This is a genomic window from Phyllobacterium sp. YR531, assembly GCF_000282595.1.
Taxonomy (GTDB): Bacteria; Pseudomonadota; Alphaproteobacteria; order Rhizobiales; family Rhizobiaceae; genus Phyllobacterium.
In genome coordinates this window covers 57,672-288,357 of record NZ_AKIZ01000022.1, presented here as the reverse complement: position 1 = coordinate 288,357, position 230,686 = coordinate 57,672, and the positions used below count along the sequence as shown (strand labels likewise).

Here is a 230,686-nt window from a genome sequence, read left to right as displayed (position 1 = left end):
GCGGGACTTCGTTGCGGGAGCGATTACCACAATCGAAATGACTGTGGTCGCTGTGGCTATCGGACTGGTTATCGGCGTGCTGTGTGCAGTTGCGCGACGCAGCGCCTATGCCTGGCTGCGTCTGGTGGTCGGCATCTACATCGAAATCGTGCGCAACACGCCTTTCATAGTGCAAATATTCTTCATTTTCTTCGGCCTGTCCTCAATCGGCATTACCATGCCGGTTTTCTTTGCCGCCGTCTTTGCCATGGTGATAAATGTAGGGGCCTATACGGCGGAAATCGTACGGGCCGGAATGGAAGCCGTTCACCCAAGCCAGATCGAGGCAGCGGAAGCTCTCGGACTCTCGCGCTTCCAAATCTATCGTGAAATCATCCTTATGCCCGCAATCGAGCGGGTCTACCCGGCGCTTACCAGCCAGTTCATTCTGATGATGCTGTCCACGTCCATTACATCGCAGATCTCCGCAGAAGAACTGACCGGCGTCGCCAATAACATCCAGTCATACACTTTCCGGTCTTTCGAAACCTACATCGTTATCGCCCTGCTCTATCTCGCAATCACTTATCTGCTGCGTGCGGGTTTTCATCTCATCGCGCTTGGAATTTTCCCGCGCCGCCGCCGTCTCGGCACACCTTTGTGAGGATGAGAACATGACAGGCGGCTTCACCACAAATCATCTGGTCTATCTGCTCAATGGCTTACTTTGGACAGTCATACTTTCAGCACTCGCGTTTCTGCTGGGCGGCGTTGCCGGGTTTTTCGTCATGCTTGCGCGCACATCAACCATGCGCTGGCTACGACGTGTTTCGCTTTTTTATGTCCAGTTTATCCAAGGCATGCCGTTGCTGATCCTGATGTTCGTCATCTATTTCGGCCTTGGTGTTGTCGGCATTGAAGTACCACCACTCGCCGCCGCTGGCCTTGGAATGATGATCTATTCCAGCGCCTATCTCGGCGAAATATGGCGTGGCTGCGTCGAATCCGTCCCGCGCACACAGTTCGAAGCGGCTGAATGTCTTGCCCTCACCCGCTGGCAAACACTGAAAGACGTGATCCTGCCTCAAGCGTTGCGCATTGCGACACCGCCAACAGTCGGTTTCATGGTGCAGCTTATCAAAAACACCTCGCTAGCATCGGTTGTCGGCTTCGTTGAGCTGACGCGGGCAGCGCAGGTTATCAATAATTCGCTTTTCCAGCCGTTTCTCGTTTTCGGCATAGCAGCCGCATTTTACTTCTGCGTTTGTTACCCGCTTTCGGTCTGGAGCCGTTCGCTTGAGAGGAAATTGAATGTCGGCCGCCGTTAAGCTCAACGAAGTCATCAAACGCTTCGGTAATATCGAAGTGCTCAAGGGTGTTTCCTTCGAAATCGAAGCCGGCGAAGTCGTGGCGCTGATCGGGCAGTCGGGTTCCGGTAAAAGCACGGCCCTTCGCTGCATCAACCGGCTTGAAACCATCCAGGGCGGCACGATTGAAGTGTGCGGGCATCAGGTTGATTCGCCCAATCTTGATATTCGCGCGTTGCGGCAGGATGTCGGCATGGTGTTCCAGAGTTACAATCTGTTTCCTCATATGAATGTTGCCGAGAACATCATGCTGGCGTTGCGCCGCGTTAAAAACATCGGACGCGGCGAAGCAATGGAAACCGCTAAAGCTGTTCTTTCGAAGGTCGGCCTGCTGCAGAAGATCGATGCCTATCCTGAGCAATTATCCGGCGGCCAGCAGCAGCGCGTTGCAATTGCCCGCTCATTGGCGATGCAACCAAAAGTCATGCTTTTCGACGAGGTGACCTCCGCGCTTGACCCGCAGCTGACGGGTGAAGTTTTGCGCGTCATGGAAGATCTTGCAAAGGGCGGCATGACCATGATCGTCGTGACGCACGAAATGGCTTTTGCCCGCAAAGTCGCAAATCGCGTCATCTATATGAATACCGGCCGGGTCTGGGAGACCGGGACAGGAGAAATGCTCGTTCGACCGCAAACGCAGGAATTGAAAGATTTTCTGGCGAACGATCTCTGACAAAACGAACCTCATAATCAAAAACGGGAGAGAGAATAATGAAACTGCTTACCAAATTCGGCATAGCCGCAAGCGCGGCCCTGCTCATGCTGGCATCTGCGGCTCACGCGGATTCGCTGGAGAACATCAAGAAGGCGGGCAAGGTTCGCATCGCCGTTGCCATGGGCATTCCGCAATATTCCTATGTTGACGAAAACCTGAAGCCTACCGGTTCTGATGTTGAAACCGCAAAGTTGATTGCCAAGGATCTTGGCGTTGATCTCGACCTGATCGAAATCACCAATGCTGCGCGCGTCCCTACAATCCAGACCGGTAAAGCCGACATTCTCGTCTCGGCACTTGGTATCACCGAAGAGCGCAAGAAGGCTGTCGACTATACGGTTCCATATGCAACGCTCAGCATTATCGTCATCGCGCCAAAGGAAATCGCGATAAAGAACTATGCCGATCTTGCAGGCAAACGTATTGGCGTTACTCGTGCCACGACAAACGACATGGACATCACGAAGAATGCTCCCGGCGCACAGATCGTTCGCTTTGAGGACGATGCAACGCTTATCACTGCGGCAGTCACCGGCCAGCTCGACATTATCTCAAGCCAGTCAGCAGTTCTTGGCGGCATCAATGCCAAGCGTGCAGGCAAAGAACCACTGGAAGTGAAATTCACACAGGCGGAAACCAATCTCGGTATCGCCCTGCCGAAGGGCGAAAAGCCATTGCAGGATTGGCTCAACACCTGGGTAAAAACCAATTTTGACAATGGCACGCTGCGCGAAGTATTCCGCAAGTATCAGCATCGCGAATTGCCGGACGATCTCACATCACGTTGATCGGAACTTCAACTGATTGAGGGAATGGGGCGCTTCGGCGCCCTTTTTTCTTGCTCTCTAGCTCCAGCGTTGACGGGACAATCAATTCCGGTTACTGAATCCGGTCATGAAAGCTGCAATGGTTGTTCTGGTGGTGGGATCGCGCATGGGCAGGATGGTTTGACCATCCGGCATTAGCACCCATGCGCGGCAAACAGGCTCCTGACGGGGCTTTTTTTATGCCCGGAATTTAGTCGCCGGTCCGCCCTGTCACAACCATCCACACAATCATTGCACAAAGGAACTGCCATGACAGGCAAGTATACTAAAAAATCCGCGCGCCCTGAAATGACTGGAGCAGAGATCGTTCTGCAAGCATTGCGCGACAATGGCGTAGAACATATTTTCGGTTATCCGGGTGCAGCAGTGCTACCCATCTACGACGAGCTTTTCCAGCAAACAGATATCAGGCACATACTGGTGCGCCATGAGCAGGGTGCCGGTCATGCCGCCGAAGGCTATGCCCGTTCTACGGGGAAAGTTGGTGTCATGCTGGTAACGTCCGGGCCCGGAGCGACGAATGCTGTCACGCCGCTTCAAAACGCAATGATGGATGCCGTGCCTCTGCTATGTCTTTCCGGACAGGTGGCAACCGGACTGATTGGCACCGATGCATTTCAGGAGTGCGATACTGTCGGTATCACGCGGCCATGTACCAAGCATAGCTGGCTGGTAACGGAGGTAAATGAGTTGGCGGCGACAATTCACCGAGCCTTCCAGTTGGCACAATCTGGTCGACCCGGGCCGGTGCTCGTCGACGTGCCCAAAGACATTCTTGTTCAGACTGCATATTACACTGGGCCCTCCGCGATTGCCTTTCCGGAGCATTATATTTACCCCGCTGCGGCTGGCGTAAAGCCACGGCAAACTGCTCTGCATTGGCCGCCGTCGGTTACAATGCATCGGGCAACAGATGACGCGACGATTGGACAGCGATATGCGCTCGACCGGCTCTTCGAACTGACCCGCGATCATAGACCCTATATAGCTGCAGATATGAATCTGCACAGCGGTGGACCTGCCCGGTTCATTGATTCCGATCGCTGGATCGTGCCAAGCGGTTTCGGTACAATGGGATATGGTCTGCCAGCTGCGATAGGCATGCAAATCGCCTATCCCGAAAATCTTGTCATCGACATCGCCGATGCGTCATCAGTTCAGACGACAATGAAGGAACTCTCAACCGCCATTCAGTACGATGCCCCGATCAAGGTTTTCATACTGAACAATGGGCGTATGGGATTTGACGGTCACTCTTACTCGAACGCCCTGCCCGATTTTTTAAAATTGGCAGAAGCGTTCGGGGCGGTCGGCATTCGATGCGACGAGCCAGACGATCTTGACGAGGCAATAGGAGAAATGCTCGCGATAAGGCGGCCGGTTTTATTCGATTGCCGGATCGGTAACCATCTCATGACGTAGATCAATGAATTATCACCACGTGTGGTTGCTGATTTCATTGCCGCCACACGTGGTTCGAAAGCCAGCCACATCAAGCCCGCCCCTCCCCGTTCAATGCCTTGATGACGGGAATGACGGAATACTGTCCAATCTCGGCACGATCAGTAAGAGCACGTAAATATCCGCCGGGTGACCGGATATCGCTAACACGTTCCAAAATAGCAGCGATCGTAATCGACGCATTGATATCCCCCATTGTATCCCGGGCCCTTTCCCAGGCATCCGGCGAAACTCCCAGCATTGAGCGGACTACTCCTGCCGCTTGCATCAAATCCTTCCAATCGTGAATGCCGCCTCGAGTATAATCCCGAATTTGCGGGCAAGCCGCCAGAACCGCATCAAGCGGCATGGGAATAGATTTCGTTTCCAGCTTGGGCCAATCCTCGGCAGCGCCAGCAGATTTCACATTTCGGCGGGCCGTATCCAACCTTTGGCGAAGTTTAGTCATCGCTGCAGTACGACCAGGTGTCGTCGTGGCAGGTTTGGTTTCGCCATTTTGCCTCTGGCCCTTTTCTTGGGCCCTTTCAAAATTGGGGTCTATATTTGAATTCTGAATATGGCGCTCAAAAATGGAGTCAGTGCCGCTCATTTCATTGTCTGAAAGTGTGTCCAGATATGCTTTTTCCACCTTAACCCGAAGGATCGACAATGCATCACATCTGCTCCGAAGGGTAGCGAGTGGCAGATGCCTGCTGACCCGCCCCGACAGCGCTGCTAGCTCATCCGCATATCCGCTCCAGTCACCTGCACGCTCTTCACTAAGGCCCGCATCAATGGTTTTGGATACATCCCGCAGATGAATAGTGATCTCGCTGCGCACGCGGTGAATGGCCCGTGCTAAATCACGCGCCTGGATGGCATGCGCTTCAATTTCATCAGCGCGCAGCGCCAAGGGTGACAGATCAAAGCCGAACGCGTGCTCAATCTCCCCGGTCTCTCCCCGGCGGGCGTAACGCTTGCCATTCGGGCTATCACGACGAATGATCAAACCCGTTTCAACTAACGCCGCCAGATGCCGGCGAATTGTCGCGGACGACATGCCCCGCGTGCGCAATGATAGCTCAGCATTTGATGGGAAAACGATAAGCGGCGCACTACCGTCGAGTAACGTATCCGGATAGAAGCTGAGTAGAGCTTCCAGCACCGCAATTGTACGGTCGGATAGGAAAAACGCTGCGCGTGCCTCGGTTAGCGAGCGCAATAGAGACCATTTTTCCGGTTGATCTCCACCAGTTTCATTCAGCTTTTTTCGCGCTCTTGCTGTCTTTTCCTGCGCCGCAAATATGGCGTGCGACAGCGATCGCCCGCCAAATGGCGACGTTGCAAAACGATCAGTCATGTTCCTTCACCTCAATTTGAGGCAATGAAAAGGTGTGCCGGAACGCGTCCGACTCTTGACAAGTCAGGGTGGAAGTGATTCTCTAAAATTGCTACATTGAAGAGGGCTTCCGGGGCGGTAACGTTCTGGGGGCCTTTTTTCTTGCCGTTATTTCCTTCTCTTTTGTCCTTTGAAACGGTTCTCGACGAACCGGCTAACTCAACGCTTACTCACACACTAACCGGCTTTGTGATCATGTGGATAAGTCACCACGCTATTTGTCACTTGTCCGGCTGTTGTAACGGGCGAGCAGTGCTTCAAGCTCGTCCGCTACGAATGCTGCAAACCCTTGCGAAATATGGTCGGCGAAGGTCAGAACCTGCCTTGCTCCATCTGAATTCAGACGCGCAATTGCTCCAGTGTCTGCGATTTTTCTATCCACGGCAGGCATTGTATTGCGCGTTGGCAGTGCAACAGGCTCCACACGCTTGAGCAATCTTTCGAAGATGCGGTTGAAGCGTGTATTGCTGTCTGCGGTGCTGAAAGGTTCCAGCGTTACCTCATTCAGTGCAATGGCCTGGGCTTCACCGGATTTAAGCAGCTCGGCAAATCTGACCCAGCGCGGCCGGCCAATCTTCGGTGCGGGGCCAATCGCCCGCACGATGGGATAAGGAACCGCGGCCGCAACTTGCAGGAAGCGTGTCATCTCTGCCTTGTCGATCGACAGTGCATCCTGAACAAGTCCACGCTCAAAGCCGCGCTCTACCAGATTTCGCGCGAAGAATGCGCGTTCGATAAAGGAAAGGTCGCGGCGTTCCGTATTTTCCTTGCCCTGAGCAAGAACCAGCTGAACATCGCTGAGCTCGCGGACAATCGCCTGCACTGGCTTGCCAATTCGCTGTGCTGCACGTAACCGGCGATGGCCGTAAGCTGTCTGATAATGACCGGGTCTTTCCGGATGCGGTCGCACAAGAACGGGCACCTGTTGACCATTCTGCTTGATACTCTCAACGAGATTTTCGAAATCCTCATCCAATCCGGCCGCATGGCTGAGACGATCCTCTACAAAAGAGGTCTCAACCAGTCCGGGATCAAGCTCAACGACACGCTCCACACCTTCAAGGCTTTCCTTCAGGCGGCGAGCGTCCTCAATCTCGCGGGACATGCCACCCAGCGAAAGCCCCATGGCCTTTACCGCACCCGATGCAGCGCGCGGTTTCTGCGCCTCGCTTGCAATGTTCGGAGCAGATTGGGGTTCGGCAGGTTTTGGCTCGGGCGCTGGTATGCTTTCCACGGTTCCGAACAGTGCCTTGAGCTGATCCCTGCGGTTATTGCCAGTCATCATCGCATCCCTCACACCGGCCGTTTCCAGGCCTTGTATATGAGGCTCTGGATTTCGGAATTGACGGAAGTCAGCGATTCAATTGCGCGGTCGTAGGTCGCGCGGGTGAAGCTGTCACGGGATACTTCATAAAGCGTTTGCTTGGTGAGCCCCGCATCAGAAAAAGCCGTCGACTTCACCACTGATGAGGTGAGCACCCGATCTCCAAAGAGCGAGCGGAGAAAACCTGCAATTTGCTGCTGCGGGGCATCATTCGGCTCAAAACGCGTAATCAGGTAGCGCATGAAATCAAAATTGAGTTCGCCGCCAGCCTCACGCACAACCGCGAGCAGGTCAGCTGTCATGAACAGAAACTGGCTCATCGAAGCGACATCGAGCATTTGCGGGTGAACTGTCACTAGCACCGATGTTGCGGCGCAAAGGGCCGACAAGGTCAGAAAGCCGAGCTGCGGCGGGCAATCGATGACAACAACATCGTAATCATCGGACACAGTATCGAGTGCGGCCTGAACGCGGGCGAAGAACAATTGCTGCTCAACAGTTTGCGCTGCGCCATGTTGCCGGTCCGCCAGCATTTGCGGCGTCGTATGCTCGAATTCCTGTAACTCCAGATTGCCGGGAATGAGGTCAAGACCATCAAAATAGGTCTTGCAGATTATATCGCGTAGAGGACGACGTTCGCCATCATAGCGGATCGCACCGTAAAGTGTGTCATTGCCTGTCAGATCCAGCTCTGGCTGGTAGCCGAACAGTGCCGACATGGAGGCCTGCGGATCAAGATCGACGGCAAGGACACGAAAACCCGACATTGCCAGATGCTGCGCAAGGTGCGCGCTTGTCGTGGTTTTGCCTGAGCCACCCTTGAAATTGGTTACGGCGATAACCTGCATGTGTTCTTCGGCAGAGGGATCGCGATGCGGCAGATAAGTCTTCGCTTTTGCGCCACCGGCTTCGGCCAGATGACGGCGCAATGCGTTTATCTCGGCCAGTGTGTAAAGTCTGCGTCCACCGCTACCTGTCTCCGGCTGTGGTCCCTCGCCTGCAATCGAAAGCTGACGCAGATAGCCATCGGATACGCCAATAAGCTTTGCAGCCTCGCCGCTGGTGAATTTGCGCAAGGTCTTTAGAGCTGTAGGCGGAAACAGCCGGTTTCGCATGGCCTGAAGCTGCGCCGAAAGCATTTCCGCATCCGCAGCAATGGCTCTGTCTGCCGGCAAGGCAACAGGCAAAGAGACATCAGCCGCCAAAGACGTGCTCGGTTGATTTGCCTGTGCTGCGTGCATCATAGTCAAGTCGATATCCTGTGCGCTCGTTAGATTGTCTGTCGGCGCACAAGCAACATGCGCCGATTCGACATAAAAACCAAAGGGGTAACGCCAGACAGAGAAATAACGTTGTAAGCCGGCACTAACACTGCGAAAGCTTGGTAACGTTTATTTTGCCGCAAACCCCTCAAAACCGTAACCAAGGTGCTGAAATATACGAGTCGCGTCAAGAACTTTATAGTTAACGGAAATTAACCAATAAGGCAGCCCGCATTTGCGCGCTCTGCAGGATATCCCCATAGGGCACAAATGAGCCTAGAGATGTGCGGATCGTGGGTTCGATTTGCGGAATTCCCGCGGAGTGCTGGCAAAACGGCGGCGAAACATCCTGCTGAAATGCGAAGAGTCAGCGAAGCCACATTCTATCGCGATAGTTGTGAAAGATTTGTCGGTGTTCTGGATCAGCTGTCTCGCCAGCGATAATCGCATGTCTATGAAAGCCGCCTGCGGCGAGTTCCCCAAGGCGCGCCTGAAATGCCTTTCAAGCCGCCGCTTGGTGACACCCAGATGCTTGGCGATCTGATCAACAGAGATCGGTGAATCGAGGCTCTGCTGGGCCAAAAGCAATGCTTTGCGAACAAGAACATCGTTCGTGCTCAAATCAAGCACTGGGCTTGGCTGAGGCGTCTCTTCCACCTCGGCTTCGTTAATCATCATTATGCGCAAGCTCTTGGTGGCTGGCTTCCTGCCAATATGTCGCTCAACAAGAAAGGCTGCCAGATGCGCAGAACTTGCTCCACCCGGACAGGTCAGGCGATCACGATCAACGATGAATATCTGGTCCGAAACAGGCTGGAGGCCATCGAACTGCTCCAGAAAATCTGCATGGTGAAACCAGCTGACGCAACAGCGATAACCATCCATCAGCCCGGCGTGATGCAAAATGAATGCGCCAGTACAGACACCGATAAGCGGCACTTTCAATGCCGCAGCCCGCTGGAGATAACGTACATATTCGGGATCAAGATTGTGGATTTCGCCAATAATCCCGCCCACGACTGCGATGTAATCAAACTTGCCCGGGTCCCCCAGTCGCTCATTGGGTTCAACCATCACACCGCTGCTGGAGGCAAGGGGATGCATGGAATGCGACAGGACACTCCACTCGCAGCGGATCGGGCGGCTACGATCCCCCTCATCGGCCGCCAGCCTCAGAACATCAATAAAATTGGCAAATGCATTTAACGTGAAGCGGCGCGCGAGAATGAAACCAACAGATAGCGTTGGTGCATCCGAGGGCTTTCGGGCATCTTTCATTGACCAGCGCTCGCGCATGGATACCCTTCTCACTGGTCGCTTACATAACATCCATTTGACGCACTCATTCTGTTCGAGTGCGAAAATCCAGCAACGTGTTTACGAGTTTTTTCGGTCGCGGCCAAGTTGCGGGATGCATCATGATACCAATATACGCCGCTTTCATCTTGCTTGGCCCGATATGGGGATGAAATTTCATCTACATGAATCGGCCGCTAACCTCATCAGCGCTGAGCAGATCGTGTTTTTACGAGTGTTTTTCGGGTTTCTGCCAATTGCCTTCTCGGCTTGACGCAAGTGCGCCATCAGATCGGCCGGCAGTACCTACTTCATGCGACAATCAATCATTCCAAACGATGACCGTCTTTCGCTGAAAACATATGCAGCGCTTCTGTTTTGAACCCGATTTTGACACCGGAACCGGCTTGCAATGCCAACCGCTCACGGAACAATCCTGTTATGGGATTATCCGCGAGTTGAACGGTGATCTGGGTTTCATGCCCCATTGGCTCGACCAGCAGAACTTGTGCCGCAAGGCCGCCTTCTTCAACCGTAAGGTGTTCGGGCCTGATCCCGACTGTCACATCGTCGCCGATATATTTTTTTGCTTTTTCCGGAAGAGGTATGGTGATGCCGGAAACGGCGAGACCATCCGCATGCACTTTTCCGGAGATGAAGTTCATTGCGGGTGAGCCGATGAATCCCGCTACGAACCTGTTTGCCGGACGATCATATAGCTCCAAAGGCGTGCCTGATTGTTCTATCCGACCGGCGTTCAAAACCACGATTTTATCAGCCATCGTCATGGCCTCCACCTGATCATGGGTAACGTAGATCATGGTGGTTCTCAGTTTGTCGTGCAGCGCTTTAATTTCGCCGCGCATGACCACGCGCAACTTTGCGTCGAGATTTGACAGCGGTTCATCAAACAGGAACACCTGCGGGCTTCGCACGATAGCTCTTCCCATTGCTACACGCTGACGCTGTCCACCCGACAGCTGGCGCGGATAGCGGTCAAGCAATGGTGTCAGGCCAAGTATGCCTGCCGCCCAATTGACCCGTTCCGATATTTCGGACTTGCTGGTGCCTCGGTGCTCCAACGAAAAGCCCATATTGGTGGCGACAGTCATGTGCGGGTACAGTGCATAGTTCTGGAAAACCATCGCGATGTCCCTGTCTTTCGGATCGATGTCATTGACGACACGCCCTCCAATGGCAACCTCGCCGGAGGAGATTGTCTCCAGCCCCGCCACCATGCGCAAAAGGGTTGATTTCCCGCAACCGGACGGGCCAACCAGAACGACGAACTGACCATCCTCAATATCAAGATCAATACCGTGTATGATATCGACATTGCCGTAGGATTTGCGGGTATTGGTGAGGGTAACTTCAGCCATGAGATATCTATCCGTTTTCAGCCCTTGAGGCCGGTATGCGCCAGGCCTTCAACGAAATGCTTCTGCGCTATGATGAAAACAATGAGCACCGGCAATGCAGTCAGCGTTGCGGCAGCCAGTTGGATGTTCCACATGGGCCCGCCATAGGCATCGGTAAACTGCGTAAGCGCCTGCGGCAGTGTGAATTTGTCTGCGCTGGACAGGAATACTATCGGCTCAAGATAGAGATTCCAGCTGTGCAGGAATGTGAATATGGCAACTGATGCAAGCGCGGGACGAGACAGCGGTAAGGCGATCTTTGTAAAAATCTTGAACCGACTGAGACCATCCACGCGGGCTGCTTCTTCCAGTTCAGCCGGAAGTGAAATGAAAAACTGGCGCATGACAAACGTTGCGAACACGCTGGGCGCTCCAAATATCGGAACAAGGATCAAAGGCCAGTGTGTGTTGACCATTCCGAGTTTCAGGAACAGCTGGAACAGGGGAACGATGGTGACTTCTGACGGTATCAGCAGGCCCAAAAGCACGACCATGAAAATGGCATTGGCAAAGGGAAAACGGATGCGGGCAAACGCATAACCGGCCATCGAAGATATGCCCATTGTGCCAACGGTCACAATCGCAGCAATATAGGCCGAATTCCAGTATTGCTTTGCAAATGGTTGCAGAGTGAACACTTGGCCATAGGTGGTGAAATCCCAGGAATCCGGTATCAGCCGCGGCGGAAAAGCGAAAATCTCGCTCACGGGTTTGAATGAGGATGTCACCATCCACCATGTCGGGAAAACAAAGGGAATGAGGAGCACGCACATCGCTCCATAGACCATGACCTTAGCGCGCGGGGACAATTCAGCTTTCATAGAAAACCATCCTTTTGCGCAATTGCCATTGGGCAAAAGTCAGGACCGCGACGATCACGAAAAGCATGATCGACAAGGTGGAACCATAACCGAAAAAGTGAAACTGGAACGCCTGCTGGTAAAGATAATAGACTAGCACGGTCGTCGAAACACCCGGCCCACCTTGGGTGAGCACGGCGATCTGAGCAAATACCTGCAAGGAACCAACAATCGTTATGATGGAGGTCAGCAGGATAGTTGGACTGATCATGGGCAGCATAATGCGGCGGAACTGCTTGAAGGAAGATGCACCATCGATGCGGGCAGCTTCGTAAAGCTCGTTCGGAACACCCTGCAACGCCGCAAGAAACAGGATCATATTGAGCCCAACATTTTTGAAAACCTGAACCACAATCACCGAAATCATCGCCGTGACAGGCTCCCGCAACCAGTTAGGCCCCTCTATGCCGACTGTCAGCAGCATGCCATTAATGCCACCGTTCTTCTGGAGCAGAAACCCCCAGACAATGGTCCAGGCCACCAAAGAAACGACCACTGGAGAAAAGAACAGGGTCCGGAATACAGCGATACCTCTGAGTTTCTGGTTGAGAAGCACCGCCAGAAGAAGCGCCAGACTCATGTTGAGAACAACCAGACCGAATGAGAAGAGTGCTGTCGCCCCCAAAACCGATGGAAGCGACGAGTCTTCAAGCAGCATCCGGTAATTTTGTGCCCCGGTATAGGTGAAGGTATTGGCGAGCACATTCCACTCATGCAGCGAATACCAAAAGACGAGGCAGAGCGGCAAAAGCACAAATGCAATGATACCGATAAGTTGCGGCGCAATGAACAGATAACCGGCCAGGCTATCGCGGCGGGCCATGGTCCAGAACTGGGATGCGTGCCTTGCACTCATGCTATTGTCTAGCGCTTCAAAAGCGGGCTGATCTGCCCGCAGATTTTCTGTGTCGCGGCGGCAATGTCCGTTTGCGGAGTCCATATACTATCGAGTCCGGCACGAACCATTTGTTGGATTTGCGCAAAGCCGGTATGCCCCGGAATGACCTTGCCGGTCGAGATTCCAGCGATCACCACCTTATCCAGTTGCTCCTGCGACAGGAGTGGATTGGTTTTCTTCAGTGTTTCCGCGTTCAACAGGGATTTGCGTGCTGAGGGAAAGAACTGCGCCAACTTTGCCGAGTTTTCAGGATTGGTCATATAGCCGACGAAATCTGCAGCAATGTCCGCATGAGCACTCGACTGCATGACGCCGATACCCGCCTGCCCTATCAGGGCATATTCTCCGGCTGGACCTGTTGGCAAAGGCACGAGATCCCACTCGAAACCATTCTGTTTTGGCAGCAGGGACGCGCGACTGATCTGTGTGATTGTCATCGCCGCATCGCCAGCAAAGAAGTCCATATTCTCGCCGGGACCTGGCATGGCCTTGTTTTTGAAAACAGCATCATGAATGAATGACAAGGCATCAGTCATGGGCTTTTCACCAAAGGTGCAATTCTTGCCATCCTCACTCCACGGTGAGGCCCCCCAGCCATTCCATATGGCAGCAAGATTTTGCCAGTTCTGATAATTGAAATCCCGGACGATAAGCCCGCCCTTGCCCGTTTTACCTACAGCAGAAGCTGTTTCGATGGCCTTTTCCCAAGTCCATTCGCCGGATTTGATCAATTCGGCAGGGGTCTTTGCTCCTGCTTTGCGAATGAGATCATTATTTGCAAATACCGCGAAGGGTGATGTTGAAAATGGATAGGCGTAGAGCTTGCCATCCTTGGACCAGCGTTCAGTAGCACCAGAACTGACTTCATCAAGATTATAGCCTTTAAGGGCAGCGAGCTTGTCACCCAAGGGATAGAGAGCGCCGGAGCTGACAAAGTCATAGGCGGTGGTCTCGAAAATCCACGCCATGTCAGGTGCATTGCCACCGGCGATCTGTGTTGTCAGTGCAGTGGTATAAGTCTCGAATGGCAGTGACTCATAGGTTACGGTCACATTTGGATGAGTTTGTTTGAAACCTGCCGCCATATCGTTGAAAAGCTTCAGGTGCGCCTCATTGGCGCTCCAGATCGTCATGCGAAGCTTTACGGCGTTCTGCGCTGATGCATTGCCAAAAACCGTAAGCGAAAGACCAATTGCCAATGCAGCGACGCATGATTTGAGACTGATATGGTTAGACATGTTTCCTCCCCTTCTTTTTTAGTAGGCTTGTATATCCGGCCAGCGCATCTCGATCCCCTCCCGGGAAAGTTGCGACTGGAAGTCCGACAGATGATCATCATTCTCCTGAACCTGATGAGGCGTCAGGCTATGGTTGAGGCAATGAGCAGCCAGCATTCCGGCGACCTCGCCTACATTCCACTCGACCGGATGCAGCCGGTAGCAACCATTGGTTATGTGGGTTGTGCCAATGTTCTTGCCTGCAGGCAGGATGTTTTTCATACGTTGGGGCAGAAGCGCGCCCAAGGGTATTTCAAACGGGCATGACGGCACGTCAATGTAGTTATCGCCCCCAGTCGACGGGTGAAGATCAATGCGATACATGCCGACGCCAATGCTGTCGCGATAGTTGACCGCGCCTTTTTCCCCTCGGACTGCGAAAGAAAGATCCTGCTCGACAATGCGCGTAACAGGTTTGATGCGGCGGCTTTCCCGAATATAGGGAGCCATTGCAAGTCCGTGACTGGTTCCGGTAACATCACCGCGCAACCGCAGCCCGCGAAATCCATTACCGCCTTCCGCCCGCGGGGCTTCGGTCTGAAGCCAATAGAATACGGAATAGGAAAGGTCGGCTGCAGCCTTCAGATGACGTGCCTTTTCTGCTTCCGGCACATCAATGACCGACCCCTCCAGATAATCGATCATGGGCCAGTTCACGAGACATATATCTGACTGATAACTTCCCGGAAGAAAGTTTTGCCTCGCCGCTATACGGCGGAATGTCCAGAGATTTTCATCCCCACCACCCTTGCGTTGATCTGCATCAACAAGCAGTGGATCATCATCCGGATTAGGTGTGAAGCTCCGCTCGGTGATCTCCAGCGTACGCGGATGCGGAGCCTTGAATCCGAGCAAAGGTCCACCCCAGAAATGAGGTTGGTATTGCCGCCAGAAATCATAGTTTTCCGGTTTATCTATCGTCTGGTCACCATCTATGTGATCAATGGCAAAGCAGACGGAGATAGCCTGAACATTGTCCGGCTGGGCTTCGCTGGCAGCACTTGGCTCACCGGTATCATTCTGACTCTCAAAGCCGGTGACATATTCGGTGCCGGTCAATGGCAGGACATCACCCAATTCCGTGGCGTCGATGATGTAGCGGGCAGTGACTGTCAGCTCTTCCGCATTGTCCCGATGGCGCAGTGTTACCGAGCGAACCACATCGCCATCAACACTTGCCGCTATTGGCAGGTAAGGCTGCAAAACTGTCAATTTTCCGCTGCCACGATAGGGCAAGAGCATGGCTTCAAGTACGGCAAGACCGACACGCGGTTCGGCGCATAGGCGGCTAACCCACCCGGCACCCGGATTAAGATCGTGCCAGGCACGGCTACCTTCATTGAGAGGATAATGATCACGGTAATATTGACGGATTCCGTCGCGCAATTTCCTATAAGAACGGGTCACGCCAAACTGTTCGACCCAGCTATGCTCATCCGGCGGCACTGCCTGACTGGTAAGCTGTCCGCCTATCCAGTCGAACTCCTCGCTCATGACGACGGTACGCCCCGCGCGCAGCGCTCCTAAAGCTGCAGCGACACCGCCGAGCCCACCGCCTACCACAAGGATATCTGCTTTCAGTTCTTTCATGCTTATCAATTCCGTCTTGATTTTACAGGGCCGAGAGTTTCACCCTCGAGAGGTTCGCACGGTAGAAGGACCTGCCGGACCGGGTCGGAAGTTTCGATCCTGCCGATCAGCATGGCTGTGGCCTGCCGGCCCATTTCTTCTCTGGGAATATTGAAGGACGCGAACTGTATGGTGGTACGTTCGGGGCGAATGTGACTGCCAAGAACCACAAACGACATGTCGGCCGGTATCGACAATCCGCGCTGCCGTGCCACTGTCTCGACCTTGATCGCATCAGCAAGTTCTACAAAAAACACAGCCGTGCTGTCGCTGGCAATCAGCGCCTCCAGAATATCATGCGGCGGCTGACCGGCATGGGGAATATGCAGGACAAGCTCGGCGTCATTCTCAAGCGCATCAGAAAAACCTTTCCAGCGATCGGTCACCGATTCTGCCGGGCCCTTTGGTCCGACATAAGCCAAACGGGAATGACCAAGTGCTCTCGCTTTTCCAACAAGTGTTTTCGTCGCATCCGCATACCCGCCGCCGACATATGGCACCTTACCGCCCGCGTTTTCGCGGCGCCCTACAGCAACAAAAGGATATTCGCCCTGCACAAGTTGTTTGAGTTCAGTGCGATTGAACTGCCTGCCGAGCACAAGGCAACCATCGGCCAAACGCAATCGGTTACCGTCACCGAAGATTTCCCTTTTCTCGCCAATACCGGCGCTGGTCAGCAAAAGCAGATCATAGTTCTGTCGCTGTGCTTCCTCCTCTATACCGAGAAGAAAGGGCGCGAAGAAATCCGCCTGAGCGCTTGGGAAAGCCGGCTCATAGGTGAAAACGCCGAGTATTCGATTGAGACCTTTCGCCATGCGCCGGGCGATGGGATCAGCGACATAACCAGTCTCGCGAATGATCTTGAGTATGCGTTCGCGTGTTTCGCCCGGAATGCGCGTAGCAGCAGCCTGAGCATCGTTCAGCACAAGCGAGACTGTGGCTTGGCTTACACCAGCCAGCTTGGCGATATCGTGCTGCGTCAATCGTCTTGCCGAACTCAATCCATCGCTCCCCAATTTGCTAATACGTATTAGCGCTAATGCGTATTAGCAAACAACTTAAACGGGAGTCAACCGACCTTCGCGATGTTTTGGGTTATCGTAAGTGAGGGGCACAACACCGACCTGCCCCATCGAGGCGGCGACGACTTCTGACTTGCGGCTAACTCAGAACTGTTAGATCAGTGCTGCCAACTAAGCTTTCACGCCGTTGAAAATTGTCCCAAGCTTCATGTGCCTGTTCACGTCCTTGTAGAGCAGATAGCGGAATGGCTCAGGTCCACCAGCGTAACAAGCCTGCGGACAGAAGGCACGCAACCACATGAAATCACCAGCTTCGACCTCAACCCAATCCTGATTGAGGCGATAGACAGCTTTGCCCTGAATAACGTAGAGCCCATGCTCCATGACGTGGGTTTCAGCGAAAGGAATGACGGCTCCGGGTTTTAGCGTAACAATGGTGACATGCATGTCGTGACGCATGTCTGCAGGGTCGACAAAACGCGTTGTTGCCCATCCACCATCAGTATCAGGCATGACAGTCGGAGCGATATCGTTCTCGTTGAGGATCAGTGGTGGCGGAGTTTCAATTCCTTCTACCGCCTCATAGGCTTTACGTATCCAGTGAAAACGAACGTGAGCGTCTGTTGCATTCAAAACCTTCCAGTCAGTAGCGGGCGGAATGAACGCATAGCCACCAGGCTGCAAGATATGGGCCTGACCTGCAATCGTCAGTCGCAACTCGCCCTCTACGACAAAAAGCACTCCCTCAGCCTTTGGGTCGAGCTCGGGACGAGTGCTTCCGCCTCCGGGTGCAACCTCCATAATATACTGCGAAAAAGTCTCGGCGAATCCTGAAAGAGGCCGGGCAATGATCCAGCAACGTGTCTTCTCCCAGAACGGCAGAGGACTCGTTACGATGTCCTGCATGACCCCTTTCGGAATCACTGCATAGGCGGTGGTGAATACAGCACGACCCGTAAGAAGCTGACTTTGCGCAGGATGTCCGCCTTGCGGTGCATAATATGGATTTTTGGACATGGCGGACTCCTCAGCTGGGTAGAATATTTCGTCGGTCCAATCTTGCTACTGGACTTCATATGTCAAGCGGCGCGAACCATGGAATTTAAGGGCAAGGCAGACCGGGGCAGATTATGGATGCTTGTGTATAGGGTCCACCCAATAGACCTCTTCCGGCGTTTCGACAGGATCGATGTCTGTTATGTTCACCACAACAGCTTCATTGTCAGACCTGACCAGTACGCATTCCAACGGTTGCAGCGGATCCGCATTGATTTCCTGATGGGGTACAAATGGCGGAACGTAGATAAAGTCGCCGGGCTCTGCTTCCGCGACATATTCAAGATTCTCGCCCCAGCGCATGCGCGCTTTGCCACGCACGACAAAAATGACACTTTCCAGTTCTCCATGATGATGGACGCCGGTTTTTGCATTCGGGGCAATTGTAACAGTACCTGCCCAGATTTTCTGAGCACCGACGCGGGCATGGTTGATTGCAGCCTGACGAAACATGCCAGGTGTTTGTGGAGTATTGGAATCCAGCCTGTCACCCTTGATTACCCGAACACCATCCTCTTTCCATCGGTGTGAATGCTCATGATCGTGTGACATTTTCTTCTCCCTTTATAACCTGCAACCTTTCGGCAAAGCATAGGCTCGGCATGTATCCGAAGCCAGACCAGCTTGATTAAAGTTTGCATGTCTCTTTACACTACCGAACAAGTCGACTTACAGTGACTCATGACGTTTCGAGCATGCTCAACACACAAATCAGTCGGTTTCCAACCTGCGGAGGACGTGAGATGTCAGGGAATCATTTGATAGTAGGGCTTTCAACACGCCCGCAAATCGGGTCAAAGACCAGCGCGGTCATCCAGAATCTCATCCATTCGGTCGAGGATTCATTCAGTCTGAATTCCGATTGCTTTGAGTTATCCGAGTTAAGCAGCAGCCTGAGAGCTGCTTCTTTCAGAACAGAACTTGGCGGCCTCGCCAAAGATGCACTTGATAAAATCGAGCGGTCTGACCTGCTGATCGTCGGGTTATCTGTTAAAACGCCCACCGGCTATCCGGCCTTACTGCGTTATCTGTTTGAGATGGCGGATCCGGCAGCACTTCGCGGCAAGCCCACGCTTCTGGTAGAGACACATAGCAACAACCCAACTCAACAATGCACCGAGTTGGAGATAGACATGCTTATGCAGTCTTTCGGACTGAACGTTGTATCAAATATCCGCATCTCGTCGAGTGAGTTGCTGCGTGATGTCATTCCTGACGTTGGAAGAACGCAGGAGATGATCGCCACCCTTTACCGGTCAGGTCTCAATCCGGTCAGTGCGGCGCCAGACAATATCAAACAGTTGCATATCCATTGAGCTTGAATCTGGCAGGGTTAGAGCTGCCAGCGCCATACATCGAAGGGCATCCTATAGAATGAGCAGCAATTCCGAGTTTCTTTGGTATATTCCCAATGATGTGAAAGCCGGCCACAGGGGCGACCCTACTGCGGAAAACCACAACAGCCTGGAAACACTGACCGCTCACGCGAAGGCACTGGAAGATCACGGCTGGAAAGGAGCGCTCGTCGGCACTGGCTGGGGCCGACCCGATACATTCACGGTTGCCACCGCGCTCACTGCCCGCACAACGACATTCGAGCCCCTTATCGCAATTCGGCCAGGTTATTGGCGCCCGGCAAATTTTGCATCTGCTGCTGCCACGCTGGATCAGCTTTCCGGTGGCCGGGTCCGGGTGAACATCGTTTCGGGTCTGGACAACCTTGCCGCATATGGTGACAGCGAAGGGGATCAGGCTCACCGCTATGGCCGCACCAAGGAATTCATGCGGCTGGTACGCAGGCTTTGGACCGAAGAGAACGTGACATACAATGGCGAGCATTTCAGTGTCGCCGAATCCACGACTGCACCGCGCATCGAAGCACGTGGAGACAGGCGGCATCCCAAGCTCTATTTTGGAGGCGCATCAGAGGCGGCCGAACGAGTGTCTGCCACAGAGGCTGATGTCCAGCTTTTCTGGGGCGAACCACTTGATGGCGTCCGCGAACGGATTGCGCGCCTAAAGGCTCTGAGTAAAGAACTGGACCGCGATCTTCCGCCACTGGAGTTCGGGTTGCGAATCACCACTCTCGTTCGCGATACGACAGATCAGGCTTGGGCGGATGCCGAAGCCAAGGTTGCCGAAATGGCCAAGAACAAAGCCGCAGGTTGGCAGGACCATCGACAGTCAATTGCCGTTGGCCAGAAACGGTTGACTGATCTGCATGCGAAAGGCGAAATTCTTGACGATAATCTGTATACGGCGCCTGGAAAATATGGTGGTGGAGGCGCGGGCACGACGTGGCTGGTAGGCTCTGCTGCCGATGTCGCAAGCTCACTGCTGAAATATCAGGAACTGGGCATCACCCATTTTGTCCTTTCCGATACACCATACCTGTCCGAGATAAAGCGGCAGGGTAATCAGCTCCTACCGCTACTGGTTCGCTAAACGCAAGCAGCAAGTACTTTCAACAGGCGTGCTGCAAATCAGCTCACCTGATTGAATACCACCATTTTATCATCCGCCATCTCTTCCATTGTCCATGGAATACCACCAATGCCATACCCCGATTGGCGACGGCCGGTGAAAGGCATCCAGTCAGTGCGGAAAGCAGTGTGGTCGTTGATCAAAACGGCTGATGCATCGAGGTGCCGGGCAGCCTTTAACGCTACCGAGATATCGGATGCAAAGACGCTGGCCTGAAAAGCGAAAGGCAGAGAGTTGGCGATACCTATCGCCTTATCAAGATCACTATAGCTATAGATACAGGTCAATGGTCCGAATACTTCGAGTTTGGACACTTTTGCATCGGACGCAGGATTGAGCAGAATTGATGGAAGCAAGGTCGTTTCAGACAAGCGACCGCCGCCAATCTCCGCAGCGCCGCCATCAGTTGCTTCCTTGATCCACGTAGACACGCGATCAGCTTCCTTGGGTAAAATCAACGGGCCAACTTCTGTGTCCTTCAGTATGGGATCACCGACACGCAGAGCAGCAACTTTTTCAGCAAACGCCTCTGTGAATGCAGACAATACTTCCTCATGCACAAAAAGACGCTGGGATGAAACGCAAACCTGACCCGCGTGATAATAGCCGCCTTTGACAATTGTGCCTGTGATCTTTTCGATATCAGCACTACGGTCAACAATAACCGGAGCAGCACCACCATGTTCCAGTGCACATCGTGTTCCCGGCGGAAGCTTGCCTTTCAAATACCAGCCAACCTTTGCCGAACCGATGAAGCTCAGGAACGCGATGCGCGGGTCTGTCGCCAACAGCTCTGCCAGCACATTGTCCTCGGTGATGAGAGTCTGGCACCAACGTTCATCCAGTCCGGCCTCATGGAACAATTTGACCAACTCAATGCATGAAATCGGCGTTGTCGAGGCCGGTTTTATGATGACTGGGCAACCAACCGCAATAGCTGGCGCGATCTGGTGAACGATAAGATTTAGCGGGTGGTTGAACGCTGATATTGCCGCAACGACACCAATCGGCTCTTTGGTGGTGAAAGCCCATCTGTTTCCACTTGCGGCGGTAAGACCCATCGGGATTTCCTTGCCGCCAAAATTGCGCAATTCATCTGCCGCATTAAGCAGACCATCGATTGCCCGCGTGACTTCAATAATGGCATCGGGCAGTGGCTTGCCGCCTTCACGGGCGATCATTAAAGCAAAGCGATCACGATTGGTTTCCAGCAAAGCTGATGTTTTGCGCAGAATGGCCATTCGTTCATGGGTCGGCAACCAACCGGCCTTATCCGCAAATGCTGCAGCCGCCAAATGCAACTTCCGTTCAAGAGCATTCTGATCGTCAGCCGCAAGCTCCTGAATGAGCGCGCGATCAAATGCCTGATAAACCTTCATGGCCGCTGTCATTTCAGGCCTCCAATATTGCTGGCAGTCGTTCACGCAATTCCTTCACAAGTACACGCTCATTTTCCGAATAGTCGATTGGTACATTGACGAGATGGACGCCGCCATCTGCAAAGGCCGTTGCAATGGCTTGCTTGAACTGTCCGATTTCAGTGACGCGTGTTCCTTTGGCGCCGTAGGATTCAGCGTATTTCACAAAATCGGGATTACCAAAAGTCATGCCGAAATCGGGGAATTCATCTACCGCCTGTTTCCAGCGTATCATCCCATATGCGCCGTCCTCGATGATAAGCACAACCAGGTTCAATTTCATGCGTACCGCTGTTTCAAGCTCCTGACTGTTCATCATGAAGCCGCCATCGCCGCAAACCGCCATGACACGGCGCTCCGGGTAGAGCATTGCTGCTGTCATGGCTGAGGGTAGACCGGCCCCCATCGTCGCCAACGCATTGTCGAGAAGCAGCGTGTTGGCCATTCTGGTGCGATAATTTCTGGCAAACCAGATTTTGTACATCCCGTTGTCCAGCGCAAGAATGCCGTCATGCGGCATCACTTCCCTTATGTCATGGACCAGACGCTGAGGCGTAAAGCGGTCTTCGGTTGCACGTGCCGCAATTCTGCTGAGGATACCTTCGCGCAAGTGAAGCAATGCCTGAGCATTCGGCAGCTTTCCTTCGATACGATCTGCCAGTTCCTTGAGTGATGGACCAATATCGCCGATGACTTCCGATTGAGGGAAATAGACCTGCTCTACCGTCGCGGGCAAATAGCCAACGTGAACAACCTTTGGGCCACCTTTGCCCATGATGAAGGGAGGCTTTTCAATCGTATCATGACCTATGGTGATGATCAGATCGGCCTGTTCGATCGCCTCATGAACATAGTCCCGTTCTGAAAGTGCCGCGGTTCCCATATAGAGTTCGGTTCCGCCCGGAACGGTCCCCTTCCCCATCTGGGTCGTGAAGAAAGGAATTTGGGTTCGAACCACAAACTGCGCAATGTCGGAAGTCGACCGGGGACGTGATGCAGCAGCGCCAAACATCAATAATGGTCGTTTCGCTGCGATGATCAGCGATGCCGCGCGATCCAGCGCGATGTCGCCAGCGGTTGGCAACTCTACAGGATGCGGCGCAATCAGCGGAACAGACTCGCACTCTTCCGCGGCAATATCTTCAGGAAGCTCCAGGTGTACCGGGCCGGGCCGCTCTTCCTGTGCGATCCTGAATGCCTCTCTCACTGTGGTCGGAATTGTCTGGGGCGACACAATCTGCCGTGATAGCTTGGTCAAGGGTTTCATCGACGCCACCACATCAACCACCTGAAAACGCGCCTGTCTGGAAGACAATATCCCCTTTTGTCCGGTGATCATGATCATGGGCATCGCGCCCAACAATGCATAGGCCGCACCTGTTGAAAGGTTCAATGCACCCGGTCCAAGCGTGGTCAGGCACACACCGGGCTTACCTGTGAGACGACCATAGGTGGCGGCCATGAAGGCAGCTGCCTGTTCGTGCCTTGTCAGGACAAGCTGGATGGAAGACTTCCGTATCGACTCGACAACATCCAGATTTTCTTCGCCCGGAATGCCGAAAATTCGATCAACGCCTTCATTTTCAAGCGCTGCTACAAGTAGATCGGAACCTTTTGTCATTGGATTTATGCCCATACTGGTTAATGGTAGATCTGTGGAGGGAGCCCGCAAGAGTCGGGCTGTCCACCCAAGATAGGCCGATTTCCCCGGCTGTCCATCCAAACGATCCATCAACCAATAGTGATCTTGAGCATCGCGCATGTTCCAATTGCACGATTACCATGTGTCACTGCGGCATATGAGAACTGCTGCTCACCTCCGGCGACAGGAGGCTGATCTGCGAGCCGTATCACCACTCGGCAAAGCTGCCATCCTCGTGACGCCAGATCGGGTTGCGCCAGCGATGACCTTCCTTGGCACGCTCAGCAACATGGGCTTCATCCACTTCCACGCCCAGTCCGGGTCCTTGGGGAATGCTGACAAAGCCGTTATCATATTGGAAGACATCCTTGTTGCTGATGTAATCCAGAATATCATTGGCCTTGTTGTAATGGATTCCGAGGCTTTGCTCCTGGATGAAGGCATTGTAGCTAACGGCATCAATCTGCAGACAGGCCGCAAGCGCAATAGGACCAAGCGGACAGTGGGGAGCCAATGCCACATCATAGGCTTCAGCCATGGCTGCTATCTTACGGCATTCGGTAATGCCGCCTGCGTGAGACAGGTCCGGTTGGATGATATCAACATAACCTTCGGCAAGTATGCGCTTGAAATCCCAGCGGGAATAGAGACGCTCCCCCAGCGCAATAGGTGTTGAGCAGTGATTGGCGATTTCCTTGAGGGCTTCATAATTCTCGGAAAGAACCGGCTCTTCTATAAACATGAGTTTATACTGATCCAGTTCCTTGGCGAGAACTTTTGCCATTGGCCGGTGGACACGACCATGAAAATCGACACCAATACCGATATGCGGCCCGATGGCTTCCCGAATGGTGGCGATGGTTGCGACCGCCTTGTCAACTTTTTCCCAACTGTCGACGATCTGCATTTCCTCACAGCCATTAAGCTTGATGGCCTTGAAGCCGCGCGCAACCATCTCCGTAGCATTGCGCGCAACATCGGATGGGCGATCCCCGCCAACCCATGAATAGACTTTGATCTTGTCACGGCACTGGCCGCCCAAAAGAGAATGCACAGGCTGTCCAAGAGCTTTGCCCTTGATATCCCAAAGTGCCTGATCAATGCCGGCAAGTGCACTCATGTGAACAGCACCGCCGCGATAAAAACCGCCGCGATACAGGACATTCCAATGATCTTCGATCAGGAACGGATCTTTTCCGATAAGATAATCCGCCAATTCATGAACGGCGGCCTCCGTGGTCAATGCGCGCCCTTCCACAACAGGCTCGCCCCAGCCAACAACCCCTTCATCGGTTTCTATCTTTAAAAACAGCCAACGGGGCGGCACGATATATGTCGTAAACTTGGTAATCTTCATATGCCTGTACTTTCAGTATTCAATTATACCTGACGCGCCCTGCTTTCCTGCAGGGCAGATGACAAATCCCGGGCTGCAAGATCCAGCAAGCGGCCAGAGCACGCGCGTGCTGCTAACCGGTCACGCATCCGCAATGCTTCAACAAGCTGACCATGGGCAGCAATAGCTTCATCGCGGGTTTCTACCGCCTCGTTGGATGCCTGGAGGGAATATTTGAGCGCCGCATGGATAATACCGGAGAGCTGGCGGAACACCTGATTGTGGCTGGCTTTGAGAAGTGTAACGTGGAAGGCGACATCCGCATCGGTAAACCTTTGAATGTCGCCCTCGCTGTCACGCATTCCCTGCCATGCTTTTTCAAGATCGGCTATCTCTTGAGCCGTTGCCCTTTCGGCGGCCAGCTCCGCAGCAACCGGCTCAACGGTGCGGCGTGCTTCGAGGATACATCCCAGAAGATCGAAACTGGCAATATGCGGCCCCATCCATTCCAACACTTGCTGGTCTAGAATATTCCAATCGTCCTTGTCGCAAACAGTGGTGCCGACGCGGGGCTTGCCACGCACCAACCCCTTCGACTCAAGAGTTTTCAAGGATTCCCGTATAACAGTGCGGCTGACACCATATTCTGCGCACAGATCGTTCTCGCGCGGGAGAATCGTTCCCGAAGGGTAACGGTCAGCACAAATTTCCATTGCAATAGCAGCCGTCACATTTTTCTGAACGCGAGGTCGCCGCACGGTGCCGTCAGCACCAGTCTCTCTGAGAATTGTTGGCTCCACCCTGCCCTCCGATCCGGCACAGCACCCGCTGTAAATGCCGCAAGCTTGTAAGAATCTCCACCATTGCTGGCGGCAACCTGTCCTACCATTCCAGCAGCTATCTCACTACTATCTCAATCATCATACATTGGCAATTGACTAGTATGATGATTTAACTTAACCATTGTCGTGCTGCAGGGAGCAGCCAATATTTTTGGGAGAGAGATATGCGCTTTTTGAGAGCAGCCGTATTAGCTGGCACAGTTGCCGTTATGGCAGCAGGCAGTGCTTTCGCCGCGGACGTAAAAATAGGTTTCATCGTCAAACAACCTGAGGAACCATGGTTTCAGGACGAATGGAAATTTGCAGATGTGGCTGCGAAGGAAAAAGGGTTCACACTCGTCAAGATCGGCGCGGAAGACGGAGAAAAGGTTCAGTCCGCTATCGACAATCTTGGCGCCCAGGGAGCCCAGGGTTTCATTATCTGTACTCCTGACGTGAAGCTTGGGCCGGGCATCGTTGCAAAAGCAACGGCTAACGAGCTCAAGATGATGACCGTGGATGACCGGCTCGTTGGCGCTGATGGTGAGCCACTTGCCGATGTGCCACATATGGGTATTTCCGCGACCAAGATCGGCGAGGCGGTCGGCCAGGCAATGGTGGACGAAATCAAGAAGCGTGGCTGGGACATCAACAGCGTAGGTGCAATCCGGGTATCGTATGATCAACTGCCAACCGCAGTGGACCGGGTCGAGGGTGCGCTCTCTGTTCTCAAGGCTGCCGGTTTCCCGCAAGCCAATATTTTCGATGCTCCGCAGGCCAAGACCGACACTGAAGCAGCGCTCAACGCAGCAACTGTCGTTCTTAACAAGAATGCCGGTATCAAGCACTGGGTTGCTGTTGGCTTGAATGATGAATCAGTATTAGGGGCCGTTCGGGCAACCGAAAGTGTCGGCATTCCAGCCGATGGGGTTATCGGAATTGGAATCGGTGGAGCAGAATCTGCAATCAACGAGTTCAAGAAGCCAACTCCGACAGGTTTCTTTGGCACGGTTATCATCTCGCCAAAACGTCATGGTTATGAAACCGCCCTCAACATGTTTGAGTGGATTGCGAATGACAAAGAACCGGAAAAACTGACCCTGACAGCTGGCCAGCTTGCTTTGCGCGGTAATTATGCCGAAGTGCGCAAGGAACTCGGGATCGAGTAAAGCTCAACATCAAGCGACAGGCTGATCGGCCTGTCGCCTTGCTCTTGTCAGCACGCATGACTTGAAAGGTTGGCCGATCATGGCATCTTTCCTTGAATTCAAAAACATCAGCAAAGGATATCCGGGCGTACAGGCACTGTCGGATATTTCATTCGCTGTCGAAAAAGGTGCTGTGCACGGCCTTATGGGCGAAAACGGCGCAGGCAAATCTACACTGATCCGCATACTTTCCGGCGATCAATCGGCGGATAGTGGCGAGATATGGATTGATGGGTCTTTGCAAGGCTATACATCTGCCCGCGATGCTTTCAATGCAGGTGTCATCGTCATCCATCAGGAATTGCAGCTCGTTGCCGAATTGACCGTAGCTGAAAATCTTTGGCTTGGCAGATTTCCGGCCCGCGCAGGCATGATTGATTTCAAAAAGCTTGTCTTTGAGGTTTCCGAAAAGCTCCAAGCTATTGGTATCGAGGTCGATCCCAATATAAAAGTTGCAAACCTTTCAATTGGCCAACGGCAGATGGTCGAAATAGCCAAAGCGGTAATGCTGGACGCACGCATTATCGCTCTGGACGAACCAACTTCATCGCTTTCTTCACGGGAAAGCGAAATCCTGTTCTCGCTGATCGACCGCCTGAAGGCACAAGGCAAAATCATTCTTTACATCTCGCACAGGCTGGATGAGGTATTTCGCCTTTGCGACAGTCTGACTGTTTTGCGAGATGGCAAACTTGCTGCGCATCATAGCAGTCTTGAAGGCGTGACACGTGACCGCGTCATTACAGAAATGGTTGGCCGCGAGATCAGCAATATCTGGGGATGGCGTTCCCGCCAGATCGGACAGACCCGATTGAAGGTTGATCAGCTCAGCGGGCGAATACTACCTCAGCCAATCAGTTTCGACGTTAAATCCGGAGAGATTCTCGGTTTCTTCGGTCTCATAGGAGCAGGTCGCTCGGAAATGACCCGGCTGCTTTATGGTGCAGACAATCGCCGCTCAGGCACTGTTTCAGTGGATGGTGTAATTGTCCCGCCCAACGATCCGAGGCACTCCATTGAAGCAGGTATCGTGCTTTGTCCGGAAGACCGCAAATTCGATGGAATTATCCAAGGACGTTCCATTGAGGAGAACATCGCTGTTTCCTCCCGCCGTCACTTTTCCCCGTTTGGAATACTTCGCCTGAGCCAGGAAGCAAAGCTAGCTGATACATTTATCCAGAAGCTGCGCATACGCACGCCGTCGCGAAAACAGGATATAATCAACCTTTCTGGGGGAAATCAGCAAAAGGTTATCCTTGGTCGATGGTTGTCCGAGCAGGGCGTTAAAGTGCTGGTCATAGACGAGCCAACGCGGGGCATCGATGTCGGAGCCAAGGCGGAAATTTACAATATTCTCTATGAACTCGCTGAAAGCGGCATTGCGATAATCGTCATCTCTAGTGAACTACCTGAGGTGATGGGTATCAGCGACAGGATAGCGGTGATGTGCAACGGGCGCATCGCTGCACAATATGAGCGCGAAATGTTCGACGACCGGAAAATCCTCGCCGCAGCACTGCCTGACAAGACAGTTGCCGTCGCCTGACCTAATTTGAAAAGGCTTGATATGAATACGTCCCTTAAAAAAATCCTGCTCGGCGAACAGGGCCTGGTGGTAATATTTGTTCTGGCTTTTGCGATCGTTGCGGTCTTCGTTCCGAATTTTCTGACTGAACGTAATATGCTTGGTTTGCTGCAGTCGGTTGTTACAATTGGCATTGTCGCCTGTACGATGATGCTCTGTCTCGCTTCACGGGATTTCGATCTCTCCGTTGGTTCCACGGTTGCATTTTCTGGGATGATTGCAGTCATGGCATCGAACGCAACTGGTTCGATATTGCTCGGCCTTATCGCAGCGCTCATATGCGGATCACTGGTTGGCCTGATCAATGGCGTGGTTATTGCGCGGTTTCGCATCAATGCATTGATCACCACGCTGGCCACGATGCAGATCGTGCGCGGATTTGCCTTGATTTCATCTGATGGCCGAGCAGTCGGCATCAATGACCCAAATTTCTACCAGCTTGCCCTTTCGAAGTTTCTGGGTGTACCCACTCCAATCTGGGTGATGCTGGTTCTGTTCATTGCATTCGGATTCATCCTGAACCGGACAGTTTTCGGGAAGAACATTCTTGCCATGGGCGGCAATCCGGAAGCTTCGCGGCTGGCGGGCGTCAATGTTGTATCGATGCGCATCTGGATTTTTGCCCTTCAAGGCCTTGTATGCGCTATCGCCGGAATACTCTTGGCTTCACGCATTACATCAGGCCAGCCGAATGCCGCCACAGGCCTCGAATTATCCGTGATTTCCGCATGCGTTCTGGGCGGTGTATCGCTTGCAGGCGGTCGAGCCGCAATGACGGGTGTCATCGTTGGCGTTCTGATCATGGGCATTGCTGAAAATGTTATGAACCTGTTGAACATTCAGGCCTTCTATCAATATGTCGTGCGCGGATTGATCTTGCTGCTCGCGGTTCTGCTCGACAATTTGAGGTCCGGCGCTGCGGGCCGCAAGGGCTGATGCTTCGTTTATGCAATGAGGTGCTGGACGTTGAGATCAGTCTGAATGGCGGGGGTGTGACACGCGCAAACTATCGTGGGAAACCTTTTCTGTATCCAACACCCGTTGCATGCTTTCCTTTTGTGCCATTTGGCAATCGGGTAGCGGAGAACCAGTTTTACTTTCAAGAACGCAGATATGGGTTCACCGCAAACACGGCCACTGACACTCTCTATCTGCATGGCGATGGCTGGCAGGGAGCTTGGGTTCCCGTTCGGCAAACCGAAACCAGCATCGTCTTGACTTACGAACAGGGATCATCACCTCAGACGCCTTATCGCTACCTTGCCGAACAGACCATTTCAATTGATCGAAACATTCTTTCCTTGAGTCTGAAAATCGAAAACAAAGGCGAATTTGCGCTACCATTCGGACTTGGATTTCATCCGTTCTTCCCAAGAACCCCGAAGACACTTTTGCGGGCATTTGCACAGACTTTCTGGAGCGAAACAACTGGCCATCTGCCCGATAAGCCGGGGGCAGTTCCCGCAGATTTGGACTTTGACATTCTGAAAACCCTGCCTGATCGCTGGATCAATAATGCGTTCGCGGAGTGGGACGGAATCGCCCGGATAATCTGGCCAGAACTCCAGATGAGAGCGGAACTTGCAGCTGATCGCATATTCTCGCATTACATGATTTATGCTCCGCAACGCGAGGCTGATTTCTTTTGCTTTGAGCCGATGACCCATTTGCCCAACGGACATAATATGAGTGACCTTGGTGGTATGACTGTATTGCAACCTGGCCAGCAAATGGCCGGAAGCTTCCAAATACAAATTGAAGAAACAAGAAGGTAAGAACCATGGTGGGCCGGTTGTCTGAAAAGAACATCATGATAACAGGGGCCGCTCAGGGTATTGGCTATGCGATAGCGCAAGCCTGCATCAAGGAAGGAGCGAGCCTGCTTCTGATTGATACGGATGGACCTCTGCTAAAAGAAGCCATATCCCGACTGCCTACCAACGAATCGAAAGTCGTCTGGGTCGTTGCCAGCATTACCGATGAGGCGCTCATAGTGGATGCCGTAAGCCACGCAGCAAAGACCATTGGACCAATCAACGCATTAATCAACAACGCGGGAATAAATGTCTTCAACGAGCCGCTCGCCACAAGCGATGAGGAGTGGCAGCGCTGTTTTGACATTAATCTGAGGGGCGCTTGGAACTGCAGCAAAGCTGTTTTGCCCAATATGATCGCCAATGGTGGCGGCACAATTTTGAACATCGCTTCAACACATGCCTTCACCATTATTCCGGGTACATTTCCCTACCCTCTTGCCAAACATGCTCTGCTTGGAATGACGAAGTCATTAGGGATTGAATATGCCTCCAAAGGAATCCGCGTCAACGCATTGGCTCCGGGATATGTCGCGACCCAAAAGGTGATTGATTACTGGAATTCGTTTGCCGACCCCGAAGCTGCGAAAGCCAAGACAATGGCACTGCATCCCGGAGGGCGGATTGCCACTCCCGAAGAGATCGCATTGGCTGCGGTCTTTATGATATCGGACGAGTGTCCCTTCATGAACGCGACCTGCCTCACGATAGATGGCGGGTTAAGCGTTCAGCAACACGCCTGAATCAGGCATCAATCGAACTTGCAGAATTATGCCCGCTCAACCGCAGGCTGTTTTTGCACGCGGCGATGAATCCCGTGCTTGTTTGCCATGCTTTGCAACATCTTCTCGGTAGCAAATGGGAACTCGCGGCGAAGCTCCATCCATGACGATCGGGGAAACAGATCAGACAGGCGCACAATTTCCTGCATGGTCCAATTGTGTTTGCTTGGTGAAAGATTGAGCCTGCGACATTGCCCACGAATTGCTGCTGGACTGCGCGTCGGCAGCAATTCCGACAGTCTGACATAGTTCGGATAGAACCTGCGGACTATGGAGATTTCTTTTTCAGTCCATGGACCGGTTTGGTATGTCGACATGGCAATTTGCATACGGAATGAATCCGCCTTCTTGTATGACAAGTTGAGTTTCGCGATTTATGAACGATCCTGTAAAGTAATCAATTACAACTAGTTGTGAGGGAGCGCAAATATTGGCGAAATTGTGGTCACCTCAATCCAACTTTATAATGGGAATGAAACCATGTTGACGCTGATATTTCGCAAGGCTGTGCAAAGTGACCTGTCCCATTTGATTGCGCTGCTGGCAGATGATGAGATTGGACAAACGCGAGAAGTTGTTTCTGATCCGGTAGATGGTGCATATATTCAAGCCTTCAGAGCAATTGGAGACGATCCCAACCAACTTCTGGTGACAGTCCTGCATGACGAAACAATCATCGGCTGTATGCAGCTTTCCTACATTCCCGGCCTTTCACGTAGCGGCATGTGGCGCGGTCAAATCGAGAGTGTGCGAATCGCTGCGGGTTACCGGGACCAAGGCATCGGTCGGCGCATGATTGAATGGGCGATCTCAAATTTCAAAGAGCGCGGTTGCGGTCTCGTCCAATTGACCTCGGACAAAACACGGCTGGATGCTTTAAGATTTTATGCCTCGCTCGGGTTCAACCCCACCCATGAAGGTTACAAGCTATCGCTGTAGCAATCGGAAAGGCTAGTCGTCCAAACCTTTGCCCTCGAGAATTTTTGGCAATGATTTTTCGATTCTGGCTTCACGGGTTTTGGATTGTTTGGCTGATGAAAAGTGAAGAAGATATGCCCGCTGCCGTCCAGGTGTCAGTGCTTCGAAAGCTTTTTTCAGGGTCGTTTTATTGTCGAGCCTGCTCTGAAACTCTTCTGGAACAGCGAACTCTCTGGTCTTCTTGAAATCGACCTTCAAACCGGCCTTTTGCAATTCTATCGCTTCCTGAATGTAATTCTTCAAAACCGCCTGAACCCCAGCAACTTCGGGCAAACTGGTAAACCTTATCTGGCGCGCAGATTGTACGTTCTTCGTTTGTTGGATGAGGATACCGGCAGGGTCTTTCAACAGAGCCCCCTGAATAAACAGCATGGCGCAATATTCTTTAAACCCGTGTATCAGTACGATATTGCTGCCCTGATACGTGTAACAAGGCACACCCCATTTCAGCTCTTCAGTAAGATCGCATTCGAGAGCAATTGCTCTTAGTGCCTCAAATTCCGTTTTCCATTTCGTTGCCTTATTCAGAAACGAATCGACCTTCGGATTTGTATTATTCTTTGTCATATTACCCCCGCTCCTGAGCTCACACGTCAGTCAATCAAAAGACCGCGGCCACTCCATTCACTTTTCGGGACTGCATCACCCACTGCAAAACTAAACGAGACAACCTTGCTCCTGCTGTTGTCGACAGTACATTTGAAGTTGATGTTGTACCAATCTCCTCTGCTGCGGAAAGCCCCGCCACTCGCATTTAAAGCGTAATCCGAAAGCCGTTCACCTGAACGACTGTAAGGCACAAGAAGATCGGGGAACGAACCTGGTCTTTGACGTCTCACCTGTTCCAGCGCCTCAATCGTGCAAAGCTGTTTGATACGGTCGCTAGCTGACATTTTGCGGGCTGACTGCCTCACCCTGAAGCTTGAAAGCGATTCCTCTGAAAAAAGCTGCTTGGCTGGCGCGAGATTGCTCGGCTTTTCGGTCGGTTTGGTTTCTGCAGATTCTGCCGATTGCTCTGCTTTAGCTTCCGGGCGTGTTTTTTCTTCGGGCGCTGGCTTCATACCGTCCGGCGAAATCGGCTTTTCAGGCTCTTTTGGCTTCTGAGCTTCCGTGGCTTGTTCCGGTTTTGGCTTTTCATCTGCGGTATCCGGCTTGGATTCTTCGGGAGCAATCACAGGCGGAAGTTCTGTTTCCTTGGTTTTCTGCTCAGCTTTGGCAGTGGCTGCTGAAAAGGATGGAGCGCCACCGGCAGGTAGAGGAGTGGGCGCGGGCGTTGGTGTGGGTTGGGATTTTTCTGCAGCTTTCGGCGGAGCAGCGGGGGGCGGAACAAGTTTTACTTCGATATTTTCCTTTGGTGCAGGCGTTTTTTCAATCGACAGACCAGTCCACAGCAATAGTCCGATGGAGATATGCAGAGCGAGTGAAACCGGCACACCGAGTTTTAGCCTTTTCCAGGGTTTCGTCGCATACTCAAACATGACTGGAAGATAAGCGATCACGTGGACAAAACCCATATGTGCAGTGAGCTTTCAACCATCACATCCTTACATCGTAAAGAATATATCGAAAGCCTGCATCGCAGATGCACCTGCTCTGACCTGCGGATTTACATTCCTGATTGACTGATAACAAGGCTCAAAGCGTCGATGGAGGCAACCACCTTCCATTATGCTCAGCAAACCGTGCGAAAACGTTCCAGGCAAATATCAAGCACTTCATTCGGATCGCGCTTCCACCAGTTATGCGCCGAGAATATCTCCACCTCGCAGAAACCTTTATAACCAGCAGATTCCACCGCCTTCCGAATTGACCTCAGATCCGAAACACCGTCGCCCATCATGCCCCGGTCAAGCAACACATCCTGAGTGTCTGCCAGCCAGTCGCAGAGATGATAACCGGCAATCCTGTCGCCGCCGAGACGAAGCAATTCTTGCCCGAGTGTCAGGTCCCACCAGACGTGATAGACGTCTATGGCAACACTAACCGCCGGGTGCGCAATCTGCTCACACATATCTACCGCATCACGAACGGTGACAAGACAGGAACGATTGCCACCATAGGCAGGATGAAGCGGCTCAAGCGCCAGCTTCACTTTTGCAGACTGGGCTTCATCGGCGACCTCTGCAACTATTTCCCGCACTTGTTTCAAGCTCTCTGTCATACTGTGCGAACCTGGCACAATTCCGCCCACACATATGGTGAGACATGACGCACCGAGGTCTGACGCTACAGCTAAAGAAGCACGAAAGTCATCCAGAACAGCACTACGGGTTGGAGGTGCTAACGGCCCAACCAGAAATGGTGAACGGCACAATCCACTGACGGTCAGACCGGCAGCGCGCGTTCGCTGACCAATTTCGAATGCCCGTTTGCCGACTTCCCGCCGCCAATAGGTGATCGCGCCGTAGCCTCGTTTAGCGCAAGCATCTATTACCTGTTCCGACGACCAGCCAGCACCCTGACCATCAAGATTGTGGCCAAGCGTTGCCGTGTTGAGAGCGAGCGACGAATGATCCTTTGAGAAATCTCGCATGATTTCAGACACCATAAGTGACAAGCTTGAAGTGATGCGAGAACGAATTTGTCTCGGTCGGCTTTCTTTTCAACAACAGCGACAGAAAAACTGCCGTATCAGGAAGCTGGACATCCATGACATTTCCTTAGAACCGCGAGACGAGCATGCCGGCATCGGCAGAGATGATCTGACCTGTGGTGTAAGGAAGTTCGCCTGTAGCGAGCGTAGTGATAATCCGGCCGACATCTTCCGGCTTGCCGAACCTTGGCAAAAGCGTCAGTCCCTCATCGTCGATACGACGTTGATACATATCCCGCACTGTTTTCGTCATATCGGTTTCAATAACACCAGGCTGAACATCGTATACTGAGATCTCTTCGCTGCCGAGACGAACGGCAAAAACCTTGGAGGTCATGGCGGCGGCAGCTTTTGATGCGCAATATTCGCCGCGCTGAACTGCTACAGCTAGCGCATTGGATGAGGTCACATTGATAATACTATAGAACCGTTCATCATTTCGGTCGCGAGAAAGCAGCCTTCTGGCAAAAGCCTGGTTCATGAAAAAATGAGCCTTGGCATTGACCGCCATGCAACGGTCGTAACTCTCTTCGGTAACGTCCAGCAAATCGCCGCGTGATAAAACTGACACTCCGGCATTGTTCACTAACGTTGATAGCGGACCGATGCCGGACTCTGCGCGCTCCAGCATCTCATCGTGCAGTTTGATGATACTCACATCGCCCACGATTTTTATTGCGTTGGCCCCAGTGGCTTGCACTGCCTTCAGGGCTATATCAAGCTCTACATCATCAACAGGAGCGTTCAACGCAATATCAAAGCCTTTATTCGCCAAGCACAGCGCCGTCGCCAAGCCAATCCCCCGGCTTGAACCCGTTATGAAAGCCGCATGTCTATTCTTCAAGCTCATCCCCGTGCCCCGTGCTTCACCAGTTCGCGCGCGATGATCATGCGTTGTATCTGGTTCGTGCCTTCATAAATCTGCGTGATCTTTGCATCGCGATAAAGCCGCTCGACTTCGAAACCACGAATATAACCGCTGCCTCCGAAAATCTGCACGGCATCCGCTGTCCTCGCGACAGCCATATCGCCTGCAAAGCATTTTGCCATAGAGCACGCTTTCGTTGCGTTCTCACCGCGATCAATCTTTATCGCAGCACTGTGCACCAGAAGTCGCGAAGCTTCGATATCCTTCGCCATATCAGCCAATAACCACTGGACTCCCTGAAAATCACTGATTTTCGAACCAAACTGCTTGCGTTGTTGGGCATAGTCGAGAGCAGCTTCGAGTCCGGCCTGTCCTATGCCAACAGCAAGTGAAGCGATCCCCACACGCCCTTTGTCAAGAACGCTCATCATCATGTGGAAGCCCCTGCCCTCCTCACCCAAAAGCGCCTCGGGCGGCAAAATGACATCGGTAAAATTTAGCGCGCCGACCTGGCTGGCCCGCTGGCCCATTTTGTGTTCTTTCGGCCCGCGCTCCACGCCCTTGGCATGCAGATCGACAATGAAGATACTCATTCCCTTGTGACCAGCCGCCTTATCCGTTCTTGCAAGGACAAAACCAACATCTGCGACGGGGGCATTGTGGATCCATATCTTGCCGCCGTTCAATTTCCAGCCGGAACCATCCCATTCAGCAGTCGTGCGGATGCCCGATACATCAGTACCGGCTTCCGGCTCTGTAATGCAGTAAGCCACTTTCGTCTTTCCGGCCATACAGGAAGAAAGCCAATGAGCGCGTTGCTCGTCCGTACCGTGCCTGACCAGCAGCGTGGTAATCAACTCGACCAAACCGCATTGATCGGCGATGGATGCATATCCGCGAGAGAGTTCCTCCATCACAACCGAATAGGCGAGTGTGTCAAAACCCGGACCTCCCATTGCCTCTGGAACGCATATGCCAAACAGCCCCAGCTGGCCCATCTGTTCGTAAATTTCTACTGGGAAGCGTTCCTCATGGTCCAGCGACTCTGCAACTGGTCGAATGACATTCTCTGCAAATTGCCGCGCCATGTCCTGGACCTGCTTGTGACCTTCTGTAAGGTACATTGCCTCCTCCTGATAATTATGTAACCATTTAGTTACTTGTTAATACCACAAAGTCAATGCAGTCACGAAGAACAGGCGACGCTATTGTGCGATATGGGACTCAATTTGAACGATCAGGCTTTGCTATGTATTGCCAGCCTTCCTGAGGTAATCTGAAACGACTCGAAGCTTCCCTGCCATAGGTGCGGGCGGGATCATGCAAATAGGGGAACCGCCATGGCCACGCCAGAAAAAGCAAAACCTCGCCTGCGGGATGCCGAGGCTACCCAAAAACGGATTTTGGAAGCAGCCAAGAAAGAGTTTGCAAAAAATGGTTTGGGTGGCGCGCGCGTGGACGTGATTGCAGAGCGTGCATCGGCCAACAAGCGTATGATTTATCATTACTTTGAGAGTAAAGAGACGCTGTTTCAAAGAGTACTCGAGGACGCCTATACCGATATCCGGCAGGCAGAGCAAAAATTGGAACTGGGCCATCTGGATGCCAGAACCGCACTTGAAACCTTCGTACGCTTTACATGGAAATACTATTTATCCAATCCGGAGTTTCTAACGCTGGTTAATAGTGAGAACCTGCACAAGGCCAAGCATCTCAAGAAATCGAACGTCATCCACGTTCCAAGCCGACGCCTTGTCTCCATGGTGGAGGGAATTCTCAATCGCGGTGTAGAGGAAGGAACGTTTCGCGAAGGTGTTGATCCTGTCCAACTCAACATAACGATAGCGGCTATTGGCTATTACTATCTTACGAACCGTTTCACGGGGTCAATCCTTTACGAGCAAAACTTGATGGCGCCCGAAGCCTTGGAAAAGCGGCTGGACTTCAATGTTGAAACCATCATGCGTCTGGTTTCTAAATAGCGGCTGATGGTATGATCTGTCGTCGCTGCGCAGAACAGACAAAATGTAAAAAACAGCTTCGCAATTTTCTCTGTTCATCTACTCTGGTTTTGCGGAACTTGATCTTCGCCAAAAAAAGAGGATGGAACATGAATAAGTTACTTATAATAACTGCCGCCATAGCAACGCTAACGACGGCTGCAAGCGCTCAGGACGCTCCCATACGTATCGCTACCGAAGGTGCTTATCCTCCGTTCAATACATTGAACGCCGATGGCACATTGGCGGGTCTGGATGTTGATATGGCGAATGCTCTTTGTGAAGAGATGAAGGCAAATTGTACAATCGTTGCGCAAGATTGGGATGGAATAATTCCAGGATTGATTGCCAAAAAGTATGACGCAATCATCGCTTCGATGAGCATCACAGAAGATCGCAAGAAGCAGATCGATTTCACCAACAAATATTACACTACACCACTGGCTGTAGTTGTTCCAAATGACAGCGCACTTCCAGGTGTGACTGTTGCGGACATGAAAGGTAAAACCGTCGGCGCTCAGGCAGGCACAACGCAGGCCAACTACGCCACCGATGTGTATGGAAAGGCCGACGTTAACGTAAAGCTTTATCCAACTCAGGATGAGGCCGCAGCGGACATGACAAACGGCCGCATTGATGCGCTCATCTCGGACAAGTTTGTAGTGGTCGATTGGCTCAACAATGCCGGGAAGGAGTGCTGCAAGATGTTGGGTGACGTTCCGGGCACTGAAACGGAAGCGGGCATTGGTATCCGCAAGGGCGATGACGTGCTCCGAGAACGCTTCAACAGAGCAATTGATGCGATCGTCGCGAACGGGACGCACAAAAAGATTGTCTCCAAGTATTTCCCTTTTGATATTTACTGATCTTCAAAGAAGCTATCCGGCCACCATCCGGATAGCTTTCTCAATAAAGCACCTGTGCTTCCTATCAAAAATGGCTTGGTACCGGCAGATCAGGGTCCGTTTACCAGTTTGAGGATCAGTTGCTGAATGTTGCCACCACCACTCATTTCGTCTCGATCGAAATCACGGCTTTTCTGCCGCTGTTGCATTGAGAGCGCTGAAAGCCGGGTTTGCATTTCAGATCGGATTTTCTGGCAACCGGGATCTTCTGGCACAGATAAACCGAGAGTAGATGCCTCTATTGCCTGCACCATGTCTTTGATCATCTGGCCATGTACCAACTCGTGGTTCTTTACTCCTGTGATAAAGACATCCCAACTCTTGCTCACGTCTTCGGGTAGACGCTCTGACGGCTTCGGAAGCGTGTACGTAATTATCAATTTTGGCCGCGCGACAACCAGCTTGCAGGCATTGTCCGCCTGACGCTCATACTTTCGCGTCCATGTCAGTTTAAAATTGGTATGCGCAATGGTTCGGACTCTTCCACCCAGCTGCGGCCCTCTTTCGCCGATTGACGCATAGAGTGATGCCCCCGATTTACCAGCTATGGCATAAGCATCGATTTTTTCGACGGCAGTCCACTGCGCCAGCGCCACTTTGGGGACTGACAAAAGTAGAGCAGACAGAAAAAGAGGGAAAAGAATCTGGAATTTCAAACCGGCCTCGCTGGCAGTGATAAGGTGTTCCGTAACGCAATGGAACATGCTCACAATTGCAACGATTCGGCCAGCCGTGCGCCTTGAAGGGTTACTGACCCCGCCCACCAAGCAGGTGGGGTCAGTTACTGGATTAGTTGACCGATGCCAGTGTCATCGATGTTCCGGTAGCAGCAACATTCAGACCAATCTGACCTGTGACGCTAACCGCCTGAAGGTGGATCGAACCCGATGTGCCGCCAAACAGGACATTGGTACCAATACCGGCGCCCACAGTTGCTTCAGCTGTAGCGCCACGATACAGGCCGCTCAGAGAACCATGATGATAGCCCGCTGTTGGAGCGAAAACGGCCCAAATCAAACGGCTGCGCGTCGTAAAGCCAAGGTCTACACCAAGCTTCCTGATCGCACCTGAATAGGTGTCAACACGCTCTCCGCCCATTGTTGACCGGAACTCGCAACTAACTTCTTTGGCGGAGCCGAGCACATAGCCTACACCACCAGCGATTGAGCAATCGAGATAGCCAATCCGTACGCCATTGCGCACATCTTGCTCTTCGAATGTCTGTTGCTGTTGCAAGTCGGCTGCTTGAGCCATTGTTGTTCCGGCCATTGCCAGCGACCCTACGGCAAACGCCATTGCAAGAGTCTTGTTCATGCTTCTCTCCTTACTAAAACCCTGACCGACACAAGGTGCCGGGTTGTCCCGTCCGCGAACTCAGCGATAGATCAGAACGTTATTGCAACGATCCCAATCCAGAAAGGTTGCAACGACGTCAACCTAATGCACGTGGGCGCAATGACAGACGATTCACAAATCTACGGGCATTAGGACATTTTAAAGGCATTTATGCTGCATGCCGAAAACTTTAAAAAAATGGGTCAACGCAGAGTTTTATCCGGCGCAATTTACAAACAGCCGATAAATGAAACGATTGTAAAAAAATGTGCGCTTCTTATGAAATGCATGCCCGTTAACCGCTCATTATCTCAAACGATCAGAGCCAATCACACCATTCTGAGCCACTAGTTACCATAGAGGGTTGTGTTTTTGCGGTAATTTCTGCCATAAGCCGTCGCATACGGCGGCAGAGTGGATGAATACATGAAGTTTGCAATTGTTTGCGGAACACGGCCAGAGGTTATTAAAATAGCGATGCTTCATCGTTATTTGCGCGAAATACCAGGCGTCGAGGTCATACTCATATCAACGGGACAGCATCGTGAGATGATTGCACCGCTTTTCGATTGGTTTGAGATCACCCCCTCGTATGACCTGTCACTGATGCAACCCGGTCAAACCCCTCAGGGCCTACTGGCAAGAGCCCAATTGGCCTTGGACGACGTTTTAGAGTCCGAAAAACCTGATCTTGTCATTGTACAAGGTGACACATCGACAGCATTGGCTGGAGCGCTTGCGGGCTATCACCGCAAGATACCCGTAGCTCATATTGAGGCCGGATTGCGGACAGGCGATATATATTCTCCGTTCCCTGAAGAAGGTAACCGATCACTCATCGGCCGCCTCGCTACATGGCATTTTGCCCCGACTCAACGCGCAGTGGACGTGCTTGAAAAGGAACGCGTTCCAGGGACCATTCATCTTGTAGGCAACACCGTAGTGGATGCGCTGCAGTGGACAGCTGACAGAGTAGAAGCAAAAGAGGCTTCTGATCAAAAGGTCGTTTTGATCACGGCACACCGCCGCGAGAATTTCGGCAATGCCATGAATGAAGCTTTGGGAGCAATTGCCGATATAGCGCGGCAATATCCTGACGTGCGTTTTGTATATCCCGTGCATCGCAATCCGAATGTGCTGGAACTGGCCCATACGGTTTTTCAAGGTGTCGCCAACGTTGAACTGATCGATCCACTGCCCTACCCCCAGATGGTCGATCTGCTCAGGCGCTCTTATCTGGTTCTGACGGATTCCGGCGGCATTCAGGAAGAAGCCCCAACCTTTGGTATCCCGCTGATTATCATGCGTGAATCGACAGAGCGCAGTGAAGTTATCGATGTGGGCATTGGCCAGTTGGTAGGAACAAATGCTGTTCGCATTCGTGAATTGGCCAAGCATTTCCTCGACAATCCATCCGAGCGAGAAAAGATCGCTTCGATTCCAAATCCCTTCGGCGATGGCACTACATCACAACAGATTGGGGACATTCTTGTCCAATCGCAATCGGAGTAAGTATGAACTCTAGCATCCCTTTCAAAACAATCTCCATTGTCGGTCTCGGTTATATCGGGCTGCCAACCGCAGCAACCTTCGCTACACGTGGCGTCAGCGTCATCGGAGTTGACGTAAGCGAGCGCGTCGTTACCAAGTTGAATGATGGCAAGGCGCATTTCTCGGAGCCTGATCTCGACATCTTGTTGGAAGCTGCTGTCAGCACGGGCAAACTCCGTGCAGTAATGACGCCAGAGCCAGCAGATGCGTTCATCCTCGCGGTGCCCACCCCCTTCCTTGAAGATAAATCCGCCGATCTCAGCTATATAGAAACTGCTTCAAGATCGATCGCCAAGGTGCTGAAAGCAGGCGATTTGATTGTGCTGGAATCGACGAGCCCAATCGGCACAACGCAAAAAGTGTGCGAGTGGATTGCGGAAGAGCGCCCAGACTTGAATCTTCCGAACGAAAACAAAAGTGGCGATATCAGTGTCGCCTATTGCCCGGAGCGCATCCTCCCGGGTCGCATGGTTTTCGAACTGGTCGAGAATGATCGCATAATCGGTGGCGTGAGCGAAACCTGTGGAACGCGAGCGGTAGAACTCTACAAACTTTTCGTCCGTGGAGCACTGTTGAAGACACGGGCGCCTACGGCGGAATTGGTCAAGTTGATGGAGAACGCCTACCGCGACGTCAACATCGCATTTGCCAACGAGCTGTCGGTTTTGTGCGAACACATGCAGATGAATGTGTGGGAGGCGATTGCCCTTGCCAACAGGCATCCGCGCGTCAACATATTGTCCCCCGGTCCAGGCGTCGGCGGACATTGTATTGCAGTTGACCCGTGGTTCCTGATCTCAGCGGCTCCGGAAAAAACAGCATTGATGGCCGCGGCGCGGCAGGTCAATGACGACAAGCCAGAATCTGTACTTGTGCAGGTGAGAAGTCAGATGGAACGTTTCAAGCGTCCCGTGGTTGCCTGTCTGGGGCTCGCTTACAAACCTGATATTGATGATCTTCGTGAGAGTCCGGCAGTTCACATCGTGAAGTCGCTTGCCAATGATGATGTCAAGCTTCTCGTGGTTGAGCCGCACATAGACGCCTTGCCGAAAAGCCTCGCCGGACAAAAGAATGTAGTCATGACGTCAATCGATCAAGCGTTGGCCGAAGCAGATATCATCGTCTTGCTGGTTGGGCACAATGCATTCAAGCAGATTCGTCGCGACACGTTGCTTCGGCGTATCGTCATCGACACTGTCGGCATCTGGCAACCAAAGCCTGACTTCAATTGAGGAGCTAAACCAATAGCTCCGTACTGCAGCTTATTGTTTCAAAATGGGGGCAGATGATTGTCGGCGCGAAAGCTTGTTTTTCTCATCACTGAGGATTGGTTTTTTTGCTCGCACTTTCTTGTGCGGGCAAAAGCTGCTCAAGCTGACGGGTACGAAGTCGTCGTTGTGACCCGCGAAGACAAGGCTGCAGAAAAAATCCGCAAAGAAAACATTAGTGTAATACCCTTGAGTTTAGGGCGCTCCAGCATCAATCCGATTGCAATGTTGTCCGAAATTCTCAAACTTGCAGCGATTTATCGCCGGGAGAAACCGGATATTGTACATCACATTGCAATGAAGCCGATTATCGTCGGCGGTGCTGCATCTTATCTTGCAGGCGTTAAACGTATCGTCAATGCACCTGTGGGGATGGGGTTTGTCTTTTCTTCCAGCAGCTGGAAAGCTTCACTGTTGCGACCTGTCTTCAAAACATTGCTGACAAAAATTTTCCACCAGAAGAACAGCGTCACCGTTCTCGAGAATAAGGATGACCTTCAGGAACTGGCTGCGCGAAAACTGGCCCCCGAAATCTCCATGGTGCTGATTGAGGGAGCCGGCGTCGACACGCAGATTTTTTCTGTGGGCGAAAAGCACAGTACTCAGCCGGTTATTATGCTTGCATCCCGCATGCTGTACGAAAAAGGTATTGAGCGTTTCGTCGACGCTGCAAAACGAATAAAGGCCAAGGGTATGAATGCACGATTTGTGCTTGTTGGAGCGCCCGATGCAGGCAATCCGACTTCCATACCTGAAAGCCAGTTAACCACTTGGGGACAGGCAGGATTTATTGAGTGGTGGGGCCATTCGGACGAAATGGCAAAAATTCTGGCTTCCGCAGATGTTTTCTGCCTACCATCCCATTACCGGGAAGGCCTTCCCAAAGTCTTGCTGGAAGCTGCAGCATGCGGCTGCGCCATCGTTACTACGGACGCTCCCGGCTGCCGTGAAATCGTTATTGATGGCAAAACAGGGTTTCTTGTCCCGCTGAACGATCAGGAGCGCTTGGTAGAAGCTTTGGAGACATTAATCCTGGATCCGTCCCTCAGGCTTTCTCTTGGAGAAGCTGCTAGGAAGCGGGTTGAAGAGAAGTTCACCGATCAGGTCGTGGTGGAAAAGACACTCAATGTTTACCGACGCCTGACCGCGAGTACTTCCAATTGAGCCCAACGGAAACATCCAGTGTTCAAAGACAACGGGTTTCCATCGTGATCCCGTATTTCAACCAACGAGTTGACCTGATTCGATGTCTTGATTCACTGCGGCCGGAGTTGATAATTGGCGACGAGATAATTGTCATCGATGACGCGAGTACCGATCATCCTGACCTCAATGCGTCGAGCGATCTGCCTGTCCAACTTATAAGACATTCGCAAAATCAGGGACCATCTGAAGCGCGCAACAATGGTGTAAAGCAGTCAAACAATTCACTCATCGCGTTCATGGATGCTGATGACATTTGCCGTCCGAACAGAATCGCAGTGCAGGCAGCGTTTCTTTCGGGGCATTCTGATTTCTTCGGGTGCGTGGGCGACTACTCGTTTGAACGGCGTGAAAACTCCGCACACGTTAAAGTACTGCACGACCAATTACCGGGGGACGTCCGTCGGCAACTTCTTTGCGGACGTATCTTCGCTGCAGGAAGTACTTTGATGGTGAACAAGAGTCAGTTCACCGCTATTGGCGGCTATGACAAAAATCTGCGGGTTTATGAGGACTGGGACCTGTTGTTGCGGGCACTTCGTACATCCCCCATAGGCCATTGTGGCCAACTGATCGCTGATATCTCTTCTTCTACTCGTGCAGCTGATCTGGATCGCAGGTTAGCAGCAATAACAACACTGACGGAGCGGCATATGCCTTTTTATGAGGGGGCGGAAAAACGCATGTTTAAACAAGCGCTTGCCTATGAAAAAGCCAGTGCCTATTTACGCGCTCGTAACGGTTTTCACGGCGGTGCTGCACTGTTGGAAGCATTTCTGCTTGCCCCCGTTGCATTCCTATCAAGACTTACAGGACGCGTCATATTTGGAAAGACCTGAGCGCTGAAGCTGCAATTGCAACATGAAGTTGTCGCACCCGGCTGTCATCGCGTTGACCGAAACTATGACAGCCGCTATATGCACCTCAACACGGATGGCTAGAAGCGCAACCAGCACAGCCCTAGTGATAGATGGATTGATTATTGGAACAGTCGTTGAATAATTTGACCTCTGCCAAAGAGGTGCCGCCCGCTAATGGGCTTGCAACGCTTGTTGGAATAGCTCTGCAAGATATTGTTGCCGGAGCGCGGCACTACCGGCTTTGGCTCGCTCTGGCAAAAGAAGACGTACTGGACGCATATCGCCATACCAGCATAGGTGTGCTCTGGGCGGTATTTTCTTTCTCGTTCTACACGATTTCCATAGTCCTGGTATTTGGTTTGGGCGCGAGCCTGCCAAACAAACTGTATATTGCCCATCTCGTTACAGGGCTTCTTGCATGGAACTTTATCTCGCCGATCGTGAACCAAGGCGTAACTGTTTTCACATCGCAGGTTTCCTATATAAAAGGCAGTAAACTCCCGCTTTCGTTGTTTACGTACCATGTCATGGCCAGAAACCTCATGCTTGATGGTTTTGCAGCGTTGGGTGGAATCGGGTTTCTGATATGGAGTGGTTACCCATCCAGTTGGGTTGCTCTCGCAGCTCTGCCCGCAATCGGGTTTTTCATTTTTACTGCAATACCTGTGCAATTGCTGCTCGGCTCGTTGGGTGCCTATACGAGAGACGTAAAACAGATCATCGAAAACGTTATGCGTTCCGTTTTCTTTCTCACGCCCGTAATTTGGACGGCAGCCCCCGGTACGCATCGTGAGATTATCGCCAGATATAATCCGTTTACCAGCTATATCGAGATATTCCGCATCCCCATCCTTGAGGGTCGCATTCCTTGGGATAATTGGCTGGAGTGCTTGATTATGACGGGGTCCATCTGGGCTGTTGCTGTGCTTATCTTTGCAGCAACCCGGCGCCATATTGTTTTCTGGCTGTAGGATATCTGCAAAGTGAAATCATCCATAATCGCTGAGAACCTTTCGCTGGAATATCGCATGCATAAAAAGCGGCGAATAATTCCCGGCTTCAAGCGAAAGGGCGAGATACCGCTTCCACAGAGTACCGTTGGCGGAGATTTTGTTTTCAGCCGCAAACAACCCAAATTACGTGCGCTGAACGATCTCTCCTTCACTCTGGAACCTGGTGATCGATTGGGCCTGATCGGCGCTAATGGTGCCGGAAAATCCACCCTTCTCATGGTCTTGGCACAGATATACCAGCCGACAGCCGGTCGCCTGACCGTCGAGGGGCGCGTTGATGCCCTCTTCAACATAGGATTGGGCTTCCGCCCGGAAGCAACAGGCCGGCGAAACATCGTTCTACGCGGATTGATAAATGGTTGGAGCTCCAAGCTCATCGCGGAAAGAATGGATGAAATTATCGAGTTCAGTGAATTGGGTGATTTTATCGATATGCCCTATAAAAGCTATTCTCAGGGCATGGCTGCGCGTCTGGCATTCTCTATCGCCACGGCTGTCACACCGGAGATATTGCTCCTTGATGAATGGATTGGTGCCGGTGATACGGACTTCCAGAAAAAGGCCAAAGATCGGATGTTAAATCTGGTTGAGGATGCCGGAATTATGGTTATCGCTTCCCACAACCACAGTTTGTTAAAGCAGACATGCAACAGGATTTTGCACCTTGAACATGGCCGCATCCTCAAACTGGGTCCTGTGGACGAAGTTATCGCATAGGCTATTCAAGCCTATAATTCTGATCAAAGTCACTGCGCCTCGTGACCAGCTTCATACGCCCAAAGATTGAAGCATTGTTGAGACGATGGAAACCCACTCATATTCTTGTGGTGGCGCTATATTGTGCGCTCCGCGGCGAAGCTCTATTGCCTCGTCAATCTTCTCGATAAATGCTTCGGGAGAGTTGTAAAAAATTACCGCAGCTTCCTGCATATGAGGCACAGGTATGGAGGTCACAACGGGCAGGCCTGCGGCCAGATACTCATAAAGCTTGATAGGGTTTATGGCATTTATGGCGTCCATACTTTTTGCGGATGTGAACGGAATTATTCCCACCGTTGCAGCTTGCATATAGCCGGGCATTGTTGCGTACGGCTTTTGCCCCAATTCAAAAACATTGTCGGGAAGATTGAACTCGGGCTGTACCGCTACTTTTCCAACGATAACATACTGGTATTGCGGCCGCGACATAGCCGCGTGAGCGATTATCCTCCAGTCAAACCAGGCTTCGATCGCTCCAGCATAGAGGATGCAGGGTCCTTGGGATGGCATGTCCGATGGTATGGAGGTTTTTGTACGGAAATGGTCAATATCGACACCGTTTGACACAAAGACCACTTTACGGGCACCGGCATTGCGGGCAGTTTCCTCAAGTTTGGGAGACGTGATCAGCACAGCGTCAAAACCAGATAGGGACTCTTTCTCCTCCTTGCGCATGGCAGGTGTGAGAACATCAAAAAGCCTGCTGTCATCTGCGAGTCTATACGCCGAAGTTTTTGCTTGAACGTTCATCGCCGCCTTGATCAGCGACGGGGACCCACACAGAACCAAATCCGGGCTTTGAAAAGCTGTTCCTTTTAAGGCTCTGGGCAAGGATGGCCACACCAATCTGCTGAGCTGCAAGGCTATATTGGAGCGCAGAAGTGGCAGATTGGCATGCGGAATGAGCGAAAACGGACTTAGCAGAGAAATTCCCCGTTCTCCTGAGGAACGAACCCTTTTCGAGGCAAGCCGCCCGCGCCGGCGACCTAAAGCAATGTGAAGTGGTGAAAAAGCCGGCTCCACGTAAAGGACTTCCCAGCCCAGCCGAACCAAAGCGCGGGCAATGTGGTGCAGGCCATAGGGTGTATCGTTCCAAGGATGGGCACCGATAATCACAGCTGTTAACAAAATGCAATTTCTCTCTTCAATATCTTCAAAGTTGCGTCCGCTTAAAAGCCGGATACCATGATCTTACGCCAGCCTGGTCAAACCGCAGATGGTGAAATCCGCCAAGCTATTGACAGATAAAGTCATTCTATACAGACACCTTAATAGAATTTTCTATGTTGCAAGGGTTCGGAAAGCAATGCCAGTCGTCAAACAACTATGGACAGCCCTGCGCCGTTATAAAAACCTGCCTGTGCAGCAATCAAGAGTCATGACATCTGGCTCTCCCCGCCCCTTCAGCAAGGTAGCAAGAGAGTATGCAATTCGAGCAATAAAGTTAGTCCCCTACGGCGAAAAATACGCTCTCATGTTACTGTCCGGCTGGCGTAAGATGAACCGCCGGGGACGAGCGACCTATGGTAAAAAACGTTCCTATCAGGCTGAGACAAGCAGCCTGTCACTAGCCTCAGAACTTCGCGTTGCAACAATACTGGATGAGTTTTCCCACGGAAGTTTCGAGGGTGAATTTCAATCCATACCTATTGAACCGGACAACTGGCGGGAGCTGTTCGAAAAACAAAAACCGCAAATATTTTTCTGCGAATCCGCTTGGTCAGGCAAGGATTCAGTACGCCGCCCCTGGAAAGGAAGAATCTACTCCAGTGTTAACTTCAAGAACGAGAACCGCCATGTTCTGCTGGACGTTCTCGCTTATTGCAGCGCCAACCGGATACCAACAATATTTTGGAACAAGGAAGACCCGGCCCATTATTCGGACAAGGTTCACAATTTTATCGAGACAGCCAAGCTGTTTGACTTTGTTTTCACGACTGCTGAAGAATGTGTTGAGGATTACCGGCGGGATCACGGCTGCAAGAATGTTTACGCGCTGCCATTTGCTACGCAACCTCGGCTGTTCAACCCTATAGAACCTGCTTCAAAGCGATCCTCCGACATTGTATTTGCAGGTAGCTGGTACGCCGTGCACAAGGAACGCTCACAATTAATGGAGCAAATTTTTGACGGCCTGCTGAGCGATCAGCAGACGTTGAAGATTTATGATCGATATTTTGGAGAGGATGACACTAATCACCATTTCCCCGAGCGATATCGTGATTATTTGAATCCACCAATTCCTCACGAGAAGCTGGCAGAAGTATATAAATCAAGTCGATATGGGCTCAATTTCAATACGGTTACGACGTCCACCACAATGTTTGCACGCCGGGTTTTTGAACTCATGTCGAGCAACACGCTCGTTCTGTCCAATTACTCGGTCGGCATGGAGAGGATGTTTGGAGACTGTGTTGTATTTCTTGATCGCGAACCTGATCGACTTGGGTCCTTGTCAGACTTGCAAATTGATGAATTGCGCGAGAAAGCGCTGACGCTTGTTCTTAGCAAGCATACCTATAAGCAGCGCTGGGAATACATGCTTGAAAAGGCAGGAATTCCCTTCAAGAAGGAAGACAACTCAACCACTATCATCTGTACTATAGCTAATCGTGCAGACGCACAGGCGGCGTTGGACTTTTTCTCCGTACAACAGACGACAGTGCCAGAGACGCGTCTCCTGCTTCTGCTTTCAGATGCTATTCCTGATGATCAAATTGCCTCATACTATCAAGACTTCAATCGCTTTGGCGTTACAGTAACGGCCAGATCATTCACACCTCGTTATCGTAGCGCTTCGTATGATCTGATAGAGACCCGCAACCTACTGGTGGTAATGCCGGACAATTTCCCTCGAAACGACTGGCTCAAACGCGCACTTTTACATCTTGAATATGCCAGTCACCAACTGCTGTCACCCGCGAATGAGATCAATAAATATAGTTTAACCGAAGTTGAAAACGGACATCCCCTCTTGGGCCGAGCGGTCTCCTTCGGGCCTTGGTTGAATTCCGGTGATGACCTGATTGTGAGTTCCGTTCTAAATGTATGAGCAAACAACAGAATTAAGCGTTTCAATTGTTATTCCATGCTTCAACGCACGCGGTAAAATTGATCGGTGCCTTGGTTCGCTGCGGCGAATTGAATTCCCGCAAGACGCATACGAAGTGATCTTCGTCGATGACTGCTCGACCGATGGAACCTATGAACTTCTTATCGCAGAATGCAGTACACAATCCAATTGGAGTGTGGTGCGGTTAGAAACCAATAGCGGATCACCATCCCGCCCACGAAATTTTGGAACCAAACAGGCTAGCGGACGATACATCATTTACCTTGATTGCGATGATGAAATCCTGCCGGATACGTTGAGCGTTCATTATGAGCACGCTCAAGCGACAAATGCCTCTCTGGTCCGCGGATATCTGATCGCAGAAGACGGTCGAACCCGTCGCGAAATGAATAAAATATCATCTTGGACAAAAAATCTGTCCAAGGTTGACCGCATCCAAAGAATGCTTGTTGATCAGAGCACAACTACAGTCAGTCTTATCAGAAAATCACTACTCGAGACGCATCAGATCGAATGGCCAGAAGACATAAGAATGAGTGAAGACACACTCTTTCTTATTGAAATCTTATGTGCAGCAGACATCATCGAATACGTGGATCACGCCACTTTCATATACCATAAAAAAGCATCAAACGTACCATCAAGCACACAGCTTTATGGTGCACGCGAACTGAAAGATCATTTGTTTGTCTGGCAGGAAGTCGAACTCAAACTCAGACAGCTTTCGCTCAGTTATTATAAGCTGCGCCTTCATATAAGCTTGAAGGCTGCAATCAACGCGCTGATTTTCCATAATCGCGGCGATGTCGATAAAAGCATTTTTGAGCGGTTCTCCGACTTTATAAACTTGGTCTGGGCCACAGTCAGACCATTCATTCACAGCAATCGCACAACAGAAATTTTACAAGCGGCATTGAAGCGCGATTTTGATGCCTTCAACAAGCTTTGCCGCCCTCGGATGGTGGTGGCCGGTCAGGATTTGAAGTTTATAACGCCGGCAATCAATTCTCTGAGTAAACATTTTGATATTCGCATCGACGAATGGGAAGGTCATGATCACCATAATCGTGGGAAAAGTTGGGAGCTGTTGGAATGGGCGGAATTTATCTGGTGTGAATGGTTGCTCGGTAACGCGGTATGGTACTCAGAAAATAAACGCCCAGACCAAAAGCTGGTAATTCGAATGCATCGCATGGAACTGACCCGCGATTTTGGGTCCATGTTGCAGATCGAAAATGTCAACGCCATCATTAGCGTATCAGTTTTGTTTTTCGAGCGTTTGCTCGAGCGATTTCCTTCTATTCCACGCTCGAAAGCTCGTTTAATACCGAATTATTCAAATCTGGGTCCCGAAGATGAAAACCCTACTGAAGAGCGCCTTTTCAAGCTGGCCATGATTGGCATTGTACCAGCAAGAAAAGGCTTCAAAAATGCCTTGGAGATATTGAAGCAGCTTCGTGAAAAAGACTCGCGATACGAGTTGGACGTTTATGGGCATGGTCCGGAAACATTTACATGGATCACGCGTGATCCGGTTGAGATGGCTTATTATGAAGATTGTCAAACTTTTATAAAAAAACATAATTTGTCTGACGCGGTGCTTTTTCGAGGTAGATGCGACCTGCCAAGAGAACTTAAAGAGCGCAAGATTGGCTTTGTCCTGTCAGTCAGCGATTCACATAATCTCTTCCCGGGTTTTGAAAGCTTTCACCTTGCGGTCCTGGATGGCTATGCAGGCGGAGGGCAGAGCGTTGTTCTCAGATGGGACGGTTGTGAATACATCTATCCTGACAACATGATTTTCGATTCCAAGGCAGAAATCGTAGAATATATTTCGCACATGACCCTTGACCGGTTCTATGCTGGCTCTGCCATTGGCCGGAAGATGATCGAAGATCAATACACAGAAACTCATTTTGTCAGCGCGGTGAAAAAGCTATTCTCGGAATGGACTTGAAAATCCTCATTCCGTTGCGTGTTTACCGCTACGTGTTGCATCATCAGCATATCAGTTAACTTGCGACGCGCGAACTTGTGCGTTATCGATCCTCATGCAACTTAATACAACTTTGACTTGAGAAGGCCGTCATGTTTGTGAGTATTGGTACCGCATGCGTGGTTTCGCATCAATTGAAGCGGATCAACCTGCAACAAGAAAGCCTTTTCTATGACTGGGTGGTTAGCCCACACGCTAAACTGGTGGAAACCCTGGGGCTGGACGTTGAAGAAACACTGTTCCGAAAAGGTGTCGCGTTTCCGCAGGTGGGTAAGTATCTCACAGATTTGGGGACAGGATTAAACTTTTATCCTCACGACTTTAAGGGCATCATTGAACGCGACATACACTTGGTCAATGAGCAGATCGAAGCAGTGCGAACGAAGTATCTTCGTCGGGCCGAGCGTATGAGAGCCATTTTCTCATCCGGGGAAAAGATATTCGTGGTACGCCACTTTTTTTCCGAACCCCTGGAAAATCTTCCCGGTCAGCAAAAAGAAATAAGCGAAACACTATCGAAACATTATCCTCAAACTGAATTTAAGTATGTTTGGGGAAGTGAACTTCCATCCGCGGGATTCCAACCTCACATCGGTAGATTGTATCATTTTCCAGCGCACACGGTCTGGACCGGTGATGATGCAGCTTGGGAAAGTGCTTTTCTAGATTCACGCGCTGCAGCCGCATGAGTGCCGGTGAAGAGAGCAGCTATCTGCAAGAAAATTCCCTTTGGATCATTCTTTCCATTGAAGCCAACAATTCTGTTAATCCTACGTGCGAGCCAAGTTCATGAGTGAAAAAAAACCAGTTGCTGGTCAAAGCGGCATCAGCATGCCCGACACGAGCGATCGGATTACCGAAGCGTATAACGGATCACTGGGTCCAGACTTTATGCGTTCCACGAAGGAAAGGGTTCACTGGCTGGCTTCTAATGCATCTGGAAGTCGCATTCTTGATGTCGGATGTAGTCAAGGCATAGGTCCGATCCTGCTTGGACGCGAAAACAAGTCAGTCGTCGGTGTTGATGTCAATCAGGTCTCGATCAAACAGGCCAACAGCTTCCTCAAAACAGAATCGGCTGCTGTGCAGAAGAATGTAAAGTTCATCTGCGCCGACTTTCTCACCCTTGAATTTGACGCGCCTTTCGAAACCGTTGTTTTGGGAGAGGTATTGGAACATCTGATCCACCCGGATCAGTTTATCGCCCGGGCAGCTCACTTACTGACCGATAGCGGTAGAATCGTTGTCTCCGTTCCGTTCGGAATTAATGATTTTCACGACCACAAGCAGACATTCTATCTGACGGGACCGTTCGAGCTTATCGCCAAGTATTTTGACGTCGTCGAAATCAAGTTCTTTGGAAAATGGCTTGGCATCGTTGGCGTGAAGAGGCAGGGCAAAGCAAGCGCCAATGGACTTGCTCTCGATGCCAATCAAACTCGGGAGAGCGAGAAGGCATTCTTTTCAATCGAACGTAAATTGGTCGATCAGATCAATGTGCTTAACGGTAATGTGAGCAAGTTAAACCAGCAGATCCATGATCTGAAGGCACAATCTGCTGCCATTTTGCAGGAAGAGATCAAGAAAAAGCAGGAGGAGATCACGAAAAACCGCGCTCAGCTCGAGCATGAACGTGACGTGATCGTTGCAGACCTCAACGCTTTATTGAAACAAACAACCACTGAGAAACAGAGCCTTGAACGCTCCAATGCAGTTTTCGACAGTTCGCTCAAAAAAACCATTGAAGAAAACACTGAACTTGCCGAACGCATAGACACTACACGCGACGCGCTCGAACAGATCACATCGCAAAAGGGCGCATTAGAGAAAACTCTGGCAAATGAGCGGGCCAAAGCGAAAGCGCTGCAGGAAACCCTGGAGCGCCAATTGCGCGACCTGAAACAGCATAGCAGCGCACTGGAAGAGTCTTTCTCCTTTTCATTGGGCCAGGCTATCGTTAAAGCCCGTAGTCCGGCAGGCTTGCTTCGCCTCCCAAAAGAAATTGCCAAGGCAGTCGCTAGAAGAAGAAACCGCACGAAGCCTTCGGCGCTCAATGCCTCGAAAAAGCCGTCTGTGGGCGCATTGTCAGCTCCCAATCAAAAGTCTTCTTCAACGTCATCAGGCCCTGTAGTCAGAGAGGTTGAGGTAGATATCGCGGCTCTTGGTTGGCCATTGCCGCCCACTCACGCGCGCGTCACAGCCATGTCCGTTCTGGATAAATTCAGCAGGAGTTGTTTTGCTCCTTCATTCAATTTGGTAGAGCCGAGGCCCGATAACTGGGAAGCCTTGCTCGAAAGAGACAAGCCCTCATTTTTGCTTGCTGAATCGTCATGGCAGGGGAACGAGGGTAGCTGGCAATACCGTGTTGCCCATTACGCAAATCCTCCGGGAAATGAGTTTGCCGAAATGGTTGCTGGCTTCAAAAGCCGCGGATTGCCTACAGTGTTCTGGAACAAAGAAGATCCTGTTCATTTCGAGAACTTCAAATCGGCGGCAAAAAACTTCGACGTAGTGCTAACCACCGCTGTGGAAGCCACTGAGAAATACAAAGAACTCGGGGTGAAGTCTGTTTCCGTCCTGCCGTTCGCCTGTGAGCCAACACTGCATAATCCAAAAGGGTCAGCAAAACGAAACGGCCGCGTCGCGTTTGCCGGAAGCTATTATGCCAATCGCTTCGCCGATCGTAGAAGAGAGCAGGAAGATCTGCTTGATGCTGCGCAAAATTTCGATCTGGATATCTACGACCGTGCAGGGGCAACGTCTCCTGATTTCGCATTCCCGGAGCGTTTTCGCGCCAATATACGCGGATCCCTCCCCTACGACGAAATGTGCCAAGCATACGGAAAATACAGCGTCTTTCTGAATGTGAATTCAGTGGTCGATTCGCGAACGATGTTCTCGCGTCGCGTTTTTGAACTGCTTGCGACCGGCACTCCAATCGTAAGCACTCCATCGGTCGGCATCGCAGAAATGTTCGGCGATCTGGTGTGGCTGGTAAAATCCAAGGAAGAAGGCAACGAGGCAATCAAAACCCTTCTGACAGACTCCAATGAATGGAGACGCCGAAGCATACAAGGCATTCGTGTGGCGCTATCCAAACACACGTCCAGCCATCGGAGCCAGTCGATTCTTGACGCAATCGGTGTCCAATCAAAAGTGATCGAGCAGCCCGATATATTAGCGTTTGGTATTGCTTCAAATCAAAATGAAGCAGATCGAATTCAGACGAACTTCGCCAAACAGCAATTTTCTTCGGGTAAGAAAAGACTGGTGATTTTCTCGCTTTCAAATGACATTGCGACAGAGAGCAAAAACGACACCACGATAATACGCGACGAACCCAACATCTGGAAACGGCTTGCGCAACTGGTGGCAGAGAACCATCACACCCACCTCTTGTCGGTCCCGGCAACCGGTATTTGCGGACCGCATTATCTTCAGGATCTTTATCTTGCCACGTACTATGTGGAACCTTCCCTGATTGGAAAACCGCAATCATCCGAAGATAGTTATAGCTATAATGTATCTTTGGAATCCGATGCGTGGATGCTTCCATCTGAGCTTCTTTTCAGCAAGCAATTAGAATTTGCCGAACTAAACGCAACTGTCATGACAGATGTCATGTTAAAGTCCGGGTACCAAAGCTTTGCTATTGATTCAGCAAACTTTATTCGCGATGGATGGTCAATCCATAAAGACAAGCTTGAGAGCCTGATATCTCGCGAGTTTATTTGAGAGATCCAATATAATGCAAAATGGCAGCAAGAAATATCGCGTGCTGGTAGCCGGACACGATCAGAAATTTTGGCACCCGCTACAGGCTGATCTTGAGAAAACCGGGCAATTCGAGTTCCGCGAGGATTATTGGCCAGGCCACAATTCGCATGATGAACGCCAGACTCTCGAATTGATGAAATGGGCTGATATCATTCTTGCGGAATGGTCGCTCGGAAATGCTGTATTTTGCGCAGAGCATAAAAGACCTGATCAGCGCTTGGTAATAAGATTTCATCTGCAAGAACGAGATACCGAATATCCGTCGAAAATTGACTACGACAATGTGGACATGGTTGTTTTTGTTGGAGAACACATCCGACAGGAGTGCATTCGCAAGTTCGCCATCCCTCCTTTAAAAACCATGGTCATAGGAAATTTTGTAGATCAGAAAAAATATGACAAGAACAAACGGGGTGGCGCTGAGTTCAATCTTGGACTAATAGGTTCGGCCCCAAGCCGCAAACGATTGGATCTGGCATTTGAAACACTTGAGATCTTGTCGGAGATTGACGACAGATATTCATTACACGTCAAAGGCAAACAACCTCAAAATATTGAATGGCTGTGGGCCCGTACCAAAGAGCGAGAGTTCTACAGCGACGTTTACGAAAAGATAAACTCATCCCCACTTCGGCATCGCGTCGTCTTTGATCCGCAAGGAAACGATGTCCAAAGCTGGCTGGAAAAAATCGGTTTCATCCTGTCTCCGTCTGATTTTGAAAGCTTTCATATGGCTGTTGCAGAGGGAATGTCGTCCGGATCAGCGCCCGTGATCTGGTCGTGGGATGGGGCAAAGGAAATTTACCCGACAGTACCTGTTGTTGAGAACGCAGCAGAAGCTGCCGCTTACATCGACAGGCTGCGGCGCTCTTCCATGCATTCAAAGCTGTCACAACAGGGAAAAGCTCTCATTCACGGAAGATATGATGTTGACGTCGTTGTAAATAAATGGACCGAACTCTTTCTGCCCAAAACTAAGTCGATTGCGCATAAGGCAACGAGCGTGCGAAATGTCGTTGTTTTTTGGTGCATTGATTCATGGGATATGTTTCATCGCCGAGAGATGATTGAGGCCTTTGCAGCGAATGCAAAAGAAACCTGCGATTTTCTCATTATCGAACATGGCAATCACTTCAAGACATTGCTTGAGCGGGGAATCTGCCCTCAAGAAGAGTTAGAGCAATTCGCAGCGCTGTCGCCTATTCAACTTACAGACAACAGTTACAGAATGCGGCTTCTGACGGGCGGTTTCCCCGAGGGAGTTAAAGTCGCAGATGTTCTCCGTAAAGGCGGGTCCATCGCGGATATATCAGAGGCGGCGGTTAAAGCAATTTTTGGCAATAATTCAAATGTGCTTCACTGGATATACAAACCAGATCAAGTGAAGAATCTCCCCGCGACGGCGGAATACATTTATGAAGTCTATGACGAATATACGCGAGATTTTTCCAGCGGTGCGCTGATACCCGCGATGATTCAGCTAGAGCCCCAAACGCTGGCCAATGCCCGCCACGTTTTCTTTACATCTGAACCGCTGCTTGATCGAAAACAGAAGCATTGCCGATCATATAGCCTCGTCAGCAACGGTGTAAATTTCGACGCGTTTGACAAATGGCGAGTTAATGAACCAACCGGCAACAATCTGAGAAAATCTGTCGGGTATCTAGGCAATCTTAGTGATTTTTTTGATTGGCAGCTAATGGCTGAGGTTTGCGCTCAATTGCCGGAAATAGATTTCTATTTCCACGGTCAGATTGAACGCGCACGTCTTACCCATATACAGACAGCGGTATCAAGATTGGAAAACCTTCCCAACACGATCTTCACTGGCCGCGTTAATCGAGAGTTTGGAGCGGCCGCAGTCAATCGTTACGATGCACTGGTCATTCCTTTTGTCGTGAATGACGCGATGCACGCTGTAAACCCGCTCAAACTGTGGGAGTATTTCGCGACAGGAAAGCCTGTAATTTCCTCACCGATGGACGCGGTTAGTATTGAGTCCCCCGTGCTTCGAAATGCTGCTTCAAGCGAAGAGTGGGTTAATGCCATCAACGATTCAATAAATTCTTCGGATGTCCAAGCGAGTGAGAAGCGCAGAGAACTTGCTCTCGAATTGGATTGGCGAACACTTACCAAGAAGCACTATGAAATATTACAAGACTGGTGCAGTCAGGATATGGTCGCAGAAGCCAAAAGAAAAATGTCCGCCTACTAGTTCCTGATTAACACCGGCAGTCGAAACACGGATCATCAATGGTATATAACTTTCTCAAAGACTGTATTCCTCGCGACCATTGTCGCCAGACACGTGCCATACAAATTTTCGATACCTACAACCAACAGCGTGCACATTGGCCAAAGACAATTCTGGACTTCGGCTGTGGTGCAGGAAATTCGATTGACGTTTTTTCAAGCAAAGCCCCTGCCGCCAGTTGGACCGGCGTTGATATAGAAATCAGCCCTGAGGTTGCCAGCCGCAACAGGAGTGGCCCGCAGTTTGTGACCTATGATGGGGTCACGCTGCCTTTCCCTGACAATCATTTTGATCTGGTTTTCAGCAATCAGGTTTTTGAACATGTTCGCCATCCCGAGAAAGTTCTCAAGGAAATTTGCCGGGTACTGACACCTGAGGGACTGTTTATCGCGCAGACGTCACAGCTGGAACCGTATCACAGCTACAGTGTATGGAATTATACGGTGTATGGTTTCAAGACTATATGCAGCGATGCCGGGTTGAATATGATTGAAGTGCGTCCGGCAATCGATGGGATCACGCTAATTCAAAGATCCCTCAATAAAAATGCCCCCGAATACAACAAATGGTTCGCAGAAGAGTCGCCAATCAATATTGAAATTGAGAATCAAGCGAAACAAGAGGGTCTTTCAGTTGATCTCATCAACTTTCGAAAGCTGATGTACTGCGGTCAATTTTCCTTTGCATGCGAAAAAATGTGACCACTCATTCCGATTTTAGGTGCCGCTTTTCTTATGCACCGCCTGCTTGATCATAGAGTATTATCGATATGAATGCTGAACCATCGGCGTATTACCGCAAGGATATCGATGGACTACGGGCGCTTGCTGTATTGTTCGTGGTCATTTTCCATATCAATGAGAATTTGATTCCAGGCGGCTTTGTCGGAGTAGACATATTCTTTGTCATATCCGGGTTCGTTATCACGCAAAGAATACTTAAAGATCTAGCTGGAGGAACGTTCAGCTACATCGAATTTTATCGCCGCAGAATAAGAAGAATTCTTCCTGTCATGTTCTTCGTAACATCGGTGACGTTGGTTGCTGGCACACTAATCCTTCTACCCGACGATCTGACGTCGCTATCGTGGTCTACGTTATTTTCTGCGTTTTCTGCTGCAAATATCTACTTCACGTATTTTTTGGACACCAGCTACTTCGCCAGTGATAGCCGCCTGACACCGCTACTTCATTTGTGGTCGCTTGGTGTGGAAGAGCAGTTTTACTTTATTTGGCCAGCTTTACTGCTCGCCTTGGTGAAGTGGCCCCGATCCATCATTCCCGGTTTGGTTCTTTTGATCGTCGCCAGCATTGGTATTGGGCAAATTCTTCTGGCTCACGGAGAATTCTCCTTTGCTTACTATATGCTTCCATCCAGAATGTTTCAGTTAGCAGCTGGTGGTGCTGCAGTGTTCGTATTGCAGTCCACTTTGATCAACCGCTTATCGCACTCAATGTTTCTGATAATTGGCCTAGTGGGCTTGAGCCTTGTTGCGGGAAGCGCGTGGTTACTTGACGGCAATACCGCCTTCCCAGGGCTTAATGCGGTTCCCGTCACGCTAGGCGCATTTCTGATAATTTTATCGGGGTCCAGAAAAAACCTCTTGGCCGATGCGTTCTCTATAACGCCGGCAAGATGGATCGGTAATATTTCTTATTCTCTGTACCTTTGGCATTGGCCAGTTTTAGCGTTCATGCGCTACAGCTATATAGAACTAGATTTTTTGAGCGCCACTTTGGCATTCGTAGCCATGATTGTTCTGTCAACAATCTCATACTTCACAATTGAAACCCCATTTCGACACTCCAGTGATTCATTCCAAAAGGTTTTTGGACGGTTTTTTGCGATACCGGCGGTCATTTTAACTGCGGGCTGTTTAGTGATTATCGCTTTCAAAGGCATTATTCCGCTCTTTTCACCGGCCAACTACGCGACAAACCTTGCTCGGCTTGCGGAAGAGAGCAAACCTGCAAACGAGTATGATTATGTCTGCCAGCGTTCTCAATTGCGCCCTCAGGATTTAAATGACGTAAGGTGCGTAATCAACGGACCAGCCAAGCCCAAAATACTGCTCTGGGGAGACTCCAATGCTGCTCATTATGTCGGGGTTTTGGGTGCCCTTGCCAAAAGCAAAGGTGTTTCATTCAGGAATATAGAACACTCCGCATGTCCACCGCTCATCAATGATCCATCAAGGTTTGCAAATGATTTTTTCAAGCGTACCTGCAAGATATCGTCAGAAATAGTCAAACCGTTACTTGATAAATATGACCACATCATAATTGCCTCATCTTGGGCACAGTACGATAATTTTTCTCCAGACTTTCAAGCGCAAATCAAAGAGACGCTTCAGTCTTTGTCAGCCCGAGGAAAAAAGGTAACGGTACTGGGTCAAGCAGTCCGGTTTCCAGGATATGATCGGCGTTGTCGTGAACGAGCCTTGAAGCTCGGCACCGACTGTATTGCCGTTTCTGTAATAACAAATCCCGGAACGACGATCTACAATGAGAAAGTCAAAATGATCGCTGAGAGCATTCCAAACGTTGAATATACCGACTTCAATGCTTTGCTTTGTAACGGCAAAATATGTTCGCCCTATAATGGGACGACACCGTTATACTTTGATACTGGACATTTGAGCATTCCGGGTTCATGGTTGTTGGGAGAAATGGCTGTTAAAACTGGCCAATATTCCAAACTATTTGAACCGCACTGAACCAAATGACAGGTCTCTTGTTTTAAAGCCTTGCCACCTTCCAACTCTCATCCTTTATGGATGAACGTTGGAAGGTTTTCCTTGCGCAATATCCTTACGACATCAGAATTGCATTCTGAACTGCGCGGTCATTGAGCCACCAAAGATATCTTCTCCGTACTGAACGTCGCCGCGTACACTACCGATGACCAATCGTTCTACTCCGTTGATCTTTCCTGTTAGCGCCAGAACATTCACGCCGAAACTCGCTTCACCATATGTCTGTAGCCGTTCCGTTTTAACCGGAAATACAATCTCACGTGCACTGCCGGGGTCTACAGTCAAAGTGGCATTAATATCGCCAGCAAAATCGTGATATCCAGTCAGCGTAACGAACGGTGATACACGGATACTGTCATCCTTGAAGAAGAAGTTTCTCGATACCGTGATCCCACCGAAACCGATCATGCTTTCAACGTCTGCAAACCGCACTCGGGCCGCATTCTGGTTGAGAACAATGTTGCGAGGGATAATCAGATCGTCAGTGCTACTCTTCGAGTAGGTGAAGCCGGTTGCAGGGATAAACGACCAGTCATTGTGTTTGAAGGTATACGAGGTCGAGCCGCTGATCGACACCCTGTCCCCATTAACGTCTGCGCCCCCGATCTTGAACAGCGGATCGTTGACGTTGATCGTATAATCCATCAGCTCATTGCGGACCTGCACATCAAAGAAGAAAGGGCCTTTGGTGTAAGCAGCATAACCACCATAGAAAACTGAGGTGAAGTCTGTCGTGTTGGAATAATTCTTCTGGTCAGATTTACCGAAAATCTGGCCGGCAGTGACACCAAAGTTTACGTTGGCGTCAGTATCTTGAATATTGAAGATACCTCCGTCCAAGCCGACCTGATAACCGTAATAGCTTGTTTCAATTGTTGCAGGCGTATCGACTTTTGAGCCGTCAGGTTGGGTAATAGTACCGCTCGTATCAATTTCAGACAGACCACCATTGGTACGCATCCACGGCGCAAAGCCAAACTGATTCTTGTCCGGATCGACCGGGGCAGAAACCAGACCGCTTGACGGCTTGAAGAATGACGATCCGATAACGTTTTGTGCGGCAATAAACCCGGAAACAACACTGCTTGCGGCTGTTCCATCCACCCCGGAACGCACAACATATTTTGAACCGCCGCCAGAAAGATCCTGACGTATCAAATTATATTCGATAACACCGCCTGTTGGCAGACCGGAAGCGGTCAATTCGCCCCCGCCGCTGTCATCCGGAACGTCAACAAGAAGGATAGTTTTACCGAAAGCGGATGGATCCTGTCCAGCAGTCAGGGCATTGATCTTGATATTGGTTTTGCCAACAAGCACGCCACCGAGTGTAACAACGTCGGAAGTTCCTTTGTCGAAATCAACATCAAGGGAAATATTCGAGCCTTCCTTACCAACATAGTCACCTGAAATTGTCAGTCGATCAGTGACCTTGTTGTTGATCAGATTGAGATCACCGCCTGCGCGGTTCTCAAATGTCTCAAGGCCATCAAATCTGGTGTTACCGCTCACTTTGATCAAGCCGCTATTTTGAATAACGTCATTGTCTCCGAGCAATGTGAAAACACCGGAATTCCCGACATTCCAGACACCACCAGCCATATTATTGACAATCGTCTCAGCGCCAGCACCTGATGACAATACCCCCTGCATCTGCCCGCCGGAGTGGTTGTTAAGGATTGCTTTGCCAGCCACATTGTCGAGAAGCGTCAACGTTTCAGGATTGGCTGAAGTAGATCGGATTGTCGCAAAATTGTCGAATGTAGTCAGGCCCTTATTCTCGCTACGCAGGGCTGTATTTCCTGCCCGGACATCGTGATCCAGAATGGCATGTGAATCCGTAGCCTCACCCTTGAAGGAAATAGCGGTGTCTGAAGCAGTCACCGCACCACCAAGATTTAGATTCATTGCGCCATTTCCGCTCGTCTCAAGCGAAATGGCTGTCTTGCCACTGATCGTATTGCCTGTCTTTACGTCAATATCCCCGTTTTGGGATTTGACGAAAACCCCGTGGCTGCCGCCTGCTATAGCTCCGGAACCGGCTATAGTAACGCGGCCACCAGTCGATCCCGCCGAAACTGCAGCACCAGCAGTTCCCTGCACGATGTTATTCGAGACGATGTTCACGTCTCCCTTGCCGGTCGCGTAAGCGTTGATGCCTGTCGCACCAGAAACGCCACCTGCCGTCTGAATATTGATATTTCCATTGACGTTTCGTGCCAATATCGCATTGCCCGCACGATTAACGACGGGGCTTTTGCTATCAGTAGAAATCGTTACATCATTATCGGTATTGGAAACGTCTATTCCAGAATTTGACAAGGCCGCAATAGTTCCGCCCATTGCTTTGGCCTTAATGCCCGCAACAACGTCACCCCTGACTTCACCCCCCGTTTGACCAAATGCATTTGTGGTAACTCTGTTGCTATTTTCAAGCGTGCCACCACTCAGGAGATAGCTGTTTGTGGTAACAGTCCCTCGCATTGTGCCGCCGGACTGGCTGAACACATTTGTGGTCGCAGTGCCTGTCAGCGAGCCCCCTTGCAATGCAAATCCGCGATAGGCTGTGATCGTGCCGGAAGCATTCCCGTTGGATAAAATGTAATTGTTCGTTTCAACCTTGCCACCCATACTCCCCCCTGATTGAGAGTATTGGGCAGTTTTGGCATTGCCACCCATGCTTCCGCCCGATTGGGAAATGGACTGACTGACATTCAGCTGCCCGGTCCCGGTAACTTCCGCATCGTCACTTATGCTCAATGTATTCGAATTGACTGTCCCATCAACCTTTCCGGTTTTGGACAATTCGTAACTCAGTGTGTTTGCTGTCCCAGATAGAGTTCCGCCCGATTGTGCGATACTCGTTCTCGAATAAAGCTGCCCACCCTTTTCGACGGTGACATTATCGTTCAATGTCATCTTTCCTGCACTAACAATACCGGTGCTGGTCACACGCCCATTTCCGGACAGGTCATAGTTTTGAGCAGCTGTAGCGCGTCCGGAAATTTTACCACCGGACTGCTCGATGTTCACTGCATTGACACCACCCGATATCGTACCATTCGACAAATCATACAGCGTCGTACTAGCGTTACCGCCCATATCGCCACCCGATTGTGAAATGCTAGTCGAAACGTTCAGGCGCCCGTCTTTGGTAACGCTACCCGCATCACTGATAGTAACTTTGCCAGCGGTAACTTTGCCGGACAGTATGCCAGTTCCGGACAGATCATAATTCGTCGTGGTAGCGACCCCAGACAACGTTCCGTTCGAATGATTGACATTGACACCATTCTTGATTTCGCCCGACATAATGCCACCGGAAAGATCATAAGTGGCCGTGTCAGCAATTCCACCCATATTCCCGCCGGATTGCGAGACTTCTTTTGAATTCAAACGTCCGCTGGATGAAACCGACGCATTATCCCTAATCGTCGTCTTGTCGGCGGTAACGGTGCCGGTCAGCTCACCGCGTCCCGACAGAGCATATTCCTCAGTATTCGCCGTGCCGGACAGAGTTCCGTTTGACTGGTAAACATTCTTGCCATTGACGATGCTGCCGGACATGTTGCCGCCAGTGAGATTGTACAAGGGCGTATTGACAATACCCCCCATATTGCCACCTGACTGAGCCACCCCATTCGAAGCATTCAGATGAGCATTCCTCTCGACTATGGCGCTTTGACCCATCGAGATGTTTTTAGCATTGATGATGCCTGTCGACGTAAGCGTGCCATTTCCGAAAAGATTATACTGATCGGTGGCGGCCGTACCTGACAGCTTGCCGCCCCACTGGTTCACCCGATCTGCATTGATGACCTCTCCACCCGGAGCTATACCACCTGAGATGTTGCCGGACATCTCGCCGCCACTCATGTTGTACACAGGCGTTACGGCATTGCCGCCCATTACACCGCCGGTTTGCCCAATCCCGTCTTCCGCGTTCAATCGTCCGTTTTTTTCAACAGTGCCGCCGGAAATGAGAACAGTGTCGGCGTTCACGACGCCTGAACCTTTAACGGTGCCATTTTCAGAAAGATTGTAACGTTCCGTGTTTGCGGTACCTGATAAATCGCCGCCGGAATGATTAACGACCTCGGCTTTATCAGTAATGGTGCCAATATTGCCGGATATCGTTCCACCAGACTGGTTGACGACTCTGGCGTTCAATTGACCTTCGACGGCACCGTCATCTCGAATTGTCGCATTGTCAGTGTTTACAGTGCCCGTACCTGCTAGAGTGCCTCCCGACAGATCATAATTTTCTGTCGTGGCAGTACCAGACAAAACCCCGCCTGACTGATTTACATTGTCAGCATTTACAATGAAGCCGGACATCGTGCCGCCATACAAATTGTAAAGTGGAGTGTTTGCCGTACCTTTCATATCGCCTCGGGATTGCCCAATCGACTGACTGGCATTAATCCGAGTATTCGTTTCGATTATTCCTCCGTTGAGAGTAGCTGTTTCCACGTTGAAACGACCGTTTCTCACCGAACCACCTTGAGCAGTCAGGTTTTTCTGGGTCTGAGCCGTATTTCCAAGGTCGAGAACACCGCCACCTACATAAGTGCTACCTGAAGTTGAACCCAAGGTTCCACCGCTATCAAACGGTCCTTGCGATGCCTCTATCTGAAGTGTGCCCCCATTGACCCTCGTACCGCCTTCGTAAGAATTTCGTTCCGAGAGAATAACGGTGCCTTCACCTTCTTTGACCAATTGCGAGTCTTCGTTACCTTCGACCTCGACATCGATTTTGGTAGTCGTTCCATCGGCTGCAGTTATTTTGTTGACATCATCCGTCAGGTTGATGCTCCCAAAACCTCCAAGTGTATAACCGCCAGTCTCGAACGTAAGTCCGCCGACATCACGTTGCCCGCTGACCGAGACGTCGCCACCTACCCCTTTAAAGATTGCAGTATCGCCCCCGGACCAACTCGAATTGGTATTACCATCACTAGTTGTCCAATTATTGTTGCTACCATTCCAGGTTCCAGCACCTCCGCCGACCTGCCCGTTATTTGCGGGGTTGTTCGCATCCCAATAAGCATCGTCTGCGCGAGCCAGATGCGGCGCTATAGTTAGTCCGGCAGACACGAAACCCGAAAAGACAACAATACACGAAAGATTCGTAGTCGATCGCAATCGACTAATATAGCTGTTCTTTCGGATATATTGCCGTTCGGAAGGGCTGCCAGAGACTAATTTCTGCTTGTTCAACAAATCGAATTCCATGTGGCCAGACATTCAAGAAGAAAAGGGACGTGAACTTTATATCGCAAACTATACAGACGATTTGCTGTACTCAACCCCTACACAACCTTTTAGACATGTACAGTTGCAATTTTGTGTCGTTCTAGCCGATCTAGTGGATAAGAACTATAACGCACACATACTAGCTAACACTCTGAACGCTTAAGATCGGCTTTCCATGAGAACGTGGCGAATCAATTTTCAAGCCAACCGAAAGCGCTTTCCAGCCAGCAAATCTCAGAGCGTCGTGGCAGCGCGTGCTGATTGGTCGTAAGCGCCCGAAAGAAAACGAAGAACAGCCGCCATTTCAGAAAGCGTGCCTTCTGCAGGTCTTGCGTTGGTCGTTGATGCAACAAACAATCGCTCCCGTATCTGCGCGTAGCGCATACAGGCATCTGAACCTTTATCGGTGATTTTTATTGTCTTTTCTTTAGCGATTTTGCCGGTCGTCACCAAGCCTGCAGCTTCCAATTTGCGAATAGCGTAAGTTGCAACATGCGTGTCTTCGATATCAAGAACCAAACAGATATCGGCGAGCTTCTTTGCCCGGCCACGATGGCGAACGGAGTGCAGAATGAGAATTTCCGTCGCGGATAGTCCCGGCAATCCGGCTGCAGCCATGCATCTTACCATCCATCTGGAAAAGGCATGCGAGGCAAGGATCAACCCGTATTCAACTTCGGAGAGTCCGGGAGATTCACCTTCTGCGAGATGCGCTGACGACACGATGGGGCCGATGGGCGAGACTGGTTTCAAAGATGTAATCTGCTCGATATCGGCTTTATCAGTGCCACCAGGATTTACTGCCATTTCGCTTGCTTCTCAATCATCAATTTTATATCGTCATTTTATACATATATTATCGATGATAGCAAACAACGTTTAAGGCGGCGAAATGAGCATTGGGAGCTGGGATTTTTGGGTAGACCGCGGCGGTACCTTTACCGATATTGTTGGACGTGACCCTCAAGGCATACTGCATTCACGGAAAGTCCTGTCAGAGAATCCCGAAGCATACACCGATGCTGCCGTGCACGGAATTCGACAGCATCTTGGCCTGCAAACAGGTGATGCCATTCCCGCAGGTATCATCGGCGAAGTTCGCATGGGAACAACAGTCGCGACTAATGCTCTATTGGAGCGCAAAGGCGAGCGACTGGCACTTGTCACAACCAAAGGATTTCGGGATGCGTTGCGTATCGGCTATCAGGAACGCAAGAATATTTTCGCCACCGAGATAATCAAAGCGGAAGCGCTTTACGATCAGGTCGTGGAAATCGATGAGCGTGTGCTGGCCGATGGAACTATTGAGACTTCTCTCGACATCGATGCCGTCCACATTACCTTGAATGCATTGAGAAATGAAGGCTATGACGCGCTGGCAATTGCTTTCATGCATGCTTACAAATTTCCCCAACATGAAGCGGCAGTTGCTGCAATTGCTCGCGATGTAGGATTTTCGCAAGTCTCCGTCAGTCACGAAGTGTCACCACTGATCAAGCTGGTGGGACGTGGCGATACAACTGTTATGGATGCCTATCTTTCTCCCGTTTTGCGCCGCTATGTGGAACAGGTTTCGCGGGAACTTGATGTTGCCCGCACCGGGGCAAGGGTCATGTTCATGATGTCGTCTGGTGGACTTACTGCTGCCGAAATGTTTCAGGGAAAAGATGCCATCCTATCAGGACCAGCGGGCGGTGTTGTCGGCCTCGCCAAGACCGGTATCGAGGCTGGTTTTTCCAATGTCATAGGATTTGACATGGGCGGCACCTCCACCGACGTCGCGCATTTTGACGGGGAGTATGAGCGGGCATTCGAAACTGAAGTTGCCGGTGTGCGGGTGCGTGCCCCCATGATGCTAATTCATACCGTTGCCGCTGGTGGTGGGTCGATCCTGCATTTCCAGGATGGGCGATTTAGCGTTGGACCCGATTCTGCGGGAGCGAAACCGGGGCCCGCGTGCTATCGCAATGGAGGCCCGCTCGCTGTCACTGACGCGAATGTCATGGTGGGCAAACTTATTCCTGACTTTTTCCCGGCAATCTTTGGATCGCACTACAACGAACCGCTTGATATCGAAATCGTTCGTGATCGGTTTGCGCAACTTGCGGACGAAATCGGCGATGGCCGCAGTGCGGAGGATGTAGCCGACGGCTTCATACGGATCGCGGTTGCTAACATGGTGGAGGCAATCAAGAAAATCTCAGTTCAACGTGGCTATGATGTCACCCGTTATGCGTTGAGCTGTTTCGGTGGTGCGGGCGGCCAGCATGCCTGCCTTGTCGCAGACGCGCTTGGTATGAAGAACATCCTTGTTCATCCAATGTCCGGCTTGCTTTCTGCATATGGTATGGGCCTTGCCGATATCAGGGCAACCCGCCAGAAGGCGCTCGGCATATCACTCGACGATGAAGCTCCAGCGCAACTTGCAGCTATGGGTGAAGAACTGGAACGTGAATGCGTTTCAGAACTTCAAGCACAAGGCATCGCCCGCTCTGGTATTACCACCACTGTCCGTGCCCATATTCGTTATGCGGGCACTGATACAATATTGGCCGTTGATATTCTTCCAGATCACGAGAGCGCAAAACGTTTACGTAGAGAGTTCGAAATACTTCATAAGCGACGCTTTGGTTTCGTTGCGGAAAACAAGGCACTTGTCATCGAAGCGACAGAAGTTGAAACCATCGGCGGTGGCGGCGACCAATTTGAAATAAGTGTTGATGCCAACGCATCGGGAGAGCCAACTCTTGTAGCCCACAATCGAATTTACTCGCAAGGTAAAGCACATAATGCAGCGGTTGTTTTGCGGGAAACAATGAAACCTGGCCACCGGTTGACAGGCCCTGCAATCATTATCGAACCAAATCAAACCGTGATTATTGAGGATGGCTGGCAAGCTGAGTTGACGGCAAAGAACCATATTGTTCTCAAACGTATAAAAGCGTTGCCCAGCCAGGTTGCCATCGGAACTCAAGCTGATCCGGTAATGCTGGAAATATTCAACAATCTTTTCATGTCGATAGCCGAGCAAATGGGTGTGACGCTTCAAAACACCGCTTACTCCGTTAACATCAAGGAGCGGCTGGACTTTTCCTGCGCGGTTTTCGATGCGGAAGGCAATCTTGTAGCCAATGCACCACATATGCCCGTGCATCTTGGATCGATGGATGCGTCGGTGGCCACCGCAATCCGCGAAAACGCCGTCATACATCCCGGTGACGTGTTCCTGATAAATGCACCCTATAATGGTGGAACCCACCTCCCCGATTTAACCGTTTGTACGCCGGTTTTCGATGATACTGGCGAGACAGTCCGTTTTTGGGTTGCCAGTCGCGGGCATCACGCCGATGTTGGCGGTATTGCCCCTGGTTCAATGTCCCCATTGGCTACGACAATTGAAGAGGAAGGTGTTTATATTGACAACTTCAAGCTCTTGGACAAAGGCCGTTTTTGTGAAGAAGAACTTGAAGCTCTTTTAACTGGGGCCAGACATCCCGTTCGTACATTGTTGCAAAACGTCAATGATTTGAAGGCTCAGGTGGCTGCCAACGAAAAAGGCGTGGCAGAGCTGCGTAAAATGATCACCCATTTCGGTGAAGACGTCGTTGAAGCTTATATGGGCTATGTACAGGACAACGCGTCAGAAAGCGTACGTCGGGTTCTGGACCAGCTTCAGGATGGAAGCTTCGTTTACGAGATGGATCAAGGGTGCAAGATTGTTGTCACTATATCCGTCGACAAAATCGCGCGTGAAGTAACTGTCGACTTTACGGGCACCTCTGCTCAGAGAGCCGATAATTTCAATGCTCCGCGCCCTGTAACACGCGCAGCTGTCCTTTACGTTTTCCGCACACTGGTACAAAGCAATATACCGATGAATGCTGGCTGCCTGCGGCCGATCAACATCATTGTTCCGGAAGGAACTATGCTTTCACCTGAATATCCCGCGGCGGTTGTTGCAGGCAATGTCGAAGTCAGTCAGGCCGTGACAAACTGCCTGTTTGGCGCTGTCGGCGCTCAAGCCGCGGCTCAGGGAACCATGAACAATCTGACATTTGGCAATGATGAATATCAATACTATGAGACTATCTGCTCAGGTTCATCGGCTGGTCCGGGCTATAATGGCGCAGATGCAATTCATACCCACATGACCAATTCTCGTCTGACAGACCCGGAAATCCTCGAAACCCGTTTCCCCGTTGTTCTGGAGGATTTTCATATACGTCCGAATTCAGGTGGCAAAGGCAAGTGGTCTGCGGGCAATGGGACGACACGCACTATTCGCGCTCAGGAGAAACTGGATTTTGCAATCCTTTCCGGCCATCGCCGTATTGCTCCTTTTGGTCTAAATGGAGGAAGCCCGGGCCAGTTGGGTGCAAATTGCGTACGTCGAAATGATGGAACTGTAGAACAGCTTGGCGGCTGTGCGCATACCGTACTTGAAGCAGGGGAAGCATTTACAGTCACTACCCCTACCGGTGGCGGATACGGGCAAGAATAATTGGCAGACCCCCGAATTTTTCTCTCGAATAATTCGGGGGTCGGTGCCCTTGATAAATTCCCGTCGCGCCCCATATGTTGTCTGTCGACCGATTGATCGGGCTATCCCGCAGCAAAATGAATGCGGATGAATATTCAGAATGTCTGACCCGTATTCGACACAGTTCCCAATAGCGAATTTACAATCGACATTTTTCAACAACAACGCCGCGCGGTTTTCTGCACGGCCAATGGATTAAAATGCAAACTATTATTAGAAACCAACAAGAAACCACCTTTACCAAGCCATTTCAGGCTTATTATCAAATCCTCGTCAACAAGCCACAAAACAAAGTGGAGAAGCTACCTTCGGGATTTACCCGGGAAGAGTTGCGCCAGATTGTTGCCGAGCAGATTGACTAAGCAAAGAGCTTTTATGCAAAATCAACGAACACGAACAAGCAAAAGTGCATCGCGAGATGGCTCAACGAACAAAATCAACAATGCAAAAACAAACTATCAGCGCTATCTGGAAAGGGCTCAGGATGCGTTACGCTCTGGAAACCTTGTTGAAGCGGAAAACTGCTATCAGCATGCCGAACATTATTTCCGGACCCTCAATAATCATACGGCACCGTCTCATTGAGATCATGCCTCTTGCTAAGATTGCTTGTCGATCGGTTTGAAGGGATAATTTCATGACACGGATTTCACTGTTGCTCTCAGTTAAGAGCTCGTTCTGAAGGTGGCTGCTGAGCTGTCTGCAAAGCCTAGTAATTAACGCTCTTGTTGATCTGCACCACGCTGAGCAAGCGTTGCAACCAGGTCACTGAAGCGATCGCCCTGTATGGCAATATGTTGCCGTAAAAGAGTCCGCGCACTATCAGCTTCACCAGAGAGAATTGCGCCCACGATCGCTGCGTGTTCATTAAATGAAGTCTTCATTCGATTGCGTACGCGCAACTGGAGACGGCGATAAGGACGTAGACGCCGATGTAATGCGGAACATTGCTCAATAAGAAAACCACTATGACTGGCCGCATAGATGGCTTTATGAAACAGTTCATTATCGTAGTAATAGGTGTCACTGTCTTCAGCATCGGCAGAGCGCTCACATTTGCTGTGTGCAGCCAGCAGTTCCACGCGGTCAGTATCCGTATGACGACGCGCGGCCAATGACCCGGCCATCCCCTCCAGCTCTGCCATTACCTCGAACATTTCGTAAATCCGGTGCGGTGCTGGATCGATTACCACCGCTCCGCGACGCGCTCGAATTTCGATAAGACCAATAGCGCTCAATTGCATCAGGGCTTCACGTACAGGGGTTCGCGATACGCCAAATCGTTTGGCTAACTGTGCCTCGTCCAACCGTTCACCCGGAAGATATTGGTTCGTCACAATTCCATTTTCGATCTCATCCCTTAATCCTTGTACGATATTCTCGGCCATGATCTCTCCAATAATGCAAAGAATTCATTCTTGTATACAAGAAGATTGACTTTCCATACAAGAATGTTAACGTCATATATAACATCGCATCGCGTGGATTAAAACAAAGCTGTTCTCGTCGACGTGAGTGGTACTTTAAAGCCTTTGACTTTGTGCGGGGCAAAACTGAGCAATGGGAACCCCTATGACCAGCACATCCATTTTCAGTGACATGCTGCAAACAATAACAGATCGAGGTCGCAAGCTATTGGCTTTTGCGCCCCGGTCGCCAACAGCGGTCGGTGCTTCGGATATCGAACATCTGTGCGAATTGTTGCTGTCCAGTCGGGGCGAAGCATCAGGCATGGCGTTAGCCGCTCAGATTCTAGATCATTGGTCGCGTCTCAATGAACCGGGACAGCGCAATTTCATGCTGCTGCTTTTCAATAAGTTTGGTCCGGATGAGGCCAGACTTGATGCCGCGATCGAATCATATCGCGCAGACCGGACGCCGAGCGCAATGCTGGAATTGCATCAAGCTGCGGAACCTCGTCGGCAGGAGTTAATTCGCCGTCTCAACCTTGCACCCAATGGCATTTCAACCATGGTGAACATGCGTGAACGTCTGTTGAGCTATAAGATCGACAGCCCGGAACTTGAAGCTGTCGACGCTGACTTTTCTCACCTGTTTGCCTCATGGTTCAATCGTGGCTTTCTCCTTCTTCGCCCTATTGACTGGTCGACACCTGCGCACATTCTGGAGAAAATTATTCGCTACGAAGCGGTGCACGAAATCAGTGACTGGGATGAGTTGCGCCGCCGTCTGGCTCCCGCCGATCGCAGATGTTTTGCTTTCTTCCATCCACAACTTGCGGACGACCCCTTGATTTTTGTCGAGGTGGCACTGACGAAAGCAATTCCCGAAGCAATCTTTGATGTTCTTGATGAGTCTCGTGCGCCAATTGCGGCACAGGAGGCAAGAACTGCAGTGTTCTATTCAATATCAAATTGCCAGATGGGATTAAGGGGGATTTCCTTTGGCAATTTCCTGATCAAGCAGGTTGTCGAAGACCTGCGGCGCGAATTCCCGAAGCTTGAAACCTTTGTGACTTTGTCGCCAGTATCTGGGTTTGCCAATTGGCTTTCAAAGGAAAGAAAAAATGAACATTCCGAATTGCTGACTGCTGAAGATAAGAGTGCGCTCCAGGCATTGGACGGCATTGATTGGGTTAAAGACCCAAAGCTCAGTATTACAGCCAAGGAAATACTGTTGCCACTTGCTGCTTGCTACTTCCTCAACGCTAAAACACACCAAGGGCGACCGCTTGAACCGGTTTCGCGTTTTCACCTCGGCAATGGAGCCAGACTGGAACGAATAAACTTTCTGGCCGATCGCTCCGACCGTGCGATGCGGCAGGGGCATGGTTTCATGGTCAATTATCTCTACAAACTTGACGATATTGAAGCGAACCATGAAGCATTTGCACAACGCAACGAGGTTGTAGCCGCGCCACCTGTTCGTAAACTACTCCGCCAAGACAGAAATGCGAAAAAAGTTGCTCCATCCGCAAGCAATAAAAACCGTGAAACGAACAAAGCCGCCAGCAAGGAACCGACTGCATGAGCAATCATTTGTTTGACGCTATAAAACGTTCCGTCCCAAGCGAAGAGGCCATTTTCATCGAAACGGGTGATGCTCAATATTGGACATATGGGAAGATGCTGGAATGGTCGGGAAAGATCGCGGGAGCGATTGACACGCTCGGTGTCCGTCCGGGTGATCGGGTTGCCGTCCAGGTAGAAAAGAGCGCGGAAGCCCTCATGCTTTATCTTGCCTGCATTCGTTGCGGAGCAGTCTACCTGCCGTTGAATACTGCCTATACGTTGGCCGAGCTTGATTACTTCATTGGTGATGCTGAGCCTCGGCTCGTCGTAGTATCGCCTAAGGCGGAAGAAGGCATATCGACGATAGCGTCCAAATACGGCGCACTGATCGAAACACTTGACGAAAATGGAGGCGGTTCACTTGTCGAACTGGCGAAGGATGAGCCAGCAGATTTTACCGATTCCACAAGGACGCCTGATGACCTGGCCGCAATTCTCTATACATCAGGAACCACAGGTCGCTCCAAAGGCGCGATGCTGACACATGACAATTTGCTGTCAAACGCGCTGTCGCTTCGGGATTATTGGGGCTTTACCGCACAGGATCGTCTCATTCACGCTCTGCCCATTTTTCACACCCATGGATTATTTGTCGCAACGAATGTCATTCTGACATCAGGCGCATCCATGTTTTTATTGCCAAAGTTCGATCCTGCAGAAGTATTGTCGCTCATGCCTCGCGCCACGACAATGATGGGCGTTCCTACCTTTTATGTTCGATTGCTGCAGAACGAAGGGTTAAATCGCAATGCAGTGGCAGGAATGCGACTTTTCATTTCCGGTTCCGCACCGCTCTTGGCTGACACACATCGAGCCTTTCATGAGCGTACCGGCCAAGCCATTCTTGAACGATATGGCATGACTGAAACCAACATGAATACGTCTAACCCCTATGACGGCATAAGGGTCGCGGGAACTGTAGGTTTTCCACTGCCGGGCGTAAGTGTTCGGGTATCCGATCCTGAAACCGGCATGGCACTCGCACAGGGCGAGACCGGTATGATCGAAGTTAAGGGCCCGAATGTTTTCAAGGGCTATTGGCGCATGCCGGAGAAGACGAAATCCGAGTTTCGCGATGACGGATTCTTCATTACCGGCGATTTGGGCAAGATCGACGATCAAGGCTATATTCATATTGTTGGCCGGGGCAAAGATCTCGTGATTTCCGGCGGTTACAATATTTATCCAAAGGAAGTCGAAACAGAAATCGACGCGCTTCCCGGCATTGTTGAAAGCGCAGTTATTGGCATTCCTCACCCGGATTTTGGTGAAGGCGTAACGGCAGTCGTTGTGAAAAAACCCGGCTCTCAAACCGATGAGAAAACCATTCTAAACGCACTGAATGATCGTCTGGCGCGCTACAAGCAACCCAAGCAGATCATCTTTGTGGATGACCTGCCAAGAAACACCATGGGCAAGGTGCAGAAGAATATTCTGCGCGAGCAATACAGTCTGATTTATACCGCTCGCGCGAATGCCTGATTGAACTGCCATCCTTGGATGGCAGGCCGTAAGTGGCGTTGGGGGGAGCTCACGCCGGAACAATAAGGAAATATGGCTCGCCGCTGGCGCGCCGTAAAGGGAGGATATTGTCATGAATATTGAAATACTATCCATACTTGTCCTGATTGGCATGTTTGTTATCGCAACAATATTGCCAATCAATATGGGTGCTTTGGCCTTTGCCGCCGCATTCATTGTCGGGTCACTTATTATGGGAATGACGCCCAATGATATTTTTTCGGGCTTTCCGAGCGATCTGTTTCTTACACTCGTCGGTATTACTTATCTGTTTGCGATAGCCCAGAACAACGGAACCATAGATTGGTTGGTTGAGCAGGCTGTGCGATTGGTCCGCGGGCATATGGCACTTATTCCATGGGTCATGTTTCTGGTTGCAGCAATCATCACCGGATTTGGCGCACTTGGCCCAGCAGCAGTTGCCATTCTCGCGCCAGTTGCTCTGCGTTTTGCCACCCAATACCGCATCAGTCCAGTCATGATGGGACTCATGGTCATTCACGGAGCACAGGGCGGTGGTTTTTCACCTATCAGCGTTTATGGTGGCATCACCAACCAAATTGTCGAAAAGGCCGGGCTGCCCTACGGCCCAACCTCGCTGTTTCTCTCCAGCCTATTCTTCAATCTTGCGATTGCTGTCGTTGTGTTCTTTGTTTTCGGCGGATGGAAAAGTCTGCGCGAACATGCAACTGCCACAGGGCCGGATCCGGATACGCACACGGCTGGCGTGTCGCGTGCGATTGTCGGTCATGGCGGTACTCCAGCTTCACCAGCGTATCATCGCAGCGATGTTTCTCCGTCAGGCGCGCACATTCCATCAAGTGAAGGCCTCACAAGCGAAAGGCTTATGACACTTGTTGGTCTGACGGCCTTGGCTATCGGCGCTCTTGTCTTCAAGTTCAATGTCGGCCTGGTCGCGATAACTGTAGCTGTTGCCTTGGCGTTGTTATCGCCAAAAACGCAGAAGGCAGCTATTGACAAGGTCAGCTGGTCAACCGTGCTGTTGATTGCCGGTATCATCACTTACGTCGGAGTGCTTCAAAAAGCCGGAACCGTCGATTATGTGGCTTCAGGCATATCGGGCTTGGGCATGCCACTGCTTGCAGCTTTGCTGCTTTGCTTTACGGGCGCAATTGTATCGGCCTTTGCATCTTCGACCGCATTGCTTGGAGCAATCATTCCTCTTGCAGTGCCGTTCCTTATGCAAGGTCACATCAGTGCTATCGGGGTGGTGGCAGCCATCGCGATCTCGACAACGATTGTTGATACAAGTCCATTTTCAACCAATGGTGCTCTTGTTGTCGCCAACGCCCCGGAGACTGAGCGGGAGAACGTTCTGCGAAAACTGCTGATCTATAGTGCCCTCATCGCCATTTTCGGGCCAGTAATTGCTTGGCTTGTTCTTGTTGTTCCAGGCGCAGTCTAATCATCCACTACGTCGCTCCGTCAGGCCGCCACAACGGCGGCCTGATCAGTTTTACGGTTATTGCCAATGCGTGCACCGCCGTTGGAATCGAACAAATGGCTGACTGCAGGATCGATAGACACTTGGATTTTGTCACCGGGCCTGATCGACAGCCTTTCTCGGAAAAGACATGAGATCTCCTGACCACCAATCTTTCCTACAACCATAATCTCTGAGCCAGTCGGCTCAACCACCTCAACGTCAATCTTGATACCCTGGTCAGCTATCTTCATATGCTCGGGCCGGATGCCGTAGATTGCTGAAGCTTCAAGACCAGACGATGCATCATGCGGCAAAGGTAAACTGACGCCATCTGATGTCATGAAAACACCTGCCTTGATCTTACCTTCGAGGAAGTTCATGGCGGGCGAGCCTATGAAGCCTGCCACAAAAGTATTTGCGGGATAATCGTACAGATCAAGAGGCGTTCCCACCTGCTCAACAAGACCATCCTTCATGACCACAATCTTGTCTGCCATTGTCATGGCTTCGATCTGATCATGCGTGACATAGACAATTGTAGTGCCCAACCGTTGGTGCAACCCCTTTATTTCACTGCGCATCTGCACCCGCAGTTTGGCGTCGAGATTGGACAGGGGTTCGTCAAATAGAAATACTTGCGGATCGCGAACAATTGCACGGCCCATGGCAACGCGTTGGCGCTGGCCACCGGAAAGCTGCCGAGGAAAACGGTCCAACAATTTCTCCAGTCCGAGAATTTCGGCAGCGCGGCCTACCCGATTGACTTTCTCTTCCCTGGGAGCATTTTTGAGCATGAGTGCGAAACCCATATTGTCCGCAACTGTCATATGGGGATAAAGCGCATAGTTCTGAAAGACCATGGCGATATCACGCTCCTTTGCAGGCAGGTCATTGACCACGCGCGATCCAATGGAAATTTCGCCACTGGTTATTTCTTCAAGGCCAGCAATCATGCGCAGCAAAGTTGATTTTCCGCAGCCTGAAGGTCCGACAAGAATTACAAACTCTCCATCGTCGATATCGACAGAGACGCCATGCATGACGTCGACATTGCCATAGGTTTTCTTTACGTCCCTGATGGAAACCGTGGCCATTTGAAACTCCATTTATATGTTAGCCGCCCTTGACGGCACCTGCTGTCAGACCAGCAATAATTTGACGTTGGGCAAAAACCGTCAGCAACAAAACCGGCAATGTCACCACGAATGCAGCTGCTGCAAGCGGCCCCCAGCTAACTTGTTCGAATGACAGCATGTTATAAACGGCCACCGGCAGCGTCCTTGTCTCACGACTGGCGAGCACGATCCCGAAAACAAAATTGTTCCAGGAAAAAATGACTGCCAAAATCAGGGACACCACCACTCCGGGCTTGGCAATGGGCAAGGCAACCATCCGGAATACCTGCCATGATGTGGCGCCATCGATCATGGCAGCCTCTTCAAGTTCCATAGGGGTTGTTTCGAAATAACCGATCATGATCCAGATCACGATTGGCACTGTCACAACCAGATGGATGATGATCTGCGGCCATAGTGTTCCAAGCAAGCCCAATCCTTGGAACAGCAAGAAAAGAGGAATGAGGTAAGAGAGCCCCGGCGTCATACGAGCGATCATAATGACAACTGCCGATTTGTTGGCTCTCAACCGCGCAATGCCATAACCTGCAGGCACGCCGACAAGCAAAGCCAACAACGTAGCCGTGCCAGTTACAAGCAGGCTGTTCCAGAAGTAATGCAGGAAATCATTTGTAGCGAAGATGTCAGAGTAGTTGGACCACGCGAATTGTTCTGGAATGAATATTGGCGGGTAGGCTCCGTTGTCGATTTCATATTTCAGCGACAAGGAAAGCATCCACAGGAAGAAGAAGATTGCCGGAGATACGATCACGAAGACGATGAAGATCGTACCAAGAATTTTCAACGGACTGCGGCGTGCCATCTTTTCCTCAACTATTCCACTTTGTCCGCTGGCGCAGATAGAGCAGCACAAGAGACATGGTAATGATCACAATGAAGAAAACGACGGCTATGGCTGAACCATAGCCAATGTCGTAATAGGCGAAGGCAACATTATAGAGATAAATGTTGATCGTCTCGGATGCGGTGCCCGGCCCGCCTTGTGTCATGGCAAAAATAATATCGAAACTTTTCAAAGCATCTATGGACCGAATGATTACGGCGACCATCATGAATGGGAGGATCATTGGCAGAGTAATGTAGCGGAATTTCTGCCAGCCATTGGCACCGTCGATCTCGGCGCTTTCAAACGGATCGCGCGGCATAGCTGCAAGCCCGCCAAGAACAATAAGCATAACCAACGGTGTCCACTGCCAGGTTTCAACCAGCACAAGTGACGGTATCACCGTATTCTGGTTGAATATCCATTCCTGAGGCCCAATTCCTACAAGGGATAGAAGGTAGTTCAACACCCCAAGTTGAGGGTGGTACATCATCGTCCAAACCAGTGCGACAGCCACCGGCGTCGCCATCATGGGCATAACAAATATGCCGCGCAGCAGACCACGTAGCGGAAGCTTGCTATCGAAAACCAGTGCGGCGATCGTCCCCAGGAAGAGCGGCGCCACAACTGATAAGACCGTGTAGAGCACAGTATGGCCCATCGACTGCCAAAACCGCGCATCTCCGGCAAGGCGAGCAAAGTTTGCCATACCGACAAAACTTTGCTCACCGCCTAAATGCCATTCATTGACGCTCATCCATAGAGTAAAAGCCCAGGGAAATATGATGACTGCCCCGACTATGACCAAAGCCGGTATAACAAAAGGCCAGTAACTCGGCGTCAACCGGGTTTTTCCAGCCCCGCGCCTTATCTTCGGCTTGGTTGTGTTGTTTATCGGGGCAGCAACACTCATTCAGCTCAACCTTCACTTCGGGCGAGTACAGGTTCGAACTCTTCCGTGGCTCGTTTCATTTCTGCTGCGGGGTCAGCGCCACCAATAATATTGGTGAGACCAACGCCCATGACGTCGCGGAACTCCGTCACAGGAACAATAACAGGCAGGCAGAGTTGGCTGACCTTGGCCGATTCAGACAATACCTTTGCCCATTCCTGAGGCATGGTAACGCCTTTAAGAACCTCCGGATCATTGAGGATAGAATTGCGGAAAGGCACGCCCGACCCGGATTGCAACAGGCGCGCTCCCATTTCCTTCGATATTGCCCACTGGCAATAAAGATAGGCGGCTTCCTTGTTGGCTGAACCTTCCGTCACGCCTATGCCATCTCCAAATGTCGGTGCAGCCTGTGCAGCAGGACCTTTTGGCATAACGCCGTATCCAACTTTGCCAACCACTCGAGATTTTTTTGGATCCTCAAGTGGTGGCGCAAAACCAATTCCGTCAAGCCACATGGCAACTTTACCCTGAAGGAAGCTCGACTGGCATTCGGCCCAGTTGAATCCGGTTACACCGGGAGGCGCAGATTTTGTCATCAGGCGCTGATAGAGCGTTGCCGCATCGATGGATTCCTGTGTAGCTGTTTCCAGCTTTCCGTCTTCGACGGTGCTTTTGCCATAGCCAAGCATGAGGCTAGCCCAGACAGGAGTATTGGCATTCTTCATTCCGCGCGCAACAAAACCGTATACGCCATTATCGCGATCGGTAAGTTTTTCAGCTGCCGCAGCCAACTCTTCAAATGTTGTCGGATACTCAACCCCTTTGGCAGCAAAAAGCTCTTTGTTCCAATAGATGATCCAATAGTCTACGGAGAAAGGAAGTCCGCCGAAACGACCATTCTTGTCCTTGGCAAATGCAAGGCCGGCTTCAGCAAAGTCGCTTTCCGTTAGCGATGGATCGGTGAGACTTGTATCCTTCAGAAAAGGTGTAAGATCAGCAAGCCAACCACCCTTCTCAAACTGCCGTTTCTGCACATGATAGCTGATGTGAATCACGTCGAAACTGGGTTTTCCAGAAGTCAGTTCGATAACCGCTTTTTGACGCTGCTGCTGTTCTGGAGTTTGCTCGGAATTGACTTTTATCCCGGTCAATTCTTCAAATTCTTTCTGATATTTTTGCAGAATATCGCCGCGCGGACTCTTGATAAGATTAACTTCAAGCGTTGTGCCTGCGTACTTTTTCCAATCAACATTGGCAAAAGCGGGCTTCAAGCCGGTGAAACTTGCAGCGCCCAGTGCAGCTGAACCTGCAAGAAACTGGCGGCGTGTCGGTTTGTTAAAATTCATGCTCATGATTTCCTCCCTTTTTTATGTTTCCGGAATTTGCAACTCCCATTGCAAAGCCGGTTTTAGATTTTCAGAGCCAGATTCCTTGCATTATTGATATGCACCGCAATTGCGTCCATTGCGGTTTGCGGCTCGCGTGTCTCGATAGCTGCAAGCACTGCAAGATGCTCACGCATCACCGGTATGACGCGCCCCGTAATACGAAAGCGCTCCTGATTGATCAGGCGCATCTTTATCGCGTTGATCCTGTAAGCGCGCCCGATAATGCCATTTCCCAAAGAGTCAATTATTGTCTCATGCAGGTTCCAATCTATTGCCTGCGCCTTCAATTCGAGTTCCGGTGTCTCTTGTCCTTGCAAAGCTTCCTCAAGTGTATCCTCGTGTTCTTTCCTCAAACGCGCCAGCAGCTCATCCGAGGCTGTTACCGCAAAAATGGCAACGGCTTCTTTTTCCATGAAAAGACGAAACTGAAACGCCTCGCGTATGAGATTCAGATCAATATGGGCAATCTGAATACCCCGTTGAGGGATAGTCTTGACCAGTCCTTCCGCTTCGAGGCGAGGAACCAGTTCCCGGATAGCGCCCAAGGGCATGCCGGTCATCGCAACAAGCTGCCTTTGCGACACGAACTGCCCGGGACTGATGTCGCGCGCCAGCAGATGCTCTGTAAAGCTTACATAAGCTTTCTCACGCAATCTTACGGGCTCGTCGCCATCATCCATCACGGTTACCTTTCGTTGTCAGGCTGCAGCAGATTTGAACAGCCGATCCAATGTCATGATCAAACGTCCATAATCTGAGTCGGACAAACTACGAAGCGGCGCACGGGCTCTACGCCAGCCCTCAACGCCGCTATTGTGCGCAATCAGCGCCTTGACGGCCGGAATAACCGGAAATGCCGTAATTTGATTTACAGCTTCAACCACATCGGCGTCGTCCCGCCCCTCAATGGCCATTGGCAGAAGCCGGTGGGCATAAACATTGGCAAGGCCGGAGATAGCACCCTGCCCCCCTAGACGAACGCCAGCGGCCAGACCTCTCTCATCGCCAATCAAAATCGCCAGATCATTGTGTTCAGCCAGAAGAGATTCAGTGAATGGCCAGTTGCCTGAGGAATCTTTGACACCTGCAATCACTTCCGGAAAAGCTTCTCGCAAACGAGAGACAAGATTGACCGAAATCTCCACAGCCGTAACGGATGGGATATTATAAAGGATAACGTCCCGTACCGAACTGCCCATCTCAGCAAAAACCGATGAGAACCAATCAAAGAGGCCATCATCACTGAGATTCTTGAAATAGGATGGCGGAGCCAGCAAGATATTGCGGCAACCCGCATCAAGTGCCTCACGAGATTGCAGCGCCGCATCGATGTACGAGTTGGCCATAACACCGACAACGATGCGCTCGGGCGCTATGCCAGCATCGAGAAATGCCTTCAACAATAACGATCTTTCAGCATTGCTTATGGAAGAACCCTCGCCGGTAGTACCAAACAATGTGACGCTGCTGCATCCGTTTCGAAGACAACTCTTCGCGTGATCAACAGCGGTTACGGTATCGATTCCCATATCGACATTGAATGGCGTGGCCAATGCGGCTGAAAGACCAAAGTGATCCAGTTTAGGCAAACTCATTCTCCTTCAAGCAGGAGTAAATACATACTGACATGTTAGTTGTTAGTCAATGGGTAGTCACAGAAATTTCGTCATACTTTTAAAGCGTCAGATACGAGCGGAAAGAAAAGCCTGAACTTCTGCCGCGGAGGGCGCACCACGCCGACCACCAAAATGCATACATTTGATAGCCGCTGCAGCACTTGCAAAGCGCATAATGGCATCGACCTGCCAACCTTGCGCCACTCCCCAAGCGAAGGCCCCGTGAAAAACGTCACCTGCTGCCAACGTGTCAACAGCCCGCACGTTAAATGCAGGCATATGGCAAACCGTGCCGGTTGCATTATCGTACCAGAATGAACCCTTATCGCCGGCAGTAACTGCAACAAAAGATTCATCGCGACCATAGCAGGCTGCAAGTGCCACTACCGCATTTTCTGGATTATGCTCGCCAGTGACTTTTTCCGCCGCTGGTTCTGACGCCACAATATGAGTTGCAAGCGGCAGAAGCAGCTCCAACGTTTCCAGCGGCGCGGTATCTGCATCGAGGATGGCAGGAATTTCGGCTGATTTGGCAGCGGCAAGTGCCATTGCGGCAGCGCCCGGCCAACGTACATCGGTCATGATGACATCAAACACACCATTCTCAATGTGGGGCATCGCATCTGGGACGGTGAGTAAAGCAGGATCGTAAAACGGCACGATCATCCGCTCTCCAGCTCTATCAACAAAGATCGAGGAGAAAGCCGAGCGAGCGCGCTGCATCCTGCGAACATGGCTGCAGTCCACACCTTCGTCGCTCAGCTCGGCAATGATCCGATCTCCCACCGCATCCCGTCCGGCTGAAGCCCATAACGATACTTCCCCTCCCAGTCGGGCAATGCTTGCAGCAGCGCTTGATGCCATACCAGCGGCGATCTCAACCGCGAGAGTGGGAATATACTTTCCAGGACCGGGCGGTAGCTGCTCGAGTTGAAAAATCGTATCAAGGGTAAGAGCACCAACACATAGTATTCGAGGCATTCTTCATTCACCGTTCAGCTGAGTAACTCGCGCTGCTGATGTGCAAGCGAAAAATTGCTTTCGTCAAGTGAATGGCAAGCTTGCGCCAAATTCTCATATATGAAATATTCTTTTACATAAGAAACCTCATGTCCCCGAATTGTTTCAGGAAACAGTATGACCAAAGACACTCAGCCGCTCGACGGTTTACTTGTTCTCGACATGAGTCAGTTTCTGTCAGGTCCTTACGCTGCTCTGCGGCTCATGGATTTGGGTGCTAGAGTTATTAAGATTGAACGGCCGGATGGCGGTGATCTTTCACGCCGGTTATATCTGAGTGACACTGAAATTGGCGGCGATTCCACGATTTTCCATGCGATCAATCGTGGCAAGGAAAGCCTCTCAATTGATATGAAAAACCCTGCAGATATGGCATCGCTCAAGGCTTTGATCCGCAAGGCAGACGTTGTCATTCAAAATTTCAGACCAGGGGTTATCCAGCGTCTTGGCCTAGCCTACGAGGATGTCGCCAAAATCAATCCGCAGATCGTATATGCCGGGATAAGTGGATACGGCGAAGCAGGACCATGGGTGGCACGCCCTGGCCAGGATTTGCTTGCCCAAGCTCGATCCGGCCTGATGTGGTTGAACGGCGACGAAAATAACGGGCCGGTACCATTCGGCTTGGCCGTCGCAGATATGCTCGCGGGTGCCGCGCTGGTTCAAGGTATCCTTGCAGCACTGGTGCGTCGCGGTATTAACGGCAAGGGTAGCCATGTAGAAACCAGCTTGTTGGAGGCTTTGGTTGATTTCCAGTTCGAGGTTCTGACGACCCATTTAAATGATGGCCGGCGCTTGCCTAAGCGATCAAGTTTTCGCAGTGCCCATGCCTATCTTTCTGCTCCTTATGGCGTCTACCCGACAAAGGATGGCTTTATCGCCATCGCAATGACGCCTATTCCTCAACTTGCATCCCTGTTGGAAATTCCAGACCTTGCAGCTTACGCCGATGATAAATCGTCATGGTTTACAGCACGTGACGATATCAAGAAGATTATTGCCAGACACATCGTCGAAGAAACCACCGAGCATTGGTTATCCATACTCGAGCCGGCTGATATTTGGTGCTCATCGGTCCTTAACTGGGAAGAGTTGCTGAACAGTGATGGCTTCAAAGTTCTTGATATGTTGCAGACTGTTACGCGTGAAGATGATGTTTCAATCACAACAACGCGCTCTCCGATCAGGGTGGACGGCAGCCGTCCAACTACAACCCGTGCCGCGCCCAGAATCGGCGAGCACAGCGCCGCAATCCGCAAGGAGTTTGCACTGTGACTGGCTTGTTTTTGAAAGGAATGACATGGCACCACCCGCGCGGCTATGACCCGATGGTTGCGTGTTCAAAAATCTGGCAGGAGCAGACTGGCGTCAGCATCGAATGGGACAAGCGTTCCTTGCAGGATTTCGAAAGCTTCCCGGTTGAAGCACTCGCCAAGGCCTATGACTTGATTGTTATCGATCATCCTCACGTTGGACAAATTACAAAAGAAAACTGCCTGCTGCCATTGGATCGCTCAGATAAAAGCATTGAGTTCGATGCCATTTCAAAGGGTAGCGTTGGCCAGTCCTTTATCAGCTACAACTGGCAAAAGCGTCAGTGGGCTTTTCCGATTGACGCAGCGGCGCAAGTTCAGGCATGGCGGCCCGATCTCCTTGCCAATCCACCTAAAAAATGGAGGGAAGTCATTGAGCTTGCGCGCAAAGGACAGGTGCTACTGCCCCTGCTTCCACCGCATAGTTTGATGACATTCTTTACGCTGACAGGTAATCTTGGCCAGCCTTGCGCCAATGATGACAGCCCTGTTTTGATAGACCCCAATGCTGGCAACGCTGCCTTTGACCTCATGAGAGAAATTGTAGATCTTGTCGATCCGCCTTGCTTTGAAATGGATCCAATCGCGGTCTTGGAGCGACTTGCGAAAACTTCCGCTGAGTGTTGTTCGCCATTTATTTACGGCTACGCAAACTATGCGGTTAAAGGCTTTCGGGAGAATATTGTTGCCTTTGGCGACATTCCCTCCACCAATGGAGTGAACGTCAAGGGATCTGCCCTCGGTGGAACGGGGATTGCCGTATCAGCATTCTCAAAACATCCCGCCGAAGCCACTGATTTTGCCTATTGGATTGCCGGAGGTGAACTGCAAAGCAGCCTCTATGCTACTTCCGGCGGTCAGCCCGGGCATGCCACAGCATGGGAAGACACTCACGTGAACGCAGCGACAACTGACTTCTATCGCGCTACCCGCGCAACGCTGCAGGGAGCATGGCTTCGCCCCCGCCATGATGGTTATATGGGGTTCCAGAAAGCCGCTTCTTATCGCATCAACGATGCTTTAAAGGCGAAGGAAAAGTCCGAGCCTCTCATCGCAGATCTCAACCGGCTTTACCGAGAGAGCTTCGTCGGTTGATGGCGCTATTCCTCTGCTTTTTCGAACCCCGCAAGCGCTGATAGCTGATTGGCCGTCTCCATGAGTAGCGTTATCGTCTGACTGATATCGGGCGCATTAGGGGTCAGCAATGTAATGTAGGGGCATGTCAGGGCGGCAATAACGCGCCCGTCCGCGCCACGCACAGGAGCTGACAGATTGTGCACCCCTGCCGTCTGCATACTGGTCATGATTTCGTAACCCCGAGCCCGAATTAAATCGAGCCTAGCGAGCAGGTCCGCTGATGGCTCTGCTTCCTCAACTGATCGACTATTCTCTGCAATCATGAATTTGCGCTCTTCCGGCGAAGAGAACGCGAGAAGAATGTGACCCGAACCAGTATTATAAAGGCTTATATGAGAACCGATACGTATGGATATTCCCCAATAGTCCGGCGCCTCCTGTTGCGCGATAACGACCACTGAACCGCGATCAAATACCGAGAGTTGGTTTGCTTGCTTTGACTTTTGCGCAAGTTCGCGCATTAGAGGCGTAGCATAAGAAGCAAGCCTGCGCACCGGTGCGTGTAGCTGCGCCAATCCAAAAAGCTTTAGCGTGAGTGAATAGCGATCCCCGTCCAGACGCGTCACATACCCACGTCGGACCAACCGATCCAGCATCCGGTAAAACTCGTTAGGTGTACGTCCCAAAGATTTCGCAATCTCAGTCTGGGTCAAGCCACCATCAATTCCTGCCAACAACTCAAGAATATCAAGCCCTTTATCCAATGCAGGTGCGCGATACCGCTCATCATCGTCTTCCATCCGCTTCTCCCTCAATGTCCGCAATGATGAATTGCTGATTCAGATATTCCCTTTTGTATGTTGACACCCCTCCCCGTCAATGTTTGTATATGAATTGATATCTTATATATGAGATAAGATGAATCGGGCGCTAAACCGCCTGTCGAACTGGGAGGTTCCTTTGATGAAACTGGTCACCGGCGTCTCAGCCGGAATAATCGCTTTGATACTACCTGCTGCAACCATGGCTGTAGAATTACCCGGCAAGTTTGATGGCGTGACTATTGATGCCAAACTCATCGGCGGACAGCAGTATGAAAAGCTTTATGAGCGTATCGGTGAATGGGAGAAACTGACCGGTGCAAAGGTCAACGTACTATCCAAGAAAAACCACTTCGAGCTTGATAAGGAAATCAAATCTGACATAGCCACAGGAAGCATCTCCTGGTGCGTCGGATCAAACCATTCGTCGTTCGCTCCACAGTACCCCGATATCTATACGGATTTGACGCCTCTGGTTCCTGCCGAGGAACTCGCAGCTTTTGTTCCATCATTGATCAAGGCATCGACACTGGATGGCAAGCTGGTGATGTTGCCGCGTGCTCAGTTCGACGTTTCAGCTCTCTATTATCAGAAAAGCTTGTATCAGGACGAAACCAGAAAGACCGCATTCAAAGCAAAATATGGCTATGATCTTACGCCCCCTGATACATGGGCCCAAGTGACCGACCAGGCAGAATTCTTTGCCGATCCACCCAATTTTTACGGCACACAATTTGCAGGCAAGGAAGAGGCTATCAATGGCCGCTTCTACGAGATGCTGATCGCAGAGGGTGGTGAATATATCGATGCAGATGGCAAACCGGCATTCAACTCTGAAGCGGGCATTCGTGCGCTCGACTGGTTCGTGAAACTCTACAAAGATAAAGCTGTTCCTGCCGGGACGACCAATTATCTTTGGGACGATCTGGGCCAAGGCTTCGCGTCTGGATCAGTCGCACTCAATCTCGATTGGCCGGGCTGGGCAACTTTCTTCAACGATCCCAAATCATCGAAGGTTGCGGGGAATGTCGGTGTAAAAGTCCAGCCATCTGGTTCATCAGGCAAGCGCACCGGCTGGTCAGGTTTCCATGGATTCTCGGTAACTGAATCCTGCGCGAATAAGGAAGCTGCGGCATCGCTTGTGTGGTGGCTGACCAATGAAGACAGTCAGAAACTGGAATCGGCGGCAGGACCATTACCAAGCCGTTCGGCCGTTTGGGAATATAACATCAACGCTGCAAAAGGTGACGCGTACAAGACCGAAGTCTTGAGCGCATTCCAAGACGCCGCGAAGAATGCTTTCCCCGTCCCCCCGCTTGCCGAATGGATCGAAATTTCCAACTCCGTATATCCCGAACTGCAGGCAGCCATTCTAGGAGACAAGACATCCAAAGAAGCGCTGGACGCAGCGGCGGCCAAGGCAACTGGCATCCTGGAAGACGCCGGCAAGCTTTAAACTCCTGGCGATGCGGCAAAATTCTGCTGCATCGCCGTTACTCCCTTTGCGATCAGGTTTCACATGAAGTTTCTCAAGCTGTCAGCACCGGTTTTGCTTCTGCTTCCGGCCATCATCGTGCTGGCGGCAGTAGTTGGTGTGCCGCTTTTGTTTTCTTTTTACTCGAGCTTCACACCATTTCGTCTGACGAAACCGGAATCGCTTTGGGTATTCATCGGTCTGCGCAACTACATCGCTGTGCTTACCAACTGGGAATTCTGGGTAGCCTTCGGGCGAACGGTGCTCCTGCTTACAATTGCACTCAATGCCGAAATGTTTCTCGGACTGGGCTTGGCAATGCTGGTTAACAAGGCCACTCGAGGCCAGCGTATTCTACGCACGATGATGATGTTTCCGATGATGTTCTCACCAGTTCTGGTTGGGTTTCAATTCAAGTTCCTGTTCAACGACAATATCGGGTTTGTCAATAATGCCTTGCAGTCACTGGGATTAACTGATCGTGCAATACCTTGGCTGATCGACGGAAACCTTGCGTTGTTATCGATAATTATTGCTGAGGTCTGGTCGTCAACTGCCGTGTTTGCGATCCTTATTCTGGCTGGTTTGATGGCGATGCCGAAAGATCCTATCGAGGCTGCAAACGTTGATGGCTGTACTCCCTGGCAGACATTTCGCTATGTCATATGGCCGTACATTATGCCCTTCGCCTTCATCGCCATGACCATTCGTTCGCTGGATGTTGCACGCGCATATGACATTGTAAAAATCATGACTGACGGCGGTCCGGCCAAGCGGACGGAGCTGTTGTGGACGTTGATTGGTCGAACTGCTTACAGCGACGCACGTATGGGTATGGCGAACGCGATGGGCTACATCGCTATCCTGCTGTCGATCCTGTTCACCGTCTATTTCTTTCGCAAACTAGCCGCTGCGCGCCAGCAAATCGGAGCGGAGTGGTAAAATGGATACCAATACACTTCATCGCCTCAAAAAACGTCTATTGAGCGTGGCCCATATTCTGGGCTTGTTCATAGCCATGCTGATCATCTGCCTGCCTGGCTTATGGATCGTTCTCAGTTCGCTGCGACCAACAGTCGAAATCATGGCGAAACCCGCAATCTGGATTCCACAGGATGTTTCACTGGACGCCTATCGTGCCATGTTTTCCGGCGTAGGCGAAGGCGGAATTCCAGTCTGGAACTATTTTCGCAATTCGCTGATTATCTCAATCACATCGACAATCATTGCCGTCGCTATCGGCATGTCCGGGGGCTACGCGTTTGCCCGCTATCGTTTCAAAGCCAAGTCCGCAATCTTTCTCGGCTTCATGTTGACCCGTGCAGTGCCCGGCATTGCGCTTTCGCTTCCATTGTTCATGCTGTTTGCGCGAACCGGTATCATAGACACCCATTTTGCAATGATCCTCACCTATGTTGCACTGAATGTACCCTTCACGATCTGGCTGATTGACGGCTTCTTCCGACAGGTGCCTCGAGATTTAGCAGAAGCCGCACAGATTGATGGATGCACGCGCTGGCAGGCATTCTGGCAGGTTGAATTTCCACTTGCTGGGCCTGGCATTGCTTCAGCAGGCATCTTTGCTTTTCTTACATCCTGGAATGAGTATGCACTTGCCTCGCAGATCACCCGTTCGGTGAATTCCAAGACTCTGCCGGTTGGATTGCTCGACTATACAGCCGAGTTCACCATTGATTGGCGTGGCATGTGTGCGCTTGCCGTCGTTATGATTGTTCCGGCACTTACACTCACATTCATCATTCAAAAACATCTCGTCGGCGGCCTGACCTTTGGCGCGGTGAAAGGGTAATTATGGCACCTGTTACGCTCAAAAAACTCGTCAAACGCTACGGTACACATGAAGTAGTCCATGGCATCGATCTTGAGGTAAAGGATCGCGAATTCATCGCTTTGGTTGGCCCTTCCGGTTGCGGAAAATCGACAACACTTAGAATGATTGCCGGACTTGAGGATATCAGTGACGGTGTCATCGAGATTGCCGGAAAGCCGGTGAACGACCTCCCACCCAGAGCACGCAATATATCCATGGTCTTCCAGTCATATGCACTCTATCCGCACATGACTGTCGGTGAAAACATGGGGTTTTCATTAAAGATCGCGGGTAAAAATCAAGACGAGATAAAGATGCGTGTGGCGGAAGCCGCCTCTATACTGGACCTCACGCCTTATCTTGAGCGTCGCCCCTCTCAACTCTCGGGTGGCCAGCGTCAACGTGTTGCCATGGGCCGTGCAATTGTGCGCAACCCGGATGTCTTCCTGTTTGATGAACCGCTTTCAAATCTTGATGCCAAGCTACGCACGCAAGTGCGTACCGAAATAAAAAAACTACACGCCAAAGTGCAATCTACCATGATCTATGTCACGCATGATCAGGTCGAAGCAATGACGCTTTCCGATCGTATCGTCATCATGCGAGATGGCTATATCGAACAGGTCGGCACTCCGGAAGAGGTTTTCCAGCGACCAGATACGAAGTTCGTCGCAGGATTCATTGGCTCTCCACCAATGAACCTTGATGACGCGACTGTTGATGATGGAAAACTGGTGTTCAAGAGTGGCCAGAGTCTACCCATTCCATCGCAGTTTCGGACCAAGCTGCAGGTAGGGCAAAAGGTTACTTTCGGCATTCGTCCTGACGATATTTACCCTACCGGGCACGGCCTTCATGCAGGAACAGTAGAAAATCTGCATCAAGCTGAGCTACCGGTTGCGATAACCGAACCGCTCGGCAATGAAACATTGGTCTTCATCAAGTTTAATGACCGGGAATGGGTTTCGCGCATGCTCAACCCGAGAAAGCTTGAAACGGGCGAAATCGTGACTCTTAGTTTTGATCTGTCTCGCGCGCATCTGTTCCACGCTGAAACTGGCAAAACGCTGCGTGATTAGGGGAACATAGTTATGCAGCGAATGGGCATGGTAATCGGACTAAAGGCTGAAAAAATAGACGAATACAAGCGGCTACATGCGGCCGTTTGGCCCGAAATTTTGGCACTTATATCAAGCTGCAATATTCGCAACTATTCGATCTATCTGCGTGAGCCAGAGAATCTTCTCTTTGGGTCTTGGGAATATCACGGCAATGATTTCGATGACGATATGGCGAAGATGGCAGCCAATATCGATAACAAGAAATGGTGGGCCGTTTGCATGCCTTGCCAACAACCGCTAGCAACCCGCAAGGAAGGCGAATGGTGGGCGATGATGGATGAGGTATTCCATCATGATTGATTTTGAGCCCACAGCGCTTCGTCAATTCTGGCCAAGACCTGCGGAACCGCGTCCGATCGTTATTTTCGGCGCTGGAAGTATCGTCAATGATGCGCATTTTCCGGCATATCGAAACGGCAGATTTCCAGTCGCCGGATTGTATGACCCGGACCTGGCGAAGGCTCAAAAATTGGCTGATGCGTGGGAGGTAAAGACATTTGCAACGATTGAAGAAGCTGCAGCCGTGCCAGAAGCAATTTTTGACTTGGCCACTCCTCCATCCCAGCACGCCTTCGTCTTAAACGCACTTGCTGACAGCTCTTTCGTTCTGATCCAGAAGCCGATGGGTACCGATCTGAAGCAGGCGACTGATATTCTCCAACTGAGCCGACACAAAAAACTCAATGCCGCCATCAATTTCCAACTGCGCTTTGCGCCAATGATGCTAGCGCTGAAAGATGCGATTGGCAGAGGTTATCTTGGTGATGTGGTCGATTTTGACGCCTGGCTCGCATTGGATACACCTTGGAATCTTTGGCCTTTCCTCAAAGGTTTACCGCGTATCGAAATCGCCATGCACTCCATTCACTATCTCGATTTTATCCGCGATATTCTCGGCAATCCACTCGGTGTTCATGCCAAAACACTTGGGCATCCTTCACACGACGTTGCCCAGACCCGGACAAGCGCCATTCTTGATTACGGTGAAACGACAAGATGCGCGATATCGGTCAATCATGACCACAGATTTGGCCGTAAATATCAGGCTTGCGAGTTCCGTATCTCGGGTACGGAAGGCGCCGCCTATCTCAAACTCGGCGTAAACCTTGATTATCCACGCGGTGAATCTGATATTCTAGAAATTTTTCCAAAGGGTGGGGACAGCTGGATTAATGTACCATTACAAGGGTCATGGTTTCCCGACGCCTTCATGAACAGGATGGCTAATTTACAGCGCTTCGCCAGTGGCGAAGACAGCAAGCTTGAAAGTTCCGTTGAAGATGCTTGGCACACGATGGCTTTGGTCGAAGCCGCCTACGTTTCATCTGCCAATCCAGCCACACCCATTTCTCAAATTTCCCCGAGGTCCTAATGGCTGAGCAAACGCTGTACTTTGATGACTATCAGATAGGTGATGTTCGCGTCACAACCGGACGTACGATTACCGAGACGGATTTTGTCGTTCACGCAGGGCATACAGGTGATTTCTTCCCACATCATATGGATGCGGAATTTGCCAAGTCACTCCCCGGTGGTCAGCGTATTGCACATGGCACCATGGTTTTTTCGATTGGCGTAGGTTTGACCGCATCGCTGATTAATCCAGTGGCCTTTTCCTACGGTTACGACCGGCTTCGTTTTGTCAGGCCAGTCCATATCGGAGATACCATCCGCACACGAGTAACCATCAGCTCCAAAGAGGATGATCCGAAGCGTCCGGATTCCGGCCGTGTCGTCGAGCGGTGCGAGGTTCTCAACCAACATGATGAAGTTGTCCTCGCTGCTGACCACATCCTTATCGTGAAACTAGAAACTGAGAAAATCTAAGGCTGGGTCAGTTCAGCAGCGATCATATCAATAAGTGTCTTACCCAAAGGACCTGGCTGCCGATCAATCGGCCAAACTGCACCAATCGTGCGGGTAGGATTCAACTGGACGTCATCGCTGTGGAGCCTGCAAACACGACCCGCATCCACTTCCTCCTGAAAAAAATCATCTGTCGCGAAGCACCAGCCAAGACCATGACCAACCATATCTCTAATATGTTGCAGATCGTTCGACGTCCAAACATCCGAGCTGAACACACGCCCGCTGCGCTCCATATCCAATCCATAGGAGCCGATATAATAAATTTGCCGTTCGCGTTGAAAGTCCGCCATCACAAGCGGTTGCGTATTTTTTGAGAGAGCATGACTTGACGCTGCTACCGGTCGAAGACTGACCTGATGAAAGGAACGACCCTCCATGTCTAACGGAATAGCAGGCAGGAGAGCGAAACTGAAATCAATCACTCCGGTTCGCAAATCATCCCAAAGGCTGTTCAGTGAGCTCGTAAATATCTGCAGCCGCACCCGTTGATTGATGGCTGCAAAGTCTTGAAGCGCCCGGTACAAAGGGCCAGATGGGAAAAGCACATCGACTGCAATGCGGATGCGGGTTTCTTGTCCCTTTTCGAGTGATGCAGCATGTGTGGTGAATCGCTGTGCCCGCTCTACCACCGATTTGGCTTCTGCGAATAAAGCCCGTCCCTGTTCAGTGAGTTCTGAAACTTTGGTTCCACGCTCCAGCAAAGCAAATCCACAATGCGCTTCCAGCTGAGTAAGGGAATAACTTACTGAAGAAACCGCACGATTTAGGAGCCGGGCGGCAGCAGAAAAACTGCCGGTTTCTGCGACCAGCACAAAAGCCGTCAGATGGTCGACGAGGTTGGGATGCATTCGGATCTTTCGAACAAACTCTTCAACTCTTTTCATATTACCAGAAAGCACAATGCCTGCTAGCTTAATAATACTGACGGAATTATCAGTCCCGCACCGAAGGGTGCTTCGCTAGCTTTTGGGAGGAGGCAAGCGTTTGAGATGTGAACATTCGTTCGTTCGTGGCCAGCAAGAAGGCCAATCAATTTCATCGTTGCTAAAAGCAACCGTTCTCCTGCCCTGTTTTCGTGGATACGGTGCATGATGACGCTGGCGACAAGCTCATCACAGCCAGTCCTTGTGTGCGATAATGTAAGCCGCTGGTTTCAAGGCGTACATGCCCTCAAGAATGTCTCGGTTTCCATCAATTCCGGCGAGATTTTTGGATTAGTTGGTCCTAACGGCTCGGGAAAGACCACCCTTGTCAATGCCGTGACTGGCTTCTATCCGCCACAGGAAGGCAGCATTCATTTCAAAGGCGAAAAGATAAATGGGCTTAAGCCACATCGGATCGCAGAGCGAGGCATAGCCCGGACATTTCAGAATGTCGCTTTGTTCCGGGGCATGAGCGTCCTCGATAACATTCTGCTTGGCCGTCACATTTACATGAATCCAAATCCTTTGGCTTCGCTGTTTTATTGGTGGTGGGCTAAAAAAGAAGAAAACAAGCACCGTCATAAAGTCGAGGAAGTCATTGACCTCCTGCAGCTTGAAAGTGTCCGGGATGAACACGTCGATACAATTCCCCTGGGTCTTCAAAAGCGCGTCGAACTTGCCCGGGCATTATCCGCTGAACCGCAACTACTTGTCCTTGATGAACCCATGGCCGGGATGAACCAGGAGGAAAAGGAGTACATGGTACGTTTCATTCTGGATGCGCAAAAAGCACTTGATCTTTCAGTGCTGATTATCGAGCATCACATGGATGTTGTCACAGCAATCTGCGACCGGATTCTTGTTCTGAACAACGGCTCCAGAATTGCTGAAGGCCCGGCATTGGAAGCGATTGCTGATCCGCAGGTTGTGGAAGCCTATTTGGGGAAAGCGCGCAATGCAGCATGACCCTTTCAAAAATGGCTCAGACACTTTCGTTCACGCGAATTGGCAGGACAATGACCATCTAATAACAGTGTTAGCAAGCAATGCGCGCGAACAGGCGACAGCCATTGCGATGCGAGAGAGAGATCAGGGAATTTGGCAGGAATACAATTGGGCTCAATATTTAGAGCATGTGGTGGGTTTCGCAGCAGGACTTGATGAACATGGCGTAAAACCCGGCGACATTGTTCTGATCCTGGGAGACAACAGGCCAAATCTATATTTCTCGATGCTCGGCACTATTTGCCTGCGCGCGATCCCCTCACCTGCCTATCCTGACACACCACCACAGGAGTTGTTTGATCAATTGCGCCGTGAGCGCGTACGGGTTGCCATAGTGGAGGACCAGGAGCAGGTAGACAAACTGCTGGGACTTCGTGAGACATATCCCGGTTTGGAACTGATCATCTACGACGACCCACGAGGATTGGACGGTACAGCTATCCCGGGCACCGTGTCATTCTCCGCCGTATTGGCTCGAGGGCGAGAGAAACTGAAAGCTGAACCTGATCTGCATAAGGCCCTCATCTCCCGCCCGAATGTGCATGATGTGGCCATCCTGCTTCACTCCTCCGGAACAACAGGCACACCGAAAGGAATTCCGCTAAAACATGGGCACGTTTTGTCGGGCGTTCGAAATGCTGCCGCCGCGGGTTATTTCCACAAGGGCGAAATCCACATGGCCTATCTGCCGATAGCATGGGTCGGCGATTTCACGTTTTCCATTGCTGCCGCACTGGAACTATCTTTCACAATAAATATTCCTGAGGCCCAAGAGACAGCCCTCCATGATCTTCGGGAAATTGCGCCTACTCTTTACTTCTCATCACCAAGAGCATGGTCGGGAATGCTCACTCGCATTCAGGTTGGCATTGCGGAATCCACTCCGTTCAAGCGTTGGCTGTATGAAAGGTGCATTGATTTCGCCGTCAAAGTCGAGCGTGGTCGATTGAAGGGAAAGAAGCCCTCGCTTTATCAGCGTTTTATTTTGAAGTGCGGTGAGTTTCTGATCTACGGTCCTGTAAAGGACCAACTGGGTTTAAGCCGCGTTGAACGCGCCTACACGGCAGGGGAAGCAATTGGAGAGGATGTCTTCCTGTTTTTCCGGGCACTAGGGCTCAATCTGAGGCAGTTCTACGGGCAAACCGAAAATTGTGCGCTTGCGATAGCCCAATCATCAGAGGACGTAAGTCTTACCGGCGTCGGACGCCCTTTTCCCGGTGTTGAAGTGAAGCTCAGTGACAATGGTGAAATCGTTTTGCGCGGAGACAATATCTTCGATGGATACTATAATGATGTAGAAGCGACGGAAAAAACGCTTAAAGACGGCTGGCTTCATACCGGTGATGCTGGACAGATCGAAAAAGATGGGCAGATCGTCGTTCTCGGACGTGTTTCAGAAATCGTTCACACCGCTGCAAATGTCCGTTACATTCCCACCTATATTGAAAACCGCCTGAAGTTCAGCAGGTTTATCAAGGATGTTTGCGTCATTGGCGCTGACAAGGAATATTTGTCGGCCATTCTCTGCATCGATATCGATGCAGTCGGTCAATGGGCGCAAGAAAACGGCACGTCCTACACATCTTACGCGGAGCTTTCGCAAAGCCCTGCAGTTTATGATCTGACCCACAGTCTCATAACTGATCTCAATACGATCTTACCTGCAGGTCAGGCAATCGAGCGGTTTGTCAATCTGCATAAGCAGTTCGACCCGGATGATGGCGAGATGACCCGGACGCGCAAATTACGGCGAGATGTCATTGATCAGCGCTATGCTGCGATTATCGATGCCATTTATGCAGGTAAAGGCAACATAAATTTCGAAGCACCAATCACTTATGAGACTGGTCAAACCGGGGTAATTGCCCGCGCACTGACTATCCGAAGTCTCGTAAAGCGGAGTGATTAAGCTGATGTCCTACTTTATCGAACTTATCATCAATGGCGCGCTTACCGGGCTCATGTACAGTCTCGTGGCAATCGGTTTCGTGCTCATCTATAAATCAGCAGGTGTTCCAAATCTTGCACAGGGCGCCGTTGTGATGACAGCCGCTTATGTAGTTTGGCTTTTGGCCGCACTCGGGCTGCACATTGTTGTCGCCATAATACTCGGGACCGTTCTTATGTTCGGTTTCGGTCTTTTGACCGAGCGGCTTCTGCTCCGCCGAATGGTCGGACAACCGATCATCATGATCGTCATGCTGACACTGGGACTTGAAATCCTGTTGCGTGGCATAGGCCCCGGATTGCTTGGTGCCGCTCCCAAGTCAATTGATCTTGGTATTGGCCTTAGCCCGATCATCATTGGGGATATCTTCATCAATCGCGCATATCTGGTTGGAGGCGTCGTAGCGCTTGCCCTTATTGGTGCCGCTCTTCTTTTCTTCCAGACCCGCCTTGGCATCAAGCTTCGCGCAGTTTCCGACGATCACGTATCGAGTTGGGCAGTCGGTATTTCCGTAGAACGAGCAGTTGGTATCTCATGGGGGATTGCCGGCATGTCGGCCGTTGCCGCTGGTGTTCTTTGGGGCTCGGTGCAAGGCGTAGATTGGACCCTATCGACACTTCTCTTTCCCGCGGTAGCGGTGGCAATTCTTGGAGGTATCGATTCCATTTGGGGCGTGCTTATCGGCGGTCTTCTCGTCGGGATTCTCGGCAGCGTCATACCGGGTTACCTTGATGCCATCGTGGGTGGCGGAACACGTGATGTGGTGACATCCCTCATAATACTCCTGACAATCATGATCCGACCCTATGGAATACTTGGGCGCGAAGATATCGAGAGGATCTGAAATGTTCTATCGTATAGCTGGGGTTTACCACACGCGTTACGACAAGGCTCGAGCCCTTTGGCCTGTTCCAGCGGATCGGTGGCAGATTACAGTGGTTGTCATCTTCGCACTCGCTGCTCCCTTTCTGCTTTCTGATCTTTATCTCGGCAGCTACGCGCTTCCATGGTTGATATGGAGCGCAGCGACCCTCTCTCTCACCTTGCTGATGGGACTAGCCGGGCAATTGCATTTCGGATTTGCCGCCGTCATGGCCATTGGGGCCTACACATCCATTCATCTGGCTCGGTTCGGTGTCCCCTTCGAATTTGCTCTTCTCGGCGCTGGCATCGCGTCCGCTGCAATTGGTGCACTTTTTGGAGCAGCAGCGCTTCGCGTAAAAGGGCTTTACCTCGTCATGGCTACCCTTGCCATGCAGTACTTGGTGGATTGGGTAATCAATAATGTGCCCGCGATTTCCGGGGGCGCTCAAGCCACACTGCGCACACCACCTTCCAGCTTTCTTCTCATCTCACTCGAAAGTCTCGAGGTCCGCTACTACCTGGCGCTGGCATGGGCTGTGCTGCTTGCAATCTTTTTTATGAACGTCAAGCGCACAAGTTTCGGTCGTGCCCTCGTTGCTATCCGCGACAAAGATTTTGCAGCGGCCGTTATTGGCATTGACCCGTTTCGTTACAAACTTCTGGCGTTCTTTACCTCTTCATTCGTAGGAGGTGTAACAGGTGCCTTGCTGGCATTCTGTTACTATCGCGCTGTTACTCCAGAACAATTTGGATTCAACGTATCCATCCAACTGGTAGCAATGGTTCTGGTCGGCGGCTTGGGGTCCATTATTGGCGGGTTTCTCGGAGCAGGCTTCGTACTTCTCATCCCCATAATACTTACCAATCTTGTCTCCGGCCTCGCTGCCTCTGGCTTTTTGACCGTTTCATCCAATCTGCTGGCCCATCTGCCACTGATGATCTACGGCGCCTTGATCATTGGCTTTTTGGTTTTCGAACCATTGGGCCTCGCAAAAATCTACGACAACATACGCAAATATTTTCTCGTATGGCCTTTCCGTCATTCGAGAAGTTGAGGGAACTGAAAAACAAATCACGCAAGCGGAGGAATGTCATGAAGTGGATCATACAACATCTATTTGCCGTCACACTGGTTGGAGCAGCATCTTTCGGCGTTGCAAGCGCACAGGAACAGCCGATAAAATTCGGACTGCTCCAAGATTTCACCGCAGTCTACACGTTCGTCAGTGGCGAATATAATCAAGGACAACGAGACTACCTTACGCTCATCAATCAGGAAGGTGGTGTCGAAGGCCACAAGTTTGAGGCAATAGTACGTGATACAGGCAACCAGCCTCAACGTGGCATCGAGGCCTATAATCGAGCCAAGGAGGAAGGAGCAATCCTGTTTGACTTTCTAAGCACTCCTGTATCGCGTGCTTTGGTTGACAGTGTCCTCAAGGATAAAGTGGTTATGATTACGCCCGTCCACGGACGGGGCGACGCCAGTGATGGCGAAGTCTTCCACTACGTATTTCCAACGATGGCAACATACTGGTCACAAGCAACTGTCCTTGCCAAATATATTGAGGATCACGGAGGTTTGGAGGGCAAACGCATTGCTTTAGTGCATATTGACTCACCTTTTGGCCGGGAACCTCTGCCCGTTTTGCAAGACTTGGCCGCAGAGAAAAAGTTTGAGTTAAAGGCATTTGGCTATCCAAGTCCCGGCAACGAACAATCTGCCGTTTGGAGCGAAGTTCGTCGCTTTCGCCCGGACAGCGTTCTCATTTGGGGCGCTGGCGGTGGTCAACCGGTTTCAGTGCGCGAGGCTATCCGTAACGGCATTCCTGCAGAAAACATCTTTTCCGTTGTCTGGCTTGCAGAGACTGATGCCAAGAATGTCGGTGCAGATATCATGAAGGGCGTGAAGCGCTTCGAAGCTGTATCGACAGGAACTGACACTCCAATCCTGCAACGCATTAAGGCGAAAGTTATCGAACCGGGTCTCGGTGCTGGTGATGCTACCCATGTAGGTACATCCTATTACAACATTGGCGTTGCGACCATGGCCGTTGCGGTAGAGGCGGCACGCAATGCTTTGAAATCAGAAGGTGCGCCACTCACAGGCGAAAAGCTGAAAGCTGGATTTGAACAGATCAAGGATTTCAGTGCCGAAGGACTGATGCCGGCGATCACCATCACGGCAAAGGATCATCAAGGAGGCGGCGCCGGTCGGGTATCTCAATGGAATGGCCAAGCCTGGGAACCGGTTTCAGATTGGGGTTCCGCGTATCAGGAGCTCGTCCAAAAGGAAATCACCAAGGGATCCCAGGCCTTCAAGGAAGGCAAATAGTCGTGACAGGTCTTACGCTCTCCAACGTCGAAGTCATCTACGATAAAGTTTTCCTCGCGATCAAAGGTGTTTCACTGGAGGTTGCGCAGGGCGATGTTGTGGCTCTTCTCGGCGCAAATGGTGCTGGGAAAAGCACGACTTTGAAAACGATCAGTGGGTTGCTTGGACCAGAGCGTGGCCTTGTAACCCGAGGGGAGATTTCATGGGAGGGCAAGAACATTCTTGCCCTTGGCGCTCCAGAGCGCGTCGCCAATGGTCTGGTTCACGTACTGGAGGGACGACGTGTTTTCGGACACCTGACGCCGGATGAAAATCTTGTGGCAGCGTTTCGCACCGGTGGAAGTACGGGCAGGCTGAACGAACTTAAAGAACAAGTCTACACTTACTTCCCCCGCCTCAAGGAACGCTATCGGAGCAAGGCAGGATATCTGTCCGGCGGTGAACAACAGATGCTGGCTATCGGACGGGCGCTGATGACTGAACCTCGACTGATCATGTTGGATGAACCAAGTTTGGGCCTGTCACCGCTTCTGGTCGAAGAGATATTTGCCATCATTCGAGAGATTAATTCATCCCAAGGTACCAGCGTACTGTTGGTTGAGCAAAATGCCGCAGCGGCTCTGGAAATTGTCCGCCACGCATATCTTATCGAGAACGGCCATATCGTCATGAGCGGTAGCGCCGATATCCTCAAACAAAATCCTGACGTGCAGGAATTCTACCTCGGAGGCGCAGGCAAAGTTAATTATCAGGACGTCAAACATTATCGCAGGCGCAAGCGTTGGCTAGCTTGAAATCTACAACCGGAGAAATTTAGATGGCCGACTTCTATGATGCCTTGGAGGGCGCAGAACAAGCTTCGCGTGAAGCGGCACTCTTCGCTGAGCTGAAAGTGTCTCTTGCCCGTGCTTTACAAGAACAGACTTTTTGGGCAAAGCACTTTGCAGAAGTAGACGTATCGATCGTGACCAACCGGGCAAAATTGTCCGAGCTACCGATTTTACGAAAGTCAGCATTGCCATCCCTACAACAGGCGGCCCCTCCGTTTGGTGGCCTCAATGCAAGTTCTCTCGGCGATCTAGCTCGCCTTTTCATATCCCCCGGGCCGATATTCGATCCGGAAGGGCATGGCAGAGATTGGTGGGGTTCTGCGCGGGCCTTATATGCCGCCGGGGTGAGAAAAGGAGATGTTGTTCTCAATACGTTTTCGTACCACCTGACACCCGCCGGTGCAATGTTTGAAAGTGGCGCCCATGCGTTGGGCTGTGCAGTTATTCCTGCTGGCCCGGGAAACACCGCCGATCAACTTATGGCAATTGCCCAGTATCGGCCAAATACCTATGTCGGCACGCCGGACTTCCTGAAAATCCTGCTCGACAAAGCGAGGGAAACTGGTCGCGATACAAGTTTTCTCAGACGGGCGCTTGTATCAGGAGCGGCCCTTCCAACATCACTGCGCGAAGAATTGGAAGAACGAGGAATAACGGTCAGGCAATGTTACGGCACTGCCGATCTTGGCATCATTGCCTATGAGGGTGATTCTCCGGGGATGGTAATTAATGAAGGCATCCTGTTAGAAATTGTGCGTCCTGGCACATGCGAGAGTATCCCCCACGGAGAAGTGGGCGAGATTGTAATTACCCGGGCAAATCGAGATTATCCGCTATTCAGGTTTGCCACAGGCGACCTTTCTTGCATTATCGATGAACCGAGCCCGGATGGGCGCACGAACCTGCGGATTAAAGGCTGGCTTGGTCGCGCGGATCAAACGACTAAAATCAAAGGCATGTTTGTACGGCCCGAACAGATTGATTTGATCAGTAAAAGGATTTCTGCACCAGGTCGGTTGAGATTGATTGTTACCCGGGCAAATGAACAGGATTCTATGACTTTAATGGTCGAGCAGACCCACGCCGACAACACTGATTCCATTGCGAACGCACTTTTTGACGCAACAAAGCTAAGGGGCAAGGTACAAATCGTACCACCCGGCACCTTGCCAAATGATGGAAAGGTGATTTCAGACGAAAGAAAATATGAGTAAACGTTGAGCGTTGCTGAGCAGCAACGGAATAGAATACAAATCTACTTCCCACAATAAATTGCAATAATCCCTCTCGTCATAAACCTGTTGTGAGGCTAAGGTAGAGCCAAGCCAGAACTGCACGGGGAACGCAGAATGGAAAATGCGAGCAATATCTCGGAATATGAAGACCTGAATGAGGATGATGAATCCGCTTGGTCTTGCAACTCCTGCCCAATCAGATATCTGACGGTCTTGGGTGTCGGTGTTGCCGTTGCAGTATTGCTGGCAAATATTTGCAGTACATTCTGAGAATCTCAGAAAGAGCTCATCGGCTTTAATTTTTACTGCTGAATTTTCTGAGTAATTCCTGACGAAATCCGTCCATAGGTTCAGCTGTTTGAGTTTCAGGCATCATGCCGCGATTCCATTTTTTAGAATCGAGTCTTTCCAGCAACGCGGAATCATCGGACACAATATGGATGGGAACGGCACGAGAAGCGTTGTTCCCAGTAATTATTGGAGCCGGTTGATGATCTCCCAAGAGTATGAAGACCGTATTGCGTCCATATCTCGCCATATACGACCCTAAAGTTTCCAGCGCGTAGTCTATGGAAGCCGCGTATTGCGCTCGTACCCGCTCGTGATCCTGCCACACAATTTCAGGAGATTCACCAGCGATAGCCTGCGCGTTAAAGATCGTCCCATCGCCGACCTCCAACCAATCAACCAGATGAGGTATAGGAGTCCAAGGTGCGTGGCTGGAAATGAGAGCAATCTCAGCCATGAGAGGCTTATGTGGACCGTTGCGCTCCAAGTTTTGAAATGCTGAAAGCGTGTACTGATCGGGCATGGTGACCCAATTGAACGGCTTGCCTTTATAACCGAGGTTGTTTGCGGCATAGACCGTGTCGTAACCGAAATAATTGCCTTCCGGCCAGTCCATGGTAATAGCAGGCATAACGGCGACACTGCGCCAGCCAGCTTCTTGAAATAATCTGTTCAAGCTTGGTCGTTTGCTCTCGATCAGTTGGGTATAACGCTGTTGGCTGTCCACCCAAACACCTGACAGTAACGTTCCATGGGCTAGCCAACTCAGTCCTCCTGATGTCGGCGATAGAAGCCAACTACTTTTGGATGTTAATCCTGCAACTGAGATTTGCTGCTCCACATTTGCTAATCGTTTGCTGATCAGATTTGAGTAACGCGGATCGCGTACTACGCTCTCACCGTAAGACTCGATGAAAACGACAATTATGTCCTTGCCTTGAAGCGCATCAAAGCGTTGGTCCAGTGGGACATCAGATGCCGTGTCTCTCTCAAGCAAGGCTTCAAAAGCCTGTTTGTCCCTTAAAGACTTTTGAACGATCGCAACCCGATCAACTACCAGCTCGGACGTTCGAGTCTCGATCCAACCGTTACCCGGGTAAGAAAACGCAATGGCCAAACTTATCAGCACTCCCAAAGCTAATGGGATAGCAATTCTTGTGTCTCGAAACGACCCTAAAGACCAATAGACAAGAACTATGAAAAAAACGAAACAAAGAAATATGAGTGAGGCAAGAATCCACGCCTCTACCAGACCTATCGTTGCCGTTAGAACATTCCATCCATCAAATAGCAGTTTCAAGTCAAATAATGGATTAAATTGACGCGAAAAGGCAGCATAAGTCGCAATATCTGCTAGTTTCAACAACAACACGAGCGATAGGATAATTGTAACAGCCAGTCGCGCTGCTTTAAAATATCTGGCTCCGACCCCAGCTAGAAAGAGGACAATAACCAGCAATTCGATCTGCAACTTGATAAAGCTTTTAACTTGCAAATCCGCCATACTGGTTGGCAAATTCAAGATCAACAAGAGCATGACAATGGCAAATGGCATCTGTAACCGGCCCATCGCACCGCAGAAAAATTTAAAGAAGATAAGTGCCTGATGTTTCATGTGTTCAATATCATTTTGTGCCGCCGAATACCGTCTGATTACAACATTTAAACCGAGGGCCAACCAAGCATATGATTTCCGGCAAATGGAGAAATGTTGCTACAGCGGTTTTCGGCATAACCCTCGTTGTACTAGCCTTTGTCCTGTCGGACACTAGGGCAATTATGGCAAGCTTGAGTAGTGCGAAACCCGAACTTGTTCTTGTTGGAATCTTCCTTGTACAAGTTCAGATAGTACTATCCGCCTTGCGCTGGTGTTACACCGCCGCTCGACTTGACCATCCACTGCAACCCACCCAAGCAATTGCCGACTATTATCTTGGATCATTGGTGAACATGACGTTGCCAGGCGGTATGGCTGGCGATGTAATTCGGGCAGCTCGTAGTCGCTCGGCGGACAAAAAATGGAGCACCCCAGTTCTGGCAATCTTGTTAGAACGATTTGCAGGACAGATTGCCCTGCTCCTCGTCGGCGCAATTGGCTTGATTGCATGGCCGTTCTTCAATGGTGGAATGGGCCCATCCGAGGCACTGACTCTATTGTTTGTGGCGCTTGGTATTCTAGTTTTCGCAACGGTTGCGACTTTGCTGGTATGGTTTTCCGGTTCATTTTGGTGGCGTAAATTCATTCGGAAAATTGGGCGCAGCATATTTGCTTGTTATGGTCTTCCTTATGCATGGCTTGTTCAAGGTGCGCTCAGTCTGACCATCGTCGCCAGCTATATCGCTGTTTTTGCTACGGCATCCAATGCCATCGGCGCTCCGCTTCCAGTAATCGGCTTGATAACAGTAATCCCGCTAAGCCTTTTAACTATGGCTCTTCCTATAACTGTTGGCGGCTGGGGAACGCGCGAAGCCGCCGCCGCTATGCTCTGGCCTTTGCTAGGCCTGACCGCAAGCCAAGGTGTTGCGGCCAGTGTGCTATATGGCGTAATTGTTACTTTGGGTGCATTACCCGGCCTCGGCTTGCTTGTGCAGTTTCCTTTCCGTATCCGTTAACGGGGTGTAGGTTGACGGAGCAATGAGACGATGTCGCGACCGAAAGAGTAACTCAGCATAACAAGGCTAAGCCCTGCAATCAGCGATGAAACTGATGCCTCGATTGACGGTATCAGGATTATACCAAGGCATATTACCTGCAACACACATATTACTTGCCGCCTCCACGCAGGCGTCAACTCCCCTTGAAGTCGGGCATCAAAATGTTGTGCCACTATAAACAGATAGCGCATGCTTCCAATCAGTATGACCCACCAATCTGCCTTCCCGGATAAATATACCAAAACCGACAGACACAAGATCAAGGCTGCATCTACCTCCATGTCGTAACGCGCGCCAAAATCAGAATTTGTCGAGGAACGCCGAGCCAGGTAGCCGTCAACACCATCGAGAAGCAAGGCAAGCACCGCCGCCGACACCACTCCCCACGCTATTGTCGTATTGGTAAGCTGTTCGGCCTCGAAAAGAGTTCCGGCGATTAAACAGGTGATACCCGACCTAATTGCCGTAACAGCGTTGGCAGGACCAAAGCGCCGATGAGGATAGTCTCTCAAGTTTGCCAAAACGAACACACCGGACAACAGATACGCTGTTATGGAAAATAGCGGGAAGCACCAACTGAGGTTGCTTGTATACATCAAGCAAATGGAAGCCCCACACACCAAGCCGCTGATAATGGTCAAAGTGATAAGCGAACTCTGAATGAGTGGCGATAATTCACGAGTATTGATGCTGTTTGCCGTCTCTACCGTCATTTTTCACTCCGCAACCAGCATTAGCTGACTACTATAAATGTGCAACATCTCACTAAGCTTGCAATCTCAATAAAAAGTGACGTGGTCACCTAACACCTTCTTTCATCTGGCATTCTATAAGACTAACGTGAGTAACGCAGAAAGAGTGGTTGTGCAGTGACGCAGGAATTTTCAGACAGATCAGCCCGTGCTTTATGGATTGACCAGCGGGGAGTTTGCTCCTTGCGAACCGCAAAAATGCCACCCTTCAACAGTGGTAAAATACTGATAAGAGCGCAGTATGGATCAATAAGCCGTGGTACAGAATCACTTGTGTTCAATGGCAATGTCCCTCAAAGTGAATTTGAAACCATGGCCTGCCCTCATCAGGAAGGCACCTTCGCCTTCCCTATTAAGTACGGCTATTCTGTCGTTGGTAATGTTCAGGCAGGGCCGCAAGAGCTTCTTGGTTGCACGGCCTTTTGTCTTCATCCCCACCAGACGCATTTTGTCGTCGAAGCGACTGACCTGTATGTCATTCCCTCTGCTGTTCCCCCTGAACGTGCTGTATTGGCAGCAAATATGGAAACCGCCCTCAACATCATCTGGGATGCCAGCATACTTCCCGGTGATCGAGTTGTGGTATTTGGTGGCGGAATTGTCGGATTGCTCACTGCCTATCTTGCAACGGGTATTATCGGTACTGAAACCACTCTTATCGACATCAATACCGACCGAAAGAACGTCGCTGGACATCTTGGAGTCGCATTTGGATCGGTGAACGATACACCACGCAATTGCGACGTGGTGATCAATGCATCGGCCTCTGCCGTAGCTCTTAATCAAGCGTTCGAATGTGCTGGCTACGAGGGACGTATTGTAGAAGCAAGCTGGTACGGCGATAAAAAAGTAGAAATCTCGCTTGGGGGACGCTTCCACTCAAAACGACTCTCTATTGCAAGTTCCCAAGTCGGCAAAATAGCCGCGGGGCGGAGCGCACGCTGGACATCAACAAGACGTCTTCGTACAGCAATCTCTCTGTTGACGGACAGCAGACTTGACGCGTTGTTTTCCGGGGAAACACCTTTTGATGAGCTTGATCAACAGTACGGTGAAATTCTCGGATCACCGTCCACACTCTGTCACCGAATTGTCTACTGAACCTTTCGGAGGAACATTCATGTTTGCCATTGAAGTTCGTGATCACGTTATGATTGCTCACAGCCTGCAACGCCCGGTGTTCGGACCAGCGCAGGCAATGCACGGCGCAACATTTGTTGTCGATGCAGCCTTCTTTACAAAGGAGTTGGACGAGGATGGTTTGGCCGTCGACATAGGGTTGGCAACGACTGTCTTGTCAAAGGTTTTGCAGCCACTCAACTACCAGAACCTAGACGTAATGAAAGAGTTCGCTGGCAAGATTACCACGACTGAAGTGCTTGCCAAGTACATATTCGACCAGCTTGCAGCCGCCGTGCTATCGGGTGATTTTGGTAAAGGAAGTCAGCGTATTTGCAAGATCAGGGTACTACTGAATGAATCGCACATTGCCCGCGGGTGGTATGAGGCAGATCTGTGAAACATTCGGTATATTTTGCCTACCCAGGTGATCTAGAAGCTAAAACCGGAGGCTACGGCTATGATCGGAAAGTCATCTCGGAATTACGCAATCTAGGATGGCATGTAGACTTGGTTCCGCTTGGTGCCGGGTACCCCTTTCCAGACCATGATACTATTCTGCGAACGGAAGAGATGTTAGGCGCTTTACCGGAAAAGTCGCTCGTACTGATAGATGGTTTGGCTTATGGAGCTCTCGGAGATATTGCAAAACGCCTAGCGCAGAGAATTACTTTCATAGCACTCGTCCATCACCCGCTTGCATCCGAAGGCAATATTACGGAACAGGAGCAAAGTACGCTGTTGGCTTCTGAACGCCTTGCGTTGAAACACGCGAGTACCGTGTTCGTTACGTCTTCATCTACCTGTCAACAGCTCATAGAAAATTATGATGTTCCAGGCGCCAAGATCGTCGTGGCAAAACCTGGTACCGAACAAAATGTTCAAGCTGAGCGAACCTCACAAGTCCCGATTATTTTAAGTGTTGGCTCTATCATACCCCGTAAGGGTTACGACGTGCTCGTTGCAGCATTGAACAAAATCAAACATCTGGCTTGGGAATGCAGGATTGTAGGCAGCCGCACCATGGATGCCCATTGTGACGCTACGCTACAACAACAAATCATAGAGAACCAACTTAGCGATCGTGTTGTGTTGGTGGGACAGATAGACGATGTTCGCAGTGAATTCACCCGATCTGATATTTTCGCACTTGCGAGCCGATATGAGGGATATGGAATGGTCTTCGCCGAGGCATTATCACTTGGTCTGCCAATTGTTGCCTGCGATGCAGGGGCGGTATCAGAGGTTGTTCCCGCCGATGCTGGCATACTTGTCGCCCCAGATGATTCAGATGCTTTTGCCAACGCTTTGAAACGCATTGTTACCGACCGCGAATTGGCAAACGGAATGGCAGAGGCTTCATTCCGTCAAAGTAAATTACTACCATCGTGGACAGACACTGGAAAACTATTCTCGGAGGTGTTGGAAAAGGCAGCGAATGAGCGGATTTGATATCCATTGGCTTGATCTGCGTGAGCCGGTAGATGGACGCGCACGCGATTGGACCTTACTGGAAAAGGCTGCTCAATTTGTTCGAAAAGCAAAGCGGCAGACTATCGTGGACTTAGGAAGTGGTACCGGATCGACATACAGAGCTATCGCACCGCTAATTCCTGACGCAAATTGGCGGTTGGTTGACCTCGATGAACGTCTGCTTGAACAGGCCGCTCGGCGTCATCAGCAAAAAAACAACATTATTTACCAAAACGCCGACCTTAATGATTTGGCATTTCTGGGCCTAAGAGAAGCTGATCTTGTTAGCGCGTCGGCGCTTTTCGATCTTTGTTCGAATGCATTTATCGAAAGGCTTGCAGATGAACTCTCCAGACATAGAATTGGTCTATATGCTGCTTTAAATTACAATGGGAAGATCATGTTCGATGTCCCCCACCCTGATGATGCTGCCGTGGTTAAATTGTTCAACGACCACCAGCGTTCCGATAAGGGACTTGGGCCAGCTCTCGGTCCTGAATCTTCCCGTGCTTTAACTGCATTATTCACAAAAATTGGTTACCATGTTGAAGTTGCCCAAAGTGACTGGAGAATTGACGAAGATGCCGTCGAACTTCATCAAATATTCGTTGATGGATTAGCTTCTGCAGTTGCTGAAACTGTCATGTTGGCACGAGAAACAATCGTAAATTGGTTGGAGTTTCGTATCGGGAAAGCTGGTACTGGCTGCGTCGTCGGCCACTGCGATATTCTCGCTTTACCTGTTTAAAGCATCCTTTGAAAAACATCGTCTCTGCGAATTATTCGATGGAACAGTGCTCCTGCAATATGTAACCCAACCAAGGTTAGAATTAGCCATGCAGTGCCTGAGTGAACAATGCTAAAGATTGGGGCAATCGTAGGTTCGCGCCCAATCGGACTCCAAACTGGAACTACGCCAAACCATCGGAGAGGAAAACCGTGCGCATTTGTGGCCAGGAAACCGCTGACTGGCATGACGATCAACGCGACGTATAACAACCAGTGAACTATCCTTGATATAATACCGGTCCAGTCATCGTGATGTGCTGGCCGACCTTGGCTCAACCGCATTCCCAACCGGAGCAGCATGAGCCACAGCACCAGAAATCCGAATGATTCATGCAAGAGATAAAAGTCGAGTTTTACGTCGTCCTTGAAGTATTTGAGCAGCATGCCGAGAGGCCACACCGCGAAAACAAGCATCGCAATAATCCAGTGCAGTACCCGAAATGACGGACTAAAGCCTTTTGATTTGGTCAGTTGATTTCCCGCCTTCAGTATATGGTTTGATGCAAACAATGATGCCGTAAACAGTAGACAACTGCAATCAATCCATCTCCTTATATAGGCAAACGCCCATCCTCTTTGAGGGTCTCAAGAACAATGGCCGTCTTGACGTTCTGAACCGATTCATGAGGCAATAATACCTCGTTCACGAAAGCCGAAAGTGCTCGTAAATCCGGTGTGACAACTTTAATGAAGTAATCCATTTCCCCGGTTAAAGCGTGAGCTTCCATCACTTGTGGAAGCTTGGAAATCAGTTGGGAAAACCGCTGGGCATTATCACGATTATGCGTGGCGAGCGTAACGGAAATGATGTTGACGATACCTAAACCAAGTTTTTCGCGGTCAATTTCAGCACGATAACCACGAATAAAACCTTCTTCTTCAAGCCTTGTGCGACGGCGTGAACATTGCGAGGGCGATAGGCTGATCTTCTCTGACAACTCGTTATTTGTGAGTCGCCCATCTTGCTGAAGACAAAAGAGTATTTTGCGGTCTGAAGCGTCAATATGGTCCAACTACGCACCTTTATATTATTTCATGCACATATCGTGCGTATCATAGCGTTATTGAGCGTACAAATGCAAACACATTGCAGGCAATTTGCGTCATAATCCTCGCAACCGATGGAGGAATAAATATGGGTCCGTTTCCGCACGACGCGCCAAAAGCAACAATCAGCAAAGACAATCCGGCCGGTACGGATGGATTTGAGTTTGTCGAGTTTTCTCATCCAGAACCACAGAAGCTCGAAGAGCTTTTTACGCGAATGGGTTACACGCCTGTCGCTCGCCATAAGACCAAACAGATTACGCTGTGGCGTCAGGGCGACATCAATTATCTGCTGAATGCTGAACCAGGCTCGCATGCCATGAAATTCGTTGGAGAGCATGGCCCTTGTGCGCCCTCAATGGCATGGCGCGTCGTCGACGCCAAGCACGCGTTCGATCATGCTGTCGCCAAGGGTGCTACACCCTATGAAGGAAACGACAAGACTCTGGACGTGCCAGCCATAGTTGGTATTGGCGGATCAATGCTCTATTTCGTGGATACTTATGGCGATAAAGGATCGGCTTATAGCGCGGAGTTTGATTGGCTCGGTGAGCAAGACCCCAAGCCGGAAGGCGTTGGCTTCTATTATCTCGACCACCTTACCCATAATGTGTATCGCGGGAACATGGATAAATGGTGGGCATTCTATCGCGAGCTCTTCGGCTTCAAACAGATTCATTTCTTCGACATAGCCGGAAAGTTCACTGGCCTTGTTTCACGGGCAATTACCTCGCCTTGCGGCAAAATCCGCATCCCCTTGAATGAATCGACTGATGACAAGAGCCAGATCGAGGAATATTTGCGCAAGTATAAGGGCGAAGGAATTCAACATATCGCTGTCGGTACAGAAGCAATTTACGACGCTACGGACAGGCTGGATCAAAATGGCTTGAAGTTCATGCCGGGCCCGCCGGAAACGTACTACGAAAAGTCTCAGGAACGGGTCAACGGACACGATGAGCCACTTGATCGCATGAGAAAGCATGGCATTCTCATCGACGGTGAAGGCGTTGTTGACGGCGGCATGACCAAAATTCTGCTGCAGATATTCTCTAAAACTGTCATCGGCCCAATCTTTTTCGAATTCATCCAACGCAAGGGCGACGAAGGGTTTGGCGAAGGTAACTTCCGTGCACTCTTTGAATCAATTGAAGAAGATCAGATTCGGCGTGGTGTGATAAAAATGGATGCAGCGGAGTAAGCTCCGCTGCTGTTATTTAACTTGATCGGGGTGGGCCGCTACAAAAGCCGGTAGTTCGTTGCAACGTTCGGTAATCTCATTGACCCGGGGAAGATTGCCAAGCTCCACTCCCCATCGTTTTGCATTGTAAATCTGAGGTACAAGACAAAAGTCGGCCATGCCGGGCGTGTCGCCATGACAGAATGCGCCAGTTTCAGAATGATCCAACATCAGTTCAACGGACATAAGCCCCTCAGAGATAAACTTCCGCATCCAGTCCCCACGTGCAACGTCTCCGTCGCCGGTTAGTGACACAACATGAGCTGCAACATTCATGTTGCAGATTGGATGAATTTCCATCGCTATGGCATAGGACAAAGCACGAACCCGCTGCCTCCCCAGTGGACTTTCGGGAAGAAAGCCTGCGTCTGGATGGGTCTCGTTCAAATACTCGATAATTGCCAATGACTGGGTCAATATTTTATCACCTAGCACTAACGTAGGCACAAGACCTTGCGGATTTCGCGCAATGTTCTCACGCCCTTTGTGTTCAGCCTTGAGCAAATCAACTGGAACGCGTTCATAGATTATATCAAGGCTATTGAGTGCTATGCGAACTCGATAACTAGCCGACGATCGCCAATAGTCGTACAGCTTCACATCAGCGTTCATATTTTTCGACCTGTTGTTCAATAGCGCCAAAAACTGAGCGCCCATCGCTATCACGCATTTCGATACGAACGACATCGCCAAACCGCATGAATGGAGTTTGCGCAACCCCATTACTGATAGTCTCGATCATGCGAATTTCTGCGATACATGAATAACCAGCGCCGCCTTCATTGACTGGTTTTCCCGGGCCACCACCAAGTTTGTTTGATACCGTTCCAGATCCAATAATTGCACCCGCAGACAATGGCCTTGTCTTGGCGGCGTGAGCAATCAGTGTTGGAAAATCAAAAGTCATGTCCATTCCCGCATTTGCGCGGCCAAAGGGTATGCCATTGAGATCAACCTGGAGTGGCAAATGTAGTTTACCACCATCCCAAGCCTCGCCCAACTCATCTGGTGTAACGGCTACGGGCGAAAACGCAGAGGAAGGCTTCGATTGGAAAAAGCCAAAACCTTTCCCTAGTTCCGCCGGTATTAGCCCGCGTAAACTGACATCATTGACTAGCATGATAAGACGGATAGCGGCCCGGGCTTCATCGATGGTCGCTCCCATGGCAACATCGTCGACGATGACGGCGACCTCCCCTTCCATGTCTATCCCATAAGCTTCGTCGACCATCCGGATAGGGTCACGTGGGCTAAGGAAACTATCCGACCCGCCTTGATACATAAGTGGGTCTGTCCAAAAGCTTTCCGGCATTTCAGCATTGCGTGCTTTTCGGACGAGTTCTACATGATTGACGTATGCTGAGCCATCGGCCCATTGATAGGAACGCGGTAACGGGGACAAAGCTTCATGTTCGTGAAAGCGTGCGGTTGGCACAGCTGCATGATCCAAGCTGGTGGCTAGAGATTGTAGATGAGGCGCGATCCTTGCCCAGTTATCCAAAGCCGACTGCAGTGTCGGGGCAAGAAACGAGGCATCTGTGTAGTGGGTCAAATCCCTGGAAACGATGACCAGTTTGCCGTCACGGGTACCATTCTTTATAGATGCAAGTTTCATTCCGACCAGTCCCCTTCAGGTGTACCGTTGAATCGCTTCTTCAAGCCCGACCAGCAATCCGCATAATTTTGCTGCAGCGTATCCAGTTCTGCAGCAAAGCGCGTGAGATGCTGTGGAAATCGCGTTTCAAACATGAAGGCCATCGTATTTTCCAATCGCTGCGGCTTCAGTTCAACAGTCGACGCCTTGTTGAAACCCATAGTATCAGGACCATGCGCCAGCATCATGTTGTGCAAGCTCATGCCTCCCGGCGTGAATCCTTCTTCCTTCGCATCATACTGCCCGTAAATCAGGCCCATGAATTCCGACATAATATTCCGATGATACCAAGGCGGGCGAAAACTATGTTCCGCTACAAGCCATCGCGGGGGAAATATAACGAAATCAACATTTGCCGTTCCTTCTTCACCGGATGGCGCTGTAAGGACCGTGAAAATTGAAGGGTCTGGATGATCGAAGAGTATCGCCCCCACAGGTGAGAACGTGCGTAGATCATACTTATATGGTGCGTAATTTCCATGCCATGCAACCACATCCAACGGCGAATGACCAAGCCGCGTCTCGTAAAATTTGCCGCACCACTTTACATGCAAACAGCATGGGCTTTCTTTTTCTTCGAAAGCAGCAACTGGTGTTTTAAAATCACGAGGATTGGCGAGGCAATTGGCCCCAATAGGGCCCCGGTCCGGCAAAGAGAATTTCGCACCATAATTTTCGCAAATATAACCTCGTGCCTGACCATCCAGCGCCGCAACCTTGAACATCATGCCACGCGGTATAATGCAAATTTCAGATGGCTCTATTTCAATGATACCCATCTCCGTAAAAATGCGAAGGTCGCCCTGGTCCGGCACCAAGAGCATTTCTCCATCCGCATTGAAGAAATAGTCATCATCCATATCTTGATTGAACGCATAAACGTGAGCCGCCATGCCAGCCTGTCCATGGACATCGCCCGCAGTTGTCATGGTGCGAATGCTGTCGATGAAGTTTACAGCATCACTAGGTATTGGCGTAGGATTCCAGCGAAGTTGACCAATTGGCAGTTCGTGATCATCCAGTTTGGGTGCTGTCTTCCAGTGTTCCCGCGTTACAGGTGTAAAGCGACCACTATGTTTGACAGAAGGCCGAATGCGGTAGAGCCACGAACGCTCATTTATGCCCCTCGGGGCGGTAAACGGCGAACCAGACAATTGCTCTGCGTAAAGACCGTAGGCGCAGCGTTGAGGTGAGTTTTGCCCTTGGGGCAAGGCACCTGGAAGCGACTCTGTTTCGAAATCATTACCAAATCCCGGCATGTAGCTAAGGGCGGTCATATCGATCCTCCATCAATTTAGTTGCATTTGTGACGATCTTTTTTGTAACTATCAAGAACAGAGAGGATACCGATTATGACAAGTAGGACACTGGAACAGGCAGCGCTTATCCTGGAGAATTTCACTCCTTACAGATTAAACAAGGCAGCGGAGTCTATTAGTCGGCGCTTCTCCAGCCAGTACCGGGAACAATACGGATTAACCCGCCCCGAGTGGCGTACATTGGCAACTCTAGGTCAGTTTGGTGCACAGACTGCCACCGCCATCGGTCACCATTCTTCAATGCATAAAACCAAAGTCAGCCGCGCAGTTTTTGCTTTGGAACAACGCCGCTGGCTGAAACGTCGACGCGATGATGCTGACCGTCGAACAGAACATCTGGAACTTACGTCGGCCGGCCTTAAGGCATACGAACATTTGGCGAAACTTGCTCATGACTTTGAGACGGATTTGTTTGGCAAGCTCGGTGAACGTGGAACACGAGATTTGAAGGCCGGACTAGCTGCGTTAGAAGCATATTACCGACTCTTCGCCACCCCTTCGATCAATGATGACTAGATTCCAGTTAAATCTATTCCACGCGTTTCACGTGAGAGAAGGACACATAAAATACCCGGAACCACCATCACCGCCGCGTAGATTATTACGGCGTGTGGAGAGCCCGTCGCGTTGAGTAAAAGCGTTGCAATTAGTGGCGCTAAAGAGCCTCCTACAACGGACGCGACCTGATAACTGATTGACATGGCTGAATAGCGAACATGCGTTGGAAAAAGTTCTGTAAAAAATGGTGCCATGCTTCCAACAATGATGCCATGAAATGTCAATGTTAGCAGAGTTGCTCGGAGTCCAGTCTGTGGATCAGCACCGTGTGGAAGACTGAATAGATAGGCACCGGCAGCCAATCCTCCCAAAAGCCCGATCAGCATCAAGGGTTTGCGCCCAAACAGATCAGATGCGTAGGCAGCTGCCATAATGACCACTACTTCAAGGATAGATCCCCAGAACAAGGCACCAACACCAACCGAGCGCGCCAAACCAAGAAATTGAACCGTCAATACAAGAAAGAAGGTGGTAAAGAGATAGAACAAAGTATTCTCTGCCGTTTTAACCAGAAACACTTGTCCCATTGGTTTACTGAAATGCTTGAAGGCTTCAGATAACGGCGCTGCTGGTATCGTTTTACGCTTTTCGGCAAGCTCAATGAAAGCCGGAGATTCTTCCACGCGGCGCCGCATCCAAAAACCGAGGACAACGAGCACAATTGAAAAGAGAAAGGGCAATCGCCAAGCCCAATCAATAAAGGCCTGCTCGCCGAATCGCAGCGTGAGGTAGCTGATCGTGGCTGCTGCCAGCACATTGGCCGCTGGACCGCCAATCATTGGAAAGCTGGTCCAGAACCCGCGTTGTTTGCCTGGCATGGATTCGGCAACAATTAACAGCGCTCCTGTCGCTTCGCCCCCTACTGCAACGCCTTGCAAAATACGCAAGGCAACAAGCAACACAGGTGCAAGAACACCCACTGATGCGTAGGTTGGCAGTAGCCCCATGGCAAAGGTTGCGCCCCCCATCATGGCGAGGCTTACAACCAGCGCATTCTTGCGACCTATGCGGTCGCCAAGAACGCCAAAAATAATACCGCCCAACGGACGAGCAATGAAACCAATGGCAAAAGTGCTCAGTCCAAGGAGAACACCAATCATTGGATCGGCTGTCGGAAAGAATGCTTTGTCGAAGACCAAAACTGCACAGGTGGCAAAGACGAAAAAGTCGTACCATTCAATTATGGTGCCCACTGAACTAGCAAAAAGAAGTCTTGCACTTTTTCCGACGTTGTTCTGGTCCATCGTATCCTCCCGATTGTATAAACCGGAAGGCGTTCTAGTTACTCATTTTGTAACCATCAATGCATGACTGCTGCTCGTATTTAGAGAACCAGCCGGAACTTGGTAAAACCGTCAGTTCCCTCGCCAGCATCTTCAATTGTCACGCTCTTCAGATCAGCAAGAAACTGCTTTGCTTTAGGACCACTTTCAAAAATGGCCGTTGTTCCGCGTAGCGCTTTAAATTTCCAATTGGAATCGGCAGATGGATTGATCGTGCCCTGTTCAATGATATAGCGCACAATAACGTCACGATTTGTATCGGGTGCTACGAAGATTACCTTATCTGCTGCAATTTCCGGGAACTTCCCTCCGCCACCAGCACGATAATTGTTTGTTACAACAACAAACTTTTGCAATGCATCTATCGGCATACCGTTAAACTGAAGATTCTGAATGCGGTTTGAATCGGCATTGATTATCTTGCCGTCATTGTCGAATTTTCGCTCCTGCGACAAGTCTATTTCATAGGTTACTCCGTCAATCACGTCGAAATTATAAGACGGGAAGTCAGTATTCAGCAGAATTGCATCCTTCGACCCCACTGGCACGTGATTGAACATGCCAGCAGACATTTCGAGCCAATTCTTCACCTGTTCGCCAGTAATTGCTACCGCCTGCACCGTATTGGGATAGAGGTAAAGATCGGCCACGTTCTTGATCGCAATATCACCTGCAGGAACATCTGTATAATAGTCAGCACCACCACGCCCCCCAGCTTTAAAAGGAGCTGCTGCCGACAGAACAGGCAAATCCTTGTAGTCCGTTTCCTTAAGCATTTCCTTGATGTACCAAGTCTGTGCCTGGGACACGATCTGAACCGAAGGATCGTCAGCGACCAAAGCAAAATAGGAATAAAGCGGAGCTGACGTTTTACCCACGGGAGTCCGAACATATGTCAGTGTAGCTTCATGCTCAGCGTTTGCCGCTTCGACCACGGCGGACTTGTCGGCAACATCCGCAACAACTTTTTTCGCATCGTCACGATGATAGATCGGACGAGCTTCAGCCGTGAAATCGGCAACTTTCCAACCCTTCCCGTCCCGTTCAAGCAGAAGATCAATCAGTCCGAGGTGCGAGCCCCAAAAGCCCGCCATAACGGCAGGCTTCCCTGACAAGGTACCTTTGACTGGATCAGCACCGGCAATGCCGTCCCAACTTTTCGGTCCTGGGAAAACCAAATGTTGATGGCCTGTAAAAATTGCATCAATGCCTTCTACGCCCGCAAGATAAAGAGACGCATTTTCCATCCGATCCGACAGTGGAGCTCCATCGATTCCCGAATGGGACAAGGCTACAACAATATCAGCGCCTTCTTCTTTCATTGCAGGTACCCAAGCTTTCGCTGCCTCAATGATGTCGCGTGTTTGGGCTTTCCCCTCCAGATTCTTGATATCCCACAACATGATTTGAGGTGGAACAAATCCTATAAACCCGATCTTGACCGGGCTCTCAGCGCCGGATCCATCTTTGATGGTCTTTTCTAAGATCACGTAGGGTTTGAAGAAGAGTTCATCCTGCTTCGGGTCGGCGGCAAGTTTTCCCTTCGTCAGATTTGCGCATACGTAAGGAAAGTTGGAGCCCCCAACGACCTTGAACATGTAATCAAGGCCATAGTTGAATTCATGATTACCCAGTGTTCCTACATCATAGCCAAGCACATTCATGGCTTTGATAACTGGATGAACATCGCCTTCCTTCATACTGCGCTGATAAGCGATGTAGTCGCCCATCGGATTGCCCTGAAGAAAGTCACCATTATCGATGAGCAGCGAATTGGTGGCCTCGGCTCGGATCGCGTCCATGATCGTCGCCGTACGAGCCAAGCCCATCGTATCATTTGGTTTGTCAGCGTAATAATCATAGGGAAAAACGTTTACATGGATATCCGTCGTTTCCATCAGTCGCAAGTGAGCCTGATTGGAGGATGCGCGTGCTGAAAATGGATGTAACAACAAGAGAGCTGATGTTGCTGCCATGCCAGCCAGAAGCGAACGACGCGAGATGGGGTGCAAGTCAAGAATATCAGACATGGAAACCTTCCTTATAAAGCTTTGGTGCCACCTAACTCGGGGAAGACTAGGGAGATTTAATAAGGAATGCATCCGTTAATGATGCAATATAGCTAATGACAGATCAGCCTACTACGGCGACTGTGCTGCGCTCGATCAACTCAACACCAATGTCCACATGGCGTACGCCGATGGAGGGATTGGAGATTTTCTCCTGAAGCATCAGAAACCCGACGCGCCCTAGCTCGAGCCTGTCGACACGTATCGTTGTCAATGGCGGCCTGCTATATAAAGCTATAGCCACGTCATCTATCCCGATAATCGAAAAAGCTTCAGGTATCGCGAAGCCGGCTTCTTTCAATCCATCCACGACCCCGAGCGCGACAAGATCACTGCTGCAAAATAAGGCCGTAACGCCATCGAAACGACCGTCTTCCAATGCGCGCTTCACCGCAAGTGCAGATTGGTACTCAAGCACTCCCTCTTTGCCAAGATCCAGAACATCACGCGATCGGTCAAACCCAAGCCCGGCCTCTTCCAGTGCATCTCTAAACCCGTCCATCCGGCGCACAAGAGACGTTCGATGAGGTAGAGTCACATGCATGATCCTGCGGTGCCCTGCAGCCAAAAGACGGCACGTGGCCAACCAACCTGCGGACCTGTTATCGGGGGTCACGCTACTTATGCGCATAGAACGGTCAGCGCCGTTCACAATGATTGCTGGAAAACCACTTACGACAATCCGTTCTATGATCTCAGGATAGTCGAGTCCAACAAGCAGGAATGCTCCTGACGCTGTTTCCTTCAATATTTTCTCAATGTCCGAATCTGCCTCTGGCATATACCGCCCGATCAGCCTGACATCTACAGAGACCGCTTGTGATGATGCCGCATCCAGAATGCCTTTGATCACGTCAGCATAAAATTGAGAATTCGAATAATACTCACCGGGCGTTATTATCGTCACCCGTTCCACAGCGGCAGAAGACTGCCCCTTAGACGCGCGGGCTTGATAGCCCATCTTGTCGGCAATTCCGATAATGCGACGACGGCTCTCATCACCAACACCGGGGCGATTGTTCAGTACCTTGGAAACTGACGCAACTGAAACGCCCGCTGCTTTCGCAATGTCGTGCAGCGTTACAGTTGCTACTATGTCATCATTCATTTCAAAGTATCCGTACCACACCTTTAGCGGAAACGCGTTTTAACATGGTGGATGTATTATACTCGTTGACTACCAGAAGAATTCCGTGTGGCCAAGCGAACGCATGAGAGCCTCCATAAAATAATAATCGCCGTAAGGAAGCATTGTATCTGCGTAGCCTGCAGTAACGTGTGCCGCGCCATGTGCAAGAAGCCCTTCGGCTTGCGGATTCTTTGTAAGATCACACTCGTCCAAGAGGCCTTGCAAAAGACGATCGGCAAGAGCCTTCCAGCGAGCGGCCTCCGCGTCCGGCACCAAATCGGCAATTATATAGACGCCGGCAGCCATTATCGCTCCTGCAGAGCTGTCTCTAGGAGCGTTTGCGGAATCGGGCACACCGAAATCCCAAACAGGAACATTGGATGATCCCATGAGATTCTCTGCTTTTGCCGCAAGCCGCTTTGCAATATCCAGATAGGCGTCGTTCCTAGTTGTGAGTGCGGATTGAGCAAATCCATGAATCATCCATGCCTGCCCCCGCGACCAGCAGGAATCATGGGCATAACCTTGATGCGTTTCACCACGGAGCGGCCTACCAGATACCTTGTCGAATACAAATGTATGAAAGCTGGTATCGTCTTCTCTGACCAAATATTTGGCTGTCGTTTCTGCGTGACCATTCGCAACGTCGGAGAAATCCGGATTTCCGGTCTCATCTGCTGCCCAATATAGTAGGGCTAGATTTTGCATCGTGTCAGCGATCATCCGACCCGCAACGAATTCAACACGATCCTCGCCCTGCCCCGGACGCGCATTCCAGGCCTGAATATATTTGCCTTGCTGGCAATATCTCCAGAGCAGATTTCTAGCCGCTTCAAGAGCCATTTCCCGAGCTTCCTTGGAGCCCGTAGTCCGCCAATCGGCAACGCAGCTTAGAGAAAATTGAAAGCCGAGATCATGATTTTGAGCGCGACGATCCCGCAATATATCTCGGAAAGCCGAGCGCCGAGCACGAGCCGCATTTAAGAATACGGAATCTCCTGTTAATTGCAGCCCAAGCCAAAGCTGTCCGGATAAAAAACTGATAACCCAATCACCCGGCCTGCAGTATGACCACGTCAGATTATCGATGCCAATTTTCGGGTTACGAACGCCAAGCGTGGGCAGTTTGTTCTGAAGCCTCTCCAAGCATCGCTCCAATGCTTTTTGGTGCACCAATCGGTTGGAGCTTGCAGGGAGAACAACACTGCCAAAATAAGTATCGAATTGCGCTTTCATAAAAATTTCCTCTTCAGTTAAAATAGTTTCGCACTATGCGTAAGTTTCGTCAATTATATTTTTTCGTTTGACATTTTCGCTAATGCAATATTCACTGCGACCCATTGTATTCGGGAGATATGGTTTTAGGCACTTATGGGAGGTGGACTTGCTCACGAAAATAGAACGAAAATTTCGTGACATGGTTTTTATGGTTACGGGCGAATGAGTTTTGCCCAGCCCATGTCACGCCGCTTTAAACGGCAATTGGTGAGCTACAGCTTTCTGTTGCCATGGCTGGTAGGATTTGCAGCCTTGACCATTGGTCCAATCGCAACATCCATCTATCTCTCGTTTACAGATTACGGCTTGATGGCACCGCCTGAATGGATCGGCCTCGATAACTATGTCCGCATCGCATCAGATGATCCGCGCTTCTGGACAGCTATGAATGTTACATTCACATTCGTGGTGCTATCGGTGCCGTTAAAGCTGATTTTTGCGCTGAGCATTGCAGTGGCATTAAATAAGGGGCTGCGTGGGCTGGCAGTCTTTCGCGCCATTTTCTATCTGCCATCACTGCTTGGTGGCACTGTGGCCATAGCCTTTCTTTGGCGACAGATTTTTGCGGGAGATGGTTTGCTGAACCGAGGGCTGGAATACGCTTTCGGCTACGACGGCCCCAGCTGGATTTCAAATCCTTCTACGGCGCTGTATACATTGGTCTTGTTGGCGATATGGCAGTTCGGATCGTCTATGATCATCTTTCTTGCCGGCCTTCGGCAAATTCCGCTCGATATGTACGAAGCAGCGAGCATTGATGGAGCCAGTCGGGCACGGCAGTTTTTCAAGATAACCTTACCCTTGTTGACGCCAGTGATCTTCTTCAATGCGGTTATTCAAACGATCGATGCCTTTAAAGCATTCACTTCCGCCTTCGTGATCAGCGGCGGCGAAGGTGGACCTATCGACAGCACTCTCTTCTACACGCTCTACCTTTTCCAGGAGGCGTTCGTGAACCTCCATATTGGCTATGCATCGGCGCTTGCATGGGTGCTGGTGGTTATCATTGCGATTTTCACCGCGCTATCATTCTTATCTGCAAAATATTGGGTGCATTACGATGACTGATCTCAGCGCCCATCAAAACTCATCAGGTTTGCTTTTTACGTCAAAACGTATTGTCAAATACTGCCTTTTGACGGCTGCAAGCTTGATAATGCTTTATCCATTGCTCTGGATGATCTCCAGTTCATTCAAACCAAACGATGAGATTTTCACTTCAGTATCGTTAATTCCGGACACCTTATCGTTTGATGCCTATGTTCGTGGCTGGAATGGACTTAGTGTCAGCTTCAGCAAATTGTTCTTCAACTCGCTGATGGTGTCGGTCCTTGCAGTAGTGGGCAATCTTATTTCATGTTCGCTCGCCGCATATGCGTTCACAAGATTGCGGTTTTTTGGCCGCGACTTCTGGTTTGCTTTAATGCTTGGCACGTTGATCATGCCTCAACACGCGGTACTTATTCCCCAGTATGTACTGTTTTTGAAGCTTGGCTGGGTCAACACAATCCTGCCTTTGGTCGTCCCTAAGTTCCTCGCCATCGATGCGTTTTTCGTGTTCCTCATGGTGCAGTTCTTTCGAGGATTGCCGAAAGAGCTGGATGAAGCAGCGATCATGGACGGCTGCGGCCCATGGCGCATTTATTTCAAGATCATTCTTCCACTCTCAATGCCAGTTTTGGCCACAGCCGCCGTATTTTCCTTCATTTGGACGTGGGACGACTTCTTCGCACCGCTTATCTATCTCAACGACATCCAGAATTACACGGTACAGCTCGGCTTGAGATCGTTCGTAGATTCGACTGCACAGTCTGACTGGAGCGCTTTGTTTGCCATGTCTACGCTGACAGTCTTTCCCATTTTCATTCTGTTCATTCTATTCCAGCGATTGCTGATTGAGGGCATCGCTACCACTGGAATGAAACGATGAGCTTATCTCAACGAGTTTTACGCGATCCAAATTACGGCATTCTTGAAGGTTCAAAATGGTAGATCTCGCACTGAAGAACATAGACAAGCGCTTTGGTACGGTGGACGTCATCAACGGCGTGAATCTTGAAATCAACAAGGGCGAGTTCATTGTTTTCGTCGGCCCTTCCGGTTGCGGTAAATCTACTCTGCTCCGCATGATTGCTGGACTTGAGCCGATAAGTGGTGGCGAACTCACTATCAACGGCGCCCTCATGAATGAAGTGCCGCCCTCAGAGCGCGGTATCGCAATGGTATTTCAATCTTATGCGCTGTACCCGCATATGAGCGTCTACAAGAATATGGCATTCGGGCTGGAAACCGCAGGTTTGCCGCGCGCAGAAATAAAAGTACGTGTGCAAAAGGCAGCAGACATTCTGCAAATTACGCATCTTTTAGATCGAAAACCCAAAGCATTGTCCGGAGGACAGCGTCAGCGGGTCGCCATTGGACGCGCCATTGTTCGTGAGCCAAACATTTTCCTTTTCGATGAACCACTCTCCAATCTCGATGCTGAACTGCGCGTACAGACGCGTGTTGAAATTGCCAAACTGCACAAAGAGCTCGGTGCAACCATGATCTACGTGACCCATGATCAAGTTGAAGCCATGACTCTTGCAGACCGTATCGTGGTTTTGAGAAGCGGTAATATTGAGCAATGTGGGCGTCCGCTCGAACTTTATAACAAACCCGCGAACAAGTTTATTGCGGGCTTTATCGGTAGCCCGAAGATGAACTTCCTCAATATAGATTTTCGTACGTCTACCGACGTGAATGCAAAGTTTTCTTTGGCCGATACGCGGCTGAGTATTCCGACAACGCTCCAGGCCGAACCTGGCATGAAATTCAGTTTGGGCGTGCGCCCGGAACATATCTCAACCGATCCAAAAGCCGATGTTTTGCTTGGTTCGATGGCGGTCAGCCATGTTGAGCAGCTAGGCGGGCAAACCGTTGCTTATGGCCAACTTCAAGATGGACAGAGCCTGATTGCTGTCCTCGAAGGGCAAAGAGCGATTGCCTCCGGGGATATGTTGAACGTCGGTATCTCTCATCAGCATTGCCACCTTTTTGGTTCAGATGGAAATCGATTGAACGACTAAAGAAGAAAATTTGATCGCAACGATGGAGGAGCACGTGATGATCAATAGAAGACAAATGCTAATGAACAGCGCAGTCCTGGGTATGGGTGCTGCTGCATCTCTTTCAGGCATAACACACGCATTGGCGCAGGAGACCAGGCTGCGCTTGTATTGGTGGGGGACACCCGGCCGGGCAAAGCGAACCCAAGATGTCGCAGCATTATTCTCAAAAACTCATAGCGGCGTTACCATCAATGCAGAAACTGCTGGCGCGGACTATTGGTCAAAACTTACCACTATGATGGCCGGTGGAAATTTGCCGGATATCTTCCAGCTAGAGCCTAATTCCTTTGCTGATTATGGACGTAGAAAAGCAGCTTTGCCTCTCGACAGCTATTTTGGAAAGAAGATTCGTACGGAACGACTAGCTCCTGGCTCTTTGGATCTTTGCAAAGTTGATGGACAAATCTCCGGAATACCTATCGCGCTAAACGCATGTGCGATGCTCTACGATAAGGATATCTTTGCCAAGGCGAACATCGCTCCACCAGACTCAAATACAAGCTGGGAGGATTTTGCCAAGACCTGTATCGAACTGACAAAATTCATGGGGAAGGACAATGTCTGGGCCGTAGGAAATTGTGCGCATTACAATTCAATGTTCACGGGTTGGCTCCGCCAGCGTGACAAATCAATGTACACAGAAGATGGTAAACTTGGGTTCACGGCAGATGACGCCACCGAATGGTATACATATTGGCAGAACCTCTCAAAGCAGGGCGGTTGCACACCTGCGGAGGTGCAATCCATGGACAAAAGTCTGGTTGAGACCAATCCACTGACGACTGGCAATGCGGTCATTGCGATGACCTACTCAAATCTCCTACCAGCCTATCAAGCGGTGTATAAGGGACCACTGGAAATAACCTCCACGCCAATAGCGAATAAGACTGCTCCAAGCGGCCTATTCTATCGCCCGGCTCTGATATGGGCCATTTCCAGTCAAAGCAAAAATCAGGAAATTGCGGCAGAGTTTCTTGATTACTTCATCAATGACAAGGATGCCGGGAATATTCTCGGGATTGAACGCGGTGTCCCGGTTAATCTTGATATTCAACAAACCATAACGCCAACGATCGACGAGCTCGCAAAAAAGACCGTCGCCTACATCAACAACATCGCAGATCGTGTTGGGCCTTACCCCCCACAAATACCACTTGGGGCAACCGAGTTTAACACCCGGGCTTTCATGCCAATTGGCCTGAAACTGGCCTATGGAAATCTCACCCCTGCTGAAGCTGGTGCCGAGCTGATTTCTCAAGGCAAGCGCATTCTGAAAAGCTGATTTTCTCATACCGTTACGGCAACAAGTGGCGCGAGATATCTATCTCGCGTTCATGTTACAAACTTTGGAACCTAAAAAATGCCTGATATTGTATTCCCTCCGAACTCCTTTCGGATATTGGAGGGCAACCCCTTTCAAAGCAGAAATGACGTGGAGCAAGCAGTAGCAGCGCTGGCCGCACCTCTGGAAAAGTTCCGCTCTATGGGTGGCGCCCGAATTCGTCGCGGAGTGGGAGCTGCTCATTTCGATCAACCTTCGGCAGATCTTGAAGGCTTCTCGCGGCTTCTTTGGGGGCTTGTACCGGCTCAGATAGGAGGAGCGGACTGGATCGATTGGGAGCCAATATGCAGGGGGCTAGCTTCAGGTACGAATCCGCTTCATTCGGAATTTTGGGGCGCAGTTCCAGATAAAAATCAACGTTTAGTTGAGCTTGCGGCAATCGGTTTTGCACTCAAACTGGTTCCCCACAAAATCTGGGAGCCGTTGAGTAACGAGTCAAAGCATAACGTTGCCAGATATCTCGTCGCAGCTCATGGCGTCGAATATCATAACAACAACTGGAAGTTTTTTCGCCTTCTTCTCGGCATGGGCCTGCGAGCCGTTGGCATCGAGTACAATCAGAAACTCGATGAACAATATGAAGCGGATCTGGACACGTTTTATGTCGGAGACGGCTGGTACAGTGATGGTCCAATCCGGCGCGTAGATTATTATATTCCCTTTGCGTTTCACTATTATGGATTGATCCTGGCGGCTCTTCAGCCCAACAAGTTGGCAGAGCAGTATAAACAACGAGCTCATCTTATTGCATCGGATATTTGCCGGTGGTTTGCCGACGATGGAGCAGGCCTCGTTTTTGGCCGGTCGTTAACGTATCGTTGTGCGCCAGCAGGTTTCTTTGGCGCTCTAGCCTTTGCAAATGTCGAAGCACTCCCTTGGGGCGTCTTGAAGGGCTTTTATCTGCGTCATCTCCGTTGGTGGGCTTCCAAACCAGTCTCGAATAGCGATGGGACGCTGTCGATAGGTTATACCTATCCAAATCTTTTGATGTCTGAGAGTTATAATTCTCCTCAATCACCCTATTGGGCAATGAAAGCCTTTCTACCTCTCGCCCTGCCCTCCACTCACCCATTCTGGTCGGAAGACGAAGTCCCTTACGCAAAAGAAGCCAAACCTGCTATCCAACTGCATCCCGGATTTATTATTTCCAACCCGCCGGGAGATGCAATCGCACTAAGTTCGGGACAGCAATGTTTGCAGATGCGTCATGGTTCGGAAAAATACGCAAAGTTTGCTTACTCTGCCCGGTATGGATTCAGCATCGAAAGTGACCAAGTTCGGTTCGATGAAGCTGTTTTAGATGGAATGATTGGGTTCTCAGACGATGGAAAACATTTCAGGACCCGCGAAACCAACGAGAAAGCGATGATTGCAGACGGGACCCTTTATTCCCGATGGCGTCCCTACACAGACGTTACCGTCCATACCTGGCTTTATTGGGATGGGCCTTTCCATATCCGAGTTCATCGGATCGATACCCCTCGACCGTTGAAAACTATTGAAGGTGGCTTTGCGGTTGGGCGTGACTACACAAACAAGGAAAAAATAACAGCCGAGGGCCTTCATGCTTCAATCGAGACGGCAACAGACCTCTCTGCTGTGATCGATTTAGGTTCTACGGTTATTCGAAATGCCCGGGTTCATCATGCGCCACCCAATACCAACCTCGTCGCAACAAAAACCACGCTGCCTCAACTCGTCGGTGATATACCCGCTGGAGAAAGTATTCTTGTTGCAGCGTTCATCGCCCAAACGAACCCACAGACGGTGAAAGAGGCACTGAAATCTTTACCGGCAAAGCCAAACGTTTCCGCTCTTCAAAGGCTGATTGTAGAACAAGGTGTTAGCGTTACGATCATGGGTAACAGCGCGCTTTTGTGAACCCATGCCCGGTATACAATACCGAGAAAAACATCGGCGATACGATAAGTGACCGATTCAGGGCTTGCGCAGCAAACCTCCTTCTGATTCTTTGCCGCCGCATCCGGGGTGTTATCAATTTTGATTCTCCCGGATACGATGTTTTAAGATTTAGACCTGTACGCCGAGAACACTGAGCGGCGCGGAACAAGGATTGCGCTATGTCGATCAACCTCCAAAAACCGGAAATTTCCGAGATGAAGCCGAATATTACGGTGTTCGGTGTTGGAGGTGGCGGCGGCAATGCAGTTAACAACATGATCCGCGAAAATCTGCAGGGAACACAGTTTATCGTTGCCAATACCGACGCGCAGGCACTGTCGATGTCGAAAGCGACCAGATTGATCCAGCTCGGTGCGAACGTTACGCAAGGTCTTGGCGCGGGCTCACATCCTGAGATCGGTCGAGCCGCTGCAGAAGAAAGCATTGACGAAATCATGGATCATCTGACAGGCACGCATATGTGCTTTGTCACGGCCGGTATGGGTGGCGGTACTGGAACAGGTGCAGCCCCGGTTATTGCACGCGCCGCACGGTCCGCAGGCATCCTGACAGTAGGTGTTGTGACGAAGCCGTTTTCGTTCGAAGGTACACGTCGTATGCGTATGGCTGAAGAGGGCCTGGAGGCATTGCGGGAAAGCGCAGATACACTGATCGTCATACCCAACCAAAATCTTTTCCGTGTTGCTAGCGCCAATACGACCTTCGCCGACGCCTTTGCTATTGCTGATCGGGTTCTATATTCGGGCGTCGCCTGCATCACCGACCTGATGGTAAGAGAAGGCCTTATCAACCTTGATTTCGCGGATGTTCGCTCGGTGATGCGTGATATGGGCCGTGCGATGATGGGCACCGGTGAAGGTACCGGTCAGGGGCGCGCTCAGGCAGCGGCAGAGGCGGCAATTGCCAATCCATTGCTTGATGTCGAATCAATGAAAGGCGCTAAAGGAGTGCTTGTCTCAATCTCAGGTGGTCGAGACATGACACTTTTTGAGGTTGATGAGGCAGCGACCCGAATCCGTGAAGAAGTGGATGATCAGGCAAATATTATTCTCGGCGCAACATTTGACGATGCTCTGGAAGGTGTTTTCCGTGTATCGGTCGTTGCGACCGGGATTGACGGCGTGAATAACACTGCACATGCATCTGGGGCGTTGCTTCAACGCCAGGCTTGACGCCGACTTTATTTGCTCGATGAATTTCTAATTTGGATATCCCGGAGTATCAAACTCCGGGATATTTTTTTACGTTCTGAGTGACAAGAATCCAGTACTCGGTAGAGAGTTGTTAACCTTCATTTTCTATTTCTAGAGCTGCACAATTCCGGTCACTTCATCCCGTTTCGTTCGCAGGCATCATGCATATTTCCAGAACAAATTTCCCAGTAAAATCAGATGACTATGACGCAACAGAAGTCGATTCTACATCTCCTGCAATAGAGCCTACCACTAAAGTAGAAACGGTCCCTGCTTACGCTCCGGTCAACGTTCGTCGACCTGAGCAGCCAATTGCATCTACGCATCCCATGGAGCGTTTGCAAAGCGCTGGTTATACCCTGCCAGATTCTGCTATGGCACCTATTTCGAAGCGCATGTTTTCTTTGTCTGAAAACGTCCGGTTTACCCGGACGCCCGATAGCGAATTGCAAAAAGGCAAAGAACTCTCTGCAGAAAAGCCAAAACAGGATTCACTAGCACCTACAACCGTTCCGGCAACCATAAGAGCCCCAGTAGCAGTATCCAAAACATCCACCACTCATGCCAACGTGAGGCCAGATCGCTTACCAGCCTCAGTTGGCAATCATACCCCAGTGATAGCCAAAGGACTGGCAATTTCCGCAGCGACTATACCCGTGATCAAAAGGACAGAAACCTCTGCTTACGCATATGTGTCGGATTTTGCATTTTGGGAAACCATAGGCGTGACGACCGAAGTGGCTCCAATCGTATCCGCTTACGTGCAGCCAAAAAAGATACAATACAGCCCCGACCAGATTACCGCGCGTTTCCGTATCATGGAGTACAAAAAAGTCTCTACCTCCGAAATTTCGGATCATCCGAATGTAATGCCAAGCCCCATCACCACTGAGCAGGCACAGATAGGCATCGAAGTTGCAGACGAAGAAATTATCGAACCAGTCGTGGCCGCCGTAATTACGGAGCCTGAGACTGCTCCTATTATTCAGCAACGTGTGATCGTACAACAGCGCGAAACTGCCTCACAGATTGTACCCACCCAAACACCAACACTTGCTCCACAAAGGCGCCTTGCGATTGTTGGCGGTATTGAAACGCGTGTGGCACCGGCGAGTCATATTGGCTACGAAAAACCGCCAGTCGAGTTGCTACAGGAACCCACGACACAAGATACAGTTACAATCTCGCAAGAGACTCTGGAACAAAACGCCGGCTTGCTTGAGAGCGTGCTCGAGGATTTTGGCATCCGCGGTGAGATTATTCATGTCCGTCCGGGTCCAGTAGTTACTCTATACGAATTCGAGCCCGCACCGGGTGTAAAGTCCTCACGTGTGATAGGTCTGGCGGACGATATTGCACGTTCCATGTCTGCGCTATCGGCCCGTGTTGCGGTTGTTCCTGGTCGGAATGTTATCGGCATTGAGTTGCCAAATACGACACGCGAAACGGTCTTCTTGAGAGAGATGATCGAGTCCGACAGTTTCGACAAGACCAAGTTCAAATTGGCTCTATGTCTTGGAAAGACTATCGGTGGCGAACCTGTAATTGCTGAACTTGCCAAGATGCCACATTTGCTGGTGGCAGGTACAACAGGATCAGGGAAATCCGTTGCGATCAATACAATGATCCTGTCTTTGCTTTATCGCCTGACCCCGGATGAGTGCCGGCTGATCATGGTCGATCCAAAGATGCTGGAACTATCAATCTATGACGGTATTCCACATCTGCTTACCCCTGTCGTTACCGACCCCAAGAAGGCCGTCATGGCGTTGAAATGGGCCGTGCGCGAGATGGAAGACCGATATCGCAAGATGTCGAAGCTCGGTGTCCGTAATATTGACGGATTCAACGCCCGCGTTGCCAGTGCCCGTGAAAAGGGTGAAACTGTAATGTGCACGGTCCAAACCGGCTTCGATAAAGGCACCGGCACACCTGAGTATGAGCAGGAAGAAATAGACCTGACGGCAATGCCATATATTGTCATCATCGTCGATGAAATGGCAGACCTGATGATGGTCGCCGGCAAAGACATCGAAGGCGCAATTCAGCGCCTTGCTCAAATGGCGCGGGCGGCCGGTATTCACCTCATCATGGCGACACAGCGTCCGTCTGTTGATGTGATTACCGGTACTATCAAAGCAAACTTTCCGACACGTATCTCTTTCCAGGTCACGTCCAAAATCGACAGCCGAACTATTTTAGGTGAACAAGGCGCCGAGCAATTATTAGGCCAGGGCGACATGCTGCATATGATTGGTGGCGGGAGAATTGCCCGTGTTCACGGTCCCTTCGTCTCGGATGAAGAAGTTGAGCAGATTGTCACGCATTTGAAAGCGCAAGGCCAGCCTGATTATCTCGATACCGTAACTGCCGACGAATCCGAGGAAGAAGAGGTCGAAAGCGAGGAGGGTGCTGTTTTCGATAAGGGGAGCATGGCCTCTGAGGATGGAAACGAACTCTACGACCAAGCAGTGAAAATCATGTTGCGAGATAAAAAATGCTCGACATCTTATATCCAGCGCCGGCTGCAAATTGGTTATAATCGTGCCGCTTCACTCGTCGAGCGTATGGAGAAAGAAGGATTGGTAGGCCCTGCCAACCATGTCGGAAAACGCGAAATACTGAACGAGAATAACTAAGTCAGTATGGGGGATGTCACTTCAAGCATTCCCCCATACCACGCGAAACAGTGAACTATTCTTCAGGATAGCTCAAACTTTGCAACTCGCTCGCATCTACGCCGTCGATACGGCGCAAAACAGCGCGTGCCAACTCCCGCCCGGCATGTCGAATGTCTTCATTAAAAACAATGATTTCGGGTCGAAACCACCTCAGTACGTCAGTTGACTGTTTTGACACGAGATCGACATCCCTGCCGATCTTAAGTCCAGCGGCCTCTATTCCAGCAACCAAGGCGATAGCTGCACTTCCGCTACAACAGACAATCCCGTCAGGACGATTGGACCCGGACATGATTTCTTCCGTTCGATCGCGAATGCGTTCTAGCGACGTGTCGACATCAATATCGGGGACCAGAATGGCTTGCGCTTTTCCTTCTTCGATAGCCCGCGAAAAACCACGCTCCAGATGTCTGTGGTATGTCACCGCCGAAGTTGGACCTGCCATCATGGCAATCTTGTTTCGTCCTTTCAACAGCAAGCTCTTTGCAGACTTGAAGGCAAACGCTTCATTGTCAAAATCATGAAATGGATGCTCGATTCCCATTTCAGTTCGTCCGTGCGTGGCAAAAGGAACGCCGTGTTCCGTAAGATACCGCACACGAGCATCATCAGGCTCGGTACGTGACATGATGATACCATCTGCAGATCCGGTCTCGACTATATAACGAATTGGCTGCATCGGATCGTTTTCGACCGAGTAGGGAGTAACGGTCAGATGATAGGGCGTTTGCGACAATATCTCTGAAATGCCGTACACCATATTTGACGTTAGACCCATAATTTCAGACTGCGCATTAAGCACGAGACTAATGACATTGGTCTTTCCGGTGCGCAGTCTTACCCCCGCACGGTTTGGGCGGTAGCCAATCTGTTTGGCAATAAGCTGTACGCGATTTTTAGTCGCCCGACCAATTTCCGGCGCATCCTTTAAAGCACGGGAAACAGTCGTTACTCCAAGACCCGCCATAAAGGCAATCGTCTTCAAAGTAGGGCGTTCGCCTTCAGGTAGTTCGACCATTTCATTTTTTGGAGCCCGGTTAACATCTTTTGTCTTCATTATATTATGGCTAACTCCAGTATCTCCTTAGCACGCGCAACTTTTCTGTATCGTTTCAGACAGCGACACATATCCGAAATTTTCTTGTGTAAGGATTTCGGCATTCTCGTGTCAGCCTAAACCCAATCAACACCTTTTGGCAATTAACAAAACTGCTTAAAAGACCTTTATATTATTCATTCTATGAGATTTTTTGCATTCCGCGCCCTGAAATCCATCTTCATAAAATTTTAAGCCAAGGGGAATTGCGCCGCAGGAAACTTTGGTTTAGCCTACCTGTAACGTTTCAGATTTGGGAGGAAAAGATGCGTTACAGTACAGCTTTTGCCGCATTAGCCGCTTCGACAATCCTTATAACTGCAAATAACGCCAACGCCGCCGACCTTGAGGTCACGCATTGGTGGACAGCCGGTGGCGAAGCAGCGGCCGCTAAAGTATTGGCTGAATCCTACGACAAATTAGGTGGCGACAAGTGGGTGGACGGCGCGATCGCCGGCAGCGGCAGCACAGCGACTCCGATCATAGTCAGTCGCATTCTTGGCGGAAATCCCATGGGTGCGACGCAGCTTAATACGGGCCGGGATGCAGAAGACTTGGTCAAGGCCGGGCTGATGACTGACCTGACAGAGATCGCAACCAAGGAAGGTTGGGCTGATTTTATCAGACCCTCCAAACTTTTTGATGCCTGTAAGTATGAGGGTAAAATCTACTGCGTTCCCGTCAATATTCACACGGAACAATGGATGTGGGTAAATCCTGAGGCATTTAAAGCAGGCGGCGTGCCGGTGCCTGCAAACTGGCAGGAGTTTGTGGCTGCTGGCCCGAAACTCAAAGAGAAAGATATTATTCCTTTGGCAACGGGCGACGCCTGGCAAGTCAATCTCATCTTCAACGACATGGTTTCTTCAATCGGAGGCAAAGACCTTTTCCTCAAAGTCTATCGTGACAAAGACGCTACCGCTGCAGCAAGCCCCGAGATGACGGCGGTTTTCGAAGCTTATGCCCAAGCACGTGAGTTGGCTGATCCGGGATACGTCGGGCGCTCGTGGAATGAGGCGACAAGTCTTGTCATTGGAGGCAAGGCAAGTGCACAGATCATGGGTGATTGGGCGCAGGGAGAATTTGGTGTTGCCGGCAAAATAGCAGGCAAAGATTATGACTGTTTGCTGGGGCTCGGGAACAATCCTGTCCTCAATACCGGCGGTGATGCGTTCTATTTCCCGAAGAATGAAAATCCTGAAGTGACCAAAGCGCAATTGAAGCTTGCCAGCATGCTTGTTTCAAAAGAAACGCAGGTGGCCTTCAATCTAGCGAAGGGATCGCTTCCAATCCGCGGCGATGTCGATCTTGCCGCCGCAAATGCATGCATGAAGAAGGGCATAGCGGTGCTTAACAAGCTCGACAACGTCGTGCCATCCGTCAATCAGCTTCTATCTCCGGATTCAAAGCTTGAGGTTGAAGACCTGTCAAAAGAGTTCTTCGCGGACGCCAGCATGACAGTCGAGGATGCTCAAGCACGCTTCGTAAGCATTATCGAACAAGCACAATAATCACCTCGCTGTGACCTGGCATCTTCAAAAAATGTCGAGTCTGACGCAGGTCTGGCGGAGATCATGATGAGTGCTACAACGCGCCCCAATACCATCTTCAAGAACCTGAATGCCAAAGTGGCAGCAATACCCATGATAGCAACGGTACTCGTTGTTTTCATTGGCTGCACGCTTTGGACTGTGGTCCTTTCCTTCACCTCATCGAGATCTCTGCCAGAACTTACCTTCGTTGGTTTTGATCAGTACGCGCGGCTCTTCACAACGCCACGCTGGAACATATCAGCCATAAATCTCGGTATTTTTGGCATCTTCACGTTGGTCTTTTCAACAGTGATCGGATTTATTCTTGCTGCTCTCATGGATCAGAAAATCCGTTTTGAGGGCGCATTCCGAACCGTTTTCCTTTATCCCTATGCACTTTCATTCATTGTCACTGGGCTTGTCTGGCAGTGGATACTCACTCCAACATTTGGCATACAGCGCGTTGTCCGTGACTTGGGATTTGAAACCTTCACTTTCTCAATTCTCAATAATCAGCGTTATGCCATTTACGCTATTGTCATAGCGGGACTTTGGCACGGCACCGGCCTTGTTATGGCGCTTATGCTGGCAGGCTTGCGGGGTATTGACGAAGACATTTGGAAAGCGTCGCGTGTTGACGGAATCCCCATCTGGAAAACATATCTTTTCATTGTCATTCCCATGATGCGCCCAGTTTTCATAACCACCATCGTACTAATCTCAACGGGGATTGTGCGTGTCTATGATCTCGTAGTGGCTTTGACCGGCGGCGGTCCCGGCAATGCCAGTGAAGTGCCTGCCAAATATGTCTACGAATTCATGTTCCGGCGGGCGAACCTTGGACAAGGTCTTGCTGCCTCCACAATCATGCTGACCACCGTTCTGATTATCGTCATTCCTTGGGCTCTCATGGAATATCGTGGAGGAAAGCAGAAATGACTGCAATCAGCACTTTACCGACCGAGCCGCGCGGTAAGCGCCCGACGAGAACCTTCGCTCCAGCGACCATCATGATCTACGGCATACTACTGGTCGCAGCGCTTTATTACATCCTGCCACTCTATGTGATGATCGTAACTTCCTTAAAGGGCATGCCAGAAATTCGTCTGGGCAACATCTTCTCTACACCTGTTGAAATTACATTCCAGCCTTGGAGTACAGCTTGGACGAGCGCCTGCACGGGTCTCTATTGTGAAGGTCTGAAAGTTGGCTTCTGGAATTCCGTCAAGATCATGATCCCCAGTGTGATCGTATCGATCCTGATAGCATCAGTTAATGGATATGCACTGGCAAACTGGCGGTTCAAGGGGTCGGAGATATTCTTCAGCATCCTCCTCTTCGGCGCATTCATTCCATATCAAGTTATGCTTTATCCGCTCGTGATCATTACGCGTGAGCTTGGCATCTTTGGGACGTTGACGGGCATCATTGTAATTCACACGATCTTCGGCATGCCTATTCTGACGCTGCTTTTCCGCAATTATTTCGCTTCCCTGCCAACTGAATTGTTCAAGGCCGCGCGCGTCGACGGCGCAGGATTCTGGCGTATTTTCTTTCAGATCATGGTGCCATTATCTGCACCGATCTTCGTTGTCGCCGTAATCATGCAGGTTACAGGCATTTGGAATGATTTTCTTTTCGGTGTGATTTTCGCCGGCTCAAAGAATGTTCCAATGACTGTTCAGCTTAATAACATCGTCAACTCCACGCAGGGCGTGAAGGAATACAACGTCAACATGGCCGCCACCATTCTGACCGGTGCCGTGCCGCTACTCGTCTATTTTTTCTCAGGCAAATATTTCGTCAGAGGTATAGCCGCTGGCGCCGTCAAAGGGTGATTATTGTGAACAGCGTTTCAATCAAAGATCTCTCGGTCAGTTTCGGTTCTGTCAGTGTTTTGAAAGACCTTAACATTGAGGTAGCCGATGGTGAATTTCTTGTGCTTCTTGGACCGTCAGGTTGTGGAAAATCAACATTGCTCAACTGCATTGCAGGACTTCTGGACATCTCCGAAGGGCAAATATTCATCAAAGGCAAGAATGTAACCTGGGAAGAACCGAAGGATCGCGGCATAGGTATGGTCTTTCAGTCATATGCTCTCTATCCGCAAATGACCGTAGAGAAGAACCTTTCCTTCGGCCTGCGAGTTGCAGGACTTGCAAAGGCAGAGATACAGCAGCGTATTGCTAACGCAGCGGATATTTTACAGCTGGAACCATTGCTACAGCGCAAACCCGCTGCGCTTTCTGGCGGTCAGCGCCAACGTGTGGCTATCGGGCGGGCTCTCGTTCGTGACGTGGATGTTTTCCTGTTCGATGAACCACTATCAAACCTTGATGCTAAATTGCGCTCAGAGTTACGCGTCGAGATTAAACGCCTGCATCATAAGCTCGCGAATACGATGATCTACGTCACGCATGACCAGATTGAAGCTTTAACGCTGGCAGATCGGATCGCGGTAATGAAAGGCGGGCTGATACAACAGCTGGATGAGCCACTGACCATCTACAACAAACCTCGCAATCTTTTCGTTGCCAGTTTTATCGGCTCGCCTGCGATGAATTTTTTGAGAGGCAAGCTTACGGAAATAGACGGCGCTTTCTCATTCACAGCAGCCGACCTTACTGTTTCCTTGGCAAAGTATGAGACACAGGAAAAGCTGACGAATGAACGCGATGTTATCTTTGGCTTCCGGCCCGAACATATCGCAATTACAGACAAGCCCGGCCAGAAAGGTTTGTCGTGCGAAGCCGTTGTCGACCTCGACGAGCCGATGGGCGCTGACAGCCTCGTCTGGCTGAAGGTTGCCGGCAAACCGATCTCAGTCCGCGTTGATTCCGGCAGACGCTATATGCCTGGCGAAAAAGTTTTCCTGAGCTTCAATCCCGCTATGGCGTCGTTATTCGATGCCACGACTGAAGAGCGCATTTAATCCCAAGACGACGCAGAAATACGGAGAATCTGATGACCGACTTTTCCTACCAACTCTACAGCTCCCGCGATTTCCCTCCCCTCGAAAGGACACTGGAGATGTTGAAGCGCCAAGGGTACTCACAGGTAGAGGGTTATGGCGGGGTCTTCGCTGATTTGAAATCGACGAGAGCATTGCTTGATGCGAATGGTCTCACAATGCCTTCCGGGCACTTCAGCATTGATTTGCTTGAGGGTGACCCTCAAAAAGTAATCGATATTGCAGGGACATTGGGCATAAAAGCCGTATACTGCCCCCATTTGGCCGCAGAACAGCGCCCGACAAACGCTGCCGGTTGGACCAAATTTGGCCAACGACTCGAAGCAGCGAACACCGTTTACAGTAAAGCGGGCTTTACCTTTGGCTGGCACAATCATGATTTCGAATTCGTGGCTCTACCCGACGGCTCTATTCCGCAAAAACTGATTTTCGACGCCGCTCCCAGCATATCATGGGAGGCTGACATCGCCTGGATAATCCGCGGTGGAGGTGATCCATTTGAATGGATCAAGAGTTATGGCTCACGCATTGGTGCAGTTCACGTCAAAGACATCGCCCCACCCGGAGAGAACACCAATGAGGATGGTTGGGCCGACGTTGGATACGGCACGGTGGATTGGAAATCACTTCTCACAGCGTTGAAGGACACACCAGTAAAGTACTTTGTCATGGAGCACGACAAGCCAGCAGATGACGAACGTTTCGCTCGCCGGTCTATCGCGACAGTAAAAGCACTTTAAAGTTTCGGCATAAGAGAAAGACTAAGACAATGGCCAAGACATTAAGCGTCGGCATTATCGGCTCGGGCAATATATCTGCGACCTATCTAGGGCTTGCACCACTCTTTAAAGGCGTAGAAATCCGTGCCGTTGCCGACATCAACAATAAAGCTGCAATTGCTCGTGCATCTGAGTTTGGCGTAGAAGCAAGAAGCATAGATGCTCTGCTCTCCAGCGACGACATCGATCTTGTTGTAAATCTCACCATTCCGGATGCGCATTTCGATGTATCCAAACAAATTCTGTCTGCGGGCAAACACCTCTATTCAGAAAAGCCTTTAACGCTTTCGCTCAAGGACGGGTTGGACCTCCAAAAACTCGCGGCCCAAAAAAACGTTAAGGCTGGCTGCGCGCCAGACACCTTTCTTGGTGGCGCACATCAGCTTGCTCGCAAATTGGTTGATGACGGGCAAGTTGGCACTTTAACCTCTGGCACGGCGCACGTGATGAGCCATGGAATGGAGCACTGGCACCCAAACCCCGACTTTTTCTTCCGACCAGGTGGTGGGCCAATCCTCGACTTGGGTCCGTATTATATTGCCAACCTCGTTAATCTCATCGGACCCGTACGCCGTGTTGCTGCGCTTACATCAATGGCCAGTCCAACTCGAACAATTTCCAGTATGCCCCGCGCCGGTGAGAAAATCAGTGTGACTACACCAACAACAATCCAGGCCTTGCTTGAGTTTGAAAGCGGTGCATCAGTCACGCTGTCAGCAAGTTGGGACGTCTGGGCGCATAATCACCCCAATATGGAACTTTATGGCACGGACGGCTCGTTGTTCCTCCCCGACCCGAACTTCTTCGGCGGAGAAGTAAGATTGGCAAAGCCCGGAAAGAAGGCAAAGCCCATTAAACCTTGGAGTCATCCTTTGGGCGTCCCTAATCAGAAACATTCCCAGGGCGTGATGGCGAATTACCGTACAGCAGGTCTTGCCGATATGGCCGTAGCAATCCTCCAAGGTCGTGACATCCGCTGTTCACTGGAGCGCGCATTACACGGCGTAGATGTGATGGTTTCGATCCTCCGATCAGGCGAAGAAAAGAAATTCATCGACATCAGAACGAGCTGTTCCAGACCGGAAGCGTTGGGAATCAAGGAAGCCAAATCACTGTTGAAAAAGCAATAAACCATCGCTCCCAAGCGATTGCGGTCATGGTCGGGCGCCACTATGTTGGTCGCCCGATCATGATTTTATGGATACCTCGTGCCTGTTATCAATACTGCCAAAATTGCCCGCCTTATTGCCACAGAAATCAACGCGCGCGCCGAACAAGTTAATGCTGCAATAGAATTGCTCGATGGCGGGGCTACAGTCCCCTTCATCGCTCGTTATCGCAAGGAAGCAACCGGAGCGCTGGACGACACGCAATTGCGGAATCTTGATGAGCGATTGATCTATTTGCGGGAACTAGAAGCACGTCGCGACACGATCCTCACCGAAATCCGCAGCCAAGGGAAACTGACCTCAGAACTTGAAGGAAAGATCGCTGGAGCAATTACTAAAGCTGAGTTGGAAGATATATACCTGCCATACAAGCCAAAACGTCGAACCAAAGCGGAAATTGCACGTGAAAGAGGCCTTGGTCCTTTGGCGGACACGATACTGTCAGACAGGCGAACGGTTCCATTCGAATTTGCGAAAACCTTTGTCACCACCGAAGTTCCGGACGTAAAAGTAGCTTTGGATGGCGCTCGCGATATCCTGGTCGAAAGATTTTCCGAGAATGCCGATCTGATTGGTCGATTGCGAAATTATATGAAGGATCGAGCCGTGCTGCGTGCCAAGGTGGTTGACGGCAAGCAGGAGGCCGGTGCAAAGTTTTCCGACTACTTTAACCATTTTGAGCGGTGGGCTACTGCGCCCAGTCATCGTGCACTTGCCATGTTACGTGGTCGGAACGAAGAAGTCCTTTCACTCGACATAGAGATTGACGCCGATGAAACAGCGGCAATCAAACCAGTTGAGCGGATGATCGCGGAAGCCTATTCGATTTCAGGAAATAGCGCGGCAGATACTTGGCTGCTGGACGTCGTTCGCTGGACGTGGCGTATCCGGCTTTCGCTAAACCTCTCTGTTGATTTGATGACAGCATTGCGCGAAAGATCTGAAGAAGAGGCCATTCGGGTGTTTGCACGGAATCTCAAAGACCTACTGCTGGCAGCGCCTGCTGGATCCCGCGCGACGATGGGGCTGGACCCGGGTATCCGCACCGGAGTTAAAGTTGCTGTAGTTGATGGTACAGGAAAACTACTCGACACCACGACGGTTTATCCATTCCCACCACGCAACGACGTAAGAGGGACGCAGGCGGAACTGTCAAAGCTCGTCGCGAAGCACAAGATCCAACTCATCGCCATCGGAAACGGAACGGGTAGCCGCGAAACAGAAAAACTCGTGGCCGATATGCTAGGTGATATGCCTGCACCAAAGCCATTAAAGGTTATCGTGAGCGAGGCTGGAGCCTCGGTGTACTCCGCTTCCGCAACGGCTGCTGCCGAGTTTCCAACACTGGATGTTTCGTTACGTGGAGCAGTCTCCATAGCTCGGCGCCTCCAAGACCCGTTGGCAGAACTGGTCAAAATTGAACCAAAATCGATTGGCGTTGGTCAATATCAACACGATGTCGATCAATATCGCCTGGCGCGATCGCTTGAAGGTGTTGTGGAAGATGCCGTGAATGCTGTTGGCGTCGATTTGAATACCGCGTCCGCTTCATTGCTGGCGCGCATCTCTGGTTTGGGGGCATCTCTGGCTGAGGCTATCATTGCTCATCGTAATGAAGTTGGTCCTTTCAAGACTCGGCGGGAGTTGCTCAAGGTTGCTCGTCTCGGGCCTCGCGCTTTCGAACAATGCGCCGGATTTCTGCGTATCAGCGATGGCAATGAACCTCTCGACGCATCCGCCGTGCATCCTGAAGCTTATGGCGTTGCAAAGAAAATCGTCAGTGCTTGCGGAAGGGATGTGCGCGCGCTGATGAATGATAATGCAGCTTTGAAGGCACTCGATCCGCGACTTTTTGTGGACGACCGTTTTGGCTTGCCAACAGTTCGCGATATTATCGCAGAGCTGGAAAAACCTGGCCGTGACCCGAGACCGGAGTTCAAGACTGCTACCTTTGCTGAAGGCGTGGACAATATAAAGGACCTCGAGCCCGGCATGCAGCTTGAAGGTACCGTTACCAATGTGGCCGCTTTCGGCGCATTTGTTGATATCGGGGTGCATCAAGACGGCCTCGTTCACCTTTCTCAACTAGCAGACCGGTTTGTCAAAGACGCCCATGAAGTGGTCAAAGCCGGAGATGTAGTCAAAGTCCGTGTTGTCGATGTCGATCCAAAACGCAATCGTATCAGCCTGACGATGCGCAAAGACGGAGGTGGCAATGACAATCCACGCACGCCCCGTCCTTCTGCCAGTACGCCCCAAACACGAAAGCCATCTCCGCAGCCACAAAACTCAACTTCGCAAGGTGCATTTGGAGCGGCTTTGGCCGATGCTATGCGTAAAAAATAGCTAATCCGGCTGGCTGTCTTTGGTCATTATTGACTGTAGCAGAGTTTCACGCGCTGACTTCAGGTGGGCTCGGCAGGCCTTGTTGACCATGGCCGGGTCTCGGGAACGGAGCGCGTCAATATATGCCAAATGCTCTTCAAGAGCTCGAGTATTACGTTGTTGTGCATGCAACTTATTCCACTGATAGTGGTAGTGAAACACAATAGCGATGATGTCATAGAAATCATCCACGAACCGGTTGTGAGACGCCGAATGGATCAATCTGTGAAATCGTTCGTCCAGCTCAGAAAACTCAGTGTAGCGAGTGTCAATTTCGCGCAGAAGAGTCTGGTGCTCTAACTCAAGGCCGTCCAGCTTGGCTCGGGCCGGATGATCATCTGGCAGCTTGGCGAATGCGACTGCCGATCTGAGTTCGAATATCTCGCGAATTTCGAACAGTTCCAGTGCAAATTCCCGTGTGAAGCCCTTTAATACCCAGTGACTGTTTTTGCGCTTCTCAATTAAACCAAAGCGACTGAATCGTATCAAAAATTCACGAACACTTGAGGTTCCGACGCCAATATCACGTGCCAACTCAAGCTCATTGATGTGCATTCCCGGCTGGGCGCCACCGGCAAGAATACGTTTCATAAAACTCCGTTCAATAATCTCTGCAAGAGAATCTGTCTGAGCATCGGGAAAGTAATCCTTGGAATTGGGTTTACGTAAAACCCTCCTGCCCTGCTTTCCGTTCTCGACAAGCCCCGCCTCCACCATGTTTTTTAGAATGGCCCTGACGGTGGTCCGGCTGATACTCAAAAGACCAGCAAGCTCGGCTTCAGACTGCAGCAACGTGCCTTGGCGCAACAGCCGCAAAAACCTATTGTAGCCCTCTTTGAAGACCGTATTCTGCTTGGACATTCTACCCCCTACGCATTCTCTTAAACATTTAGGCACAAGAGCAATTGACTGGAAAGGTTTTTTGTCGATAAAAGACTAGAAGACTTTGCGTATCTGGGAGGAGCGCTTTGGAAACCCGAAAAATAGGCACGACGCCATTAACTGTTACCCAATTCGGTTTTGGTGGCGCAGCTATTGGCGGGCTCTACAAAGAGTGTCCGCGCGATGATGCTGTTGCCGCGCTGCAATCCGCCTGGGATGCAGGACTGCGCTATTTTGATACGGCTCCATTTTACGGATTTGGATTGTCCGAACGGCGAACGGGTGATTTTCTACGGTCTAAACCAAGAGATAGTTACGTCCTTTCCACGAAGGTGGGGCGTCTGCTTCGCCCAGTACCAGACGATCAAGTTCCGGATCATTCCTACGTCAATCCCCTGCCCTTCACCGTAGATTACGATTATAGCTATGATGGCATTATGCGATCATTTGAGTTTAGTTTTGCCCGTCTTGGGCTCAACCGCATAGATATACTCTACGTGCATGATATCGGTTCCTACACTCATGGCCGTGAGAGGAATGCCGTATTTCAGCGGCAGCTTCTCGATACTGGCATGAAAGCCCTGGAGGAGTTGAAAGCATCTGGCGCGATATCGGCCTACGGTCTTGGCGTAAACGAGGTTGAAGTATGTATGGATGTCATTGCGCATAGCCATATAGACTGCATTCTTCTGGCTGGCCGATACTCTTTGCTGGATAGGTCGGCTGAGCGAGGGTTGCTGAATGAGTGCAGCAGCAGGAAGATTTCCTTGGTCATAGGCGGCGTTTTCAACTCCGGCATACTAGCAACAGGACCAGTGCCGGGAGCTCATTTTGATTACGGTCCCGCATCTGACGATGTACTGAAGCGTGTTCAGTCTATGGAGGCCCTCGCGAAGGCCCACTCCATCCCACTCGCTGCAGCAGCTCTGCAATTCCCTCTGCGTAAGCAATCAGTTGCAAATGTTCTCATCGGGACTGCCAAAGCTGCCAGTCTCACAAGGAACATGGGCTTGTTGAATATTACGATACCCGAAGAGTTTTTCACCGAAGTGGAGCAATTCGCTATCAGGTAGGAGCTTTTGAGGCAGAGTTGCGTGCGCCACGACCCTGCCTGCCACCAAACAAGAAGGCGCTTGGAGAGGAACCTCAAAATGACTTCTTTTGGAAAATGCCTCAATCGTAGAATCCTGCTCGGCGCCACGGGTGTTGCCATTATGGCTGCCGTCATGGGAACAGGGCCTGTTCGGGCGCAGGAAGTAACCATCCCCATCATCGTAAAAGATACGACATCGTTCTATTGGCAAATTGTGCTTGCAGGAGCACGGAAAGCTGGCAAAGATCTTGGCGTCAAAGTTCCAGAACTTGGAGCGCAAGCCGAGTCGGATATAAACGGTCAAATCTCGATATTAGAAAATGCCGTTTCTGGCGCGCCTGCTGCAATTGTTATTTCTCCGACAGAATTCAAGGCGCTTGGCAAACCCATTGATGAGGCCGCAAAATCCGTAAAAATCATTGGGATCGATTCCGCAGCTGATTCCAAGGCATTCACCTCATTCCTTACGACAGACAACGTTGAAGGAGGCCGTGTGGCCGCAGATGGTCTGGCAACAGCGATCACCGAAAAATACGGCAAGGCGGAGGGCGACGTTGCAATTATCACCGCTTTGCCGGGTGTCGGTTCTCTTGATCAGCGGGCAAAAGGTTTCAAGGAGCAGCTTGCTGCAAAATATCCCGGCATAAAACTGGTGGCTGACAAGGTAGCAGATGGTCAGGCAACAACTGGCCTGAATATCACGACCGATTTGATCACTGCCAATCCTGATTTGCGGGGAATCTTCGCCTCAAATCTGATTATGGGACAGGGCGCCGGTCAGGCAATTGCCGAAAACAAGGCTCAAGATAAAATCAAGGTTATTGCTTTTGATAGTGATGAAAAGCTGGTTAAGTTCTTGAGCGACGGCGTGCTCTACGCTTTGGTTGTACAGGATCCGTTCCGAATGGGTTACGATGGGGTGAAAACAGCACTTGCCGCATCGAAAGGTGAGAAAGTTGAGACGAACGTCGATACCGGTGCCAATCTGATAACCAAGGCAAATATGAATGAGCCGCGTGCGCAGGAGTTACTGAACCCGAAGCTTGACTGACCGGGGCCGTACTTTCCAATAATAGAGGCTGCCATGACAGATCAAGGTATTGCATCACGCACCCCAAATAGAACTGATGCAATAGCTGCGGCCACGGCAGCCGATTTACCTATCCTCGAGTTGCAGAAACTTGAGAAACAGTACTTCGGCACCCATGCTTTAAAACCGACCGACCTAGCCTTCAAAGCAGGTGAAATACATGCCATCGTCGGCGAAAATGGCGCGGGAAAATCTACCCTCATTAAGCTTCTAACCGGAGTCATTCCGCGCACTGGTGGAGACGTTTACTGGCATGGCGAACCCGTGGCCTTGGGAACGCCGGTCGAAGCTATCAAGCATGGCATTAACGCGGTTCATCAAGAGGTAGTTCTTTGTCCCCACCTTAGTGTCGCTGCCAACATCTTTCTGGGTGAAGAGCATCTGCGGTTTGGATTACTCCGACATCGCAATATGGTGCGAGAAGCACAGAAGATACTCGATGATCTAGGTTTCGACCTCCCTGCTCATGTCACTCTTGGCGACTTGACGATTGGCCAGCAACAACTGATTGCAACAGCGCGCGCCGCGACAAGAGGAGCGCAGTTTCTTATATTTGACGAGCCGACAGCGTATCTAACGCGCAAGGAGGGGATGCAGCTTTTTGCTCTTATACGGCGAATGCAGGCGAGCGGTGTGACTATTGTTTATATCAGTCACCGGATGGAAGAAGTCTTTGAGCTGGCGGATCGGGTGTCTGTTCTACGGGATGGAACATTGGTCGGAACGCGAGAGATTGCTGAGACCAACGAAAATGAACTGATCGCGATGATGATCAACAGGTCCATCGAACAGATCTATCACAAGGACAGCTTCGAATTCGGCAAGCCTATTCTGGAGACCCGTAACCTATCCGGCGATGGCTTCGAAGATATCTCGCTCACAGTGCGGGAGGGCGAAATCATTGGTCTCTACGGTTTGATAGGCGCCGGACGCAGTGAATTTGTCACTACCGTTTTTGGTCGGCATGCAAAATCCTCTGGCTCCATTTGGTGGCAAGGCGAAGAAGTCAATATTCGCAACGAAAAGGATGCCATAAAGCTCGGCATTGCGTTGGCACCAGAAAGCCGCCGAGATCAGGGGCTCTGCCTGTCGCTGCCCGTAAGCCTTAACCTCAACTTGCCGGTTTATACAAAACTTAGTCATGGTGGACTTATTTCCAAAACTGAAGAGTCAAGCCAAGCTGACCGCCAGATTGCAGATCTTCGGATAAAAACATCGACACGCAGTGCTAGTGCTGCGAGCCTTTCTGGAGGCAATCAGCAAAAGATCGTCATTGGCAAATGGCTAAATCACGGCGCTAAACTCTTTATCTTTGATGAGCCCACCGTTGGTGTGGACGTTGGCACCAAAGCCGAGATTTATCGCCTCTTCTCATCCTTGCTCTCCAAGGGAGCTGGCATCATCCTGATCTCTTCATATCTGCCGGAGGTCTACGAACTGGCTGACACGCTGCACGTCTTTCGGCGTGGTGAAATGGTAGCTACTCATCAATTCAAATCGACCAGCCATGAGGACATTTTGACAAAAGCGCTTGGTTCGGCTCCGGCCATACCAAATTCATCCGGAGAGTCGTCATCATGAGCGTTGACACCAAGGAACCTGTCATCTCACACAAAAAAAGATACAATATCCTCTTCGGGCTGACATTGTTCGCTCTTCTTCTGGTGCTCTGGCTGGTACTTGGCCTTTCAACCACGACATTCTGGACTACAAACAACATCGCCAATTTATTGCGTCAAGGCGCAATGATAGCAATCCTTGCGGTCGGCCAAACCTTTGTCATCATTACCGGCGGCATTGATCTATCTGTCGGTGCGATAGCTGGGTTTGCCAGCACAATAGTGGCTTTACTCTTGGCAAATGGTTTCCCGATTTGGGCCGCAGTGCTGATCACGCTCGCAATTGGACTTGGTATTGGACTTTTCCATGGTTTCGGCATTGTGAAAATGGGGCTGCCACCCTTCATTATCACGTTGGCCACGCTTACGTCGCTTCGCGGCATTGGTCTCCTCATCACAAACGGCGCAACCATTTCCATCAACAACGATGATTTTACGAACTTTTCGCGAAATGATTTTCTTGGTATCCCAAACCTGTTCTGGATGGTTATCCTTGTAGGCATCCCGGCTTACATTCTGCTTCAGCACACGCGCTGGGGCAGATACCTTTTCTCTGTTGGTTCAAATGCTGAGGCTTCCCGGCTCTCCGGCGTCAACGTCAACCGCACCATTTACCTTGCCTATACGCTCTCATCAGTTTGCGCATCTTTCGTTGGCATTTTGCTCGCTACGCGCATTGGTGTTGGTAATCCTACACAAGCTGAAGGTTGGGAGCTTCAAGCCATTGCATCCTCTGTGATTGGAGGCACCAGTCTCTTTGGGGCCGTAGGCTCGGTTCAGGGCCCACTGCTTGGAGCTTTCATTCTTGCCACTATCAACAATGGTGCGAATCTTCTCAACGTCAACTCTTTCTGGCAGCGTGTGATTACTGGCGTTCTGATAATTGTCATTGTTTATTTCGACCAGCTGCGTCGCCGACGAAAATAAGTTTTATCCTGCCACATTAAACTGCTCCTATGCCAATAGTTGAAGCATCAGGAGACACTCATGCCCTACGAGCTGTATTATTGGGATGGACTACAAGGACGCGGTGAATTCATAAGACTGGCGTTGGAAGAAGCTGGCGTTGAATACGTCGACGTCGCACGTGAGCAAGGCACCGGGCGCGGTGTCAAAGCTATGATGAAGATACTTAAAAGTAGGACTGAACCACAGCTTCCCTTTGCTCCGCCGTTCTTAAAAGATGGAAATCTGATCCTGTCGCATGTCGCGAACATCCTGTTTTACCTTGGACCCAAACTCAATCTTGCACCAAAGAACGAAAATCTCCGCCTAATTGCCAACGGACTTCAGCTGACAATTACGGATTTTATTGCTGAAGTGCATGATACACATCACCCAATTGCAACCACCCAATATTATGAAGATCAAAAGGGCGCAGCTAAATTGCGCGCTAAAGATTTCATTGAACATCGTATGCCCAAGTTTCTCGATTATTTTGAACGGATTCTTCATCAGAACCCTGATGGAAAAGAGCATGCGATTAGCAATACTCTAACCTACGTCGACCTTTCTCTTTTCCAGATTTTTGAAGGCCTCAGATACGCTTTTCCTCGCGCCACAGCAAACTTGACCAAAGATTATCCTGCCTTGGGAGCTTTGCATGATAAAGTAGCAAATCTGCCAAATATCCAAGCATATCTCAGATCTGACCGTCGCTTGGACTTCAATACATCTGGCATCTTCAGGCATTATCCAGAACTCGATCAGGATGCGTGACAGCTATAACCAATTATTGTCGCCACATTAATACTGGACATGCGCGATTGAATTGGCTCCACTACTCCCATTCAATAAAGGGAGGAAAGTCATGGATATTTGCCTCGCGAAGACAGGGGTCTTTGTCACGACACTCGGGCTGGCTCTTGCGCCTGCGACGCTGGTTTTTTCCGCAGCGCCAGAGCCTGTTGCCGCTGAACACGGCATGGTCGTTACGGCTCAGCACTTGGCATCTGAAGTTGGCGTCAACATTTTGAAGAACGGTGGAAATGCCGTCGATGCCGCTGTCGCGGTCGGCTACGCGCTCGCTGTCGTTTATCCCACCGCAGGAAATATTGGCGGTGGCGGATTTATGACTATCCGGCTAAAGGACGGCAAGACAACGTTCCTCGACTTCCGTGAAAGAGCTCCCCTCGCAGCAACCAAGACAATGTATCTCGACGATAAAGGCAATATCGTTAAGGGCAGTAGTACAAATGGGTATCTGGCTGTTGGCGTACCAGGCTCAGTGGCGGGTTTTGAAATGGCTCGGGAGAAATATGGCACAAAAACCCGAGAAGAGCTTATCGGACCTGCTATTCGCTTTGCCCGTGATGGTTTTGTGCTCGATCAGGGTGACATTGCTTCCCTGCAGAATGGCAATAAAAAACTATCCAAGGATCCGGCTGCATCTGCAATATTCCTGAAACCGGATGCAAAACCTTACGCGATCGGAGAAACGTTGGTGCAGGCGGACTTGGCGGCAGCTCTCGCCGCAATTTCTGAAAAGGGTGCAGACGCATTTTATAAGGGCAGCATCGCCGATTCAATCGTCAAGGCGAGCGAAGCAGGCGGCGGAGTTCTAGCGAAAGCTGATTTTGAGCAATACAAAGTACGCGAACTCGAACCTGTGAAATGCAATTATCGCGGCTATGACATTGTTTCATCGCCGCCGCCAAGTTCGGGCGGTGTGATCATATGCGAGATACTGAATATTCTCGAAGGATATCCACTAGGCTATTTGGGTTATGGCTCCGCCCAGACCGTTCACGCCATGACAGAGGCAATGCGCTATGCCTATGTTGATCGCAACGCTTCACTCGGTGACCCGGATTTTGTCGATAATCCCGTCTCCAAATTGCTGGATAAGCAATACGCTAAAGATATCCGTGAAAAGATCAGCCCTTACAAGGCCGGTGTCTCCAAAGAGCTGACACCAAAAGGCTTCGGTGAAAGTACAGAGACAACGCACTATTCGATAGCAGATGATGAGGGCAATGCTGTTGCTGTAACCTATACGCTGAATGGTTCATTCGGCGCGGGTGTTGTCGCAGCAGGTACGGGTATTTTGCTCAATAATGAAATGGATGATTTCACTTCGAAACCTGGCGTTCCAAATCTTTACGGTTTGATACAGGGTGAAGCCAACGCAATTCAACCCAAAAAGACCCCACTTTCTTCAATGAGTCCGACAATTGTATCCAAGGATGGCAAGCCCTTTATGGTCATTGGCAGCCCGGGTGGTGCTCGGATTATTACTATTACACTCGAAGCAATCATTAACGTGATCGATCACGGTATGGACATCCAGGAAGCCATCGATGCACCGCGAATTCATCATCAATGGTTGCCTGACCGCGTCTATATGGAGCCCTATGCGCTTTCTGCCGATACCATTAAAATCCTGACCGAAATGGGTCATGATGTTGGTATCGACAAGGACTGGACTATTTGGGGGCAAGCGGCGGGTATTCTTGTCGGCGGCAAGAATCTTGATGAAATTACCAAAGGCGGCGGTGCGCGCTATAATGGTGCCATCGATAGTCGCTCAGGCTCCGGTTTGGCGCGAGGATATTAAAGCTCGAAATTCGCCAACCTTCCGCGTAGTTGGCGGATGGTTGGTGCGTCGGCATTAGCAAAAGCAAATCTCAGGAATGAAGTTTGCTTAGAGCCAAAATATTCCCCAGGAATTGCCAATATACCCGCGCGTTTTGCCAATTGCTCAGCTACCGTCACTGACGAAACATTCTCGAATGGATGCCTGACAAAGGCAAAATAAGCCCCTATAGATTCCAGCCTCCATTCATTTAGCCCGCCCATAACTTCATGGAGAGCTTTAGCCCTCAACTCGATTTCCAAGCGGTTACCATCTCGCCATTCTGTTAATGCAGGCAATGCTCGTGCGACGGCAGCTTGCGGCGCACGTGGCGGGCATATCTGTAAATTGTCCATTATTTTGGCAATCTCATCTACGATTGCACTACCCGCTGTTATTGCTCCCAGCCGATGGCCGGGAATGCACAAGGATTTTGAGAAACTATAAAGCTGAATCAGGTTGTTTTCCCACTCTCCAACAGAAAACAACGCGTGTGGTGCGCCCGCTCCATCTGGCAGAAAATCACGATAAGTTTCATCAAGAATAAGCCAGATGCCCAGTTCTCTGCAAAGATTGAGAACCGCAAGCAGCCGGTCTGCAGGGTAAATAGCACCAGTCGGATTATTTGGTGTAACCAGTGCGACTGCCCGGACATCTGGGGTCATCGCCACCTTTATCGCTTCAATTGTGGGCACAAATCCTTCTGGTGCACTGCATTCCACTGTCCGCATTTTAATTCCAAGCATGGACAATGTCGTGTCATGATTGAAATAGAATGGGTCAGTAACAAGAATGGTGCTTCCGGCAGAAGCCACAACCATAGATGCACAGACAAACGCCTGATTACATCCCGACGTGATATGAATATTATCGGCGCTTACTTCTGCACCATATACCTCGGACACATGCGCGGCATAGGCTTCACGCAAAACGTTTTCACCTTCAATGGGACCGTAATTTGTGTAAGCCAGCGATGACGCTGCCTCGCCAAGCCACTGGAGCATCTTTTCGTGTGCCGGGTAGCCGGGAACAGCCTGCGACAAGTCAATCAGCGAACCTTGGCTTCCATCGTACGACTTTCCCCAAGCTTGAACCGCCGGTATTGGCGGCGACGATAAATTCGTTACGAGGCTATTAAGTCCAGCGGCAACCATGAATCAGTCCTGTATCGTTTTTTCCGAGTTCAAAGAGCTTCTTAATCGTCAATCCGACCGAAGTCATCTGTGACTATTTCGCATGGCATATTCCGATAATGACAATTGATTTCCCCGTCACTTTAGGATGTTCTGGTTACCCGACCAACGACATAAATTTTTGGGAACTCAGCATAATGCCATCGTGGGACGAGAGTAAACTGAATGAGTTGCGCGCCAAGTATGGTGAGAGCCATGGTGGTGAGTTGTTCGACGAAAGATTCCGAAAAGTTGCTGACAAGATATTCTCCAAAAGTGGAACTCGCCTTGCTCCTTATGCTGGAATACCCACTTTTCTCACGGCACCATATATGCCGGTTGACACCTCCAATCCGGATTTCGGCAATCTGCAGGTCGCGATAGTTGGAGTACCTATGGATCTCGGCGTAACCAATCGTCCGGGTTCCCGTTTCGGGCCACGCGCTGTTCGCACAATTGAACGAATCGGCCCTTACAATCACGTTCTGGATTGCGCGCCTGTATTCGATCTGCGGGTTGCCGACATCGGCGACGTGCCCTTCGTCAGCCGTTACAGACTGGAGCAAAGCCATGATGACATCGAACGACGATTCAATCAGATTGTTGATGCAGGTGTCATACCTTTGGCGGTCGGTGGCGATCACTCAATTAGCCATCCAATTCTAAAAGCGGTTGGCAAAAATGGTGCGGTTGGAATGATTCATATCGATGCGCATTGTGATACTGGAGGCGCTTTCGACCAGACCAAATTTCATCATGGCGGACCATTTCGCAACGCAGTCCTTGAGGGAGTACTTGATCCAACTCGAACAATCCAGATCGGTATTCGTGGCTCTGCGGAATACTTGTGGGAGTTCTCCTACGAGTCCGGCATGACCGTAGTCCATGCAGAAGAAGTGAGCGGCCTGGGCATCCCGGCAATTATCGAGAAAGCCAAAGCGATAATCGGAGAAGGCCCTACCTACCTCTCATTCGACATTGATAGTCTTGATCCAAGTTTTGCACCGGGCACTGGTACACCTGAGGTTGGCGGGTTAACGACACGTGAAGCACTCGAACTTATCCGAGGGTTCAAAGGCATTAATCTTGTAGGGGGCGATGTGGTCGAGGTGGCACCACAATATGACTCCACCACCAACACCGCGCATGCAGGCGCGCAAGTATTATTCGAAATCCTCAGCTTGCTGGTTTTTAGCCCTTTCGTCCAAACGCAGGCAAGTAAGAATTAGAGATTGTCATGACTGAAATTATTGAAACCGATGTTCTTGTCATCGGTGCGGGTATAGCCGGTGTAGGTGCTGCAGCTGCTTTAGCCAACACAAATAGCGTAGTGATCCTGGAGCGCGAGAATCAGCCCGGTTACCATTCTACAGCCCGTTCTGCAGCCATCTTTATTCCCAATTATGGTAATGATGTCATTCGGGGGTTAAATCGAGCCAGCGCCCCAATGTTTTATAATCGGGACACGAGTTTCTTTCCGGATACGCTGCTCACACCTAGGGGGTCATTGACAGTTGCCGATGAAGATGGCGTCGAAACCTGCGAAGCGTTCATACGCGACGGGACTGGTATCGAGACAATTTCAATCGACAAAGCAATCTCTATGGTGCCGATCCTCAGCCGCAATTACGTCAAAGCGGCTGCTTATCAGGATGATGCACAGGACATTGACGTGAACGCGCTGCATCAGGGCTGGTTGCGCAAAGCGTCCGCATTGGGTGTCAAGCTTTTTACAAATGCTGAAGTGGTCAATGCGAAGCGTGTTGCCGGGGGGTGGCTTGTCGAGACATCCGAAAAGACTTTCAGCGCAAGAGTTGTTGTCAACGCTGCGGGTGCGTGGGCCGACCTGACTGCTGTAATATTCGGCGCAAAACCGCTAGGTTTGACACCGCTGCGCCGCTCAATTGCAGTGCTGCCAGCTCCCGACGATCATGATATCCGCAAATGGCCACTGGTCGATGATGTCAATGAAGCCTGGTATCTCAAGCCTGATGGCGGGCGAATGTTTGTTTCTCCTGCAGATGAAATTCCTGTAGAGCCACATGATGCTTATGTTGACGATATGATCCTTGCTGAAGGTCTCTATCGTTTCGAACAAGCAGTAACTATCCCCGTCAATCGTGTCGAGCGCAGCTGGGCAGGCTTACGCACCTTCGCGCCGGATAGAACTCCAGTTGCCGGCTTCGATAATACGGTAGATGGGTTTTTTTGGCTTGCAGGACAAGGCGGTTACGGCATCCAGACTTCGCCTGCTCTCTCAGCCCTCGCGGCAGCTCTGATTAGTGGACGTGCACCAGAGACCACTGTAGAACACCTGCTCCCGCAGTTATCACCAACTCGGTTCTCATGATTAATTGAGAATGGGCAATCCTGCAAAATTTGCAGCCTGACTTTCAAGTTCAGATTTCATGAAATTGCTCAAGACTTTTATCCGAGGCGTACTAACAATATCCTCATGGCAAATAAGCCAATAGTCACGATTGAGATGCAGCTCCTTTGGAAGGACTGGAACCAACTCCGGGTAAATGCAAGCAATATAATAGGGCAGAATACAGAGGCCAAAACCCGTACGTGCGGCGCTGAGTTGAGCAAAAATGCTTGAGCTTTGATAGGAGGCACGCAACCCCGGAAGTATCTCCCGCATATAATCCAGGCCGGGCGTAAAAATCATGTCTTCTATGTAGCCAATAAATCTGTGTTCCGAGAGATCCGCTTGCCGCCTGATCGTAGCGTGTCGCGCCAGATAATCTGCCGATCCATAGACAAATAGCCGATAGGGCATAAGCTTTTCTTGGTAATAGCGTCCCGTCCGGCTGGCGTTAAGCGTTATCGATAAATCTGCCTCGCGCCGAGAGAGAGATACAATCTGCTGTATTGTTACCATCTCCACTGAAAGCCCAGGATAGGATTGCGTCATTAAGGGCAACCGGTCAGCAAGAAAGAAGTTGGCGAACCCTTCCAGAATGCTCAACCGGACAACACCGCTAGGAGAAGCGATTCCCCCCGATGCTTCATTTTGGAAACGCTCAGCCTCGCGTTCCATTACCTCAGCGGACTCGATAAGCTTCTCTCCAAGTGCAGTAACAATATAACCGCGAGGATTGCGCTCAAATAGGCGGGCCGCCAGCGCCTCTTCCAATCGATCTATCCTGCGCGAAACCGTTACGTGGTTTGTGCGCAAACGACGTGCTGCGGTGGTCAATTGACCGGTACGAGCAACCGCCAGAAAATATTGAAGATCATCCCACGTAAACTGCCGCATTCTCAAAATCCTCAATTGTACACTTTCGTACAGAATATGTGCGAAATTAGATACTTGTGTACTTATTTGTCAATGTTAGACTTTTTTCAACAACATGGTTGCCGGTCGGGAGAAACGGCGCAATCATAGCAAGAATAAATATTCAGCAAAATAAGCTGAATTGAGGGAGGAAACTAACAAGCGTACAGCGGCTGAGCGCAGCCGCTATCGGGCATCTGGTAATTGGAACTAATTCATCAATGGCGGATCATCCTACGATGTTCGGCCAAACGACTAATCTTTGGGAGGAGACCAAGAATGAAGCTTCTAACCGCGATAACCGCAGCATTAATGGCTGCTACAGCATTGCCGGCGGCAAGTGCGGAAATTTCCGACGGCAAGGTGAAGATCGGCATCCTTAACGACCAGTCAGGCGTCTATGCGGATTTCGGTGGCAAATGGTCGTTCGAAGCGGCGAAAATGGCTGCAGAGGATTTCGGTGGCAAAGTTCTAGACGCGCCCATCGAAGTTATTAGCGCCGATCACCAGAACAAAGCCGATATCGCTTCAAACATTGCACGGCAGTGGTACGATACGGAACAGGTCGATTCCATTATGGAATTGACAACATCATCTGTAGCCCTCGCAGTGCAGGGCATTTCGAAAGAAAAGAAAAAGATCGATCTGGTCACTGGTGCTGCTACCGCCGAGCTGACTGGCAAGCAGTGCTCACCTTATGGTTTTCATTGGGCATATGACACGCATGCTCTTGCCGTTGGAACAGGTGGTGCTCTCGTTGGCGCAGGTGGTGACACATGGTTTTTCCTGACTGCCGACTATGCCTTCGGCTACTCACTCGAAGAGCAGACTAGCAAGTATGTAACTTCCAAGGGCGGTAAGGTTGTAGGCTCGGTCCGTCATCCACTTGCGACAAGTGATTATTCTTCATTCCTTCTGCAGGCCCAGTCTTCAGGTGCAAAGGTTATCGGCCTCGCTAATGCCGGTCTCGATACTGCAAACGCAATTAAACAGGCCGCTGAGTTTGGTATTGTTGCCGGTGGCCAAAGGCTCGCAGCATTGCTGTTTACATTGGCAGAAGTTCATGGTCTCGGCCTTGAGGCCGCGCAGGGGCTGACTCTTACAGAAAGCTTCTATTGGGATCGCGACGATGAATCGCGCGCTTTCGGAAAGAAATTCTTTGATCGAACAGGCCGCATGCCCAATATGATCCAAGCCGCTACATATTCCGGGGTGACACAATATCTCAAGGCTATTCAGAAGGCGGGCACCGACGACACCGAAAAGGTCGCCGCGGCTATGCATGAAATGCCAGTTGATGATGTGTTTGGGCGTGGCGCAAAAGTCGGCGCGAATGGTCGCTTGATCAGCGATGTTTATCTTATGGAAGTCAAGAAGCCGGACGAAAGCAAGGCACCTTGGGACTATTACAAGGTCTTGGCCACGGTACCTGGTGACGAGGCCTACATGAAACCAGCCGAAAGCGGCTGCGATCTGGCAAAGTAAGCCGTATGACAGGTCTTGCTACAACTGCGTTTGGGGGAGGACTGTCCTCTCCCGGCACATCCTTGGATCAGGCATCGCGGGTGGTGCTTTCCGCTCGCGGCCTACGCCGGGATTTCGGTGGCTTTATTGCCGTAAACAATGTTGATCTTGATGTTCATCACGCCAAGGTTCACGCACTTATCGGTCCAAATGGAGCAGGCAAGACCACTGTTTTCAATCTGCTGACAAAATTTTTGCAACCTTCCAGTGGAACCATAACCTTGCTGGATCAAGATATCACTAAGACTGATCCTGCACGTGTCGCCCGCATGGGACTTGTTCGCTCGTTTCAAATATCAGCCGTGTTTCCGCATCTGACCGTGCTCGATAATGTTCGCGTGGCATTACAACGTCCGGGAAATCTATCTACCCAATTCTGGCGACCGTTAAGTGCGCTGAACAAACTGAACGAGCGTGCCAATGAACTCATTGAAGCCGTTGGTCTGACTGATGCTCGCAACAAGCTTGCTGCGGATCTTTCATATGGCCGTAAACGGGTTTTGGAAATCGCGACAACGCTTGCACTTGATCCAAAAGTTCTCCTCCTTGATGAACCAATGGCGGGTATGGGACATGAGGATGTTCATATTGTCTCTGACATTATCCGTGAAGTCGCAAAGGATCGTGCAATCCTTATGGTCGAGCACAATCTGAAAGTCGTCGCCGATCTTTGCGATCAGGTCACAGTGCTTCAGCGCGGGGAAATTCTGACTTCCGGCGATTACAAGACCGTAAGTCAGGATGAACGTGTGCGCGTCGCCTATATGGGAACTGAACATGAGTGAACCACTTCTTTCAGTTCGCAATCTCAATGCCTGGTATGGTGAAGGTCATGCACTGCATGGGATTGATCTCGATATTCATCAGGGAGAAACAGTTACGTTGCTTGGACGCAACGGTGTCGGCAAAACCACCACGCTTCGTTCAATCATGGGCATTATCCGCAAACGTACTGGCACAATCACTTTTGACGGCAATGACATGATGCGGGTGCCACTACATCGCGCAGCTCATGCTGGTATTGGCTTTGTACCAGAGGAGCGCGGCATCTTCGCAACGCTGTCTGTTGACGAAAACCTCAGTCTCCCACCTGTTGTTGCAAAGGGGGGAATGTCGATCGAAGAGATTTATGATCTCTTTCCCAATCTCAAGGAACGTCGTAATAGCCCCGGCACCAAGCTCTCCGGCGGTGAACAACAAATGCTGGCAATAGCGCGCATTCTTCGCACTGGTGTAAAACTGATTTTGTTGGATGAGCCTACCGAAGGTCTCGCTCCAGTGATTATTCAGCGCATTGGTGAAGTACTTGTTACCTTAAAGCAACGGGGTATGACCGTTCTTCTGGTTGAGCAAAACTTTCGTTTTGCGAGCAAAGTCGCTGACCGTTTTTACGTGATTGATCATGGAAAGGTCATCGATAATTTTCCAGTTAATGAATTGCCGGGCCGAATGACCATGCTCAACGAAGCATTGGGGGTTTAAAATGACTATGATTTTTGGCGTCCCCCTTCAGGCCTTCCTCGGACAATTGCTGATCGGGCTCATCAATGGCTCATTCTATGCAATGCTCAGCCTTGGACTTGCGATCATCTTCGGCTTGCTGCGTGTAATCAACTTCGCTCACGGCGCTCAGTATATGATTGGCGCGTTTGTTGGTTACTTGTTACTGGCGGAGCTCGGCATTGGTTACTGGCCCGCATTGATACTGGCGCCCATTGTAGTAGGTCTTGCTGGTGCGTTCGTTGAACGTGTTGCGCTTTCGCGACTTTATAATCTCGACCACTTGTACGGTTTGTTGTTCACCTTTGGATTGGCGCTCGTACTTGAGGGTATGTTCCGCTATTACTATGGCGCTGCCGGACAACCTTACGCAGTCCCGAGCGCCTTGGCAGGCGGTTACAATCTGGGTTTCATGTTCCTGCCGAAATATCGCGGCTTCGTGGTGCTTGCATCTCTGGTCGTTTGCCTTGGTACGTGGCTATTGATTGAAAAGACCAGATTAGGGTCGCAGCTCCGCGCAGCGACAGAGAACCCTACTTTGGTTCGCGCTTTTGGCATCAACGTGCCGCTACTGCTTACTTTCACATACGGCTTGGGTGCCGGGCTGGCTGGGTTGGCCGGAATACTTGCCGCGCCCATTTATCAGGTCAGCCCGCTCATGGGATCGAACCTCATCATTATCGTCTTTGCAGTAGTGGTCGTGGGGGGTATGGGATCAATTCTTGGTGCTATAATCACAGGCTACATGCTCGGAATTTTAGAAGGCCTGACAAAGGTGTTCTATCCGGAGGCTTCCAACATTGTCATCTTCGTCATCATGGCAATCGTGCTGCTAGTGCGCCCTGCCGGTCTCTTCGGAAAGGATGCGTGATATGACACAATCCGCTATCACCTCCATTCCGAAAAGAAATTTTCTAACCTTGGAAGTTGCATTGATCCTTGCAGGCATTGCGCTGCTTGCAGTTGCACCATTCTACTTCTACCCGGTTTTTCTGATGAAGGTTCTGTGCTTTGCGCTTTTTGCCTGCGCTTTCAATCTCCTTCTGGGTTACACTGGCATTCTTTCTTTCGGACATGCTGCATTCTTTGGGGGCGCTGCCTATTTTACTGCTCATTCGGTAAAGGAGTGGGGACTTCCGCCGGAACTAGGCATTTTAGTTGGCGTTGCCGGAGCCGCGTTTCTCGGTCTGATCATCGGCTTTTTTGCCATACGGCGTCAGGGCATTTACTCCACGATGATTACCTTGGCTCTCTCGCAGATGTTTTTCTTCTTCTGCTTGCAAGCGTCATTTACCCACGGCGAAGATGGCATACAAGGCGTGCCGCGCGGCTATTTGTTTGGCTTTATCGATTTGAATCAGTCGCTCAATATGTACTTCTTCGTGCTCGCTGTTTTTCTGATCGGGATGTTTTTCATCTGGCGTATTATCAACTCGCCTTTTGGTATGATTTTGAAATCCATTCGTGAAAATGAGCCCCGCGCTGTTTCACTCGGCTATTCAGTTTCCCGTTACAAGTTGGCAGCTTTCGTCATGTCTGCAGCTCTCACCGGACTTGCCGGTGGGATCAAGGCAATCGTCTTTCAATTTGCAACGCTAACTGATGTTAGCTGGCAAATGTCTGGCGAGGTAGTGCTCATGACGCTTCTTGGTGGCATAGGAACATTGGTCGGCCCGGTATTTGGTGCTGCTCTCATCTCGGCACTCGAGAATTATCTGGCAACATCTGAGTTTCCTGTAACTGTGATCACAGGCGTCATATTTATGATCTGCGTTCTAGTGTTCCGTCGTGGAATTATTGGGGAGCTTTATGCATCCCGTTTTGGCAAAAAGCTTGAAAGCAAGCCGGAAAACTGACCATGAGTGACGTCTATGACTACGTCATTGTCGGTGCTGGCACGGCGGGCTGTACCCTTGCCAATCGCCTGTCCGAAAACAAGAATATCTCGGTGCTGTTACTGGAGGCAGGCGGCAAGGACAATTACCACTGGATACATATTCCCGTGGGCTATCTTTACTGCATCTCTAATCCACGAACTGACTGGTGTTTCACAACCGAGGCAGAAGCAGGGCTGAACGGTCGATCCCTCGCCTATCCACGCGGCAAGGTTCTTGGCGGATGTTCCTCAATCAACGGCATGATCTACATGCGCGGTCAGGCACGTGATTACGATCTATGGCGTCAGGATGGCTGTGCTGGATGGGGATGGGATGACGTTCTGCCCTATTTCAAAAAGTCAGAAGACTATTATCTCGGAGCTAATGAGTTCCACGGTGCCGGAGGTGAATGGCGAGTCGAGGAAGCCAGACTTCACTGGGATATTCTGGATGCTTTTCGCGATGCTGCGGAAGCTGCTGGCATTCCACGGACAGACGATTTTAATCGTGGTGACAATGAGGGCTCGTCTTATTTCAAGGTTAATCAGAGGCGAGGTATTCGCTGGAACACGTCAAAAGCCTTTCTGCGCCCTGCGAAAAACCGACCCAATCTTACTGTGCAAGTGGGATGCCATGTTCGTAAACTGGTGCTGGATGGATCGAGCGTTAAAGGTGTCGAGTTTGATCAGGCTGGAGCTGTTCGTAGAGTACAATGCCGCCGTGAAGTAATACTCTCCGCTGGTTCCATTGGATCACCTCAAATTCTGGAACTATCCGGTATAGGGCGTGGTGATGTTTTGCAGGCGGCAGGCGTCGAGACCGTTTTGGATCGGCGTAACGTCGGCGAAAACCTGCAAGATCACTTGCAACTTCGCTGTGCTTACAAAGTAACGGGTATTCCCACTCTCAACGAGAAGGCAAATCGACTGATGGGAAAAGCATCCATCGCGTTGGAATACCTTGTCCGTCAATCGGGACCCATGTCTATGGCACCCAGTCAACTTGGCGTATTCACTCGATCCGACCCGTCATTCGCGACGGCCAATCTGCAATATCACGTTCAACCTCTGTCACTTGAAAAGTTTGGCGAAAATGTTCATACATTTCCAGCCTTTACTGCCAGCGTCTGCAATTTACGCCCCGATAGTCGTGGCACAGTGCATATAAAATCAGCAGATCATCGAGCACAGCCAGCCATAAAGCCGAACTATCTGACGACCGAAAGTGATCGGCAGGTTGCGGCTGACTCCATCAGAATTACCCGCAACATCCTTGCGCAGAAACCTTTGCAAAAATTCAATCCGGAAGAGTTCAAACCAGGGCCGCAATACCAGACAGATGCCGAACTTTTCGAAGCTGCTGGTGCAATTGGAACGACAATATTCCATCCGGCAGGCACTTGCCGAATGGGTGCTGATCCAGATTCGGTGGTTGATCCGCAATTACGAGTACGTGGTGTTGAGGGTCTACGGATTGCTGATGCGTCGATTATGCCTTCAATCATATCGGGCAACACCAACTCGCCAACGATCATGATTGCGGAAAAAGCCGCAGACATGATCTCACGCAACTAGGTTCGCGCCCCTTTGCTCAACAACCATACAAGATAGGGTCCGGAAATAAGTGACGCGAACAATCCAAGTGGCAGCTGATAGGGGAATGCCACCATACGTGCGAGCCAGTCAGATAAAATCATTAAGACGCCGCCAATCAGCATGGAACCCACAAGACCCATTTGTGGTCTATGCAAACCTATCAGGCGCGCAAGATGAGGTGCAATCAATCCAACAAAGCTTAGCGGGCCGACGAAAAGCGATGCGACAGCAGTGAGGCAGGCGGATAATACAATAAGTATTCCCCGGCTTACACGAATAGGCAGACCTGTCTCCACACCAATTGGACGACCCAACGGCAGCATATCAAGCCAGCGTGTGGTTAGAATTAGTGGGAGTACCAGCACAAGAAGTGCAATCAGTGCCATCCACACTTCTTCAGGCAATCGTTCTGTAGAGGAGCCGCTGACCCAGCCAAGCAACACAAAAGCTTGTGGGCTACCCGTCGCGATAATTGCAGTAAGTATGGCACTACAAAGTGCCCCCATGGCTATACCAGAAAGAAGGAGGCGTTCAGGCCCAAAACCACTGCGCACAGACATTGCCAGCATGAAGGCCAGAACGGTGATAGAGCCCGTCATTGCACCTGCCAATAAAGTAAACTGGCTGGGCGCTGTCAGTAATAATAACGGCACTGCGATACCCACTCCTGCACCTGTACCGACACCCAGAATTTCCGGGCTTGCGAGAGGGTTTGCGGTGACGCGTTGCATAATTTGACCTGCGGCCGCCAGCATGGCGCCCACAGTAACCGCGATCGCTGTTCTAGGCCAACGCCATTGCAATAGATCGCCAAACAGCTCGCCACTTGCGATCGTCCAGCCACTTGGTCCGCGACCTAGAACAAGTGCAATCCAGATACTAAAAATGACAAGAGCTAGCAGTCCTGTAATTGTCCACCACGGCTTTTGCGCGCGCGGGGATGGAGCAGGTTTTGCACTGAGCGATGGCCATTCAAACATGCGTAACCTTGGCAGTAGCCAAAGCAATAAAGGGCCGCCGAGCAATGCAGTCGCTGCGCCTGTAGGAATACGTTCGCCGCCGGAACCTGCCGCCAATTGTACAAAACCATCCGCAAGCCACAATAGAACTGCACCTATGATCGGAGTAGCCAGCAGCATCTGCTGTTGTGATCGAGCACCTGTCAATCGCGCGAGAGCGGGAGCAGCCAAGCCTACAAACCCGATAATACCAACTTCAGCGGTTACGCTTGTTGCCAACCAGACCGCGAGACCGACCACTAGAAAACGTGTAGCGTGCAATGCCACTCCGAGGTTTTTCGCACTCGCATCATCAAGGCCAAGAATAGATAGCGGCCGTAGCAGAATAATGGATGCCGATCCTGCAAGTAGAAGTTTCCACACAATTCCGAACACCGGTTCCCAGCTCTGTTGGGTCAGCGATCCGCCACCCCAGATAAATAGGGAGAACATGTATTCGCCGTTCGCAAGGATCAACGCCGCGCTCGCCGCTGTCGCAGTGAGCGAAACCATCATACCGGCCAGTACCACAGATACAGGTTCAAGACCCCGCTGCCATGTCAGAGAAAGAATGAGTACCACGGCGATAAGACCGCCGGTAAAAGCGACGGCCTCACGACCGCCGTCCATTAAGGTTGGGAAATACAACATTGCTATTGCCATGGCGAGCTGTGCACCAGCCGAAATCCCGAGTGTTGACGGTTCGGCTATCGGATTTCGCAAAACGCGTTGAAGAAGCAGCCCTGAAAAACCAAGCGCTGCTCCACAAAGAATAGCCATTGCACTGCGTGGCAGAATGGAATCCATAAGGATTATATTCTGCAATCCAGCAAATTCTGGCGCGACACTTATGGCAAGGCTAAGCTGTGCAATGGTCTGTCCTGCAAAAAGCACCGCTGCAACAACCAGCAAAGCGCTCCAGAGTAGCGATCCTTTGTGCAACAACCTACCCTCAGCCATTATTGATGCTATTCGAAAAAAGCGACGAACCCGCAACCAATCTTGCAAATCGCCGGGCAGCAGGTAAGCCGCCAAAATGATTGACAGGTTGGAGCTTTACTACCCTGCCCGCTTTCACTGCAGGAAGCGCGTTCCACAGGGCACTTTGCGGCAGTACCTTTTCCGCTTCCGGTGGAATTGGGCCCACAATTATGATTGAGGCTTCCGGCACCCGGGCCAGTGCTTCAATCCCAACCGGAGCAGTTGCGGAATAGCTGCTTTTCTCTCCCCACGCATTTTTAAAGCCAAGCCGAGCTACGACATCCCCAAACATGCTGTCTGCTCCAAATGCCCGAAAGTGCCTGGCATCGCCAATGTTAATGACAAAAACTGGCGAAATGGCTTTGGCCTGCAATTGCTTCCGCAGACCAATCATCATTGCAGATGTATCGGTCACATAGGCAGCAGCTTTCGTAGCTCTACCAAGTTTATCACCAATCCCCAGCGCCACTTTCTCTGCAAGTCCATAAGGAGGCGTTCCTGGTTGGTATACAGTCATTGAAAAAACTGGCGCAACGCGTTCAAGATGTGCTCGCCGGTACTCATAGAAATTGGAACTGAGAATAATGTCTGGTGCAGCCAAGCGAAGCATTTCGAAATTGGGAGTTCCCCGTAGCCCCAGATCCGCGACTCCTGTTGGCACCTCCGGCTCAATCGCAATGGACCGAAATTGTAAAAGCTCCGTAGCAGCAACAGGTACAATCCCGATGGCTAGCGCCGTTTCCAACATAGCCCAATCGATAATTGCCACTCGTTGTTCCTGCGCATATGCAAAACGTGCTGGTAAAATCGCTGCCATGGAAAGAGCCAGCATAGTACGTCGATTTATTATTCGGCGATCAATAGTCATAAATGTACTTCATCTGACAACGGGACCACCGGACTATCCAGTGATCCCGTATAAACAATCAATATGTCAAGTTTACCAAGTCACGTGGGCTTTCAGAAGCGCTTTGCGACCTTCGCCATAGGAACAGACATTCACACCTTGGCAGCCAGAAACAAACTCTTTGTCGAAGACATTGGTGACATTCAAATCGACACCCCAGTTGTCCTTCTTATAACCAACCTTCAAATCCAGTAACGCCACGTCAGGAACTTTGAGGGTATTTGCTTTATCGGCATAACTCGACCCCACGTAACGAACGCCTGCGCCAAGTGCCAACCCTTCAAGCTTTCCAGTTTGCACAGTGTATTGGGCAAACAATGAGGCTTGGGTTTCGGGGAGGAGAAATGGACGCTTGCCGATGATACTTTCGTCTGCATCGTCTTTTACCTTCAGGTCGTAGGCTGTAAAAGCAGCGGTCACCTTCCAAGCATCATCGATATTGGCTTGAGCCTCTACCTCGAATCCACGCGAATTAACTTCGCCAATCTGCGTTTCTTGGCGGAATCCACCAGTTACAACATTTTTCTTTGTAAGGTCGAAAAGCGAGGCAGTAATCAACCCGTCAAACCATTCTGGACGATACTTTACACCAACTTCGTACTGTTCACCGGTCTCAGGCTTAAAGAACTCAAGGTTGCCAGTTACCCCGATTTCCGGGCTGAAGAAAGTTGCGACACTTGCATATGGCGTTAGTCCATTGTCAAAATCATATGCAATTCCAACTCGCCCGCTGGCCCTACCGTCATTACCTTTGTAGGAAGGAAGTCCCGTTGCTTCTGTGTCGACATAATCATAACGCCCATTCAAGGTGACAAGCCAGCCATCACCGAACCGTAGCTGATCTTGAGCGTAAACTCCGATTTGATGCTGCTTTACAACCTGATCGATATATGGTGGACGCAACGGTGGTTGTGGCGCACCGTGAACCGGATTACCTCCACTGATTGGCGTTCCGTCACCACTTGCCTGCACGTGGTCAATGTTGAAGTATTTGTACTCTGCGCCGAAAAGCAATGTATGTTCAATTGCACCAGTATTAACGATACCTTCCAGCTGGTTATCAACCAGAAAGTTGTTAACCGTTGTATCGTGCTTGAAGTTAATACGCGTGAGATTATCTGTTAGATCTGGCTGCTCTGCAAAACCAAACGGCCCACTGGCATAACCAAACGCATATAATGATTGCTCTTTCACATTGGCACGACCGTAGCGGGCATTTTGACGGAAAGACCAATCATTATCGAATGTATGTTCAAACTCGTAACCCACCGAAACCTGTTCACGATCATAATTATCTACAGAAGGCTCAGTAAAGTTTGATTTTGGGTCAATTTTGCCAAATTTCGTAGGCACCACAGTGCCATAATAAGGTAAGAAACCGCCTCCATCATGCGTTGCATCTAGATGGGTATAATTGGCGGTTAGTGTCAACTTAGTTGCATCGTCTGGCTTCCACGTAATGCTAGGGTTTATTACGCCGCGAAACTCTTCTGAGAAATCTGTATAGTTATCTCCGCCCCCAATTTTGCCGTTTATGCGATAATCTACAGCGTCCGACGCTTTGTCACCAATATCGAACCCCAGATATGCATTGCCGTAACTATTGATACCGGATTCAACATAACGGATACGTTCGCCATTGGGCCGCTTGCTAATGTAATTGACAATACCGCCAGGATTACTCCCACCGTACAGAACGGAGGCAGGGCCTTTCAGCACTTCAATCCGTTCAATCCCAAATGAATCAATAAGAAACCCACCAAATCCATAACTGAAATTCTGCAAGCCATCGAGATAGGTCCCTTTTGCGGTAGCATCGAAGCCACGGATATAAATCCAGTTCGTATCATTATCGACACCGAATGGCTGGGCGAATACCCCAGCTGTGTAGCGCAAAGCTTCATCAATCTTCTGTGCGCCCTGCGCATCAATCTGGTCACGCCCAACCACCGATACAGACTGTGGTAAATCTTCGATTGGTGTATTCGTTTTTGATCCCGTCGCAGTACGCTTCGGCACAAACCCATTGACCGGCCCTGTCGCCGTTCCAACAGCTCCATTTCCCTCGATAACAATCTCGTTCAAGCGGATAGTAGAATCCGCAGTTTGAGCGCTGGCCGAAGATAACGATACCAAAATGGCTGAGCTACCTAATAGGAATAATAGTGTAGATTTGTACGTCCCGCGCATGTAATTACCCCTTGCAATGCCCCGCTGAGCACGACACTGCCAGGTGGGAGGACCAAGCTTTTTGTCGCGCAATTATAAGTTGAGTTCATATATCAACTTATCGATATTGGATTGGCGATTTCGGCTGTTTTTTGAACGTTTTTGGTCTGTTATTCAGTTGGCGCGCTCGCGTTGCCACACAGCAGGAGTGACGCCGACCACCCGCTTGAACACACGCGTCAGATGGGCCTGATCCGAAAAGCCGGTTGTCGATGCGATTCTGGTCAATGAAGAGCCCGATCTGCTTAGTAACAATTGTACTTTCCTGATGCGTGCACTCATCTGCCATTGATGCGGTGCCGTGCCGGTAGATGCTTTGAATGCGTGACTGAAGTACGATTGTGAAAGACCTAGAAGATCTGCTAATTCTTGCAAACGTATGTTTCGAAGGCAATTCTCTTCAATGTAGCCTGTAACTGTGCGCAACTGCCTTGGCGACAACTGGCTTCTATGGCGCTTCTTGACCTCACCTATCTCAAACAATTCGACAAAAAGGGCCATTGTCAAACCATCGCCATAAAGCGCATGGAGCGGTCGCTCGCTAATACATTCGTCTGCTATCAGGCGAGCCATAGCGGCAATTTTCTCATTAGAAAACATAACCCGAGGGATCGACAGTCGGTCGGTGATTTTTTCATCTGCGAAGCTCCGACGCAAAGTAGCCACATCGAAATGCAGATCGAGGTGTCGCAAATATTGCACGTTATCCAAGTGGCCCCAAATCGGTAGTCCAGCCGGAATATAACTCATTGAATGTGATGTGCAGGCATGGCTCGTCCAGCGCACTGCCGGATCAAGCGACACATTAAAATTTCCAGATCCTGACTTTTCTAGAATAACAAAAAGACGCGGATCTTCTGAGACATATTGACCATTTGCGTGGGGAGCACATTTAACGGACCAGACATCAGCAATCACTCCATTCCAGGAGCGCCATTTCAGCTCTTCAATAGGTGATACGCCTTCAATCTTGCTCGTCATGCGTGGATGGAATGTCATGCGCTACTTCCCTTACTCCTCTGCTACGCCTCGTCGCCAGTATGAGACGACCAAGTGTTGGTTACGTTCAAGCTTCAAGTGCTTACGAACATAACTTCGGATGGCTTTGAAGGCGCTGAACTCACACCCTGACCAAACAAATATTTGTTCTCCATTTGAAGGAAGCCGAACCAGCTTTACGGCATCCTGAAGCAAAGTAGTCGTCCCGGCATCAACGCCATTACGATGCAACCATTGAACGTCGAGATTGCACCGGGAGTTAAAACTCTGCTCCTCTGCGGGATTATCAACCTCAATACGCGCAACAACCGTCACATTTGGTGGCAAACGTTCGATTATGCGTCCAATTGCGGGCAATGCAGTCTCGTCACCCGCGAGCAAATACCAATCCGCATCTCCGGCATCACCGCCACCTGGACCCGTCATACCCACAATGTCACCTTCAACGGCACCCAAAGCCCATTCTGATCCCGGTGTACCGTCGTGTGTTACCACATCAATCTCGACATTCCCGCTCTCAGGATCAATACTGCGAATAGTATAGACGCGGGAGAGCAACTTCCGGTCACCATCTGGCCAAACGGGACGGCCATCATCACCGGTTACTGGCCATTGTGGTGTATCAACATGTACTGGCGGAATTAGAATGCGCACATGCATACCACCATAGGCAAATCTTTGCATATTCTTTCCATGCAAAGACACCCGCCTCATATTTGGGGAGATGTTTTTTGCTGATAGGACACGCATCTCCCGAAAATAGGGCAACAGACTTCCCGCAGCCCCGTGGCCAGCCCACACGATTATCGGTTCTTCTGTGCGGGCAAACTCAATCACGTGGTCAGCAATGGCGTACTTCATATACGCCAAGCCCGTCTCATCATCGCTTTCAGCCTGCAACAAAAGACATTCTTCGTCAGCTTCAATTGTTGCCGTACCGTAACTCAATACGATCTGACCTTTACGCTCTGTCCGCACAACCTCGCCGTGTTCGGCAAAATGATCCGCTAACTTGTTGAAGTAATGCATCGGAGTCGAAAGGTTGACTCGCGCCGTCGCACTCAACCGGATGTCTTGCATTATATGCTCCTGCTCACCCTGAGGCTAATCACGGGTTGCACTAACTAAACCATCGTAACATGACTAATCAAGTCATATTATACTTACTATAGCTCCTAACTGAGTGGGATTTGTGGTTTGGCACGATCACGCTATTCTCGGATTCAACGCAACAAATTTGTTTTAATCTTGAAATTTCATGCTTGAAATAATTCGACGCTATGCCATTCTGCAACTGGTTTAACTTGGAGAGGTTCCAGTGGCTAACGAGGGATATGGTGTATTCGGAGCCAAATTTGCCATTTGGAGAGTTGACCAATGACAGATATGGCTCTGAGCCAGCATGAACCAAACTCTGGTAGCAAAGAGCGGCTGCGGCTTTGGATTCGGCTCTTGCGTGTTTCAAGAACCATAGAGAGCGAACTGCGGTTGCGGCTCAAATCCCAATTTGACATGACGTTACCGCGCTTTGACGTGATGGCAGCGCTTAATCGCAAGTCAGAAGGGCTGCTAATGAGCGACCTCTCTCGCTTTCTCTTGGTGTCAAATGGCAATGTCACAGTGATTGTAGACAGGCTAGTGACAGATGGTCTTGTCGTGAGATCAAGCCGCGAGGGTGATCGCCGAACATCAATTGTCAAGTTGACTGATGCGGGATTGCTTCTCTTCAAGCAAATCGCGACAGAACATGAAAAATGGGTGGGTGAACTGCTCAGTGGTATTGGCGAAGATGATGCACGCCAGCTTGCTGCTATGCTTAAATCCTTTCACAGCAACTGGGAAACATAACCACAAAAGTGTTTGGAACAAAGAAGCCAGGGCATGACGAATAGCAGGCAGGGGAAGCCACAGAATGCTAGGACCGACGGCACATATTGATACATTTACGCGAGATAATCTTCCGCCCTTTAATCAGTGGCCGGAGTTTGATCTGGATGGCTTTGATTATCCTGATTATCTGAACGCCGCAGTCGAGCTTACCGACAGAATGGTGGAAAAAGGCTTTGGCGTTCGTACTGCCTTGATCGGGAATGGACGTCGTCGCAGCTATCGGGAACTCTCTGAATGGACAAGCCAACTTGCCCACGCGCTTGTGTCCAATTATGGCATTAAGCCTGGAAATCGTATCCTGATACGCTCTGCCAATAATCCCGCCATGGTTGCCTGCTGGCTCGCAGCGACCAAAGCAGGAGCTGTCGTTGTCAATACGATGCCGATGCTCCGTCCCGGAGAACTCACCAAGATCATCGACAAAGCTGAGATATCGCTAGCGCTTTGCGACACACGTCTGATGAACGATATGATCGCATGTGCCAAGGACAGCAAATTTCTGAAACAGGTAATTGGCTTTGATGGAACTGCCAGCCACGATGCGGAACTTGATCGTGCTGCGTTAGACAAACCCCATCACTTTAGAGCAGTAGCGACGGGACGTGATGACGTTGCGTTATTGGGATTTACGTCAGGTACAACTGGTGTTCCCAAAGCGACAATGCATTTTCATCGTGATCTTCTACTTATCGCAGATACTTATGCCAAGGAGGTGCTTGGAGTCACGCCTGACGATGTATTTGTCGGCTCTCCCCCGCTTGCCTTCACATTTGGCCTAGGCGGTCTTGCAATCTTCCCTTTGCGTTTTGGAGCTGCTGCGACTTTGCTGGAAAGCGCTACACCGCCCAATATGATCGAAATTATAGAAACCTATAAGGCAACAATCAGTTTCACTGCACCAACCGCCTATCGCGCCATGTTGAAGGCTATGGATGAGGGAGCTGACCTTTCTTCCTTGCGCGTCGCCGTTTCTGCGGGAGAAACCCTTCCCGGCCCGGTCTTTGAAGAATGGATAACCAAGACTGGCACGCCAATTCTGGATGGAATAGGCGCTACGGAAATGTTGCACATTTTCATTTCCAACCGGTTTGACGATCTGATGCCCTCTTCAACTGGAAAACCTGTTCGTGGCTACACCGCCCGGGTCGTTGACGACGAAATGCACGAAGTGCCACACGGCACAGTTGGCAGCCTTGCGGTGCGTGGCCCAACAGGTTGCCGTTACATGGCCGATGACCGACAAACCGAGTATGTGCGGGATGGCTGGAACCTCACTGGCGACGCATTTTATCGGGATGAAGACGGCTTCTTTCACTTCGCAGCACGATCGGACGATATTATAGTGACTGCTGGCTACAATGTGGCTGGCCCAGAGGTGGAAGCAGCGTTGCTTTCACATCCGGATATCGTGGAATGCGCAGTGGTCGGCAAACCGGATTCCGAGCGTGGGCAAATCGTGGAAGCCTACGTGGTTTTGATTGATGGAACGGAACGGAACGAAGCCACGATCAACCGTTTGCAGGACTACGTGAAGTCGTTGATAGCACCCTACAAATACCCGCGCTCGGTGAAATTTATCGACAGTCTACCGAAGACCCAAACCGGCAAAGTACAACGATTCAGGCTGCGGACGGGAGAAACACTATAAATAGAAAATGGGCTGGTGATAGATGTTGAACTATATCGTGAATCCTGAAAAGTTCGCATCCTGCTCCGGAACCAAATAACAACAAATAACGGGAACACCCACAAAGGGGAACGATATGAAAAGAATTCTGGCTACCAGTATATTAAGCCTTGCACTGGCAACTGCCGCGTATGCAGAACCCGTGAAGATCGGCGTTATAACCACTCTTTCTGGTGGCGGTGCAGGGTTAGGCATTGATATGCGCGACGCATTTACTTTGGCTATAAAACAATCCGGAAACAAGGATATAGAGCTCGTCATTGAGGACGACGCCCAAAAGCCGGAAATTGCTGTGCAACTGGCAGAAAAGATGATCCAGAGCGATAAAGTGGATCTCTTGACGGGTATCATTTGGTCAAACCTCGCTATGGCCGTCGTTCCAAACACTGTGGCGCAAGATATTGTCTATCTTTCGCCAAACGCCGGACCATCTGCTCTCGCGGGCGCAAACTGCAACGCAAATTATTTCAACGTTGCCTATCAGAACGACAATTTCCACGAGGCAATGGGGCAATATGCCAACAAGGATTACAAGAAGACTTTTATTCTAGCACCCAACTATCCCGCGGGCAAAGATGCGCTAACCGGGTTTAAGCGCTTCTACAAGGGTGAGCTTGCTGGTGAGGTTTACACACAAGTAGGCCAAACCGACTATGCAGCAGAAATTGCGCAAATCCGCGACTCGGGCGCGGACTCGGTATTCTTCTTTCTGCCTGGAGGCATGGGCATTTCCTTTATGAAGCAATACGCCCAGTCAGGTGTCAGCACACCTGTCATGGGGCCAGGATTCTCATTCGATCAAGACGTGTTAGGTGCTATTGGTGACGCGGCTTTGGGTGTGAAAAACTCCGCTACATGGTCGAAGGATTTGGACAATGATGCCAATAAGAAATTCGTAGAGGCATTCAAGACAGAGTATAAACGCTTGCCCTCAATTTATGCGGCGCAAAGCTGGGATGCTGCTAACCTCATTCTGGCAGCACTTTCCAAGGCAAGCGTCAAAGACAAGGATGCATTCAAGACAGCGTTGAAGTCTGCGGATTTCAAATCAGTACGCGGCAAATTCGTCTTCAATAACAACAATCATCCAATCCAAAACGTCTACGTACGTGAAGTGGTGAAAGAAGATGGCGTGTTGACCAACAAGATCATCGCAACCGCCTTCGAAGACCACAAGGATGCATACGCTGACAAGTGCAAGATGTGATCCGCACCTTATAGATGCTGCCTGCCGCATCGCGACGGGCAGCAGCGTCACTCGTGCTTTGTTGAAACCGGAATAGCCTCCTTTGTCTACTGCACTCCTTCTCGAACAACTTCTCAATGGGCTCCAGCTCGGCGTGATGCTGTTTCTTATGGCGGCAGGTCTGACACTTGTCTTCGGTGTGATGGGCGTCATTAATCTTGCCCATGGTTCGCTATATATGATCGGAGCATTCGCCTGCGCCATTGTAGCATCTGCAACGGGCTCATTCTGGCTTGGACTTATCGCAAGTCTCGTTGCAGCAGCAGCAGCAGGAGCCATTATTGAAGTGGTGGTCATCCGGAGGCTTTATGAGCGTGATCACCTCGATCAGGTACTGGCAACCTTTGCTCTCATCCTGATCTTTTCAGAGGGCTCGCGATGGATATTCGGATCATTTCCGCTTTATCTTGACATTCCGCCAGTGTTGCAAGGCGCGGTGCCGTTGCCCGGCGGTGGGCTGTATCAGCTTTATCGCCTCGCTATTATTGGCGTAGGTATCGCTGTCGCATCTGGTTTGTATATGCTCATCTCCCATACACGACTCGGTATGCGCATACGCGCTGGGGAGTCTGATCGGGAAATGATTGCAGCACTTGGCGTTGATATCCAAGCGCTTTACACAATCGTATTTGCACTCGGAGCAGCTTTGGCTGGACTAGCTGGCGCATTGATCGGTGCATTGCAATCCGTACAGGTTGGGATGGGAGAGCCCGTCCTCATTCTTGCCTTCGTAGTTGTCGTCATTGGCGGAATTGGCTCGATCAAAGGTGCTCTCGTCGGAGCAATTCTCGTTGGTCTTCTTGATACAATGGGACGATTTCTTCTTCCAAAAACTCTTGCACTGATACTTCCTGCCTCGCAGGCTGGGATGATCGGTGGCGCACTTGCTTCCATGTTGATCTATATCGCCATGGCGCTCATTCTCGCATTCAGGCCGCGCGGCCTTTTTGCCGCATGAGGATCGCAAGCCCATGATGCCACGCGAAACCCTTGTGAATACAGTTCTCGCCCTATTATTGCTTGCGATCCCACTGGTCGCTGTAGCCATCGACGAACCATTCTATGTAACTTTATCAACACGTATCGCGATATTGGCACTCGCTGCCGTCGGGCTGAATATTGCGCTTGGGTTGGGGGGATTGGTGTCATTCGGGCATGCTGCTTTTTTCGGAATAGGCGGTTATACTGCGGCAATTCTGGCAACTCATGCCTTCAATGCAGAACCGCTATTCTTTGGATTGGAAGGTACTACATCCATGCCATGGATATGGCTTGTAGCCATGGTCATATGCGGGCTTATGGCACTGTTTATCGGACTAATCAGCCTGCGTACATCCGGTGTGTATTTTATAATGATTACGCTCGCCTTTGCGCAGATGATTTACTATTTCGCCATTTCGTGGCCTGCCTATGGTGGTGAGGATGGTTTATCGCTTTCCGTCCGCAATACGTTTCCTTTATTGAGTACAGCAAAGCCCCTGCCCTTCTTTGTTGTTTGTTACACGATGCTGCTTGCGGCAATGGTTTTGTTTTCGCTTATACGCGGCTCGCGTTTTGGAGCAGCACTACAAACGGCCAGACAGAATGAAACACGACTTGCGGCAGTGGGCATTGTGCCATTGAACATCAAACTCGCAGCCTTTGTAATTTCAGCGATCGTGACTGGCTTGGCAGGTGCGCTCTTTGCCGATCTCAACCGGTTTGCCAGTCCTTCAATGCTATCATGGCATATGTCCGGTGAACTCATTGTTCTGGTCATTTTGGGTGGCAAAGGAAGGCTCTTTGGCCCGCTTGCCGGAGCCATGCTCTATGTAATGTTCGAGTACACGCTCGGTGGCATCACAGAGAGATGGCAATTCTTCCTTGGCCTCATCCTTCTCGGCGTGGTTCTCTTCATAAGGGGTGGACTGCTCGGTCTTCTGGCAGGAAAGGCACGTTATGGTTGAGCTTGTTCTTGAAATTCGAGAAATGTGCAAAAGCTTCGGTGCCTTAAAGGCGACCGACGGTGTAAGTCTTGATTTGCGACCAAGCGAAATCCACGCGCTCATCGGGCCAAACGGTGCTGGCAAGAGCACGCTGATGCACCAGATATCAGGATCCATACGACAGGATAGTGGAACCATCCGCTTTCTTGGCGAGGATATAACGGCCTTGGGTATGCCGGAGCGAGTGCGTCTAGGTTTAGGACGCAGTTTCCAGATTTCATCACTGGTACCGGAATTTTCGGTTCTACGGAATGTCATGCTGGCGATACAAGCGCGGCAGGGTTCGAGTTTTCGCTTCTTTCGCCCCGTTCTTAATGACAAAAGTCTGACGGAACCAGCCATGTCGGCGCTGGAAAGGGTCGGGTTGGCAAAGCGCGCGAACTTTCTTGCGGCTGAACTTTCTCATGGAGAAAGACGGCAGCTTGAAATTGCCATTGTATTAGCGTTGGGGTCGAAGGCATTTCTTTTCGACGAGCCTATGGCCGGTATGGGTCCAGAAGGTTCAAAGGCTTTAACAGCCTTTCTTGATGGCTTGCGTAACGAAGCTCCGATCCTGCTTGTCGAACATGACATGGATGCAGTGTTTGCTCTTGCGGATCGCATATCGGTGCTGGTTTATGGGCGCATCATCGCTTCTGGCAAAGTTGCAGACATCCGCAACGATGCCGAGGTGCGACGGGCTTATCTTGGAGAGCCGGTATGACTCTCCTCCGCATAGCAGGACTTGAGACTTTCTATGGTGCTTCGCAAGCATTGTACGGTGTCGATCTGGATGTAAAAAAAGGAGAGGTCGTCGCACTTATGGGGCGAAATGGAATGGGCAAGACCACGACGATCAATTCCATCTTCGGACTTATCCGTGCTCGCTCGGGTTCAATCAGTTTTGCTGGAAAACAAGTAACTGGTATGCAACCGCATAGGATTGCCCGTCTCGGGTTGGGACTCGTCCCAGAAGGCAGGCGCTGTTTCCCCAATCTGACGGTTCTTGAAAATCTGCTTGCTGCGGCTCGCGGCAACGAGTGGACCGCGCAAAAAGTCGGAGAGCTTTTTCCGCGTCTGAATGAACGGCGCGACCAGTTTGCCAATACACTATCGGGTGGCGAGCAGCAGATGCTTGCAATAGGACGAGCGCTCATGACCAATCCTTGTTTGCTTGTGCTGGATGAGGCTACCGAAGGCCTTGCTCCGGTCATCCGGCAGGATATATGGGCAGCTATAAGAAAACTGAAGGCTAACGGGCAATCCATCCTTGTGGTGGACAAAACACTGTCCGAACTTCTGCCTGCGGCAGACCGTTGTTTTATCCTGGAAAAAGGGTTCACGGTTTTCTCTGGCAAGCCAGAGCAACTCACTACAGCATTGCAGGACCGCTATCTAGGCGTTTGAAAAGACAGGTAGAAACAACCTTAAAACCCAAGGCAATGCAAATATATTTTAAGCTTGAAATTTCTTGTTATTCGGTTCATCGTGGATTTCAGTGGTTGGGCTAATACCTAGCGGAGTTGCCCAACTTGGTGGAGGAACAAGTATGCGGATTGTCTGTATTGGCGGCGGCCCGGCTGGCCTCTATTTTGCGCTTCTTATGAAGCGTCAGCATCCCGAACATCACATAACTGTGGTGGAGAGGAATCGTCCGTTCGATACGTTCGGCTGGGGCGTGGTTTTTTCCGATGCTACCATGCAATCGATGCGCCAATGGGATCCACAAACTGCCGAAACAATTGAAGTGGCGTTCAATCATTGGGATGATATCGAACTTGTGTTCAAGGGGCGCAAAATCCGTACAAGCGGTCATGGCTTTGTTGGAATCGGGCGCAAAAAAATGCTCAACATCCTGCAGGACCGCTGTCTTGAGCTTGGCGTCGAACTGGTTTTTGAAACAGATGTGAGGGGCGATGAGGAATTCCCGGATGCAGACCTGATTATTGCCTCTGATGGCGTCAATTCCAGAATCCGCACCAAGTACACTCATATTTTTCAGCCAGACATGGTGGTGCGACCTAATCGCTTTGTCTGGCTCGGGACCAACAAACGTTTTGACGCCTTCACCTTCGATTTTCAGAAAACCAAGCATGGTTGGTTTCAGGCGCATATTTATCGCTTCGATGAGAACACATCCACTTTCATTGTCGAGACAACAGACGAGGTGTTTAAAGCTCATGGTCTCGACAAAATGGACCAGGGTGAGTCCATAGCCTTCTGTGAAAACCTCTTTGCCGAAACACTCGACGGCCATAAGCTGATGACCAATGCGCGCCATATGCGCGGTTCGGCATGGTTGAATTTTGGCCGCCTAATTTGCGAAAAATGGAGTTATTTCAATGGCATAAACCATGTAGTTCTGATGGGTGATAGCGCACATACGGCGCATTTCGCGATCGGTTCAGGCACCAAACTGGCCATTGACGATGCAATTGAACTTACCCGCCAGTTCGACATTGTTGGTCATGACAAAGCTAATATTCCGGTAGTCTTGGCTGCGTATGAGGAAGTGCGTCGTGTTGATGTCGCGCGTATTCAAAATGCTGCGCGAAATGCAATGGAATGGTTCGAGGTCGTTGGCACGCGCTATGCCGATACACTTGAGCCTGAACAATTCATGTATTCAATGCTGACCCGCTCACAGCGTATCAGCCATGAAAATCTGCGGCTGCGTGACAAGGACTGGTTGGAGGGTTTCGAGCACTGGTTTGCTGCACGCGCCGGTGTCGATCCTTCACCTAGCGGCTCCGTCCCACCGCCGATGTTTACACCATTCAAAGTCCGTGGTCTGACATTACATAATCGCATCATGGTTTCCCCTATGGCCATGTATTCGGCAACTGATGGCTTGCCCAATGATTTCCACCTCGTACATCTGGGTGCTCGAGCCATGGGTGGCGCCGCGCTAATCTTCCCGGAAATGACCTGCGTTTCGGCCGATGCTCGTATTACACCCGGTTGTCTCGGTCTCTGGAATGACGAACAGGAGTTGGCGTGGAAACGTATCGTTGACTTCGTGCACCGAGAAACGCCTGCAAAGATCGGCATCCAGCTGGGCCATGCTGGCCGAAAGGGTTCAACCAAGGTCGCATGGGAAGGAATTGACCAGCCTGTTGCAGAAGGAGGATGGCCGCTGGTGTCAGCTTCTGCACTGCCTTACATGCGAAAATCCGCCACACCCCGAGCAATGACAAGGGAGGACATGGATCGCGTCATAGTTGATTTTGTTCACGCGACCGAAAGGGCACAAAACCTGGGCTTCGATATCCTCGAATTGCACGCTGCTCACGGTTATTTGTTATCAAGCTTCCTTTCACCACTGACCAATCATCGCAACGACGAGTATGGTGGCGATCACGAAGGGCGCGCACGTTTTCCATTGGAGGTATTCCTCTCTATACGGCAAGTCTGGCCTGAGGATAAGCCCATCTCCGTGCGCCTTTCTACAAATGATTGGTTGGAGGGGGGCAACACACCAGAAGACGCTGCGGTGTTTGCCCAAATATTCAAGCAGGCTGGGGCCGATTTGATTGACTGCTCGTCCGGTCAGGTGGTCAAGGAAGAACAACCGGTTTATGGCCGTCTTTTCCAGACTCCTTTCTCCGATAAGATACGCAATGAAATCCAGATACCGACAATAGCCGTAGGTGCCATTTCGGAAGCTGATCACGCTAATTCGATCATTGCCGCTGGGCGCGCCGATCTATGTGCGGTCGCTCGTCCACATCTGGCCGACCCTTCTTTTGTCATGCATGAAGCAACCAGGATCGGCTATGCCGATCATGTCTGGCCCAAACAATACTATTCTGCAAAAGCGCAATACGTGAACAATTTGGCTCGAGCGGTCGCGGGGTCAAGTAAATCATGAGTGCTAACCGGAGACACGCATTCATTACTGGCGCAGGTACAGGTATCGGCAAAGCCATCGCCTTGGCTCTGGCAGCGGATGGTATGCGGGTGACTCTTGCTGGGAGACGATATGCGCCTCTCGCGGAGGTCGATAAACTCATCACCGATGCGGGCGGTGAGAGTTTTATTCTGGATGGTTTTGATGTCACTGATGAATCCCAAGTCAGTCACGGCATAGCTAACGCCACACACGCCGCCGGGAATATTTCGGTACTCGTTAATTGTGCTGGAGAAGCGCCATCAGCGCCTTTTGACAAAACCGACTTAGAGCTTTGGAACAGGATACTCCGCGTCAATCTCACAGGCACATTTCTGGTCACGCAAGCTGCACTTTCGTCCGTTCGGCATTCTGGAAACGGCCGCATCATCAACATTGCAAGCACTGCTGGGCTGACAGGTTATTCTTATGTATCAGCCTATTGTGCAGCAAAACATGGAGTAGTCGGACTGACGCGTTCGCTTGCCCTTGAGTTGGCCCGCACGGATGTAACAGTGAATGCCGTTTGCCCCGGATTTACTGATACGCCTCTGCTCGACAATGCGGTGGGCGCCATCAGCGACAAGACCGGACGATCTGCTGAGGATGCGCGTGCTAACATTACGCGGGCCAATCCACAAGGCCGATTGGTTACGCCGCAGGAAGTTGCAGATACGGTGCTCTGGCTGGCGTCCGAAAAAGCTAGCGCGATTACGGGTCAGGCGATTCCTGTTGCCGGCGGTGAAGTTATGGGAAGGTAAGACATATGAGTAATCCGATGCAGGACAAGAAGCGTCGCTTCAAAGATCATAAGGCAAAGCATTTCCTGTTCGAAACCGACGGCGACGGTCGTGTAGCCACTATTACCCTCAATCGTCCTGAAAAGAAGAACCCCCTCACCTTTGAAAGCTATGAAGAACTTACCGAACTGTTTCGCTCGCTTGTGCGTGCCAGCGATGTGCGCTCGGTCGTGCTTACAGGTGCCGACAACAACTTTTCCTCAGGCGGCGATGTCTTCGACATTATTGAACCGCTGACCCACATGTCCATGCCAAACCTACTCGACTTTACGCGCATGACAGGTGATCTGGTGCGCCAGATCAGAGCCTGCCCGCAGCCGATCATAGCAGCAGTGGACGGTATCTGTGCTGGAGCGGGTGCGATCCTCGCAATGGCCGCTGATTTCCGAATTGCCACACCGGAAACTAAAACCGCTTTCCTTTTTACTCGCGTTGGCCTTGCCGGGGCGGATATGGGTGCTTGCGGAATTCTCCCGCGGATTATCGGGCAAGGCCGCGCCAGTGAACTGCTTTTCACTGGCCGCGCGATGACTGCAAGCGAGGGGCATGTGTGGGGCTTCTACAATGCCTTGCATGAGCGAACAACTCTTCTCGATGAAGCGCAGCGCTTTGCCCGCACGGTCGCAGATGGTCCGTGGTTTGCCCATGCAATGACCAAGAAAATGTTGGATCAGGAATGGGCAATGGGAATTGACCAGCTAATAGAATCCGAAGCGCAAGCGCAGGCCATATGTATGGCAACAGGTGATTTTCGGCGGGCCTTTGAAGCTTTTGCCGCCAAGTCAAAGCCGCAATTCGAGGGGAATTAGTCGATGACTGCTCAACCCGCCGAAGGATTGACGCGCGAGCATCTTCAATGGCCCTTTTTTGGCGATGAAACTCGCACGTTGGCGACAGAGCTGGACGACTTTATCTCAAACGGTGGACTGGGTGAAATCGATCATGCGGATGCGGACGCCGCGTGCAAAAAGCTGGTCACTCAGCTAGGTGCTGCGGGAATTTTGCGCCATTGCGTGCCAAAGAGTTTTGGCGGCGTGTCGGAAGATATAGACAGCCGTTCTCTATGCGTCATTCGTGAAACTTTGGCTTATACCGACGGTCTTGCGGATTTTGCGTTCGCAATGCAAGGGCTTGGCACAGGCGCGATAAGTCTCACCGGATCGCAGGAATTGAAACAGCAGATGCTGCCCAAGATTGCACGAGGTGAACTGATATCGGCATTTGCTTTATCAGAACCGGATGCTGGCTCTGACGTTGCCGCCCTCAGTTGTGCTGCGCACCGAGATGGCGATGACTATGTTTTGGACGGTGAGAAAATATGGATTTCTAATGGCGGAATTGCCGACGTCTATACGGTTTTTGCCCGCACCGGCGAAGCACCGGGCACACGCGGGATTTCCGCCTTTGTCGTCTTTGCAGATACTGCGGGATTTTCCGTTGTCGAGCGCATTGAAACAATTGCGCCTCATCCACTAGCACGTATTCGGTTCGACAACTGCCGTATTCCTGCATCGCAACTCTTGGGGACACCCGGCGAAGGCTTCAAGATCGCCATGCGTACACTTGATATTTTCCGTCCTTCAGTTGCGGCAGCAGCTATCGGTTTTGCCCGGCGTGCACTTGATGAGGCGGTTGTTCATGCCAGAAGCCGCAAGATGTTTGGTGCCACTCTTTCAGATTTACCAACGGTCCAAAGCACTCTGGGCGAAATGGCAACAGCAATAGACTCTGCTGCACTACTGACTTTTCGAACAGCATGGCGCCGGGACGTGCAAAAACTGCCTACGACAAGCGAGGCAGCAATGGCAAAGTTGACTGCAACGGAAAATGCCCAGTGGGTCATTGACCAAGCGCTGCAGCTCTTTGGCGGGCGCGGTGTACGGGTTGGTGAAATCACCGAACGGCTCTACCGCGAGATACGTGCCCTACGCATCTATGAAGGCGCAACGGAAGTACAAAAGCTCATTATCGGCCGCGAGCTGATGAAGAGTGCTGGGAAATAAAGCAGGATAGTCGCATGCATGGCATCGTGGCATTCTCCAATTGAGCGGAAGCAATACAGCATGATGAAATCTGCCGAAACAACTAATGTGTCGAGCCCGCACAAGGTGCTCCAACCGGAAGGATGGGCACGCCCAATCGGCTATGCCAATGGAATGGAAGCGCGTGGAAAGACGATTTTCGTGGGCGGACAGATCGGCTGGAATGGACAATGCAAGTTCGAAGCTAAAGACTTGCCTGCACAAGTACGGCAAACTTTGGAGAATATTATCGCCATATTGCGCGAGGGTGGTGCTCGGCCTGAGCACGTTACGACCATGACTTGGTATGTGCTCGACAGAAAGGAATATTCGTCGGCTCTTAAAGAAATTGGCGCAGCTTATAAAGCTACCATGGGGCGGCATTTTCCCGCCATGGCGGTCGTGCAGGTCTCAGGCCTTATCGAAGATGAGGCCCTGGTTGAAATTCAAGCGACTGCAGTCGTGCCGGATTAGCCATGGCTGTCAACTGGAATCGCGAAGACAACATCGCCATCATATGGATCGATAATCCGCCAGTAAACGCAATGTCCCATAGCGTGCGTGAAAGATTGTCATTAGCATTGAACGAAGTAAATGCGGACACAGGTATTGAGGCCTCGATAATTGCGTGCAGGGGCAAGACCTTTGTGGCCGGTGCAGATGTCAAAGAATTTGGCAAACCTCCGCTTGCGCCATTTCTCAATGATCTCGTTCAGTTGATCGAAGATTCTGCAAAGCCAGTGATAGCAGCAATTCATGGAAAAGCATTGGGCGGAGGGTTTGAGATCGCACTTGCAGCCCACGGTCGTATTGCTGCCCCCGACGCACAATTTGGCCTACCAGAGGTGAAGCTCGGTATAATACCAGGAGCTGGCGGCACACAAAGGCTACCCAGACTTATAGGTGTGGCTGCAGCAATAGACATGATTGCAACAGGTAAGAGTATCTCTGCACCACACGCACGCAACCTTGGACTTATTGATATCGTATCGCAAAACGAACTGATTGCGGATGCACTGGCATTTGCGAGAACGCTCATCCATAGCGAGCCACGCCGGACTGGACAGTTGCCAATAGCTAAGTTCGACGAGCAAACTGCTGAGTTACAAATCCTAGCGGTGGAACAGAAAGCTCGCGGACAGATCTCGCCGGGCGAAGCAGCACGTATGGTCCTACGTGGTGCGAATGTTCCTATTGAGCAAGGGTTAAAGTTGGAACGGGACAAGTTTCTCGAGCTCGTCGGATCCGAGCAAGCCGTCGCCCTTCGCCATGTCTTTGTTGCAGAGCGTCTTGCCGCCAAGTTTGATGAACTTGCTGATATTTTGCCTCGTCCCATTCAGTCTGTCGGTATTGCAGGTGCAGGACTCATGGGCGCGGGTATCGCTGTGACTTTCGCTGACGCCGATTATGATGTTACCGTAGTGGAGCGCGATACGCTGTCGATTGACGAGGGCCAAAAGCGTGTTGACGCGATCTATGAGCGAGCGGTGAAGTCCGGGCGGATAAGCAACGCCATAAAAGAAGAGCGTCTCACGCGTATTAGCTTTCATTCTGATCTCAACGCCTTTACCAAGTGCGATCTTGTTATTGAGGCGGTATTTGATGACCTGGGTGTGAAGCGGGAGTTATTTACCTGCCTTGCTTCGATTGTTCGCCCCGACACGATTCTTGCGACCAACACCAGTTACCTTGACCCTGACGCGATCGCTTCCGTTGTCCCTGACCCCAGCCGCTTTATTGGTCTGCATTTCTTCTCGCCTGCAAATATGATGCGGCTTGTTGAGGTAGTCAAAACCAAAGAGATTGCGCCGGACGTGCTTGCAACAGGATTGGCCGTTGCCAAGCGCCTTGGCAAACTCGGGATTGTCAGTGGTGTGTGTGAGGGCTTCATAGGTAACCGCCTGTTTACAGCTTACCGCGAGCAATGTGATTTCATGCTGGAAGACGGTGCTTTACCACATGAGATCGACAATGCGGTCGAGGCTTATGGTTTCCCCATGGGACCTTATGCAGTTACTGATCTGGCGGGGCTTGATATATCCTGGGCCAGGCGTAAGCGAGATGCCGACAAGCGCGATCCGGCTTTGCGCTATGTCCCGATTGCTGATCGTTTGTGCGAAGCGGGACGTTTCGGCCAGAAATCTGGCAGCGGTTACTATATTTACGATGGTGGCAGGAAATTGGTTGATCCTATTGTAACCGCATTAATCGAGGCCATCTCGAGCGAGAAAGGTATAATCCGCCGCCCGTTCGAACCAGACGAGATTATTGCACGGATTATTGCCGGGATCGTGACTGAGGCCGACAAGATACTGTCGGAAGGCATTTCCCTTCGTCCCTCAGATATCGATCTTGTACTGATCAATGGCTATGGCTATCCCGCATGGTGCGGAGGCCCTATGTTTCGAACTGGTAGAGCTAAGTAAGGCCTCATTTTATAAAGATCTCTCGATCTCGAAAGGCTAGTCGGATTCACAGGGTTGTCGTAAACCCATGCGTATTGTTATGCTCCAGTACTATGCATGTAAGGCGACGTTGGAGGTTGATATGACATTGGGAACGAGTAAGACAGACAATGAGGCTTACGAATTGGCTACTCGGACAGCCAATGCGCAACGCGCAAAGCTTCACGACTGGCAGCGTGCTCAAATCAGCGATAGAGACATGCAGACTGGCGAAACATGGTTTCTATGGGGCTTCTACAGCGCTATGACAAGCGACATAGAGGGGCGAAAAAACCTGCTTTTGGCTCATTTGAATAACCAGTACGGAGCATCCGAGAATAACGAACACCAAGTCGCGGAAATTGCAAAACTCGCAGATCAGGAAAACCGCCTGTTCGATGTAATAGCCGCGGCAGGCCGCCAGGCCTACCATGAAGGTGGCGACAGTCACTTAGCGAACATCGCCAGTATATTTTTGAACGTCATCCGAAACCACTAGAACCATCACACTTTGACTGGTGACAAATCAACAACTTGGCCTCCCTTGAATATTTTTCTGGTAGCCACGAAAAGCAATGGAATAAATAGCACACCGAGTATGGTTGCAGAAATCATTCCGCCCATAACCGCGATACCGATAGAGTTTTGACTTTTTGAGCCTGCCCCGCTGGCGATAGCAAGTGGCAGTACGCCCAGTATAAATGCGAGTGATGTCATCAGAATTGGCCGCAAACGCTGCCGGGCAGCCTCTAATGTTGCAGTTATCAAATCCAGACCCGCTCTTTGTCGTTCAATAGCAAACTCCACAATCAGGATGGCATTTTTTGCAGACAGCCCGATTGTGGTCAACAATCCGACTTTGAAAAATACATCGTTGGATTGGCCGAAAGCCGTTGCACCAACCAATGCGCCAAAGATGCCAATGGGAACAGAAAGCATGACGGCTAGCGGTATGGACCAGCTTTCATAAAGTGCTGCCAATGCAAGGAAAACAACGAGTACCGAGATGGCATAAAGCGCCATAGCCTGACTGCCTGAAAGCTTTTCCTGCGCTGAGATCGAGGTCCATTCATGTGTGAATCCGCCGGGCAACTGGGTCATCAGCGCGTCAATCTCATTCATTGCATCACCCGAGCTAATGCCTGCAGCCGCTGCCCCCTGAATCTGGACCGCCGCCGCGCCGTTATAACGCTCAAGTCGAGGCGATCCATAAACCCATGAGCCACTGGCAAACGCCGAGAACGGAAGCATTTCACCATCGGAATTGCGCACAAACCAGCGATCAAAATCGTCAGGTTGCATGCGGAAGTTTTCATCGCCCTGCACATAGACCGGTTTGATACGCCCGCGGTCAATGAAGTCGTTCACATAGGTTCCGCCCCACGCCGTAGACAAAGTCGTATCAACGTCAGACAAATTGAGATTGAATGCGCGTGCTTTCTCCTGATCTATCGAGACTGAATATTGCGGTGTATCTTCCTGACCATTCGGGCGAGCGCCCGAAAGTAGGGGGCTTTTTCCAGCCAGCCCCAAGAGCTGGTTGCGTGCCTGCATAAGGGCTTCGTGGCCTGCACCCTGCTCATCCTTCACATATAGGTCAAAGCCTGCGGAATTGCCAAATCCTTGAATAGCGGGAGGGGCAAGCGCGATAACCCTACCATCCTTGATCTTAGAAAATGCACCCATCGCACGACGCGCAATGGCTTGTGCGGATGCATTATCATCCTCGCGAAGACTAAAGTCTTTGAGATTGATGAAGAGCATACCGACATTCTGTCCCTGTCCACTGAAATTGAACCCCACCGTACCAAATACGCCTTCGACATAGTCTTTTTCGTTGGTGAGATAATAGTTTGTCACCCGATCCAGCACAGCCTGCGTACGGTCAGCAGTTGCACCGGGTGGCAGCTGGATTGACGTAAGCAGGCGCCCCTGATCTTCTTCAGGAAGAAACGACCCGGGCAGTCGGTTAAAAAGCCAGCCTGCCGTCAAACCGATCAACAGGAAGACAGTGAGGAATGCTAGAGGTCGACGGAGTATGGCCCCAACGCTTGAGCCATATCCATTGACGCTACGGTCGAAATTACGATTAAACCAGCCGAAAAAACCCTTCTTGACTACACCGTGCTGCGGTTTGCGCAAAATAGTAGCGCAGAGCGCCGGTGTAAGGATCAATGCAACCACAACCGAAAGAACCATCGCCGAAACAATAGTCACCGAAAACTGACGATAAATAACGCCGACCGATCCGGAAAAGAATGCCATCGGAACAAAGACCGCCGATAGTACTGTAGCGATACCTATCAAGGCGCCGGTAATTTCATTCATTGATTTGATTGTAGCTTCCCGAGGGGAAAGCCCTTCTTCTTCCATGACACGTTCTACATTTTCGACCACGACGATGGCATCGTCGACGAGCAGACCAATGGCGAGCACCATGCCGAACATGGTCAATGTGTTTATGGAATAGCCGAATATTGAAAGGACACCGAAAGTACCAAGAAGCACGACAGGTACAGCAAGCGTCGGGATAAGCGTTGCACGGAAATTCTGCAGGAAAATGAACATAACGACAAAGACGAGTATGATGGCTTCGACCAACGTTCTTACAACGTCCTCAATGGAAAGCTTCACGAACGGCGTGGTGTCATATGGATAGACAACCTCGACATTTGCCGGAAGAGTTTGCTGTAGTCCGGCAATGGTTGATTGCACTGCTTCCGCAGTATCAATCGCATTGGCACCGGTCGCGAGATTTATACCGAGGCCCGCTGCATTATTGCCGTTATAAACTGCAGTTCGCGTGTAGCTTTCTGCACCGAGTTCAACCTCCGCTACGTCGCTAAGGCGCACGAGAGCCCCACCTTGCTGGCTCTTTAAAATAATGTTGTTGAACTGCTCCGGCGTTTGCAAACGACCTTTGGCTGTAACCGTGGCATTTAGCTGCTGACCGCGTTGCTGGGGTAATCCACCAAGTTCACCCGCAGACACTTGAGAATTCTGTGACTGGATTGCTGCCGTTACATCGCTGATATTGAGCTGGTATTGAGCCAGCTTGTCGGGATTAACCCATATGCGCATGGCATAGCCAGCACCAAAAATCTGTGTGTCACCAACGCCAGGGACACGTTTCAAAGTGTCGTTTAAGGTCGTATCAATGTAATCAGCCAAATCCGTTGTGGTCATCTTGTTGTCTTTAGAGACAAATCCGATGATCATGAAAAAACTTGAGGTCGACTTGGTGACTGTTATCCCCGTGCTTTGTACAATCTGTGGTAATTGAGCCGTGATTAACTGCAGTTTGTTCTGCACCTGCATTTGCGCAACATCGGGATCGGCGGCACTTGTGAAAGTCAGGGTAGTTGAAGCTTGACCTGTTGAGGTCGAAGTCGACGTCATGTAGTCGAGATTGTCTATCCCGGTCATCCCCTGTTCGATTACTTTGGTGACGGAATTCTCAACGGTTTGTGCATCCGCACCGGAATAATTTGCGGTGATACGTACTGTTGTTGGCGCGATTTGCGGATATTGCGAGACGGACAGTGTTGTAATCGAGAGCAGACCACCCAGCATGATGACAATGGCGATAACCCAAGCGAAAATTGGCCGATCAATAAAAAAGCGTGACATTTTTCAGATCACTCCACAGCGCCGGTGGCAACGGTCTTCTCGGCTTGGGCTAGTTCTGCCGATTGCCCATCGCTTGGCAGTGATGCTTGGCGCAACACACCCGTGGCATCATCAATTGTCACCACGCTGACATTCACTTCCTGACCAGTAGAGATGCGTTGACTGCCCTCGACGATTACACGATCACCTTGCTTGACGCCTTCGCTGACCAGCCAGTTATTGCCGATCGCCCGCTGCACCGGCAACACTCTGTCTTCAACTTTGCCTTCGGCAGTCACAAATTTTGCTGTTGCTTCCCCTTTGGTATTTCGGCTGACTGCGCGTTGGGGAACGAGGTAGCTGTTTTCGGCAACCCCTTCCTCAACGGTTGCGCGGACATACATACCGGGTAGCAGCATTCTATCCGGATTGGGAAAGGTTGCCCGGACATTGATCGTGCCGACCGACTCGGCAACCGTCGCCTCTGAAAACTCAAGCGTACCAGTTTGTTTGTAGGTCGAGCCATCTTCCAAAGCTAAGCTGACCGAAACATTGCTGCCATCTCTTTTGAGGCGACCTTCATCGAGAGCATGGCGGAGTTTCAGAAAATTGACACTTGACTGAGTAACGTCGACATTGATTGGATCAAGCTTGCGTATAGTCGCCAGAGCGGTCGTCTGGCCTGCAGTTACAAGTGCCCCTACCGTTACCGTTGAAGCATCCACACGACCATCAATAGGCGCTCTGATCTTCGTGTAATCGAGATTGATCCGCGCAGTTTCCAGTGCAGCATTTGCCGCCGCTACGTCTGCCTGTGCCTGCGCATAAGTTGATTGTGAATCGTCCAGATCCTGCTGGCTGATGACATTGGTTTTATTGAGATTGGCATAACGATCAAACCTTGCCTTTGCTGTAGGAAGAGCGCCTTGAGCCCTTTCGACTGCGGCCTTCGCATTGTCATAGGCGGCCTGATAGAAAGAGGGATCAATCTCGTACAGCACGTCTCCCTGTTTTACGTCACTGCCTTCCCGAAAATTGCGGCTGCGTATAATCCCGCCAACTTGCGGTCTAACCTCAGCAATCACACTTGCAGAAGTTCTGCCGGGCAGCTCCGCTGTGATGGCAACTGGTTGAGGTTCAAGCGTAACAGCGCTGACTTCTGGCGTTACAGTTGGCGGAGGCGTGCTCTTACTTTCCTGATTGCAGGCAGCGAGCAACACCAAAAGTGGGACGGCGACAAGATTGGACAGCGGGAATTTGATTAGGCTCAAGATCGGCACCCTTGTTAAATTCAAGACACAGCGTGCGAACGATCTCCCCCACCCCGAGAAACGCACCAAAATGCGCTGCCGAAATATCTGCACGGCTGCCAAGCTATGAGAAACTTGTCGCACAGATGTGCCAGACGAGGATGAAATTGTAACGAGTTGTCGCAAGTTCGGTCTCGTGCTTGCGGTAGATGACACGTTGGTAAACTTTGATACACTTTTTCGAGTGCCGTCTTGCAGAGATACCTTATATACTTGGGTAAGTTTTGAACTCTGTCAGGTTTGACTATGCAATCAATGCCGCACATTGCTGTTGTAGATGATCATCGCGATATTCGCGATCTCGTTGGCAAGTATCTTGCGCAACACGGATATAGAATAAGTGTAGCGGAAAGCGGCAATGCTCTCCGACGGATACTTGAACACGGTGCCCCTGATCTCATCATACTCGATATAATGATGCCTGGAGAGGATGGTCTTTCCGTATGCCGTCAACTGCGAACAACAAGTCAAGTACCCGTGATTTTCCTGACAGCTATGGCTGACGATACAGATAGGATCATCGGGCTCGAATTGGGTGCTGATGATTATCTGACAAAGCCTTTTAACCCGCGGGAACTTTTGGCACGCGTGCGCGCTGTGCTTCGCAGGGTATCCAGCCTTCCACCCCAGCGCGGAGAACTCGCCGCCAAAATAATCAGATTCGGAGCCTGGCAGCTCGATATGGGTCGCCGCGAACTATTGGGTGCCGACAGTGTCGGTATCGCGCTCAGTACAGCAGAGTTTCGCCTACTCAAAGCGTTCCTTTCTCATCCTGGCCTTGTCCTCAGCCGCGACCAGCTTCTTGATCTCACAGTGGGCCGCGCTGCCGATCCTTTTGACCGCAGTATCGATAATCAGGTTAGCCGGCTGCGAAAGAAAATTGAACCGGACCCAAAAAACCCGACAATGATAAAAACACATTGGGGCGGTGGCTACAGCCTATCGTCAGAGGTAGAATTTCTATGATGAACTGGTGGAAAACGAGCTTGGCGAGCCAGTTCATTACGTTCATGCTCATTGCACTATTCACGGCGCAAGCAATAGGTTTCGCCATTTTCTGGAGCGACAAGCAGCGCGCCCTGAGGGAATCTATCCAAAGTGAATTCCTTAGCCGTGCAGCAACCCTTGCACAGGTTGTGGATGCGCAGCCAACCGATCTCCGCCGTGATGTTCTTTTGGCTAGCGCAACTGGCTACGCCCGCTTCTGGATTTCAGCTAGCGAACCCGTAGACACACAGGTTTGGTTCAGGCAAGCGACAGCGCAACTACAAGAACCATTGCCCAACCTCATAAGCCTGTTTTCAAAACGTGATGGAGATAGGGATGCGGAGGGCCATTCGCTTGAACGAGAATGGCGTGGCAAAGAACTGGCCCGCACAGCAGATAGTGTCAGTAACTGGGCAGCGCTTCCAGTTGGATCATGGCCGCTCTCTACACCAGCCAGATATCTGCGTTTTTCAAACAATGACGGCATTGGGATGGCCGTTCAGTTGAAAGATGGTACTTGGCTCAACGCAGCTTCGTATAAAGCTATAGTGCCGGATTTCTGGAGGACTCAAACCCTGCTCTCCATTGTACTGACTGTCACTATTATTGCACTTATCGGCATCTTCATTGCCAATCGTATTGCCAAGCCACTGCGGGCATTGTCTCAATCAGCAGAGGCGCTCGGACGCGGTGAAAGCATTTCCATATTGCCGGAGACAGGCCCCGATGACATCCGCAACATGTGCGCTGCTTTCAATCGCATGCAGTTGCGACTTCGCCGTTTCGTTGATGACCGTACACGTATGTTGGCAGCCATCAGCCACGATCTGCGGACACCTCTTACAACATTGAGACTTCGTACAGAATTCGTAGCCGATGAGGAATTACAGCAAAAAATGCTTAATACCATCGATGAAATTCAAACAATGACTGAAGCTTCTTTAGTATTTGCCAAAGGAGAGGCCACCGTCGAACAAACGCGACCTGTAGATTTGAATGCATTGGTTGAAAGCTTGTGCTCTGATCTTAAAGAGTTGGGACATAACGTTAAATTTATAGATGGTGAGAAAATTATCTATCGTTGCCGCCCAGACGGCTTGCGGAGGGCAGTGAGAAACTTGATCGAAAACGCTGCGCGCTATGGTGGTGAGGCGTTCGTCCGTCTTCAGCCTACGCCCACGACAATCGATATCATTGTCAATGATTCAGGCCCAGGCATTCCCGAAGAAGAAATCGAACAGGTGTTCGCTCCATTTTATAGATTAGAGCGCTCGCGAAATCGGGAGACGGGAGGTGTTGGTCTGGGCCTGTCCATAGCCCGTGCCATTGTACGTCACCATGGCGGGGATATTGAACTTACCCAGAATAATCCAGGATTGCGTGCAGCAGTCGTTCTGCCAAAAGCATAATTGGGAAATAGTGATAAAAATACCGGCGCCATGCAATCTGCAATGTTGCCGGTATTCTTATGGTCGTAAGCAATACGGGTAATCCGAAAGCTCAGCTATTCCGGTACTCGACTGGCGTTTGGGTTTTACAGATGACTGCCGTGGCTGGATGTAACAGCGGGTTCATAACTGCTTTTGCAGGCATTGGTAACTGTACTTCCGTAATCGGATCCGCTGTATTTAAATATGACGAGGACTGGTTTCCCTGCAGTTCGGACATGGTAAGCGATGTGATAACCATACTGATGAAAATGATGCCTACCATGTATCTACGGCCGATATTTTCAACGGCATCGGTGCACCTGCTTACATATTCGGGATCAAAGTCATTGTTGCCGGTTGTCATAGGTTTCTCCTGCTCAATGAATTAGCGGACCTATGTTCTTGGCTTGCATACACAAGCAAAATAGTCGGGCAGGTCCTTTATCTGCACCGCATCCTATAAAATGAATGTCCCAGAGATATGCCGGAATGGCATTCAATTGTAAAAATCTGTCGCAAATGTCTTCAATTGCTAATGCCATGAGTTCAGGCTCTGCTAGCGCTTAGCGAAGTATCCTGACTCCAGCTATACCTGTTGCGGCACCAGCAATCTTCACCAGGAAATTCCCCATATTGGCATGACGGTAAGGCATAATATGTTGCGCATACTCAAAGAGGCCGCATGCCAATACTATAACTGCCCCGACAAAAATCAGGCGCTTCGGGTAGGTCAAACTAAAAGTGACACCAACTAGCAAAAAAGCAGAAAATCGCTCAACGTTTGGGCCCAACCATGTCGCTGGTCGCAAATTGATCGGCCCAACTGTCATTAACATAATTATTGCGAGCAGTACCCAGGCGGTGGCATGGTGTGCTTCTGGAAAATCAATCAGCCTTTTCCACGTCCAGTACGCCCGACGGCGAAATCCTTCCGCGGAGAAGATCGAAGAGAGCCAATCCATTACCCTTTAGCCGTCCTTTCCTGTCAATCCACGCTTCCGGCGAAATACTGCCGACAAGGTTGGCAATCAGGTTCTTGGATGCCATTGCGATGGCCTTGGAGAATACCATGGTACCTTTCCTCGCCAAATAGTAAGGGTTCGCGATTTGTGAGTAGCCAAACTTTATCCCAGATGTCCGCCCGCTCTTGACACCAAGATGTATACCTCGTTGTTTGTTTGATTTAACGATACGACCATGCTTGGCGAGCAGCCGGCTGAGATCCACATCCTCAAGCCAGCAATAGAGGGGCAGATTTTCATCGAACCAGATTTGATTGCGTCTCAGAACATCAAGGCGTAGCGACATATTGCAGCCATATCCATTATAGATATCGCTTAACAAATCAGGGCGCCAACCTGGATCAACCACCAAGGCTTGTAATAAAACTGCTCCCTCTTTCACCGAAATTCCGGGAGTTCCGATACCATCTACAAGAACGTTTCCGGTCGACACCACAACATCGTCGTGCCGAAGGAATAATTGCTCCACTTCAGCTATGTAGTTAGGCGCCATAAGGAAATCGTCGTCCAGAAATAACAATATGTCGAAGGTTTCTGATGATCGGATTATGTCATTACGCTGCTTGGCTAAACCAGAGGATGACTGCAATAACAGCAAGGACGTCAACATTCCGTTCCCGAAATCTTCCGGGATGTCACTCGACCGGAGCGTACAAACAATAATTTGATCGGGTAAGCGCGTCTGCTGTTCAATCATTGGCACTGTCGCGGCAAGTATGTCTGCTCGACCTGTGGAAGGTATGCCGACCGCGATTCTGAGGCGTTGTCTTGGTGCAGACATTATACTTTGCGCCATTTGAGAGCGGCCCTTAAGTTTGCAAATTTGCCAAAATACTTTCCCGGAGAAAGACGGAAGAACTCTGCGCTTCCGGCAAATGAGAATAAGGAACGCGGTGCGGTCGTGCGTGGATGCCGGGGCGTATTAAAAACCACCCCAATCGCATCTGTATTGATGCCGCTGCAACTTGTTATTGCTGATCCCAGAACATCAAGGGTGACGTTCTGCCGGTCACCCACTGTAAGAATAACGCAATCAACTATAACACTAACTATTCGTGCGTCTGCAGTTGTTGTCAAATCGGGGAGATCAAGAATGATGATATCGTTTTGATCCCGCAACCTGTCGAGATGATTTTCTAAAGCTTGAAGATTGAGATAGCGATATTCTTGGCTGGAATTGTGAGTTATCTCATCTACACCGATCAAAGCTGGCGGCGTAATCACCGACACGGAAGGATACGGCTCTTCGGTCCTGACATCAATCAGCTTTCTAACAGTCCGCACATTAGGTCGGCTCACGCTTTTCTGCATATCAGTTTGGTGCTTTTCTTCGACAACGAGATCAGAAGCTATTGCTTGGTGAGTATTGGTCACCGTACTGTACAGCCGTGTCAGTGTCGGATTGACAGCACACGTATCTATCAGCATCGTTCGGGAACCTGTTGCTGCATAGAGTTGTGCCAAGTTACTGGCGACGGTTGTTTTCCCTTCTCCTGGCAGTGCAGATGTGATGCCTACTACTTTTGCACCCTGCTTACGCATTATCAGATCAAGCGAAGCTTTCGTGCTTCGTACGGCATCTGAAAATAGATGATTAGGGTGATCGAGAACAAAATTCAGCAATTGGTAATGATCTTGCGACGACGTGGTTTTGGAGATCACCTTTGCTGAAACAAATGGCAAGATTCCTAGACTATTCAATCCGAGCTCCCGACGCAGACGGCCCTCAGTCTTGATGCGCCGATCATTCACTTCGCGGACTGCTGAATAAGTAAGCCCCGCCAAGCCACCAAGCACGCTCGCAAGAGCAATAACCAGCGAGCCCTTTGGCCATGTTTTGCCAAGTGGAGTTGCAGCTGCCGACACCATCCGGGAATCACCTACAGGAAATGACTCCTGCTGCAGAGCACTGATTAATTGCTGCATCAGGCTTTGGTACATTTGCCGATAGGTATTTGCACGACTTTCAAGCTCGCCTAACTGGACACGCGCCATACCCTTACTCAATCCCGATTGTATCGTAGCCTGCAATTGATCGTTGACATACTGCTCGCGTCGTTCCGCCGCCTCAACATTCGACTTGTAAACCTGCCCAATTCTGACGAGTTCCTCGCGCACTTCTCTATTCAAACGAGCGATCTCCTGCTGGGCGGTCTGTACCGCCACTCCGCTGTCGCCATAACGCCCTTTCAGTTCATCAAGTTGAGTAGAAGCAGTATTCAACCTCTCGCGCAGGGCCGTTATCTGGGGATTGCGGAGGGCTTCGTCCACATATCCATCGACATAAGTCTCCGACCGCAGAAACTTATTGATCATTGAAAGCTTCGCTCTCTCTGCGGCGGTGTCGGCTTTCGCTCTGGAAAGTTGGACATTGGCTTCTGAAAGTTGTTGTTCATCAAGTGAGGTGGCACCGGCTTGAGAGATTTGATTTTGATTACGAAAATCTTCTACGGCACGAGCGGATGCATTGGCTTGGCCGCTAATCTCCGTAAGCCTGCTTTCCAGCCAAACAGCACCACTTTTTGCGGCGAATGATTTTGCATCAAGACCCGCCTTGATATAGGCATGAGCGGTGGCATTAGCGACTGCTGCAGCTTTGACGGGGTCGGTCGAGTTATACGCTACATCTAGCACGTAGGATTGTCCCACCCGCCAGACACGCAAGCGCTCCAAAAAACCTGCTACGGTTTTGCGCATAGTAAATTCAGGCTCAACCGGCTCCTCTTTATTTGATCGCCAAAATGCAAGGTGGGAAATAAGACCACCACTATCCTGCAGTTCGGGATCTTCGGTAAGTGCGAGCTGCTCGATAACGCTTTTGGCTATAGCCTCCGACCGTATTATCTCGACTTGGCTTTCAACTTCACCTGTTTCGATAACAATAGTGCCCGAGACCGCATCTTGTGAAGCTATTCTTGCCTGCTCCGGATCAATAACAATACGCGCTGTAGCTGTAAAAACCGGCTCCGCTGTCAAGAGATAAATAATGGCGATTAGCACTGATCCCATGATGGATGCGCCAATAAACCGCCAGTTTCGCTGGAGAAATCCGACAATGTCACGAACACCAATCAAGTTGGCATCGTCCTGGAACTCATCGTTTATTGTGGAATACTGTTTTTGTCTGACCATGTTTTTCCCACAATCTGCCTACTGGATAGCTTTAAAGTGTGTTTCCGCAGCACCGGCATCACCTGACAAAGGTGCAAAACTGGCTTTTTCTGCCGAAGTATCATTTTGATCGCTGCCTGCGGTCTTTTGCGAGAAGCGAACGTTGAGCGCAGCTCGCACAACATCTCCTGGCACCAATACGGTGTCCTCGTTTGCGGCTATTTCTATTGGTTGGCTGCCTGTAGTTCTGGTGATGGTGAAGACCAGATCTGGCTCTTGTTTTTCGCCCGGTTTTGTTTTGCCGGATAGTATTGATCCCGCTGCCACAAGCAGCCGTTCTGCTGTATCTTGTCTTATCTTGAGTTGATCCAATGCCGCCTGCGTCGACTGGAGTTCTGTAGTGGCAGTCGTCTGGCGGAGATTTATGAGATTCTGGGCATCGCGACTTGCTTGGCTGATACTTTGCCGCGCGCGCATTATAGCTGTGACCTGATCGAGCCTGTCGGCCTGTAATGTTGTAATTATTCGCTGCAGGTCTGACTGACGCGACGTCGTCGCGATACCACGTTCAACAAGCGGTTTGACTGTCGCAAGCTCCGCATCCATCAATTTGATCTGTTTTTCATGACCCGCAACTTTTTCCTCAAGAACGGCAATCTCCGATGTAAAAAGCCCTCGTAGTTCATCAAGATTCGTCAGTTGCCGTTTCAAGCCATTCGATTGAGTTTCAAATATCGCGCGCTCCTCTGCAATAATGGTGTCCACGCTGGTAGGATCGGCTAACTCGGAAAGGTTCTCCGGAAATTGGATGTCTGCAGCCCCAGCCACTTCTGCTCTCAGGCGCGCAGCACGAGCAAGTGTTCGTACCATCTCGCCATGAACAGATTGGAGCTCTCCAAGGTACTGAATCTGTTCAACTGTTCGGGCTTCTTCCCGCGGCCTATATCTGCCACCTGCCAAGGCAACGGATTGCAAAACTGTCAGCCCCGGCCTAAACCTGTATTCGCCCGGCCTCTCTACGTTTCCCACGAGAAAAATCGCAGGATAATCAACCACCTGTACAGCCACATTCGGCATGGCAACCAAACCGGTCGTCTTCTGTATTCGTTTTGATATTTCATTGGCTGCCGATGCCGCATCCAAAGTAGAGATATCGATGGTGCCAATGAGAGGCAGAAGAACTGTCCCGCTATCAGATACAACATATTCTCCATTAAGCGCCGTCCACTCGCGATATTCGCCGCGCGCAGCAATCCACTCGAGAACCGTCAATCTCAATCTGGTGTATGGAGCAAGTTTATAATCGCCATTGGCATAAGCCGGAAAAGGCAGCGCGGTAAGTAAAGAGACCATTGCCGCTGCAACGAGTTTGCGTACGATCCCGTTGATCGTCCACATAGAATCCGCGTTCATTACTTTTGCCCCATAGTTTATTATTTTACGCTATTATCTTAGAACAATAGGGGGATGGCAATTAATCAATCATGGATTTACACTAATAAATTCGGTTTATAACATGCGCTATTCTATAATATAACAATAAAAATTTTAATAATTGAATTCGAAAGCATATATTATACTGTGGTATTTATTCGATATCACGAGACATTATAATGTATAGTATCATATCGGAATATAGCTAGTATTGCCCTGCCCTTTAAATCCAATTGTTTATTGACCCTTGAGGCTCATATTATACCCTTCAACGACTGGGCCAAAGCGGGGAATATACCTCGCAGCTACAGTCATTGGGGGCATCAATGTGCGGAATCGCAGGCTATTTCGCCTCAGACGGCGTCTACCAAAATGGACATTCATTGTTGGGGTCCATGGTCGGTGAGATAGCGCACCGCGGACCTGACGAGAATGGTATTTATGTAGACCAACATGCTGGACTCGGACACAGGCGGCTTTCAATTGTCGGGCTGGGCGATGGGCAGCAACCCATGACAAATGCTGCTGGCAACCTTGTCATCAGCTATAATGGCGAAGCCTTTAATTATGTCGAGCTGCGCGATGATCTGATTGCACAAGGTCACGTCTTCCGCACGACAAGCGATACTGAGGTAATACTGCATCTCTACGAAGAAATGGGCCCCGATTGCGTCAAAAAAATAAATGGGGATTTTGCGTTTGCCCTATGGGATAAAAAACGTCGCCGAATGATGTTGGCACGAGACCGGATGGGTGTGCGTCCGTTATTTTATACTTGGTATAATGGCACTATCTTCTTCGCATCGGAAGCCAAATCACTACTGACCGTTCCTGGAATCGAAGGTGATATTGATACTTATGCTCTGGACCAGATATTCACGCTTTGGGCACCTATCACTCCTCGCACAATCTTCAAGAACATTTTCGAACTACAGCCAGCACACTCAATGTTAGTAGAGGGTGAAGTATGCAAAACAGTGCCATACTGGAATCTTCAATACCCTGACCGGGATAGTGCTAGTCCCGCACGATCTGAAGATGATGTCGCTGAAGAACTACTCCACCTTTTGACAGACGCCACACGCATTCGCTTGCGGGCAGACGTTCCCGTAGGATCATACCTGTCAGGAGGACTGGACTCCTCTGCGGTATCGGCCATCGCGGCAAAAATTGCACCAAATCGTTTGCGAACATTTTCCATCGGGTTTGACTCAGCTGAACATGATGAGACCTCTTTCCAGATGGAAATGGTGGAATCATTAGGCACCAATCATTCGACACTTATCTGTTCCGGAAACGATATCGCCAATATCTTTCCCGCAGTTATTACTCATGCGGAAAGGCCTATCTTACGTACGGCACCGGCACCACTTTATCTGCTGTCTAACCTAGCAAAAAGCGAAGGATATAAGGTCGTTTTAACTGGCGAAGGTGCTGACGAAGTTTTTGCTGGTTATGACATATTTCGCGAAGCCAAAGTTCGCCGCTTCTGCGCCTCACAACCGAATTCGCGAGTACGTCCAAATCTATTCAAAAAGCTCTACCCTTATCTCAATAGTCTCAAGCAGCAGTCTCCAGAATACCTGGCTGCGTTTTTCGGTACGGCTGCTGATGATCTTGGTGATCCTTTGCACTCGCATCGACCAAGATTTCGGGGAACCGCTGCAACAAAGATGTTCTTCTCACAGGAGCTGCAAACTGCGCTGAAGGGTTACGATGCAACCGAAGATCTGGCCTCCGGACTTCCAATAGATTTCGCGCGCTGGCATCCATTGCACCAAGCACAATATCTGGAAACCTCTTTGTTGTTGCCAGGATACATTTTGAATTGTCAGAGCGACCGGATGGCAATGGCTCATGGTGTTGAGGGGCGCTTTCCTTTTCTCGATCATCGTCTTGTTGAGTTTGCGTCACGCATTCCTGTTGGGATGAAACTGAAAGGCCTCGCTGAAAAGCACATTCTCAAGCGTGCCGTTCGCAATCTGGTCCCTCAAAATATAACAGCAAGGCCGAAACAGCCTTACCGTGCACCGGATAGCCGTTCTTTTGTAAGGGGTGCAATACCTGACTATGTTCGGGAATCGATGAGTGTAGCGGCCGTGTCGGATATTGGCCTGTTCAATCCTGTTGCCGTCAGCAAGCTTTTTGAGAAATGCGCACACGGTATCCATGCTGGCTATCGTGATGACTCGGCCTTTGTCGGAATTCTCTCAACGCAAATTTGGCATCAAACTTTCACAACACAATCACAGCAGCACGCCGTTGCTGCAGAATGAAGGAAAGAAAAATGACATCCGACCTTAAAACTCAGATCAGGACATTCATCGTAGAAAACTACCTATTCGGCGACGCAAGCCATCCACTTGATGACAAAACATCGCTTATTGAAACCGACATAATAGATTCCACCGGCGTACTCGAGCTTGTAACTTATCTGGAAGACACCTTTGAAATCAGCGTTCAAGACTCTGAAATCGTTCCAGCAAATCTCGATTCGATCGCCAGTATCGCGAGCTATGTGGCGAGTAAAACCGTCCTCCAGCGATCCGTTGCCTAAATCTGGGAAAGAGTGGAGCAATCATGCGGATCGAGGACGTACTTCGTCAAACGGCGAAACGGTTAGGTAGCAAGACCGTGCTGATCGCCGGAGATAAACGATTGAGTTATGCCGAACTCGATAGTTTATCTGATCGGTTGGCAGCTTCCTTGTGGTCACAAGGAATAATGCGCGGTGACCGCGTCCTGGTATTCATGAACAATTGCTGGGAAGCAACGGTTGCCATCTATGCCATCTTGAAAACTGGCGCTGTTTTCAGCCCGATCAATGCTTCAACAAAACCGGATAAACTCGCTTACATCATCGAAAATTGTCGAGCGCGCGCAATCATAACGCAGGACAAACTAACTTTAATCGCTGTTGAGGCGATCGGGTCAAGTACCACCTGCGAACTCATAGTGGCTAAGCGCGATAATGAACCCGCGCAACCAGGAACGCACTCCTTTACTCACATGCTGCAAGTTGAAACGCATCCTGTACCCCACGGAGGCATTGATGTTGATTTGGCGATGTTGATCTACACGTCTGGGTCAACCGGTCGGCCCAAGGGTGTGATGATGAACCATCGCAATATAGAGGCTGCAGCCACGTCAATAACCACCTATGTCCAGAACCTCGAGGACGACATAATTCTTAATGTACTGCCACTCGCGTTCGACTACGGACTCTATCAACTCTTCATGACGGTGCGCAGCGGCGCTACCCTTGTGCTTGAAGCGTCGTTTGGTTTTCCGCAGGCAATTTTCGATGTCATGCGCCGCGAACATGTTACTGGATTTCCTTTGGTTCCGACTATGGCTGCTCTGATATTGCAGATGCGAGACATTGAGCCGGGCTTCCTTCCAAATCTTCGTTACATCACCAATACTGCAGCAGCCTTACCACCTGCGCACATTGCCCGTTTACGCGAACTTTTCCCCGAGGTGCGCCTTTACTCGATGTATGGTCTCACCGAATGCAAGCGCTGTACCTACTTGCCGCCCGAGCAGCTTGATTTTCGTCCAGGCTCCGTTGGCATCGCCATTCCAAACACAGAAGCATTTGTCGTTGATGATGAAGGCAGGACGGTCGAGCCCGGCAATGTTGGTGAACTGGTCATCCGTGGACCTCATGTCATGCAAGGGTATTGGGAAAATGATGAGGCTACGGCACAAATGCTGCGGTCGGGCCCGAATCCTTGGGAACGAGTCTTGTATACCGGCGACCTCTTTTCTATGGACCGAGACGGTTATCTCTATTTTGTCGGACGCAAAGACGACATCATAAAAACGCGCGGAGAGAAAGTCGCGCCGAAAGAAGTCGAAGCTGTTTTGCATTCTTGCCCTGGCATTGCAGAAGCAGTCGTGATTGGTGTTGACGATCCGGTGCTCGGTCAATCCATTCGGGCAATTGTCGTACTAAGCGACCTCAATCTGACTGACCGCGAAATAATTCGTCATTGCGCAAGGAATCTTGAAGATTTCATGGTTCCGAAATCCGTCGAATTTCGTGTGAGCCTCCCCAAGACAGATACCGGTAAGGTCAGTCGCAGACTGGCCGCCGAGCCGCAGGAGAACTGACATGAACAATCATGCAAGTCCGGCAACCGCAGATGTATCTAAAATATCGTTGACGATAGACCCTGAAGCGGAAACCAACCGGATTGCTACCGCAATGCGGGAACAAGTCCGCCAAACCCTGCGGCGGCGCGGCCTAATTCTTGGCCTGTCAGGCGGGGTTGATTCCAGTGTTTGTGCCGCACTAGCCGCAAGGGCAGTCGGCGCAAAAAATGTTCTCTGTCTTTTTATGCCTGAGAATGACTCTGACCCTGACAGCCTTCGATTGGGTAGATTGGTTGCAGACACATTTGGTCTGGAAAGCCTTGTGGAGGATATTGGTACTTCGCTCGAGGCAATGGGCTGTTATGCACGGCGCGACGACTTCATCAAGCAAATTGAGCCGGAGTTTGGCCCGGGGTGGGCCTCAAAAATAGTCATTGCCAATGCACTTACAAACGAAGGTTACAATATATCCTCTCTTGTTTTGCAGCGTCCCGACGGTACCATCAAGAAACTGCGCATGCCGAGTTCGGTTTATCTTGGCATCGTTGCTGCAACCAATATGAAGCAGCGCACCCGCAAACAAATTGAGTATTACCATGCCGACCGTATGAATTATGCAGTCATAGGCACACCCAATTTGCTTGAATACGACCAAGGATTCTTCGTCAAGAACGGCGATGGAGCCGCCGATCTGAAGCCCATTGCGCATCTCTACAAGTCGCAAGTTTATCAGCTTGCCACATATCTCGGCGTGCCAACGGAAATCACGTCGCGGCCGCCGACTACAGACACTTATCAATTGGCACAGACCCAGGAAGAATTCTATTTTGCTCTCCCGTATGGCCAGATGGATCAGTGCCTGTATGGATTGAACACCTCAATGCCGGCCGCCGTTACAGCAAAATCTGCCCACCTCACCGAGGAACAAGTACTCCGTGTTTGGAGCGATATTCGCGCGAAACGGAAGGCAACACGCTACCTGCATCTTGGACCACAGTTTGTAACTGCAATAGCCGATTTCCACGATGCTTAGTCGAAGAGTATTTTAATGGCACAGAAAAGCTTTCTCGCAGCGGCTGTCATGTCAGTGGCTCTGCTGATACCAAGTGCGAGAGCGGCTGACCCAAGTTTCATTTGGGGGCTAAATGGCCACCCTCTGGCGTCCTATCATGGGGTAACTCTTGAGGAGCAAATAGCCTACGCGAAATCCCTTGGTGCAAAATCTTATCGTGTGGATGTGCAATCAGCTGGGCAATTGCCCAAGCTGATGGAATTGGTAGACCTTGCTGCTATTGATGGCGTTGAAATACTACCTGTCTTAACTCCAAAAATCGACCTGAGCACAGCAACAGTCGACGACATTTATGCATTCTCAAAAAACTTGGCTTACGAAACTGCAGTGTTGTTGCGCGGCAAGATAAAAGTTTGGGAACTCGGCAATGAACTTGAGAATTTTGCGATCATCCAACCTTGCGAAATGAGAGATGACGGAACGCAATATCCCTGTGACTGGGGCCCAGCGGGAGGGCTGTACCCACTGGATTATTATGGGCCACGTTGGGAGAAAGTGGCAGCAATAATGCGAGGCCTCGATGATGGTATGAAACAGGCAGGTGGTAATTACCTTACAGCCATGGGTACTGCCGGTTGGGGTCATATTGGCGCTTTTCAAAGGATGAAGCAGAGTGGTCTGGCATGGGATATCTCTGTTTGGCATCTTTATGGCGAGGATCCGGAGTGGGCGTTTAAGGTATTGGCGGAATATGGAAAGCCTATCTGGATAACTGAATTCAACCATCCGAAAGGCAGCACTGAAAGTGAAGCTGCCCAAGCGGCTGGTCTAAAAACAATGATGGAGATGCTGCAACGTTTACGAAAACGCTATCCAATAGAGGCAGCTCACATTTACGAGCTAATGGATGAGACCTACTGGGCACCAGATTTTGAAGCTTACATGGGCCTTATTCAACTCGATAGCGATGGCAAGAATAGTTGGCGTTCCGGCAGGCCAAAAGCAGCATTCAAAATAGTCCAGGACTTCATACGACAAGATAATTTGACCGGAAGTCAAAGCCAATGAAACCGATAGGCATCCGTTAAATCATGGCAACCAATTTTTTCGGTGTATGCGTCATACTATTCGGTATTCTAGCCCAGTTCATGCATCACCGTTATGCATTGTATGGCATGATAATCTTTACACTGTTCGGAGCTGCCGCCGCGGTTACGATGCCCGCTCTGGGAGGTGCTTCTATCCTTGTTGCTAACGCATTTATGGTATTCTTCGCTCTCCGTATTCTACGCATTACGGGCCTAAAGCCAGCAATCAGCAGCTTGCTCTATCCCAGCACTGGCTTTTGGCTATTACTACTGATTGTCTATGGAGTGATTGCAACCGCATTCTTTCCGAGGTTGATGGCCGGGATAACAGAAACGATGGTTGTGCAACGGTTGCCGGCAGGTCTTAGCCGAATTGCACTCAACCCACTGAGTTTTTCCAGCACACATATCACCCAGACGGTTTATGCACTTGGAGGCATCGCATGTTTCGCCGCATCATTTGCTTATTTCCGGACACGCAATGCCTATCAGCATTTCCTTACTGCATTCTTTGTTTTGTGCAGCTTGAATGTATTGTTCGCAATGGCAGATCTTATCACGTTTGCTACTGGTCCAATCGACTTTCTGGATTTCATCCATACAGCTAATTATTCCTTGATGACCAACGTTGAAATGGCCGGTCTGAAGCGCATTTCGGCAACTTTTCCGGAATCTTCCAGCTTTGCCAGTTTCACGCTCATCCTATTTGCCATTTCAGCGAGTTTGTATCTCGATCGTATACGACCATTATTTTCAGGTGTATTTGCTTTAGCTTTTTTGTTTTTGCTTGCGCTTTCAACATCGGGTACCGCCTATGTCGGATTGATTTTCGTCTTGTTGATGTTGACAATCCAATCCGTTCTCCCGGTTTTGCACGGCGGAAAGATGCGCAAACCTCTGCTACTATGTGCGGGAGGATTGATCATCATTGCTATCATGCTGCTAGTCGCAGTTCTGTCCCCCACCCTTGTCGAAGCGATAGGGTCATTCCTTAATGAAAGCCTGTTTGGTAAGCTCAATAGTGACTCCGGAAGGGAGCGGGGTCACTGGAACCAAGTAGCTTGGTCAAATTTCCTTGATAGCTATGGGCTAGGTGTTGGGATCGGTGGGGCCCGAGCCTCAAGTTATCTCTTTGTACTGCTTTCCAATGTCGGTTTACCGGGCTTTTTATGTTTTACGATATTCATTCTGTCGACGTTGTTCGGTCAGCCCGTATTCCGCATCGGCTCCGTTCAACGCAATATTGTGCGTGCAATACGCTCCGGTCTTGGAGCGAGCCTTATCGCTGCATTCCTTGTCAGCACTGTTTATGATCTGGGCATGCTTTTTTACGTGCTCGCGGGTGCCGCAGCCGTTGGTGTTTATCCGGCCATCGCACGAACAAACGTGCCCGAGCAAGATGTCGCCCAGTTCAGACAAGTAGTCCAAAAACAATGATCAGGACTCTCTGAATGCACGGGACATACTGTCGATCACCGGCTTGGCCAAATACTCAAAGAATGTGCGTTCATGCGTTTGAATAAGAATGTCGGCCGGCATTCCCGGCGTTGGTGTAAAGCCATGGATACGCGCAAGTTCGTCGGCAGGTATACTGACGCGTGCTATATAAATGTCCTGCTTTTGTCCTGCTGTTGTATCGGCCATGGAGTCAGCAGACACATAATCAACTCGGCCATTGATAATTGGCGTGGTGCGTTGATTTAGGCCACTCAAGCGAATATGAGCCTCCTGCCCTTCCTTGACCTCATCAATCTGCATGCGCGGTATCTGCGCTTCAATAATGAGCGGAACACCCGTAGGTAGTATTTCAACTATAGGCTTTCCACTTTCAATAACGCCACCGGATGTATGGTAATATAACCGGATAACTGTTCCTGAAACAGGCGCTTTGATCAGGGTACGATTGAGGATGCTTTCAGCCTGACGTGTCTGTTCACGTACCGTGTCAAGCTCCGCCTCTGCACTTTGAATCTCATCGAGAGCTGCTTGTTTTTCAGTGTCTTTCGTCTGAATAATTTCTTTCTGAAATTTCTCGATCTGCGCGTTCACTTCCATGATTTCTGCTTCCAGACGTGCAATGTTGCCTTCTCCATCGGCGACTGCACGTTCAAGAACGCTCACTTCAGATCTTGCCATCAATCCTTTTTTGAAGAGAGAATATTTCGACAAGTACTCTGTTTTCAGCAACTTGACTTGCGTTCTGGTAGATTCGATTTGAGCTGTTCGACCGATACGTCGGAATTCAAGCGCAGAAATATTGCGCTCCATCATTTGTAATTCATTTGCATATTTTGCGTGGGCAGCATCAAAATTATCGCTTTGACTGTCACTCACGGCACGTATTTCCGGATTGCCTATGTTTTCCAGAATGATCTTGGGAGCCTGATACCTTTCTTCACCGCGAACAACAGCATGCAATCGTGCCAGAATAGCCTCAAGGCGAGCTTGCCTTAAAAATAGCTGCTGGGAGTTTGCTTTTGCAGCGGTTTCATCAAGACGCACGAGATCATCATTTTCGTGAACCTTGTCGCCTTCACGGACCAGCAAATCTTTGATTATGCCGCCCTCAAGATGCTGCACAACCTTATTCTTGCCTGTAGCCACGAAACTTCCCGGTGCAATTACGGCGGCGGCTAAAGGGGCTGTCGCAGCCCATGTTCCAAAGCCACCAAAGCAAACGAAGACCAGAGCGATGCCGAACTTACTATATGGCTTGATTGATCGCGGAACACCATCATACCATTCGAGATTGTTCATTACGCTGGCGGCAGTCATTGCATTGCTCCCATTTTCTTATTCAGCCGCCCGGATTGATTGAACCGGTTCTTTTGGCTTGTTTTTTCTGGAGAGTGCTTCCATCACAGTCTCGCGTGTCCCAAACATGGTCACGGTGCCATTGTTTAGCACCATGATCTTATCGACGCAGCTCAGAAGCGCAGGGCGCTGCGTTATGGTTACAACCGTTATTTTGTGTTTCTTTGCGTGAAACAGGGCTTTCGTAAGCGCCACATCGCCCTGCTGATCCAAGTTCGAGTTCGGTTCGTCAAGCACAACAAGAGTGGGATTGCCAAAGAATGCGCGCGCCAAGGCGATACGTTGCTTCTGTCCACCAGAAAGCGGAGCACCGTCCGCTGCAACAACTGTCTCATATCCTTGCGGAAATGTCGCAATAAGTTCGTGCACGTCTGCCAAGACGGCTGCATCAAAAATCGCTTGATCACTAACGTCCTCACGCATTCTAGCGATATTGGCTTTGATAGTACCCGGGAACAACTGTACGTCCTGAGGGAGATAGCCGATATTTTCACCGAACTGGCGTTGATCCCAGTTACGCAGATCCATCAGGTCCAAACGTACGCTTCCCGAAGTAGGCAGAATGGATCCAACCAGCATCTTGCCGAGCGTAGTCTTTCCAGCCCCTGAGTTGCCAATAACGGCCATCGATTCCCCAGGCATCAATGTAAAAGAAATACCATTCAAAATGACCTTCTTATTTGGTGGTGGAACGTACAATATGCGCTCTACATCAAGTCGGCCTTGCGGATCGGGTAACCGCAAACGTTCGAGATTTAATGGGGAGTTTTGAAGAAGGCTTCGTATCCTGCTGAAAGCAGACCGAAACTGGATAAAACTGTTCCAGCCTTCGATAGCACCTTCAATGGGTGCCAACGCGCGTCCTGCAATAATCGAGGCAGCAATAGCCATGCCGCCAGTCAGTTGTCCGTCAATGGCAAGATGTGCACCCCACCCCAACATTGCGACCTGCGTCAACAATCGCGAACATTTGGAAACGGTTGCAAAAATGATATTTCGATCCTGAGCTCGAACTTGCGATTTCAGTGAGCCAGCCATATCACGCCCCCATATACGAACGGCTTCCGGGATCATGGCGAGAGCATTGATAATTTGCGAGTTACGCGACATGGAGTCGAGATGAAGCATCGCGCGGCTTTGATAGTTAGTCGCCTCAGCAAAGGAAGCTGCGGTGGCCCGCTGATTAATAAATGCAATGATGATTAATAGCAAAGACGAGATGACAACAATGTATCCCAGATGAGGGTGGATCAAGAAAACGGCAAGGAGGAATATCGGTGCAATTGGCGCATCAAAAAAAGAAAGCAAAGTGCCTGATGTGAGAAATGAACGTAATTGCTGAAGATCACCAAGTACTTGATAGTCCTTGCCATTGCCATGCAAGGAAGCCCGGGCAGCAGCGCTCAAGATTGGAGCACCGAGTTGCACAGCGACCTCGACCGCCGTACGCATGAGAATAAATCGACGGATCGCATCAAGGATAACCTGCACGAATACAGCACCTACGATAACCACGGTCAGCATGACGAGCGTATCCGTTGAACGGCTCGTGAGGACGCGGTCCGATATCTGGAATAGATAAATCGGGATTGCCAGAACGAGGATGTTCAAGAAAATCGTGAAGCCCATCGCTATAATCAGGTTTCTTCGAACGGCGTTAACACCATTCTTGAAGCTATCTACAAAGTTTGCAGCTGCTACCCGCTTGTGGAAGCTCCCTCCATTGCCGCCATTGCTCGCGATATTGTTGTTGCCGGAACCATTGCCATTAGAACCGATTTCTTTGGGTGGGAGTACGTTGCGATCCGCATCAATAACCTTGCCAAGACCTTCCCCAATAATGAATGATGGAGCACCAGTATCGCTGCGATTGGATGGTTCAGTTAGCTTTACCGGTTCAACTTCAGGTGCCGCTATTTCGCCCAAACCAGCCTTCTCGAAAGCTGACTTTTCTGGCGGAACCGTATTGAGAACAATCCTTTCAGCAGCGACTTGTAATATCGATTTTTCCATCTCTGCGAGCAATGCATCAAACTCAATTCTATCCTGTTCCCGAGCATTCATCGCTTGCCGCGACCGTTGCGAAATCACCCGCAAATCAGCCTGTTCATCATACTTCATTGATCTCGCGTCCCCCACGCATTCTTCTTATTTTCTAGGCGAGAGCTGTTTGCATCACATCCACAGAATGTGTCGTATCTGAAAGATGAATTGGTGCATGGTCGGTGGTTTGCGGCTGCAAGGCATCATCGCCGAGAAACGCAACGACTTCATTGGCCAGAGGCTGCATCTGACCTGTCATGTGCCCCGGTTGCTGCACGATGATTTCTGCCTGAATGAGAATGGAGTCTGAGTATACTCCTCCGCCCACATAAGACGTTCCGTTGCCATGACCACTGTCAACGATCGTGGCGATATTGATGAGTGCGTTCGAACCGGTGCTTACGTCCCAAACAGTATCGTGAGATGCGGCACGTAGCGCATCCTCATAATGAGCGACATAATCTGAATCACCTAGAATATTGGTCTGACTTATATAGTTGAGATCGTAGACATTGCCTGAAATATACAACATCTTCAGAGCTGCTATCCCTTGCAGTGCCTGATCCGAGTGAAAGCCATCCGGCATCTTGTGATTGCCGTTTGCCAGTCCGTCTATGGCTTGCTTGTAGTGATCCGGAAGTCCTGCGACCCAGTTTGTTGTACCTGAGGTCTGTATGTTTGCCGAGTTCCAAAGAAGATTGTCACTCGTTGATAATTTGCCGTTATACGCACCAGCGCCGCCGGCGGTTGTCAGTGTATCATCGTCAAAAAGCACATTCGTCTGGAAGATGAGATTGCCGCTGTAAAGGTGACCGCCGATAATCACCAGATCATAAGAACTGCAAAGATTGGCGAAGGAAGCGGTATTCATCATACCATTCGAGCCAGTTGTTATTGTGGTATACGAGCCTCCCGATGTCAGCACGTGTGCGTCATTGTCTGACAGAAAGTTGTACTGTGAAATCCAGTTCATCTGCATGAGATCTCCGTTCATCACGGTGACCTGCCAGTTTTGTGGAAAGACCGGGGACTCGCCGGTAGCTGCAGGAACCTGAACTTGCCCAGTATGCGAAATAAAATTTGCAATATTCATCGCGTTGGTCGACGGCGAACATAACTTTTGCTGGCCCGCAAAGCCGTTGTTGAAGCTGTCTACGTCGCTATAGGCATTGGTTTGAACGACGGCATTGATGTTGTAGTAATTGCCTGCAACTGCAAAATGCGCGCCGGAAGTTCCCGTATTGGTGAGAACAACCTCGTTTACTAGAATATTTGAACCAGCCTCTACAGATATTGAACCTGCAATGTCTTTGCCACTAACAACCGTTGTTTCGCGACCGGTTATAGGTGTTGGAGAATTTGAAGTGCTCAACTGCGCAGGTTTATAGTCATCAAGAACCGGAGCGGCGGCTGCTTTAACGCCGTTTATATAGACGCCTTCGGATGGCGAAGAAATAATTGTCACACCAGGTGTGCCGGTCAGCAGTTCTTCTGCATGACTTATGCTTTCGCCTTGATCGCTGAAAAACTGCGGCATGGCAGATGTTGTTTCCGGCAGTTCGTGAGCGAATGAATCTGAAACAAGCAGGGCTTCTACGGACAGGTCGGCCAGACCGGAATTATCGCCCCAGTGCACGCCAGCGGTAGAGTGATCGCCCATTATGATCACATCATTATCGAGCATATGGCTCGTTTGTTGTAATACCAATGATGTTTCAGGAGCCTGTGGGCCCACGAATGGCTCCTGTCCTAAAGTTTGATTATGGCCTCCGTGACCTGAAGTATGCAGAGGTTGGAATTTATGATGCACACCATGGCCATGTAGTTGCACCTCAATTGGCTCCACATCAGCCCACTCCAACGCAGCATTGCCGACTGGTGCCCAAGGAATGGGAATGTAATCCACATCAGGATTGAATAAGGCAGGTGCAAGTTGCATGTGCGGATCAGTCTGAATAGCCAATATTTCGCCGTGCGAAGGTGGAGTATCGGGTGCAGCCTTGAACTCCCGATACTCCAGTCGCATCTTTACAGCTTCAATGGATGTGCTGAAGTACCCTATAAAGTGCGTAATGGATTCTGAAACTTGATCACCAAATCCGAGCATTTTTTTGATGGCTCCCGCCAATTATGCTTTCTATATCTTTGTTCGGTAGAGTTGATCTGCGCGCTTTGCGCGCAGATCATTTTCGAAACGGGCAACTGGCCCGCTAAAGTAGTTAAACTGCGTCTGTATCGCCGGTTGAAGTATGAGTGTACGTGCCGTTGATAACAGTGGCATCGAAAGCGTTTTGCTGCAGGTTTGCACCAAGTACGATTTCCTGAGTGAAGGCTGTTGATGTTAGGTTGGCAGCGGCACTTGCTGCACTCGAACCAGATACGTCATCACCTGCGCCGATATCGCCGGAACCACCAGACGAACCACCGTGACCGCCGAAGAAGCTGTGATCAAGACCACCCCAACCACCATCGTCAGTACCGATGCCGTCACCTGCCGTAGCACCACCACCTGTAGCGCTCAGCGTAACGCTGCCACTATTGGTCTGGCTTACGCTTGAGAGCGAATCGTTGTCTACGAGATCAACAACCTGATTGAGCGCAAACCCGGTATTGTCGCCTCCGCCACTAAAAGCACCGTTAAGGACACTATCAAAATTGACATCATTGCCCGGATCAAAATTGATACTTCCCGATTCAGTGATGAAGATATTGTCGAAGGTGTTGCCGTGTAGATCCAGATCAGCAAAATCGTCATCAGTGGGTAGATAGCCGTCCAAACCAACACCAACGTCTACCTTCACCTCGGTGTGTGATGAGTTGTTATTGGAGTTGTTATTGGAATTGGAGTTCTCGCTATAGCTTTCATTAAGATTGCCGTTGAAGTTTCCATTACCGTTCAGATTGAGATTTTCTGAAACTGATGATTGCTCCTGACCTTGTCCTTGGCCCTGCCCTTGTCCTTGGCCCTGACCTTGCCCCTGATCCTGGCCTTGTCCCTGATCCTGGCCCTGTCCCTGTCCCTGCAGCTGCAAAGCCAAAGCAGCAGCAAATGCTGAAGCGTCGGCACTGGCTGAAGCTGATGGGTCTACACCAGGATTCTGGTGATGATTGTTGCGATTAGTCATATCGTGTCCTCCAGATATCTGCGGAGAAAGACAAAACCTCTATGCTTTTTAACGAGGTTATGATGTCGATCCGCTAGATGTTACGTTTGAAAGCAAAGTATTCTAAAGCTTACGATAGATAATCGCAGGCCATCCATTTCAGAATACAAATACTCGGGTTTTATTTCTCGGTTTCGCTTACATTACCCCTGCGAAATCCAAGATAATGCAAGTTATGACGCAAACGATGCGACCGGAAGCTAGCACTTATATTTAGCTCTCTTTGAACTATAGGCTACTCGCTGCGGGTGGCTCTCGGCTAGAGCTGTAGGGTTACGGCCATGATTTGCCACACTTTTGCTGTTCACAGTCGAAAGCATTAATTCGGAGCTTCTTATTGCCGTAAGCAATATTGTGGACTGCAAGCGCTCCTAGCGGTCACCAAATGCCACTTATATTTAGTGCATAATTAGCGATGCACAGGCGAATCAGTCTTTCTTGTTGTGTCACGACCGCGTCACGCGGCGTTTATTAATCCTAAATTAATCAGAGCCAGTAGCGGGGGTTACAAAGGCGCTGATTAAAGGTTGTAAGCAAAACTATTCAGATGAAGTCAAACAACACAAAAGAAACCTCGGAAGAATTACTTTTCCGATTAAAGGGCGCAGGGGACTATCATGAGTGGAACAATACCACGTAAACTTTCGGATCACATCAAATCTGATCCAAGAACAGAAAATGAGCAGGCCTTCAAGAGTTCGATATTTATCTATGCGGAAGCCGGAGTAGTCTTTCAGGGCTTGGTACAATCACTGGAGCGGACATTCACAGATATCGACATTCATCTTTGCAGCAAGTTCACAGAATCCGAATCTTATGACGACAACATTCAGCTCGTCCTCATTCATGCGAGCTTTGTCGCTAATTTCAGTGAGTGCGCAACACGGTGCAGGACGCGCTTTCCCAACGCTTCCATCACAATGATGATCGATGACAATGTAACGAGACTCGACGAACTCGATAGCCTCTTCGACAGCAAGGCAATACAGGGCTTACTACCTTTCAATTTAAAACTGGAGATATGGCTTGCGGTAATCTGGCTGCTTCTGAACGGTGGCGAATATTATCCATCCACCATTAGTCGTTCGACGGAACGCACGCGCGATGACGTGAATGAGCGGTTACAAAACTATTCTCATCAACATAATGATGGGATAATCAGACCGATAAAGACATTAACGATCCGGGAGCAGCAAATCCTGGAATTGCTGTCTGAGGGTCTTCAGAACAAGATTATTGCCGACCGCCTGACATTGTCGGAGCATACGGTTAAGGTACATGTACATAACCTCATCCGTAAACTCCGCGTGCATAATCGCACGCAGGCTGCAGCAGTATACCGGAATACGAGAGATCAGGAGACCTTTCAGCCCCCTTTTAGGGGTTATAAGGCGCCGATGAGCCAATATGCAAATTCGCCAGAAATGACTCGGGTTATGTAGTATCGATGTCGCGGCTTGACGACGTTCTCATGCTGGTGGGTAAATTAAATTATACTTGGACAAACACGGAGAGTTTGTTCATCTACTTAATTGCCCACCTGCTGGATACTAATAAAGAAGCAGCAACTGTCATTTTTTTGACACTCAATACGACACGAGCACGTATTGACCTAATCGAGCGTCTGGCAAAAATACACTCGACGACGCCGGACACGAAAGCTGCAGTCCTTAAAATCACTGCCAGAATGACCCGCGAGCAACGTCTGCGGAACAAGTACAATCATTGTATATATTCTTTTGATGAATCAGGGCGAACCGCATCAACTCAGTTGATGCGGATTGTCGATATGGATGAAAACTTAAAATATGGGAAAGTCGAAGCTCTGGATGATGAAGAAATGTTGCGTATTCAGACAACAATTGACTCCATTGTTGACGTCAATAAATCCATCTGGGGTTTTATGAAGGCAAACAATATAAGCGTCTAATTGCTAGAATTGTTATTACAAAAACTCGTCGCCATTCAAGCGATTCCAACCTTCACCCGCCAAACCATTGAAAAATGCCTCTCCTCTTGAGAACGCCTCTAAAATACTCGGGTCGCGCGCATGCACCACAGTTGACGAGCGCTGGAAAAAAATTCCTCGGCGTATCATCATTGCCTCCATCAATCGTGGTTGCGAACGAGCACGAACAGCAATTGCTCCTATAGAATAGGCGTAGCTGAGAAGGCTATCAATGATCACCCCCTCATGTCCCTTCAACGCAATAATTTGCAGAACACGAACGGTCTCACCAAGATTCCCATGAAATATATAAGCGCCCAACGGGACACCAGCCCTGTTTTGTACCATCCTGCAATGAACCGTACCGTAAGCTGATTTGCTGTTAGCAACCTGCAGGATGCTTTTCAGAGTTGACGTCTCCCAATCCGGACGCAATGCGTATTGCTTCAAACAGGACGTAATGAGAGATGCCATCCCTTCTTGATCGACGCTGGAATCAGTTATCCGTTGAGGCAACTCCGGTGTGCCCGTTTTCATCAAGCGGTGAGCGAACATATCAAAAGGCCCTGACAACATTTTACCGTACCGTAGAAATCCGAAACGCTGGGATGCCATATCTGCAGCGAATGCAGCAGGGCGAAGGACGCGCACCCACTCGAGACTGTAAGCCGGCAATACTTTGCCCCGTAGTTTGCTCCACATGACCCGTGATGTTTCATTGGCTGTTTCGCTCAAAGAAAGATCTTGAGGGCCGGCAAGAAACGCGCGAAGCAAGCGCGCGCCGGCAAGCGGGTCGCCGAGATGATCTTCCACCATTAGCGGACCGCAAATCGCTGCTTGTAACGGAATATCTCCGAGAGTCATCTTCAATGGAAGCGCCCCAATAAAACCCGTCAGCACACCATCCCCGCGAATATGAACTTGGGAAGTGATTTTTCTATCGTTCTGCGGATTGAGATAGAGCTCAGAAAAATATTCTATTATCGATTTAGGCAGCTCGGTATTGGCAGGCTTGAACATGCGCCAGAACATGGCTGCAACTTCCGGGATGTCCGGTAAAGCCAAGCTTCTCACTTCACTGAATGCCGCGCCATCCATCGAACGCCCTCCGGCGATTAGTATTTCGCTCGAGCAACTGCGACCCGTGGTATACCTAATTCATTTTTCACAAATGAAATGTCGCCATAACCACCTGAGCGGATGAGCAGTTGTGCCACCTGCTGGTGCTGCCCTTCACCAAACTCGAATGCCAGAATGCCTCCGGCTTTTAAAAACTTTACTGAATCCCGAACCAATCTTTGAAGTATGGAGATACCAAACGGGCCGCCATCGAACGCTTCCCTTGGTTCATCTTTTAGCAGATGCCCTAATGTTTCCTCCAATCGTTTGGCAGAAATATAAGGAGGGTTACACACGACCAGATCAGCTTTTCTCCCTATATCTTTTCCGTCGAACGCCGAGAACAAATCGCCCTGAAAAATTTCGACGCGATCTGAGAATCCCAGCCTCTGCGTATTATGCCGGGCAACGCTAATGGTCTCATCCGTGAGATCTGCACTCATTATTTTCACCAAAGGAATAGCATTGGCAATTGCAAGTCCAAGATTGCCAGAGCCGCAACACATATCGATCACAAGAGCCGAGTCTTTACCTATCAAGGTGTCGATAGCCGTTGTGCCTAAAAGCTCTGTCTCTTCTCGAGGCACCAGAACACCATTTGCCACTTCAATTTCTATACCGAGAAACCGATGTCGCCCTGCTCTGACGGTCGGGGTTGACGTATTTTCCATGTCTTTTGCGCTCGATTGCACGGTAACTCTCATCGGTTTAGAGGTTGGATTCGCTTGGCACCCTCGCCCTTTTCCAGGCAAATAAGTTGCTCGTCTTGAAAAAGAAAACATACAGTGTTGCGATAACGCTGGAATAAACTACTGCACCAACAAAAATTTGAAGAGCGAGGCCCCATGTTAGTGGTAGGGAAAACCGAGCTATCCAAACAATACCCGCAATCATTGCGATCAGAGCCGGTAGAATGATCACGCTGTTTGCCGAAACTTGCTTCCAGTCAACCCCGCCATAATGACTCTGCAGCCATACGGTTATGCAGACTGTGATTGTAGCTGCGGTTACCTGTCCTATAGCAACACCCATAATATCAAAGGGCACCGCGATGAGGAGGAAGGCGAGAGCTACTGCGACGTTGCAAAGCGAAATTAGCGGCAAACGCTGTACCTGGCCAGTCAAAGACAGGATAGGCTCTGTGAGCACAGCCGGGCTGTACAGCATGTACATCAGCGCTAGTAGCGCGGTAAGCGGAGCTGCCGGATGCCACTGCTCTCCAAGCAACAGGACGACTAATTGCTCTGATACGAGTGCTAGCCCGATAAAAATGGGGGCCGCAAGAGCCAGTAGAAATGGCAGGAGCAAAGTTGCTTCATGCCCAACGCTTCGTTTGAGGTCCACGGGGGACTGATTATCCCGAGCTGCGCGCCGTAGACTTACCCAAGCTATCAAGCGGCTTGGCTCATCCATCATATCAGCGAAGGACGAGCCTAACCGCTCCGCAACCCTGTAATAACCGACACTCGCTGTACCAAAGAATATCCCTATAACGAAGGTCACTGCATACGTATGAAAATACGCAACCATGCGTGTGGCCAGTATGTAGCGAGAGAACGCCACTAATTCTTTTACAATAACCAATTGCAGCCGTGGCTGGGGTATCCACCGTGTTACCCTCATGGCTGAAAAAAGATACGTGATCTGCATAACGAGCTTGCCAACCGCCAGCGCAAAAATGCCCCAACCGGCAAACAGTCCGGCCAAGGTGATTACTAGGCCAATTCCCTCACCTGCCATCAGTAGAATGGAATGCATTTCCGAGCGACTTTGGCGAACCAGGACGCCCGCATAAACTGCGCTGAACGTTGCGAATACCACCCAGACAGAAAAGATAGCAAGAATATCGGCCACCAGTTTCATCTCAAAGAAATGGTTTATCGCGCCTGAGACAATCAGACCGACGACCATCGCTACTGCACCACTTGCTAATGCTATTGTGCCGATCTGGTTAAACAGTGAGGCATCCTCACGGCAACTCATGATAAACTCGCGAGAGCCTGCCTCAGCAATGCGAGTCAATAGAATCGCTATTGCGAGTATGAGGGTATAGGTACCAAATTCTGCCGCTGTAAGCATTCTTGCAGCCAAAACAAATACAACCACTTGCGCCAGTTGAGCACAGATGCGTGATGCCATCGCCATAAAGCCCATAATGGCGGCTTTCTTAGCAGTGAGCCTCTCGGCAGCTATCTGACTGACCTGTTTCAGAGTAGTATCCCCGGCAAATGCGGTGCATCAGGTCATTTCCGAAAGAGCACTTGCCCGTGCAGAAAATTTCGACCGGATTGCTTCGAAACGATCTCTCACCAATATCAGATGACCAGATTTGATTCAGGAATTACACTGCTAATCAATTAGATTAGGCATTCTGGACGGATACATTTGAACGTGGAACATTCGATGCGAGGCCACGTTCGATCATGAGAAGTTTGCGCATTCTGTGACGCAATCCGGGAGTGTTGGGCGGGCATAAGGGGGCATAATGTCAACAAGGCTTCGCATAGGGATCGTTGTCGATACCTTGGACAAACTCGAGAACTGGGAAATCAAACTTCTCAGAACTATCCTTGATCACCGAGAGTTCGACTTACGGGCGGTTGTCTCCACCGGGGCGGCTGAAACCCAAAAAACCTCATTCCTTGTAAGATTGATCGACAAAGCAGAGCAACACGTATTCGTTAAGCAGCTGCAATATCCAACTCAACCTTTCGGAAACCAGCGATATAGGATTCCTACTCCCAAACGTATTGGCCGAGATGGTATGATTGGGCTGGAGGTTGACGTCGTTGTGCGTTTGAATGCCAAAGCATTGCCGAAGGAATGTCTTGATCAAGTCGAGTTTGGAGAATGGGCGCTCGATTTTGTTGATAAAAAAGCAAAGGGCTACGACTGGACCGGGTTTTGGGAGGTACAAGCGCGTGAAGCACTGACGGTTGTTCAGTTGATCGCTCGCAAATCCACACAGAACGAGCCAATCATCATTGCCACGGCCAGTTACAATACCAAATATAGCGCCGCACTTAATGGCGCTTTCATAAAGGAAAAGTCCGTACTGCTGCTCTTGCGCGAACTACGCAGATTAGCGGAAACGCGAACGCATCCCACAACAACCGTTATCCCACCCGCTAATATACGAACATCTCCTCGGCTTTTGGATTCTGTAGCTTACCTAGGGCAACTCAGCCGTAACATCGTCGAAAAACTGGCAATACGAACAAGAGCAAAGCTGGGGCTCAATGCAAGAAGTTGGGGAGTATATTTGGGAGATGGTAGTATCGAGAGTTTTGCTCCGGACAAAGCGGTACCATTAAAGCTTGCTGCCGGTATGTGGGCAGCTGATCCGTTTCTCTTCCGATGGCAGGAAAAGGATTACATTTTCTTCGAGTGTTTCCCGGATAATAGCAAGAACGCTTGGATATCCGTAGCCTGCCTGTCCGGAAACGACGTTGAATTTCTCGGAACCTGCCTGCGCACCAGTTATCATCTTTCCTATCCGTTCGTGTTTAACGACGGTACGGACATTTACATGATTCCTGAAACCCACCAGACAGACCGGGTGGAGATATGGCGCTGCACGCAATTTCCGCTGAGATGGGAACTCCACTCAACAGCACTGGAAGGCAAAAGCCCTGCAGACACGACAATGTTCAAGGTTAAAGGAAAATGGTGGCTGCTCACGTCCCTCTCGGATCATCATACTTTTATGGATCACTCCAGTGAACTTTATGCTTTTTCTGTTGATGGACCAGCTCTGAAAACGGTGATCCCTCACAAACGCAACCCGGTCATCATCGGAAGTGATGTCGCGCGGAATGGCGGCCGGGTTCATATATTAGGTGATCGAATTTTGCGTCCATCTCAATGTAATTCCCACGGGATTTACGGTTATGGCCTAAACATCCAGGAAATCACCAAACTTGATGAAGAAGAATATTTGGAAGAAACTATAAAGCTAATCAGGCCCGACTTCATGGTCGGTATTGTGGGATGTCATCATATAGATACTCTCGGAAACAGGTTTGTGATAGATCTTTGCAAGAGTAAATAATCTTGGTTTGGGCTCGGAGCCATCTCCATTTCCCCAAAATGGCATGACCTCCTTACGCTATATCAATGAGTAAGTGAGTATTAGATCTAATTTTAATAATTATTGTTAAGGGTACAATATCTCCCTTTAAGTACTATTAATTATTGACGCAAAACATTTATACTATAGTTTATTTGTATACAGGGAATCAGAGAGTAAATAAAAAACAGAAAGCAGACAGTAACCGCTGTCTTTATTGCGTATAAATTCTGAATATCCTGAATAAAAACACTGCTTTGCTTGGGGTTTGCATTTTTTGGCACGTAGCAGGCTAGCTGCGATTCAAAAGGATTTCCGGCGCGACGCGTTTGGACAAGCCGAAACTATGGGATGGGTTGGGGTCAGCATTATGTCCTACATTACAGAACCGCTGATAGAACAGCGGACCGAAAAAATGCCGGCAAAACACCGGATGTCCTATGATGTAATCAAGAGGACTCTTGATGTTACGTTCGCCACCGTCGCGCTAATTTTTCTCTTTCCGTTACTCATTTGCATTATATGCACATTAGTTTTAACCGACGGCTTTCCAGTAATATATAAACAACGTAGAATCGGCCTTAATGGTAAAGAGTTTACTTGTTTAAAATTTCGCTCAATGGCGAAGGACGCCGATGTGCGCCTGGTTACACTTTTGGCGCAATGTCCCGATTCACTTCGTGAGTGGGCTGAAACTCAAAAACTGAAAACCGATCCTAGAATCCATCGAATTGGCCGATTCTTGCGCATCTCAAGTTTGGACGAACTCCCCCAATTCATCAATGTCCTGCGTGGGGAAATGAGCATTGTAGGACCTCGCCCTATAGTAATGGACGAAATCTATAGATATGGCGATTCCTATCGATACTACGCAGCAATGAAGCCAGGAATAACCGGTCTTTGGCAGGTCAGCGGCCGAAGTGATGCTGGCTACGACACTAGAGTGAAACTGGATACGGATTACTTTAAATCTCGCTCCGTGTGGGTGGATCTTAAAATCATGGCACGTACAGCGTCAGTCGTGCTGTTAGCGAAAGGTAGTTGCTGAATAATAGATAGCTTAATCAATATTGCGATTGGTGTGAACGGATGCAACTCTTGTCTGGGTTACTCATGCCCCATCTCCTTCAATCCTTCTGTCCCTCAAAGACGGTCCACACCAGGATCGCGAATGCGTTGTGGGTCGAATACGGTGGAGCACCGTGGGACATGCCCCCCGATTGGGAGCCCGAGAGAAGCTGGGCATCTAGGTTGGAATTAAATCTTATTCCAAATCTTGGCCCGATGTCCGTTGCGATTTTGCGTGAATGGCTTTCTGCGGGGGACGACGAGCCTGAGGGCTCGTTGGAGCGGTCGTGACGAAACAAGCAGTATTACATCATGCGCCAGATGATAAGCCAGAATACTACACAAAGAAAGAGAGCTGCCCAACGGATAAGATACTTCTCTTCCACTAGGTCAACAAATGACTTTGTCGGGCGTTCACTCGAGGTTTCTAGATCTTGAGAAGTATTTTTCATCGATCTCTTAACGATTGTTTTCAAATCTGAGGTCAACCCTAACCTTGAATTTGGACCAAAGATAGTCCGGCAGATTTAGCGCTGCTTTAGATCAATTAAAAATTTAATCAAAAAGTATGAATAAATGACTATTGCGAGCTTCTGAAATTGCGGTTTTTGGCATTTGAAAAATCAGATCGCCCGCTCGATAGGCCGCGACTCCGGAACTAGGAAATGCTTTGGATCAGCGTTAGGCAATTTTCTGTTCATCAAACAATCAGTGTAAAGAGCGATCAATTCACTGCACCAACTATTTGGTGTATTTGCCAATCCGGGAGAAAGCGCGAAGGCGGCCTTGCTCATGCTTTTCACGTCACTGTTGTTATCAAGTGCAGCAAATGCGTTTGCAAGGCTCTCTGCAGTCGGCTCTTCAGCAACAATTCCACATCCCAATTCCTGGGCCTCATTAGCTATGAAGGCAGATTTGAAAGCAACAATCGGAACACCGCTTTGAAGACTCTCGTGGGCGACAAGACCAAATGGTTCCGGTAATCTGCTTGGCATGACAACAAACCTTGCTTCTTGCAAAAGTTTGCTTATCTCATCATGGGTTTTCCAACCCTCGCAGATGACCTCAGGATAGCGTCGGGTAAGTTCTTCCCGAAATGCCCCATCACCAATAATCCTTAGCCTCCGGCCGATTATCCGTGCGGCTTCAGCCGCAATGTCTGCACCTTTTTCGAATTCCAGCCGTCCAATAAAGAATATATCACTGTTACTTTCAGCAGTTATACGCTTCCGCACAAATGGCTTAACCGGGTTGAGAACGGTTCGTATCTGTCTTGAAGGTATTCCGCCGCGCTCAAGCCAGTTGTTCATCATCGGGTGAATGGAGGCGATCGTGCAGTTTGAATTGGCCATATCCAGAAGCCGCGTACGTAACCAGGAACGAGCAAAGCGCCATAATTTGTCTGCATAACGGCGTTTGTCACAGTTTGATGCCAGACATTGTCTGCTTAATGGCGTCAACGAACAAACAGTATTTGTATTGAAATTGGCATAGCTTCCATTGGGACATACCAAAGTGAAATCATGAGCCGATATTACCAGACGATCCTGGACTGGCCTGAGTGCCGAGAATATTGAAGGCGACAGAATCTGTGCCCAAGCATGGACATGGTATACCGTTCCCGGTGTGTCTTTTTCAGTAATATAGTGTTTTATTGCTTCGTAAGCTGCCCTGTTATAAGCGCCATCTATGATGCGTTTGTGGACGGGCAATTTTAGTAGTGGCTGGCTTCCTAGTCCGGCTATCTCGACATTCTCGCCCTTTAAAGGAAAACCAATTCCTGAATCGCCGGCGAGAAATGTGACCGGAATGCCTGCTTCTTGAAGAAGCTTTCCTGAAAGTAGTGCCAAGGCAGCAGCACCACCACTGGCCACTGCTTCGTCGTTGATTATTACAACACGCTCCAACATCGCTGCTACGCCGTCAACTTGGGCGCAAGGAATTGGAACTGGCTTGGGTTGGCGGCTTCAATGCAAGCACGAGCGCGCCTGTTCTACCTCGTACCTCAGACAATCCCGGCACTTGTGCGATAGTATCCAACTTGAGTTGGGTATTCCGGCGGTCAAATTCCTTGTGAATAAGCTGGCTGATTTTTTCTTTGAACACTTCCTTGCTGAAGCGCAGTGAATGTGCACGAATTTGGGAAGGATTAAAATTGCCCTCCGTCTGTTCGAACTGCTCGACACAATCAATTAAAGCTTCGACTGTTTGTTCGGGAAAGAGCCTACCTGAGATACCGTCAATTACCGTATCAACCGCTCCACCCCTTCCATAGGCGAGCACCGGCCTACCGCTAGCCATCACCTCAACAGGCACGATACCGAAATCTTCTTCTCCTGGAAAAATCAGAGCCTTGCACCGCGCCATATGACTTTTTAACGACGAGAACGGCTGATGATCCAGAAATGTAACAGTTGGTCCTGCCTTGCTTTTCAGTAAGGCCATCTCTTCGCCTGTGCCTATCACAACAAGCTTTTTGTTCATCCGAGTGAAAGCTTCAACAGCAAGGTCAACACGCTTGTAGGCTACCAATTGCCCTGCACAGAGGTAGAAGTCATCCACGTTATCCGAGATGGCAAACTCGTCGACCGACACTGGCGGATGAATAACAGCGGCGTCTCGCCGATAATACCTTTGAATGCGATTGGCGATATGACGCGAATTTGCGATGAAGCAGTCAACTCGAGCACTGGTGGATACATCCCATTGCCGGAGCCACGATGCTATCACCGGCATCGATAAGCGTTTCATAAAACCGGCACTCGCACGATAAAAAAAGTAATGATCCCAAATATATCGCATTGGTGAATGACAGTAACAAACGTGCAATGCATCAGGCTTGGGAATGATCCCTTTTGCTGGACCGGATTCACTTGAGATAATTAAATCATAGGCGGTTAGATCCATGCTTTCCAAAGCCATCGGCATCAAAGGAAGAAGCATCTGATAGTGTTTTTTTGCACCAGGGATTTTTTGCAGAAAGGACGTAGTAATTTTGTGGCTCTTTAAACGGCCCTTGATGGCATCCGGATCATAGACAAGTGTAAAAATATCCGCGTCCGGGTACAGTTCGCTCAGTGCTTCGAGGACCTTCTCGCCACCTCGCATCGATAAAAGCCAATAATGAACTATCGCTACTTTCACAACAACGCCCCTCGCCCATGACATCGCATGCGCTTATAAAAGCGCATGGCGTGCTCAGGTCTTGATTATTTGGTTTGGATTCTTTGGGACCGGTGAAAAGCAGTGCTACGCCGAAATTCTACATTCAATTCACTTTAGAATTCCGGCGTAGGTCCCCCACTGACTGTCCGCTTGCTCCCACACACGCTTGATTTTTTTATCTTGTTTTCATGCGTTTAAACTTGCGACCACATGGATGAAGCTAAATCGCTGCCCGTTACGCAAGCGTGACTCAAGTGCCGTTTTCAACGTTTTCTACAAAATCAGCGCTAATTATTAAGATTGTACGGAATTTGGATAAGGTACGAAAACATATAACTAAATCTTAAGTTTGAGCCACTGGCTGGTTTCGTTAAGCGTCCAGTCGGAAAAATAAACGCCGTGTTGGTTCGCTTTTTCCGCCTGACGTTGCCCTATCAAGGTCTCCAACAGTAACGTCGCATCGTGTCGTTTTATATTATACATATGTAACTTCAGACGCTCGGCAGCGTCCGCGATTTCAATTGACGCATCAAATATTCGTCGCCAAGTTCGTTCCTTAAAGAAGATAGAATTCGCCGTAGCGCGAACATAAAGTTGTTCTTCTGATGTAAAGGCTCCAGCTGTTCTGGCGCGTTCCAGCGTAGCGTCAATGGCCACCATTGCTTCGCTGAAAGCAATATAGCCAAATTCTGCTGGTGCGTGCACCTGCGCTACTGCCGCATCATCCTCCAGCCCGCCAAATGCGTAGCGTTCGAAAACGTTGCCTATGCCGATCATACCGAAGGGATAACATTCGGCAGCACGCAGAGCACCCATACTGGCAGCACCATAGATGGTTACACCTTTAGATAACGCGTACAGTATTTCTTTATGCCATACAGCGGCGACATCCTCAAAGCGCCCGTCAACAAGGCCAATCTCGCGAAAACCTTCGTCAACAGCACGGGTAATATCACCGCATTTGGCGGGGCCACGACAGGTCAATTCGTGCGCAGGCAGGAAGACATCTTCTCCACTGCGCAGCGGCACAAATTCTGTTCGAGAAAGGCTGGGGCCGGCAAAAAGAATCTTCATAGCAGAGTTTTACTGATGCAGCATTGCATTGAGCGCCCTCCCACCAAATCGGTGTTTGCGAACCCCTGCCGGGCTTTCCAATTGATTGATCAGCACACGACAAACAGAGAAGCCGTATTCTTCACCGCCAAGCGGAACCGCAATTACGCTGCTTATGCCACGCAGACGTAGAGGCTTGAGATAGGCCTCAAGACTAGCGCGGGCGAAAGCTGGAGGCTCTTCAAAAATGAAGCCTCTTTCCGGTTTAGCATTGATATAGACTGCCAGATCAGGCGCAAGACGTTCCGAATACTCAGACGGATCGAAATCATCGCGCGCGCCCGAAATATTAGTGATACGAGTTTGTGCCGCCTCAGTGATTGCGCGCATTGCTGCAACACGAGGCGAAAGATGGCAGCCATACCCCGCTGCAAGATCAAAATGCAGGTAAGTACCATGCCGCGTCGCGGGACTGATGGTCGCCATAAACACCGGTAACGCAATATCGGAACTCGCATTGAACAGCCTTAGTACAAAGCCTGCACTGGTGATACGTTCAGCTAGCCAATCTATATTGTCATCAGAGAACACGCTCGGATCGACACAACGCGCCTGAACACTTGCATCGCGTTGAAAACGCCATATCTCAGTTGCATCGCGCTCCACTCGCTCGCATAAGCCATGAATTACGGCCTCCAACAAGCAGTTACCGGATGCCAGGCCATCGGTCGATTGGCTATAGTGCCAGTCCTGTCGTTGGGTAGTGAAATCAAGTGTTACGACTTCGCGAGGAACATATACTGGTATTCGCTTGAGAAGATCGAAGCCCTCCAACCAGTCTATGGCCTCATCATCCTCCGGTTCTTCAGCACCACGCATTAAAAGCATACGCCCATCTAAAACCGCATATCCTTGGTTGCAAAGTTGAGCCCTGGTGGCATTGACTGAAGGAACGGAAATATCTTCGGCGATAGCAATCTCGGCTGCCTCCATCACAGCAGAAGCGCGCGCATGGGCTGCGGCAACGCCCTTACCCTGGCTGACTGCCAACGTCCTGCTATTTGGACGCACGGCCATCCAAACCGGAATTCCTATGCAATCAAGACCCGTTACATCAGCTAGCCGAACAATGCCAAAACGAGAAAAATGCGGACGTAATCGTTCAACGGTTACGTCCGCATTGTGCAGTCTTACAGACGACTGATCAGTATTACTTGCAGCTAGACGAAGTTTTTCTTCATCCGCCACCAGCCTTTCAAACACCGAAATCCCAGTCAGTGATTTCATTCGTACTCCACGCCCAGCACTCACGAGCTACTGATGACTGAGCGCCGCTGTTTAGTTTGATGTTTGGATAGGAACATTCTTTTCTGAGCCGAATGAGAATGCCCGATCTGATACGTCACTCCTCCCGCTAAAAGAAAATGCTCTATCTGACGGGTTGCTTCTTCCATCGCACGAGAATGCCCTGTCGGATGCATCACTGCGACCGTCAAAGGAAAAGGCCCGTTCAGACGGATCACTACGAGTTTCGGCAGAGAATTTGTTGTCGCCCATCAAATCGCTGATGGATGACAGAAACTCACATCCTGCTGTTCCGAGTGATTCCAGAAGGTCTCGATCAAGACATTCAACGCTGTTTGTGTCAGCGTTTACAAGCCACAACTTATCGACTTCTGGTTGATCTATAATGTAAAACTTTGCCATGCGAATAACCTTTCTATGAAGGAGAGCTCACGTGGCAACCGTATGACGATTCTTTAATAGATCAAGAAGAAGAGTACTGTATGGCCTATGTCTGCTTACTTTTGATGGGACGTAGGATCAACAATAAATGATTGGGACACAGCCTCAGATCGACTGTTTGTCGCGATCGCGATACTGACGCCCTTTAATGTCGTAATCCCATTGGCGCGGGCTCTTTCGAGGATTTCTACAAATCCCGCATCTGCTGCTTGTGATTTAGCGAGGATTTCCTCCGTTAAGGGCTCAACGCTACGGTTATCCAAGTCAACCAACCACAGCTCTTTGCTATCCGTTTCCCCGATGATGAAGTACTTAGCCATTAATCATTATCCCCACTTGCATTAATCTTATTACTGGAAACCCGCTTCCCGCAGCGAATTTTCATATCTTTGCCGCTGTTCCGGCAGGCGTACACCAAGACCTTTGATCCAATCATCTATGCGAAAAGTTGGATTATCCTCCATTGCTTGTTTCTTATACTCACAAGCCTTCTCTTTTTCACCCTTCATCGCATAACAAGCAGCCAGCAATCTAGCAGCAGCACGAGGGTTTTGCATTTGCTCGAGGAGGTCAACTGCCTCAGAATGACGTTCAAGATTATGGAGTGCTCCGCCTCCTACCCAATAATAATAATCCGGTGCCAGCGGATTGTGGGCTATGGCTTGCTGTATCTTCTCAAGTGCCTGATCCAGCCACCCATAATGCGTAAGTGCGTCTGAATAATCGGCCAGCAAATCCGCATGTTGCGGATTGATCGATTCGCCTTGATCAAAATACTGAAGACTGTCTTCAAACTTACCGAGATACATGCTGATGGTGCCCAATTCGCGTAAGGGCCGCTCATCGTCGGGATCCGCAGGCGCAGCTCGCTTGGCGATTTGCTCTCCCTCTAAAAGAATGCCTTTCTCACTGCGCGAAAGCATCAACCATTCTTTTTGCATCGTCCGTGCAATACCGCTCAGCGCCGGCACAAAATCTGGCGAAGCAGTCAAGGCATTCTTGAACGACTGACGTGCTTGGCGCAGCTTTGGCAAATCAAATTTGTCGATTTCGCGTTTGCCCATAAGATACCAGTAATAGGCATTTGGATCTTGCTCGAGCTTATTGTAGCGATCGAGTTCAGACTTCTCGATAACAGACACAACAGAAAGAATGATCCGGATAGAGAGCTGACGATATTGCTGTTCAGGCAGCACATAGTCGAATTTTTGTTTTTCAGCCCAGACAATCTCTTGAGTTTCAGTGTCTATGAGCTTCACGGAGAGGAAACAAAAACCGTCACGCCTGACTATTTTACTGTCTACGGCATAATGAACACCGAATTGCTCCTTTAGGCCATCAAATCCATCGACCGGAGCATCTGTGACTATGCGTCGTGATGTATAGGGAGCGACAACCGAAAGAGTGCGCAATCGGCAAAGACCGATCGTTATGTCATCGACCAGCGACGCGGCGAGCTGTTCCATTGGATCAGAGGCATTATGTGGAAGATAAAGCACCATGATCCTCGGCAGACCAACCTGTCTGTTTTGTTCGATCTGAGATGCCGCCCTCATCGCATAAGGTGTCTGGATCTCCATACGGGTTGTAATGGGGAGCGCAGGTTGTGTTATTATCAAACCGCGTGTCGTGGCCGGGGAAAGCTTCGGCAGTAACTGCTGATAAAGCTCTATAGTCTCTTCTTCCGGATCAACATCAAGGTCATCGCGGAGCTTTTTTGCACATTCCCGGAATGTCCGTTCAACTTTGGCAATCAAGCCAAGTTGCGATGCCGTTTGCATTAGAGCGCGATAGCCAACTTCCTGATAGGGGTCTATTTCTACCAATTTACGTGCGCATTGCCGCTTTTCATCAATACTCACACCCACTGGCCGATCAATCATGCGAAGCAGCATCGTCGTCAGATCATCGCGTAGCTTTACGCGCTTGACATCCAACCATTCGTCAAAATCCGAAGCTTGAGGCTCGTTCTGTGCGAGGAGATCACCAGTATAAAGCTCGGTCATTCGCATGAGCGACTCGATATCGCCCTTTCGTTCCAGCTCGATATATTCAAGCAGATCGATACGAAGAAGTTCCGCTTTTACTTGAGAGAGGTTAAGATAGACATAAGTTGCATCGCCCTGAATAAGGCTTAATCCATATTGGTCTTGAAACTTGCGGATGCGAGCCAAGCTCTGCCGCAAGTTCATAGAGGCATGCGATTGATCTGTATCGGACCAGAGGATTTGCGAAAGCTTGCCGCGAGAAACTGAATGATTGGCATTCTCAAGCAGAAGATAAACGATGATTCGAAGAAAATTCGCAGGAACACGGGGAACGAGTTGCCCGCCCAGACTTACAGTTGCTTCTCCAAAAACCGCAATCTTCATTCCGAATAAACCCCGGATTTATCTAAATGTTTTCTTCCCGATATCGATCTGCCACGCTCACCAGTCACAATCTTACGTCAAGTCCAACCTGCCCTCCACAAAAAGACCAAGGTAAAACTATAATAAATTTGTACTAATACTGTCTTTGAAGAAAATCTCGACGAAGAGGACGGCAACACGGAATGTTCCGTTCTTGTTCGTTTTTTATAAGATAAATTCGTTTTAAGTCTCGACTATCCGAAAAATATCGACTTTACGCAAGAGGGATGATGTTCTTTTGAAAGAAATGTGGAAAAATTGATCAATATTGGGCTGAAAAAAATATTTGATGAATTGAACGTATTTTTTGCTTACCAATAATTGTGTACATTACTATAGATCGCTGTGATAGGACGAAACGCGCACCAAAACAGCCTCTACAAAATCTAACTGACTATCAAGGAATGTAATTCGCTTTTCGTAAGCTTTGATTACACTTGTTAAGTTTTCCAAGCGATCCTCATATGATCCAGGATGGATTACGCCAGCCATCGCATCCAAGGTTAGCGCGGCATCTGCAGATGTCTCTGTAAAACGCTGGTTGAGACCATACTTTTCCATCTGCAGTTCATCCTTTACCGCCAAAAGTGTGGTAAGAATCCGCTTTAACCGCGCCCTATCCGTTTCTCGATCCCTCTCAGGGCTTCTGATGTTAAACCCGAACACTGGTGCGCCTCCCGTCTGGCTGATCCCTCTCGTCCATTAAATCCGATGGCAGTTGGTACTTGCGAAGGCTGTCGTTGCCTGCAGACATAATCAGTGTAAGCACTTTTCGTAACGGCTCATCATAGAAGCGCCAAGCAACCCAAGATAATGCCAAAATCATTGTGATACTCACGCACGCGATAATATTGATATTCCAATCTGAAAGCAGCGTCTGACTAAGACCCGACATCATTAAAAGAATGGGAAAATGGAGCACGTAAACAGGATAAGACAAACTGCCCAACAAATATCCTGCACTTGTTCTGCTCGTTTTTCTAATGCCGCAAATCATGATGAGTGGAAGACATATGCTGATCAGAAACAAATCTACCCATTGAAAATTCTGACCTGACAAATCCGCTGGGATGGCAAACAAGCCAATCAATATTGTCGAAAAGGCAATGCCGGTTTGATGCGACGTGATCTTGGGCAGCCGCTGCTTTTCGCGATGTAAGATTACGCCTAGAGGAAATCCAAAGCATACCCGAGCCAAGCCACCCCAGAAGGTTGAGCTATCGTATCCCATGTTAAATGTATGGCTTTGACTAGCCAAAAACACCAAAGAAGCCAGACTCAACAGTGCGATTAAAATCAAGGCGCCAGTCCGAAGCCAAATTCCAAAGAGCGCCCATGAAAGATTGATAAGCAACTCAAAAAAGAGAGACCAAAGCGGGCCGTTTGCGGGGAACAAATCACCCGATGACACTCCACCTGCCAGAGATGGAACCATCGCGATATTAAGAGCTCCTGCCATCAACACGGCGCCTAAAGAACCAACTTTTTCAGGGAAAAGCCACCATTTCAAAAGTAGTACCAAAAAGCCAACACTCGCACCTAATAGTACCAATGGGTAAAGCCTGATGACGCGGTTTATAATAAATGATCTAAACGATAAGTGAGTCTGAAGGGCCTTTTCATAGGTATGAGCAATCACAAACCCGCTAAGCACAAAAAAGAAATCTACTGCGAGATAACCTCTTGGAACAATGGTCGGAATCATACCAAACTGCGATAAATGAAATCCGACGACAACAAATGCCGCTACCCCCCTCATAGCATCAAGCATGTCGTATCGTTGTGCGCTCATCGCATTTCCCACATTCCTGCTGCTCGGCAATTTCATCACTTTTGAATGCCGGGCGATGCTGTAAGCAGTTATAGGCGCAGCGCCCTATGCCTGTCGTGTTAACAATTGGAACTAGGGTGAGGAGATCGGTCGGACAGCAATTATCTTGCACCATTCTTCAAGCTATCTACTCACGAGGCGACCGTCCCTCATCAGTCAGCTAACGTTGAGCAAGAGTTCACAGTCTTCTCATTTTTGAAGCGAGCATCAAACCAGTCGGGAATACCTTGCTCGGCGACGGGCACAATGTTCTCGTGATCAAGGTCGGGACTGCGTCGATAATCTACTTGGACTTCCTGGTTGCACAGGTCCTTTGCTACGCTTCGCGTCAACGCAGCAGGAACAGCTGTATCCTTGTCACCTTGAAAGAAAAGAAATGGTACTTTTTTTGCAGGGAGGAATGCATCATTCTGTTCAAGCCTCACACGCCATGGCTCTCCCTTTTTAAGCCCCGCCTGATTGGCGTAAACGGTTGTTAAGGTCCCGTTAGTTGCTTCTGCAATTGCCCAGCATCCGGCGCTGAGCTGCGTGAGCATCTCAAGGCCTTCCGTTGACAACACATCACGCAGCTTTAGTTCTGGATGACCAACGCTTAGGCCCGCCATGCGCATGATATAATAACCGCCTGTGATCGTTGTGGTGAGGTCATATTCAGTCAAGTCCCAATGCCGCGATGCAGGAGCAATTCCAACTACACCGAGCAGATCAAGCTCAGGAGCATAACTTTCCTGCAGGTGAGAAACCCAGAGCGAGGTTTGTCCACCTTGTGACCACCCATAGGTAGTGAATCGTGTTTCAGCATTACTATCTGGAAACTTTACGGCTGCTCGCACTGCATCAAGTGACGCATAGGCTTGGGCTGGGCCATTTAAATAAGCTGTTTCGCCGGGAGTGCCAAGTCCTTGATAATCGCTTCCTACGACAACGTAGCCTCGCTTGAGTAACTCCGTGACTGCCGGGATGCGAGTCCAGTTTTCCGACGACAAATTATTTCTCGACGGCGCACAACTATCTTCGGTTCCAGAAGTCTCATGGTTCCAAAGTGCCAAAGGCCTCGCTTTGCCAGATTTTGCGACAGGAATGTAAATTTCACCTGAAACGTAGACGAGTTGCCCGCCCACGCCTTCGGTCACGTATATTATGTTCCACCCAGTCGAGCCCTCAGGCGCATCCGTACGACGCTGTACCCAATAAATATCGCCACGCTTGGCTCCATCGTCGACTTTTGCAGGGACATCCCAAAAGGCCGACCCGGTTGGACCATTTCGAACTCCCGCCAACGATTCTGCATTTGCGGCGCCGACTAACAACGGCGTCACCAAGGCCAGCACTCCCATGGCAAGACGATAGCGTCTAAAGAATTTCATGTGCTGCTCCTCTCGAATAATGAACAGCACAAAATGTGTATCGGCGATGCTAACTACACAAATGAATTGTCAGCGGCACCAAATAACCAGTTGGATATAAATTAAACTCTATCCCACTGACATCGCCCTTGCGGTAAGGGCTATTGCTTCTGCCCTGACAGGCAAAATTCTTCTCGTGCGAGAATCAACTCATACATCTTCGGTAATCTTTTCGTCGATGAGGTCGGTTATCAATCTCTTTAACAAGTCTTCTAGTTCCTTGTCGAAGTTCTGTCCCAATGCCTCCAATTCGATTACCTGGCGCATTATCTGCACGCCAGCCACCAATGATAAAAGCATAGCAGCTCGTTGCGGCGCATCTGCACCAGAAAGTGCGTCTGTCACATTTTTCTGATGATGACCTTCAATAACATCTCGAGCAGCTTGAACCGCTCGTTCATTTGAGACGGATCGTAGCATGATCAAGAAGCCATCAAGTGCAGTTGCGCCTGGCCTCGTGACTTGGAGCAAAGCTTTGCTGATAAGCTCAACGCGATTAGACGAATGAAGCGTTTCCGGTGTGGCAATAATTGGTTTTTTGTTTGCCAGCGCCAACACTTCCGCAAACAATTCTTCCTTTGAACCGAAATAGCGATTGATAAGCATTGCAGTAACGCCTGCACCTTTCGCAATCTCCCGAACCCCGGCTCCATCGTAACCTGAAGTGACAAACGCTTTGCGAGCCGATTCAAGAATCGCGGCCCGGGTAGCAGCGGCATCGCGGCGTCGAAAAAATGAACATTCTGACATCAAAACTCCATAATCTACAACTGTAGACTTATTATGATTATTAATGTATACACCCGTAGACTCAATATCGCAAATGCAACCCGATAAACCAAACCTGGAGCCACTATGACCGAGGCCTGTGCCCATTCTGACCAATGGCAATTTTTTAGAACTTGGCTGTCTGACCCATTCCGAGTGGCAGCGATTGCACCGTCTGGTCAATCCCTTGGACGCTTGATTACGAGCGAGATCGATGTAAATCACGCGCCTGTACTCGAACTCGGGCCCGGCACCGGTGTGTTTACACGGGCGCTTTTGAGCCGCGGGTTACGAGAGACCGATCTCATACTTGTCGAATACGGGACAGAATTCTCCAACGTTTTGCAACAACGTTTCCCAAATGCTTTTATTCTCAACCTAGATGCAGCTCGATTGACCGATTGCAAACTGCCCGTTTCATCCGGTATTGGCGCAGTTGTGAGCGGATTGCCGCTACTGTCGATGTCACCGCGTAAAGTGATGTCGATCCTTCGAGGTGCTTTTTCTCATATCCGAAGCGGCGGCAGCTTCTATCAGTTTACCTATGGTCCACGATGTCCTGTGCCACGAACCATTCTCGATAGATTAGGGCTGAAAGCCACTCGTATTGGCGGGACTGTTCGAAATCTTCCCCCAGCGTCAGTCTATCGTATCAGCAGGCGCCGGAACGTTATAAATCCACTTATGTTTACGTCACCCGTATAAAGTATAGTTAGCGTCGCAGGGAAAAATCATGCCGGAAATAGTACTCGTAACAGGCGGCACAGGCTTCGTCGCCCAATGGTGCATCATAGAACTTTTACGGTGCGGTTATCACGTTCGCACGACGCTCCGGGATTTAAAGCGATCCGAAGAGGTATGTGGAGCTATTGAGCCTTTTGTTGAGAACTCAAGCAAACTCTCATTTGTGGTTGCGGATCTTCTGGATGACCGGGGTTGGAACGAGGCCATGGAAGGTTGCACGTACGTTATGCACGTCGCTTCACCGTTGAGTGGCGGCAATCCGGCTGACAGGAATTCATATGTCAAACCTGCTCGTGATGGGACATTGCGCGTCTTGCGTGCTGCAGTGAATGCAGGTGTGAAACGCGTTGTCATGACTTCGGCAGCCGCTACCGCTCGCCCGCCTCTCACTTCCAAACGTATCAGCGACGAAACCGTCTGGGCTGATCCTGATGATCCTCAGTTTGACGCGTACCGAGTATCCAAAATTCTTGCCGAACGCGCGGCGTGGGAGTTCATGAATGAACACCGCAGAACGACTGAGTTTACTACTGTTTTGCCTGGTGCCGTGTTTGGGCCGGTTCTCGCACCTCATAATCTGGGTTCAGTTAAAATCATACAGGATCTCTTGAATGGCTTTCCACGAGTTATACCGAAACTCGGATTTTGGATCGTCGATGTGCGCGACCTTGCGGATATACATGTACGGGCAATGATCTCAAAAGATGCTGCTGGAGAGCGCTTCATCGCGGCAGGAAACTTCATGTGGATGGATGAGATTGCTGGCGTATTGCG

At 50.2% G+C, this 230,686-nt stretch carries 193 protein-coding genes and 1 pseudogene (2 of these 194 only partly in view); 114 read left to right on the top strand and 80 right to left on the bottom strand.

Going from position 1 to position 230,686, the window contains the following annotated elements; all coding sequences use genetic code 11:
• From PMI41_RS14945 to PMI41_RS25635, 6 genes and pseudogenes are all read left to right on the top strand, one after another.
• Positions 1 to 643, top strand: the 3' portion of a protein-coding gene (locus PMI41_RS14945) for an amino acid ABC transporter permease (RefSeq protein ID WP_008126198.1). 41 nt of this gene lie to the left of the window's left edge; only the last 643 of its 684 coding nucleotides appear in the window; its start codon lies beyond the left edge, outside the window; its stop codon occupies positions 641 to 643.
• A gap of 10 nt (positions 644 to 653) precedes the next feature.
• Positions 654 to 1,307 carry an amino acid ABC transporter permease gene (locus tag PMI41_RS14940; RefSeq protein WP_008126197.1) on the top strand — a complete coding sequence of 218 codons (654 nt, stop codon included), beginning with the start codon at positions 654 to 656 and terminating at the stop codon, positions 1,305 to 1,307.
• A complete protein-coding gene (locus tag PMI41_RS14935; protein ID WP_008126196.1) occupies positions 1,291 to 2,019 on the top strand; it encodes an amino acid ABC transporter ATP-binding protein in 729 nt (242 codons plus the stop codon). The genes PMI41_RS14940 and PMI41_RS14935 overlap by 17 nt, the downstream gene beginning before the upstream one ends.
• A 38-nt stretch (positions 2,020 to 2,057) precedes the next feature.
• Positions 2,058 to 2,849 carry a transporter substrate-binding domain-containing protein gene (locus PMI41_RS14930; protein WP_008126194.1) on the top strand — a complete coding sequence of 264 codons (792 nt, stop codon included), beginning with the start codon at positions 2,058 to 2,060 and terminating at the stop codon, positions 2,847 to 2,849.
• Between the two features lie 327 nt (positions 2,850 to 3,176).
• Positions 3,177 to 3,662 (top strand): annotated as a pseudogene (locus tag PMI41_RS25640) (thiamine pyrophosphate-binding protein); the annotation flags it as partial.
• 123 nt (positions 3,663 to 3,785) lie between these two features.
• Positions 3,786 to 4,310, top strand: coding sequence for a thiamine pyrophosphate-dependent enzyme (locus tag PMI41_RS25635; protein WP_348225806.1), 525 nt, complete (start codon positions 3,786 to 3,788; stop codon positions 4,308 to 4,310).
• Between the two features lie 70 nt (positions 4,311 to 4,380).
• Here PMI41_RS25635 and repC read toward each other — a convergent pair whose 3' ends face one another.
• The 12 genes from repC to PMI41_RS14865 all read right to left on the bottom strand — a co-directional run bounded on the left by repC (position 4,381) and on the right by PMI41_RS14865 (position 18,321).
• Complete coding sequence (repC, locus tag PMI41_RS14920) at positions 4,381 to 5,688, bottom strand: plasmid replication protein RepC (protein WP_008126190.1); 1,308 nt, start codon at positions 5,686 to 5,688, stop codon at positions 4,381 to 4,383.
• Between the two features lie 253 nt (positions 5,689 to 5,941).
• The gene (gene repB, locus PMI41_RS14915) at positions 5,942 to 7,012 is read right to left on the bottom strand and encodes a plasmid partitioning protein RepB (protein ID WP_008126188.1); all 1,071 of its coding nucleotides are present in this window, start codon (positions 7,010 to 7,012) and stop codon (positions 5,942 to 5,944) included.
• An 8-nt stretch (positions 7,013 to 7,020) separates the two neighbouring features.
• Positions 7,021 to 8,295, bottom strand: a complete 1,275-nt coding sequence (gene repA, locus PMI41_RS14910) for a plasmid partitioning protein RepA (RefSeq protein WP_008126186.1) — start codon at positions 8,293 to 8,295, stop codon at positions 7,021 to 7,023.
• Positions 8,296 to 8,589: 294 nt separating this feature from the next.
• Positions 8,590 to 9,609: a GlxA family transcriptional regulator gene (locus tag PMI41_RS14905; protein ID WP_008126184.1), complete on the bottom strand. Its 1,020-nt coding sequence runs from the start codon at positions 9,607 to 9,609 to the stop codon at positions 8,590 to 8,592.
• Between the two features lie 326 nt (positions 9,610 to 9,935).
• Positions 9,936 to 10,988 carry a sn-glycerol-3-phosphate ABC transporter ATP-binding protein UgpC gene (gene ugpC / locus PMI41_RS14900; protein WP_008126182.1) on the bottom strand — a complete coding sequence of 351 codons (1,053 nt, stop codon included), beginning with the start codon at positions 10,986 to 10,988 and terminating at the stop codon, positions 9,936 to 9,938.
• 17 nt (positions 10,989 to 11,005) lie between these two features.
• On the bottom strand, positions 11,006 to 11,848 hold the full coding sequence (locus tag PMI41_RS14895; protein WP_008126181.1) for a carbohydrate ABC transporter permease: 843 nt from the start codon (positions 11,846 to 11,848) through the stop codon (positions 11,006 to 11,008).
• Positions 11,838 to 12,743: a sugar ABC transporter permease gene (locus PMI41_RS14890; protein ID WP_040854989.1), complete on the bottom strand. Its 906-nt coding sequence runs from the start codon at positions 12,741 to 12,743 to the stop codon at positions 11,838 to 11,840. Before PMI41_RS14890 ends, PMI41_RS14895 begins: the two co-directional genes overlap by 11 nt.
• 8 nt (positions 12,744 to 12,751) lie before the next feature.
• Positions 12,752 to 14,023 carry a sugar ABC transporter substrate-binding protein gene (locus PMI41_RS14885; RefSeq protein WP_008126178.1) on the bottom strand — a complete coding sequence of 424 codons (1,272 nt, stop codon included), beginning with the start codon at positions 14,021 to 14,023 and terminating at the stop codon, positions 12,752 to 12,754.
• Positions 14,024 to 14,041: 18 nt separating this feature from the next.
• The gene (locus PMI41_RS14880; RefSeq protein ID WP_008126176.1) at positions 14,042 to 15,652 is read right to left on the bottom strand and encodes an FAD-dependent oxidoreductase; all 1,611 of its coding nucleotides are present in this window, start codon (positions 15,650 to 15,652) and stop codon (positions 14,042 to 14,044) included.
• A gap of 5 nt (positions 15,653 to 15,657) precedes the next feature.
• Complete coding sequence (locus tag PMI41_RS14875) at positions 15,658 to 16,692, bottom strand: LacI family DNA-binding transcriptional regulator (RefSeq protein WP_008126175.1); 1,035 nt, start codon at positions 16,690 to 16,692, stop codon at positions 15,658 to 15,660.
• A gap of 192 nt (positions 16,693 to 16,884) precedes the next feature.
• The gene (locus PMI41_RS14870; RefSeq protein ID WP_008126173.1) at positions 16,885 to 17,730 is read right to left on the bottom strand and encodes a bifunctional allantoicase/(S)-ureidoglycine aminohydrolase; all 846 of its coding nucleotides are present in this window, start codon (positions 17,728 to 17,730) and stop codon (positions 16,885 to 16,887) included.
• A gap of 111 nt (positions 17,731 to 17,841) precedes the next feature.
• The gene (locus PMI41_RS14865) at positions 17,842 to 18,321 is read right to left on the bottom strand and encodes a cupin domain-containing protein (RefSeq protein ID WP_008126170.1); all 480 of its coding nucleotides are present in this window, start codon (positions 18,319 to 18,321) and stop codon (positions 17,842 to 17,844) included.
• A gap of 143 nt (positions 18,322 to 18,464) precedes the next feature.
• Between PMI41_RS14865 and PMI41_RS14860 the strand changes: the two genes are divergently transcribed.
• Both PMI41_RS14860 and PMI41_RS14855 read left to right on the top strand, forming a co-directional pair.
• On the top strand, positions 18,465 to 19,085 hold the full coding sequence (locus PMI41_RS14860) for an NAD(P)H-dependent oxidoreductase (RefSeq protein WP_157179403.1): 621 nt from the start codon (positions 18,465 to 18,467) through the stop codon (positions 19,083 to 19,085).
• A gap of 58 nt (positions 19,086 to 19,143) precedes the next feature.
• Complete coding sequence (locus tag PMI41_RS14855; protein ID WP_008126166.1) at positions 19,144 to 20,214, top strand: LLM class flavin-dependent oxidoreductase; 1,071 nt, start codon at positions 19,144 to 19,146, stop codon at positions 20,212 to 20,214.
• A gap of 38 nt (positions 20,215 to 20,252) precedes the next feature.
• On the opposite strand, the gene PMI41_RS14850 is transcribed toward PMI41_RS14855, so the two are convergent.
• From PMI41_RS14850 to PMI41_RS14835, 4 genes are all read right to left on the bottom strand, one after another.
• Entirely contained in the window at positions 20,253 to 21,644 is a 1,392-nt protein-coding gene (locus PMI41_RS14850) for an aldehyde dehydrogenase family protein (protein ID WP_008126164.1), read from the bottom strand.
• Between the two features lies 1 nt (position 21,645).
• Positions 21,646 to 23,292, bottom strand: a complete 1,647-nt coding sequence (locus PMI41_RS14845) for an acetolactate synthase large subunit (RefSeq protein ID WP_040855264.1) — start codon at positions 23,290 to 23,292, stop codon at positions 21,646 to 21,648.
• Positions 23,293 to 23,521: 229 nt separating this feature from the next.
• Complete coding sequence (dgoD, locus tag PMI41_RS14840) at positions 23,522 to 24,670, bottom strand: galactonate dehydratase (RefSeq protein WP_008126161.1); 1,149 nt, start codon at positions 24,668 to 24,670, stop codon at positions 23,522 to 23,524.
• A 23-nt stretch (positions 24,671 to 24,693) separates the two neighbouring features.
• On the bottom strand, positions 24,694 to 25,449 hold the full coding sequence (locus PMI41_RS14835) for a FadR/GntR family transcriptional regulator (protein ID WP_008126159.1): 756 nt from the start codon (positions 25,447 to 25,449) through the stop codon (positions 24,694 to 24,696).
• A 206-nt stretch (positions 25,450 to 25,655) separates the two neighbouring features.
• On the opposite strand from PMI41_RS14835, the gene PMI41_RS14830 reads away from it, so the two are divergent.
• The 5 genes from PMI41_RS14830 (at position 25,656) to PMI41_RS14810 (ending at position 30,820) form a co-directional block, all read left to right on the top strand.
• Positions 25,656 to 26,639, top strand: a complete 984-nt coding sequence (locus PMI41_RS14830; protein ID WP_008126158.1) for an arabinose ABC transporter substrate-binding protein — start codon at positions 25,656 to 25,658, stop codon at positions 26,637 to 26,639.
• A gap of 79 nt (positions 26,640 to 26,718) precedes the next feature.
• A complete protein-coding gene (gene araG / locus PMI41_RS14825) occupies positions 26,719 to 28,224 on the top strand; it encodes an L-arabinose ABC transporter ATP-binding protein AraG (protein WP_008126157.1) in 1,506 nt (501 codons plus the stop codon).
• Positions 28,225 to 28,245: 21 nt separating this feature from the next.
• On the top strand, positions 28,246 to 29,199 hold the full coding sequence (gene araH / locus PMI41_RS14820) for an L-arabinose ABC transporter permease AraH (protein WP_008126156.1): 954 nt from the start codon (positions 28,246 to 28,248) through the stop codon (positions 29,197 to 29,199).
• Entirely contained in the window at positions 29,199 to 30,038 is an 840-nt protein-coding gene (locus tag PMI41_RS14815; RefSeq protein WP_008126155.1) for an aldose 1-epimerase, read from the top strand. Before araH ends, PMI41_RS14815 begins: the two co-directional genes overlap by 1 nt.
• Positions 30,039 to 30,043: 5 nt before the next feature.
• A complete protein-coding gene (locus tag PMI41_RS14810) occupies positions 30,044 to 30,820 on the top strand; it encodes an SDR family oxidoreductase (RefSeq protein ID WP_008126154.1) in 777 nt (258 codons plus the stop codon).
• Between the two features lie 26 nt (positions 30,821 to 30,846).
• On the opposite strand, the gene PMI41_RS14805 is transcribed toward PMI41_RS14810, so the two are convergent.
• Positions 30,847 to 31,176, bottom strand: coding sequence for a hypothetical protein (locus PMI41_RS14805; protein WP_157179402.1), 330 nt, complete (start codon positions 31,174 to 31,176; stop codon positions 30,847 to 30,849).
• A gap of 163 nt (positions 31,177 to 31,339) precedes the next feature.
• Between PMI41_RS14805 and PMI41_RS14800 the strand changes: the two genes are divergently transcribed.
• Positions 31,340 to 31,798 (top strand): GNAT family N-acetyltransferase, encoded by a 459-nt coding sequence (locus tag PMI41_RS14800; RefSeq protein WP_008126152.1) that lies wholly within the window; start codon positions 31,340 to 31,342, stop codon positions 31,796 to 31,798.
• Between the two features lie 12 nt (positions 31,799 to 31,810).
• On the opposite strand, the gene PMI41_RS14795 is transcribed toward PMI41_RS14800, so the two are convergent.
• From PMI41_RS14795 to PMI41_RS14775, 5 genes are all read right to left on the bottom strand, one after another.
• A complete protein-coding gene (locus tag PMI41_RS14795; protein WP_008126151.1) occupies positions 31,811 to 32,404 on the bottom strand; it encodes a DUF1801 domain-containing protein in 594 nt (197 codons plus the stop codon).
• Positions 32,405 to 32,430: 26 nt separating this feature from the next.
• Complete coding sequence (locus PMI41_RS14790) at positions 32,431 to 33,336, bottom strand: DUF930 domain-containing protein (RefSeq protein WP_157179401.1); 906 nt, start codon at positions 33,334 to 33,336, stop codon at positions 32,431 to 32,433.
• Positions 33,337 to 33,509: 173 nt separating this feature from the next.
• On the bottom strand, positions 33,510 to 34,370 hold the full coding sequence (locus PMI41_RS14785) for a sugar phosphate isomerase/epimerase family protein (protein ID WP_040855256.1): 861 nt from the start codon (positions 34,368 to 34,370) through the stop codon (positions 33,510 to 33,512).
• Between the two features lie 127 nt (positions 34,371 to 34,497).
• Positions 34,498 to 35,280: a 3-ketoacyl-ACP reductase gene (locus PMI41_RS14780; RefSeq protein ID WP_008126147.1), complete on the bottom strand. Its 783-nt coding sequence runs from the start codon at positions 35,278 to 35,280 to the stop codon at positions 34,498 to 34,500.
• Positions 35,277 to 36,422 (bottom strand): acyl-CoA dehydrogenase family protein, encoded by a 1,146-nt coding sequence (locus PMI41_RS14775; protein ID WP_008126146.1) that lies wholly within the window; start codon positions 36,420 to 36,422, stop codon positions 35,277 to 35,279. Before PMI41_RS14775 ends, PMI41_RS14780 begins: the two co-directional genes overlap by 4 nt.
• 216 nt (positions 36,423 to 36,638) lie before the next feature.
• Here PMI41_RS14775 and PMI41_RS14770 point away from each other — a divergent pair, with 216 nt between their 5' ends.
• Positions 36,639 to 37,280: a TetR/AcrR family transcriptional regulator gene (locus PMI41_RS14770; protein ID WP_008126145.1), complete on the top strand. Its 642-nt coding sequence runs from the start codon at positions 36,639 to 36,641 to the stop codon at positions 37,278 to 37,280.
• A 128-nt stretch (positions 37,281 to 37,408) separates the two neighbouring features.
• The gene (locus PMI41_RS14765; protein ID WP_008126144.1) at positions 37,409 to 38,164 is read left to right on the top strand and encodes an ABC transporter substrate-binding protein; all 756 of its coding nucleotides are present in this window, start codon (positions 37,409 to 37,411) and stop codon (positions 38,162 to 38,164) included.
• Between the two features lie 89 nt (positions 38,165 to 38,253).
• Here the strand turns inward: PMI41_RS14765 and PMI41_RS14760 are convergent, their stop codons facing one another.
• Positions 38,254 to 38,907: a DUF922 domain-containing protein gene (locus PMI41_RS14760; protein ID WP_008126143.1), complete on the bottom strand. Its 654-nt coding sequence runs from the start codon at positions 38,905 to 38,907 to the stop codon at positions 38,254 to 38,256.
• Positions 38,908 to 38,992: 85 nt separating this feature from the next.
• Positions 38,993 to 39,517, bottom strand: coding sequence for a DUF992 domain-containing protein (locus tag PMI41_RS14755; protein WP_008126142.1), 525 nt, complete (start codon positions 39,515 to 39,517; stop codon positions 38,993 to 38,995).
• Between the two features lie 447 nt (positions 39,518 to 39,964).
• Between PMI41_RS14755 and wecB the strand changes: the two genes are divergently transcribed.
• The 6 genes from wecB to PMI41_RS14725 all read left to right on the top strand — a co-directional run bounded on the left by wecB (position 39,965) and on the right by PMI41_RS14725 (position 46,150).
• On the top strand, positions 39,965 to 41,050 hold the full coding sequence (gene wecB / locus PMI41_RS14750; protein ID WP_008126141.1) for a UDP-N-acetylglucosamine 2-epimerase (non-hydrolyzing): 1,086 nt from the start codon (positions 39,965 to 39,967) through the stop codon (positions 41,048 to 41,050).
• Positions 41,051 to 41,052: 2 nt separating this feature from the next.
• The gene (gene wecC / locus PMI41_RS14745) at positions 41,053 to 42,321 is read left to right on the top strand and encodes a UDP-N-acetyl-D-mannosamine dehydrogenase (protein ID WP_008126140.1); all 1,269 of its coding nucleotides are present in this window, start codon (positions 41,053 to 41,055) and stop codon (positions 42,319 to 42,321) included.
• Between the two features lie 57 nt (positions 42,322 to 42,378).
• Positions 42,379 to 43,521: a glycosyltransferase family 4 protein gene (locus PMI41_RS14740; RefSeq protein ID WP_008126138.1), complete on the top strand. Its 1,143-nt coding sequence runs from the start codon at positions 42,379 to 42,381 to the stop codon at positions 43,519 to 43,521.
• Positions 43,518 to 44,399, top strand: a complete 882-nt coding sequence (locus PMI41_RS14735) for a glycosyltransferase family 2 protein (RefSeq protein ID WP_008126136.1) — start codon at positions 43,518 to 43,520, stop codon at positions 44,397 to 44,399. The genes PMI41_RS14740 and PMI41_RS14735 overlap by 4 nt, the downstream gene beginning before the upstream one ends.
• A gap of 155 nt (positions 44,400 to 44,554) precedes the next feature.
• Complete coding sequence (locus PMI41_RS14730; RefSeq protein ID WP_040854981.1) at positions 44,555 to 45,391, top strand: ABC transporter permease; 837 nt, start codon at positions 44,555 to 44,557, stop codon at positions 45,389 to 45,391.
• A gap of 12 nt (positions 45,392 to 45,403) precedes the next feature.
• Positions 45,404 to 46,150, top strand: a complete 747-nt coding sequence (locus tag PMI41_RS14725; RefSeq protein WP_008126131.1) for an ABC transporter ATP-binding protein — start codon at positions 45,404 to 45,406, stop codon at positions 46,148 to 46,150.
• A gap of 51 nt (positions 46,151 to 46,201) precedes the next feature.
• Here the strand turns inward: PMI41_RS14725 and PMI41_RS14720 are convergent, their stop codons facing one another.
• Entirely contained in the window at positions 46,202 to 47,320 is a 1,119-nt protein-coding gene (locus tag PMI41_RS14720) for a glycosyltransferase (protein ID WP_008126129.1), read from the bottom strand.
• 178 nt (positions 47,321 to 47,498) lie between these two features.
• Between PMI41_RS14720 and PMI41_RS24305 the strand changes: the two genes are divergently transcribed.
• The 7 genes from PMI41_RS24305 to PMI41_RS14685 all read left to right on the top strand — a co-directional run bounded on the left by PMI41_RS24305 (position 47,499) and on the right by PMI41_RS14685 (position 60,008).
• A complete protein-coding gene (locus PMI41_RS24305; protein WP_008126126.1) occupies positions 47,499 to 49,244 on the top strand; it encodes a DUF3880 domain-containing protein in 1,746 nt (581 codons plus the stop codon).
• Positions 49,237 to 51,222 carry a glycosyltransferase gene (locus tag PMI41_RS14710; protein WP_008126124.1) on the top strand — a complete coding sequence of 662 codons (1,986 nt, stop codon included), beginning with the start codon at positions 49,237 to 49,239 and terminating at the stop codon, positions 51,220 to 51,222. The genes PMI41_RS24305 and PMI41_RS14710 overlap by 8 nt, the downstream gene beginning before the upstream one ends.
• 131 nt (positions 51,223 to 51,353) lie before the next feature.
• A complete protein-coding gene (locus tag PMI41_RS14705; protein ID WP_008126122.1) occupies positions 51,354 to 51,950 on the top strand; it encodes a DUF1796 family putative cysteine peptidase in 597 nt (198 codons plus the stop codon).
• A 790-nt stretch (positions 51,951 to 52,740) separates the two neighbouring features.
• A complete protein-coding gene (locus PMI41_RS24300; RefSeq protein ID WP_244423946.1) occupies positions 52,741 to 54,996 on the top strand; it encodes a glycosyltransferase in 2,256 nt (751 codons plus the stop codon).
• A gap of 13 nt (positions 54,997 to 55,009) precedes the next feature.
• Positions 55,010 to 57,253, top strand: a complete 2,244-nt coding sequence (locus PMI41_RS24295; protein ID WP_008126116.1) for a glycosyltransferase — start codon at positions 55,010 to 55,012, stop codon at positions 57,251 to 57,253.
• 38 nt (positions 57,254 to 57,291) lie between these two features.
• Positions 57,292 to 57,993 (top strand): class I SAM-dependent methyltransferase, encoded by a 702-nt coding sequence (locus PMI41_RS14690; protein ID WP_008126115.1) that lies wholly within the window; start codon positions 57,292 to 57,294, stop codon positions 57,991 to 57,993.
• A gap of 68 nt (positions 57,994 to 58,061) precedes the next feature.
• On the top strand, positions 58,062 to 60,008 hold the full coding sequence (locus tag PMI41_RS14685) for an acyltransferase family protein (protein WP_008126113.1): 1,947 nt from the start codon (positions 58,062 to 58,064) through the stop codon (positions 60,006 to 60,008).
• 102 nt (positions 60,009 to 60,110) lie between these two features.
• Here PMI41_RS14685 and PMI41_RS24290 read toward each other — a convergent pair whose 3' ends face one another.
• Positions 60,111 to 65,144, bottom strand: a complete 5,034-nt coding sequence (locus PMI41_RS24290; RefSeq protein ID WP_157179400.1) for an autotransporter-associated beta strand repeat-containing protein — start codon at positions 65,142 to 65,144, stop codon at positions 60,111 to 60,113.
• Positions 65,145 to 65,537: 393 nt separating this feature from the next.
• On the bottom strand, positions 65,538 to 66,110 hold the full coding sequence (locus PMI41_RS14675) for a winged helix DNA-binding protein (RefSeq protein ID WP_008126109.1): 573 nt from the start codon (positions 66,108 to 66,110) through the stop codon (positions 65,538 to 65,540).
• A gap of 85 nt (positions 66,111 to 66,195) precedes the next feature.
• On the opposite strand from PMI41_RS14675, the gene PMI41_RS14670 reads away from it, so the two are divergent.
• The 3 genes from PMI41_RS14670 (at position 66,196) to PMI41_RS14665 (ending at position 70,428) form a co-directional block, all read left to right on the top strand.
• Positions 66,196 to 69,804, top strand: a complete 3,609-nt coding sequence (locus PMI41_RS14670) for a hydantoinase B/oxoprolinase family protein (protein ID WP_008126107.1) — start codon at positions 66,196 to 66,198, stop codon at positions 69,802 to 69,804.
• Between the two features lie 239 nt (positions 69,805 to 70,043).
• Complete coding sequence (locus PMI41_RS25075) at positions 70,044 to 70,205, top strand: hypothetical protein (RefSeq protein WP_008126105.1); 162 nt, start codon at positions 70,044 to 70,046, stop codon at positions 70,203 to 70,205.
• 13 nt (positions 70,206 to 70,218) lie between these two features.
• Complete coding sequence (locus tag PMI41_RS14665) at positions 70,219 to 70,428, top strand: DUF4167 domain-containing protein (protein WP_040854975.1); 210 nt, start codon at positions 70,219 to 70,221, stop codon at positions 70,426 to 70,428.
• Positions 70,429 to 70,559: 131 nt separating this feature from the next.
• On the opposite strand, the gene PMI41_RS14660 is transcribed toward PMI41_RS14665, so the two are convergent.
• On the bottom strand, positions 70,560 to 71,231 hold the full coding sequence (locus PMI41_RS14660; protein ID WP_008126100.1) for a GntR family transcriptional regulator: 672 nt from the start codon (positions 71,229 to 71,231) through the stop codon (positions 70,560 to 70,562).
• 184 nt (positions 71,232 to 71,415) lie between these two features.
• Between PMI41_RS14660 and PMI41_RS14655 the strand changes: the two genes are divergently transcribed.
• The 3 genes from PMI41_RS14655 (at position 71,416) to PMI41_RS14645 (ending at position 75,822) form a co-directional block, all read left to right on the top strand.
• Positions 71,416 to 72,834 carry a malonyl-CoA decarboxylase gene (locus PMI41_RS14655; RefSeq protein ID WP_008126098.1) on the top strand — a complete coding sequence of 473 codons (1,419 nt, stop codon included), beginning with the start codon at positions 71,416 to 71,418 and terminating at the stop codon, positions 72,832 to 72,834.
• Positions 72,831 to 74,357, top strand: a complete 1,527-nt coding sequence (locus PMI41_RS14650) for a malonyl-CoA synthase (RefSeq protein WP_008126097.1) — start codon at positions 72,831 to 72,833, stop codon at positions 74,355 to 74,357. The genes PMI41_RS14655 and PMI41_RS14650 overlap by 4 nt, the downstream gene beginning before the upstream one ends.
• Positions 74,358 to 74,469: 112 nt before the next feature.
• Positions 74,470 to 75,822: an SLC13 family permease gene (locus PMI41_RS14645; RefSeq protein ID WP_008126095.1), complete on the top strand. Its 1,353-nt coding sequence runs from the start codon at positions 74,470 to 74,472 to the stop codon at positions 75,820 to 75,822.
• 20 nt (positions 75,823 to 75,842) lie between these two features.
• Here the strand turns inward: PMI41_RS14645 and ugpC (PMI41_RS14640) are convergent, their stop codons facing one another.
• The 7 genes from ugpC (PMI41_RS14640) to PMI41_RS14610 form a co-directional block, all read right to left on the bottom strand.
• Positions 75,843 to 76,937, bottom strand: a complete 1,095-nt coding sequence (gene ugpC, locus PMI41_RS14640) for a sn-glycerol-3-phosphate ABC transporter ATP-binding protein UgpC (protein ID WP_008126093.1) — start codon at positions 76,935 to 76,937, stop codon at positions 75,843 to 75,845.
• 19 nt (positions 76,938 to 76,956) lie between these two features.
• A complete protein-coding gene (locus tag PMI41_RS14635; protein WP_008126090.1) occupies positions 76,957 to 77,781 on the bottom strand; it encodes a carbohydrate ABC transporter permease in 825 nt (274 codons plus the stop codon).
• 7 nt (positions 77,782 to 77,788) lie between these two features.
• A complete protein-coding gene (locus tag PMI41_RS14630; RefSeq protein ID WP_008126088.1) occupies positions 77,789 to 78,715 on the bottom strand; it encodes a sugar ABC transporter permease in 927 nt (308 codons plus the stop codon).
• Positions 78,716 to 78,720: 5 nt separating this feature from the next.
• Positions 78,721 to 80,049, bottom strand: a complete 1,329-nt coding sequence (locus tag PMI41_RS14625; protein WP_008126086.1) for a sugar ABC transporter substrate-binding protein — start codon at positions 80,047 to 80,049, stop codon at positions 78,721 to 78,723.
• Positions 80,050 to 80,105: 56 nt separating this feature from the next.
• Positions 80,106 to 80,765: a GntR family transcriptional regulator gene (locus PMI41_RS14620; RefSeq protein WP_008126084.1), complete on the bottom strand. Its 660-nt coding sequence runs from the start codon at positions 80,763 to 80,765 to the stop codon at positions 80,106 to 80,108.
• 18 nt (positions 80,766 to 80,783) lie between these two features.
• Positions 80,784 to 81,674, bottom strand: a complete 891-nt coding sequence (locus PMI41_RS14615) for a dihydrodipicolinate synthase family protein (protein ID WP_008126082.1) — start codon at positions 81,672 to 81,674, stop codon at positions 80,784 to 80,786.
• 93 nt (positions 81,675 to 81,767) lie between these two features.
• Complete coding sequence (locus PMI41_RS14610) at positions 81,768 to 82,682, bottom strand: PfkB family carbohydrate kinase (protein WP_008126081.1); 915 nt, start codon at positions 82,680 to 82,682, stop codon at positions 81,768 to 81,770.
• Between the two features lie 156 nt (positions 82,683 to 82,838).
• Here PMI41_RS14610 and PMI41_RS14605 point away from each other — a divergent pair, with 156 nt between their 5' ends.
• Both PMI41_RS14605 and PMI41_RS14600 read left to right on the top strand, forming a co-directional pair.
• Positions 82,839 to 83,996 carry a CaiB/BaiF CoA-transferase family protein gene (locus tag PMI41_RS14605; RefSeq protein WP_008126080.1) on the top strand — a complete coding sequence of 386 codons (1,158 nt, stop codon included), beginning with the start codon at positions 82,839 to 82,841 and terminating at the stop codon, positions 83,994 to 83,996.
• A complete protein-coding gene (locus tag PMI41_RS14600) occupies positions 83,993 to 85,129 on the top strand; it encodes an extracellular solute-binding protein (protein WP_008126077.1) in 1,137 nt (378 codons plus the stop codon). Before PMI41_RS14605 ends, PMI41_RS14600 begins: the two co-directional genes overlap by 4 nt.
• A gap of 5 nt (positions 85,130 to 85,134) precedes the next feature.
• On the opposite strand, the gene PMI41_RS14595 is transcribed toward PMI41_RS14600, so the two are convergent.
• Entirely contained in the window at positions 85,135 to 85,911 is a 777-nt protein-coding gene (locus PMI41_RS14595) for an IclR family transcriptional regulator (RefSeq protein ID WP_008126075.1), read from the bottom strand.
• A 223-nt stretch (positions 85,912 to 86,134) separates the two neighbouring features.
• Between PMI41_RS14595 and PMI41_RS14590 the strand changes: the two genes are divergently transcribed.
• The 7 genes from PMI41_RS14590 to PMI41_RS14560 all read left to right on the top strand — a co-directional run bounded on the left by PMI41_RS14590 (position 86,135) and on the right by PMI41_RS14560 (position 92,185).
• Positions 86,135 to 87,388 (top strand): sugar ABC transporter substrate-binding protein, encoded by a 1,254-nt coding sequence (locus PMI41_RS14590; protein ID WP_244423954.1) that lies wholly within the window; start codon positions 86,135 to 86,137, stop codon positions 87,386 to 87,388.
• 63 nt (positions 87,389 to 87,451) lie between these two features.
• On the top strand, positions 87,452 to 88,348 hold the full coding sequence (locus tag PMI41_RS14585; RefSeq protein ID WP_008126072.1) for a sugar ABC transporter permease: 897 nt from the start codon (positions 87,452 to 87,454) through the stop codon (positions 88,346 to 88,348).
• Position 88,349: 1 nt separating this feature from the next.
• Positions 88,350 to 89,216: a carbohydrate ABC transporter permease gene (locus PMI41_RS14580; RefSeq protein WP_008126071.1), complete on the top strand. Its 867-nt coding sequence runs from the start codon at positions 88,350 to 88,352 to the stop codon at positions 89,214 to 89,216.
• Positions 89,217 to 89,218: 2 nt separating this feature from the next.
• Complete coding sequence (gene ugpC, locus PMI41_RS14575) at positions 89,219 to 90,316, top strand: sn-glycerol-3-phosphate ABC transporter ATP-binding protein UgpC (RefSeq protein ID WP_008126069.1); 1,098 nt, start codon at positions 89,219 to 89,221, stop codon at positions 90,314 to 90,316.
• 12 nt (positions 90,317 to 90,328) lie between these two features.
• Complete coding sequence (locus tag PMI41_RS14570; protein WP_008126067.1) at positions 90,329 to 90,658, top strand: L-rhamnose mutarotase; 330 nt, start codon at positions 90,329 to 90,331, stop codon at positions 90,656 to 90,658.
• The gene (locus tag PMI41_RS14565) at positions 90,651 to 91,730 is read left to right on the top strand and encodes a Gfo/Idh/MocA family oxidoreductase (protein ID WP_008126065.1); all 1,080 of its coding nucleotides are present in this window, start codon (positions 90,651 to 90,653) and stop codon (positions 91,728 to 91,730) included. Before PMI41_RS14570 ends, PMI41_RS14565 begins: the two co-directional genes overlap by 8 nt.
• Entirely contained in the window at positions 91,730 to 92,185 is a 456-nt protein-coding gene (locus PMI41_RS14560) for a MaoC/PaaZ C-terminal domain-containing protein (RefSeq protein WP_008126063.1), read from the top strand. The genes PMI41_RS14565 and PMI41_RS14560 overlap by 1 nt, the downstream gene beginning before the upstream one ends.
• On the opposite strand, the gene PMI41_RS14555 is transcribed toward PMI41_RS14560, so the two are convergent.
• Positions 92,182 to 93,075, bottom strand: coding sequence for a LysR family transcriptional regulator (locus PMI41_RS14555; protein ID WP_052025904.1), 894 nt, complete (start codon positions 93,073 to 93,075; stop codon positions 92,182 to 92,184). The two genes, PMI41_RS14560 and PMI41_RS14555, sit on opposite strands and share 4 nt — an antisense overlap.
• A gap of 240 nt (positions 93,076 to 93,315) precedes the next feature.
• Between PMI41_RS14555 and PMI41_RS14550 the strand changes: the two genes are divergently transcribed.
• The 7 genes from PMI41_RS14550 (at position 93,316) to PMI41_RS14520 (ending at position 101,346) form a co-directional block, all read left to right on the top strand.
• Positions 93,316 to 94,116, top strand: a complete 801-nt coding sequence (locus tag PMI41_RS14550; protein WP_008126060.1) for an ABC transporter ATP-binding protein — start codon at positions 93,316 to 93,318, stop codon at positions 94,114 to 94,116.
• A complete protein-coding gene (locus PMI41_RS14545) occupies positions 94,106 to 96,064 on the top strand; it encodes an AMP-binding protein (RefSeq protein ID WP_008126058.1) in 1,959 nt (652 codons plus the stop codon). The genes PMI41_RS14550 and PMI41_RS14545 overlap by 11 nt, the downstream gene beginning before the upstream one ends.
• A gap of 4 nt (positions 96,065 to 96,068) precedes the next feature.
• A complete protein-coding gene (locus PMI41_RS14540) occupies positions 96,069 to 96,947 on the top strand; it encodes a branched-chain amino acid ABC transporter permease (RefSeq protein WP_008126056.1) in 879 nt (292 codons plus the stop codon).
• A 1-nt stretch (position 96,948) separates the two neighbouring features.
• A complete protein-coding gene (locus PMI41_RS14535) occupies positions 96,949 to 98,022 on the top strand; it encodes a branched-chain amino acid ABC transporter permease (protein ID WP_008126053.1) in 1,074 nt (357 codons plus the stop codon).
• 38 nt (positions 98,023 to 98,060) lie between these two features.
• Positions 98,061 to 99,302: an ABC transporter substrate-binding protein gene (locus PMI41_RS14530; protein WP_008126051.1), complete on the top strand. Its 1,242-nt coding sequence runs from the start codon at positions 98,061 to 98,063 to the stop codon at positions 99,300 to 99,302.
• 2 nt (positions 99,303 to 99,304) lie between these two features.
• Positions 99,305 to 100,096, top strand: a complete 792-nt coding sequence (locus tag PMI41_RS14525; protein ID WP_008126049.1) for an ABC transporter ATP-binding protein — start codon at positions 99,305 to 99,307, stop codon at positions 100,094 to 100,096.
• Between the two features lie 98 nt (positions 100,097 to 100,194).
• Complete coding sequence (locus PMI41_RS14520; RefSeq protein WP_348225803.1) at positions 100,195 to 101,346, top strand: AMP-binding protein; 1,152 nt, start codon at positions 100,195 to 100,197, stop codon at positions 101,344 to 101,346.
• A gap of 316 nt (positions 101,347 to 101,662) precedes the next feature.
• Here PMI41_RS14520 and PMI41_RS14515 read toward each other — a convergent pair whose 3' ends face one another.
• Complete coding sequence (locus tag PMI41_RS14515; protein WP_008126042.1) at positions 101,663 to 103,270, bottom strand: sulfatase-like hydrolase/transferase; 1,608 nt, start codon at positions 103,268 to 103,270, stop codon at positions 101,663 to 101,665.
• A 71-nt stretch (positions 103,271 to 103,341) separates the two neighbouring features.
• Here PMI41_RS14515 and PMI41_RS14510 point away from each other — a divergent pair, with 71 nt between their 5' ends.
• Positions 103,342 to 104,268, top strand: coding sequence for a lysylphosphatidylglycerol synthase transmembrane domain-containing protein (locus PMI41_RS14510; RefSeq protein ID WP_008126040.1), 927 nt, complete (start codon positions 103,342 to 103,344; stop codon positions 104,266 to 104,268).
• Here the strand turns inward: PMI41_RS14510 and PMI41_RS14505 are convergent.
• A complete protein-coding gene (locus tag PMI41_RS14505) occupies positions 104,265 to 105,023 on the bottom strand; it encodes a CDP-alcohol phosphatidyltransferase family protein (RefSeq protein ID WP_008126038.1) in 759 nt (252 codons plus the stop codon). The two genes, PMI41_RS14510 and PMI41_RS14505, sit on opposite strands and share 4 nt — an antisense overlap.
• 222 nt (positions 105,024 to 105,245) lie before the next feature.
• Here PMI41_RS14505 and PMI41_RS14500 point away from each other — a divergent pair, with 222 nt between their 5' ends.
• Genes PMI41_RS14500 through PMI41_RS14485 form a run of 4 tightly spaced genes read left to right on the top strand, consistent with a single transcriptional unit; the run spans position 105,246 to position 108,402 of the window.
• The gene (locus PMI41_RS14500) at positions 105,246 to 106,163 is read left to right on the top strand and encodes a zinc-binding alcohol dehydrogenase (protein ID WP_008126036.1); all 918 of its coding nucleotides are present in this window, start codon (positions 105,246 to 105,248) and stop codon (positions 106,161 to 106,163) included.
• A gap of 19 nt (positions 106,164 to 106,182) precedes the next feature.
• Positions 106,183 to 106,581 (top strand): 6-carboxytetrahydropterin synthase, encoded by a 399-nt coding sequence (locus tag PMI41_RS14495; protein WP_008126035.1) that lies wholly within the window; start codon positions 106,183 to 106,185, stop codon positions 106,579 to 106,581.
• The gene (locus PMI41_RS14490) at positions 106,578 to 107,633 is read left to right on the top strand and encodes a glycosyltransferase family 4 protein (protein WP_008126031.1); all 1,056 of its coding nucleotides are present in this window, start codon (positions 106,578 to 106,580) and stop codon (positions 107,631 to 107,633) included. Before PMI41_RS14495 ends, PMI41_RS14490 begins: the two co-directional genes overlap by 4 nt.
• Positions 107,620 to 108,402 (top strand): class I SAM-dependent methyltransferase, encoded by a 783-nt coding sequence (locus PMI41_RS14485; RefSeq protein WP_008126030.1) that lies wholly within the window; start codon positions 107,620 to 107,622, stop codon positions 108,400 to 108,402. Before PMI41_RS14490 ends, PMI41_RS14485 begins: the two co-directional genes overlap by 14 nt.
• Here PMI41_RS14485 and PMI41_RS14480 read toward each other — a convergent pair.
• Together PMI41_RS14480 and PMI41_RS14475 are read right to left on the bottom strand one after the other, a co-directional pair.
• Entirely contained in the window at positions 108,399 to 108,953 is a 555-nt protein-coding gene (locus tag PMI41_RS14480; protein ID WP_348225802.1) for a cytochrome b/b6 domain-containing protein, read from the bottom strand. The two genes, PMI41_RS14485 and PMI41_RS14480, sit on opposite strands and share 4 nt — an antisense overlap.
• A 41-nt stretch (positions 108,954 to 108,994) precedes the next feature.
• A complete protein-coding gene (locus tag PMI41_RS14475; protein WP_008126027.1) occupies positions 108,995 to 109,456 on the bottom strand; it encodes an Lrp/AsnC family transcriptional regulator in 462 nt (153 codons plus the stop codon).
• Positions 109,457 to 109,578: 122 nt separating this feature from the next.
• Here PMI41_RS14475 and hppD point away from each other — a divergent pair, with 122 nt between their 5' ends.
• A complete protein-coding gene (hppD, locus tag PMI41_RS14470; RefSeq protein ID WP_008126025.1) occupies positions 109,579 to 110,691 on the top strand; it encodes a 4-hydroxyphenylpyruvate dioxygenase in 1,113 nt (370 codons plus the stop codon).
• 12 nt (positions 110,692 to 110,703) lie between these two features.
• Here the strand turns inward: hppD and maiA are convergent, their stop codons facing one another.
• From maiA to hmgA, 3 genes are read right to left on the bottom strand one after another with little or no spacing between them, the layout of a single operon-like run.
• On the bottom strand, positions 110,704 to 111,342 hold the full coding sequence (gene maiA, locus PMI41_RS14465) for a maleylacetoacetate isomerase (RefSeq protein WP_008126023.1): 639 nt from the start codon (positions 111,340 to 111,342) through the stop codon (positions 110,704 to 110,706).
• Positions 111,332 to 112,345 carry a fumarylacetoacetate hydrolase family protein gene (locus tag PMI41_RS14460; RefSeq protein ID WP_008126022.1) on the bottom strand — a complete coding sequence of 338 codons (1,014 nt, stop codon included), beginning with the start codon at positions 112,343 to 112,345 and terminating at the stop codon, positions 111,332 to 111,334. The genes maiA and PMI41_RS14460 overlap by 11 nt, the downstream gene beginning before the upstream one ends.
• Positions 112,342 to 113,661 (bottom strand): homogentisate 1,2-dioxygenase, encoded by a 1,320-nt coding sequence (hmgA, locus tag PMI41_RS14455; RefSeq protein WP_008126019.1) that lies wholly within the window; start codon positions 113,659 to 113,661, stop codon positions 112,342 to 112,344. Before hmgA ends, PMI41_RS14460 begins: the two co-directional genes overlap by 4 nt.
• A 75-nt stretch (positions 113,662 to 113,736) precedes the next feature.
• Between hmgA and PMI41_RS14450 the strand changes: the two genes are divergently transcribed.
• Complete coding sequence (locus PMI41_RS14450; protein WP_008126017.1) at positions 113,737 to 114,219, top strand: MarR family winged helix-turn-helix transcriptional regulator; 483 nt, start codon at positions 113,737 to 113,739, stop codon at positions 114,217 to 114,219.
• On the opposite strand, the gene PMI41_RS14445 is transcribed toward PMI41_RS14450, so the two are convergent.
• The 4 genes from PMI41_RS14445 to PMI41_RS14430 all read right to left on the bottom strand — a co-directional run bounded on the left by PMI41_RS14445 (position 114,216) and on the right by PMI41_RS14430 (position 119,585).
• On the bottom strand, positions 114,216 to 115,505 hold the full coding sequence (locus tag PMI41_RS14445; protein WP_008126016.1) for an MFS transporter: 1,290 nt from the start codon (positions 115,503 to 115,505) through the stop codon (positions 114,216 to 114,218). The genes PMI41_RS14450 and PMI41_RS14445 overlap by 4 nt on opposite strands.
• Positions 115,506 to 115,585: 80 nt before the next feature.
• Positions 115,586 to 117,574, bottom strand: a complete 1,989-nt coding sequence (locus tag PMI41_RS14440) for a bifunctional 2',3'-cyclic-nucleotide 2'-phosphodiesterase/3'-nucleotidase (protein ID WP_008126014.1) — start codon at positions 117,572 to 117,574, stop codon at positions 115,586 to 115,588.
• Between the two features lie 103 nt (positions 117,575 to 117,677).
• Positions 117,678 to 118,721, bottom strand: coding sequence for a LacI family DNA-binding transcriptional regulator (locus PMI41_RS14435; RefSeq protein ID WP_008126013.1), 1,044 nt, complete (start codon positions 118,719 to 118,721; stop codon positions 117,678 to 117,680).
• Between the two features lie 69 nt (positions 118,722 to 118,790).
• Positions 118,791 to 119,585, bottom strand: a complete 795-nt coding sequence (locus PMI41_RS14430) for a glycoside hydrolase family 88 protein (RefSeq protein WP_244423945.1) — start codon at positions 119,583 to 119,585, stop codon at positions 118,791 to 118,793.
• A 597-nt stretch (positions 119,586 to 120,182) separates the two neighbouring features.
• Here PMI41_RS14430 and PMI41_RS14425 point away from each other — a divergent pair.
• From PMI41_RS14425 to PMI41_RS14395, 7 genes are all read left to right on the top strand, one after another.
• Positions 120,183 to 121,088 (top strand): sugar ABC transporter permease, encoded by a 906-nt coding sequence (locus PMI41_RS14425; protein WP_052025903.1) that lies wholly within the window; start codon positions 120,183 to 120,185, stop codon positions 121,086 to 121,088.
• Positions 121,089 to 121,176: 88 nt separating this feature from the next.
• A complete protein-coding gene (locus PMI41_RS14420) occupies positions 121,177 to 121,950 on the top strand; it encodes a carbohydrate ABC transporter permease (RefSeq protein WP_244423952.1) in 774 nt (257 codons plus the stop codon).
• 55 nt (positions 121,951 to 122,005) lie between these two features.
• Positions 122,006 to 123,088: a sn-glycerol-3-phosphate ABC transporter ATP-binding protein UgpC gene (ugpC, locus tag PMI41_RS14415; protein ID WP_008126006.1), complete on the top strand. Its 1,083-nt coding sequence runs from the start codon at positions 122,006 to 122,008 to the stop codon at positions 123,086 to 123,088.
• Between the two features lie 61 nt (positions 123,089 to 123,149).
• On the top strand, positions 123,150 to 124,412 hold the full coding sequence (locus PMI41_RS14410) for an ABC transporter substrate-binding protein (RefSeq protein ID WP_052025902.1): 1,263 nt from the start codon (positions 123,150 to 123,152) through the stop codon (positions 124,410 to 124,412).
• Between the two features lie 78 nt (positions 124,413 to 124,490).
• Complete coding sequence (locus PMI41_RS14405) at positions 124,491 to 126,353, top strand: DUF2264 domain-containing protein (RefSeq protein WP_008126004.1); 1,863 nt, start codon at positions 124,491 to 124,493, stop codon at positions 126,351 to 126,353.
• Between the two features lie 200 nt (positions 126,354 to 126,553).
• Positions 126,554 to 127,567 carry a cell division protein FtsZ gene (ftsZ, locus tag PMI41_RS14400; protein WP_008126002.1) on the top strand — a complete coding sequence of 338 codons (1,014 nt, stop codon included), beginning with the start codon at positions 126,554 to 126,556 and terminating at the stop codon, positions 127,565 to 127,567.
• A 350-nt stretch (positions 127,568 to 127,917) separates the two neighbouring features.
• Positions 127,918 to 130,227, top strand: a complete 2,310-nt coding sequence (locus PMI41_RS14395) for a DNA translocase FtsK (protein ID WP_157179413.1) — start codon at positions 127,918 to 127,920, stop codon at positions 130,225 to 130,227.
• Positions 130,228 to 130,282: 55 nt separating this feature from the next.
• Here the strand turns inward: PMI41_RS14395 and PMI41_RS14390 are convergent, their stop codons facing one another.
• On the bottom strand, positions 130,283 to 131,326 hold the full coding sequence (locus tag PMI41_RS14390) for a LacI family transcriptional regulator (RefSeq protein ID WP_008126000.1): 1,044 nt from the start codon (positions 131,324 to 131,326) through the stop codon (positions 130,283 to 130,285).
• A gap of 305 nt (positions 131,327 to 131,631) precedes the next feature.
• Between PMI41_RS14390 and PMI41_RS14385 the strand changes: the two genes are divergently transcribed.
• The 7 genes from PMI41_RS14385 to PMI41_RS14355 all read left to right on the top strand — a co-directional run bounded on the left by PMI41_RS14385 (position 131,632) and on the right by PMI41_RS14355 (position 140,162).
• Positions 131,632 to 132,876 carry an ABC transporter substrate-binding protein gene (locus PMI41_RS14385; protein WP_008125999.1) on the top strand — a complete coding sequence of 415 codons (1,245 nt, stop codon included), beginning with the start codon at positions 131,632 to 131,634 and terminating at the stop codon, positions 132,874 to 132,876.
• A gap of 66 nt (positions 132,877 to 132,942) precedes the next feature.
• Positions 132,943 to 133,836 (top strand): sugar ABC transporter permease, encoded by an 894-nt coding sequence (locus PMI41_RS14380; RefSeq protein ID WP_008125998.1) that lies wholly within the window; start codon positions 132,943 to 132,945, stop codon positions 133,834 to 133,836.
• Positions 133,833 to 134,735: a carbohydrate ABC transporter permease gene (locus PMI41_RS14375; protein ID WP_008125995.1), complete on the top strand. Its 903-nt coding sequence runs from the start codon at positions 133,833 to 133,835 to the stop codon at positions 134,733 to 134,735. The genes PMI41_RS14380 and PMI41_RS14375 overlap by 4 nt, the downstream gene beginning before the upstream one ends.
• Positions 134,732 to 135,829: an ABC transporter ATP-binding protein gene (locus PMI41_RS14370; protein WP_008125993.1), complete on the top strand. Its 1,098-nt coding sequence runs from the start codon at positions 134,732 to 134,734 to the stop codon at positions 135,827 to 135,829. The genes PMI41_RS14375 and PMI41_RS14370 overlap by 4 nt, the downstream gene beginning before the upstream one ends.
• 32 nt (positions 135,830 to 135,861) lie before the next feature.
• Positions 135,862 to 136,608 (top strand): sugar phosphate isomerase/epimerase, encoded by a 747-nt coding sequence (locus tag PMI41_RS14365; protein WP_008125992.1) that lies wholly within the window; start codon positions 135,862 to 135,864, stop codon positions 136,606 to 136,608.
• 29 nt (positions 136,609 to 136,637) lie between these two features.
• On the top strand, positions 136,638 to 137,777 hold the full coding sequence (locus tag PMI41_RS14360; RefSeq protein ID WP_008125991.1) for a Gfo/Idh/MocA family oxidoreductase: 1,140 nt from the start codon (positions 136,638 to 136,640) through the stop codon (positions 137,775 to 137,777).
• 78 nt (positions 137,778 to 137,855) lie between these two features.
• Entirely contained in the window at positions 137,856 to 140,162 is a 2,307-nt protein-coding gene (locus PMI41_RS14355; RefSeq protein ID WP_008125990.1) for a Tex family protein, read from the top strand.
• Here the strand turns inward: PMI41_RS14355 and PMI41_RS14350 are convergent, their stop codons facing one another.
• Positions 140,163 to 141,062 carry a GntR family transcriptional regulator gene (locus PMI41_RS14350; RefSeq protein WP_008125988.1) on the bottom strand — a complete coding sequence of 300 codons (900 nt, stop codon included), beginning with the start codon at positions 141,060 to 141,062 and terminating at the stop codon, positions 140,163 to 140,165.
• Between the two features lie 107 nt (positions 141,063 to 141,169).
• Between PMI41_RS14350 and PMI41_RS14345 the strand changes: the two genes are divergently transcribed.
• The 6 genes from PMI41_RS14345 to ggt all read left to right on the top strand — a co-directional run bounded on the left by PMI41_RS14345 (position 141,170) and on the right by ggt (position 148,441).
• A complete protein-coding gene (locus tag PMI41_RS14345; protein ID WP_008125986.1) occupies positions 141,170 to 142,156 on the top strand; it encodes an aldo/keto reductase in 987 nt (328 codons plus the stop codon).
• Between the two features lie 78 nt (positions 142,157 to 142,234).
• Positions 142,235 to 143,227, top strand: coding sequence for an ABC transporter substrate-binding protein (locus tag PMI41_RS14340; protein ID WP_008125985.1), 993 nt, complete (start codon positions 142,235 to 142,237; stop codon positions 143,225 to 143,227).
• Between the two features lie 33 nt (positions 143,228 to 143,260).
• Entirely contained in the window at positions 143,261 to 144,847 is a 1,587-nt protein-coding gene (locus PMI41_RS14335) for a sugar ABC transporter ATP-binding protein (RefSeq protein WP_008125984.1), read from the top strand.
• Entirely contained in the window at positions 144,844 to 145,812 is a 969-nt protein-coding gene (locus PMI41_RS14330; protein ID WP_008125983.1) for an ABC transporter permease, read from the top strand. The genes PMI41_RS14335 and PMI41_RS14330 overlap by 4 nt, the downstream gene beginning before the upstream one ends.
• A gap of 60 nt (positions 145,813 to 145,872) precedes the next feature.
• A complete protein-coding gene (locus PMI41_RS14325; RefSeq protein ID WP_008125981.1) occupies positions 145,873 to 146,604 on the top strand; it encodes a glutathione S-transferase in 732 nt (243 codons plus the stop codon).
• A 91-nt stretch (positions 146,605 to 146,695) separates the two neighbouring features.
• Positions 146,696 to 148,441 (top strand): gamma-glutamyltransferase, encoded by a 1,746-nt coding sequence (gene ggt, locus PMI41_RS14320; RefSeq protein ID WP_008125979.1) that lies wholly within the window; start codon positions 146,696 to 146,698, stop codon positions 148,439 to 148,441.
• Here the strand turns inward: ggt and PMI41_RS14315 are convergent.
• Positions 148,438 to 149,613, bottom strand: coding sequence for an aminotransferase (locus tag PMI41_RS14315; protein ID WP_008125977.1), 1,176 nt, complete (start codon positions 149,611 to 149,613; stop codon positions 148,438 to 148,440). The two genes, ggt and PMI41_RS14315, sit on opposite strands and share 4 nt — an antisense overlap.
• A gap of 176 nt (positions 149,614 to 149,789) precedes the next feature.
• Between PMI41_RS14315 and speB the strand changes: the two genes are divergently transcribed.
• On the top strand, positions 149,790 to 150,860 hold the full coding sequence (gene speB / locus PMI41_RS14310; protein WP_008125976.1) for an agmatinase: 1,071 nt from the start codon (positions 149,790 to 149,792) through the stop codon (positions 150,858 to 150,860).
• 8 nt (positions 150,861 to 150,868) lie between these two features.
• Positions 150,869 to 151,981 (top strand): FAD-dependent oxidoreductase, encoded by a 1,113-nt coding sequence (locus PMI41_RS14305; RefSeq protein WP_008125975.1) that lies wholly within the window; start codon positions 150,869 to 150,871, stop codon positions 151,979 to 151,981.
• On the opposite strand, the gene PMI41_RS14300 is transcribed toward PMI41_RS14305, so the two are convergent.
• A complete protein-coding gene (locus PMI41_RS14300) occupies positions 151,982 to 152,893 on the bottom strand; it encodes a LysR family transcriptional regulator (protein WP_008125974.1) in 912 nt (303 codons plus the stop codon).
• Positions 152,894 to 153,190: 297 nt separating this feature from the next.
• Here PMI41_RS14300 and PMI41_RS14295 point away from each other — a divergent pair, with 297 nt between their 5' ends.
• From PMI41_RS14295 to PMI41_RS14270, 6 genes are read left to right on the top strand one after another with little or no spacing between them, the layout of a single operon-like run.
• Entirely contained in the window at positions 153,191 to 154,396 is a 1,206-nt protein-coding gene (locus PMI41_RS14295) for an ABC transporter substrate-binding protein (RefSeq protein WP_008125973.1), read from the top strand.
• Positions 154,397 to 154,401: 5 nt separating this feature from the next.
• Positions 154,402 to 155,220 (top strand): ABC transporter ATP-binding protein, encoded by an 819-nt coding sequence (locus PMI41_RS14290; RefSeq protein WP_008125972.1) that lies wholly within the window; start codon positions 154,402 to 154,404, stop codon positions 155,218 to 155,220.
• The gene (locus PMI41_RS14285) at positions 155,207 to 155,917 is read left to right on the top strand and encodes an ABC transporter ATP-binding protein (RefSeq protein ID WP_086003532.1); all 711 of its coding nucleotides are present in this window, start codon (positions 155,207 to 155,209) and stop codon (positions 155,915 to 155,917) included. The genes PMI41_RS14290 and PMI41_RS14285 overlap by 14 nt, the downstream gene beginning before the upstream one ends.
• Position 155,918: 1 nt before the next feature.
• Entirely contained in the window at positions 155,919 to 156,806 is an 888-nt protein-coding gene (locus PMI41_RS14280; RefSeq protein WP_008125970.1) for a branched-chain amino acid ABC transporter permease, read from the top strand.
• Positions 156,799 to 157,791: a branched-chain amino acid ABC transporter permease gene (locus tag PMI41_RS14275; RefSeq protein ID WP_040854966.1), complete on the top strand. Its 993-nt coding sequence runs from the start codon at positions 156,799 to 156,801 to the stop codon at positions 157,789 to 157,791. The genes PMI41_RS14280 and PMI41_RS14275 overlap by 8 nt, the downstream gene beginning before the upstream one ends.
• A gap of 2 nt (positions 157,792 to 157,793) precedes the next feature.
• Positions 157,794 to 159,386, top strand: coding sequence for a GMC family oxidoreductase N-terminal domain-containing protein (locus PMI41_RS14270; protein ID WP_008125965.1), 1,593 nt, complete (start codon positions 157,794 to 157,796; stop codon positions 159,384 to 159,386).
• On the opposite strand, the gene fhuB is transcribed toward PMI41_RS14270, so the two are convergent.
• The 5 genes from fhuB to PMI41_RS14245 all read right to left on the bottom strand — a co-directional run bounded on the left by fhuB (position 159,383) and on the right by PMI41_RS14245 (position 166,601).
• Positions 159,383 to 161,365, bottom strand: a complete 1,983-nt coding sequence (fhuB, locus tag PMI41_RS14265; protein WP_040854965.1) for a Fe(3+)-hydroxamate ABC transporter permease FhuB — start codon at positions 161,363 to 161,365, stop codon at positions 159,383 to 159,385. The two genes, PMI41_RS14270 and fhuB, sit on opposite strands and share 4 nt — an antisense overlap.
• Positions 161,358 to 162,254, bottom strand: a complete 897-nt coding sequence (locus tag PMI41_RS14260; RefSeq protein ID WP_157179399.1) for an iron-siderophore ABC transporter substrate-binding protein — start codon at positions 162,252 to 162,254, stop codon at positions 161,358 to 161,360. The genes fhuB and PMI41_RS14260 overlap by 8 nt, the downstream gene beginning before the upstream one ends.
• A gap of 72 nt (positions 162,255 to 162,326) precedes the next feature.
• Positions 162,327 to 164,483, bottom strand: coding sequence for a TonB-dependent siderophore receptor (locus tag PMI41_RS14255; RefSeq protein ID WP_008125958.1), 2,157 nt, complete (start codon positions 164,481 to 164,483; stop codon positions 162,327 to 162,329).
• Positions 164,484 to 164,636: 153 nt separating this feature from the next.
• The gene (locus PMI41_RS14250; protein WP_008125956.1) at positions 164,637 to 165,521 is read right to left on the bottom strand and encodes an AraC family transcriptional regulator; all 885 of its coding nucleotides are present in this window, start codon (positions 165,519 to 165,521) and stop codon (positions 164,637 to 164,639) included.
• A 12-nt stretch (positions 165,522 to 165,533) separates the two neighbouring features.
• On the bottom strand, positions 165,534 to 166,601 hold the full coding sequence (locus PMI41_RS14245; RefSeq protein ID WP_008125954.1) for a siderophore-interacting protein: 1,068 nt from the start codon (positions 166,599 to 166,601) through the stop codon (positions 165,534 to 165,536).
• A 306-nt stretch (positions 166,602 to 166,907) separates the two neighbouring features.
• Between PMI41_RS14245 and PMI41_RS14240 the strand changes: the two genes are divergently transcribed.
• The 14 genes from PMI41_RS14240 to PMI41_RS14175 all read left to right on the top strand — a co-directional run bounded on the left by PMI41_RS14240 (position 166,908) and on the right by PMI41_RS14175 (position 181,961).
• The gene (locus tag PMI41_RS14240) at positions 166,908 to 167,369 is read left to right on the top strand and encodes a MarR family transcriptional regulator (protein WP_040855172.1); all 462 of its coding nucleotides are present in this window, start codon (positions 166,908 to 166,910) and stop codon (positions 167,367 to 167,369) included.
• Between the two features lie 64 nt (positions 167,370 to 167,433).
• Positions 167,434 to 169,059: an AMP-binding protein gene (locus tag PMI41_RS14235; RefSeq protein ID WP_008125950.1), complete on the top strand. Its 1,626-nt coding sequence runs from the start codon at positions 167,434 to 167,436 to the stop codon at positions 169,057 to 169,059.
• Between the two features lie 115 nt (positions 169,060 to 169,174).
• On the top strand, positions 169,175 to 170,305 hold the full coding sequence (locus PMI41_RS14230; protein ID WP_008125948.1) for an ABC transporter substrate-binding protein: 1,131 nt from the start codon (positions 169,175 to 169,177) through the stop codon (positions 170,303 to 170,305).
• Between the two features lie 82 nt (positions 170,306 to 170,387).
• Positions 170,388 to 171,302, top strand: a complete 915-nt coding sequence (locus tag PMI41_RS14225; protein ID WP_008125947.1) for a branched-chain amino acid ABC transporter permease — start codon at positions 170,388 to 170,390, stop codon at positions 171,300 to 171,302.
• Between the two features lie 16 nt (positions 171,303 to 171,318).
• Entirely contained in the window at positions 171,319 to 172,290 is a 972-nt protein-coding gene (locus tag PMI41_RS14220; RefSeq protein WP_040855168.1) for a branched-chain amino acid ABC transporter permease, read from the top strand.
• Positions 172,283 to 173,032: an ABC transporter ATP-binding protein gene (locus PMI41_RS14215; RefSeq protein WP_008125943.1), complete on the top strand. Its 750-nt coding sequence runs from the start codon at positions 172,283 to 172,285 to the stop codon at positions 173,030 to 173,032. The genes PMI41_RS14220 and PMI41_RS14215 overlap by 8 nt, the downstream gene beginning before the upstream one ends.
• Positions 173,029 to 173,715 carry an ABC transporter ATP-binding protein gene (locus PMI41_RS14210; RefSeq protein WP_008125940.1) on the top strand — a complete coding sequence of 229 codons (687 nt, stop codon included), beginning with the start codon at positions 173,029 to 173,031 and terminating at the stop codon, positions 173,713 to 173,715. The genes PMI41_RS14215 and PMI41_RS14210 overlap by 4 nt, the downstream gene beginning before the upstream one ends.
• Positions 173,716 to 173,857: 142 nt before the next feature.
• The gene (locus PMI41_RS14205) at positions 173,858 to 176,179 is read left to right on the top strand and encodes a bifunctional salicylyl-CoA 5-hydroxylase/oxidoreductase (RefSeq protein WP_008125938.1); all 2,322 of its coding nucleotides are present in this window, start codon (positions 173,858 to 173,860) and stop codon (positions 176,177 to 176,179) included.
• Positions 176,176 to 176,958, top strand: coding sequence for an SDR family NAD(P)-dependent oxidoreductase (locus PMI41_RS14200; RefSeq protein WP_008125936.1), 783 nt, complete (start codon positions 176,176 to 176,178; stop codon positions 176,956 to 176,958). The genes PMI41_RS14205 and PMI41_RS14200 overlap by 4 nt, the downstream gene beginning before the upstream one ends.
• A gap of 5 nt (positions 176,959 to 176,963) precedes the next feature.
• Positions 176,964 to 177,806: an enoyl-CoA hydratase family protein gene (locus PMI41_RS14195; protein WP_008125934.1), complete on the top strand. Its 843-nt coding sequence runs from the start codon at positions 176,964 to 176,966 to the stop codon at positions 177,804 to 177,806.
• Between the two features lie 3 nt (positions 177,807 to 177,809).
• Positions 177,810 to 179,000 (top strand): acyl-CoA dehydrogenase family protein, encoded by a 1,191-nt coding sequence (locus PMI41_RS14190; RefSeq protein WP_008125932.1) that lies wholly within the window; start codon positions 177,810 to 177,812, stop codon positions 178,998 to 179,000.
• Between the two features lie 63 nt (positions 179,001 to 179,063).
• On the top strand, positions 179,064 to 179,492 hold the full coding sequence (locus tag PMI41_RS14185; RefSeq protein WP_052025913.1) for a RidA family protein: 429 nt from the start codon (positions 179,064 to 179,066) through the stop codon (positions 179,490 to 179,492).
• Positions 179,493 to 179,494: 2 nt separating this feature from the next.
• Positions 179,495 to 181,444, top strand: coding sequence for a 3-hydroxyacyl-CoA dehydrogenase NAD-binding domain-containing protein (locus tag PMI41_RS14180; RefSeq protein WP_008125930.1), 1,950 nt, complete (start codon positions 179,495 to 179,497; stop codon positions 181,442 to 181,444).
• A 121-nt stretch (positions 181,445 to 181,565) separates the two neighbouring features.
• Positions 181,566 to 181,961, top strand: coding sequence for a hypothetical protein (locus PMI41_RS14175; RefSeq protein ID WP_008125929.1), 396 nt, complete (start codon positions 181,566 to 181,568; stop codon positions 181,959 to 181,961).
• Between the two features lie 5 nt (positions 181,962 to 181,966).
• On the opposite strand, the gene PMI41_RS14170 is transcribed toward PMI41_RS14175, so the two are convergent.
• The gene (locus PMI41_RS14170) at positions 181,967 to 185,092 is read right to left on the bottom strand and encodes an efflux RND transporter permease subunit (RefSeq protein ID WP_008125928.1); all 3,126 of its coding nucleotides are present in this window, start codon (positions 185,090 to 185,092) and stop codon (positions 181,967 to 181,969) included.
• 8 nt (positions 185,093 to 185,100) lie between these two features.
• Positions 185,101 to 186,342 carry an efflux RND transporter periplasmic adaptor subunit gene (locus PMI41_RS14165; protein WP_008125927.1) on the bottom strand — a complete coding sequence of 414 codons (1,242 nt, stop codon included), beginning with the start codon at positions 186,340 to 186,342 and terminating at the stop codon, positions 185,101 to 185,103.
• A 285-nt stretch (positions 186,343 to 186,627) separates the two neighbouring features.
• On the opposite strand from PMI41_RS14165, the gene PMI41_RS14160 reads away from it, so the two are divergent.
• Together PMI41_RS14160 and PMI41_RS14155 are read left to right on the top strand one after the other, a co-directional pair.
• Positions 186,628 to 187,347 (top strand): response regulator, encoded by a 720-nt coding sequence (locus PMI41_RS14160; protein ID WP_008125926.1) that lies wholly within the window; start codon positions 186,628 to 186,630, stop codon positions 187,345 to 187,347.
• A gap of 20 nt (positions 187,348 to 187,367) precedes the next feature.
• Positions 187,368 to 188,777, top strand: coding sequence for an ATP-binding protein (locus tag PMI41_RS14155; protein ID WP_244423944.1), 1,410 nt, complete (start codon positions 187,368 to 187,370; stop codon positions 188,775 to 188,777).
• A gap of 91 nt (positions 188,778 to 188,868) precedes the next feature.
• On the opposite strand, the gene PMI41_RS14150 is transcribed toward PMI41_RS14155, so the two are convergent.
• The 4 genes from PMI41_RS14150 to PMI41_RS14130 form a co-directional block, all read right to left on the bottom strand.
• Positions 188,869 to 189,162 (bottom strand): hypothetical protein, encoded by a 294-nt coding sequence (locus tag PMI41_RS14150; RefSeq protein WP_008125923.1) that lies wholly within the window; start codon positions 189,160 to 189,162, stop codon positions 188,869 to 188,871.
• A gap of 521 nt (positions 189,163 to 189,683) precedes the next feature.
• Positions 189,684 to 190,517, bottom strand: a complete 834-nt coding sequence (locus PMI41_RS14140; RefSeq protein ID WP_244423943.1) for a glycosyltransferase family 2 protein — start codon at positions 190,515 to 190,517, stop codon at positions 189,684 to 189,686.
• A gap of 83 nt (positions 190,518 to 190,600) precedes the next feature.
• Positions 190,601 to 192,952 carry an exopolysaccharide transport family protein gene (locus tag PMI41_RS14135; RefSeq protein ID WP_008125920.1) on the bottom strand — a complete coding sequence of 784 codons (2,352 nt, stop codon included), beginning with the start codon at positions 192,950 to 192,952 and terminating at the stop codon, positions 190,601 to 190,603.
• An 18-nt stretch (positions 192,953 to 192,970) separates the two neighbouring features.
• Complete coding sequence (locus tag PMI41_RS14130; protein ID WP_081497141.1) at positions 192,971 to 194,344, bottom strand: polysaccharide biosynthesis/export family protein; 1,374 nt, start codon at positions 194,342 to 194,344, stop codon at positions 192,971 to 192,973.
• Positions 194,345 to 194,691: 347 nt separating this feature from the next.
• Here PMI41_RS14130 and asnB point away from each other — a divergent pair, with 347 nt between their 5' ends.
• From asnB to PMI41_RS14100, 6 genes are read left to right on the top strand one after another with little or no spacing between them, the layout of a single operon-like run.
• Positions 194,692 to 196,641, top strand: coding sequence for an asparagine synthase (glutamine-hydrolyzing) (gene asnB, locus PMI41_RS14125; RefSeq protein ID WP_008125918.1), 1,950 nt, complete (start codon positions 194,692 to 194,694; stop codon positions 196,639 to 196,641).
• A gap of 11 nt (positions 196,642 to 196,652) precedes the next feature.
• Positions 196,653 to 196,922 (top strand): acyl carrier protein, encoded by a 270-nt coding sequence (locus tag PMI41_RS14120; protein WP_008125917.1) that lies wholly within the window; start codon positions 196,653 to 196,655, stop codon positions 196,920 to 196,922.
• A gap of 23 nt (positions 196,923 to 196,945) precedes the next feature.
• Complete coding sequence (locus PMI41_RS14115) at positions 196,946 to 198,481, top strand: class I adenylate-forming enzyme family protein (RefSeq protein ID WP_008125916.1); 1,536 nt, start codon at positions 196,946 to 196,948, stop codon at positions 198,479 to 198,481.
• 1 nt (position 198,482) lies between these two features.
• On the top strand, positions 198,483 to 199,496 hold the full coding sequence (gene nadE / locus PMI41_RS14110; RefSeq protein ID WP_008125912.1) for an NAD(+) synthase: 1,014 nt from the start codon (positions 198,483 to 198,485) through the stop codon (positions 199,494 to 199,496).
• A 15-nt stretch (positions 199,497 to 199,511) separates the two neighbouring features.
• Positions 199,512 to 200,543: a glycosyl hydrolase gene (locus PMI41_RS14105; RefSeq protein ID WP_008125910.1), complete on the top strand. Its 1,032-nt coding sequence runs from the start codon at positions 199,512 to 199,514 to the stop codon at positions 200,541 to 200,543.
• Positions 200,544 to 200,566: 23 nt separating this feature from the next.
• Complete coding sequence (locus PMI41_RS14100; protein ID WP_008125909.1) at positions 200,567 to 202,000, top strand: O-antigen ligase family protein; 1,434 nt, start codon at positions 200,567 to 200,569, stop codon at positions 201,998 to 202,000.
• Here the strand turns inward: PMI41_RS14100 and PMI41_RS14095 are convergent, their stop codons facing one another.
• From PMI41_RS14095 to PMI41_RS24285, 4 genes are all read right to left on the bottom strand, one after another.
• A complete protein-coding gene (locus tag PMI41_RS14095; RefSeq protein WP_008125908.1) occupies positions 202,001 to 203,338 on the bottom strand; it encodes an HlyD family type I secretion periplasmic adaptor subunit in 1,338 nt (445 codons plus the stop codon).
• Positions 203,339 to 203,356: 18 nt separating this feature from the next.
• Complete coding sequence (locus PMI41_RS14090) at positions 203,357 to 205,498, bottom strand: type I secretion system permease/ATPase (protein WP_008125907.1); 2,142 nt, start codon at positions 205,496 to 205,498, stop codon at positions 203,357 to 203,359.
• Between the two features lie 34 nt (positions 205,499 to 205,532).
• The gene (locus tag PMI41_RS14085; protein ID WP_008125906.1) at positions 205,533 to 207,527 is read right to left on the bottom strand and encodes a hypothetical protein; all 1,995 of its coding nucleotides are present in this window, start codon (positions 207,525 to 207,527) and stop codon (positions 205,533 to 205,535) included.
• Between the two features lie 112 nt (positions 207,528 to 207,639).
• Entirely contained in the window at positions 207,640 to 208,545 is a 906-nt protein-coding gene (locus PMI41_RS24285) for a hypothetical protein (protein WP_008125905.1), read from the bottom strand.
• Positions 208,546 to 209,201: 656 nt separating this feature from the next.
• Between PMI41_RS24285 and PMI41_RS24280 the strand changes: the two genes are divergently transcribed.
• Positions 209,202 to 210,026 carry a response regulator transcription factor gene (locus PMI41_RS24280; protein WP_008125903.1) on the top strand — a complete coding sequence of 275 codons (825 nt, stop codon included), beginning with the start codon at positions 209,202 to 209,204 and terminating at the stop codon, positions 210,024 to 210,026.
• 5 nt (positions 210,027 to 210,031) lie between these two features.
• The gene (locus tag PMI41_RS14070; RefSeq protein WP_008125902.1) at positions 210,032 to 210,514 is read left to right on the top strand and encodes a hypothetical protein; all 483 of its coding nucleotides are present in this window, start codon (positions 210,032 to 210,034) and stop codon (positions 210,512 to 210,514) included.
• A 15-nt stretch (positions 210,515 to 210,529) separates the two neighbouring features.
• Here PMI41_RS14070 and PMI41_RS14065 read toward each other — a convergent pair whose 3' ends face one another.
• The 3 genes from PMI41_RS14065 to PMI41_RS14055 are packed head-to-tail and all read right to left on the bottom strand — an operon-like array spanning position 210,530 to position 213,790.
• A complete protein-coding gene (locus PMI41_RS14065) occupies positions 210,530 to 211,630 on the bottom strand; it encodes a hypothetical protein (protein ID WP_008125901.1) in 1,101 nt (366 codons plus the stop codon).
• A gap of 17 nt (positions 211,631 to 211,647) precedes the next feature.
• Positions 211,648 to 212,322, bottom strand: coding sequence for a HemK/PrmC family methyltransferase (locus tag PMI41_RS14060; RefSeq protein WP_008125900.1), 675 nt, complete (start codon positions 212,320 to 212,322; stop codon positions 211,648 to 211,650).
• A gap of 37 nt (positions 212,323 to 212,359) precedes the next feature.
• A complete protein-coding gene (locus PMI41_RS14055) occupies positions 212,360 to 213,790 on the bottom strand; it encodes an oligosaccharide flippase family protein (RefSeq protein WP_210160786.1) in 1,431 nt (476 codons plus the stop codon).
• 346 nt (positions 213,791 to 214,136) lie between these two features.
• Between PMI41_RS14055 and PMI41_RS14050 the strand changes: the two genes are divergently transcribed.
• Both PMI41_RS14050 and PMI41_RS14045 read left to right on the top strand, forming a co-directional pair.
• Complete coding sequence (locus tag PMI41_RS14050; protein ID WP_008125898.1) at positions 214,137 to 215,702, top strand: hypothetical protein; 1,566 nt, start codon at positions 214,137 to 214,139, stop codon at positions 215,700 to 215,702.
• Positions 215,703 to 216,090: 388 nt separating this feature from the next.
• Positions 216,091 to 216,768 carry a sugar transferase gene (locus tag PMI41_RS14045; RefSeq protein WP_157179397.1) on the top strand — a complete coding sequence of 226 codons (678 nt, stop codon included), beginning with the start codon at positions 216,091 to 216,093 and terminating at the stop codon, positions 216,766 to 216,768.
• 643 nt (positions 216,769 to 217,411) lie between these two features.
• Here PMI41_RS14045 and PMI41_RS14035 read toward each other — a convergent pair.
• From PMI41_RS14035 to PMI41_RS13990, 10 genes are all read right to left on the bottom strand, one after another.
• On the bottom strand, positions 217,412 to 218,698 hold the full coding sequence (locus PMI41_RS14035) for a glycosyltransferase family 4 protein (RefSeq protein WP_008125896.1): 1,287 nt from the start codon (positions 218,696 to 218,698) through the stop codon (positions 217,412 to 217,414).
• A gap of 13 nt (positions 218,699 to 218,711) precedes the next feature.
• Entirely contained in the window at positions 218,712 to 219,932 is a 1,221-nt protein-coding gene (locus PMI41_RS14030; protein WP_008125895.1) for a glycosyltransferase family 4 protein, read from the bottom strand.
• A gap of 357 nt (positions 219,933 to 220,289) precedes the next feature.
• Positions 220,290 to 221,027, bottom strand: coding sequence for a TfuA-like protein (locus PMI41_RS14025; protein ID WP_008125894.1), 738 nt, complete (start codon positions 221,025 to 221,027; stop codon positions 220,290 to 220,292).
• Between the two features lie 9 nt (positions 221,028 to 221,036).
• The gene (locus PMI41_RS14020; RefSeq protein ID WP_008125893.1) at positions 221,037 to 222,293 is read right to left on the bottom strand and encodes a YcaO-like family protein; all 1,257 of its coding nucleotides are present in this window, start codon (positions 222,291 to 222,293) and stop codon (positions 221,037 to 221,039) included.
• Positions 222,294 to 222,808: 515 nt separating this feature from the next.
• On the bottom strand, positions 222,809 to 223,072 hold the full coding sequence (locus PMI41_RS14015) for a hypothetical protein (RefSeq protein WP_008125888.1): 264 nt from the start codon (positions 223,070 to 223,072) through the stop codon (positions 222,809 to 222,811).
• A 30-nt stretch (positions 223,073 to 223,102) separates the two neighbouring features.
• Positions 223,103 to 225,124 carry a BTAD domain-containing putative transcriptional regulator gene (locus PMI41_RS14010; protein WP_008125886.1) on the bottom strand — a complete coding sequence of 674 codons (2,022 nt, stop codon included), beginning with the start codon at positions 225,122 to 225,124 and terminating at the stop codon, positions 223,103 to 223,105.
• A 372-nt stretch (positions 225,125 to 225,496) separates the two neighbouring features.
• Positions 225,497 to 225,724 (bottom strand): hypothetical protein, encoded by a 228-nt coding sequence (locus tag PMI41_RS24275; protein WP_157179396.1) that lies wholly within the window; start codon positions 225,722 to 225,724, stop codon positions 225,497 to 225,499.
• 91 nt (positions 225,725 to 225,815) lie between these two features.
• Positions 225,816 to 226,955, bottom strand: a complete 1,140-nt coding sequence (locus PMI41_RS24270; RefSeq protein ID WP_008125881.1) for an acyltransferase — start codon at positions 226,953 to 226,955, stop codon at positions 225,816 to 225,818.
• Positions 226,956 to 227,146: 191 nt separating this feature from the next.
• Positions 227,147 to 228,391 (bottom strand): lipase family protein, encoded by a 1,245-nt coding sequence (locus tag PMI41_RS24265; protein ID WP_244423942.1) that lies wholly within the window; start codon positions 228,389 to 228,391, stop codon positions 227,147 to 227,149.
• Positions 228,392 to 228,550: 159 nt separating this feature from the next.
• Positions 228,551 to 229,150, bottom strand: a complete 600-nt coding sequence (locus tag PMI41_RS13990) for a TetR/AcrR family transcriptional regulator (RefSeq protein ID WP_008125878.1) — start codon at positions 229,148 to 229,150, stop codon at positions 228,551 to 228,553.
• Between the two features lie 105 nt (positions 229,151 to 229,255).
• Between PMI41_RS13990 and PMI41_RS25200 the strand changes: the two genes are divergently transcribed.
• Both PMI41_RS25200 and PMI41_RS13985 read left to right on the top strand, forming a co-directional pair.
• On the top strand, positions 229,256 to 229,873 hold the full coding sequence (locus PMI41_RS25200; protein ID WP_008125875.1) for an SAM-dependent methyltransferase: 618 nt from the start codon (positions 229,256 to 229,258) through the stop codon (positions 229,871 to 229,873).
• Positions 229,874 to 229,901: 28 nt separating this feature from the next.
• Positions 229,902 to 230,686: the 5' portion of an aldehyde reductase gene (locus PMI41_RS13985; protein ID WP_008125872.1), read on the top strand. 238 nt of this gene lie beyond the right edge of the window; 785 of the gene's 1,023 nt are visible here — the first part of the coding sequence; the start codon lies at positions 229,902 to 229,904; the stop codon falls past the right edge of the window.

Coding starts and splice junctions, on each gene's coding strand:
- PMI41_RS14300 (WP_008125974.1), bottom strand. CDS start 152,893: ATGCGGCAGTTTACGTGGGATGATCTTCAATATTTTCTGGCGGTTGCT.
- PMI41_RS14930 (WP_008126194.1), top strand. CDS start 2,058: ATGAAACTGCTTACCAAATTCGGCATAGCCGCAAGCGCGGCCCTGCTC.
- PMI41_RS14430 (WP_244423945.1), bottom strand. CDS start 119,585: ATGGCTCTTGAAGCGGCTAGAAATCTGCTCTGGAGATATTGCCAGCAA.
- PMI41_RS14450 (WP_008126017.1), top strand. CDS start 113,737: ATGACAAGTAGGACACTGGAACAGGCAGCGCTTATCCTGGAGAATTTC.
- PMI41_RS14065 (WP_008125901.1), bottom strand. CDS start 211,630: ATGGATGGCGCGGCATTCAGTGAAGTGAGAAGCTTGGCTTTACCGGAC.
- PMI41_RS14365 (WP_008125992.1), top strand. CDS start 135,862: ATGACCGACTTTTCCTACCAACTCTACAGCTCCCGCGATTTCCCTCCC.
- PMI41_RS14255 (WP_008125958.1), bottom strand. CDS start 164,483: ATGCGCGGGACGTACAAATCTACACTATTATTCCTATTAGGTAGCTCA.
- PMI41_RS14705 (WP_008126122.1), top strand. CDS start 51,354: ATGTTTGTGAGTATTGGTACCGCATGCGTGGTTTCGCATCAATTGAAG.
- PMI41_RS14815 (WP_008126155.1), top strand. CDS start 29,199: ATGCTTCGTTTATGCAATGAGGTGCTGGACGTTGAGATCAGTCTGAAT.
- PMI41_RS14935 (WP_008126196.1), top strand. CDS start 1,291: ATGTCGGCCGCCGTTAAGCTCAACGAAGTCATCAAACGCTTCGGTAAT.
- wecB (WP_008126141.1), top strand. CDS start 39,965: ATGAAGTTTGCAATTGTTTGCGGAACACGGCCAGAGGTTATTAAAATA.
- PMI41_RS24275 (WP_157179396.1), bottom strand. CDS start 225,724: ATGGAAAAGTATGGTCTCAACCAGCGTTTTACAGAGACATCTGCAGAT.
- PMI41_RS14395 (WP_157179413.1), top strand. CDS start 127,918: ATGGAGCGTTTGCAAAGCGCTGGTTATACCCTGCCAGATTCTGCTATG.
- asnB (WP_008125918.1), top strand. CDS start 194,692: ATGTGCGGAATCGCAGGCTATTTCGCCTCAGACGGCGTCTACCAAAAT.
- PMI41_RS14035 (WP_008125896.1), bottom strand. CDS start 218,698: ATGTTGGAGCGTGTTGTAATAATCAACGACGAAGCAGTGGCCAGTGGT.
- PMI41_RS14160 (WP_008125926.1), top strand. CDS start 186,628: ATGCAATCAATGCCGCACATTGCTGTTGTAGATGATCATCGCGATATT.
- PMI41_RS25635 (WP_348225806.1), top strand. CDS start 3,786: ATGCATCGGGCAACAGATGACGCGACGATTGGACAGCGATATGCGCTC.
- PMI41_RS14870 (WP_008126173.1), bottom strand. CDS start 17,730: ATGTCCAAAAATCCATATTATGCACCGCAAGGCGGACATCCTGCGCAA.
- PMI41_RS14405 (WP_008126004.1), top strand. CDS start 124,491: ATGCCTGATATTGTATTCCCTCCGAACTCCTTTCGGATATTGGAGGGC.
- PMI41_RS14060 (WP_008125900.1), bottom strand. CDS start 212,322: ATGGAAAATACGTCAACCCCGACCGTCAGAGCAGGGCGACATCGGTTT.
- PMI41_RS14755 (WP_008126142.1), bottom strand. CDS start 39,517: ATGAACAAGACTCTTGCAATGGCGTTTGCCGTAGGGTCGCTGGCAATG.
- PMI41_RS14710 (WP_008126124.1), top strand. CDS start 49,237: ATGTATGAGCAAACAACAGAATTAAGCGTTTCAATTGTTATTCCATGC.
- PMI41_RS14645 (WP_008126095.1), top strand. CDS start 74,470: ATGAATATTGAAATACTATCCATACTTGTCCTGATTGGCATGTTTGTT.
- PMI41_RS14830 (WP_008126158.1), top strand. CDS start 25,656: ATGCGCTTTTTGAGAGCAGCCGTATTAGCTGGCACAGTTGCCGTTATG.
- PMI41_RS14760 (WP_008126143.1), bottom strand. CDS start 38,907: ATGTTCCATTGCGTTACGGAACACCTTATCACTGCCAGCGAGGCCGGT.
- PMI41_RS14895 (WP_008126181.1), bottom strand. CDS start 11,848: ATGAAAGCTGAATTGTCCCCGCGCGCTAAGGTCATGGTCTATGGAGCG.
- PMI41_RS14460 (WP_008126022.1), bottom strand. CDS start 112,345: ATGAAACTTGCATCTATAAAGAATGGTACCCGTGACGGCAAACTGGTC.
- PMI41_RS14010 (WP_008125886.1), bottom strand. CDS start 225,124: ATGAAGATTGCGGTTTTTGGAGAAGCAACTGTAAGTCTGGGCGGGCAA.
- PMI41_RS14530 (WP_008126051.1), top strand. CDS start 98,061: ATGAAGTGGATCATACAACATCTATTTGCCGTCACACTGGTTGGAGCA.
- PMI41_RS14590 (WP_244423954.1), top strand. CDS start 86,135: ATGGCTGTAGAATTACCCGGCAAGTTTGATGGCGTGACTATTGATGCC.
- PMI41_RS14230 (WP_008125948.1), top strand. CDS start 169,175: ATGAAAAGAATTCTGGCTACCAGTATATTAAGCCTTGCACTGGCAACT.
- PMI41_RS14245 (WP_008125954.1), bottom strand. CDS start 166,601: ATGCAAGACATCCGGTTGAGTGCGACGGCGCGAGTCAACCTTTCGACT.
- nadE (WP_008125912.1), top strand. CDS start 198,483: ATGAACAATCATGCAAGTCCGGCAACCGCAGATGTATCTAAAATATCG.
- hmgA (WP_008126019.1), bottom strand. CDS start 113,661: ATGACCGCCCTTAGCTACATGCCGGGATTTGGTAATGATTTCGAAACA.
- ggt (WP_008125979.1), top strand. CDS start 146,696: ATGGATATTTGCCTCGCGAAGACAGGGGTCTTTGTCACGACACTCGGG.
- PMI41_RS14605 (WP_008126080.1), top strand. CDS start 82,839: ATGACCAAAGACACTCAGCCGCTCGACGGTTTACTTGTTCTCGACATG.
- PMI41_RS14340 (WP_008125985.1), top strand. CDS start 142,235: ATGACTTCTTTTGGAAAATGCCTCAATCGTAGAATCCTGCTCGGCGCC.
- ftsZ (WP_008126002.1), top strand. CDS start 126,554: ATGTCGATCAACCTCCAAAAACCGGAAATTTCCGAGATGAAGCCGAAT.
- araG (WP_008126157.1), top strand. CDS start 26,719: ATGGCATCTTTCCTTGAATTCAAAAACATCAGCAAAGGATATCCGGGC.
- dgoD (WP_008126161.1), bottom strand. CDS start 24,670: ATGAAGATTACCAAGTTTACGACATATATCGTGCCGCCCCGTTGGCTG.
- speB (WP_008125976.1), top strand. CDS start 149,790: ATGCCATCGTGGGACGAGAGTAAACTGAATGAGTTGCGCGCCAAGTAT.
- PMI41_RS14240 (WP_040855172.1), top strand. CDS start 166,908: ATGGCTCTGAGCCAGCATGAACCAAACTCTGGTAGCAAAGAGCGGCTG.
- PMI41_RS14385 (WP_008125999.1), top strand. CDS start 131,632: ATGCGTTACAGTACAGCTTTTGCCGCATTAGCCGCTTCGACAATCCTT.
- fhuB (WP_040854965.1), bottom strand. CDS start 161,365: ATGGCTGAGGGTAGGTTGTTGCACAAAGGATCGCTACTCTGGAGCGCT.
- PMI41_RS14100 (WP_008125909.1), top strand. CDS start 200,567: ATGGCAACCAATTTTTTCGGTGTATGCGTCATACTATTCGGTATTCTA.
- ugpC (WP_008126182.1), bottom strand. CDS start 10,988: ATGGCTGAAGTTACCCTCACCAATACCCGCAAATCCTACGGCAATGTC.
- PMI41_RS13990 (WP_008125878.1), bottom strand. CDS start 229,150: ATGTCAGAATGTTCATTTTTTCGACGCCGCGATGCCGCTGCTACCCGG.
- PMI41_RS14505 (WP_008126038.1), bottom strand. CDS start 105,023: ATGACGGTAGAGACGGCAAACAGCATCAATACTCGTGAATTATCGCCA.
- PMI41_RS14050 (WP_008125898.1), top strand. CDS start 214,137: ATGTCAACAAGGCTTCGCATAGGGATCGTTGTCGATACCTTGGACAAA.
- PMI41_RS14090 (WP_008125907.1), bottom strand. CDS start 205,498: ATGAAGTATGATGAACAGGCTGATTTGCGGGTGATTTCGCAACGGTCG.
- PMI41_RS14200 (WP_008125936.1), top strand. CDS start 176,176: ATGAGTGCTAACCGGAGACACGCATTCATTACTGGCGCAGGTACAGGT.
- PMI41_RS14335 (WP_008125984.1), top strand. CDS start 143,261: ATGACAGATCAAGGTATTGCATCACGCACCCCAAATAGAACTGATGCA.
- PMI41_RS14235 (WP_008125950.1), top strand. CDS start 167,434: ATGCTAGGACCGACGGCACATATTGATACATTTACGCGAGATAATCTT.
- PMI41_RS14085 (WP_008125906.1), bottom strand. CDS start 207,527: ATGCTCGGATTTGGTGATCAAGTTTCAGAATCCATTACGCACTTTATA.
- maiA (WP_008126023.1), bottom strand. CDS start 111,342: ATGAACGCTGATGTGAAGCTGTACGACTATTGGCGATCGTCGGCTAGT.
- PMI41_RS14855 (WP_008126166.1), top strand. CDS start 19,144: ATGAGCAGCAATTCCGAGTTTCTTTGGTATATTCCCAATGATGTGAAA.
- PMI41_RS24285 (WP_008125905.1), bottom strand. CDS start 208,545: ATGACTAATCGCAACAATCATCACCAGAATCCTGGTGTAGACCCATCA.
- PMI41_RS14845 (WP_040855264.1), bottom strand. CDS start 23,292: ATGACAAAAGGTTCCGATCTACTTGTAGCAGCGCTTGAAAATGAAGGC.
- ugpC (WP_008126093.1), bottom strand. CDS start 76,937: ATGGCCACGGTTTCCATCAGGGACGTAAAGAAAACCTATGGCAATGTC.
- PMI41_RS14270 (WP_008125965.1), top strand. CDS start 157,794: ATGAGTGACGTCTATGACTACGTCATTGTCGGTGCTGGCACGGCGGGC.
- PMI41_RS14775 (WP_008126146.1), bottom strand. CDS start 36,422: ATGTACCTTACAGAAGGTCACAAGCAGGTCCAGGACATGGCGCGGCAA.
- PMI41_RS14865 (WP_008126170.1), bottom strand. CDS start 18,321: ATGTCACACGATCATGAGCATTCACACCGATGGAAAGAGGATGGTGTT.
- PMI41_RS14055 (WP_210160786.1), bottom strand. CDS start 213,790: ATGGCATCACGCATCTGTGCTCAACTGGCGCAAGTGGTTGTATTTGTT.
- PMI41_RS14175 (WP_008125929.1), top strand. CDS start 181,566: ATGACATTGGGAACGAGTAAGACAGACAATGAGGCTTACGAATTGGCT.
- PMI41_RS14105 (WP_008125910.1), top strand. CDS start 199,512: ATGGCACAGAAAAGCTTTCTCGCAGCGGCTGTCATGTCAGTGGCTCTG.
- PMI41_RS14425 (WP_052025903.1), top strand. CDS start 120,183: ATGAGTTTTGCCCAGCCCATGTCACGCCGCTTTAAACGGCAATTGGTG.
- PMI41_RS14565 (WP_008126065.1), top strand. CDS start 90,651: ATGATTGATTTTGAGCCCACAGCGCTTCGTCAATTCTGGCCAAGACCT.
- repB (WP_008126188.1), bottom strand. CDS start 7,012: ATGATGACTGGCAATAACCGCAGGGATCAGCTCAAGGCACTGTTCGGA.
- PMI41_RS24295 (WP_008126116.1), top strand. CDS start 55,010: ATGCAAAATGGCAGCAAGAAATATCGCGTGCTGGTAGCCGGACACGAT.
- PMI41_RS14485 (WP_008126030.1), top strand. CDS start 107,620: ATGAGCGGATTTGATATCCATTGGCTTGATCTGCGTGAGCCGGTAGAT.
- PMI41_RS14765 (WP_008126144.1), top strand. CDS start 37,409: ATGAATAAGTTACTTATAATAACTGCCGCCATAGCAACGCTAACGACG.
- PMI41_RS25200 (WP_008125875.1), top strand. CDS start 229,256: ATGACCGAGGCCTGTGCCCATTCTGACCAATGGCAATTTTTTAGAACT.
- PMI41_RS14780 (WP_008126147.1), bottom strand. CDS start 35,280: ATGAGCTTGAAGAATAGACATGCGGCTTTCATAACGGGTTCAAGCCGG.
- PMI41_RS14130 (WP_081497141.1), bottom strand. CDS start 194,344: ATGAACGCGGATTCTATGTGGACGATCAACGGGATCGTACGCAAACTC.
- PMI41_RS14570 (WP_008126067.1), top strand. CDS start 90,329: ATGCAGCGAATGGGCATGGTAATCGGACTAAAGGCTGAAAAAATAGAC.
- PMI41_RS14805 (WP_157179402.1), bottom strand. CDS start 31,176: ATGTCGACATACCAAACCGGTCCATGGACTGAAAAAGAAATCTCCATA.
- PMI41_RS14070 (WP_008125902.1), top strand. CDS start 210,032: ATGTCGCGGCTTGACGACGTTCTCATGCTGGTGGGTAAATTAAATTAT.
- PMI41_RS14195 (WP_008125934.1), top strand. CDS start 176,964: ATGAGTAATCCGATGCAGGACAAGAAGCGTCGCTTCAAAGATCATAAG.
- PMI41_RS14215 (WP_008125943.1), top strand. CDS start 172,283: ATGGTTGAGCTTGTTCTTGAAATTCGAGAAATGTGCAAAAGCTTCGGT.
- PMI41_RS14795 (WP_008126151.1), bottom strand. CDS start 32,404: ATGACAAAGAATAATACAAATCCGAAGGTCGATTCGTTTCTGAATAAG.
- PMI41_RS14015 (WP_008125888.1), bottom strand. CDS start 223,072: ATGGCTAAGTACTTCATCATCGGGGAAACGGATAGCAAAGAGCTGTGG.
- PMI41_RS14180 (WP_008125930.1), top strand. CDS start 179,495: ATGGCTGTCAACTGGAATCGCGAAGACAACATCGCCATCATATGGATC.
- ugpC (WP_008126006.1), top strand. CDS start 122,006: ATGGTAGATCTCGCACTGAAGAACATAGACAAGCGCTTTGGTACGGTG.
- PMI41_RS14770 (WP_008126145.1), top strand. CDS start 36,639: ATGGCCACGCCAGAAAAAGCAAAACCTCGCCTGCGGGATGCCGAGGCT.
- PMI41_RS14655 (WP_008126098.1), top strand. CDS start 71,416: ATGACCAGCACATCCATTTTCAGTGACATGCTGCAAACAATAACAGAT.
- PMI41_RS14860 (WP_157179403.1), top strand. CDS start 18,465: ATGCTCAACACACAAATCAGTCGGTTTCCAACCTGCGGAGGACGTGAG.
- PMI41_RS14890 (WP_040854989.1), bottom strand. CDS start 12,743: ATGAGTGCAAGGCACGCATCCCAGTTCTGGACCATGGCCCGCCGCGAT.
- PMI41_RS25075 (WP_008126105.1), top strand. CDS start 70,044: ATGCAAACTATTATTAGAAACCAACAAGAAACCACCTTTACCAAGCCA.
- PMI41_RS14420 (WP_244423952.1), top strand. CDS start 121,177: ATGCTTTATCCATTGCTCTGGATGATCTCCAGTTCATTCAAACCAAAC.
- PMI41_RS14260 (WP_157179399.1), bottom strand. CDS start 162,254: ATGACTATTGATCGCCGAATAATAAATCGACGTACTATGCTGGCTCTT.
- PMI41_RS14190 (WP_008125932.1), top strand. CDS start 177,810: ATGACTGCTCAACCCGCCGAAGGATTGACGCGCGAGCATCTTCAATGG.
- PMI41_RS14360 (WP_008125991.1), top strand. CDS start 136,638: ATGGCCAAGACATTAAGCGTCGGCATTATCGGCTCGGGCAATATATCT.
- PMI41_RS14205 (WP_008125938.1), top strand. CDS start 173,858: ATGCGGATTGTCTGTATTGGCGGCGGCCCGGCTGGCCTCTATTTTGCG.
- PMI41_RS14170 (WP_008125928.1), bottom strand. CDS start 185,092: ATGTCACGCTTTTTTATTGATCGGCCAATTTTCGCTTGGGTTATCGCC.
- PMI41_RS14295 (WP_008125973.1), top strand. CDS start 153,191: ATGAAGCTTCTAACCGCGATAACCGCAGCATTAATGGCTGCTACAGCA.
- PMI41_RS24305 (WP_008126126.1), top strand. CDS start 47,499: ATGCCAGTCGTCAAACAACTATGGACAGCCCTGCGCCGTTATAAAAAC.
- PMI41_RS14555 (WP_052025904.1), bottom strand. CDS start 93,075: ATGCATCCCAACCTCGTCGACCATCTGACGGCTTTTGTGCTGGTCGCA.
- PMI41_RS14115 (WP_008125916.1), top strand. CDS start 196,946: ATGCGGATCGAGGACGTACTTCGTCAAACGGCGAAACGGTTAGGTAGC.
- PMI41_RS14585 (WP_008126072.1), top strand. CDS start 87,452: ATGAAGTTTCTCAAGCTGTCAGCACCGGTTTTGCTTCTGCTTCCGGCC.
- PMI41_RS14435 (WP_008126013.1), bottom strand. CDS start 118,721: ATGAATGATGACATAGTAGCAACTGTAACGCTGCACGACATTGCGAAA.
- PMI41_RS14850 (WP_008126164.1), bottom strand. CDS start 21,644: ATGACAGCGGCCATGAAGGTTTATCAGGCATTTGATCGCGCGCTCATT.
- PMI41_RS14660 (WP_008126100.1), bottom strand. CDS start 71,231: ATGGCCGAGAATATCGTACAAGGATTAAGGGATGAGATCGAAAATGGA.
- PMI41_RS14535 (WP_008126053.1), top strand. CDS start 96,949: ATGTTCTATCGTATAGCTGGGGTTTACCACACGCGTTACGACAAGGCT.
- PMI41_RS14410 (WP_052025902.1), top strand. CDS start 123,150: ATGAACAGCGCAGTCCTGGGTATGGGTGCTGCTGCATCTCTTTCAGGC.
- PMI41_RS14120 (WP_008125917.1), top strand. CDS start 196,653: ATGACATCCGACCTTAAAACTCAGATCAGGACATTCATCGTAGAAAAC.
- PMI41_RS14580 (WP_008126071.1), top strand. CDS start 88,350: ATGGATACCAATACACTTCATCGCCTCAAAAAACGTCTATTGAGCGTG.
- PMI41_RS14445 (WP_008126016.1), bottom strand. CDS start 115,505: ATGGACCAGAACAACGTCGGAAAAAGTGCAAGACTTCTTTTTGCTAGT.
- PMI41_RS14020 (WP_008125893.1), bottom strand. CDS start 222,293: ATGAAATCACTGACTGGGATTTCGGTGTTTGAAAGGCTGGTGGCGGAT.
- PMI41_RS14785 (WP_040855256.1), bottom strand. CDS start 34,370: ATGCGAGATTTCTCAAAGGATCATTCGTCGCTCGCTCTCAACACGGCA.
- PMI41_RS14545 (WP_008126058.1), top strand. CDS start 94,106: ATGCAGCATGACCCTTTCAAAAATGGCTCAGACACTTTCGTTCACGCG.
- PMI41_RS14885 (WP_008126178.1), bottom strand. CDS start 14,023: ATGTCTAACCATATCAGTCTCAAATCATGCGTCGCTGCATTGGCAATT.
- PMI41_RS14025 (WP_008125894.1), bottom strand. CDS start 221,027: ATGAAGATTCTTTTTGCCGGCCCCAGCCTTTCTCGAACAGAATTTGTG.
- repA (WP_008126186.1), bottom strand. CDS start 8,295: ATGATGCACGCAGCACAGGCAAATCAACCGAGCACGTCTTTGGCGGCT.
- PMI41_RS14495 (WP_008126035.1), top strand. CDS start 106,183: ATGTTTGCCATTGAAGTTCGTGATCACGTTATGATTGCTCACAGCCTG.
- PMI41_RS14290 (WP_008125972.1), top strand. CDS start 154,402: ATGACAGGTCTTGCTACAACTGCGTTTGGGGGAGGACTGTCCTCTCCC.
- PMI41_RS14550 (WP_008126060.1), top strand. CDS start 93,316: ATGATGACGCTGGCGACAAGCTCATCACAGCCAGTCCTTGTGTGCGAT.
- PMI41_RS14330 (WP_008125983.1), top strand. CDS start 144,844: ATGAGCGTTGACACCAAGGAACCTGTCATCTCACACAAAAAAAGATAC.
- PMI41_RS14685 (WP_008126113.1), top strand. CDS start 58,062: ATGAATGCTGAACCATCGGCGTATTACCGCAAGGATATCGATGGACTA.
- PMI41_RS14880 (WP_008126176.1), bottom strand. CDS start 15,652: ATGAAAGAACTGAAAGCAGATATCCTTGTGGTAGGCGGTGGGCTCGGC.
- PMI41_RS14905 (WP_008126184.1), bottom strand. CDS start 9,609: ATGCGCGAGCGCTGGTCAATGAAAGATGCCCGAAAGCCCTCGGATGCA.
- PMI41_RS14375 (WP_008125995.1), top strand. CDS start 133,833: ATGACTGCAATCAGCACTTTACCGACCGAGCCGCGCGGTAAGCGCCCG.
- PMI41_RS24280 (WP_008125903.1), top strand. CDS start 209,202: ATGAGTGGAACAATACCACGTAAACTTTCGGATCACATCAAATCTGAT.
- PMI41_RS14440 (WP_008126014.1), bottom strand. CDS start 117,574: ATGTCTGATATTCTTGACTTGCACCCCATCTCGCGTCGTTCGCTTCTG.
- PMI41_RS14630 (WP_008126088.1), bottom strand. CDS start 78,715: ATGAGTGTTGCTGCCCCGATAAACAACACAACCAAGCCGAAGATAAGG.
- PMI41_RS14315 (WP_008125977.1), bottom strand. CDS start 149,613: ATGGTTGCCGCTGGACTTAATAGCCTCGTAACGAATTTATCGTCGCCG.
- wecC (WP_008126140.1), top strand. CDS start 41,053: ATGAACTCTAGCATCCCTTTCAAAACAATCTCCATTGTCGGTCTCGGT.
- PMI41_RS14665 (WP_040854975.1), top strand. CDS start 70,219: ATGCAAAATCAACGAACACGAACAAGCAAAAGTGCATCGCGAGATGGC.
- PMI41_RS14275 (WP_040854966.1), top strand. CDS start 156,799: ATGCGTGATATGACACAATCCGCTATCACCTCCATTCCGAAAAGAAAT.
- PMI41_RS14675 (WP_008126109.1), bottom strand. CDS start 66,110: ATGGCAGTAAATCCTGGTGGCACTGATAAAGCCGATATCGAGCAGATT.
- PMI41_RS14250 (WP_008125956.1), bottom strand. CDS start 165,521: ATGACATTCCATCCACGCATGACGAGCAAGATTGAAGGCGTATCACCT.
- PMI41_RS14390 (WP_008126000.1), bottom strand. CDS start 131,326: ATGAAGACAAAAGATGTTAACCGGGCTCCAAAAAATGAAATGGTCGAA.
- PMI41_RS14350 (WP_008125988.1), bottom strand. CDS start 141,062: ATGTCCAAGCAGAATACGGTCTTCAAAGAGGGCTACAATAGGTTTTTG.
- PMI41_RS14515 (WP_008126042.1), bottom strand. CDS start 103,270: ATGAAACATCAGGCACTTATCTTCTTTAAATTTTTCTGCGGTGCGATG.
- PMI41_RS14325 (WP_008125981.1), top strand. CDS start 145,873: ATGCCCTACGAGCTGTATTATTGGGATGGACTACAAGGACGCGGTGAA.
- PMI41_RS14095 (WP_008125908.1), bottom strand. CDS start 203,338: ATGACTGCCGCCAGCGTAATGAACAATCTCGAATGGTATGATGGTGTT.
- PMI41_RS14045 (WP_157179397.1), top strand. CDS start 216,091: ATGTCCTACATTACAGAACCGCTGATAGAACAGCGGACCGAAAAAATG.
- PMI41_RS14280 (WP_008125970.1), top strand. CDS start 155,919: ATGACTATGATTTTTGGCGTCCCCCTTCAGGCCTTCCTCGGACAATTG.
- PMI41_RS14625 (WP_008126086.1), bottom strand. CDS start 80,049: ATGAGCATGAATTTTAACAAACCGACACGCCGCCAGTTTCTTGCAGGT.
- PMI41_RS14305 (WP_008125975.1), top strand. CDS start 150,869: ATGACTGAAATTATTGAAACCGATGTTCTTGTCATCGGTGCGGGTATA.
- PMI41_RS14650 (WP_008126097.1), top strand. CDS start 72,831: ATGAGCAATCATTTGTTTGACGCTATAAAACGTTCCGTCCCAAGCGAA.
- PMI41_RS14670 (WP_008126107.1), top strand. CDS start 66,196: ATGAGCATTGGGAGCTGGGATTTTTGGGTAGACCGCGGCGGTACCTTT.
- araH (WP_008126156.1), top strand. CDS start 28,246: ATGAATACGTCCCTTAAAAAAATCCTGCTCGGCGAACAGGGCCTGGTG.
- PMI41_RS14210 (WP_008125940.1), top strand. CDS start 173,029: ATGACTCTCCTCCGCATAGCAGGACTTGAGACTTTCTATGGTGCTTCG.
- PMI41_RS14510 (WP_008126040.1), top strand. CDS start 103,342: ATGATTTCCGGCAAATGGAGAAATGTTGCTACAGCGGTTTTCGGCATA.
- PMI41_RS14940 (WP_008126197.1), top strand. CDS start 654: ATGACAGGCGGCTTCACCACAAATCATCTGGTCTATCTGCTCAATGGC.
- PMI41_RS14560 (WP_008126063.1), top strand. CDS start 91,730: ATGGCTGAGCAAACGCTGTACTTTGATGACTATCAGATAGGTGATGTT.
- hppD (WP_008126025.1), top strand. CDS start 109,579: ATGGGTCCGTTTCCGCACGACGCGCCAAAAGCAACAATCAGCAAAGAC.
- PMI41_RS14140 (WP_244423943.1), bottom strand. CDS start 190,517: ATGATTGAACAGCAGACGCGCTTACCCGATCAAATTATTGTTTGTACG.
- PMI41_RS24270 (WP_008125881.1), bottom strand. CDS start 226,955: ATGAGCGCACAACGATACGACATGCTTGATGCTATGAGGGGGGTAGCG.
- PMI41_RS14135 (WP_008125920.1), bottom strand. CDS start 192,952: ATGGTCAGACAAAAACAGTATTCCACAATAAACGATGAGTTCCAGGAC.
- PMI41_RS14185 (WP_052025913.1), top strand. CDS start 179,064: ATGAAATCTGCCGAAACAACTAATGTGTCGAGCCCGCACAAGGTGCTC.
- PMI41_RS14540 (WP_008126056.1), top strand. CDS start 96,069: ATGTCCTACTTTATCGAACTTATCATCAATGGCGCGCTTACCGGGCTC.
- PMI41_RS14620 (WP_008126084.1), bottom strand. CDS start 80,765: ATGGATGATGGCGACGAGCCCGTAAGATTGCGTGAGAAAGCTTATGTA.
- PMI41_RS14220 (WP_040855168.1), top strand. CDS start 171,319: ATGCCACGCGAAACCCTTGTGAATACAGTTCTCGCCCTATTATTGCTT.
- PMI41_RS14810 (WP_008126154.1), top strand. CDS start 30,044: ATGGTGGGCCGGTTGTCTGAAAAGAACATCATGATAACAGGGGCCGCT.
- PMI41_RS14150 (WP_008125923.1), bottom strand. CDS start 189,162: ATGACAACCGGCAACAATGACTTTGATCCCGAATATGTAAGCAGGTGC.
- PMI41_RS14380 (WP_008125998.1), top strand. CDS start 132,943: ATGAGTGCTACAACGCGCCCCAATACCATCTTCAAGAACCTGAATGCC.
- ugpC (WP_008126069.1), top strand. CDS start 89,219: ATGGCACCTGTTACGCTCAAAAAACTCGTCAAACGCTACGGTACACAT.
- PMI41_RS14635 (WP_008126090.1), bottom strand. CDS start 77,781: ATGGCACGCCGCAGTCCGTTGAAAATTCTTGGTACGATCTTCATCGTC.
- PMI41_RS14610 (WP_008126081.1), bottom strand. CDS start 82,682: ATGCCTCGAATACTATGTGTTGGTGCTCTTACCCTTGATACGATTTTT.
- PMI41_RS14595 (WP_008126075.1), bottom strand. CDS start 85,911: ATGGAAGACGATGATGAGCGGTATCGCGCACCTGCATTGGATAAAGGG.
- PMI41_RS14800 (WP_008126152.1), top strand. CDS start 31,340: ATGTTGACGCTGATATTTCGCAAGGCTGTGCAAAGTGACCTGTCCCAT.
- repC (WP_008126190.1), bottom strand. CDS start 5,688: ATGACTGATCGTTTTGCAACGTCGCCATTTGGCGGGCGATCGCTGTCG.
- PMI41_RS14690 (WP_008126115.1), top strand. CDS start 57,292: ATGGTATATAACTTTCTCAAAGACTGTATTCCTCGCGACCATTGTCGC.